223 protein-coding genes, 3 tRNA genes and 1 pseudogene (2 of these 227 only partly in view) are annotated in these 224,860 nt (G+C 56.8%); 143 read left to right on the top strand and 84 right to left on the bottom strand.

Translation table 11 applies throughout. From position 1 onward, the window contains the following. The 4 genes in view from ACR0AY_RS05375 to ACR0AY_RS05360 are tightly spaced (at most 31 nt apart) and all read left to right on the top strand, a layout consistent with a single transcriptional unit that may run on beyond the window. On the top strand, nt 1-896 hold the 3' end of the coding sequence (locus tag ACR0AY_RS05375) for an IlvD/Edd family dehydratase (protein WP_480453800.1). 901 nt of this gene lie to the left of the window's left edge; only the last 896 of its 1,797 coding nucleotides appear in the window; its start codon lies off the left edge, out of view; the stop codon is at nt 894-896. 11 nt (nt 897-907) lie between these two features. Further along, nucleotides 908-1,756: a fumarylacetoacetate hydrolase family protein gene (locus ACR0AY_RS05370; RefSeq protein ID WP_170512742.1), complete on the top strand. Its 849-nt coding sequence runs from the start codon at nt 908-910 to the stop codon at nt 1,754-1,756. Nucleotides 1,757-1,787: 31 nt separating this feature from the next. Further along, nucleotides 1,788-2,672 (top strand): 2-hydroxyacid dehydrogenase, encoded by an 885-nt coding sequence (locus ACR0AY_RS05365; protein ID WP_480453798.1) that lies wholly within the window; start codon nt 1,788-1,790, stop codon nt 2,670-2,672. Nucleotides 2,673-2,688: 16 nt separating this feature from the next. Next, complete coding sequence (locus ACR0AY_RS05360; protein WP_170466286.1) at nt 2,689-3,279, top strand: LysE family transporter; 591 nt, start codon at nt 2,689-2,691, stop codon at nt 3,277-3,279. Nucleotides 3,280-3,326: 47 nt separating this feature from the next. On the opposite strand, the gene ACR0AY_RS05355 is transcribed toward ACR0AY_RS05360, so the two are convergent. Further along, nucleotides 3,327-4,094 carry an SDR family oxidoreductase gene (locus ACR0AY_RS05355; RefSeq protein WP_170512746.1) on the bottom strand — a complete coding sequence of 256 codons (768 nt, stop codon included), beginning with the start codon at nt 4,092-4,094 and terminating at the stop codon, nt 3,327-3,329. Between the two features lie 69 nt (nt 4,095-4,163). Between ACR0AY_RS05355 and ACR0AY_RS05350 the strand changes: the two genes are divergently transcribed. The 3 genes from ACR0AY_RS05350 (at nt 4,164) to ACR0AY_RS05340 (ending at nt 6,880) form a co-directional block, all read left to right on the top strand. Further along, nucleotides 4,164-5,222, top strand: a complete 1,059-nt coding sequence (locus tag ACR0AY_RS05350; protein ID WP_170512748.1) for an L-idonate 5-dehydrogenase — start codon at nt 4,164-4,166, stop codon at nt 5,220-5,222. Beyond that, nucleotides 5,215-6,036 (top strand): phytanoyl-CoA dioxygenase family protein, encoded by an 822-nt coding sequence (locus ACR0AY_RS05345; RefSeq protein WP_480453795.1) that lies wholly within the window; start codon nt 5,215-5,217, stop codon nt 6,034-6,036. The genes ACR0AY_RS05350 and ACR0AY_RS05345 overlap by 8 nt, the downstream gene beginning before the upstream one ends. A gap of 136 nt (nt 6,037-6,172) precedes the next feature. Then, nucleotides 6,173-6,880: an IS6 family transposase gene (locus ACR0AY_RS05340; RefSeq protein WP_170512752.1), complete on the top strand. Its 708-nt coding sequence runs from the start codon at nt 6,173-6,175 to the stop codon at nt 6,878-6,880. Between the two features lie 104 nt (nt 6,881-6,984). Here the strand turns inward: ACR0AY_RS05340 and ACR0AY_RS05335 are convergent, their stop codons facing one another. Beyond that, the gene (locus ACR0AY_RS05335; protein ID WP_170512754.1) at nt 6,985-7,764 is read right to left on the bottom strand and encodes an MOSC domain-containing protein; all 780 of its coding nucleotides are present in this window, start codon (nt 7,762-7,764) and stop codon (nt 6,985-6,987) included. A 402-nt stretch (nt 7,765-8,166) separates the two neighbouring features. Between ACR0AY_RS05335 and ACR0AY_RS05330 the strand changes: the two genes are divergently transcribed. The 13 genes from ACR0AY_RS05330 (at nt 8,167) to ACR0AY_RS05270 (ending at nt 22,434) form a co-directional block, all read left to right on the top strand. Continuing rightward, nucleotides 8,167-9,486, top strand: coding sequence for an extracellular solute-binding protein (locus ACR0AY_RS05330; RefSeq protein ID WP_170424759.1), 1,320 nt, complete (start codon nt 8,167-8,169; stop codon nt 9,484-9,486). A gap of 79 nt (nt 9,487-9,565) precedes the next feature. Next, nucleotides 9,566-10,513, top strand: coding sequence for a carbohydrate ABC transporter permease (locus ACR0AY_RS05325; protein WP_170567725.1), 948 nt, complete (start codon nt 9,566-9,568; stop codon nt 10,511-10,513). After that, entirely contained in the window at nt 10,510-11,448 is a 939-nt protein-coding gene (locus tag ACR0AY_RS05320; RefSeq protein WP_010442361.1) for a carbohydrate ABC transporter permease, read from the top strand. Before ACR0AY_RS05325 ends, ACR0AY_RS05320 begins: the two co-directional genes overlap by 4 nt. Next, nucleotides 11,445-11,633, top strand: a complete 189-nt coding sequence (locus ACR0AY_RS05315; protein WP_170399676.1) for a hypothetical protein — start codon at nt 11,445-11,447, stop codon at nt 11,631-11,633. The genes ACR0AY_RS05320 and ACR0AY_RS05315 overlap by 4 nt, the downstream gene beginning before the upstream one ends. Before the next feature lie 2 nt (nt 11,634-11,635). Then, nucleotides 11,636-12,733, top strand: a complete 1,098-nt coding sequence (locus tag ACR0AY_RS05310; RefSeq protein ID WP_170511808.1) for an ABC transporter ATP-binding protein — start codon at nt 11,636-11,638, stop codon at nt 12,731-12,733. Continuing rightward, on the top strand, nt 12,726-13,718 hold the full coding sequence (locus tag ACR0AY_RS05305; protein WP_170511811.1) for an ABC transporter ATP-binding protein: 993 nt from the start codon (nt 12,726-12,728) through the stop codon (nt 13,716-13,718). The genes ACR0AY_RS05310 and ACR0AY_RS05305 overlap by 8 nt, the downstream gene beginning before the upstream one ends. A gap of 11 nt (nt 13,719-13,729) precedes the next feature. After that, nucleotides 13,730-15,352 (top strand): dihydroxyacetone kinase subunit DhaK, encoded by a 1,623-nt coding sequence (locus tag ACR0AY_RS05300; RefSeq protein ID WP_170511813.1) that lies wholly within the window; start codon nt 13,730-13,732, stop codon nt 15,350-15,352. Between the two features lie 37 nt (nt 15,353-15,389). After that, nucleotides 15,390-16,418 (top strand): LacI family DNA-binding transcriptional regulator, encoded by a 1,029-nt coding sequence (locus tag ACR0AY_RS05295; protein ID WP_170511815.1) that lies wholly within the window; start codon nt 15,390-15,392, stop codon nt 16,416-16,418. 28 nt (nt 16,419-16,446) lie between these two features. After that, entirely contained in the window at nt 16,447-17,502 is a 1,056-nt protein-coding gene (locus tag ACR0AY_RS05290) for a sugar phosphate isomerase/epimerase family protein (protein WP_170512759.1), read from the top strand. Beyond that, a complete protein-coding gene (locus ACR0AY_RS05285; RefSeq protein WP_170403456.1) occupies nt 17,502-18,656 on the top strand; it encodes a Gfo/Idh/MocA family protein in 1,155 nt (384 codons plus the stop codon). The genes ACR0AY_RS05290 and ACR0AY_RS05285 overlap by 1 nt, the downstream gene beginning before the upstream one ends. Before the next feature lie 76 nt (nt 18,657-18,732). Then, complete coding sequence (gene xylB, locus ACR0AY_RS05280; RefSeq protein ID WP_170512761.1) at nt 18,733-20,190, top strand: xylulokinase; 1,458 nt, start codon at nt 18,733-18,735, stop codon at nt 20,188-20,190. Between the two features lie 8 nt (nt 20,191-20,198). Further along, a complete protein-coding gene (locus ACR0AY_RS05275) occupies nt 20,199-21,146 on the top strand; it encodes an aldose epimerase family protein (protein ID WP_170512763.1) in 948 nt (315 codons plus the stop codon). After that, nucleotides 21,136-22,434 carry a cytochrome c peroxidase gene (locus tag ACR0AY_RS05270; RefSeq protein WP_170512765.1) on the top strand — a complete coding sequence of 433 codons (1,299 nt, stop codon included), beginning with the start codon at nt 21,136-21,138 and terminating at the stop codon, nt 22,432-22,434. Before ACR0AY_RS05275 ends, ACR0AY_RS05270 begins: the two co-directional genes overlap by 11 nt. On the opposite strand, the gene ACR0AY_RS05265 is transcribed toward ACR0AY_RS05270, so the two are convergent. Beyond that, nucleotides 22,435-23,943: a CRTAC1 family protein gene (locus tag ACR0AY_RS05265; protein WP_170512767.1), complete on the bottom strand. Its 1,509-nt coding sequence runs from the start codon at nt 23,941-23,943 to the stop codon at nt 22,435-22,437. Further along, nucleotides 23,933-25,150: an ROK family transcriptional regulator gene (locus ACR0AY_RS05260; protein ID WP_170511829.1), complete on the bottom strand. Its 1,218-nt coding sequence runs from the start codon at nt 25,148-25,150 to the stop codon at nt 23,933-23,935. Before ACR0AY_RS05260 ends, ACR0AY_RS05265 begins: the two co-directional genes overlap by 11 nt. Before the next feature lie 151 nt (nt 25,151-25,301). Here ACR0AY_RS05260 and xylF point away from each other — a divergent pair, with 151 nt between their 5' ends. The 5 genes and pseudogenes from xylF to ACR0AY_RS05235 form a co-directional block, all read left to right on the top strand. Continuing rightward, nucleotides 25,302-26,321: a D-xylose ABC transporter substrate-binding protein gene (xylF, locus tag ACR0AY_RS05255; RefSeq protein ID WP_170512769.1), complete on the top strand. Its 1,020-nt coding sequence runs from the start codon at nt 25,302-25,304 to the stop codon at nt 26,319-26,321. A 60-nt stretch (nt 26,322-26,381) separates the two neighbouring features. Continuing rightward, nucleotides 26,382-27,680, top strand: coding sequence for a sugar ABC transporter permease (locus tag ACR0AY_RS05250; protein WP_170512771.1), 1,299 nt, complete (start codon nt 26,382-26,384; stop codon nt 27,678-27,680). After that, the gene (locus ACR0AY_RS05245; RefSeq protein ID WP_170403439.1) at nt 27,680-28,483 is read left to right on the top strand and encodes an ATP-binding cassette domain-containing protein; all 804 of its coding nucleotides are present in this window, start codon (nt 27,680-27,682) and stop codon (nt 28,481-28,483) included. The genes ACR0AY_RS05250 and ACR0AY_RS05245 overlap by 1 nt, the downstream gene beginning before the upstream one ends. Nucleotides 28,484-28,492: 9 nt before the next feature. Then, nucleotides 28,493-29,800, top strand: a complete 1,308-nt coding sequence (gene xylA, locus ACR0AY_RS05240) for a xylose isomerase (RefSeq protein ID WP_170512772.1) — start codon at nt 28,493-28,495, stop codon at nt 29,798-29,800. Between the two features lie 91 nt (nt 29,801-29,891). Then, nucleotides 29,892-30,242: pseudogene (locus ACR0AY_RS05235) on the top strand (DDE-type integrase/transposase/recombinase); the annotation flags it as partial. Between the two features lie 123 nt (nt 30,243-30,365). Here ACR0AY_RS05235 and ACR0AY_RS05230 read toward each other — a convergent pair. The 4 genes from ACR0AY_RS05230 to ACR0AY_RS05215 form a co-directional block, all read right to left on the bottom strand. Then, entirely contained in the window at nt 30,366-31,388 is a 1,023-nt protein-coding gene (locus tag ACR0AY_RS05230; RefSeq protein WP_170396212.1) for an adenylate/guanylate cyclase domain-containing protein, read from the bottom strand. A 3-nt stretch (nt 31,389-31,391) separates the two neighbouring features. After that, nucleotides 31,392-31,751 (bottom strand): group I truncated hemoglobin, encoded by a 360-nt coding sequence (locus ACR0AY_RS05225; protein ID WP_170403431.1) that lies wholly within the window; start codon nt 31,749-31,751, stop codon nt 31,392-31,394. 117 nt (nt 31,752-31,868) lie between these two features. After that, nucleotides 31,869-32,699, bottom strand: a complete 831-nt coding sequence (locus ACR0AY_RS05220) for a class I SAM-dependent methyltransferase (protein ID WP_170512774.1) — start codon at nt 32,697-32,699, stop codon at nt 31,869-31,871. Between the two features lie 64 nt (nt 32,700-32,763). Beyond that, a complete protein-coding gene (locus ACR0AY_RS05215) occupies nt 32,764-33,576 on the bottom strand; it encodes an alpha/beta fold hydrolase (RefSeq protein WP_480438708.1) in 813 nt (270 codons plus the stop codon). A 287-nt stretch (nt 33,577-33,863) separates the two neighbouring features. On the opposite strand from ACR0AY_RS05215, the gene ACR0AY_RS05210 reads away from it, so the two are divergent. The 5 genes from ACR0AY_RS05210 to ACR0AY_RS05190 all read left to right on the top strand — a co-directional run bounded on the left by ACR0AY_RS05210 (nt 33,864) and on the right by ACR0AY_RS05190 (nt 42,742). After that, the gene (locus ACR0AY_RS05210; RefSeq protein WP_480453792.1) at nt 33,864-36,095 is read left to right on the top strand and encodes an ATP-binding protein; all 2,232 of its coding nucleotides are present in this window, start codon (nt 33,864-33,866) and stop codon (nt 36,093-36,095) included. Continuing rightward, nucleotides 36,088-36,801: a response regulator gene (locus ACR0AY_RS05205; RefSeq protein WP_170511845.1), complete on the top strand. Its 714-nt coding sequence runs from the start codon at nt 36,088-36,090 to the stop codon at nt 36,799-36,801. The genes ACR0AY_RS05210 and ACR0AY_RS05205 overlap by 8 nt, the downstream gene beginning before the upstream one ends. Before the next feature lie 38 nt (nt 36,802-36,839). Next, nucleotides 36,840-37,730, top strand: a complete 891-nt coding sequence (locus ACR0AY_RS05200) for an adenylate/guanylate cyclase domain-containing protein (RefSeq protein WP_170512779.1) — start codon at nt 36,840-36,842, stop codon at nt 37,728-37,730. A gap of 113 nt (nt 37,731-37,843) precedes the next feature. Beyond that, nucleotides 37,844-38,308, top strand: a complete 465-nt coding sequence (locus tag ACR0AY_RS05195; protein ID WP_170396227.1) for a hypothetical protein — start codon at nt 37,844-37,846, stop codon at nt 38,306-38,308. Between the two features lie 15 nt (nt 38,309-38,323). Further along, nucleotides 38,324-42,742: an nSTAND1 domain-containing NTPase gene (locus tag ACR0AY_RS05190; protein WP_170512781.1), complete on the top strand. Its 4,419-nt coding sequence runs from the start codon at nt 38,324-38,326 to the stop codon at nt 42,740-42,742. 71 nt (nt 42,743-42,813) lie between these two features. On the opposite strand, the gene ACR0AY_RS05185 is transcribed toward ACR0AY_RS05190, so the two are convergent. The 6 genes from ACR0AY_RS05185 to ACR0AY_RS05160 are packed head-to-tail and all read right to left on the bottom strand — an operon-like array spanning nt 42,814 to nt 48,038. Continuing rightward, nucleotides 42,814-43,752 (bottom strand): HAD family hydrolase, encoded by a 939-nt coding sequence (locus ACR0AY_RS05185; protein WP_170512783.1) that lies wholly within the window; start codon nt 43,750-43,752, stop codon nt 42,814-42,816. Then, on the bottom strand, nt 43,716-44,531 hold the full coding sequence (phnE, locus tag ACR0AY_RS05180) for a phosphonate ABC transporter, permease protein PhnE (RefSeq protein WP_170396234.1): 816 nt from the start codon (nt 44,529-44,531) through the stop codon (nt 43,716-43,718). The genes ACR0AY_RS05185 and phnE (ACR0AY_RS05180) overlap by 37 nt, the downstream gene beginning before the upstream one ends. Then, the gene (phnE, locus tag ACR0AY_RS05175) at nt 44,531-45,346 is read right to left on the bottom strand and encodes a phosphonate ABC transporter, permease protein PhnE (RefSeq protein ID WP_170403405.1); all 816 of its coding nucleotides are present in this window, start codon (nt 45,344-45,346) and stop codon (nt 44,531-44,533) included. Before phnE (ACR0AY_RS05175) ends, phnE (ACR0AY_RS05180) begins: the two co-directional genes overlap by 1 nt. Beyond that, nucleotides 45,343-46,137, bottom strand: coding sequence for a phosphonate ABC transporter ATP-binding protein (gene phnC, locus ACR0AY_RS05170; RefSeq protein ID WP_170512785.1), 795 nt, complete (start codon nt 46,135-46,137; stop codon nt 45,343-45,345). Before phnC ends, phnE (ACR0AY_RS05175) begins: the two co-directional genes overlap by 4 nt. A gap of 58 nt (nt 46,138-46,195) precedes the next feature. Continuing rightward, nucleotides 46,196-47,170, bottom strand: coding sequence for a phosphate/phosphite/phosphonate ABC transporter substrate-binding protein (phnD, locus tag ACR0AY_RS05165; RefSeq protein ID WP_170396240.1), 975 nt, complete (start codon nt 47,168-47,170; stop codon nt 46,196-46,198). Nucleotides 47,171-47,183: 13 nt separating this feature from the next. Then, entirely contained in the window at nt 47,184-48,038 is an 855-nt protein-coding gene (locus ACR0AY_RS05160) for a DeoR/GlpR family DNA-binding transcription regulator (protein ID WP_170403399.1), read from the bottom strand. A gap of 224 nt (nt 48,039-48,262) precedes the next feature. On the opposite strand from ACR0AY_RS05160, the gene ACR0AY_RS05155 reads away from it, so the two are divergent. From ACR0AY_RS05155 to ACR0AY_RS05135, 5 genes are read left to right on the top strand one after another with little or no spacing between them, the layout of a single operon-like run. After that, on the top strand, nt 48,263-48,727 hold the full coding sequence (locus ACR0AY_RS05155; RefSeq protein ID WP_170422363.1) for an NUDIX hydrolase: 465 nt from the start codon (nt 48,263-48,265) through the stop codon (nt 48,725-48,727). Between the two features lie 59 nt (nt 48,728-48,786). After that, nucleotides 48,787-49,812 carry an ABC transporter substrate-binding protein gene (locus ACR0AY_RS05150; RefSeq protein WP_170422361.1) on the top strand — a complete coding sequence of 342 codons (1,026 nt, stop codon included), beginning with the start codon at nt 48,787-48,789 and terminating at the stop codon, nt 49,810-49,812. Beyond that, a complete protein-coding gene (locus tag ACR0AY_RS05145; RefSeq protein WP_170512788.1) occupies nt 49,813-52,026 on the top strand; it encodes an ABC transporter permease in 2,214 nt (737 codons plus the stop codon). Between the two features lie 11 nt (nt 52,027-52,037). Further along, nucleotides 52,038-53,099 (top strand): ABC transporter ATP-binding protein, encoded by a 1,062-nt coding sequence (locus tag ACR0AY_RS05140; RefSeq protein WP_170511858.1) that lies wholly within the window; start codon nt 52,038-52,040, stop codon nt 53,097-53,099. Beyond that, nucleotides 53,100-53,666 (top strand): histidine phosphatase family protein, encoded by a 567-nt coding sequence (locus ACR0AY_RS05135; protein ID WP_170512790.1) that lies wholly within the window; start codon nt 53,100-53,102, stop codon nt 53,664-53,666. It begins immediately after the preceding gene. 4 nt (nt 53,667-53,670) lie between these two features. On the opposite strand, the gene ACR0AY_RS05130 is transcribed toward ACR0AY_RS05135, so the two are convergent. From ACR0AY_RS05130 to ACR0AY_RS05100, 7 genes are all read right to left on the bottom strand, one after another. Then, a complete protein-coding gene (locus tag ACR0AY_RS05130; protein ID WP_170512791.1) occupies nt 53,671-54,462 on the bottom strand; it encodes an inositol monophosphatase family protein in 792 nt (263 codons plus the stop codon). Between the two features lie 214 nt (nt 54,463-54,676). Then, nucleotides 54,677-54,751: transfer RNA gene (locus ACR0AY_RS05125), tRNA-Glu, on the bottom strand. A gap of 22 nt (nt 54,752-54,773) precedes the next feature. Next, nucleotides 54,774-54,848 (bottom strand) — tRNA-Glu (locus ACR0AY_RS05120). Nucleotides 54,849-54,957: 109 nt separating this feature from the next. Beyond that, nucleotides 54,958-56,700: a single-stranded-DNA-specific exonuclease RecJ gene (recJ, locus tag ACR0AY_RS05115; RefSeq protein WP_170512793.1), complete on the bottom strand. Its 1,743-nt coding sequence runs from the start codon at nt 56,698-56,700 to the stop codon at nt 54,958-54,960. Between the two features lie 90 nt (nt 56,701-56,790). Then, a complete protein-coding gene (glpX, locus tag ACR0AY_RS05110; protein ID WP_170512795.1) occupies nt 56,791-57,774 on the bottom strand; it encodes a class II fructose-bisphosphatase in 984 nt (327 codons plus the stop codon). 71 nt (nt 57,775-57,845) lie between these two features. Continuing rightward, nucleotides 57,846-59,132 carry a homoserine dehydrogenase gene (locus ACR0AY_RS05105; RefSeq protein WP_170734741.1) on the bottom strand — a complete coding sequence of 429 codons (1,287 nt, stop codon included), beginning with the start codon at nt 59,130-59,132 and terminating at the stop codon, nt 57,846-57,848. 128 nt (nt 59,133-59,260) lie between these two features. Further along, a complete protein-coding gene (locus tag ACR0AY_RS05100) occupies nt 59,261-59,509 on the bottom strand; it encodes a hypothetical protein (protein ID WP_170396262.1) in 249 nt (82 codons plus the stop codon). Nucleotides 59,510-59,609: 100 nt separating this feature from the next. Here ACR0AY_RS05100 and ACR0AY_RS05095 point away from each other — a divergent pair, with 100 nt between their 5' ends. Beyond that, the gene (locus tag ACR0AY_RS05095; RefSeq protein ID WP_170512799.1) at nt 59,610-60,197 is read left to right on the top strand and encodes a TetR/AcrR family transcriptional regulator; all 588 of its coding nucleotides are present in this window, start codon (nt 59,610-59,612) and stop codon (nt 60,195-60,197) included. A 7-nt stretch (nt 60,198-60,204) separates the two neighbouring features. Here the strand turns inward: ACR0AY_RS05095 and ACR0AY_RS05090 are convergent, their stop codons facing one another. Then, nucleotides 60,205-61,116, bottom strand: coding sequence for a pirin family protein (locus tag ACR0AY_RS05090; RefSeq protein ID WP_170512801.1), 912 nt, complete (start codon nt 61,114-61,116; stop codon nt 60,205-60,207). Nucleotides 61,117-61,275: 159 nt separating this feature from the next. Between ACR0AY_RS05090 and ACR0AY_RS05085 the strand changes: the two genes are divergently transcribed. After that, entirely contained in the window at nt 61,276-61,746 is a 471-nt protein-coding gene (locus ACR0AY_RS05085; RefSeq protein ID WP_170422341.1) for a hypothetical protein, read from the top strand. Here ACR0AY_RS05085 and ACR0AY_RS05080 read toward each other — a convergent pair. Genes ACR0AY_RS05080 through ACR0AY_RS05070 form a run of 3 tightly spaced genes read right to left on the bottom strand, consistent with a single transcriptional unit; the run spans nt 61,743 to nt 64,667 of the window. Continuing rightward, the gene (locus ACR0AY_RS05080; RefSeq protein ID WP_170396270.1) at nt 61,743-62,339 is read right to left on the bottom strand and encodes a hypothetical protein; all 597 of its coding nucleotides are present in this window, start codon (nt 62,337-62,339) and stop codon (nt 61,743-61,745) included. The two genes, ACR0AY_RS05085 and ACR0AY_RS05080, sit on opposite strands and share 4 nt — an antisense overlap. Continuing rightward, entirely contained in the window at nt 62,326-62,943 is a 618-nt protein-coding gene (locus ACR0AY_RS05075) for a hypothetical protein (protein WP_170512803.1), read from the bottom strand. Before ACR0AY_RS05075 ends, ACR0AY_RS05080 begins: the two co-directional genes overlap by 14 nt. Further along, nucleotides 62,940-64,667 (bottom strand): Tad domain-containing protein, encoded by a 1,728-nt coding sequence (locus ACR0AY_RS05070; RefSeq protein ID WP_480438700.1) that lies wholly within the window; start codon nt 64,665-64,667, stop codon nt 62,940-62,942. Before ACR0AY_RS05070 ends, ACR0AY_RS05075 begins: the two co-directional genes overlap by 4 nt. 129 nt (nt 64,668-64,796) lie before the next feature. Between ACR0AY_RS05070 and ACR0AY_RS05065 the strand changes: the two genes are divergently transcribed. The 9 genes from ACR0AY_RS05065 to rpoD all read left to right on the top strand — a co-directional run bounded on the left by ACR0AY_RS05065 (nt 64,797) and on the right by rpoD (nt 76,224). After that, nucleotides 64,797-65,105 carry a hypothetical protein gene (locus tag ACR0AY_RS05065; RefSeq protein ID WP_170512807.1) on the top strand — a complete coding sequence of 103 codons (309 nt, stop codon included), beginning with the start codon at nt 64,797-64,799 and terminating at the stop codon, nt 65,103-65,105. Continuing rightward, the gene (locus tag ACR0AY_RS05060) at nt 65,092-66,522 is read left to right on the top strand and encodes a Glu/Leu/Phe/Val family dehydrogenase (RefSeq protein ID WP_170396277.1); all 1,431 of its coding nucleotides are present in this window, start codon (nt 65,092-65,094) and stop codon (nt 66,520-66,522) included. Before ACR0AY_RS05065 ends, ACR0AY_RS05060 begins: the two co-directional genes overlap by 14 nt. A gap of 196 nt (nt 66,523-66,718) precedes the next feature. Beyond that, nucleotides 66,719-67,972, top strand: a complete 1,254-nt coding sequence (locus ACR0AY_RS05055) for a sarcosine oxidase subunit beta family protein (protein ID WP_170512810.1) — start codon at nt 66,719-66,721, stop codon at nt 67,970-67,972. Between the two features lie 55 nt (nt 67,973-68,027). Beyond that, on the top strand, nt 68,028-68,291 hold the full coding sequence (locus ACR0AY_RS05050; protein ID WP_170396281.1) for a sarcosine oxidase subunit delta: 264 nt from the start codon (nt 68,028-68,030) through the stop codon (nt 68,289-68,291). After that, nucleotides 68,288-71,221, top strand: a complete 2,934-nt coding sequence (locus tag ACR0AY_RS05045) for a sarcosine oxidase subunit alpha family protein (protein WP_170512812.1) — start codon at nt 68,288-68,290, stop codon at nt 71,219-71,221. The genes ACR0AY_RS05050 and ACR0AY_RS05045 overlap by 4 nt, the downstream gene beginning before the upstream one ends. Further along, complete coding sequence (locus tag ACR0AY_RS05040; RefSeq protein WP_170512814.1) at nt 71,214-71,759, top strand: sarcosine oxidase subunit gamma family protein; 546 nt, start codon at nt 71,214-71,216, stop codon at nt 71,757-71,759. The genes ACR0AY_RS05045 and ACR0AY_RS05040 overlap by 8 nt, the downstream gene beginning before the upstream one ends. A gap of 35 nt (nt 71,760-71,794) precedes the next feature. Then, entirely contained in the window at nt 71,795-72,091 is a 297-nt protein-coding gene (locus ACR0AY_RS05035; RefSeq protein ID WP_170396287.1) for a hypothetical protein, read from the top strand. Between the two features lie 80 nt (nt 72,092-72,171). Then, nucleotides 72,172-74,121: a DNA primase gene (gene dnaG / locus ACR0AY_RS05030; protein ID WP_170512816.1), complete on the top strand. Its 1,950-nt coding sequence runs from the start codon at nt 72,172-72,174 to the stop codon at nt 74,119-74,121. A 114-nt stretch (nt 74,122-74,235) separates the two neighbouring features. Continuing rightward, on the top strand, nt 74,236-76,224 hold the full coding sequence (gene rpoD / locus ACR0AY_RS05025) for an RNA polymerase sigma factor RpoD (protein WP_170396291.1): 1,989 nt from the start codon (nt 74,236-74,238) through the stop codon (nt 76,222-76,224). A 183-nt stretch (nt 76,225-76,407) separates the two neighbouring features. Here rpoD and ACR0AY_RS05020 read toward each other — a convergent pair whose 3' ends face one another. Both ACR0AY_RS05020 and ACR0AY_RS05015 read right to left on the bottom strand, forming a co-directional pair. Then, nucleotides 76,408-77,421: an AraC family transcriptional regulator gene (locus tag ACR0AY_RS05020; protein ID WP_170512818.1), complete on the bottom strand. Its 1,014-nt coding sequence runs from the start codon at nt 77,419-77,421 to the stop codon at nt 76,408-76,410. A 148-nt stretch (nt 77,422-77,569) separates the two neighbouring features. Then, the gene (locus ACR0AY_RS05015) at nt 77,570-77,692 is read right to left on the bottom strand and encodes a hypothetical protein (RefSeq protein ID WP_255612047.1); all 123 of its coding nucleotides are present in this window, start codon (nt 77,690-77,692) and stop codon (nt 77,570-77,572) included. 68 nt (nt 77,693-77,760) lie between these two features. Here ACR0AY_RS05015 and ACR0AY_RS05010 point away from each other — a divergent pair, with 68 nt between their 5' ends. The 6 genes from ACR0AY_RS05010 (at nt 77,761) to ribD (ending at nt 81,313) form a co-directional block, all read left to right on the top strand. Then, complete coding sequence (locus ACR0AY_RS05010; RefSeq protein WP_170396296.1) at nt 77,761-78,186, top strand: DCC1-like thiol-disulfide oxidoreductase family protein; 426 nt, start codon at nt 77,761-77,763, stop codon at nt 78,184-78,186. After that, nucleotides 78,176-78,730: a DUF4166 domain-containing protein gene (locus tag ACR0AY_RS05005; protein WP_170512820.1), complete on the top strand. Its 555-nt coding sequence runs from the start codon at nt 78,176-78,178 to the stop codon at nt 78,728-78,730. Before ACR0AY_RS05010 ends, ACR0AY_RS05005 begins: the two co-directional genes overlap by 11 nt. 116 nt (nt 78,731-78,846) lie before the next feature. Then, nucleotides 78,847-79,209 carry a hypothetical protein gene (locus ACR0AY_RS05000; protein WP_480453785.1) on the top strand — a complete coding sequence of 121 codons (363 nt, stop codon included), beginning with the start codon at nt 78,847-78,849 and terminating at the stop codon, nt 79,207-79,209. Nucleotides 79,210-79,215: 6 nt separating this feature from the next. Beyond that, on the top strand, nt 79,216-79,626 hold the full coding sequence (locus ACR0AY_RS04995) for a secondary thiamine-phosphate synthase enzyme YjbQ (protein ID WP_170512822.1): 411 nt from the start codon (nt 79,216-79,218) through the stop codon (nt 79,624-79,626). A 119-nt stretch (nt 79,627-79,745) separates the two neighbouring features. Further along, entirely contained in the window at nt 79,746-80,216 is a 471-nt protein-coding gene (gene nrdR, locus ACR0AY_RS04990) for a transcriptional regulator NrdR (RefSeq protein ID WP_039534475.1), read from the top strand. Then, nucleotides 80,213-81,313 (top strand): bifunctional diaminohydroxyphosphoribosylaminopyrimidine deaminase/5-amino-6-(5-phosphoribosylamino)uracil reductase RibD, encoded by a 1,101-nt coding sequence (gene ribD, locus ACR0AY_RS04985; RefSeq protein ID WP_480453783.1) that lies wholly within the window; start codon nt 80,213-80,215, stop codon nt 81,311-81,313. The genes nrdR and ribD overlap by 4 nt, the downstream gene beginning before the upstream one ends. Nucleotides 81,314-81,316: 3 nt before the next feature. Here ribD and ACR0AY_RS04980 read toward each other — a convergent pair whose 3' ends face one another. The 3 genes from ACR0AY_RS04980 to ACR0AY_RS04970 form a co-directional block, all read right to left on the bottom strand. Then, a complete protein-coding gene (locus ACR0AY_RS04980; RefSeq protein ID WP_170512824.1) occupies nt 81,317-83,314 on the bottom strand; it encodes a capsular polysaccharide biosynthesis protein in 1,998 nt (665 codons plus the stop codon). 3 nt (nt 83,315-83,317) lie between these two features. Continuing rightward, nucleotides 83,318-84,451, bottom strand: coding sequence for a polysaccharide biosynthesis/export family protein (locus ACR0AY_RS04975; protein ID WP_170396306.1), 1,134 nt, complete (start codon nt 84,449-84,451; stop codon nt 83,318-83,320). Between the two features lie 80 nt (nt 84,452-84,531). Continuing rightward, a complete protein-coding gene (locus tag ACR0AY_RS04970; RefSeq protein ID WP_170512826.1) occupies nt 84,532-85,830 on the bottom strand; it encodes a capsular biosynthesis protein in 1,299 nt (432 codons plus the stop codon). Nucleotides 85,831-85,970: 140 nt separating this feature from the next. Here ACR0AY_RS04970 and ACR0AY_RS04965 point away from each other — a divergent pair, with 140 nt between their 5' ends. Then, nucleotides 85,971-86,558 carry a riboflavin synthase gene (locus ACR0AY_RS04965; RefSeq protein WP_170512828.1) on the top strand — a complete coding sequence of 196 codons (588 nt, stop codon included), beginning with the start codon at nt 85,971-85,973 and terminating at the stop codon, nt 86,556-86,558. Between the two features lie 3 nt (nt 86,559-86,561). Here the strand turns inward: ACR0AY_RS04965 and ACR0AY_RS04960 are convergent, their stop codons facing one another. Then, nucleotides 86,562-87,326 carry a phosphatase PAP2 family protein gene (locus tag ACR0AY_RS04960; protein ID WP_480453781.1) on the bottom strand — a complete coding sequence of 255 codons (765 nt, stop codon included), beginning with the start codon at nt 87,324-87,326 and terminating at the stop codon, nt 86,562-86,564. 610 nt (nt 87,327-87,936) lie between these two features. Here ACR0AY_RS04960 and ribB point away from each other — a divergent pair. The 4 genes from ribB to ACR0AY_RS04940 are packed head-to-tail and all read left to right on the top strand — an operon-like array spanning nt 87,937 to nt 90,456. Then, on the top strand, nt 87,937-89,058 hold the full coding sequence (ribB, locus tag ACR0AY_RS04955; RefSeq protein ID WP_170422318.1) for a 3,4-dihydroxy-2-butanone-4-phosphate synthase: 1,122 nt from the start codon (nt 87,937-87,939) through the stop codon (nt 89,056-89,058). Nucleotides 89,059-89,060: 2 nt separating this feature from the next. Next, on the top strand, nt 89,061-89,612 hold the full coding sequence (locus ACR0AY_RS04950) for a 6,7-dimethyl-8-ribityllumazine synthase (RefSeq protein WP_170396313.1): 552 nt from the start codon (nt 89,061-89,063) through the stop codon (nt 89,610-89,612). Continuing rightward, nucleotides 89,609-90,091, top strand: coding sequence for a transcription antitermination factor NusB (nusB, locus tag ACR0AY_RS04945; protein ID WP_170396315.1), 483 nt, complete (start codon nt 89,609-89,611; stop codon nt 90,089-90,091). Before ACR0AY_RS04950 ends, nusB begins: the two co-directional genes overlap by 4 nt. 59 nt (nt 90,092-90,150) lie before the next feature. After that, entirely contained in the window at nt 90,151-90,456 is a 306-nt protein-coding gene (locus ACR0AY_RS04940; RefSeq protein WP_170512831.1) for a hypothetical protein, read from the top strand. Nucleotides 90,457-90,671: 215 nt separating this feature from the next. Here the strand turns inward: ACR0AY_RS04940 and ACR0AY_RS04935 are convergent, their stop codons facing one another. Together ACR0AY_RS04935 and ACR0AY_RS04930 are read right to left on the bottom strand one after the other, a co-directional pair. After that, nucleotides 90,672-91,097, bottom strand: a complete 426-nt coding sequence (locus ACR0AY_RS04935) for an SRPBCC family protein (RefSeq protein ID WP_170512833.1) — start codon at nt 91,095-91,097, stop codon at nt 90,672-90,674. After that, entirely contained in the window at nt 91,094-91,414 is a 321-nt protein-coding gene (locus ACR0AY_RS04930; RefSeq protein WP_170422312.1) for a metalloregulator ArsR/SmtB family transcription factor, read from the bottom strand. The genes ACR0AY_RS04935 and ACR0AY_RS04930 overlap by 4 nt, the downstream gene beginning before the upstream one ends. Before the next feature lie 105 nt (nt 91,415-91,519). On the opposite strand from ACR0AY_RS04930, the gene ACR0AY_RS04925 reads away from it, so the two are divergent. Continuing rightward, entirely contained in the window at nt 91,520-91,951 is a 432-nt protein-coding gene (locus ACR0AY_RS04925) for an MmcB family DNA repair protein (protein WP_170396323.1), read from the top strand. On the opposite strand, the gene ACR0AY_RS04920 is transcribed toward ACR0AY_RS04925, so the two are convergent. Then, the gene (locus ACR0AY_RS04920) at nt 91,948-92,136 is read right to left on the bottom strand and encodes a DUF6324 family protein (RefSeq protein ID WP_170396325.1); all 189 of its coding nucleotides are present in this window, start codon (nt 92,134-92,136) and stop codon (nt 91,948-91,950) included. The genes ACR0AY_RS04925 and ACR0AY_RS04920 overlap by 4 nt on opposite strands. 78 nt (nt 92,137-92,214) lie before the next feature. Here ACR0AY_RS04920 and ACR0AY_RS04915 point away from each other — a divergent pair, with 78 nt between their 5' ends. The 3 genes from ACR0AY_RS04915 (at nt 92,215) to ACR0AY_RS04905 (ending at nt 95,155) form a co-directional block, all read left to right on the top strand. Continuing rightward, a complete protein-coding gene (locus ACR0AY_RS04915) occupies nt 92,215-92,697 on the top strand; it encodes a GNAT family N-acetyltransferase (protein ID WP_170512835.1) in 483 nt (160 codons plus the stop codon). A gap of 47 nt (nt 92,698-92,744) precedes the next feature. Then, nucleotides 92,745-92,821: transfer RNA gene (locus tag ACR0AY_RS04910), tRNA-His, on the top strand. Nucleotides 92,822-93,256: 435 nt separating this feature from the next. After that, nucleotides 93,257-95,155: an ATP-dependent nuclease gene (locus ACR0AY_RS04905; protein ID WP_480453778.1), complete on the top strand. Its 1,899-nt coding sequence runs from the start codon at nt 93,257-93,259 to the stop codon at nt 95,153-95,155. Between the two features lie 74 nt (nt 95,156-95,229). On the opposite strand, the gene ACR0AY_RS04900 is transcribed toward ACR0AY_RS04905, so the two are convergent. Then, nucleotides 95,230-95,493 (bottom strand): pyocin activator PrtN family protein, encoded by a 264-nt coding sequence (locus tag ACR0AY_RS04900; protein ID WP_170512839.1) that lies wholly within the window; start codon nt 95,491-95,493, stop codon nt 95,230-95,232. Between the two features lie 108 nt (nt 95,494-95,601). Between ACR0AY_RS04900 and dusA the strand changes: the two genes are divergently transcribed. The 5 genes from dusA (at nt 95,602) to ACR0AY_RS04875 (ending at nt 99,496) form a co-directional block, all read left to right on the top strand. After that, a complete protein-coding gene (gene dusA, locus ACR0AY_RS04895) occupies nt 95,602-96,618 on the top strand; it encodes a tRNA dihydrouridine(20/20a) synthase DusA (RefSeq protein ID WP_170512840.1) in 1,017 nt (338 codons plus the stop codon). Between the two features lie 28 nt (nt 96,619-96,646). After that, the gene (locus ACR0AY_RS04890) at nt 96,647-97,471 is read left to right on the top strand and encodes a sulfite exporter TauE/SafE family protein (RefSeq protein WP_170396331.1); all 825 of its coding nucleotides are present in this window, start codon (nt 96,647-96,649) and stop codon (nt 97,469-97,471) included. Beyond that, entirely contained in the window at nt 97,465-98,250 is a 786-nt protein-coding gene (locus ACR0AY_RS04885) for a hypothetical protein (RefSeq protein ID WP_170512842.1), read from the top strand. The genes ACR0AY_RS04890 and ACR0AY_RS04885 overlap by 7 nt, the downstream gene beginning before the upstream one ends. 36 nt (nt 98,251-98,286) lie before the next feature. Then, nucleotides 98,287-99,015 (top strand): SpoIIAA family protein, encoded by a 729-nt coding sequence (locus ACR0AY_RS04880; RefSeq protein ID WP_170422303.1) that lies wholly within the window; start codon nt 98,287-98,289, stop codon nt 99,013-99,015. 280 nt (nt 99,016-99,295) lie between these two features. Continuing rightward, entirely contained in the window at nt 99,296-99,496 is a 201-nt protein-coding gene (locus tag ACR0AY_RS04875; protein WP_170512844.1) for a hypothetical protein, read from the top strand. A 9-nt stretch (nt 99,497-99,505) separates the two neighbouring features. Here the strand turns inward: ACR0AY_RS04875 and ACR0AY_RS04870 are convergent, their stop codons facing one another. From ACR0AY_RS04870 to ccmI, 3 genes are read right to left on the bottom strand one after another with little or no spacing between them, the layout of a single operon-like run. Beyond that, nucleotides 99,506-99,739, bottom strand: coding sequence for a DUF1289 domain-containing protein (locus ACR0AY_RS04870; RefSeq protein ID WP_170512846.1), 234 nt, complete (start codon nt 99,737-99,739; stop codon nt 99,506-99,508). Between the two features lie 17 nt (nt 99,740-99,756). Beyond that, nucleotides 99,757-100,221, bottom strand: coding sequence for a Holliday junction resolvase RuvX (gene ruvX, locus ACR0AY_RS04865; protein ID WP_170403288.1), 465 nt, complete (start codon nt 100,219-100,221; stop codon nt 99,757-99,759). Next, a complete protein-coding gene (gene ccmI / locus ACR0AY_RS04860) occupies nt 100,218-101,438 on the bottom strand; it encodes a c-type cytochrome biogenesis protein CcmI (RefSeq protein ID WP_480453774.1) in 1,221 nt (406 codons plus the stop codon). The genes ruvX and ccmI overlap by 4 nt, the downstream gene beginning before the upstream one ends. A 178-nt stretch (nt 101,439-101,616) precedes the next feature. Here ccmI and ACR0AY_RS04855 point away from each other — a divergent pair, with 178 nt between their 5' ends. The 4 genes from ACR0AY_RS04855 (at nt 101,617) to ACR0AY_RS04840 (ending at nt 106,896) form a co-directional block, all read left to right on the top strand. After that, nucleotides 101,617-102,861: a sarcosine oxidase subunit beta family protein gene (locus ACR0AY_RS04855; protein ID WP_480453772.1), complete on the top strand. Its 1,245-nt coding sequence runs from the start codon at nt 101,617-101,619 to the stop codon at nt 102,859-102,861. Nucleotides 102,862-102,949: 88 nt separating this feature from the next. Beyond that, the gene (locus ACR0AY_RS04850; protein ID WP_170396347.1) at nt 102,950-103,279 is read left to right on the top strand and encodes a sarcosine oxidase subunit delta; all 330 of its coding nucleotides are present in this window, start codon (nt 102,950-102,952) and stop codon (nt 103,277-103,279) included. A gap of 43 nt (nt 103,280-103,322) precedes the next feature. After that, the gene (locus ACR0AY_RS04845) at nt 103,323-106,337 is read left to right on the top strand and encodes a sarcosine oxidase subunit alpha family protein (RefSeq protein WP_170512853.1); all 3,015 of its coding nucleotides are present in this window, start codon (nt 103,323-103,325) and stop codon (nt 106,335-106,337) included. Continuing rightward, nucleotides 106,330-106,896 (top strand): sarcosine oxidase subunit gamma family protein, encoded by a 567-nt coding sequence (locus ACR0AY_RS04840; RefSeq protein WP_170512855.1) that lies wholly within the window; start codon nt 106,330-106,332, stop codon nt 106,894-106,896. Before ACR0AY_RS04845 ends, ACR0AY_RS04840 begins: the two co-directional genes overlap by 8 nt. Before the next feature lie 109 nt (nt 106,897-107,005). Here the strand turns inward: ACR0AY_RS04840 and ACR0AY_RS04835 are convergent, their stop codons facing one another. Then, the gene (locus ACR0AY_RS04835) at nt 107,006-107,773 is read right to left on the bottom strand and encodes an FkbM family methyltransferase (protein WP_170512858.1); all 768 of its coding nucleotides are present in this window, start codon (nt 107,771-107,773) and stop codon (nt 107,006-107,008) included. 101 nt (nt 107,774-107,874) lie between these two features. Between ACR0AY_RS04835 and ACR0AY_RS04830 the strand changes: the two genes are divergently transcribed. Both ACR0AY_RS04830 and ACR0AY_RS04825 read left to right on the top strand, forming a co-directional pair. Beyond that, a complete protein-coding gene (locus ACR0AY_RS04830; protein ID WP_113789565.1) occupies nt 107,875-108,474 on the top strand; it encodes a superoxide dismutase in 600 nt (199 codons plus the stop codon). Nucleotides 108,475-108,758: 284 nt separating this feature from the next. Further along, nucleotides 108,759-109,211 (top strand): baeRF12 domain-containing protein, encoded by a 453-nt coding sequence (locus ACR0AY_RS04825; protein WP_170396355.1) that lies wholly within the window; start codon nt 108,759-108,761, stop codon nt 109,209-109,211. Between the two features lie 47 nt (nt 109,212-109,258). Here the strand turns inward: ACR0AY_RS04825 and ACR0AY_RS04820 are convergent, their stop codons facing one another. Continuing rightward, a complete protein-coding gene (locus ACR0AY_RS04820) occupies nt 109,259-109,810 on the bottom strand; it encodes a TIGR00730 family Rossman fold protein (protein ID WP_170396357.1) in 552 nt (183 codons plus the stop codon). A 126-nt stretch (nt 109,811-109,936) separates the two neighbouring features. On the opposite strand from ACR0AY_RS04820, the gene ACR0AY_RS04815 reads away from it, so the two are divergent. The 3 genes from ACR0AY_RS04815 to ACR0AY_RS04805 all read left to right on the top strand — a co-directional run bounded on the left by ACR0AY_RS04815 (nt 109,937) and on the right by ACR0AY_RS04805 (nt 113,606). Next, the gene (locus ACR0AY_RS04815; RefSeq protein WP_170512860.1) at nt 109,937-111,277 is read left to right on the top strand and encodes a LysM peptidoglycan-binding domain-containing protein; all 1,341 of its coding nucleotides are present in this window, start codon (nt 109,937-109,939) and stop codon (nt 111,275-111,277) included. Nucleotides 111,278-111,335: 58 nt separating this feature from the next. Then, nucleotides 111,336-113,147, top strand: coding sequence for an ABCB family ABC transporter ATP-binding protein/permease (locus ACR0AY_RS04810; RefSeq protein WP_170512862.1), 1,812 nt, complete (start codon nt 111,336-111,338; stop codon nt 113,145-113,147). Nucleotides 113,148-113,282: 135 nt separating this feature from the next. Next, on the top strand, nt 113,283-113,606 hold the full coding sequence (locus ACR0AY_RS04805; protein ID WP_170512864.1) for a hypothetical protein: 324 nt from the start codon (nt 113,283-113,285) through the stop codon (nt 113,604-113,606). A 46-nt stretch (nt 113,607-113,652) separates the two neighbouring features. Here ACR0AY_RS04805 and ACR0AY_RS04800 read toward each other — a convergent pair whose 3' ends face one another. Further along, nucleotides 113,653-117,468 carry an efflux RND transporter permease subunit gene (locus ACR0AY_RS04800; RefSeq protein ID WP_170512866.1) on the bottom strand — a complete coding sequence of 1,272 codons (3,816 nt, stop codon included), beginning with the start codon at nt 117,466-117,468 and terminating at the stop codon, nt 113,653-113,655. After that, entirely contained in the window at nt 117,465-118,688 is a 1,224-nt protein-coding gene (locus tag ACR0AY_RS04795) for an efflux RND transporter periplasmic adaptor subunit (RefSeq protein WP_170512868.1), read from the bottom strand. The genes ACR0AY_RS04800 and ACR0AY_RS04795 overlap by 4 nt, the downstream gene beginning before the upstream one ends. A 226-nt stretch (nt 118,689-118,914) precedes the next feature. On the opposite strand from ACR0AY_RS04795, the gene ACR0AY_RS04790 reads away from it, so the two are divergent. The 5 genes from ACR0AY_RS04790 (at nt 118,915) to ACR0AY_RS04770 (ending at nt 124,292) form a co-directional block, all read left to right on the top strand. Continuing rightward, the gene (locus ACR0AY_RS04790) at nt 118,915-119,586 is read left to right on the top strand and encodes a hypothetical protein (RefSeq protein ID WP_170512870.1); all 672 of its coding nucleotides are present in this window, start codon (nt 118,915-118,917) and stop codon (nt 119,584-119,586) included. Nucleotides 119,587-119,626: 40 nt separating this feature from the next. After that, the gene (locus tag ACR0AY_RS04785; RefSeq protein ID WP_170396372.1) at nt 119,627-120,949 is read left to right on the top strand and encodes an outer membrane protein assembly factor BamB family protein; all 1,323 of its coding nucleotides are present in this window, start codon (nt 119,627-119,629) and stop codon (nt 120,947-120,949) included. Nucleotides 120,950-120,998: 49 nt separating this feature from the next. Continuing rightward, nucleotides 120,999-122,462, top strand: a complete 1,464-nt coding sequence (gene der, locus ACR0AY_RS04780) for a ribosome biogenesis GTPase Der (protein WP_170597963.1) — start codon at nt 120,999-121,001, stop codon at nt 122,460-122,462. A gap of 164 nt (nt 122,463-122,626) precedes the next feature. Next, a complete protein-coding gene (locus tag ACR0AY_RS04775) occupies nt 122,627-123,613 on the top strand; it encodes a fatty acid desaturase (RefSeq protein ID WP_170396376.1) in 987 nt (328 codons plus the stop codon). 88 nt (nt 123,614-123,701) lie between these two features. Then, on the top strand, nt 123,702-124,292 hold the full coding sequence (locus tag ACR0AY_RS04770) for a helix-hairpin-helix domain-containing protein (RefSeq protein WP_170512874.1): 591 nt from the start codon (nt 123,702-123,704) through the stop codon (nt 124,290-124,292). 52 nt (nt 124,293-124,344) lie between these two features. Here the strand turns inward: ACR0AY_RS04770 and serS are convergent, their stop codons facing one another. Both serS and ACR0AY_RS04760 read right to left on the bottom strand, forming a co-directional pair. Continuing rightward, on the bottom strand, nt 124,345-125,637 hold the full coding sequence (gene serS / locus ACR0AY_RS04765) for a serine--tRNA ligase (protein ID WP_480453769.1): 1,293 nt from the start codon (nt 125,635-125,637) through the stop codon (nt 124,345-124,347). Nucleotides 125,638-125,709: 72 nt separating this feature from the next. Continuing rightward, the gene (locus tag ACR0AY_RS04760; protein WP_170512878.1) at nt 125,710-127,374 is read right to left on the bottom strand and encodes a mechanosensitive ion channel domain-containing protein; all 1,665 of its coding nucleotides are present in this window, start codon (nt 127,372-127,374) and stop codon (nt 125,710-125,712) included. Between the two features lie 192 nt (nt 127,375-127,566). Here ACR0AY_RS04760 and yajC point away from each other — a divergent pair, with 192 nt between their 5' ends. The 10 genes from yajC (at nt 127,567) to ACR0AY_RS04710 (ending at nt 134,545) form a co-directional block, all read left to right on the top strand. After that, nucleotides 127,567-127,854 carry a preprotein translocase subunit YajC gene (gene yajC / locus ACR0AY_RS04755; RefSeq protein WP_155151194.1) on the top strand — a complete coding sequence of 96 codons (288 nt, stop codon included), beginning with the start codon at nt 127,567-127,569 and terminating at the stop codon, nt 127,852-127,854. Between the two features lie 33 nt (nt 127,855-127,887). After that, nucleotides 127,888-129,549 (top strand): protein translocase subunit SecD, encoded by a 1,662-nt coding sequence (gene secD, locus ACR0AY_RS04750; RefSeq protein ID WP_170512880.1) that lies wholly within the window; start codon nt 127,888-127,890, stop codon nt 129,547-129,549. 1 nt (nt 129,550) lies between these two features. Beyond that, the gene (gene secF, locus ACR0AY_RS04745; protein ID WP_170396385.1) at nt 129,551-130,519 is read left to right on the top strand and encodes a protein translocase subunit SecF; all 969 of its coding nucleotides are present in this window, start codon (nt 129,551-129,553) and stop codon (nt 130,517-130,519) included. Then, entirely contained in the window at nt 130,512-131,258 is a 747-nt protein-coding gene (locus tag ACR0AY_RS04740; protein ID WP_170513042.1) for a TSUP family transporter, read from the top strand. Before secF ends, ACR0AY_RS04740 begins: the two co-directional genes overlap by 8 nt. Nucleotides 131,259-131,268: 10 nt before the next feature. After that, nucleotides 131,269-131,622 carry an Mth938-like domain-containing protein gene (locus ACR0AY_RS04735; RefSeq protein ID WP_170403221.1) on the top strand — a complete coding sequence of 118 codons (354 nt, stop codon included), beginning with the start codon at nt 131,269-131,271 and terminating at the stop codon, nt 131,620-131,622. A 130-nt stretch (nt 131,623-131,752) separates the two neighbouring features. Beyond that, nucleotides 131,753-132,367, top strand: a complete 615-nt coding sequence (gene ccmA, locus ACR0AY_RS04730; protein WP_170396391.1) for a heme ABC exporter ATP-binding protein CcmA — start codon at nt 131,753-131,755, stop codon at nt 132,365-132,367. Next, complete coding sequence (gene ccmB / locus ACR0AY_RS04725; protein WP_170396393.1) at nt 132,364-133,020, top strand: heme exporter protein CcmB; 657 nt, start codon at nt 132,364-132,366, stop codon at nt 133,018-133,020. The genes ccmA and ccmB overlap by 4 nt, the downstream gene beginning before the upstream one ends. 61 nt (nt 133,021-133,081) lie before the next feature. Continuing rightward, nucleotides 133,082-133,855: a heme ABC transporter permease gene (locus ACR0AY_RS04720; protein WP_170396395.1), complete on the top strand. Its 774-nt coding sequence runs from the start codon at nt 133,082-133,084 to the stop codon at nt 133,853-133,855. After that, the gene (ccmD, locus tag ACR0AY_RS04715) at nt 133,852-134,010 is read left to right on the top strand and encodes a heme exporter protein CcmD (protein WP_010442050.1); all 159 of its coding nucleotides are present in this window, start codon (nt 133,852-133,854) and stop codon (nt 134,008-134,010) included. The genes ACR0AY_RS04720 and ccmD overlap by 4 nt, the downstream gene beginning before the upstream one ends. Then, nucleotides 134,003-134,545, top strand: a complete 543-nt coding sequence (locus ACR0AY_RS04710) for a DsbE family thiol:disulfide interchange protein (protein WP_170512883.1) — start codon at nt 134,003-134,005, stop codon at nt 134,543-134,545. The genes ccmD and ACR0AY_RS04710 overlap by 8 nt, the downstream gene beginning before the upstream one ends. Here ACR0AY_RS04710 and ACR0AY_RS04705 read toward each other — a convergent pair. The 3 genes from ACR0AY_RS04705 to acnA form a co-directional block, all read right to left on the bottom strand. Further along, nucleotides 134,540-135,241 carry an SDR family NAD(P)-dependent oxidoreductase gene (locus tag ACR0AY_RS04705; protein ID WP_480453765.1) on the bottom strand — a complete coding sequence of 234 codons (702 nt, stop codon included), beginning with the start codon at nt 135,239-135,241 and terminating at the stop codon, nt 134,540-134,542. The two genes, ACR0AY_RS04710 and ACR0AY_RS04705, sit on opposite strands and share 6 nt — an antisense overlap. A 115-nt stretch (nt 135,242-135,356) precedes the next feature. After that, nucleotides 135,357-136,859, bottom strand: a complete 1,503-nt coding sequence (locus ACR0AY_RS04700; RefSeq protein WP_170512887.1) for a BCCT family transporter — start codon at nt 136,857-136,859, stop codon at nt 135,357-135,359. A gap of 117 nt (nt 136,860-136,976) precedes the next feature. Beyond that, a complete protein-coding gene (acnA, locus tag ACR0AY_RS04695) occupies nt 136,977-139,667 on the bottom strand; it encodes an aconitate hydratase AcnA (RefSeq protein ID WP_170512889.1) in 2,691 nt (896 codons plus the stop codon). Nucleotides 139,668-139,893: 226 nt separating this feature from the next. On the opposite strand from acnA, the gene ACR0AY_RS04690 reads away from it, so the two are divergent. After that, nucleotides 139,894-140,595 (top strand): DUF1223 domain-containing protein, encoded by a 702-nt coding sequence (locus ACR0AY_RS04690; RefSeq protein WP_170512892.1) that lies wholly within the window; start codon nt 139,894-139,896, stop codon nt 140,593-140,595. Here ACR0AY_RS04690 and ACR0AY_RS04685 read toward each other — a convergent pair whose 3' ends face one another. From ACR0AY_RS04685 to purB, 4 genes are all read right to left on the bottom strand, one after another. After that, on the bottom strand, nt 140,596-141,519 hold the full coding sequence (locus ACR0AY_RS04685; RefSeq protein ID WP_170396406.1) for a lysophospholipid acyltransferase family protein: 924 nt from the start codon (nt 141,517-141,519) through the stop codon (nt 140,596-140,598). An 85-nt stretch (nt 141,520-141,604) separates the two neighbouring features. After that, nucleotides 141,605-142,699, bottom strand: coding sequence for a flagellar motor switch protein FliG (locus ACR0AY_RS04680; protein ID WP_480453764.1), 1,095 nt, complete (start codon nt 142,697-142,699; stop codon nt 141,605-141,607). A gap of 66 nt (nt 142,700-142,765) precedes the next feature. Beyond that, a complete protein-coding gene (locus tag ACR0AY_RS04675) occupies nt 142,766-143,308 on the bottom strand; it encodes a tetratricopeptide repeat protein (protein WP_170512894.1) in 543 nt (180 codons plus the stop codon). A 380-nt stretch (nt 143,309-143,688) separates the two neighbouring features. Then, nucleotides 143,689-144,993, bottom strand: coding sequence for an adenylosuccinate lyase (purB, locus tag ACR0AY_RS04670; protein WP_170396410.1), 1,305 nt, complete (start codon nt 144,991-144,993; stop codon nt 143,689-143,691). An 88-nt stretch (nt 144,994-145,081) separates the two neighbouring features. Here purB and ACR0AY_RS04665 point away from each other — a divergent pair, with 88 nt between their 5' ends. From ACR0AY_RS04665 to ACR0AY_RS04645, 5 genes are all read left to right on the top strand, one after another. Further along, entirely contained in the window at nt 145,082-145,414 is a 333-nt protein-coding gene (locus ACR0AY_RS04665) for a hypothetical protein (RefSeq protein ID WP_170396412.1), read from the top strand. Continuing rightward, nucleotides 145,411-145,833 (top strand): DUF6314 family protein, encoded by a 423-nt coding sequence (locus tag ACR0AY_RS04660; RefSeq protein ID WP_170422260.1) that lies wholly within the window; start codon nt 145,411-145,413, stop codon nt 145,831-145,833. Before ACR0AY_RS04665 ends, ACR0AY_RS04660 begins: the two co-directional genes overlap by 4 nt. Before the next feature lie 75 nt (nt 145,834-145,908). Continuing rightward, complete coding sequence (locus tag ACR0AY_RS04655; RefSeq protein WP_010442062.1) at nt 145,909-146,496, top strand: biotin transporter BioY; 588 nt, start codon at nt 145,909-145,911, stop codon at nt 146,494-146,496. Nucleotides 146,497-146,635: 139 nt separating this feature from the next. Beyond that, nucleotides 146,636-147,193: a hypothetical protein gene (locus ACR0AY_RS04650; protein WP_170512898.1), complete on the top strand. Its 558-nt coding sequence runs from the start codon at nt 146,636-146,638 to the stop codon at nt 147,191-147,193. A 10-nt stretch (nt 147,194-147,203) separates the two neighbouring features. Continuing rightward, nucleotides 147,204-147,554: a hypothetical protein gene (locus tag ACR0AY_RS04645; protein ID WP_170403183.1), complete on the top strand. Its 351-nt coding sequence runs from the start codon at nt 147,204-147,206 to the stop codon at nt 147,552-147,554. A gap of 55 nt (nt 147,555-147,609) precedes the next feature. Here the strand turns inward: ACR0AY_RS04645 and ACR0AY_RS04640 are convergent, their stop codons facing one another. Together ACR0AY_RS04640 and dddP are read right to left on the bottom strand one after the other, a co-directional pair. After that, nucleotides 147,610-148,824: a bifunctional alpha/beta hydrolase/OsmC family protein gene (locus tag ACR0AY_RS04640; RefSeq protein WP_170403180.1), complete on the bottom strand. Its 1,215-nt coding sequence runs from the start codon at nt 148,822-148,824 to the stop codon at nt 147,610-147,612. Nucleotides 148,825-149,284: 460 nt separating this feature from the next. Beyond that, nucleotides 149,285-150,628, bottom strand: a complete 1,344-nt coding sequence (dddP, locus tag ACR0AY_RS04635; RefSeq protein ID WP_170512900.1) for a dimethylsulfonioproprionate lyase DddP — start codon at nt 150,626-150,628, stop codon at nt 149,285-149,287. A 124-nt stretch (nt 150,629-150,752) separates the two neighbouring features. Here dddP and ACR0AY_RS04630 point away from each other — a divergent pair, with 124 nt between their 5' ends. Beyond that, nucleotides 150,753-151,496 carry a heme-dependent oxidative N-demethylase family protein gene (locus ACR0AY_RS04630; RefSeq protein WP_170512902.1) on the top strand — a complete coding sequence of 248 codons (744 nt, stop codon included), beginning with the start codon at nt 150,753-150,755 and terminating at the stop codon, nt 151,494-151,496. A 36-nt stretch (nt 151,497-151,532) separates the two neighbouring features. Here ACR0AY_RS04630 and ACR0AY_RS04625 read toward each other — a convergent pair whose 3' ends face one another. The 5 genes from ACR0AY_RS04625 to ACR0AY_RS04605 form a co-directional block, all read right to left on the bottom strand. Beyond that, entirely contained in the window at nt 151,533-152,462 is a 930-nt protein-coding gene (locus ACR0AY_RS04625; protein ID WP_480444140.1) for a hypothetical protein, read from the bottom strand. Nucleotides 152,463-152,638: 176 nt separating this feature from the next. Beyond that, nucleotides 152,639-153,433 (bottom strand): lytic murein transglycosylase, encoded by a 795-nt coding sequence (locus ACR0AY_RS04620; protein WP_170512906.1) that lies wholly within the window; start codon nt 153,431-153,433, stop codon nt 152,639-152,641. 67 nt (nt 153,434-153,500) lie between these two features. Continuing rightward, nucleotides 153,501-154,148 (bottom strand): MSMEG_1061 family FMN-dependent PPOX-type flavoprotein, encoded by a 648-nt coding sequence (locus tag ACR0AY_RS04615; protein WP_170512908.1) that lies wholly within the window; start codon nt 154,146-154,148, stop codon nt 153,501-153,503. A gap of 128 nt (nt 154,149-154,276) precedes the next feature. Beyond that, a complete protein-coding gene (glnA, locus tag ACR0AY_RS04610; protein WP_170396436.1) occupies nt 154,277-155,683 on the bottom strand; it encodes a type I glutamate--ammonia ligase in 1,407 nt (468 codons plus the stop codon). 33 nt (nt 155,684-155,716) lie between these two features. After that, entirely contained in the window at nt 155,717-156,055 is a 339-nt protein-coding gene (locus ACR0AY_RS04605) for a P-II family nitrogen regulator (RefSeq protein WP_170396438.1), read from the bottom strand. Nucleotides 156,056-156,224: 169 nt separating this feature from the next. On the opposite strand from ACR0AY_RS04605, the gene ACR0AY_RS04600 reads away from it, so the two are divergent. From ACR0AY_RS04600 to tig, 3 genes are all read left to right on the top strand, one after another. Beyond that, entirely contained in the window at nt 156,225-157,808 is a 1,584-nt protein-coding gene (locus ACR0AY_RS04600) for an NAD(P)H-hydrate dehydratase (RefSeq protein WP_170512911.1), read from the top strand. A gap of 300 nt (nt 157,809-158,108) precedes the next feature. Then, nucleotides 158,109-159,233 (top strand): porin, encoded by a 1,125-nt coding sequence (locus tag ACR0AY_RS04595; RefSeq protein ID WP_170512913.1) that lies wholly within the window; start codon nt 158,109-158,111, stop codon nt 159,231-159,233. 183 nt (nt 159,234-159,416) lie between these two features. Further along, entirely contained in the window at nt 159,417-160,748 is a 1,332-nt protein-coding gene (tig, locus tag ACR0AY_RS04590) for a trigger factor (protein WP_170396960.1), read from the top strand. A 95-nt stretch (nt 160,749-160,843) separates the two neighbouring features. On the opposite strand, the gene ACR0AY_RS04585 is transcribed toward tig, so the two are convergent. The 6 genes from ACR0AY_RS04585 to rpsF form a co-directional block, all read right to left on the bottom strand. After that, a complete protein-coding gene (locus tag ACR0AY_RS04585) occupies nt 160,844-161,698 on the bottom strand; it encodes an acyl-homoserine-lactone synthase (RefSeq protein WP_170396444.1) in 855 nt (284 codons plus the stop codon). Between the two features lie 119 nt (nt 161,699-161,817). After that, nucleotides 161,818-162,519, bottom strand: a complete 702-nt coding sequence (locus ACR0AY_RS04580) for an autoinducer binding domain-containing protein (RefSeq protein ID WP_170396446.1) — start codon at nt 162,517-162,519, stop codon at nt 161,818-161,820. Between the two features lie 278 nt (nt 162,520-162,797). After that, complete coding sequence (locus ACR0AY_RS04575) at nt 162,798-163,283, bottom strand: lytic transglycosylase domain-containing protein (RefSeq protein WP_170511990.1); 486 nt, start codon at nt 163,281-163,283, stop codon at nt 162,798-162,800. A 153-nt stretch (nt 163,284-163,436) separates the two neighbouring features. Further along, nucleotides 163,437-164,057, bottom strand: a complete 621-nt coding sequence (gene rplI / locus ACR0AY_RS04570) for a 50S ribosomal protein L9 (protein WP_170396450.1) — start codon at nt 164,055-164,057, stop codon at nt 163,437-163,439. Between the two features lie 12 nt (nt 164,058-164,069). Then, nucleotides 164,070-164,297, bottom strand: coding sequence for a 30S ribosomal protein S18 (gene rpsR, locus ACR0AY_RS04565; protein ID WP_005608650.1), 228 nt, complete (start codon nt 164,295-164,297; stop codon nt 164,070-164,072). Between the two features lie 27 nt (nt 164,298-164,324). Beyond that, nucleotides 164,325-164,678 (bottom strand): 30S ribosomal protein S6, encoded by a 354-nt coding sequence (rpsF, locus tag ACR0AY_RS04560; RefSeq protein WP_068332653.1) that lies wholly within the window; start codon nt 164,676-164,678, stop codon nt 164,325-164,327. 278 nt (nt 164,679-164,956) lie between these two features. Between rpsF and ACR0AY_RS04555 the strand changes: the two genes are divergently transcribed. Beyond that, nucleotides 164,957-165,466, top strand: coding sequence for a hypothetical protein (locus ACR0AY_RS04555; RefSeq protein WP_480453760.1), 510 nt, complete (start codon nt 164,957-164,959; stop codon nt 165,464-165,466). A gap of 126 nt (nt 165,467-165,592) precedes the next feature. Then, entirely contained in the window at nt 165,593-166,165 is a 573-nt protein-coding gene (locus ACR0AY_RS04550; RefSeq protein ID WP_170422240.1) for a YceI family protein, read from the top strand. Between the two features lie 53 nt (nt 166,166-166,218). On the opposite strand, the gene ACR0AY_RS04545 is transcribed toward ACR0AY_RS04550, so the two are convergent. Continuing rightward, nucleotides 166,219-167,448, bottom strand: a complete 1,230-nt coding sequence (locus ACR0AY_RS04545; protein WP_170396455.1) for a cytochrome b/b6 domain-containing protein — start codon at nt 167,446-167,448, stop codon at nt 166,219-166,221. A 172-nt stretch (nt 167,449-167,620) separates the two neighbouring features. On the opposite strand from ACR0AY_RS04545, the gene fabD reads away from it, so the two are divergent. The 7 genes from fabD to mltG all read left to right on the top strand — a co-directional run bounded on the left by fabD (nt 167,621) and on the right by mltG (nt 173,960). Continuing rightward, entirely contained in the window at nt 167,621-168,559 is a 939-nt protein-coding gene (fabD, locus tag ACR0AY_RS04540; protein WP_170512916.1) for an ACP S-malonyltransferase, read from the top strand. A gap of 44 nt (nt 168,560-168,603) precedes the next feature. Continuing rightward, on the top strand, nt 168,604-169,341 hold the full coding sequence (gene fabG / locus ACR0AY_RS04535; RefSeq protein WP_170396459.1) for a 3-oxoacyl-[acyl-carrier-protein] reductase: 738 nt from the start codon (nt 168,604-168,606) through the stop codon (nt 169,339-169,341). Nucleotides 169,342-169,551: 210 nt separating this feature from the next. Continuing rightward, complete coding sequence (locus tag ACR0AY_RS04530) at nt 169,552-169,785, top strand: acyl carrier protein (protein WP_008756330.1); 234 nt, start codon at nt 169,552-169,554, stop codon at nt 169,783-169,785. A gap of 141 nt (nt 169,786-169,926) precedes the next feature. Beyond that, complete coding sequence (locus ACR0AY_RS04525) at nt 169,927-170,466, top strand: GNAT family N-acetyltransferase (protein WP_170512917.1); 540 nt, start codon at nt 169,927-169,929, stop codon at nt 170,464-170,466. Nucleotides 170,467-170,589: 123 nt separating this feature from the next. Further along, complete coding sequence (locus ACR0AY_RS04520; RefSeq protein WP_170396463.1) at nt 170,590-171,333, top strand: 1-(5-phosphoribosyl)-5-[(5-phosphoribosylamino)methylideneamino]imidazole-4-carboxamide isomerase; 744 nt, start codon at nt 170,590-170,592, stop codon at nt 171,331-171,333. 203 nt (nt 171,334-171,536) lie between these two features. Continuing rightward, on the top strand, nt 171,537-172,802 hold the full coding sequence (gene fabF, locus ACR0AY_RS04515; protein ID WP_170396465.1) for a beta-ketoacyl-ACP synthase II: 1,266 nt from the start codon (nt 171,537-171,539) through the stop codon (nt 172,800-172,802). Continuing rightward, the gene (gene mltG / locus ACR0AY_RS04510; RefSeq protein ID WP_170512919.1) at nt 172,803-173,960 is read left to right on the top strand and encodes an endolytic transglycosylase MltG; all 1,158 of its coding nucleotides are present in this window, start codon (nt 172,803-172,805) and stop codon (nt 173,958-173,960) included. It abuts the gene before it with no gap. A gap of 113 nt (nt 173,961-174,073) precedes the next feature. Here mltG and ACR0AY_RS04505 read toward each other — a convergent pair whose 3' ends face one another. Further along, entirely contained in the window at nt 174,074-175,333 is a 1,260-nt protein-coding gene (locus ACR0AY_RS04505; protein ID WP_170512921.1) for a DEAD/DEAH box helicase, read from the bottom strand. Nucleotides 175,334-175,658: 325 nt separating this feature from the next. Here ACR0AY_RS04505 and ACR0AY_RS04500 point away from each other — a divergent pair, with 325 nt between their 5' ends. The 3 genes from ACR0AY_RS04500 (at nt 175,659) to ACR0AY_RS04490 (ending at nt 178,350) form a co-directional block, all read left to right on the top strand. Further along, nucleotides 175,659-176,546 carry a DMT family transporter gene (locus ACR0AY_RS04500; RefSeq protein ID WP_480453758.1) on the top strand — a complete coding sequence of 296 codons (888 nt, stop codon included), beginning with the start codon at nt 175,659-175,661 and terminating at the stop codon, nt 176,544-176,546. A gap of 180 nt (nt 176,547-176,726) precedes the next feature. Beyond that, nucleotides 176,727-177,071 carry a hypothetical protein gene (locus ACR0AY_RS04495; protein ID WP_039536221.1) on the top strand — a complete coding sequence of 115 codons (345 nt, stop codon included), beginning with the start codon at nt 176,727-176,729 and terminating at the stop codon, nt 177,069-177,071. Next, entirely contained in the window at nt 176,980-178,350 is a 1,371-nt protein-coding gene (locus ACR0AY_RS04490; protein ID WP_480453757.1) for a DNA-packaging protein, read from the top strand. The genes ACR0AY_RS04495 and ACR0AY_RS04490 overlap by 92 nt, the downstream gene beginning before the upstream one ends. 73 nt (nt 178,351-178,423) lie before the next feature. Here ACR0AY_RS04490 and ACR0AY_RS04485 read toward each other — a convergent pair whose 3' ends face one another. Further along, on the bottom strand, nt 178,424-178,678 hold the full coding sequence (locus tag ACR0AY_RS04485) for a hypothetical protein (protein ID WP_170396475.1): 255 nt from the start codon (nt 178,676-178,678) through the stop codon (nt 178,424-178,426). A 457-nt stretch (nt 178,679-179,135) separates the two neighbouring features. On the opposite strand from ACR0AY_RS04485, the gene ACR0AY_RS04480 reads away from it, so the two are divergent. The 17 genes from ACR0AY_RS04480 (at nt 179,136) to ACR0AY_RS04400 (ending at nt 192,384) form a co-directional block, all read left to right on the top strand. Next, on the top strand, nt 179,136-179,549 hold the full coding sequence (locus tag ACR0AY_RS04480) for a hypothetical protein (protein ID WP_170512925.1): 414 nt from the start codon (nt 179,136-179,138) through the stop codon (nt 179,547-179,549). A gap of 320 nt (nt 179,550-179,869) precedes the next feature. Next, entirely contained in the window at nt 179,870-181,030 is a 1,161-nt protein-coding gene (locus ACR0AY_RS04475; protein ID WP_170512927.1) for a phage portal protein, read from the top strand. After that, the gene (locus ACR0AY_RS04470; protein WP_010442100.1) at nt 181,023-181,241 is read left to right on the top strand and encodes a GTA head formation protein, RCAP_rcc01685 family; all 219 of its coding nucleotides are present in this window, start codon (nt 181,023-181,025) and stop codon (nt 181,239-181,241) included. Before ACR0AY_RS04475 ends, ACR0AY_RS04470 begins: the two co-directional genes overlap by 8 nt. A gap of 14 nt (nt 181,242-181,255) precedes the next feature. Further along, on the top strand, nt 181,256-181,813 hold the full coding sequence (locus tag ACR0AY_RS04465; protein ID WP_480453846.1) for an HK97 family phage prohead protease: 558 nt from the start codon (nt 181,256-181,258) through the stop codon (nt 181,811-181,813). A 30-nt stretch (nt 181,814-181,843) separates the two neighbouring features. Next, on the top strand, nt 181,844-183,022 hold the full coding sequence (locus ACR0AY_RS04460; protein WP_170512931.1) for a phage major capsid protein: 1,179 nt from the start codon (nt 181,844-181,846) through the stop codon (nt 183,020-183,022). A gap of 172 nt (nt 183,023-183,194) precedes the next feature. After that, entirely contained in the window at nt 183,195-183,794 is a 600-nt protein-coding gene (locus tag ACR0AY_RS04455; protein ID WP_480453755.1) for a head-tail connector protein, read from the top strand. Beyond that, entirely contained in the window at nt 183,791-184,129 is a 339-nt protein-coding gene (locus ACR0AY_RS04450) for a phage head closure protein (RefSeq protein ID WP_170403111.1), read from the top strand. The genes ACR0AY_RS04455 and ACR0AY_RS04450 overlap by 4 nt, the downstream gene beginning before the upstream one ends. Further along, entirely contained in the window at nt 184,126-184,539 is a 414-nt protein-coding gene (locus tag ACR0AY_RS04445) for a DUF3168 domain-containing protein (protein WP_170403108.1), read from the top strand. Before ACR0AY_RS04450 ends, ACR0AY_RS04445 begins: the two co-directional genes overlap by 4 nt. Before the next feature lie 20 nt (nt 184,540-184,559). Continuing rightward, nucleotides 184,560-184,973 (top strand): phage major tail protein, TP901-1 family, encoded by a 414-nt coding sequence (locus ACR0AY_RS04440; RefSeq protein WP_170374021.1) that lies wholly within the window; start codon nt 184,560-184,562, stop codon nt 184,971-184,973. Further along, nucleotides 184,973-185,287 carry a gene transfer agent family protein gene (locus ACR0AY_RS04435; protein ID WP_170512020.1) on the top strand — a complete coding sequence of 105 codons (315 nt, stop codon included), beginning with the start codon at nt 184,973-184,975 and terminating at the stop codon, nt 185,285-185,287. Before ACR0AY_RS04440 ends, ACR0AY_RS04435 begins: the two co-directional genes overlap by 1 nt. Next, nucleotides 185,284-185,493 (top strand): rcc01693 family protein, encoded by a 210-nt coding sequence (locus ACR0AY_RS04430; protein WP_170403104.1) that lies wholly within the window; start codon nt 185,284-185,286, stop codon nt 185,491-185,493. Before ACR0AY_RS04435 ends, ACR0AY_RS04430 begins: the two co-directional genes overlap by 4 nt. Next, the gene (locus ACR0AY_RS04425; RefSeq protein ID WP_170403101.1) at nt 185,480-186,142 is read left to right on the top strand and encodes a phage tail tape measure protein; all 663 of its coding nucleotides are present in this window, start codon (nt 185,480-185,482) and stop codon (nt 186,140-186,142) included. Before ACR0AY_RS04430 ends, ACR0AY_RS04425 begins: the two co-directional genes overlap by 14 nt. A gap of 12 nt (nt 186,143-186,154) precedes the next feature. Continuing rightward, the gene (locus ACR0AY_RS04420) at nt 186,155-186,787 is read left to right on the top strand and encodes a DUF2460 domain-containing protein (protein ID WP_170512935.1); all 633 of its coding nucleotides are present in this window, start codon (nt 186,155-186,157) and stop codon (nt 186,785-186,787) included. After that, nucleotides 186,787-187,671 carry a baseplate hub domain-containing protein gene (locus ACR0AY_RS04415; RefSeq protein ID WP_170512937.1) on the top strand — a complete coding sequence of 295 codons (885 nt, stop codon included), beginning with the start codon at nt 186,787-186,789 and terminating at the stop codon, nt 187,669-187,671. Before ACR0AY_RS04420 ends, ACR0AY_RS04415 begins: the two co-directional genes overlap by 1 nt. Beyond that, nucleotides 187,671-188,111 (top strand): NlpC/P60 family protein, encoded by a 441-nt coding sequence (locus ACR0AY_RS04410; RefSeq protein WP_170513050.1) that lies wholly within the window; start codon nt 187,671-187,673, stop codon nt 188,109-188,111. Before ACR0AY_RS04415 ends, ACR0AY_RS04410 begins: the two co-directional genes overlap by 1 nt. After that, nucleotides 188,111-192,085, top strand: coding sequence for a baseplate multidomain protein megatron (locus ACR0AY_RS04405; protein WP_170512939.1), 3,975 nt, complete (start codon nt 188,111-188,113; stop codon nt 192,083-192,085). The genes ACR0AY_RS04410 and ACR0AY_RS04405 overlap by 1 nt, the downstream gene beginning before the upstream one ends. A 2-nt stretch (nt 192,086-192,087) precedes the next feature. After that, on the top strand, nt 192,088-192,384 hold the full coding sequence (locus ACR0AY_RS04400; protein ID WP_170403088.1) for a DUF7742 family protein: 297 nt from the start codon (nt 192,088-192,090) through the stop codon (nt 192,382-192,384). On the opposite strand, the gene ACR0AY_RS04395 is transcribed toward ACR0AY_RS04400, so the two are convergent. Beyond that, on the bottom strand, nt 192,365-192,703 hold the full coding sequence (locus ACR0AY_RS04395; RefSeq protein WP_170396506.1) for a TraR/DksA C4-type zinc finger protein: 339 nt from the start codon (nt 192,701-192,703) through the stop codon (nt 192,365-192,367). The genes ACR0AY_RS04400 and ACR0AY_RS04395 overlap by 20 nt on opposite strands. An 86-nt stretch (nt 192,704-192,789) precedes the next feature. On the opposite strand from ACR0AY_RS04395, the gene cysE reads away from it, so the two are divergent. Then, nucleotides 192,790-193,599 carry a serine O-acetyltransferase gene (gene cysE, locus ACR0AY_RS04390; protein WP_170396508.1) on the top strand — a complete coding sequence of 270 codons (810 nt, stop codon included), beginning with the start codon at nt 192,790-192,792 and terminating at the stop codon, nt 193,597-193,599. Nucleotides 193,600-193,670: 71 nt separating this feature from the next. Here cysE and ACR0AY_RS04385 read toward each other — a convergent pair whose 3' ends face one another. From ACR0AY_RS04385 to ACR0AY_RS04360, 6 genes are all read right to left on the bottom strand, one after another. Then, the gene (locus ACR0AY_RS04385; protein ID WP_170396510.1) at nt 193,671-194,972 is read right to left on the bottom strand and encodes a pyruvate dehydrogenase complex dihydrolipoamide acetyltransferase; all 1,302 of its coding nucleotides are present in this window, start codon (nt 194,970-194,972) and stop codon (nt 193,671-193,673) included. Between the two features lies 1 nt (nt 194,973). Then, nucleotides 194,974-195,234, bottom strand: a complete 261-nt coding sequence (locus tag ACR0AY_RS04380; protein ID WP_170403080.1) for a hypothetical protein — start codon at nt 195,232-195,234, stop codon at nt 194,974-194,976. Next, complete coding sequence (locus ACR0AY_RS04375; RefSeq protein ID WP_170512941.1) at nt 195,234-196,607, bottom strand: pyruvate dehydrogenase complex E1 component subunit beta; 1,374 nt, start codon at nt 196,605-196,607, stop codon at nt 195,234-195,236. Before ACR0AY_RS04375 ends, ACR0AY_RS04380 begins: the two co-directional genes overlap by 1 nt. Nucleotides 196,608-196,622: 15 nt before the next feature. Continuing rightward, nucleotides 196,623-197,612: a pyruvate dehydrogenase (acetyl-transferring) E1 component subunit alpha gene (gene pdhA, locus ACR0AY_RS04370; RefSeq protein WP_170396516.1), complete on the bottom strand. Its 990-nt coding sequence runs from the start codon at nt 197,610-197,612 to the stop codon at nt 196,623-196,625. A gap of 172 nt (nt 197,613-197,784) precedes the next feature. Next, a complete protein-coding gene (locus ACR0AY_RS04365; RefSeq protein WP_170396518.1) occupies nt 197,785-198,084 on the bottom strand; it encodes a septum formation initiator family protein in 300 nt (99 codons plus the stop codon). Nucleotides 198,085-198,214: 130 nt separating this feature from the next. Further along, complete coding sequence (locus ACR0AY_RS04360) at nt 198,215-199,405, bottom strand: phosphoglycerate kinase (protein ID WP_170512945.1); 1,191 nt, start codon at nt 199,403-199,405, stop codon at nt 198,215-198,217. A gap of 135 nt (nt 199,406-199,540) precedes the next feature. Between ACR0AY_RS04360 and ACR0AY_RS04355 the strand changes: the two genes are divergently transcribed. Next, nucleotides 199,541-200,047, top strand: a complete 507-nt coding sequence (locus ACR0AY_RS04355) for a peptidylprolyl isomerase (RefSeq protein ID WP_170472209.1) — start codon at nt 199,541-199,543, stop codon at nt 200,045-200,047. Beyond that, nucleotides 200,040-200,588: a peptidylprolyl isomerase gene (locus ACR0AY_RS04350; protein WP_170512948.1), complete on the top strand. Its 549-nt coding sequence runs from the start codon at nt 200,040-200,042 to the stop codon at nt 200,586-200,588. The genes ACR0AY_RS04355 and ACR0AY_RS04350 overlap by 8 nt, the downstream gene beginning before the upstream one ends. 50 nt (nt 200,589-200,638) lie before the next feature. Here ACR0AY_RS04350 and aqpZ read toward each other — a convergent pair whose 3' ends face one another. Next, nucleotides 200,639-201,328: an aquaporin Z gene (gene aqpZ / locus ACR0AY_RS04345; protein ID WP_170396526.1), complete on the bottom strand. Its 690-nt coding sequence runs from the start codon at nt 201,326-201,328 to the stop codon at nt 200,639-200,641. A 235-nt stretch (nt 201,329-201,563) separates the two neighbouring features. Here aqpZ and ACR0AY_RS04340 point away from each other — a divergent pair, with 235 nt between their 5' ends. Next, complete coding sequence (locus tag ACR0AY_RS04340; RefSeq protein ID WP_170512949.1) at nt 201,564-202,163, top strand: hypothetical protein; 600 nt, start codon at nt 201,564-201,566, stop codon at nt 202,161-202,163. Between the two features lie 116 nt (nt 202,164-202,279). Here the strand turns inward: ACR0AY_RS04340 and ACR0AY_RS04335 are convergent, their stop codons facing one another. From ACR0AY_RS04335 to ACR0AY_RS04320, 4 genes are all read right to left on the bottom strand, one after another. Continuing rightward, complete coding sequence (locus tag ACR0AY_RS04335) at nt 202,280-202,780, bottom strand: bactofilin family protein (protein WP_170396528.1); 501 nt, start codon at nt 202,778-202,780, stop codon at nt 202,280-202,282. Beyond that, entirely contained in the window at nt 202,770-204,095 is a 1,326-nt protein-coding gene (locus tag ACR0AY_RS04330; protein WP_170512951.1) for a DUF5930 domain-containing protein, read from the bottom strand. Before ACR0AY_RS04330 ends, ACR0AY_RS04335 begins: the two co-directional genes overlap by 11 nt. Before the next feature lie 178 nt (nt 204,096-204,273). Continuing rightward, nucleotides 204,274-205,092: a ferritin-like domain-containing protein gene (locus ACR0AY_RS04325; protein ID WP_480453845.1), complete on the bottom strand. Its 819-nt coding sequence runs from the start codon at nt 205,090-205,092 to the stop codon at nt 204,274-204,276. An 85-nt stretch (nt 205,093-205,177) separates the two neighbouring features. Next, a complete protein-coding gene (locus ACR0AY_RS04320) occupies nt 205,178-205,639 on the bottom strand; it encodes a peroxiredoxin (RefSeq protein ID WP_170512955.1) in 462 nt (153 codons plus the stop codon). A gap of 68 nt (nt 205,640-205,707) precedes the next feature. On the opposite strand from ACR0AY_RS04320, the gene ACR0AY_RS04315 reads away from it, so the two are divergent. The 4 genes from ACR0AY_RS04315 (at nt 205,708) to ACR0AY_RS04300 (ending at nt 212,246) form a co-directional block, all read left to right on the top strand. Continuing rightward, nucleotides 205,708-209,091 carry a YhdP family protein gene (locus ACR0AY_RS04315; protein WP_480453752.1) on the top strand — a complete coding sequence of 1,128 codons (3,384 nt, stop codon included), beginning with the start codon at nt 205,708-205,710 and terminating at the stop codon, nt 209,089-209,091. 44 nt (nt 209,092-209,135) lie between these two features. Further along, nucleotides 209,136-210,182, top strand: coding sequence for a tRNA preQ1(34) S-adenosylmethionine ribosyltransferase-isomerase QueA (queA, locus tag ACR0AY_RS04310; RefSeq protein WP_170513053.1), 1,047 nt, complete (start codon nt 209,136-209,138; stop codon nt 210,180-210,182). Nucleotides 210,183-210,288: 106 nt separating this feature from the next. Further along, nucleotides 210,289-211,560, top strand: coding sequence for an MFS transporter (locus tag ACR0AY_RS04305; RefSeq protein ID WP_170512959.1), 1,272 nt, complete (start codon nt 210,289-210,291; stop codon nt 211,558-211,560). A gap of 107 nt (nt 211,561-211,667) precedes the next feature. Then, nucleotides 211,668-212,246 (top strand): DUF924 family protein, encoded by a 579-nt coding sequence (locus ACR0AY_RS04300; RefSeq protein ID WP_170396541.1) that lies wholly within the window; start codon nt 211,668-211,670, stop codon nt 212,244-212,246. Here ACR0AY_RS04300 and ACR0AY_RS04295 read toward each other — a convergent pair. After that, entirely contained in the window at nt 212,243-212,677 is a 435-nt protein-coding gene (locus tag ACR0AY_RS04295) for a hypothetical protein (protein ID WP_170512961.1), read from the bottom strand. The two genes, ACR0AY_RS04300 and ACR0AY_RS04295, sit on opposite strands and share 4 nt — an antisense overlap. 213 nt (nt 212,678-212,890) lie before the next feature. Here ACR0AY_RS04295 and lpdA point away from each other — a divergent pair, with 213 nt between their 5' ends. Continuing rightward, nucleotides 212,891-214,285, top strand: coding sequence for a dihydrolipoyl dehydrogenase (lpdA, locus tag ACR0AY_RS04290; protein WP_170512962.1), 1,395 nt, complete (start codon nt 212,891-212,893; stop codon nt 214,283-214,285). 134 nt (nt 214,286-214,419) lie between these two features. Here the strand turns inward: lpdA and ACR0AY_RS04285 are convergent, their stop codons facing one another. Beyond that, a complete protein-coding gene (locus ACR0AY_RS04285; RefSeq protein ID WP_170512964.1) occupies nt 214,420-215,805 on the bottom strand; it encodes a dipeptidase in 1,386 nt (461 codons plus the stop codon). Between the two features lie 302 nt (nt 215,806-216,107). On the opposite strand from ACR0AY_RS04285, the gene hemA reads away from it, so the two are divergent. The 3 genes from hemA to ispG all read left to right on the top strand — a co-directional run bounded on the left by hemA (nt 216,108) and on the right by ispG (nt 219,868). Continuing rightward, entirely contained in the window at nt 216,108-217,331 is a 1,224-nt protein-coding gene (hemA, locus tag ACR0AY_RS04280) for a 5-aminolevulinate synthase (protein WP_170403046.1), read from the top strand. A 130-nt stretch (nt 217,332-217,461) separates the two neighbouring features. Continuing rightward, on the top strand, nt 217,462-218,676 hold the full coding sequence (locus ACR0AY_RS04275; protein ID WP_170403043.1) for a helix-turn-helix domain-containing protein: 1,215 nt from the start codon (nt 217,462-217,464) through the stop codon (nt 218,674-218,676). A gap of 70 nt (nt 218,677-218,746) precedes the next feature. After that, complete coding sequence (ispG, locus tag ACR0AY_RS04270; protein ID WP_170396552.1) at nt 218,747-219,868, top strand: flavodoxin-dependent (E)-4-hydroxy-3-methylbut-2-enyl-diphosphate synthase; 1,122 nt, start codon at nt 218,747-218,749, stop codon at nt 219,866-219,868. Nucleotides 219,869-219,874: 6 nt separating this feature from the next. Here ispG and ACR0AY_RS04265 read toward each other — a convergent pair whose 3' ends face one another. Genes ACR0AY_RS04265 through ACR0AY_RS04255 form a run of 3 tightly spaced genes read right to left on the bottom strand, consistent with a single transcriptional unit; the run spans nt 219,875 to nt 223,108 of the window. Beyond that, entirely contained in the window at nt 219,875-220,945 is a 1,071-nt protein-coding gene (locus ACR0AY_RS04265; protein ID WP_170512966.1) for an agmatine deiminase family protein, read from the bottom strand. 22 nt (nt 220,946-220,967) lie between these two features. Further along, nucleotides 220,968-221,726: a DsbA family protein gene (locus ACR0AY_RS04260; RefSeq protein ID WP_170396556.1), complete on the bottom strand. Its 759-nt coding sequence runs from the start codon at nt 221,724-221,726 to the stop codon at nt 220,968-220,970. Continuing rightward, a complete protein-coding gene (locus ACR0AY_RS04255; protein WP_170512968.1) occupies nt 221,723-223,108 on the bottom strand; it encodes a M48 family metalloprotease in 1,386 nt (461 codons plus the stop codon). Before ACR0AY_RS04255 ends, ACR0AY_RS04260 begins: the two co-directional genes overlap by 4 nt. Between ACR0AY_RS04255 and ACR0AY_RS04250 the strand changes: the two genes are divergently transcribed. Then, nucleotides 223,107-224,270, top strand: coding sequence for an aminotransferase class I/II-fold pyridoxal phosphate-dependent enzyme (locus ACR0AY_RS04250; RefSeq protein WP_170512970.1), 1,164 nt, complete (start codon nt 223,107-223,109; stop codon nt 224,268-224,270). The genes ACR0AY_RS04255 and ACR0AY_RS04250 overlap by 2 nt on opposite strands. 66 nt (nt 224,271-224,336) lie before the next feature. Then, nucleotides 224,337-224,860: the 5' end (the start) of an N-acetylmuramoyl-L-alanine amidase gene (locus ACR0AY_RS04245; protein WP_170512067.1), read on the top strand. The gene runs 697 nt beyond the window's last position; 524 of the gene's 1,221 nt are visible here — the first part of the coding sequence; its start codon is at nt 224,337-224,339; its stop codon lies beyond the right edge, outside the window.

Genomic DNA, 224,860 nt, shown 5'->3' with positions numbered 1-224,860 from the left:
AGAAACTTGGCCACGACGTTCCACTGTTGGTTAACATGCAGCCAGCGGGTAAGTATCTGGGCGAAGACTACCAACAGGCCGGAGGTGTACCCGCCGTTATCGGAGAGCTTCTTGATGCTGGATTGCTGCCGCATCCCGATGCGATAACGGTGAACGGCAAGACAATGGGCGAGAATTGCTCGGCACGCCGGTCTCAGAATAGCGACGTAATCAAGCCCGTCAGTAACCCGGTTAAGCAACAGGCGGGGTTCATCAATCTCTCGGGCAACCTGTTCGAGAGTGCGATTATGAAGACGTCTGTGATCTCACAGGCATTTCGAGAGACCTACCTGTCGAACCCGGATGATCCGGATGCATTTGAGGGCAGGGCGGTTGTGTTTGATGGGCCTGAGGACTTTCACCATCGGATTGATGATCCTGCAGAAAACATCGACGCAAACTGTATTCTGATTATGCGCGGAGCGGGACCAAAAGGATACCCTGGTGCTGCAGAGGTCGTGAACATGCGGCCGCCCTCATATTTGTTGAAACAGGGCATCGAAGCTCTTCCTTGCATCGGTGATGGACGGCAATCCGGTACATCAGGAAGTCCGTCTATCCTGAATGCCTCACCCGAAGCTGCAGAGGGTGGTGGATTGGCTTTGGTGCGAAATGGTGACCGACTGCGCATCGATCTTGGCAAAGGCACAGCAGATATGCTGGTTTCGCTCGAAGAACTGCATCAACGCGCCCGCGATCTGGAGGCAAAGGGTGGTTATTCAACCCCGCCCAACCAATCCCCGTGGCAGGAATTATTCCGCGAAAAAGTAGATCGGTTGGATCGCGGTATGACGCTCAAGGGTGCAGAAAACTACCGCGATATCGCGCGAGGCTTCATGCCACGCGATAACCACTAAAAGGAACAGAAATGAAACTTGTTCGTTACGGAGCCAAGGGCTCGGAAAAGCCAGCCTTGGTCGACTCTGAGGGTCAATTGCGGGATCTGTCCGCTCATATCAATGATATCACGGGGGATATGTTGGATGACGGAACGCTTGATAACCTGCGGTCATTGGATCCAAACAACCTGCCAATTGTAGAGGGTGACCCTCGTATCGCGCCGTGTGTCGGTGACATCGGCAAATTTCTTTGCATCGGTTTGAACTACTCGGACCATGCTGCAGAAACCGGCGCAGATATTCCCGAGCATCCGATACTTTTTTTCAAGGCGAACTCGGCTGTCATTGGTGCTTATGACGATGTTGTTATGCCGCGGGGGTCTACACATACCGACTGGGAATGCGAACTGGGGGTCGTCATTGGTAAGACAGCCAAATATGTTTCCAAGGCCGACGCACTCGAATATGTTGCGGGCTATTGCATTGTAAACGACGTGTCGGAAAGGCATTTTCAAACGCAACTGACAGGTCAATGGACCAAAGGAAAATCCTGCGACACTTTTGGCCCTACCGGCCCGTGGCTAGTGACCCGGGATGAGGTGCCGGATCCTCAGAGTCTTGGTATGTCTCTGGATGTAAACGGTCAGCGCATGCAAACCGGGAATACCGCCACGATGATCTTTTCCGTTGCCGAGATCATTGAGCATCTAAGCCAACTTTTTACACTGCACCCCGGTGACGTCATTTCAACCGGAACACCGCCCGGTGTTGGAATGGGGATCAAACCGGAACCAGTTTATCTGAAAAAGGGCGACGTCATGGAGCTTCGTATCGATGGGCTTGGTGTTCAGCGGCAAAAGGTCGGCCAAGATGACTGAATTGTTGCAAATCGGAGGGATCACTGAACGGATGCGAGAACGCCTGTCCTCAGTGTTCAATATTCAACAATTGGACGATTTCAACGCGGAAAGTATTACGCATATCGTAACGAACGGGCATGATGGCGTTCCGCATGACCTAATGATTTCACTCAGTAATTTGAAGGTAATCAGCGTCTATGGAGTCGGCTACGACGCCGTCGACGCAAGTGCTGCGGCTGAGCGAGGAATTGTTGTGACTCACACGCCCAATGTGTTGAACAAAGAAGTCGCAACCACCGCCGTTCTGCTGTTGCTGTCTTGTTATCGAGAGCTCACACGTGACGATAATTACGTTCGGTCCGGACGGTGGGAAGTTGAAGGTAATGCCCCTTTGACGCGATCAGCGGACAATCAAAAAATAGGCATTCTTGGTCTTGGTCGCATTGGTCAGGCGATTGTTGATAAGTTGGAGCCGTGGGCACCCGAAATCTCATATCACACCCGCAAACAAAAGGATGTCCCGTACCGATATTTCGACAATTTGGTTGAAATGGCAGAGCATGTGGACGTCCTCATATGCATCACGCCCGGCGGCCCGTCGACCAATAGGCTGGTCAACGCTGAGGTGTTGCGCGCGTTGGGGGCAGGCGGCACTCTGATAAACGTTAGTCGAGGTTCAGTTGTCGACGAAACTGCCTTAATTAGTGCATTGCAAAACGGTGAGCTCGGGTGGGCAGGGCTTGATGTCTTCGAGGACGAACCGCGCGTTCCAAAAGCATTGCGCGAGTTGTCCAATGTCGTTCTGCTCCCTCACGCTGGTAGCGCGACTTTTGAGACGCGTGCAGCAATGGGTGACCTGACTGTCGACAATCTGCTGCAACACCATAAGGACGGATCGGTGATCACAGCTGTGCCGGAATGCAGAGATCTGTAATAGGCCAATCTGAAAAGTGTTTGAGTTTGCTGTCGCGGTTTTCTTTCTACTGATTACGCCGGGCCCGGGTGTTCTAACAACCGCGGGTATTGGATCAGCTTTTGGTTTTCGAGCTGGACTCGCCTTTGTGGCTGGTCTGATGCTGGGCGGGTTCATCAACATGATGTTAGTTGTCTCTGGAGTCGCTGCGGTTGCTTTGGCTGTACCGGTGCTTAGAACTTTGTTGCTATTCGCCTCTGTCGGGTATTTGGTATTTCTCGCCTGGCGTATTGCCAGCGCCGGCTCAAAGGTCGGATTTTCTCCTGCGGTTTCGCCGCTTGGTTTTGCGAACGGTCTGACACTTCAGTTCATCAATCCCAAGGCTTACGTGGTCGGCACAGCATTGTTTTCAGGGTTTGCCTTTTTGCCCGATGCGCCCGTTTGGGAGGTCGTCATAAAAATCGTAGTATTCAATATGATTTGGGTGCCAGTGCACATAATCTGGCTGGGTGCTGGCGCAAAGCTGGGTAGCCTTGATTTAAGCGAGAGATCGCATCAAAGGATCAATATTGCGATGGCCGCTTCATTAATGGTGGTTGTGGTGATTGCCTTGGGGTCGGCGCTATGAACGATATCTAAGTCGGTCTTACTTAGCAGGCGATTGGAAGCTGCAGATCAAAGTGACGCCGTTATTCCACCATCGACATAGAGAGTATGACCATTGACGAAACTGGATGCAGGGGAAGCAAGGAAAATGGCGGCGCCTACAAGTTCTTCTACATTGCCCCAGCGGCCGGCCGGGGTACGTTTCTCAAGCCATGAGCTAAACTCTGGGTCGGCAACCAAGGCGGCGTTCAAAGGCGTATCGAAATATCCAGGCGCAATGGCATTGCAGTTTAGACCATACTTAGCCCAATCAGTTGCCATTCCTTTTGTAAGATTGGTCACGGCACCTTTTGTCGCCGTGTAAGGCGCAATACCCGGTCTTGCTAATGCGGATTGAACCGACGCAATGTTAATGATCTTACCAGACTTTCTTTCAATCATGTGCCGTGCCACAGCCTGACCGACGTGAAAGACGGACGCTACATTTGTCTGTAGCAGGCGCTCGAAGGCATCAGCGGGGAAATCCTGTAACTCCGTCCTGTGTTGCATTCCGGCGTTGTTTATCAGGATGTCTATCGGGCCGACCTTTGCTTCAAAGTCGTCGACGGCAGATCGGACACCTTCATGATCGGTTGCATCGAACGAAAGTTCGCGTACCGAGGCACCTGTTTCGCTCAGCTCGGATGCTGCTGACGCTAGTTTAGTGGCATCGCGCCCGTTCAAAACGACCTGCGCACCGGCGGCAGCCAAACCACAAGCCAACGCAAATCCGATGCCTTGGCTAGAGCCTGTTACGAGCGCGCGTGTTCCCTCTAGGCTAAACATTTCAAGCGTCATGCAAAAATCCCTTGGTTGTCAGCACCGACTATCCGTATCTTTTGGCAATCTGTATAGGGAGTCCGTGCAATGTCTTCGGCCAGTGTTGCTGTTGTTATCCATGCCGCAAAAGATCTGAGGTTGGAAAACCGGGATGTGCACGACGTGGGGCCAGACGAAGTCTTGATTGCCATGCGCGCGGGAGGGATTTGCGGCTCTGACCTGCATTATTATAACCACGGTGGTTTCGGCGCGATCAAGTTGCGTCAACCGATGGTGCTTGGACACGAAATCGCCGGGGAAATAGTGAGAGTTGGGTCAAGTGTGCAGGGGTTGCATTTAGGTCAACTGGTTGCAGTTTCTCCATCCCGACCTTGCCAATCCTGCCTTTATTGTCTGAACGGGCAGCAAAACCACTGTCTTGATATGAAGTTCTATGGCAGTGCGATGCCGTTCCCGCATATCCAAGGCGCTTTTCAAAGCAAACTCGTAGCGAAAGCCAGTCAATGCGTTCCTGCAGATGGGTTAAGTCCTGCGCAGGCCGCTATGGCCGAACCTTTGGCGGTCTGTTTGCACGCGATTAAACAAGTCGGGAGCCTCTCAGGTAAAACGGTACTTATCACGGGATGCGGTCCAATCGGCTGCCTCACGATCTTGGCGGCGCGTCGTTCTGGGGCGGCCAGAATAGTGGCGACGGATATCTCGGACCAGACCCTCGCTCTGGCGCGTGAATGCGGGGCAGACGATGTCATCAACACCTACACCGATCCGCAAAAACTGGAGCAGTTTGAAAACGAAAAGGGCCAGGTTGATGTACAACTGGAGTGTTCTGGGGCTCAATCGGCTCTGGCTTCTGGCGTCGCATGCTTGCGCCCGGGTGGAACATTGGTTCAGCTTGGTCTGGGCGGAGATATGACAGTGCCGATGCAGGCGTTGACTGCAAAAGAGATTGTACTTCGCGGGTCTTTCCGTTTCCATTCCGAGTTCTCAGTCGCGGTCGAGATGATGCGAAGCGGGCTAATAAATGTAGACCAGTTGGTGACGCATTCCTTCGAGGTTAGCGAGGCCGTCACTGCTTTCGAGGTTGCGTCCGATCGAAGCCGATCAATGAAGGTGCAGTTAACTTTTCCGGATAATGACAATGGATAAACGAACGCGTGATATTGCAAAGACTTATGAAAGAGATGGTTTCGTAGCTCCGCTGGATATCCTGACAGTTTCTGAGGTCCAAGCGCTGCGCAATGATTTTGAGGAAGCAGAGCGCATTCTCAGAGACGACCCAGATAAACTTAAGCTTCTATATTCTTATCCGGACAGGCTGATACCATCATTCGATGCACTACTTCGCCATCCGAAGCTGATTGAGGCTGCTTCAACGGTGTTAGGGCCGGACCTCATGGTTTGGAGCGGTGCACTTTTCGTAAAAGAAGCGCGATCATCGAAGATAGTCTCGTGGCACCAAGACTTGACCTATTGGGGATTGGATGATGCTGAAGAGGTTACCTGTTGGGTTGCGATTTCAGAAGCGTCTGAGCAAAGCGGGTGTATGAAGTTTGTTCCTGGCAGCCACAAAAGCCGTATCGTGCCTCACGTGGACACTTTCAGCGAAAACAATCTGTTATCACGTGGGCAGGAAATCGCAGTCGATGTGAACGAAAAAGATGCAGTTGCTGCCGAATTGCGTGCGGGGCAGGCATCCATGCATCACGGGCATCTCTTTCACGCATCCGGGCCCAATAACACAGACGATAGACGCATTGGTGCGGCGTTGCGTTTCATAAAGCCTTCAATGAAACAGCAGAATGGCGTGAAAACTTTGGTTGCGCTAGTCGCAGGGCGAGATGATTTTGGGCATTTCTTACTTGCGTCCTCCCCTCAGGGCTTTTTGCATGAGAACGATTTCGTTTTGTGTCAAAGGGATGCAGACCGCAAGAAACAAATACTCTTCGCCGGAGTGAAGTGACGCCCTTGGCATGCCAAGAACCATTGCTACATCGACCCGGAAGCAGACCTGAATCGCGAAAACCAATGAACATTCAAAAGGGTCTTGTCATAAGAACTTGGGGTGAGCGGGCAGGGGTGTTGCGTAGCTTGTGCCCATGACTAATCCTGCCTCTTACAAGTATTTCAAAACCAGCCCCGAGATCATCCGCCTTGCGGTGATGTTATACATCCGCTTCTCGCCTTCACTTCGGAATGTCGAAGTTCTGCTGCACGAGCGAGGCATCGACGTGAGCCACGAAACTGTCCGATATGGGTGGAACAGGTTCGGTCCGATGATTGCCTCTGAGATCCGAAGTAAGCGGGTGCAACAACTGCGCGCATTCTCGAAATGGAAGTGGCATGTGGATGAGGTTTTTGTGAAGGTCAATGGCAAGAAACATTACCTCTGGCGGGCCGTAGATCATGAGGGCGAAGTGCTGGAAGCAGTTGTCACCAAACGTCGAAACAAAGCTGTACCATTGAAATTCCTCAAGAAATTAATGAAGCGATGCGGTAAAGCGGAAACCGTCGTCACGGCTCGCTTCGCCGGACACAGAGTCGCGGTCAGAGAGCTGGGCACGCTCGAAAAACAACCGACGGGCAGGTGGCTCAACAACCGCATCGAGAACTCGCACCTGCCGTATCAACAACGCGAGCGCGCGATGCAGGGTTTAAGGCGCATTCGAAGTTTACAGAATTTCGCTTCCGACCATTCCTACGTATACAACCACTTTAACCAGGAAATATCCCTCACCAGCCGAGACTCCTTCAAGCTGACGCGAACCGCCGCTCTTGACGAGTGGCGTCAACTTTGTTCCGGATAGGTTCACGATTTTGAGTCAAATTGAGACTGGTTAAAATTCGTCTGACAGCACCTGCATCCAAATCAATGGGTCCAGAGCCTAGCTGAGATTGGTTCATACTTGTTCTACTGCGTTATCTTTCCATGTTGGCCTACGTTTAGGGTTCCCTTCTCCTGAACCTCTGCGTACACGCCCATATCCATGTGGCCCAAGTGTTTTCGAATAAGGAACGGGATTTTCAAGTCTCGTTCGGCTGTTTGAGGGTTAACTTCGGTAGCGGCACATCTTTTTGTTCGCGAAATTATAATTAGCTTCACATCGCCAAAGGCCAAGGTTGAGCCGACAGAGTCTAACTCGGAAAATGGAGGTGGTCCGTCCAATTCAATATTCGCACGAAACCTTGCCGGGTGTATTTCCACATTGAGCTCTCTACTAAGTGCATCAACAGACGCTAGGTTGAGAACGGAAATTGCGTTCATCATTTTTGGCGACACGACCGAAACGTCTGTGAATCGATGCGGATGGGAAGAGACAAACACTGGCGGTTCGGGGTCTCTTAAGTCGAGTGTGTTATTGAGGAAACTCGCCGCGTCCAATTGCCCGTTTGGCTCACTCATATCGAAGTGGAGAGTTTTCCTTCCGTGCTTAATTTCCAGCAATTGAGTTTGAGCGTCGAATTTGGTTTGCAGTCCAGCCAGTCTTGCTTCGTTCAAAAGCACAACAAAGCGGTCTTTTCTCAATGGTTTTGGATCTCGAGGGTCGAAACCGGAGTTGTAGCGGGCAAAGCCGAATAGGCGGTCACCAGGAATGCCGTCACCCGCTCGCAGGTTTATGGTGCTTAGTGGTTCCGGGCTCAAACCTTTGATTGGGTAGCGGTTCATCCGGACAATGGTGAGTTTACTCATAATTGGGGTCCTGGCTTGTCGAGATATCCGTGTGGTGAGGCTGGCTAGCGCCCTCCTAGCGATCCTACATTGGAATCTTGGTTGAACGGCAAGAATTGGGCTTCGGCATAATCATGGATAAGCTCGGGTTGGAAATGCAATACCGTCGGTGCCTTGATTTGAAGAATCAGCGCGTTTGATTTCGAATTCCTTCTTCCTTTGCGCTTGATGAACCTGAGTGATCGAGAAGAAGAAATATTTAGTAAAAGCATATTATTACTGGGAGATATCGATGTGTCGGCGGTGATTTTGAGGTACGAACCTCAAAATTTTCTGGACTTGAGGTGCGTACCTCAAATAGCCTTATAGACATGCCGCGATTCGCACATCCTCGAATGACGGCGCAAAAAAAGGGAGGAATGGATGACTTACTCAAAACTGGCCTCGGCCAGCGCAATAGTCCTTGCCGCTACTACTCTTTCTACAAGGGCATATGCCGAAGACCTGACACTGTGTTGGGCAGCATGGGACCCGGCCAACGCTCTAGTTGAGCTTTCAAAAGAATTCGAAGCTGAGTCCGGCCATACTATGAACTTCGAGTTTGTGCCGTGGCCAAATTTTGCGGACCGGATGCTGAATGAGCTGAACTCTGGGGGTAAGCTCTGTGACCTGTTGATCGGAGATAGTCAGTGGATCGGCGGGGGCGCTGAAAATGGTCATTATGTAAAACTGAATGATTTCTTCGATGCCGAGAGCATCAGCATGGACGATTTCGCGCCGGCAACGGTTTACGCCTATTCGACATGGCCTAAAGGTACTCCGAACTACTACGCATTGCCCGCAATGGGGGATGCAAACGGCTGGTTCTATCGCAAGGACTGGTTCGAGAATCCGGACATCCAAGCTGCGTACAAGGAAGCAACAGGGCAAGATTTGCGTGAACCTCAGTCTCAGAAAGAATTGCTGCAAATCGCGCAGTTTTTCCAGGGTCGTGAGATCGATGGAAAGACGGTCTACGGTGCGGCGATCTTTACAGAGCGTGGGTCCGAAGGGATCACCATGGGTGTGACCGGAGCGCTCTATCCGTGGGGCTTCAAATATGAAAACACACCAGGATCCTACGATATGGAGGGTGCCGTAAACTCGCCCGAAGCAGTCGAAGCGCTAGAGTTTTACAAAGAATTCTACAAAACAGCGACACCCCCAGGATACACAAACTCCTACATGGGAGAGAGCTTGGACGCCTTTAAGTCCGGTCAGGTCGCCATGGCTATGAACTGGTTCGCGTTCTTCCCGGGTCTCTATGCCGATCCCAATACCGGTGGTGACAAGATCGACTTCTTCGTGAACCCACCACAAAATCAGGCAGGCTCGACACTGGGCGGACAAGGTATCTCTGTTGTCAGCTACTCTGACAAACAGGACGCCGCGCTTGAGTACATTAAGTGGTTCGCGCAGCCAGAAGTTCAGGCCAAATGGTGGGAACTAGGCGGCTACTCAGCACATAATTCGGTGCTGGAAGATCCTGGTTTCGTAGACAGCCAACCGTTCGCCGGTGACTTCCTCGAAGCAATGGCCGGGGTGCAGGATTTCTGGCAAGAGCCTGCCTACGCGGAACTGCTGCTGGCAATGCAGAAGCGCATCCACGACTACGTGGTTGCCGACCAAGGCACAGCTCAAGAAGCGCTTGATCTTCTGATCGAAGATTGGACGGAAGTCTTCGAAGACGAAGGCAAGCTTTAGTCCGGACACAGGCAGGAGCGGGTGCAAACCCGCTCTACCTTCACCCGTGAGTCCTAAACCAACAAGAACTGGCAAAGAGATGTCTGACAGGACCGTAGATCGCGTTGCGCAGGCAACGCCCGAGCGAGTTGCGCGAAAAATTCGGGGGTTATCCGACCGCGCGATCGCCTGGGTATTCATCTCCCCAACGATATTTCTACTGCTGGCGATCAATATCTTCCCTTTGATCTGGACCATCCAACTGAGCTTTACCAACTACAAGGCCAACCGGATCGGCCGTGAAGTCAAAGATGTCGGGCTCAGGAATTACGAGCGTATCCTGACGGACTCGGACACCTGGCTGAACATGCAGGCGACGGCGCATTTCCTGTTCTGGACGATTTTTTTTCAAGTCCTGATCGGATTTACTCTGGCGTGGTTGATCAACAAGAAATTCAAGGGCAATGATCTTTGGACCACGATCATCGTGCTGCCGATGATGTTGTCGCCTGCCGTCGTCGGGAACTTCTGGAAGTTTCTCTATCAGCCCCAGATCGGTCTGTTTAACTACATCGTATCGTGGTTTACCGGCAAAGACCCGTCGAGCTTTGAGATGCTCGGGTCCGTAACGCTGGCGCCCTGGTCCATCGTGATTGTCGACACCTGGATGTGGACCCCCTTCGTGATGCTCATCTGTCTGGCCGGGCTGCGCAGTATTCCCGATTACATCTACGAGGCAGCTGAGATCGACAGGGCCAGCAAGCTGCGCCAGTTCTTTACGATTACCATCCCGATGGTCCTGCCATTCCTCATGTTGGCGGTGCTGTTTAGAGGGATCGAGAACTTCAAGATGTTCGATCTGGTGGTGCAACTGACGGGCGGCGGGCCAGGGTCTGTTACGGAGCTGACCTCCATCAATTTGAAGCGCGAAGCCTTTGAGAAATGGCGCACGGGTTATGCCTCGGCCTATGCGATCATCCTTTTCGTCACCGTGTTCGGCCTTGCGTCGATCTACGTCAAAGCCCTGAACAAGGTGAAACAGAGATGAGCAGTTTTTCCGTCACCGAACCTTCGAACCGTTCAAAGTGGATCGCCGGGTTTCTGGTTATCACCTATGCGCTGATCACGATGATCCCGCTGGTTTGGATTTTGCTAACTGGCTTCAAGTCTCCAGCCGACGCGATCAGCTATCCGCCCAAGGTTGTCTTTGACCCAACGCTTGAAGGCTATGTCAATCTCTTCACCACTCGCACACGGCAGACGCAGGAGTTCCTGGAAGCAAACCCGCCACAGAACTGGGCCGATGAGATCGTCCGGCAATATGACATGGTTATTGTCGGGCCATCCAAGTTTGGCGAGCGTTTTATGAATTCGGTGATCATCGGGTTTGGATCGACGTTCCTAAGCATCTTCCTTGGCACCTTGGCTGCTTATGCATTCAGCCGTTTCAAGGTGCCGCTCAAGGATGACCTTCTATTCTTCATCCTCAGTACGAGAATGATGCCCCCGGTCGCCGTTGCGATCCCAATCTTCCTGATGTTCAGAAACCTCGGTCTAAGCGACACGCATTTGGGGATGATCCTTCTCTATACGGGTGTGAACATCTCGTTGGCTGTTTGGCTGCTGAAAGGGTTCATCGACGAAATCCCGCGAGAGTACGAGGAAGCGGCACTAATAGACGGCTACACGCGGTTTCAGGCGTTTTACAAAGTTGTACTGCCGCAGGCTGCGACGGGTATCGCTTCGACAGCGATCTTCTGCCTTATCTTTGCATGGAACGAGTATGCGTTTGCCGTGTTGCTGACATCCGCGAATGCGCAGACCGCGCCGCCCTTTATTCCCACCATCATCGGGATCGGTGGGCTGGATTGGCCTGCAGTTGCGGCTGGTGCCACGATCTTCCTGATTCCGGTCATGATTTTCACCATCCTGATGCGCAAACACCTGCTGCGCGGGATCACATTCGGAGCGGTGCGCAAATGAGCGAGTTTCTATCAGGATTAATGCGTTTTCGCCGAGGCCCATGGGAGATGGTCGCGACCATCCTCATCGCGGTCGGCGTATTTATGCTGATGCAACCGTTCGTCCTTTGGGCGTTCACTTATTCCTTCATCGTTACGCTGATCGGAACTGTCATGTTCATCATCGTCAGCCATTTTCCGGAGTAGAAATGGCCCAGATCGTTGTCAAAAACGTAAAGAAGATGTTCGGCGATTTCACCGCTGTGCGGGAAAGCTCGTTCACGATTGAAGATGGTGAATTCTTCATGCTGCTTGGTCCATCGGGCTGCGGCAAAACAACGACGCTGAGGATGATCGCAGGCTTGGAGCTTCCAACATCGGGTGAGATCTATCTCGACGGCGAAGAAATCAGCCAGCGACCCCCATCAGAGCGAGACATTGCATTCGTGTTCCAGATGTTTGCGCTGTATCCACATATGAACGTGCGTAAGAATATCAGCTATCCGTTGATATCGCAGGGGATGCCGCGCTCAGCTGTTAAAGCCAAAGTGGAAGAAGTTTCCGAAATTCTGGGGATAACAGACATTCTGGACAACCCTGTTGGCGGGCTTTCTGGTGGGGACAGACAGCGCGTCGCGCTTGGACGCGCGATTGTGCGTGAACCCAAAGCATTCATGATGGACGAGCCTCTAGGCGCATTGGATGCTGAGTTTCGCGAGCATATGGCTGAGGAACTGCGTGCACTTCATGATCGCATGGGTGCGACCACGGTGTATGTCACGCACGATCAGCTGGAAGCCATGCAGATGGGCGACAAGATCGTCGTGATGAACAACGCCGAAATAGAGCAGTTTGGCACGCCTCAGGAAATTTACGACAAGCCCTCGACAATGTTCGTCGCAGACTTCATTGGGTCTCCGTCAATGAATTTTTTGCCGTTTCGGGGCAAGGTCGCACCCGGCTCTGAGTTGGTCCGGTTGAACGGACACGATGAGGCTGTTCCCAAACTGATGGAAGGGGCCGAGGGAGATCTGGTGTTTGGTGTTCGTCCCGAGCACGTGTTTCTGTCCGACACAAGCGACTATAGGGCCAAAGTTCTGGCGGCAGAATACCTTGGGACAACTCAAATCGTAACGCTACAGAGTCCGAATGGAGAGCTGAAAGCCCGTATTGATGCGCGCGAGACGGTAAATCCCGGCGAAACTGTGGGTCTGGAGTTTAGGTCTCCGACCATCACGCTGTTCAAAGAGTCCACGGGCAAAGCTCTCAGGTCGGTTCTGAACGATGAGGTATTGGGTCATGGCTGAAGTCGTTCTGGAAAGCATCTCAAAGTCCTTCGGCAGCCTGAAGGCAGTCGATGATATCTCGGTTACGATCCCCGACGGCGCTTTTGTCGTGCTGCTGGGCCCGACTGGCGCCGGAAAGACGACTACACTAAGGTTGATTTCCGGGCTTGAAAAACTCGATTCCGGCTCAATTCACATAGCTGGTCGGGATGTGGGGTTTGAAACACCCGCTCAACGTGATGTTGCGATGGTTTTCCAGCAGTACTCACTTTACCCGCATATGACGGTGCGCGAAAACCTGTCTTTTCCGCTACGATCTCCGATCCTAAAGACACCAGAAGACGAAATCACAAAGAAAGTGAATGAAGTCGCAGAGATACTGCAAATCCCGCATAAGCTGGACAACAAAGCTACCGAACTGTCCGGCGGCGAAATGCAACGGGTGTCGATTGGGCGAGCGCTGGTGCGCGATCCACAGATTTTTTTGATGGACGAGCCGCTTAGTTCGTTAGATGCAAAGCTGCGTGCGGACTTGCGAGTTGAGTTGAAGAGAATTCAGGCGGATTTGGGGTCCACGCTTCTGTACGTGACCCACGACCAGGTTGAAGCGATGACCATGGCAACGCATATCGGCGTGCTGGAAGAGGGCAGGTTGGTTCAGTACGGCACGCCTCGGGACATCTATGAAAACCCGCGCAGCGTCTATGTCGCCAGCCGTTTGGGATTGCCGCGGATCAATATTCTGCCATCTCACTTGTTTGGCGGGAACCATAAAGGCCCTCAGATTGGCTTACGTCCCGAGCATATCGTGGAAGGCGAGGGCAGTGATGCTCGTGTCATCCGGGCCGAACATCTGGGTGACCAAACGCGATTGCATCTAGATTTGAACGGCCACTCGGTCGTGACCTTGATCGATGTTCATCAGGATTACCCCGCTGGGCAAACGATCAAAATAAGCCCGCACAACCCATTGTATTTTGACGCCTCTGGCGCACGCGTGACTTAAGGAGCAAAAGCATGGCCCAGTTCCTCAACACCAAAGAAACCCTTGTAACAGAGGCGATTGACGGTCTTTTGGCCGCTTCTGGCGGCGCATTGACCCGATTGGACGGCTACCCGCATATCAAGGTGGTTTACCGCTCGGATTGGGACAAATCCAAGGTGGCATTGGTGTCTGGTGGCGGGTCTGGTCACGAACCTGCTCATGCTGGGTTTGTCGGGGCTGGCATGCTGACTGCGGCTGTGTGTGGAGAGGTGTTTGCATCGCCTTCAGTTGAGGCGGTTCTTGCGGGCATTCTGGCCGTGACCGGTGAGGCGGGGTGTTTGCTAATTGTGAAAAATTACACTGGTGATCGGTTGAACTTTGGGCTTGCGGCGGAACGCGCCCGCGCCTTGGGGCGCAAGGTTGAGATGGTGGTCGTCGATGATGACATCGCCTTGCCGGATCTGCCGCAGCCGCGTGGTGTGGCCGGGACCTTGTTCGTACACAAAATTGCAGGCGCGCTTGCGGAAGATGGCGCTGACCTGGACACAGTGACCAAGGCTGCAAAAAGCGTCATCGGTAAAGTGGTCAGTATCGGGATGAGCCTCGATACCTGCACCGTTCCGGGATCTCCGAAAGAGGACAGGATTGCACCGGGCAAAGCCGAGTTGGGCTTGGGAATCCATGGCGAACCGGGTGTTGAGCAGGTGGATTTTGCCAATGCGGTCACGGCTATGTCCACCGTCGTAGGAAAGTTAAAACAACGGATTAGCTCGGGGGAATGTGTTGCGTTGGTTAACAACCTCGGGTCTACAACCCCGCTGGAAATGTCCGTGTTGACGCACGCGTTATCCGAAACAGGGATGGCGCGTCACATTATCGGTCCTTCGCCAATGATGACATCTCTGGACATGCACGGATTCTCTGTTTCTGTCTTGCCCGTGAGCGAAGGCGAACTGTCGGCGCTTGAAGCTCCGGTCGCTCTCGTGGCATGGCCAGGCGTCAATTCTATTGATCCAATTCAAGTCGCGCCTTTGCCTGATGGCTTGACACCGATTGATCCTATTCCATCCAACAATCCCGCGACGAAGGAAACGATCACGCGATTGTCCGAATTGATGATAAATGCTGAGAAGGACCTGAATGAGTTAGATGCCAAGTCCGGCGATGGAGATACCGGCAGCACATTGGCAACTGCGGCCAGGGCTCTGCAGGGTAGTCTGGACCGAATGCCACTTGCGGATCTGACGCAACTTTTTCCGGCTTTGGGCAACGAACTCAGCCAAACAATGGGTGGTTCTTCAGGGGTCATTCTTGCCATCTTTTTCAATGCAGCAGGAGACGCCTGCGCCAGTGGCGCATCGATCCCGAAGTCTTTGGCGGAAGGTTTGAACCGCGTCAGCCAGGTTGGGGGCGCGAAGGTCGGCGACAGGACAATGATCGACGCGTTGGCACCCGCTTTGGACGCTCTGCCTTTGGGATTGGTCCAAGCTGCACATGCAGCGCGCGAAGGCGCGGACAGCACTGCAAATATTCACCGTGCCAAGGCCGGTCGGGCCGCTTATGTTCCCGAGGAAAACCTGATGGGAAACAACGACCCTGGCGCTGAAGCCGTCGCCTTGCTGTTCGAGGGGTTGGCGCAGGAGATTAAAGGCTGAACGACACGTGAAAGAGCAAAAACACAAACTAGAATTGGTGAACAAACCAACTGTGAATGACATTGCGCGTGTTGCGGGTGTCAGTCTGGCAACCGTTGATCGTGTCCTGAACAGACGGCCGGGCGTTCGTGCAGTGACTGTACAAAAGGTTCAACAGGCAATTAATGAGCTTGGCTATGTCCGCGACACCGCTGCAGCCAACCTTGCGAGAAAGCGTGTCTATAACTTCTTGTTTGTGCTGCCCGATAGCGACAACGAGTTTGTCGAAGCGCTTAGCAAGCAAATCGTAGAACAGTCGCGCGATCAGTTCATCGAGCGGACTCGTATGAAAATCCAACGTGTCGCTCCATTTGATCCCCAGGAAATTGTCGAAATCCTAGACGCCTTGGACATTCGGGAAGTCGATGGCGTCGCCGTCTTCGGTCCGGAAACACCGTCGGTACGTGATGCGGTGAAACGGGCCCGGGACAAAGGCGTTCCAGTCGTCGCGTTGGTGTCTGACCTGCCCAGCTCGGAGCGCGACCACTTCGTCGGAGTTGACAACGTGTCGGCTGGTCGGACTGCGGCACAGTTGATGGGGCGCTTTGTGCATCGCAAGGGAAAGTTGTTGGTCTTGACAGGCTCGCGCTTGGCACGGGATCATTTGGAACGACGGCAGGGTTTCGATCTGGTGATTGCCGAAGATTTTCCGCATCTCGAAGTTGTGGCGTCGGTCGAAGGTCGCGATGACCCTGAGCTGATTTACAAGATGATGCCCGAGATTTTTGAAACCTATCCAGATCTTGTCGGTATCTATTCTTCCGCTGCTGGCAACGCCGGTTTGATCCAGTTTCTGTCCGACAGCAAAATCAGCAAAGATCTGGTGATCATAGCCCATGAACTCACGCCGCTCAGCCGTGACGCACTAAGCCGTGGAACATTTGATGCGTTAATCTCGCAGGATTCAGGTCACTTGGTCCGATCCGCGGTCCGTCTGTTGCGCGCAACATCAGACAAGGTTCCGTTCAACAAGGCACAAGAACGTATTCGCATCGATATCTATCTGAAGGAAAATTTACCGCCATAGAGGCATCGGTTTTTGGGGAGGAGACATTATGGAAACGATCAAAGGCCCGGCGTTGTTTCTGGCACAGTTCGCCGGAGATGAAGCGCCTTTCAACTCGTGGGACACCATTACCAAATGGGCGGCGGATTGTGGGTACAGAGGCGTTCAGGTGCCCAGTTGGGACGGCCGGTTGTTTGATCTTGAAACCGCTGCCTCAAGCACGGATTACTGCGATGAATTCAAGGGCAAGGCCAAAGAGAACGGCGTGGAAGTGACGGAGTTGTCCACGCATCTTCAGGGCCAACTTGTTGCCGTGCATCCCGCATACGACGCAGCATTCGACGGCTTCGCCGCCGAAAGCGTCAGGGGAAACCCAAAAGCCCGGCAGGAGTGGGCCGTTGATCAGGTTAAGAAGGCGCTGTCAGCTTCCAAAAATTTAGGGATATCAGCGCACGCGACATTCTCTGGCGCGCTCGCATGGCCTTATGTTTACCCTTGGCCGCAACGTCCTGCTGGCCTTATCGAAACAGCATTTGATGAGCTTGCCAGCCGTTGGGTCCCGATCCTGGATCACGCAGAAGATTGTGGAGTCGATGTTTGTTATGAAATCCATCCAGGCGAGGATCTGCATGATGGCGTGACCTATGAGATGTTCCTCGAACGGGCGGGCAATCATGCTCGGGCTTGTATGCTGTACGACCCGTCGCATTACGTTCTGCAGTGTCTCGACTACCTGGATAATATCGACATCTACAAAGACCGAATCCGGATGTTCCATGTCAAAGACGCCGAGTTCAACCCGACCGGTCGGCAGGGCGTCTATTCTGGTTATCAAAGCTGGGTTAACCGGGCAGGGCGTTTCCGCTCGCTTGGTGATGGTCAGGTCGACTTTGGAGCCGTTTTTTCGAAAATGGCTGCAAACGATTTTGACGGCTGGGCCGTGGTCGAGTGGGAGTGCTGCTTGAAACACCCAGAAGACGGAGCGCGCGAAGGCGCGCAATTCGTTTCTGACCACATTATCCGTGTCACAGAGAAAGCATTCGACGACTTTGCGGATGGCGGCACCGATATGGCGGCCAATCGAAAAATGCTGGGGATAGACTAATGGTAACTGGACGCAGTGAAGTGAAATCAGGCCGCATTCGCCTTGGCATGGTTGGCGGCGGCACTGATGCTTTCATAGGCGGTGTGCATCGAATTGCGGCGCGCTTGGATGACAAGTTCGAGTTGGTCGCGGGTGCCTTGTCTTCAACGCCAGAAAAATCTCGAGAAAGCGGAGAAGCGTTGGGGCTCGAACGGGTCTATGACGACTTTAAGCAGATGGCGATCAGAGAAGCGCGTTTGAAATCGGGGATCGAAGCAGTCTCGATCGTTACGCCTAATCACGTTCATTACGCCGCAGCGCGAGAGTTCTTGAAGCGCGGTATTCACGTGATTTGCGACAAGCCCCTCACTTCGACCCTTGCGGATGCCAAGAAGCTCGTGAAGGCGGCGGAGAGTTCAGGCGCGCTGTTCATTCTAACCCATAACTACACCGGTTATCCAATGGTCAGGCAGGCGCGTGAGATGGTCGCCAACGGAGAGATTGGCAATATCCGCGTGGTTCAGGTTGAATATCCGCAGGACTGGTTGACCGAGCAGCAAGACTTTAAGCAAGCCGAATGGCGAACCGATCCTGAGCGCTCCGGAGCAGGGGGATCGACGGGTGACATCGGAACCCACGCCTACAATATCGCCTGCTTTGTGACAGGCTTGAAGGCGGAAAGCCTTGCGGCTGACTTGCAGGCCTTTGTGCCGGGGCGCAGGGTCGACGATAACGCACATGTCCTGCTGCGGTTCGACGGTGGCGCGCGCGGGATGCTGTGGTCGTCCCAAGTTGCCCCCGGCAACGAAAACGCACTGCGATTGCGTGTCTATGGTGAAAAAGGTGGGATCGAGTGGGCGCAGGAAGATCCAAACTATCTTTGGTTTACGCCCTATGGTGAGCCGAAACGACTGATCACCCGCAATGGGGCTGGAGCCGGGGACGCCGCCAACCGTCTGAGCAGGGTGCCTCCGGGCCATCCGGAAGGGTATCTGGAAGGTTTTGCAAATGTCTATAGTGAAGCTGCGGACGCCATAACAGCGTTTCGAAGTGGCAATTCAGCTGATCCATCGGTGATCTATCCCACTGTTCAGGATGGATTGAATGGTGTCAGGTTCGTTGCAGCTTGCGTGCAAAGTTCTGCAAGAAATGCGGCTTGGGTAAAGTTGGAGTAGCGCGACAGTCGCCTTGACACTGCGTCTTCCATGATTAATTTTATCAACTAAAATAAAACTCAAAGGATGGCGCCGAATGTATCTTGGATTGGATTTGGGAACGTCGGGACTCAGAGGCATTCTGATCGATGAATCCGGTCTCGTCGTCAGCGACGCAGAAGCTGGCATTTCTACATCGACGCCAAAACCCGGCTGGTCCGAGCAGAATCCGTCAGATTGGATTAGCGCTTGCTTAGAAGTTGTCGCGAATCTCCGTGCGGACAACGAACCGGCATTCGCAAAACTTCGCGGCATTGGTCTGAGCGGACACATGCATGGTGCCACTTTATTGGATACCAGTGGAAGGGTTCTTAGGCCCTGCATTCTATGGAATGATACACGCTCGGCGGACGAGGCAAGTACACTCGACCAGATTCCACAGATGCGCACCATATCAGGAAACATCGTTTTTCCTGGCTTCACGGCCCCGAAACTGGAATGGGTGCGATCGCACGAGCCCGAGGTGTTCTCAAAAACAGCCAAGGTTCTATTGCCTAAAGACTATCTGCGGTTTTGGCTGACGGGTGAGTACATATCGGACATGTCAGACAGTGCCGGCACATCATGGTTGGACGTAGACAATCGTCAGTGGTCGGAAACGGCTTTGGGTTTGGGTCACATGCATGCCTCGCAGATGCCGCGTCTTGTCGAAGGGAACGAACCGGCTGGTGAGTTGAAAACTGAGCTGCGGCGGGCGTGGGGGCTTTCCAATCCTGTCGTTGTGGCAGGTGGCGCAGGTGACAATGCGGCCGCCGCGTGTGGCATCGGGAGCATTCGGGACGGCGCGGGTTTTGTATCTTTGGGAACGTCCGGAGTTCTTCTTGTTGCTCGGGATGCATATGCTCCGGCACCTGAAACTGCAGTACATTGCTTTTGCCACGCTGTTCCCGAAATGTGGATACAAATGGGGGTCATACTCTCGGCAACAAACAGTATGAATTGGTTGTCTCGCAATATAAGTCAATCTGTGGAAAAACTGGCGTCGATGGTACCCGACAGTATAACCGGACCCTCCTCGATCGCGTTCCTACCGTACCTTTCAGGCGAGCGAACGCCGCATAACAACAGCCGGATCCGAGCAGCTTTCTTAGGAATAGATGTCGCGTCGGGCCCCGCTGAACTGACACAATCTGTGATGGAAGGCGTCGCCTTTGCGATGCGGGACTGTCTTGAAGCCTTAAAAAGCACCGGAACCGTACCGACCAACTTGATGGCTGTTGGAGGAGGTGCACGATCCAGGTTCTGGTTGGAAACAATGGCGACCGTATTGCAAGTGCCGTTGGGCTTGCCAAAAGGCAGTGATTTCGGAGCGGCGATGGGCGCAGCGCGCCTCGCTATCTGCGCGGCCAACAACGCAAACCTTGGGGACATCATGACACCGCCCAAAATTCAGGAAGTTATCGATCCACGTAACGATCTGGCCGAACACTATGAAAGGGAATATGGGCGATATCGACAGTATTACATGGCACTGGCGCCCTTGGCGGCAGGATGACGCCTGCAATGGAATATTCTTCTCGGGTCGAGACGGTTATGCTGACCGATGGCGATATGCGGGCATCGGTACTGAACTACGGGGCAATCACTCAAAGTTGGTGGTTCAAGGATATACCGCTAATTTTGGGGTTTGATGATCCAATCAAGTACTTACTCGATACAAGTTATGTGGGCGCAGTTGTAGGTCGTGTTGCGAACCGGATCGGCGGCGCGCGGTTCGAGTTGGCAGGCACACGTTTTGGGCTTAGCGCCAATGAGGGTAAGAATACTCTGCATGGCGGGGTTGAGGGGCTTTCCAAACAATTCTGGAACCTTAGACAGACCGCACCGAACGAAGTGGTATTGCACTACCTTTCACACGACGGGGAAAGCGGTTTTCCTGCGAATGTCCGGTTCGAGGTCAGCGTCACGCTGCGGTACCCACGGTTGACCTATATATTAAAAGGTTATCCTGACCGTCCTACGCCGATCAGCCTAACGCAGCATAACTATTATTCGTTGGGCAGCTCAAAAGGTGTCGACGCACACAAGCTGGAACTGGCCTCTGTCCGCTACTTGGAACTAGACGAACAAGGAGTTCCGTCCGGTGCGATGTGTTCGACCAAGAACGGCGAACTTGATTTCTCTGCGCCCAGATCGATCGGGCATGTTCCAAAGGCCATCGACCACTATTTCTGCTTTGACCTGAATCGCGATCCAACTGGTCCGGTCGCGAAGTTCACCGCACCGTCTGGTCTTTCTCTGACTGCTTATTCTGACCAACCCGGAGTACAGGTCTATTCGGGTGCCCAATTGGCGAAGCCGCTAAGCGGTTCGGCTGGTTTGTGCATCGAACCCTCCGGATATCCGAATGCGCCCAACATACCCTCGTTTCCTTCGATCATATGCACCTACGAGAAACCTTACAGGCAGGTGCTCACGCTCGAGATTTCGGAAGATGGCAATGAGAGCTAGGTTAGTCATTTCCACCATTGGCTTTTTGATTGCCGGCAATGGCGCCAATGCTCAGGAGCTTGGGCCACCTCCAACTTTCCCAGAACCTGATTTCGACCGCGTTGAACTAGGACAGTTGCTATTCTACGACCCGATTTTGTCCGGCAACAAGAACATCAGTTGCGCGACCTGCCATCACCCGAGGTTTGGCACTTCGGACGGCCTTTCGTTAGGAATCGGGGAAGGCGGGATTGGCCTGGCTGCTGAACGCAGGCTGGATCCCCAGAATACGCCGGAGCGACGCATCCCCCGTAATTCACCGGCGCTTTGGAATCTTGGTGCGACAGAGTTTACGACGTTTTTTCATGATGGGCGCCTTGAGGCCGATCCATCACAACCCAACGGGATTAGAACACCTTTGGGGACACATATGCGGTCCGGTTTCCAATCGGCATTAGCGGCGCAGGCGATGTTCCCGGTTCTTTCACCAGACGAAATGGCTGGTCATTACTCGGAAAATGACGTCAGCAAGGCAGTTCGACTCGGGCTTTTGACACAGCAAGGCGGCGCGTGGGATCTGATTGCAGCACGTGTTGCCGCTATCCCAGAATACAAGCAGCGGTTTGAAGCCATTACGCCGGGTGGTGAGATATCTTTCACGGCCATAGCAAATGTGATCGCAGATTTCATCGCGTTCGAATGGCGCGCAGATAACAGTCCTTTTGATCGCGCGATGCGAGGCGAGGGCACACTATCCGAAGACGCCGAACTTGGCATGAACCTGTTTTATGGAGAGGCGGGGTGTAGCGCATGCCACGTGGGATGGTTCCAAACAGATCACAAGTTTCATTCGATCGCCCTTCCGCAAATCGGGCCCGGAAAGGCCGCTCGATTTGAGAACCATGTCAGAGATGATGGTCGTCTTCGCGTCACGGGTAACTCCGAGGACGCGTTTGCCTTTCGTACGCCATCGCTCCGCAATGTGACGCTAACCGCTCCTTACGGGCACAATGGAGCATTTGCACGGCTGGAGGATATCGTACGCCACCATCTGGACTCGGTTTCTTCTTTGCGAAGCTACACTACTGAAATGGCTTATTTGCCAGATTTTCCGGGTTCTGAAGACGAAACTCCGCTGCTGGATCAGCAACATCTAGATGCCATAGCCAAAAGCAATAGTTTACCGAAGGTTGTTCTAACAGATAATGAGATCGACGCGTTATTGAGCTTTCTGGCAAGCCTTGAAGACCCTGCGCAGAGGTTGGGCGTTCCTGCCTATGTTCCAAGCGGTCTGCCGGTAGATCAATAGTCACCTATGCATTTCAACGATCTGGTTCGGCACGACCTCCTGCCACGCACCGACTTCTCCGTCCGGCCATATTACCCGTAACTGTACTTGAGTTTCAGCCCCCAAGCCGAAATGGTGATAGCCAGCCGTGCCTCCTAAATGTCCGCCGCCAATGGTTATTTCGCGGGTCTGTAAGCCCTGCCTGGTTCGAACCTCGACAAATCCGCCTACCGCTGCCCAATTGAATTTGTCCTGAGTAACTTCTACCAACAGCCAATTGCCACCTGCTGATATATTCTGGTTGACCTCAAGTTTTGATCCACGGTTTACGACCACCAGATCGAGCCGCCCATCGTTGTTCAGATCCGCAAGCGCTGCGCCGCGAGACTTCGCTATCGACGCAACACCAGCCTCTGCCGAAGCTTCGATAAACTGACCTTCCGAATCCTGAACCAAAAGGTTGTTCGGGTCGTTCAGTGCTGCATCGGGCATTTGCTCGACATTGCCTTTGGCGACGAAGATGTCGTCTCTGCCGTCATTGTTGACGTCTCCAAACTGCGCGTGCCAACCGGTCGACGGCCTTCCGTCGTTGCCGACATGCGGCCTGTGGGCAGTCGTGCCTTTTTCATAAGTTGCATCGCGCCACGTCGGGCCGCCGGTATCGGGGTCAAAAATTTGGAGTTTTTGGTCACCCATCGAAGTCAAGTAAACCTCAGGAAAGCCGTCTCCGGTCAGATCGCGAGAGGCAATTCCCATGCCCCAGATCGAATAGGGCAGCCATCCGTCTTCGGGCGAATACAATCGGGGCTCTGGCTCCATGGCCCATAGTTGCTCTTGCCCACCACGAACATAATAATGGCGGTCGTTGCTGATACGGAGGTCAGCACGTCCGGTTCGCGCCCAGTCTGAAAACAAAATGGAAAGCGAGCAATATCCCGGTTTCAGATGCTGGGGTTGGCCATAACTGTTCCCGTTCGGGCGATAGAGCAGGGTTGGCCCGCAGGATTCAAACGGACCTTCTGGATCGAAGCGATCCACGTAAGTTCCAAACGCCAGAGTCGGCATAGCCTGGCCTTCTTCCCAAGTGGCTGAAAACCCTGTGGTCCAGTGATCTTCGGATTGGAACTCGATGTTATCGAAGGGACGGAACTGACAATCCGACTGCCCTTGAAGCAGCACATCTTCGCCAACGCGCAAAATGGCCAGGTCAGTCATGCCATCGCCGTTAATGTCTAATGGGTAAGCACCGGTTACTCCCGTCAAGAACAGTGGATCCGGCGTTTCAATCCGAAAAGAAATCTCGCCCTGAGAGGTGTTTTTGAACAGCTGAGATCGATTGGATCCGCCCGCGACGAACAATTCGGGAAACGTGTCGCCGTCACAGTCGAAAACTGCTACGCCACCACCCACAAAATGCTCCCAACCGCCGTCGTAGATATGTGCAGGTACATCTATTACTTTGAATTGCGGCTGAGTGCCCGCTTCGGCAGCCGTGGCAAGAAAGAGTAATGCCGCAAGTTCAGGACGCATTCGCCGCAAGCTCCTTCACCTTCAGGATCGAGACTTGTTCGATCCCATAGGCGGCCGCACCTTTGGCCCACATCAGATCACCCCAGTGATGCACTTTGATTTCAGGCAAGGGTGCGTCGACATTCACAACACCATTTCGAATGCGCGTCATAACATCGGCTGAGCAAAGGTGTTCAAAACTCATTTGCGCGCCCGATACAATAATGCACTGGGGATCGAACAGATTAATCAGATTGGATACTCCAAGCCCGAACATCTGTCCTGCACGCGCTAGAACCGAGGCGGCTCTATCATCACCGGAATTGGCGCGAGCGTGGATATCCGAGACCGTTTGCATATTATCGGCGTGACCTGTGACAGTCATTTCCCGGATCAGGGCGTAGTCCCCCACATAGGCTTCCAGACACCCCCGTTGTCCACATTGGCATAATGCGCCATCGAGTTGCACCTTGGTATGCCCAAATTCGGCCCCGCACCCTCTTTCCCCGCGATAAAGTCGGCCGTCCAGAACGATGCCAAGCCCAACACCATGTTCAATCGTGACGACAAGGAAATTCTTCAACCCGTTGCCTAGCCCAGAAAGCTGTTCAGCCTTTGCGACAAGGTTCGCGTCGTTTTCCACGAATGCAGGGCAGGGTAGTTCTTTCGCAAGTAAAGGGCTGAAGTCAATGTTTCTTTCAGTTACCGAGGATGACCAGTGGACAAAATTCTTTGCCGCATCAATCTGCCCGGCCAATCCGATTGAAACGCCAGCCAAGTGTCCGATTGAAAGACCGACCCGTTGGCACGTATCTTCAAGGGCTTCGCGAATAGTCGATATAAGGTTCGTCGGCGACATTCGGGCGTCTTCAAGCGGGACGTTGTGCGACGTCACCTCGTTGCCTTCAAAATCCACCAAAATGACCGAGATCACCTGACGAGCAATCTTCAGGCCCGCAACAAGGATGGATTGGCCATCCAATTGCAGCAAAACTCTGGGCCGCCCTCTTTTTCCAGACTTTGACTGAGCTTCGCCTTCGGTTTCCTTGATCAGCCCTGCCGAGATCAAATCAGCCGTCGCTGAAGTGATCGTGGCAGGACTGGTCTCCAAGGCGGATGCGATATCAATCCGCGATACGGATCCATTGCTTCTGATCTGTTCCAACACCCGCAGGCGGGTCGCGTTTCGTTGGTCCAAAGAAACTACAGACGCTTTGCTTTTCAGCATCTTGCCCTCGCGAATCTTACCTTTGGTTCAATCTATTTGAATTTTGGTGTGTCTTATAGACTAAATATTTTACCGACTGAAATAAATGTGTTATTTAAAACTGTAAGAGCCGCGAATCGAGTTGAGATGGCTCTGCTTATGGGAGGAAATCATGAAAAAAATTCTCAGCTTTTCAGCTGTAGCCACGCTGCTGGCCTCGACTGCGTTCGCAGAGCCGGTAGTCGGCGTAAGCTGGTCCAACTTTCAGGAAGAGCGCTGGAAGACAGACGAAGCCGCGATCAAATCGGCGCTAGAAGCGGGCGGTGCCGAGTATATCTCGGCCGATGCGCAATCGTCTTCGGCCAAACAGCTTTCGGATATCGAAAGCCTGATTGCGCAAGGCGTGGATGCACTCATTATTCTCGCGCAGGACGCGCAGGCGATTGGACCGGCGGTTCAGGCTGCCGCTGACGAAGGCATCCCGGTCATTGCCTATGACCGTCTGATCGAGGACGACCGAGCATTTTATCTGACCTTCGACAACGTGGAAGTCGGCAGAATGCAGGCTCGGGCTGTCTTTGAGGCCATGCCAAAAGGCAACTACGTGATGATCAAAGGCTCTCCTACTGATCCGAACGCAGATTTCCTGCGCGGGGGTCAGCAAGAGATCATCGGAGCAGCCGTCGACAGCGGTGACATTGTAATTGTTGGTGAAGCCTACACAGATGGTTGGTTGCCCGCGAACGCGCAGCGGAACATGGAACAAATCCTGACCGCGAACGAGAACAACGTGGATGCAGTCGTTGCGTCGAATGACGGTACTGCAGGCGGTGTTGTTGCGGCCCTAACAGCACAGGGTATGGAAGGCATTCCGGTGTCAGGTCAGGATGGCGACCACGCAGCGTTGAACCGCGTTGCGCTGGGCACTCAAACCGTTTCGGTATGGAAGGACGCTCGTGAACTCGGAAAGGCCGCTGGCGAAATCGCAGTCGCACTGAGCGGAGGGACAAGCCCTGCTGATGTCGAAGGTGCAGTTAGTTGGACATCACCGGGTGGCACCGAGATGAACTCGGTCTTCCTCGCACCCGTTCCGATCACCAAGGACAACCTATCCGTTGTTGTGGACGCTGGATGGATCCCATTGGAAGATCTGTGTCAGGGCGTTGAAAACGGACCTGCTCCCTGCAACTAAACTTCAAAGTCCCTGGCCCCGTCTGGGCCGGGGACTATTGCTGAATATGAAAGATCGGAAATGACCGAAACTTCGTCTCAGCCGGTACCTGAAAAAGCGAAACCCAGCCTGTTCCAGCAACTGGAACTGGATATGCGGCTTTTGGGAATGATCGGCGCGTTTGTCATCCTGTGCATCGGATTCAACATCTTCACAGATGGAAGGTTCCTGACGCCGCGCAATCTATTCAACCTGTCCATCCAGACAGTTTCGGTCGCCATTATGGCATGTGGGATGGTGTTCATTATCGTCACGCGACACATCGACTTGTCGGTAGGAGCGCTGCTGGCAACTACCTCGGCTGTGATGGCAATGACGCAAACTGAGCTTTTGCCGCAAGTACTTGGTATGGGTTTGAACAATCCAGCAACCTGGGCGATCACCATTGTCGTCGGGCTGTTTGTCGGCACGCTGATTGGTGCGTTTCATGGCTGGATGGTCGGATACCTGACGATACCAGCCTTCATCGTCACGCTTGGTGGATTTCTGGTTTGGAGAAACGTGGCGTGGTATTTGACCAGCGGTCAGACGATTGGTCCTCTGGATAGTACATTCCTGATGTTTGGCGGGACCAACGGGACATTGGGAACGACGACAAGCTGGCTGTTCGGCTTGTTTGCTACCGCAATCGCGATCTGGGCTTTGTGGAGCAGTCGTTGCGCAAAGGCGGCACATGGATTCCCCGTCAAACCTGTCTGGGCCGAAGCCACTTTGGCCGGGATAATCGCAATCGCCATCCTTGGGTACGTTTACATCGTAAACAGCTACGCCATACCGACGCGCCGACTGCAACGTATGTTCGAAGCACGCGGAGAGACAATGCCAGAGGGGCTAGTTGTAGGATACGGCATACCGATTTCTGTACTCATCCTAATCATCGTGGCTGTCACGCTGACAATTGTGGCGCGAAAAACCCGGTTTGGTCGGTACATCTTTGCCACTGGCGGCAACCCGGATGCGGCAGAGCTTTCGGGTATCAACACTCGGCTGCTGACCGTGAAAATCTTTGCTTTGATAGGTTTCTTGTGCGCGGTGTCCGCGGTGGTCGCCTCGGCTCGCTTGGCGAACCATTCGAACGACATTGGTACGCTCGACGAACTTCGGGTCATAGCAGCTGCAGTGATCGGAGGAACCGCATTGTCGGGCGGCATCGGCACCATCTATGGCGCGATCCTGGGTGCATTGATCATGCAGGCGCTGCAATCGGGCATGGCAATGGTTGGCGTTGACGCGCCGTTTCAGAACATCGTCGTCGGCAGCGTCCTCGTGTTGGCCGTCTATATCGACATCGTTTACCGCAAGCGACTGGGGGCAAAGTGATGCAAGCTCAGGATACGCAGAAAAAACCTTCTGGCACTGGGCGCGGTTCAGGCGCGCCGCCATTGGTCGAGATGCGCGACATCTCGATTTCCTTCGGTGGGATCAAGGCCGTCGACCATGTGTCGGTCGATCTCTATCCGGGTGAAGTCGTTGGCCTGCTTGGCCACAACGGGGCCGGAAAGTCCACGTTGATCAAGGTATTGTCCGGCGCCTATCAGATGGACCACGGCGAGATTCTGATCGATGGCAAGCCGGTCGAGATTGGCAATCCCCGTGACGCCCGGGCGAACAATATCGAAACGATATATCAGACGCTCGCCTTGGCCGACAATCTGGACGCGACCTCGAACCTTTTTCTTGGGCGCGAGATGACGACGCCGTTTGGGTTGGTCAACGACGCAGCCATGGAGGCCGAGTGCCGAAAGATCATGGCGCAGCTCAACCCAAACTTTCAGAAGTTCAATGACCCGGTCTCCGCCTTATCGGGTGGGCAAAGACAGTCAGTGGCGATCGCGCGCGCGGTCTATTTCAACGCCCGTATCCTGATCATGGATGAACCCACAGCAGCGCTTGGGCCGCATGAAACTCAGATGGTGGCGGATCTGATCCACCAGCTAAAGGCGCAAGGCATCGGGATATTTCTGATCGATCACGACGTGCATGCCGTCATGGAACTGTGCGACCGCGCATCGGTCATGAAGAACGGAAAACTGGTTGGGACGGTCGATATCTCAGACGTGACTGACGACGATCTTTTGTCGATGATCATTCTCGGCAAGCAGCCAGCACAAAAAGCAGAGTAGGGGGCAGAAATGCCAAGTGGATTTTTTGAAGGGATCGAGAAGGTCCAGTTTGAAGGCGTGGACAGCAAGAACCCGTTGGCCTTTCGTCACTACGACCCGGATGAAATCATTATGGGCAAGCGTATGGAGGACCATCTGCGGTTTGCTGTGGCCTGGTGGCATTCATTCGCGTGGGAGGGCGGAGACCCCTTTGGTGGACCTACGTTCGAACGCCCATGGTATCCTCAGGACGATATGGACCGGGCCCGTCAGAAGGCAGATATTGCGTTCGAATTGTTTGAGCTTTTGGGGCAGCCATTCTTTTGCTGGCACGACGCTGACATCCGGCCCGAACAGGGAAATTTTGCCGATAACCTGCGCACATTGGAAGATATCACCGATTATATCGGTGAAAAGATGCAGGTGTCTGGCACCAAGCTGCTTTGGGGCACGGCCAATATGTTCAGCCATCGTCGCTGGATGTCTGGTGCCAGTACCAATCCTGATCCCGACGTTTTTGCGTTTGCAGCTGCGACAGTGAAATCCTGCATGGATGCGACCCATAAGCTCGGCGGAGAAAACTACGTTCTATGGGGTGGCCGAGAAGGCTATGAAACCCTATTGAACACGGATTTGAAATCCGAATTGGACCACATGGGCCGTTTTTTGAACATGGTCGTTGAATACAAACACAAGATTGGGTTCAAAGGAACTATTCTCGTGGAGCCCAAGCCTCAGGAGCCGTCCAAACACCAATACGACTACGACGCCGCGACTTGTATTGGATTTCTCAGGAAGTACGGGTTGGAGGACGAGGTCAAGTTGAACCTGGAGCAGGGGCATGCGATCCTGGCCGGACACAGTTTCGAGCATGAAATTGCGGTTGCCGCTGCCGAAGGGATGCTTGGCTCGATCGACATGAACCGAAACGATTACCAATCCGGGTGGGATACGGACCAGTTCCCGAATAACACGCCAGAGGTTGCTTTGGCATATTACTACATCCTGAAAGCTGGTGGCTTTACAACTGGGGGCACAAATTTTGACGCCAAAATTCGTCGGCAATCGCTTGATGCAAAAGATCTTGTTGCAGCCCATGTCGGCGGAATGGACATTTGTGCACGAGGCTTGAAAGCTGCGGCTGCTATGATTGAAGACGGTGGCTTGGAGGACGCGCTGACGGAACGGTATTCCGGTTGGAACACGCCGAAAGCAGTTTCTATGTTGGGTAGCAGTCTGGAAGAGATTTCTGCCCGGGTTCTGCAGGAAAATACCAACCCGAAACCACAATCTGGGCGTCAGGAGATTCTGGAGAATTATGTGAACAGGTTTGTGTGACCAAGGAAAACTGCAATTGGGGAACTGTCAAAAGAATCTTGTCAGAAGAGCTTTGCTTGGGCGGGGTAGGGGTGTTGCGTAGCTTTTGCCCATGACCAGACCTGCATCTTTCAAATACTATAACAACCGGTTCTGAGATCATCCGCTTGACCGTGATGCTGTACATCCGATTCCCGCTCTCGCTTCGGAATGCCGTAGATCTGTTGCACGAGCGAGGCATCGACCTGAGTCAAGAAACCGACTGCTACTGTTGGGACAGGTTCGGTCCGATGTTTGCCTCTGAGATCCGAAGAATGCGGATGCAACAACTGCGCGCACTCTCGATATGGAAGTGGCACGCCGACGAGATTTTGTGGAGGTGAATGGCAAGAGACATTGCCTCTGGCGGGTTGTTGATCACGAAGGCGAGGTGCTGGAAACCGTTGTCACCAAACGCCCAAACGAGTAGCCGCTTATTTCGGGATCAAGATCAGTGGTTTTGGGACTGGGTAAACAGCCTACTGTATTCACTGCAGTGATCAGTCACCATTTAGTGCGAACAAAGGATTACAGCGGGCATTGACGCTTAGCTATCGTCGGACAAGCGCCAGATGTCTTGCTCTCCAAACCCACGGATTGTTCGCGCGCCGACATTCTCAAGGTCAAACTGATCTTTGAGGACCTGAGCGACTTCGTCCTGGACTGAAATCTGCATCGGGTCAGAGAATTCCTGAAGTCTGGAGGCCAGATTCACAGCCGGACCAAAGATATCGTACACATACTTCTGGATGCCAACGACCGACCCGACTACCGATCCCGTGGCCAGTCCAATTCTGCACCGCCACTGATGCGGATGGCTCAGGTTTCGGCGGGTCAAATAGCGTACGAAACGAATGGCTGTGTTTGCGATTGCCTTGGCGTGATCCGGAGTCGGATCGGGCAGACCAGCGACGGTGATATATGCGTCTCCGATTGTCTTGATCCGTTCGCAACCGAATTGCTCACCTATGCGATCAAACGCGCTGTAAATATCGTTCAGCTCAGTGACGGTGACGCTTGGGTCCTGCGAGGCGACCATATCCGTGAACCCCACGAAATCGAGCATCAGGACGGAGACGGGGTCATAGAGTTGTGGCGTGACCACGCCGAAAGTCTTGTACTCTTCGTAGACCGACCGGGGCATCAGATTTAGCAGCAGTTTTTCAACCTGCTCCTTTTCCCGCTTCAACTCGCGGGTGTTCCGTTCGACCATCATCGAATAGGAGTCGATCATGGACTCCAGCTCTTTGATACGGGTGATGTTCTGACATACCAGAACCAGCACATCGTCGTGCGCGACCGTGAAATCGAGTGCGATCACCAGTGTGCGGCGTTTCTTTTTGAACGTGATTTCTGATGTATGCCGCCCGGTGCCGGACAGGCTTGTTTGCACTGTGTCGATATCCAGATCAGGAAAGAGCTGCTGCAATTGGTCTGAAGGGCCATCGGCACTGAACCACTCGTCAAACGTATCATTGCGGAACCCAAACTTCAGCGATTGACGGTCCAGTAGGGCAACGCCCACACCAATCGCGCGAAGGAGCTGTTCATTGATGGCTTCGATGGTCATGATTTATCCAACAATCAAGGGGCGACGTTTACTGAATTCCGCGACAACGATATCGATATCCTCGGCATCCACGCCGTGTCTTTGCAAAGCATCACGGAGCACGACCTCCAACTCGTCGAAATGGTCATCCGTAATTGCGAGATGAGAGTGTAACTGGCGCAGTTGATTGTCGGTGTAGGAGGCCGGACCACCAAGGAGCGACGCTATGAACTTGGTCTGATGGTCGACCATGCGGCTCATATCCACGTTGTCGAAGAAGGGTCCAACCTCGTCATTGTCCAGCAGGATGTCATAGAACGAGAACACGATCTTGCTGATCTGTGAAAACCCACCGTATTTTTCATAAAGTGTGCGCTCGGCCATAACAAAATCCCCCTTAAACAAACTAATACCAAGAAAATGGTGGATCGACTACACCGGGTAATCTTCATCGTTCTTTGACGGTTGGGTCAAAGAACGATGAGCCAGTGATTCATGATCTCAGCCGCGCTGCATGACAATTTCAGCGTACTCGGATGAGATGCAAAGTGTGTCATTGCCTGAGATATCGAACTTCTCGATCAGGGCCATGATATCGCGCTGCAGCGCCTCTTGTCCCGGTGCGTCCAGTGCATCGAAGGCCTTTTGCATCGGACCATAGAAAGTCCGAAAATACTCTAGGAAGTGTTCGGCTGAACGGTAGCGGAACATGAAGTTCTTGCGTCGGAACGAAACGATGGTGCTGTGCGATCCGAAGGCTTCTTCAATCCAGTCCCGGCTGCCCCACAAAGCCGGAGAGCTTACGCCAGCAGGTGGAGGCACATGTTTACCGATCGTTTTGAACAGAAGGCCGATGAAGCTGTCAGGCGTCCAGTTGGCCAGACCGATCTTGCCGCCGCGTTTGACGACCCGTTGCAGCTCTGCTGCTGATTGTTGTTGGTTCGGTGTGAACATCACGCCGAACGTCGAAACCACCGCGTCGCAGGATTGATCATCGAAAGGCAGGTTTTCGGCGTCGGCAACCTTGTAGGTCACGAACAGACCTTCCGCTTTGGCGCGCTGGCTGCTGGCGTCCAGCAGGGCTTCTACATAGTCGGTTGATGTAACATCACAAAAGCGCCGGGCGAAGGCCAGGGTGGCGTTGCCATTCCCGGCGGCGACATCCAGCACCTTGGAACCAGGCATCATATCCATGGTTTCAGCCAGTTCTTCACCCGTAATTTGAAGGGTGACACCCACTTTACTGTAGTCGCCGGAGCCCCAGGCGACGATTTGCTTTGCTTTGATTGCCGCAAAGTCTGTGGTGGCGTTGATCGATGTTTGAATACCCATGATATTGCTCCTTTTTGATGTGGTAGTGGTTTGATGAAGGCCGCATTGCTAAATGCGGCCCCGGTCAGGCAGCTTGACGTTCTGGCCAGCTGACAGTTTCAAGGGGCCGCTCCACATTGGCCACGTGTTCGAAAATCCTTGAGTTGATCCATTCGGGCTGGAAGACCGGCGCCATATGGCCCAGCTCGGGCAGCAACGCGATCCGCGCATTGGGCAAAGCCTTCGCGATCTCAACCGAGACGTGCTGCGCAATCTCAGGTGACTCCAAACCAGTCATTACCAACGTCGGTATATCAAGCTTGGACAGGTCCTTCAGTTGCCAGGTTTCAGCAAAACCTTTTGCAAAATCAGACATGACTGATGGGATCATCCCAATGAACCGGTCTCGGGCCTGCGCGGGCAGCGAGTTCCAAAACCCCTTCTCGTTCCAGAAATCCAAAAAGTGATGCATACCAGCAGCGGCATCGCCATCCGCTGCTGCGGCGCTCACCACACCCGCGAGAAGCTGGATTTGCCCGAACAGTTTCTTGCTGACATCATTGCCAGCCTGCAGAAAATGAAAGACTGCAGGCTCATATACCGTCAGGCTTTTGACAAGATCAGGACGCATCAACGCGACCTTGATGGCGACGCCTCCGCCGTTGGAATGCCCAACCAGATGCACGGGGCGTCCCAGCGCTTCGATTTCGCGGATTACCGGTATGGCAGAAAACGCCGCACCGTTTTGAGAGTTATCTCCAGTCAACGGGCTACGACCGTACCCGGGAAGATCAACAGCGTGAACACTAAAGCGACCTTCCAGATCCGCCGCCAGTTGGTTCCATTGCCCACTATTGGACGCCGAAGAATGCAACGCAAAAATAGGTGCGTTAATCATTTCAGTAGTTCTAAAAGAAATAGTCATCGTTCTTACCCAATCGCACTTAAGATGGGCAATAACTGACCTTTCTATGTTTCATTGTGATGTCTGGAAGCGGTGCCAAGTGTTTCAGTTGTTGCTCTGTGAAGCAGGTCACACAACTTGCTATCCGGCTCAAAAACAAACAGGTTTATCGGCCGGTACTTGGCTGAGTTGGCACCTATTGAAACAATTGAAACACACGATGCTAATTTTGAAATGGCATTGAAACAATGGTATCCTAAAAATTCAGGATGACGATGGGCATGGCGAACGAATTTGAAGAAATCGAGAAGGCGAGGGACCTTCTTCGTGATGCGATCGAATCTCTCAAAGAAGGGTTCGCCCTCTATGATGATGATCGCCGCCTTGTCCTGTTCAATCAACGATATGCCGAGATGAACAAGGGGGTTGCCGACCTGCTGCAACCCGGACTGGACTGGGAAATCCTGATGCGTGAGACGGCGCGCCGGGGAATTTACGCCGAGGCCATCGGCAATGAACAGCAGTGGGTTTCGGACCGGTTGGCTAATGGGGTCGAGTTCATCCAAGACTTTGAGCTGATGGAAACGGATGGGCGTACCTATCTGGTTTCTGTTCATCCCACCAAGTTCGGCGGATTTGTCGTCACGCGTGAGGATATCACCGAACGCAAACAAGCCGAGGTCGAAGAGCGCGACGGCGATCTATTGATCCGAAAGGTGTTGGATGCCAGTTCGGCAATCGTAACTATGGCGCGGATTGGTGATGGACAGATCTTGTATCGCACGCCTGCTGCGCTGCAGATGTTCGGACCTTCCAAATCTGCAAAACAGCATTATCAAAAGCCGGAAGAGCGCGCGGATTTTGTAACCCAGCTTTTGGCCGATGGTCGTGTCGATGACTACAAGCTCGACTTGATTAATGCGGCTGGCAAAACCTTCCCTGCGTCGATTTCGTCTCAATTGATCGATTACAAAGGCGAAGAAGTCATCGTGACCAGCGTGATCGATCTAACCGTCCAGAAAGAGGCTGATGCCCTGATCCGTCAGGTCATGGAGGCTTATCCAGCAGCCATCAACATGACGCATGCCGACACCGGAGAGGTGCTGTTTGCTACGCCCGAGATAAAGGCGCTGTTTGGTGAAGCAGAAAGTTCGAAATCCTACTATGCGGACCCGAATGAGCGCCAACGGTACCTGAAAGACCTCCGGCAAGCGGGGGCGCTTAAGGATCGGCGTATGGAGTTCGTCGATGCAAGCGGGCGAAAGTTCTGGGGGGCGGATTCTTCACGGCTGATCGAGTTCAACGGTGAAGAAGTAATCGTTTCCAATACCCGCGATCTGACCGATGAATTGGCCATTGAGGCTGAGCTTGAAAAGCAACGAGAGCTGCTGTTCCAGAACGAAAAGATGTCTGCGCTAGGCGAACTACTCGCCGGTGTCGCGCATGAGCTTAACAATCCATTGTCGGTTGTTGTGGGTCATTCGTTGATGTTGAAGGAAGAAATTTCTGACCCCGATCTCGGTGTCAGGATTGAAAAAATCGGCAATGCCGCAGAACGCTGCGCGAAGATTGTTAAGACCTTTCTGGCGATGGCGCGTCAGCAGCCCAGCAAGATCGAGCAGGTTGATGTTCCCAGCATGATCGAAACAGCTGCGGATGTCGCCGGGTACGGTAGCTCATCAGGCGAAATTCGCATTGAGCAAAGTGTGCCAGAAGACCTGCCCGCAGTTGCCGGGGATGCGGACCAGCTTACGCAAGTCGTCTTGAATCTTATCATCAATGCCGAGCAGGCCATGACCGCATCCGGCATCGGCGACCAGATCATGCTGTCTGCCGAGGTCAAGCCTGACACCGGAATGGTTGAGATCACGGTTCAGGACAATGGCCCCGGTATCCCTAAAGCCATACGCGCACGTATCTTCGAGCCGTTCTTCACCACAAAGGAGGTGGGTGACGGCACCGGGATTGGGCTTGCTTTCTGTCACCGGATCATTCTGTCCCATGGCGGTCAGATCAGGCTTGATCAGGCCGCAGTGTCCGGCACCTGCTTCCGGATAACTCTGCCCGTCGCAAAGATGCAAAATGATGTGGCTGAAGAAAAACCCGAACCCGCCGCGAATTTTGCCAAGCGCCGTGCATTGGTCGTGGATGATGAGGTCGAAGTGGGTGAGATCAATGCCGAGATACTGCGGAAGGATGGCTTTCACGTAGATTTCGTTACCTCAGGGAAAGAGGCGCTCAGGCAACTGCAGTCCACCAGCTACGATGTATTCCTAAGTGATATGAACATGCCCGGTGTTGACGGACGCAAGATTTATGAGGCGCTGGTGGCGCGTTTTCCGAAAATGCTGACCCGGACAGCATACATCACCGGGGACACCATGGGTGAAAGCTCATTGGGACTGCTGAAGGAATCCGGTCTGCCCTATCTGGAAAAACCCGTCTCACCTTCGGAACTGAGAATACTTGTCGGAAAGCTGCTCGCCGATCAGAAGGATCAAACGGATGAATGACCAGAAAACCCATATCCTGGTTTGCGATGACGAGATCGACGTGCGCGAGATGCTTCAGGAATATCTGAGCAAACGCGGGTACGAGGTTTCTGCAGCCGCTGGCGGAGAAGAGCTCCGGTCTGTCATCTCCTCTCGTGCTGTTGATGTCATGATCATGGATATCAATATGCCAAAGGAAGACGGTCTTTCGATCCTCAGATCGCTTCGTCCTGAAAACACGACGCCCGTGATCATGTTGACTGCAGCAGGCGATGTAGTGGACCGGATCATCGGGCTTGAGATGGGGGCAGATGACTATCTTGGAAAGCCGGTTGATCTTCGGGAACTGGAAGCGCGGATCAAGGCCCTATTGCGCCGAGGGGCCATCAACGAAAGTCTGCCTGCAGATGCCCCCGAAGGCAATTTGGCCCTTTTTGGCGACTACACGCTGGATAAAGAGGCAGCCAAACTTCTTGCGCCGGATGGATCCGAAGTCCCGCTAACGGCGATGGAGTATAGTCTGCTCAAGGTGTTTGCTGAAAACAAAGGGCGTGTTTTGAACCGTGATCAGTTGCTAGAACAAGCGCATGACCGGTCCTGGGATCCGTTCGATCGCAGCATTGATATCAGAATATCCAGACTGCGCCGGAAGCTTGAAACCAACCCGGAAAAGCCGGAAATCATCAGAACCGTGCGGGGTATAGGTTATGTTTATGATCCCAAATAGGGTTTGCCGTTCCGGACAAGCAAATTGCGAGTAGCACCGTGGAAACCAAGCTCGTCACGACCATAATTGCTGACATTTCTGACAGCACTCCGTTCTACGAAGAAATGGGGGACGATCAGGCGCAGCAGTTGATTCAGTTTGAAATCGATCGATTGCGTGAGGTTCTACTTGGGTTTGGCGGAGTTCCTGTGGGGCAAAAAGGCGATGATGTCTTGTCCTATTTCAAGGAACCCGAGGCCGCCGTAAACGCGGTTGTAGAGATGATTCAGAAACCGCCCGGAACATTACTGTCGGTCCACGCGGGTGTTCATCAAGGTCCCGTTGTTATTGGCGACAATGGGATATTTGGCGAAACAGTAAATCTGACCGCACGTTTGGCGGCCGCGGCCAATCCGTGTGAAGCTTGTGTCAGCGAAAGCGTCGCCAAGGATCTAAGCCCCGAAAGTCTCCAGATGCTCACCCCAATCGGATCGCTTCGCCTGAAAGGTGTGAGTGACCCGGTCAAAGCCTATTCAATCGTGGCCTCAACGGACGGGTTAAGCACCGTGATGCATCTGCCGACGCAGACGGCCAGCGGATCTGAGGGCATGCAGCAGAATGAAAGCTTTGCGCTCATTCTTTATCACGACGATCATACCTGGCGGTGTCGGGAAGGCGGGGAGCTAACGATCGGCAGATCCAGTCAATGCGATGTCATCCTGCCTGAGCCGTGGGTTTCGCGACTGCATGCGGTACTCAGCATGAAAGGCGGGAAGCTGATGCTGGCGGATCGCAGTTCGTCGGGAACTTACGTACAATTCGAGAATGCGCGTGAAATCCAGCTTAAGCGCGAGAACATAATGCTGGCCGATAGCGGGCTGATATCGCCTGCACTATCAATTTTGCACTCTGATGCGCGCCCATTAGAGTTTGAGGTCGTCCGCCGATAAACGACGTGGCACGCCTGAATTCTGGCTTCTGTGGTGAAAGTCTCAGAAAGAAACTCGCGATTGTGCTAGAATCGGCACCAATTGCGTATTTCAACCAAGATTGGGAGGGAATGATGTCATTGAATACTTCAGGAAACCAGCTTCGTCAGGGCGCTCTGATCCTGGGTGCAGCTACACTCTTGTTTGGTGCTGATGCAACTGCCCAGTCAGCGATGCCCAATGCCTGCCCTGTGGATGGGTGTGAGGTGCAGATTGTATCGGTCGCCAAAGAGGGTGACGAACTGCTTGTAAACTACGATGCGAATTTCACTCCGGACGTATCGAAGAACCATTTCCATACATGGTGGGGCGAAAGCTATTCCGTTGAGCAAGTCGGCAGAAATGCCCAAAGCGAATTCAATGCCGTTCAAGGCAGGTGGCATCGGCACGATGATTACCCAAGCTATGTGACGAAGGAGGCGGCCTCGACATCGGCGCGAGAGGGAGGGACGACACTGTGCGTCACTGCTGCCGATAGGGACCACAACATATTGGATGCGACCAAGTATCATTGCGTGGATGTGCAAGAGCACCTCTGAAGCGCCAAGAATATCATGACTTTTCCCGCGTTCATCGGCCGTTACGCTGTTGACCGTGAAATCGCGAGCGGTGGGTTCGCGGCGGTTGTCCTTGCGCGGGATGACGAGTTGGAGGTTCCGGTAACCCTCAAGATTCTGCACGCCAACCTTGCGACCAATGACAAAGTCATCACCCATTTTCTCGAAGAAGCCCGTCTGTTGCGGCGCATTCGATCTCCGCGCGTTGTCTCCGTGCATGACGTGGGGCGTTTGGAGGACGGGCGGCCCTATTTTGTCATGGACTACGCGGATCGCGGCACATTGGCCGACCGACTAAAGCGTCTAAGCCCCGCTGCTTTGGCCAAACGCGAAGGTGTGGAAATACTGATTGATGCAATGACAGATGGCTTGTCTGCGGTTCACGACGCGAATGTCGTGCATCGGGACGTCAAACCCGCAAATGTCCTTCTGCAACGAGTGAAGCGGTCCAAAGACGATAACAGCACGACGGTTTCTGATGCTTTGGTCGGCCTAGACGAGAGGGTTTTTCTGGCGGATCTCGGTATTGCAAAGGATTTAGCGATCGGTGTGACCGGCGCGACCATGATGGCTGGGACACCGCTCTACCAAGCGCCAGAACAAGCTGAGCACGGGCAACCCGTGACGCCGATGACCGACATCTATTCGGCCAGCGCGCTGATGTGGCATGTCCTGACGGGAAAGGCGCCGCCGCCATTCCATCGCGTTACCGAGTATCTTTCCAGCCTGCCGGAAATGTGGCGCGATTGCATTGAGCACGGGATGGCAATGGACCCGCAGGCGCGTTTTTTGGATATGGTGTCCTGGCGCAGTGCAATGAATGATGCGTTGGATCGTGACCGGCGAGAGGCCGCATCCGAAGCGGTGACGCAGATATCGGAAAGTAGGGTGGAATGCCCCTACAAAGGGCTCGCCGCGTTCCAGCCAGAGGATTCCGACTATTTCTTCGGTCGCGAGGATCTTGTTGAGGAACTTGTGACCCGGCTTCAACAGAGCCGGATATTGGTTCTGGGTGGCTCATCCGGCAGTGGTAAATCATCCGTTCTGCGAGCAGGGCTGCTGCCAGCGATCGCTGCCAACGCGATATCCGGTAGCGAAAACTGGCGCGTTTGTGTTTTTACCCCCGGGCGCGATCCAATGACCGATTTGTACTTTCAACTCATCGGCGACAATTCTCACCTTACGGCTCAGGTCTCGCTCAACGACTTCATCGCCTATCCGAGTGCGGCGCGCCGTTTGGCCACCGCGAATGAAGGAGAGTTGTTGATCTGCATTGATCAGTTCGAAGAATTGTTCACGCTGGTCAAACAGGAACGCAGAAGCAAGTTCATCGAAGCTTTGTCAGCTATGACAGACCCCGCAGATAGCCGTGTTCGTATCGTGCTGACAATCCGTGCGGACTTTTATGCATCCTGTGCAGAGATACCGTGGCTTGCGGATCGAATCTCGGAAAACCAGTTTTTGGTCGGGCCGATGACACGGCCCGAGCTGCGCCGCGCAATCAGCGAACCGGCACATGCAGCTGGTTTGCACATGGACAGGTCCCTTATTGATGCGATCGTTGATGAGGCCGGGCGCGAAGCGGGTTCGCTCCCGCTGGTGGCGCATTCTCTGTATGAAACATGGAGCCGACGTAAAGGTGCGGTCATGTCTCTGGACGGCTACCGTCAGTCCGGTGGTGTCACAGGGGCAATCAGCCAGACAGCAGAGACACTTTTTACAGACGTTTTTGACAAAGTTCAGCAAGAGGCAACCCGGCGGCTATTCTTGCGTCTGGTTACGCCCGGCGAGGGGACTCCGGACACACGGCGGTTGTTGCCGATCGATGAGATCGAGCGCGACTCGGACCCGGACACAACGCGGCGGGTCGTTGAAGCTTTGACAGATGCGCGGTTGCTGACGCTGGATGACAAAAATGTTCAGATTGCGCATGAGGCGCTGCTGCGTACATGGCCGCGACTTAATTCATGGATCGAAGAAAGCCGCGATGATCTGCGCATGCGTCAGCGTATTCAGCATGACGCTGCAGAGTGGGATGTTGAAAATCGCGAGCCCGATTTACTTTATCGCGGCACAAGGTTGTTGTCGGCTGAAGAATGGTCGGTGAAGAACCAGAATATCCTCGGTGCGTTAGAGCGGGAATTTCTGGGCGCTGCACGAGACGCGCGTGACCAAGCGCAGGCTGCATCCAAGATGCGCCGGCGTCGGCGTCGACGTATCAATCAAGTTGCCGTTGCTGCCCTTGCCTTGCTGGCCATTGGCGCAACGGTTTCGTCTTTCTTGGCTATCCGCGCGTCCAACCTTGCCGAAAGCAACAGACAGATGGCCGTTGCCGCAACAGCTGAAGCCAATGAAAGGTTCGCAAGGGCGCTAGGCGCTGCGGCGAACGGGTTATCGGATACAGATCCCTTGCTTGCCTTGTCACTCAGCGCCGAAGCGATTGTCCGAGCCGAAACTGCTGGTTCGACATCAGAAGCGAGGGCGGCGATGCTGATGGCTCGGCAAAATCTGGGTGAGGGTGGGCTTGTCCCACTGGGCAGCCCGTTTACGGTTGGTGACGCGCAGACGATGGCTATTGATGCATCCGGTACGCGTGTTGCGGTTGGATTGCGTGATGGGCGCATCGTGGTTCATAGGGCTGAATCCGGCGGAGCGGTTATTGCTGAACTGGTGGGGCATTCCGGCGGGATAAGGGATGTTGCATTCTCTCCCGATGGAGAGTTGTTGGTTTCAGCGGCAACGGATGGGGATGTCCGCCTTTGGAATGTTGGTTCGGCCAGATACGGCCCGATCACGACACTGTTCTCTGGCAATGACGTCGCATTTGGCGTGGCCTTTGATTCCACCGGCAAGCGTATCGCGTCGGCGACCGGTGACGGGACCGTTCGCCTCTGGAACGTTTCCAATGGAATGCAAATTGGAGAGCCATTAGCGAAAATGCCGCTGGGCTTCAAAAAGGTCGCGTTTTCGCCCGTTTCAGAAGGACTTGTTGCCGGAAATGTCGATGGTGGCATATTCGGCTGGGTCGACGCAAAGGCTACGCCTGCATTTCCGCCGATACCGGGCGGTCCGCTGGGGCCTGACCCCGATCACCTGTCCTTCAGCCGCGACGGGAGAACATTCGCGGTATCCCATACGAACGGGAAGGTCACGACGATTGGTTTTCCGGATGGTTTTCCGATTGTTGATCGTTTTTCAGATAGTACCGACATCGTAGCAGCAGCATTTACCGCGCCGGACAATCTGCTGGTAGGGGCAGGGGCAGACGGAACGCTGCGATTGGAAAATTCAAACATGGAACGTGTTGGCGACGTGGTGCAAGCGCACAGTCAGAGGGTTGTGGACCTTGAAGTCGCCCAAAACGCCCCGTTGCTGGCGACTTTGGGCCGGGATCAGCAGGTACGTCTCTGGCGGATTGGGATCGACCCCGGCGGCAAAGACACGCTTGTTTTGCAGAACGGGGCAAAGGCGCTGGGCATCGCTTATACGCCGGATGCAAAGTCTATAGCCATCGGTGACAGTGAGGGGAACATCTGGGTCTGGAAGATGGGGGCTTCCATGAAACCCATGCAGCTGAAGGGGCATGAAAGCCAGGTGTGGGCGATCTCTTACTCGCTGGATGGCAAAACCATGGTGACTGGTGATCGCGAAGGCGGCTTGAAAATCTGGGACATGGCTGCCATGCGGCTGAAAAATCAACTCGATCTGGGGCAGGCTCCCGTCTGGTCGATCATGCCGGGGTCAGGTCTAGAGGTATTTGTGGCGACAGGAGATGGAGTGCTGCAAATCGATATCTCAGACGCTGATTTGGTCAAGAGCTTTGCGCCAGCTGACATTCAGGCAAATCGTGTCGCCGTCTCTGAAGATGGCAACATGCTGGCAGCGGCCTCGGTGGACGGTAAGGTCTATATTTGGTCGATTGGCGACGGTCAGTTGATCAGAGTGATTGAAGCTGATGACAACACGCTTTGGAGTGTTGCTTTCAGTCGTGATGGCACACAGGCTGCAACTGCTTCCAGCGATGAGGTAGTCAAGGTGTGGGATGTTGAAACCGGCAAAGAGCTTGCCGCTTATGGTGGCCATAAGGGTGGGGCGACAGATGTTGCCTTTTTGGCGGATGAGGCAACCTTGGTGGCAATCGACCGATCTGGGGAACTGCATTGGTGGGATACCGCGACGCACCGTCGGCTCATGCCTGTCGAAAAGATCCATGCAGGCCCGACCTGGCGTATCGCGCTGGCACCAGACGGAAATTCTTTTGCGACAACCAGCGAAGCCGGCGATGTTCGGGTTTGGGACAGGTTGAGCTTAGAGATCGCATGTGCGTTGGGCAGTCCAACCTTCGATGAAGGGCGCAGGGTTCAGTATTTGGGAAGCGATGAGCCAACAACGACCTGTGATGCCTTCGCGAATTGATCACATGGCGAGTATTGAAAAGCACTTGTGTGCGCTTGGATTTGAAGCGGAACTAAGCATGCGTGATCAGATTATGGTCGGTTCACAACGAAATCCGGCATGATCTGCGCCTGCGTGATTGCGTCATCGACGTCATGCCCTGCGAAAAAACCGTACCCCGAAATCAGGGCCGAAGCGATTCCGGCAGCATGGGCCCCAAGTATGTCGGTATGCAAGCTGTCACCAACCATAAGCACGCGAGTTTTATCGACCCGGCCAAGTCGCTTAAAAGCCAAGTCAAAAATATTCTCAAATGGTTTGCCGAAGAATTCGGGTACAACGCCGGTTCGATCGGCAAGACGGTGCGCGAACAGACCGGGTTCGTTTGAAAATCCGTGCTCGCGTGGTGCGACTATGTCTGGATTTCCAACCAATACCGGACGCGGGCGTTTTAGCAGAGCTGCCTCCAAATGGGCCTGACGTGCCTCGGTCCAGACGGCTGAGCCGATCATCAGAAACCCCTCAACCGAGTCATAGGGCTCGGGATCGTCATCGAGATAAGTCAGGTTCAAATCTTCCAGATCGCGAAGGCCGGTGCTGGGTGTTGCCATCAAACCCCAGTGCAGCGCGCGTTGACCGCCCAGCTCTGCCAGCAGTGTTGCGCGGCTTGTGATGATATCCTCTGACGCAAAATCATATCCCAGCCGGGCGTATTTCTCGACGAGCGCCGCATGAGGGTGACCAGCTGCATTCGAGACGACCAGAACACGTTTACCCATGGCTTTGAGCTGATCAATCCGCACGGCTGTACCGGGAATCGCAGTCTCGCCGATATTGAGGACACCGAACGCATCCAGAAGGAATACATCGAAGCCTTCAGCAATATCCATCAAAGTGTTCGCATGCTGATAGGATTGAACAGCCGGTTCAGCAGCCGGAAGTCGATGCCGAACGGCCTCGTAGGCTTCGAAAGCCTCTTGGGTCGTGAAGCGGCTCAAATAATTGCCCCTCGTACTTTGGCAGACACCCATTCGCTGATCATGACGGCAATCAGAATGACGATCAGGATAAGGCTGACCTGCGGCCATGCCAGAACGTTCAGAGACGCCGACAATTGCAGCCCGATGCCGCCTGCGCCTACGAGGCCAAGAACCGTGGACTCGCGAATATTGATGTCCCAGCGGAATACGGCGATCCCGGCAAAGGCGGGCAATATTTGCGGGACGATTCCATATGCCATGACCTGCCAGCGGGATGCGCCGGTGGCGGTGATGGCTTCGACTTGGGTGTGATCAATTTCCTCGATGGCTTCATAGAGAAGCTTGGCGCAGAAGCCGATCGAACGAATGGCTATGGCGATAACACCTGCGAATACTCCGGGTCCAATGATTGCGATTAACAAAAGCGCCCAGATCAACGAGTTGATCGAGCGGGTTGAGACGATGATCAGTAACGCGATGGGGCGGATGAACACGGCCGACGGCGTGGTGTTGCGGGCGGCCAGAAAGGCGACCGGTACGGCAAGGAACAGCGCAATGATCGTACCAAGAGTGGCGATGTTCAGCGTGTCCCAGATCGGGCGGCCTAACTGCGTGATGTAGTCCCACTTTGGTGGTGTCGCGCGGGTCCAGATATCGTTCGCGATCCGGGGTGCGTCCCACACAAAGAACCATGTCGTCGAGGCCGAGATGATCTGCCAGCAGTAGACAAAGACCGCCACACCCAACAGCCAGCAAAACCAACGCACAAGGCTTTGACCGGTCGTGCGTCTGCGCCAGATTTGCGTACCTTCATGTTCAAGCACTGGCATTACTGGACCCTCGCGCGGATGATACCCGAGAGGTATTCGAGCGCCATGACGATCCCGATGATCAGGATCAGAATGGCTGCCGCAGTGTCATACTCATAACGGTCAAACGCCGTATTCAGCGTTGCCCCAATGCCGCCGGCCCCCACAAGCCCAAGAATTGCACTTTCGCGAAAGTTGATATCGATCCTGTACATCGACAGCCCGACCAGTCGCGGCATGACCTGTGGCTGCACGCCGTAGTTGATCCATTGCATCCATCGCGCGCCCGAGGCTTTGATCGCCTCGGCCTGCACTTTGTCCATGGCCTCGATGTCTTCAGCCAAGAGCTTGGACAGGAAACCGATAGTGGCGAAGGACAGTGTCAGGAAGCCGGCCAAAGGTCCGAACCCAAAGATGGCAACCAGAAGAATGGCGACGATGATCTCTTGCAGGGCGCGGCTGATCGCAACAATGCCTCGGCAGATCACATAGACCGGGAGAGGCGCAATATTGCGTGCAGCGCCCAGTCCGATCGGGATCGATATCAGGATGCCCACCACCGACGCTGCAACCGTCATCACGATGCTCTCGAGAAGACCGCTCCAGATATCGCTCCAGCGCGATATGAAATCCGGGCTTGTGAAAGCAAGGACAAAAGCCCAACCGCGATCCAAGCCTTCATAAACCCGGCCCCAATCCACCTCGATGGTCATAAATGCCGCAATCAGATAGGCGACGAATCCAACGATCAAGGTCCAGCGCAGTAAGGCGTTTTTGACGAAGGCCGGTTTCCGCCAGCCTTTGCCCAGCAGGTCATCAAGTTCGGGATGGCTCATTCCGCGGCCTCGATCTCTTCGTCGTCTTCAACTTTCTCTATGGTCGCTTCCCAGTCTTCTTCGCCATAGATTTCGGTCAACTTGTCAGGCGTAAGCCCAGAGGGGAGGCCGTCAAATACGATTTCACCAAAGCGTAGGCCAACGACGCGCGGTACGAACATTTGCGCAAGGGCCACGTCATGAATGTTGATTATCGCGGCTAATCCGCGTTCCTGACACAGCTCGGTAATCAAGCGCATGATCTGACGGCTGGTTTTTGGGTCCAGTGAGGCGGTCGGTTCATCGACCAGCAGAAGCTTGGGATTTTGGATTAGCGCCCGGCATATTCCAACCCGCTGACGCTGACCACCTGACAGTTCGTCCGCGCGTTTGTCGGCCATATGCAACAGACCCACGCGATCCAGCAGGCGGAATGCTTCATCCACGTCAGACTGGGGGTAACGTCGCAGGAAGCTCCGCCAAAACCCAACATATCCCAGCCGTCCCGACAGTACATTTTCCATGACGGTCAGGCGTTCGACCAGCGCATATTCCTGAAAGATCATCCCCATCTCACGGCGTGCTTTGCGCAGCGCACTCGAGCCGAGTTTTACCAGATCAACATCATCCAACAGAACCTCGCCACTTGTGGGTTCAACCAAACGATTTATGCAGCGGATCATGGTGGATTTGCCAGCACCAGAAGGCCCGATCAGCGCCAGAACCTGGCCCTTTGGCACATCTAGATCGATCGCCTTCAGGGCCTGATCGCCGGTTTTATAAGTTTTTGTAAGCTTTTGAAGCCGCAGCATTTATGCCCCCGGTTCGGGTGGTAACGGGCCCCGCAGGGCCCGTTGGACGTAGTATCGATTACTGGCAGGCGTAGGAAACGCCGTTAGCCGCGTCGATCTTGCGGATGACGTCCCAGAACTCCTGATAGGTCATCTCAAGGAACTGACCTTCATTCGATTTCGAGAACTCAGCCTCAAGCGTCGTTCCCTCCCAGTCGAAGCTGAAGAAGGCATTGCGGATTTTCTCCTGTAGCTCCGGCGTCAGGTTGTACACGGTTCCAAAGCCTGTCGTCGGGAAGGTCTGCGACTTGTAGATCGTGATGACGTCGTCTTCGTTGATCACATCGCGCGAGATCATCCGCGATTTGACCGAATTAGCGATCGAGGCAGCCAAATAGTCCTTGTTTGCGACACCCAGGATCGAGTTGTCGTGTTTGCCCGAATAAACCGGCTCAAAATCGCGTTCGGGAAGCAGATCAAAATCGCTTTTCAGGATCGCCGAGGGCGCTTTGAAGCCCGAGTTCGAAGTAGGAGAAGTAAAGGCCAATTGCTTGCCCTTGATATCCTCAACCTTTTCGATGCCTGAACCGGGATAGGTGATGATCTCCATCTCGTATCCGAAGTTTCCGTCTTTCGACGCCATGATCGTGAAGGGCCTGAATCCGGCGCAGTTCACGGCCAACGGGTTTGAACCGGTATTGAAGCCCGCAATATGCAGACGCCCCGAACGCATGGCCTCAATCTGGGCCGCGTTGTTCTGAACTGGAAAGAAAACAACGTCTTTGCCAGTTTCCGCTTTCAGATGATCAAGAAAGTCCGACCAAGCAGTTTTGTATACGGCAGGGTCTTCAACCGGGGTGTAGGCAAAGATCAGAGTATCAGGATCAATCTGATCGGCAGGATCAGCGGGGATATCCGCGATCAGATCGCCATCGGCATCGCAGAACCGCGCATCCAGATCACCGCGCGGGCAGTCTTGCGCCGAAGCCGTGCCCGACAGTGACAAGAGCGCGATTGCCGAAGCTCCGATTAGTAGTTTGATATCAAATTTCATTTCTTCCTCCCAGTCATGCGTGGCTTTTCTGTCCACGGTTTGTCGTTCTTTGTAAGGACTGCTCAGCGACAAGAATCTTCACCCCGGCGTCGTTGATCGCGCCAAGCAAATCCCCTGTTGGTTTGGTATCAGTTACGATTGAATTCAGCCCGTCAAGGTCGCCCACACGGGTCAAACCTTTGCGGTCGAATTTCTCAGACCCGATCAGAAGATGTCGCGTCGCGGCGCGTGCCAGCATCATCCGTTTGACGGTTGCGAAACCGCGCACGGTCTCTGACGGCCCTTCTTCTGACAGGCCGGACGCGCCAATCATGCAGCGATCGACGTTGAAACGAGACAGGAAATCCAGTGTATCTGTCCCGATCGTGGCGGACTCGGCGGTCAGATATTCGCCTGGGCATAGAATGACTTCAACGGGTGCGTGACCAAGGGTCATGGCCACCGGTATCGAATTCGTAATTGCCGTGCAGTGAATGCCCCGATACGCCAACATACGGGCCATCTCGATCGTGGTTGAGCCGGAATCGATCATCACCGTCTCGCCTTCCTGAATCAGGTCGGCTGCGCATTTGCCGATCTTTTCACGCTCATCAAGGCGGGCGTGGGTGCGCTCATCCAGACTTGGATAACGTCCTTGTATCGGGGCAGAGGCACCGCCATGCGCCCGCGAGATCAGCCCATCATCAGCTAGGGCATCAAAATCCCTGCGCACCGTTTCCGCCGAAACATTGAAACGCTGCGCCAATTCGCTGATCCGGACGTGCGGGCGAAGCTTCAACTCCAACAATATCTCTCGGCGGCGGTCGGATTTCTTGAACCGACTCTGGCCCTTGTTGGTTTTCTTATCGCGCGTTTCCGCTTTGGGCATCTGGCAATCCGACTCGGTTTCAATCTCACTTTTGTGGCGTTTCAGTCGTTTTGCAACAATTTCTGTTGCAAAGCCCACGATTCATTGTGAGACTTCAAAGAACTGTTTCTATTTCGAGGCGTAGCAATCGAAGTGCACCGGCGTTCTGGATGTGGCCACCTTGTTCAACAGCACGTATGTGTTGCGATTGCCCTTTGCGTAGTGCCAGAGCTAAGGGCGCGCGCATGAGCAAGACCGAATTCACAGATCAGATCGGTGCGCTTCCTGTGCGATGGGACAAGTCCGACAAGCTGCGGGTTCTCATGGTCACTTCGCGTGACCGGGGGCGGTGGGTCATCCCCAAAGGTTGGATGATGGATGGTAAGAAGCCTTGGCATGCCGCTGAAATCGAAGCTTTGGAAGAGGCCGGAGCTGTTGGCTTTATCTCCAAGAAATCGATCGGGTGCTTTCACTATGACAAGCGATACGAGGGTAAAAGCAGCGTGCCTTGCCGCGTAACGCTTTATCCGTTGATTGTGGAACGGCTCAAACGCCGTTGGAAGGAACGGGACGAACGCAAGCGCCACTGGTTCTCACCTGCCAAGGCCGCAAAGCTTGTCGAAGAGAAAGAACTGGCGCGTTTTTTAAAGAGCCTGTCAGATAATCAAGAGACGTTGGCTGTTATCGAGAAATTGCGAAAGGCCGCATGAGGAAGGGCATATAAGAGCCGGGAAATCCGGACGCAGTGAACTTAAAGGGAGAGAAATCAATGAAGAAATTTACATCCACAACGTTGGGATCGCTTATTGCCCTTGCCGCATCGATGTCAGCGGCACAGGCTGACAAGTTGACACTTTATTGTTCTGCGCAAGAGGATTGGTGCCAGCTTATGGCGCGCAGTTTCGAAGATGCGACTGGCATTGACGTCAATATGACCCGTAAATCCTCGGGTGAGACATTTGCTCAGATCCGTGCAGAAAGCTCCAACCCCAAGGGTGATGTCTGGTGGGGCGGTACCGGTGATCCACATCTACAGGCCGCAGAAGAGGGCCTGACGATGGAATACATGTCGCCGATGCGTGACCAGCTTCATGATTGGGCGATTTCTCAGGCGGAAAGCGCGGGTAACAAGACCATCGGCATCTATTCAGGTGCGCTTGGTTACGGCTACAATGCCGATCTTGTCGCCGCGAACAACCTTCCCGAACCTGCTTGCTGGAAGGACCTTCTGAAGCCCGAGTACAAGGGGCACGTTCAGATGGCGAACCCGAACTCATCAGGTACGGCCTACACGACCCTGGCCTCGATGGTGCAAATCTTCGGCGAGGACGAAGGGTTTGAGTTCATGAAGGGGCTGCATTCGAACATCAACCAATACACCAAGTCGGGCTCGGCACCGATCAAGGCTGCTGGTCGAGGCGAGAATACAATTGGTATCGTTTTCATGCATGACGCAGTAAAGCAGGCGGTATCGGGTTTCCCGATCAAAGTCGTCGCGCCATGTGAAGGTACTGGTTACGAGATCGGTTCGATGTCGATCATCGAAGGCGCGCGCAACGAAGATGAGGCCAAAAAGTTCTATGACTGGGCATTGTCGCCCGAGGCGCAGAACCTCGCCCTTCAGGTAAATGCCTTCCAAGTGCCGTCAAACAAAGGTGCTGAAACTTCGGAAAGCGCGCCTGACATGAGCCAGATCAAGCTGATCGACTATGACTTCAAGAAATACGGCTCGTCGGATGAGCGCAAGCGCTTGCTGCAGAAATGGGACGAAGAGGTTTCGGTACTGCCGCAGTAAATGACTGACGACACGACAAAAACGACCCATCCGGTTCTGATCTTCTGGGTCATCGCCGGGTGGGTCGGATTCTGCCTGCTGCCGTGGTACATGGTTGACGGTGGCCTGTGGTCGTTCGAGTGGCTGCTGGACGGCTACCCTTTCGACGAAGATTATGCGCCTGCTGCCTTTCTAATCGGGCAGGGTGAAAAGCTGTGGCTTGCTCCGCTTCTTATTGCACTCCTGCTGCCACTTCTGGTGTTAAGACGCGCCAAATCAGATCCGCTTTATGCCCGAATTTTGATCCTGTCAGGGGCGCTGGGCTTCGGCTGGCTGATCGCACAAGGGTTCAGCATCGGAATCCGAGGCTACAACTTCGACTGGCTCGAAACCCTGTTTGGCGAGCTCGGTGATCGGCAGTTCGGCATGGGCTATGGCGCGATGATCTGCGCGTCGAGTTTTCTGTTCCTTCTGACCCAGGGTGTCGCCGCACGTGGGGCGATTAACGGAGACGTCTTCGTGGTCAGCGCCATCGGTGGTGTGATCACCATCGTCACCGCGTTTGTATTCTTTCCTATCGCCAAGATGCTGTTCGCTGCCTTTGTGACGGAAGAGGGCGCGTACTCCATCGCAGTGTTCTTCTCGAAATTCTTTGACGAACGGCTTTGGGGGCTGGGATGTTTCTGGGGCGCACGATGCGGGGCGGCATGGAACTCACTGTTTCTGGCCATCCTCGTCGGCTTCATCACCACTGCGCTCGGCTTGTGCTTTGCGCTTGTCGTGACCCGCTCGGGCTTTCGGTACAAGCGCGCGTTGCGCGCACTGACGGTTCTGCCGATTATCACGCCACCGTTCGTGATCGGCCTAGCGCTGATCCTGCTGTTTGGATTGTCGGGTTCAGTAACGCAGTTCTTTGCCGAATTGTTCGGCACCCAACCCACTCGCTGGCTGTATGGCATGCCGGGTGTTCTGATTGCGCAGACGTTGGCATTTACACCCATCGCCTTCCTTGTGCTGATTGGCGTCGTTGAAGGGGTGTCTCCCTCGATGGAAGAAGCAGCCCAGACATTGCGCGCGAATAGATGGCAGACGTTCAAAACCGTGTCCCTACCGTTAATGCGCCCTGGCCTTGCTAATGCTTTCCTTCTGGGCTTCATCGAAAGCATGGCCGATTTCGGCAACCCACTTGTGCTAGGTGGCAATTTCGATGTGCTGTCGACCGAGATTTTCTTTGCAATTGTTGGTGCGCAATATGATCAAGGCCGCGCTGCGGTTCTGGCCATGGTGCTTCTGTTCTTCACGCTTTCAGCCTTCTACGCGCAGCGAGCCTGGCTGGGTAAGAAAAGCTACACCACAGTCACGGGCAAAGGTGACGCTGGCGTACATCCATTGATGCCAACCGGCCTTTCCATCCCGGTGCTAACCGTCGCCCTTGGCTGGGCGGTGTTTACCATCGTCGTCTACGCCATGATCGTCTACGGCAGCGTGGTTGAACTGTGGGGAGTCAATAATTCCCTGACGTTCAAGCACTACGTCACTGCCTTCTCGGTTCGGTTCGAGTCGGAAGGAATTCGCTGGACAGGGGCCGCATGGGACAGTTTCTGGACCACCATAACAATCGCCGCAATCGCCGCGCCGCTAACGGCTGCAGTTGGGCTCGTGACGGCCTATCTACTAACCCGGCAGAGTTTCGCAGGCAAAGACGCTTTTGAGTTCGGCACCATGCTGTCCTTTGCCATCCCCGGTACCGTGATCGGTGTCAGCTACATTCTCGCCTTCAACGTGCCACCGATCGAGATCACGGGCACGGGTGTCATCCTTGTTGTCAGTTTCATCTTCCGCAATATGCCGGTCGGTGTCCGAGCCGGCATCGCCAGCATGTCGCAACTGGATCGCAGCCTTGACGAGTCCTCGCTGACACTTGGTGCAAATTCGTGGCAGACTTTCCGGCGGATCATCCTGCCACTACTGCGCCCGGCAATTCTTGCGGCGCTTGTGTACAGCTTCGTGCGGGCCATGACGGCGATTTCGGCAGTGATCTTTCTGGTCAGCGCGGAATATGACATGGCGACCAGCTATATCATCGGGCGGGTCGAGAATAACGACTATGGTCTCGCCATCGCCTATTCCACCACTCTGATCTTTGTGATGCTGTCAGTGGTTGCCCTTATGCAGTTGATCGTGGGCCGGACCAAGATCGGGCGACGAATGACGCAGTCGCGGACAAATGTTTAGGAGAGTTTGACATGAGCCTGCAGTCCAAAGCCGCGCCGGTTCGGTTCGAGTCCGTGACAAAGATGTTTGGCAAGGATGTCGTTGCCGTTGACAACATTAACCTGCATGTCGAAGCCGGAAAGCTGGTCACGCTGTTGGGCCCGTCGGGCTGCGGCAAGACGACGACGTTGAGGATGATCGCGGGGCTCGAAATGGCCACCTCGGGAAAGATTACCATCGGGGATCGCGATGTGACCAAACTGCCCGCGACGGACCGCGACGTATCCATGGTGTTCCAGTCCTACGCGCTGTTTCCTCATATGAGCGTGCTTGAGAACGTGATGTATGGCCTCACGTTCTCGGGCTTTGCTAAAGACGAGGCCCGCCGCCGCGCGTTGGACGGTTTAGAGCTGGTTGGCCTGAAAGGTTTTGACGGCCGTCTCCCGTCAGAATTGTCTGGTGGCCAACAGCAGCGCGTCGCTGTAGCGCGGGCTTTGGTGTTGGAACCACAGGTGCTGTTGTTTGATGAACCGCTCTCGAACCTCGACGCGAAACTACGCCGCCAAGTGCGCGAGGACATCCGGGCCATTCAGCAAGACCTTGGCCTGACCGTCGTCTACGTGACACACGATCAGGAAGAGGCTCTGGCGGTGTCCGACGAAATCGTCGTGATGCGGAATGCCGCGATTGCCCAGATTGGCACGCCTCGCCAGCTTTATGACGCCCCAAATGATCGCTTCGTTGCGGATTTTATTGGTGAGGCCAATCTGCTTGCCTGCCAGATCATCTCAGTCGACGGCGACATGGCCACCATCGAGATCGAAGGCTACCGCCATACCTTGGCATCCCGTGGCTTGACCGAAGGGCCTGCGACCGTCGCCATCCGGCCTTCTCGACTTGTGATCGGAGCCGCGCAAGGGGTTGCAGCGACCGTCTCCAAAGCCACCTATGTGGGTGTCCGAATGGAGTACACTCTGACCGGTGCGTTCGGCCAGGTCTTTGCAGTCCATGACGATGTCGATGCGCCGCTAGAGCCGGGTACAGAAGTACAGATGGCCTTCGCCGAGAAAGGTCCGGTGCTTTTGCCCGAATAGATGCCCTGTCTTCTAATCATCACGCACCCCGAGGTCATCATTGACCCGAACACCCCCATTCAGGACTGGGGGCTTAGCGCGGTAGGTCGCCGCCGCGCTGCGGCCTTCGCAACCAGTGGAATTTTTGCAGAGGTTACCCACCTATGGGCCAGCACCGAGCAAAAGGCCCGCGAGACGGCCGACATCCTGGCTGCGCCCCGAAGCCTGCGGATAAAACAAGATGCCGCACTTGGCGAGAATGATCGAAGCGCCACCGGTTTTCTGCCGCGTGACCGGTTCGAAGCTGCCGCTGACGCATTCTTTGCCCACCCCAACACCAGTTTTCGCGGCTGGGAAACTGCCGTTGCCGCCAAGCGGCGCATACACAAGGCAGTGACTTCGATTATCGAAACGCATGATGGCATTGACCTCGCCATCGTTACCCATGGGGCCGTCGGGACCCTCCTGTGGTGCTCCTTGTCGGGCCGTCCTATCGATCGGGGGTATGACCAGCGCGGGCAAGGCCATTATTGGCAAGCCGATCTAACGGACCTTAAACCGCTGAGTGGATGGCGCTCAATCGACTAGATTGTCAGGCCTGCCATGCGTTCTCAGAGATTTCACGCAAAGTATTAAACACATCCGGAGTACCAGCGATCACCCGACCGCCGTTGCGGATCATTACACCTGCGTCCTGATCTTCAACCACGCCGCCTGCTTCCGCGATCATCAATTGACCAGCCAGACAATCCCAGGCGTTCATATGTTCTTCGACATAGCCAAGCAGCCGGCCCGCTGCGACATAGGCCAGTGACAGCGCGCCACTGGCGTTTCTGTGAAACATGGCCCCACGCTCGATCAGGTTCGCGACGATTGGAACAATGTTACGGTTATCCACCCGGTTCGAATAACCCACTGCCACCGTTCCTTGATGCAGCGCAACACCCGAAGCGACCCTCATTGGCGCATCATTCAGTGTTGCCCCGCCTCCGCGCGTGGCTACGAAGGTTTCATTGATATTTGGGTCATGGATTACACCGATCTCGGTATTTTCCTCAGCGACGCCCGCCAGAACGATGGTCCAGGCCGGAATGCCATTGACGAAATTCGTGGTGCCATCGATTGGATCGATCACCCAGTCAAATCCGCTTGAACCTTGTGTTTCACCATGCTCTTCGCCAAATATGCCATCGTTGGGCCAAGCCTCGGCGATCCTCTGGCGGATGAAGGTTTCGACATTCCGGTCTGCCTCGCTGACCCAATCCTGTGCGCCTTTTTGATCGACGATCAAACCGCCTCGGTCGGAGAAATATCTGGAGGCGATTGTGCCAGCTTCCTTGCAGATCGCGATCGCGAAGTCTTTGCGTTCTTTGAGGTAATCCATTGGGAATCCAAATCATATCTGTTGTTGGCCAAAACTGTGCAGGCTTGGTGATGGAATGGCAAATACCAAATGCTGGTGAACTCGGTCCGGGGCAGCCATTGACAGGCGTACCTTCAACCGCATTTCACGTCTTCAAAACGGGGCGCGCAGGTTTCGTGCTAAACACGATGCTGTAAGAATACGTCGCCGGGAACGATTTTAGCATTGAAAAAAATGGTAGCCCGTAGGGGAATCGAACCCCTCTTTCCAGGTTGAAAACCTGGCGTCCTAACCGATAGACGAACGGGCCATTTAGACCAGACAAGCACAAGTGGTAGCCCGTAGGGGAATCGAACCCCTCTTTCCAGGTTGAAAACCTGGCGTCCTAACCGATAGACGAACGGGCCACGCTGGCTTGTGGAGGGCCTTTTACGGTTTACCTTCCCCCCCCGCAAGACGAAAAACGCAAGGCTGTGAAACTTTTTTGGCCGTTCCTGAGCGGCGTTGAAACGGTTGTCAGACAGCTTCTGCCGCGTCTTCCAGCCGCAGCTGCACGCTCTGTCGTCCGCCCCAGGTATTCACCTCAAGCCGACCCGCGAAATGGAACCGCGCACCGCCGTGATTAGACAGGCGATCCCCCAACGGGCCGTCGAACGCGCCAAAGGCGATGGCATCCAGTCCGCCAGACATTCCATCCGAAAGTGACAGCTTCAAATGTGTTTCGCCCACGCGTTTAGCAAAGCGCACTTGCAGATCAGGCAGCGCATAGCGCGGGGCAGGGGCACCGGCCCCGAAAGGACCCGCTTTCTCTACCTGTTCGATCAGATCGACTGTCGCGGCCCCGGGCATCAGCGCCCCGTCCAGTTTCAAGTCGGCGGGACCGCCTTGGCCTGCACCCTGTTTGGCCAGAAGCTCGGACAGGCGCGACATTGCAGGCTCCAACTGATCACGCATCACCGTCAGACCGGCCGCCATCTTGTGGCCACCACCCTTGACCAGCAGCCCTTCGGCAGCCAGCCGCTGGATCGACGCGCCCAGATCAACGCCCGAGATCGACCTGCCTGAACCTTTGCCCTCATCCCCGTCGAACCCGATCACGATAGCGGGCCGGTTTGCCGACTCTTTCAGCCGCGAAGCAACGATACCTACCACGCCGGGATGCCAACCGTCGCCTGCGGCCCAGACCAGCGGCGCATCCAGCCCACGGTCCTCGGCTTGCGCCAAGGCCGCCGCGCGGACCGCGTTTTCGATCTCGCGCCGTTCCGAATTCAGGGCATCCAGCCGCTCGGATAAGGCTTCGGCCTCAGTGATCGAGTCCGTGCTCAGCAGCCGCGCGCCAAGATCAGCCTGACCAATGCGACCGCCTGCATTGACGCGCGGCCCCAGAAGAAACCCCAGATGATAGCTATTGGGCGCGGTATCCATGCGCGCCACGTCTGACAACGCGACCAAACCAGGCCTTTGCCTTTGGGTCATCACTTTCAGGCCCTGTCGAACCAGCGCCCGGTTGGCGTCGATCAACGGCGCAACGTCCGCCACCGTGGCCAGCGCCACCAGATCGAGCATTGCCATCAGATCCGGCCCCTTGGCCCCGGCCTCACGCAACTGACGACCCGCCTCGACCAGCATCAGGAACACCACCGCAGCAGCGCAGAGATAGCCCAGATCGCCGCTTTCGTCCTGTCGGTTCGGGTTCACCACGGCGACGCAATCCGGCAGGGTTTCTGCACCCAAATGGTGATCCAAAACGATCACATCCGCACCCTTCGCCGCCGCGATAGGTTCGTGGCTCAGCGTTCCGCAATCCACGCAGATGATCAGGTCATGGCTAGCCGCAAGTTCCTGCATTGCAGGCACATTTGGCCCATAGCCTTCATCAATCCGGTCGGGCACATAAAGCGTCGCGGTAAGCCCCATCTGGCGCAGCCACACCAACAACAACGCAGCCGAACTGCCCCCGTCCACATCATAGTCAGCAAAAACTGCGATCTTTTGGCGCTTGCGCACAGATTGTAGAAACCGGGCCGCAGCGACTTCCATATCTTTCATCGATCGCGGGTCGGGCAGCAGTTCCTTCAACTTAGGTTCCAGGAAACCGGCGGCCTCCATCACCGGAACACCACGCCGTGCCAAAACCTGACAGACGGCGCGAGGCAGATCTGTCTGCTGCGCCATCATTTCTGCTGACCGCTCGACCTCAATCCCCGGTCCGATCCAGCGTCGCCCCGTCAGAGATTGCTCTACGCCCAGAAATGCCACATCTCACCTCATGCACTAAGGCCGGACCCCTGCGGATCCGGCCTCTTGGTCTTTTATGAATACTCTTGCTGAAGGCGCTGGCGCAAGCCGCTATGCTTCGTTGTGTGGCCACATCGGCGTGCGGTAGGACATCCGCCGCACCGAGCCCGTTTTTGATCGCATGAGCAGCGTCGTTGTTTCAACCCAACCCGGTTCCCGCTTGATGCGCGGCAGCAGTGAACCTCCGGTGACCCCAGTAGCAGCAAAGATTACATCCGCCGTTACCATCTCGTCGCGCGCATAAACACGGTCCAGATCGGTGATGCCCGCCTTGGCCGCCCGGCCACGTTCGTCGTCACTACGGAACAACAGGCGGCCATAGATTTGTCCACCCATGCATTTCAGCGCGGCTGCGGCAAGCACACCCTCGGGCGCACCACCTTGACCCATATACATGTCGATGCCGGTCACTTCGCTTTCAGCGCAGTGCATGACACCCGCGACATCGCCATCGGTGATCAGGCGGATCGAGGCGCCGGTATCGCGCACCTCTGCGATCATCGCTTCGTGGCGAGGACGCTCCAATATGCATACGGTAATATCCGCGGGCTCACAGCCTTTGGCCTTGGCCAGCGCTTCAACTCGCTCGCGCGGGCTCATGTCCAAGCTTACGACACCTTCGGGAAAGCCCGGACCAATGGCCAGTTTGTCCATGTATACGTCCGGAGCGTGTAGCATTGAGCCGCGCGGGCCCATGGCAATGACGGTCAGCGCATTGGGCATGTCCTTGGCGGTCAGGGTTGTGCCTTCAAGCGGGTCCAGCGCAATGTCTACGCCCGGGCCGTTACCAGTGCCAACCTCTTCGCCGATATAGAGCATTGGCGCTTCATCACGCTCGCCCTCACCAATGACAACGACACCCTCAATGTCCAGAAGGTTCAGTTGTTCACGCATAGCGTTGACGGCAGCCTGATCGGCAGCTTTCTCATCACCCCGGCCAACCAGAGAGGCGGACGCCAGCGCGGCCTGTTCTGCCACCCGTGCAAGGCCCAGAGACAGCAGGCGGTCGTTGAAATCGATCTTGGCAGCGTTCATCTTCGCATATCCTTTGGTCAGCTAAGGCGTTTTATCCGGCATAGCCTGCGCGCAGCATAGGCCGCAAGGGGTCAGACTTGTTCGATACGCAGGGCGACGGGTTCTCCGGCCACCACATCGGTGGCGCGCAGGCCATCCAGTGCATGGTCCAGCGTCGCCCGCGTGGTTTTGTGGGTCACGATCAGCACAGGCGCTGTGCTTTCTGTGTGCCCATACTGCCGCATCCGGTCGATCGAGACGCCAGCATCGCCCAGAATCGCCGCGACCTTTGCCAGAGCGCCGGGCTTGTCCAGAAGACCGAGCCGCAGATAGTAGGGTGCAGGTAAGCCAGTAACGGCGGAGGCTGCGTCTTGTAGGGTCGTCGCAGGGCGGCCAAATGTCGGTATATGCAAGCCTCGCGCCAGATCGCAAACGTCGCCCATCACCGCGCTGGCAGTGGGACCTTCACCGGCACCGGGGCCGCGCAGAACGATTTGTTCAACTGCGTCCCCATCCAGCACAACCATGTTTGTTCCGCCTTCCAACTGACCTAGCGGAGAATTGCTCGGCACTAGACAGGGTTGCATCCGCTGTTCCAGTCCGCGCGCCGTTCGCTGTGCTACACCCAGCAGCTTGATGCGATACCCCATGTCGTGGGCCTGATGGATGTCATCGAGGCTAATATGCTGAATGCCCTCGATCTCGATCCCATCGAAATTCGGCTTGGTGCCAAAGGCAATCGAAGACAGCAGCGCGAGTTTGTGCGCCGCGTCGATGCCGCCAACATCCAGATTCGGATCGGCTTCGAGATAGCCAAGCTGCGCGCATTCCTCGAACAGGGCGTTATAGCCCAACTCCTGCGATTGCATCCGGGTCAGAATATAGTTGCAGGTACCGTTCATGACGCCCATGACACGCGTGATCTCGTTACCCGCCAGTCCTTCGGTCAGAGATTTGATTACCGGAATACCACCCGCGACAGCCGCTTCGAAGCGAATGACACGCCCTGCGGCTTCGGCCAATTCCGCCAGTTCCTGCCCATGAATCGCCAGCAGCGCCTTGTTTGCGGTGACGACATCCTTGCCACTGGTCAGCGCCGCCTCGACCGAAGCTTTCGCGGGGCCGTTCTCGCCGCCCATCAGTTCGACAAAAACATCGATGTCTTCGCGTTTGGCCAATGCAACGGGATCGGTTTCCCATGCATAATCCGACAGGTTTACGCCACGGTCCTTGCTGGCATCACGGGCCGAAACTGCGGTGATCTCGATGCGACGCCCGGTGCGGGCGTGCAACAAATCGGCATGACGACGCACAATTTTGACCACACCCACGCCAACGGTTCCCAATCCGGCAATTCCAAGCCTCAGCGCCTGTGTCATTCCCTTGGGTCCTTTCTGCTCGCAATACCGCCCGCGATGGCGAAGTGTCCTTTGCGGGCTGCCTTAGCGGGTTCGAGGCAGGGGTGCAATCCGTCTAATCTTTTGGAGCTAGTGGCGTGGCCGAAATCCTAGTTAATCTCGGCATTCTGCAGCGCTTCGGCCTTTTCCGCCAACGCTTCGCTGCGTGCTGTCAGGTCTTCTTCTACCTCTTCCGCTTCGCTGATTGGATCGGTCGGAGGGCCGAGGGCGGGATCTAAAGCAATAAGCTTGGGGTAGGGTGCCTTGCGCAATGCGGCGGTTTCGCTGCCTTCCAACTCAGGGATATTTGCGCAGCCGGCGGTGGCCAGCACAAAGAGAATGGGCAGCAAAAGCTTCATCGCAGTCCTTCGGGTCGCAGTGTGTATCCCGTGATGCACGTTTTGTCAGAATGGTTCAAGCGGGGTTCTATCTGAACGTCTGTTCAGATACGATCGAAGCATGGCGCGTACACAAGGTTCTCATTCCGATATAACCGGCCCCCGCATTCGAGAGGCCGCACTGGGGCTGTTTGCCCGTCATGGCTATGCCGCGGTTTCAATGCGGCAGATCGCAGGCGAGGTGGGGGTGCAGGCTGGGGCACTCTATAATTACACGCCCGACAAGCAGAGCCTGCTGTTTCGGCTGATGCGCGATCACATGCAGGATCTGATGGCCGCCTATGACGATCTCGACCGGTTTGATAATCCACAAGATGCGTTGCGTCAGTTTGTCGGGTTCCACATCCGTTTTCACCTGCAGCGTCCCGACGAGGTATTCATCGCTTATATGGAGCTGCGCAATCTGAACCCCGAAAATTTTGCCGAAATCGAGGCCCTGCGCCGCCGTTACGAGGACTCGTTAGAGCATATTCTGCGTAACGGGCAGCAATCGGGTCAATTTTCGGTCTCCGATACCAAGATCGCCACATTAGCGGTGATTGCCATGCTGAATGGTGTGATCACTTGGTATCGCAGCGGTGGCCGCCTGTCGCTGGATGAGGTCGAGCAGGTGTACTGGGACATGGTCCGCAAAGCGGTTACCGCCTGACCAGCCCTTAGTGGGCCGGGCGGATGAACGTTCCGTTCCGCAACTCCCGAAACGCTTGCTGTAATTCTGCCTGCGTATTCATCACGATCGGGCCATGCCACGCCACGGGTTCATCGATCGGAGCGCCCGAAATCAAAAGAAACCGTACACCCTCGGGCCCGGCCTGAACCGTGATTTCGTCTCCGGTCCCGAACCGAACCAACGTCCTGTCTCCTGACATGTCGCGGATGTTGACCTCTTGCCCGGCAACTTCTTTTTCCAAAAGAACACCGGTTGGCCGAGACGCATCCGCAAAGGCAGCGCTGCCTTCAAAGATATAGGCGAAGGCCCGGCAGTATGTGTCGATCGGAATGGTTTTTTTCACCCCTGCCGGTATGCTGATATCCAGGTATTGCGGATCGGCAGCGATACCGTCCACTGGGCCCGTACGTCCCCAAAATGTACCGACAATCACACGGACCTTTGTCCCATCATCATCGATGATTTCTGGAATATCAGTGCTTTGAACGTCCTGATAGCGCGGGGTGGCCATTTTCTGATCTGATGGCAGATTGCCCCACAGCTGGAACCCATGCATCTGACCGCTGGCCGACCCCTTGGGCATTTCCTGATGCAGGATACCTGACCCGGCGGTCATCCACTGGACATCTCCGGCACCCAGCGTGCCGCTATTGCCCAGCGAGTCGCTGTGTTCGACTGTACCGGACAGGACATAAGTGATCGTTTCGATGCCCCGATGCGGATGCCACGGAAAACCGGCCATATAGTCCAAAGGGTTGTCATTCCGGAAATCATCAAACAGCAGGAACGGGTCCAGTTCCGACGGGTCCTGAAACCCAAACGCCCGGTGCAATTTGACGCCCGCGCCTTCCATTGTCGGGACCGCCTTGCGGAATTCCAAAGTTGGTCTGAGTGACATAAAAGCCTCCTGATCCTTTGACCGGAACTTATGCGTCGGCCTGAGGCAGTCAATTTGCGCAGGAACACTGAAGCTGTGCGAAGATGCTCAGACAGGTGACGCGGTGCTGTCCTTTGCTTATCAAAGCGGTTAAAGCGGGCGGACAATCAGGAGAACAATATGCAAGAAGAAGTGCTGGCTACGGTCGCGGCCTCGGCACCGCGGCGCTGGACTGGGGTAGGGATGCTGGTCACGGTCGGGGCGTTGGTCATTTACGTCGCGTTGGCATCGCCGCCTGAGTTTGGCTGGCAGGTCTTCTTACTGGTTTCCGGGGCAGCCGCGTTCTGGTTGGCCCGTCGCATGTGGTACGCGACCGAAGACAGGATCGAGCTGACCCAATCCCAATTGCGCACAGGCTCGGGGCAGGTGATCTGCAATATCGAGGATGTCGAAGGCGTAGACCGGGGCGTGTTCGCATTTAAGCCATCAAATGGCTTCTTGGTAATCACTCATGCACGAAGCTCAAACCAGTGGGCGCCCGGTCTTTGGTGGCGTGTCGGACGAAGGATTGGCATAGGCGGCATGACAGCCGCCGCCGAGACCAAATACATGTCGGAAATGCTGTCGGCGATGCTTGCTGAAAAGAGTTAGACACCCAAGCAAGCAGGGTCGGTATTGACGATCTGGTCGAAAACACGCGGGTGTGTGAAGACCAGATTATCCATTTCAAAGTCAGCAAATTTGAATGCCATCTGGAATGGCGCTTTATATGTATTGTTGGTTTCGACCAGGATCATTGAGCCGTTATCAGGCATTACCGGAAGCCGTTGTTTGATTTTCACGATCTCTGCGTCGGTCCATTTCTGATATCCAGTGCCCCGCACGCAGGACCATAGAACATCGTGGAGATCGTTATCACCATCATAGGTCAGATAGGTCACACGCATCGAGACCGGTGCTCTGGTATCAACCATGTTTTCCAGAAGGTCGTACATAGTGTTGATATACGCGGCGTTAACATCTTCAGCTTCGCGTGAGAGTACATCCGCAACTGCGTAGGCTCCTTTGATGTTGATCGCGCTTTGGCGATAGCTGTCATAATAGGTGTATGACGCAAACATTGACCAGAACAGCAGCGGCAATATCAGCATTGCCTCGACCGATAAGGCGCCGTCTTCTCGTTTGAGAAAGCGGTTCAGCAGTGCCTTGGGAAGGTTGCGATTCTCTTTGTTAATTCGAGGCATCGGCCACGTCCACTGTTGTGTCAGATGAATCGTCAGGATCAGCTGATGAACCACCAAATGGTTCATGAACAAATACGGTCGTCGCCTGCAGTTCCCATTGGCCGTCGTTGTCCTGCTTCGCAATGCCGCTCAGCATCGAAAGCCCAAAAACAGGTGAAACCTCAAGACAGGCGCGGATAATCATAAGCTCATTTGAAGTCCCTTGTTCAAAAACAACTTCGTCCGGCTTACGAATTGTCTCCGGAGTGTCGACGCAATAGGGGGTTGGATCCAACTGATTGCCGACACGCGGATCAATGGACTTCATCTCGAGCGCAAGGTTTTCCGAGCAATTGGTTATCAGCGCTTCGTCACAGATCATTTTCTTCAGCAGCGCGTGATCCCATTCATCTTCCCCGTCAGGAAGGCGATTAAGCCGAACCTCCCGAATTGTCATATCCAGAGATCGTTCAAGATCGGCATGGTGGAAGGACTGCAATCCCAGATCCATGCCTGAATAAGCGACATACAGGAAGAATGGAAACCAGAAGATAAACTCGATAGACGAGTTTCCATCCTCATTCTTTCGAAATCTCCGAAGCCGATTCCGCAGTGTCTTTGTCATTGGGTCAGCCTCAGGTTTTGAATGGAGGTGCTGATTGAATCGAAGACGCGTTCAATCTGATTGCCGGTCGCTTCATAGTAACGGGCAGGTTTGATCGCGCAGTCTTTCAGCATCTGCTTAACACCGTAGGGTGCCTCAAAAGCGATCGAGAAGATGATGACATTATCTTCTTCAGCTTCTTCGCAGAGATCTACAACATTTGGATTTTTGGTCGAAGGACCAATTTCGGTCGTGGAGTCAGCTGCAAATTCTTCGCCGCGATCCCAGCCATAAGCGTGACGCAACATATTCCGAATTGCGTATTTTTCAGTATGCGCCCAGACATCGGGCCATTCCAGTTCTACCGGATCGGAATCTGTTGAAAGCCCTTCGGAGTCCTCGCGTGTTTGCGATCGATCCATCGAATAGCAGGTGCCGTTGTAGTAATCCGTACAGCGGTAGCGCATATAAGTCCCATTGCCATGGGCATGATCTTGGTATTTGTCGCGGGTCCAGCGCCTGTACGAACTGTCCCGCACAGTTGTGGCGACATTAGGCCAAGCCCAGCGGTTATACTCTTCATCGTAGATAGAATACGTTTCGGCATCTTCATTCCAATAGATGTCCGAGGGGCCGTCATTATAAGGCGGATTCACTTTGTGCTGATAAGTGTTTTCGCCATCCGTCATCAGCACTAGAACCTTGAGGGTGTCCGTGGTTTTGTTAGGGGCTGGTCGAATTGCGAACGAGTCCGGAATTTCTGAACTGTCTGCAATCTGAGCGATCAGCGGTTGGATACTATCGTCAAGCAAAGTCAGACCCCACTTGAGGCCTACATCGATCGAAGTCCAGCCGCTTGCCACAAGATTCTGGATCTGACCTTTCAGAATGTCAGGATCATTCTGGATTACCGTCATCTCTCGCCGATCTGTGGTGGTTTCAAGACGGCACGTATTGCTGGTTACCAACGTGTCGTTGAACCTTTTGTCGCTGGAGCCATTATCCTTGAAATGAAGAGTTTGCGGGACATAATCCCCTTTTGTGATGATGTTTCCTTCGTCGTCCACGATGTCGTAATAGTTGAAATCGGTCGTTGTGTAGTCCGAAGCCTGGAAATCGATGCAATTGGCCCTTTCGTTAGCCCCGATCGTGTTCAAAGCATTCATAAGATAGTCAGGCACCGACACCTGTTCCGAGTAGGGCACGATTGAGATCGACAATCTACCATCCTCAGATTTCAGGATCATCTCATCGATAAAGTCCTCAGCGGCACTTTTGAGGTTGGTCAGCTTTGTCCCGCGCATCGAACCCGAGACGTCCAGAACCAATGAAATTTCGACGTTACCAATCGATTCTTCGGCGATGCTGGTGGCGGTTGTATCAATGTAATCGACGCCACTCCATTTCATGAAGTGTGTCTCAATGCTCATGTCGGCGCTGGCTTCGACTTTCCGTTTTCCTTCAAGTTCTGCAACCTGAGTCACGGTTCCGTCGTCGTTTGTCGTGCATGTCTCGGGCTCGACCTCGATATTTTTGATGATATTCGTATCGAAACCTTCTTTGCGAATGTAATCATTCACCACGACCCGTGGGCAAAGCTCTTGGTCCAGGTCAGCTGCGGCAAGGACCGCGCGGTCCAGTGCGTATTGTAGCCTTACCCTTTCGCGATCATAACGCATGACGTCGACCGCGAACCCGGCCACGGTGAAGACTATCACGATCAGGAAAAGGGCAAGGATCGTCATCGTGCCTTCTGTCGAAGAAACAAAGTGCCGCAAGTGCCGCGAACAACTGTTTTCGCGGCAGAGACGGTTGAATTGGGCCTTCAAATCAAACTTGCGCATAATTGGTTCCTCGGTCGATCAGACACACTGATGCCAGCACTTCGCAACTTTAATAATTTACTCACGGATCGTGGCGAGATTTGGGCGCAGTGGACACTATGCTGCTCGTTTTTAACGAGATTCAGCTTTATTCCCGGTGTTATTGGTGGTTTTGTTTCGCGCCTTTGGACAATCGCGCGGCTTTCGTTAACGCCCGACTCACCAATGGAGCTGAAAAGTAAAGTTCACAAACTGATGAAAATACGTGCAGTTACTGATTGCGGTATTTGGCAAGCAGTGCGACAAAAAGTCATGACGTATCTCGTCTACCGGCACGGAGGATTTTATGACCGGCATTAAAGAACCCAGCTTTCGTGAGAGTGTTGATTTGATGTTCAACAGAGCGGCGTCTCTGATGGATTTGCCGCCCGGGCTAGAAGAGAAGATACGGGTTTGTAATGCCACCTACACCGTTCGGTTCGGGGTTCGTCTGCGGGGGCAGATCCACACCTTTACCGGATATCGTTCGGTTCATTCGGAACATATGGAGCCGGTAAAGGGTGGCATTCGCTATGCCTTGGCGGTGAACCAGGATGAGGTCGAAGCGCTCGCTGCGCTCATGACTTACAAGTGTGCACTGGTCGAAGCGCCCTTTGGTGGCTCGAAAGGGGGCCTTTGCATTGATCCTCGCCAGTATGAAGAACATGAGATGGAACAGATCACGCGTCGTTTTGCCTATGAGCTGGCAAAGCGCGATCTGATCAACCCATCTCAGAACGTCCCTGCGCCCGATATGGGAACCGGCGAGCGCGAAATGGCGTGGATGGCTGACCAATATGCGCGGATGAATACGACCGATATCAACGCGCGAGCCTGTGTGACAGGTAAACCGCTGAACGCGGGGGGCATCGCGGGCAGGGTCGAAGCAACCGGGCGCGGCATCCAATACGCGCTGCGCGAATTCTTCCGAAACCCGGAAGACGTCAAGAAGGCGAACTTGTCAGGCACGCTGGACGGAAAGCGCGTCGTCGTGCAGGGATTGGGTAACGTGGGCTATCACGCAGCCAAGTTCCTCAGCGAGGAAGACGGGTCGCGTGTGGTCGGCATCATCGAATGGGATGGCGCACTGTACAATCCCGATGGCATCGACGTAGAAGCCGTGCGGCAGTGGATCGTCAAGCATGGCGGCGTGAAGGACTATCCCGACGCCACACATTCCGCCGAGGGCGGCGCGGTACTTGAAGCCGAGTGTGACATCCTGATTCCGGCGGCGCTGGAGGGGGTAATAAACCTATCCAACGCCGAACGTATTAAGGCACCACTGATCATCGAGGCCGCCAACGGGCCTGTCACGGCGGGTGCGGATGAGATCATGCGCAAGAAAGGCACGGTGATCATTCCTGACATGTATGCAAACGCCGGTGGTGTGACCGTGTCCTATTTTGAATGGGTCAAAAACCTCAGCCACATCCGTTTTGGCCGGATGCAGCGGCGTCAGGAAGAAGCTCGGCATGAGTTGATCGTCAGCGAACTGGAACGGTTGGATCGGTATCTGGGTGATGCCTGGTCGATGTCACCGGATTTCAAGGCGAAGTACCTCAAGGGTGCGGGCGAGTTGGAGCTGGTGCGTTCTGGTCTCGATGACACGATGCGCATTGCCTATCAGTCGATGAGCGAAGTCTGGCATGATCGCGCTGATGTCGACGATCTGCGCACGGCGGCCTATATCGTTGCGATCGACCGCGTCTCAAAAAGCTATCGCGCCAAGGGCCTCTGAGCGCACAGACAACAGAAGATTCTTGAGTGGCCAACCATCGGGTTGGCCATTTTTCATTTAGGTCGAAGTCGTCAGAGTGTGTGGATTGGTCGCCCAGCGACAAGTTTTCGTCGAAAACAGGAGTGGAACCGGATTCCGGCGTTGTTACTGCTGGGTGAAGTTGGTTTGATGCCGACACACCTGTAGGGAGTTCTGAATGCGTTTCTCCGGCTTACGTGTCCTGAAAGAGGGCCTGACCGGCAACAAAGGCTGGACGCCGCACTGGCGCGAGCCTGAACCGAAATCCGAATATGACATCGTCATTATCGGCGGCGGAGGTCATGGGTTGAGCACGGCCTATTATCTGGCCAAGGAACATGGTCTGACCAATATCGCTGTTCTGGAAAAGGGCTATATCGGTGGGGGCAATGTCGGGCGCAACACCACCATTGTGCGCGCGAACTATTTTTTGCAGGGCAATTCCGAGTTCTACTCGCACTCATTGAAGCTGTGGGAAGGTCTTGAGCAAGATCTAAACTACAATGTCATGCATTCGCAACGCGGGATCATCAACCTGTTCCATTCGGACGGGCAGCGTGATGCCGCTGCGCGCCGGGGCAACATGATGATCAGTCAGGGTGACGATGCTATCCTGCTCAATCGCGATGAATTGAGGCGGATGGTGCCCTATCTGAATTTCGATGACCTTAGGTTCCCTCTGTATGGCGGTCTCTACCACCCGCGCGGAGGTACAGCGCGACACGATGCAGTGGCCTGGGGCTATGCGCGCGGAGCGGACCAGCGCGGCGTGGATCTGATCCAGAACTGCGAAGTGACTGGTATTGATATCGAGAATGGCGTGGTGCGCGGTGTTCAGACCTCGCGTGGGCCGATCCGGGCCAAGAAGGTGGCGATGGTTGCTGCCGGGCGTTCAGGTCAGGTGGCGGCGATGGCTGGAATGAGGCTGCCGATTGAAAGCCATGTCTTGCAGGCCTTCGTGACCGAAGGTCTGAAGCCCTGCATCGATCATGTGGTGACGTTTGGCATGGGGCATTTCTATATCAGCCAGTCAGATAAGGGCGGTCTGGTCTTTGGCGGTGATCTGGATTTTTACGCCTCCTATGCGGCGCGAGGTAACTTGCCCACCGTCGAAAGCGTGATGGAGGCCGGGATGGCGCTGATGCCGATGATCGGCAAGGCGCGGGTGCTGCGATCCTGGGGCGGGATCATGGATATGTCGCCCGATGGCTCTCCGATCATAGACCGGACGGATATCGATGGGCTCTATCTGAATGCCGGCTGGAACTATGGCGGGTTCAAGGCGGTTCCGGGTTCGGGGAATGTGTTTGCGCATCTGATTGCGACGGATCGGTATCACGAGAATGCCACCGGCTTCCGACTGGATCGTTTCCGCACCGGGCGCGGGATTATCGATGAAGAGGGCAAGGGCTCTCAGCACAATCTGCATTGAGGGGCGCGATGTTGGATTTGGGTATTATTGAAAAGATCAAGAAGGGCGCGCGGCTATGAGGATCACCTGTCCATATTGCGGCGAGCGGGATCGGCGCGAATTCTACTATCGCGGGGCGGCAGTGGATCTGGACCGACCGGCCCCGGATGCCGGTGAGGCGGCTTGGGATGATTTTGTCTACCAACGGGAAAACCCGGCAGGGCCGACACGAGAGCTTTGGTATCACGAAGGCGGGTGCGGTGCATGGATCGTGGTCACACGAAACACGGTCACGCATGAGATGATCGACGCGCAGCCGGCATCGGAGGAGCGGGCATGAGAATCGATGGAAAGGGTCTTATCGATCGTACGCAGTCGATTCCGTTTGTTTTCGATGGTGCCAGCTATAGCGGCTATGCGGGCGACACCCTGACCTCAGCGCTTTTGGCGAATGGCGTACGACTGATGGGGCGTTCGTTCAAGTACCACCGGCCTAGGGGTGTGCTGAGCGCAGGCAGCGAAGAGCCGAATGCGCTGATGACCGTGGGGGCAGGCGCAGGACAAGAACCAAATATTCGCGCCACGATGCAAGAGATCTATCCGGGACTTGAAGCGCGCAGCCAGAATCGCTGGCCCAGCCTGAGTGTCGATTTGATGGGGATCAACGATCTGGCTTCCCCGTTTTTGGGCGCGGGTTTTTACTACAAAACCTTCATGTGGCCGAAAAGCTTCTGGGAAAAGCTATACGAGCCGATCATTCGACGTGCCGCCGGATTGGGAGCACTGTCGGGCGAAGACAATGCCGACAAGTACGAAAGCGCTTATGCCTTTTGCGATCTGCTGATTATCGGGGCAGGGCCTGCGGGGCTGATGGCCGCACTCGTCGCTGGTCGTGCCGGCGCGGACGTCATTCTGGCCGACGAAAACAGTCGCGTGGGTGGGCGTCTGCTGGCCGAGACCTATGAGGTCGACGGAAAACCGGGGCCCGATTGGGTTGACGAAGTGCTGGCCGAGTTGGCCGCGATGGACAATGTCCGCATCATGACCCGGACCACTATCGCAGGTGCCTATGACCAAGGTACCTTTGCGGCGTTGGAACGCGTTTTTCACCATACGGATCACCGCCCCAACGGGGCGCCGTTGGAAACCTATTGGCGGATCGTGGCCAAGCGGTCAGTTCTGGCGGCAGGCGCGCTGGAGCGCCCGGTCGCATTCCGCAACAATGATCGCCCGGGGATCATGACTGCTGGCGCGGTGCGGGCGTATCTAAACCGATGGGGTGTCAGCCCGGGCCGCAATGTGACGATCTTCGGAAATACTGACGATATCCATCGCACTGCTCGTGATTTGTTGGATGCTGGTGTCCATGTGGCGGCTGTGATCGATAGCCGCCATGACGCGCCCTTGTCTGACGACTACGAGGTTCTACGCGGGGCGCAAGTTTGTAACAGTTCGGGCCGTAAAGGGCTGGAGGCGATTACAGTGCGCCGTGCCAGTGGAGAAGAACGGATACACACGGATTGCCTTGCCATGACAGGGGGCTGGAATCCTTCGGTTCATCTAACGTGTCACATGAATAGCCGCCCGATCTGGAAGCGTGAGATCGAAGCCTTTGTGCCAACGCCAGGGGCCGTGCCGGGCATGGTGACAGCGGGTGCGTGCAACGGATCTTTCTCAACTACAGCCTGCCTTCGTGAAGGGATTGAGGCAGCCAAAGGCGTACTTGGCGATCTTGGCTACAAGGCCACGAAGACTGTGCCACCGCAGGCCGAGGATACGCCATACGAGATCACGCAGCTTTGGGCCGTTCCCGGCAAAGGGCGCGCGTGGCTGGATTTCCAGAACGATGTTACAGTGAAAGACGTCAAACAGGCCGCGACTGAGAACTTCCGGTCAGTCGAGCACATGAAGCGCTATACGACGCAAGGTATGGCGACGGATCAGGGCAAGAATTCGAACGTGGCGGCGTTGGCCATTCTAGCGGACGTCACCGGGCGCGCGATACCCGAAACCGGAACCACGACGTTCCGCCCTCCGTATTCTCCTATCGCCATTGCCGCGCTGGGTGCTGGGGCTGAAGGCAAGGGTTTCAAGCCGCAACGCTTTATCACTTCGCACAAAGCGACCGTAGCGCGGAAAGCTCCGTTGGTTGAGGCCGGGTTGTGGTATCGCCCCAGCTATTTCCCAAAGGGTGGAGAAACCACGTGGCGGCAATCCTGTGACCGTGAGGTCAACATGGTGCGTCAGGCCGTCGGGGTGTGCGATGTCTCGACGCTTGGCAAGATTGACATACAGGGGCCGGATGCGGGGGCGTTTCTGGACTTCGTTTATACGAACATGTTCTCGACCCTCAAAGTTGGCCGAACGCGATATGGCCTGATGTTGCGTGAGGATGGATTCGTCATGGATGATGGCACCACCGCGCGGCTGGGAGAGACGCATTACCTGATGACCACCACCACGGCAGGTGCTGGCGATGTAATGAAGCATCTGGAATTCGTTCATCAGGGTCTGCGCCCTTATCTGGATGTCTCGTGCATCTCGGTCACTGAACAGTGGGCACAGTTTGCCGTGGCCGGACCAAAATCGCGTGAATTGTTGAACGATCTGCTGGACACACCTCTTGATGAAGAAAGCTGGCCCTTCATGGCTTGCGGATCGATCTCGGTGCTGGGTGTGCAGGGGCGTTTGTTCCGGATCTCGTTCTCGGGCGAGCATGCATATGAAATCGCCGTGCCTGCGCGCTATGGCGCGACCCTGTTCGATATTTTGACCGAGCGGGCTGAAGCGCTGGGCGGTGGTCTTTATGGGATGGAGGCACTGAACGTTCTTCGGATCGAAAAGGGCTTTATTACGCATTCCGAGATCCACGGACGGACAACTGCCTATGATATCGGCATGGGTCGGATGGTGTCGCAGAAGAAGGATTGCATCGGCAAAACGATGTCGCAACGTCCGGGCCTTGAAGAGCCGGGGCGCGAGCGGTTGGTCGGGCTCAAACCCATTGGCGAAAGCAAGGAATTGCTGGCGGGTGCGCATCTTTACCGGGAAGAGGCCGAGCCGGTGCGCATCAATGATCAGGGCTATCTGACCTCCGTGTGTTATTCCCCGACGCTGGAAACGATGTTGGGCTTGGGCTTCTTGGCGGACGGGCCTGAGAGGTATGGAGAAATCGTGAAAATGGTCGATCATCTGCGCGGCGTGACAACCCTGTGTGAAGTGGTGAACCCGGTTTTCTTTGACCCCGAAGGAGGGCGCGTCCGTGGATAATCTGACCGCCAAAACACCCTGCGACGGGTTGCTGCCTTTGACCTTCGGCTCTGTAACGCTCAGCGAAGAGGATGCGGGCGCGATCCATTCGATCTCACCTTTCAAGGGTAAGCAAAAGGCGCTATCCGAAGCTTTGAAAGCAGCGCACGGGATGGCCTATCCATCGGCCAACCGCGCAACGGGTAAGGCTGGCGCGCGGGCGATCTGGTTCGGCCCGGCGCATGCGATGCTGATCGGACCGTCTCCTGATGCGACCCTGACCGAGAATGCTGCCATTGTGGACCAATCAGATGCCTGGGCTGTGGTCCGGTTAGAGGGTGCTGATGTCGAAGACGTACTGGCGCGCGTAGTGCCGGTTGATCTGCGCAAGGTGCATTTCAAGCGCGGCCATACCGCCCGCACCCTGCTCTTCCACATGACTGCTTCGATCACGCGCGTTGGAGAGAACGCGTTTCAGATCATGGTCTTCCGTTCAATGGCTGAGACATTGGTTCACGATTTGAAAAGGGCGATGGAAGGCACCGCCGCGCGCGGGTAAGCTGCGCTGAAAGAAACGAATCCCGGGAGATCCCCATGTTGCGTATCGCTATCGTTGCGGCCGTGCTGGCCACGCCAGTGGTTGCACAGGAAACCAAGGAACAGAGCTGCAAGTATCAGGCCGACGTTGTTGCAGCGATACAGAAAGCACGACTTGACCGGGTCAAGGAACGCGATGTGGCGCAGGCGGTGGCCGACAGTGGTCCTACCTGGCCCGAGAACTACAATGCCGCTGTTCCGCTGATCACGCCTTGGGTATATGAGCAGAAGATGCGCGACGTGCGTAAGAAGGATCTCGGAGCTGCGTGGCTGGAGTTGTGTTTACAACAATAATCCACAGTCAGATCATTTCTCTGTGGACAACCGCGCGCCATCCCCTTGGCGCGCGTTTTCATTTCTGGCAGGTTTGACCCATGTCTTTGCCCCCCGGATTTCTGGATGAACTGCGCACGCGCCTCAGCCTGTCTCAGGTTGTTGGGCGTAAGGTCATGTGGGACCAGCGCAAATCCAATCAGGGCAAGGGGGATATGTGGGCGCCTTGCCCCTTTCATCACGAAAAGACCGCCTCGTTCCACGTCGATGACCAAAAGGGATTCTATTATTGCTTTGGCTGCCACGCCAAAGGGGACGCGATCAGTTTTGTGAAAGAGACCGAGAATGTCTCTTTCATAGAAGCCGTGGAAATTCTGGCGCGCGAGGCCGGGATGCCGATGCCCGCGCGTGATCCCAAGGCGCAGGAAAAGCAGGACCGCCGTTCACAGCTGGCCGAGGTGATGGAACAGGCTGTGCAGTTCTTTCGTTTGCAACTCAAGACTGGGGCAGGGGCGGCGGCACGTGATTATTTGACACGTCGCGGTCTTGACGCGAAGGCGCTGGACCGTTGGGAAATCGGTTTCGCACCCGAGCGCTGGCAGGCTCTGTGGGATCATCTAACCGGTAAGAGTGTCTCCGAGGACCTGATCCTTGGGGCCGGGCTGGCCAAGCCGTCGAACAAAGGTAAGAAACCCTATGATACGTTCCGCAACCGCATCATGTACCCGATCCGCGACCCGCGCGGGCGGTGCATTGCGTTTGGTGGCCGGGCGATGGATCCCAATGACAACGCCAAATACCTGAACTCGCCCGAGACCGATCTGTTCGACAAAGGCCGCAGCCTCTACAACCATGGCCCCGCACGACAGGCGGCAGGCAAGGGGCAGCCTTTGGTTGTGGCCGAGGGCTATATGGACGTGATCGCTTTGGCTGAGGCCGGGTTTGGCGCGTCGGTTGCGCCATTGGGGACTGCGATTACCGAGCATCAGTTGCAACTACTTTGGCGCATCTCTGACGAGCCGATCATCGCTTTGGATGGCGATACGGCAGGGCTGCGTGCGGCGATGCGAGCGGTCGATTTGGCACTGCCGTTGCTGGAAGCGGGCAAATCCTTGCGTTTTGCCTTGATGCCCGAAGGCAAGGATCCCGACGATTTGCTGCGCGCCGAAGGTTCGGGGGCGGTGCAGGGTGTGCTGGATGCTGCAATCCCGATGGTCAAACTGCTCTGGCAACGCGAGACGGAAGGCAAGGTCTTTGACAGCCCCGAACGCAAAGCGGCGCTGGATAAATCCCTGCGAGAGAAGATCAAGCTGATCCGCGACCCCTCGATCCGATCGCACTACGGGCAGGAAATTAAGGACCTGCGCTGGCAATTGTTTCGCCCACAGCGACAATCGCAAAATCGCCCGTGGCAACCGCGCGGAAAATGGCAGCCGCAGGCACAGCCTGCCACGCCAGGCGCACGGGCGTCATTTCTGGCCTCGGCTGAGAATGCGGATATTCAACTGCGCGAAGCGGCAATTCTCGCGATTGCCATCCTGAATCCACAAGTTGTCGTGCAATTCGAAACTCAGCTGGAAGAAATGGATTGCCACGACCCTGATCATGCGGCCTTGCGGGGAGCAATCCTGCGCCATGCCATCGACGATCCGGACAATCTGCAGGATCACATCATGCAAACTTTGGGACCGGAACCCCTTGAAAACCTGCTGGCCCTTCGCCATGTCGCAGTGATCCCCTGTGTGTACAAACCGGGCGACGTTGAAAAGGCCGAGATGACGCTGGCCGAGGAACTCGCAAAGATCAAAGCGCTCCAGGGGTTGGATGCTGAGATTGCCGAAGCGGCAGAGGAATTGTCTGATCTGGCCGATGAGGCGCTGACATATCGGCTGGCGCAAGCCGCCGAAGAGCGCAACCGTACAAGCCGCAGCCAGAACGAAGACAGGGCCGTTTTCGACATCGCCGACAATGGTGCGCGAATCAACCGCGATGAGAAAGACGCGTTTGAGGCCATCACGTCTGGCATCAAATTCGAACGGAAACATCGATGAAGTGGTGTTTTCGTAAGGCACTGGAAAAGAAAAACGGGTAAACGGGTGGCCGAATCACTTCTACGCGCTAATGATTCGGTTCAAACGAATCACCCATCCCTGCAGGAGCATTGAATGGCCGCCAAGGATACGAACGAAGACCGCAAATCCGACGAGCAGGAACAGGAAATCTCGCTGGACATGAGCCAGGCCCAGGTCAAGAAGATGATCGCCGAGGCTCGCGAGAAAGGTTACATCACCTACGACCAGCTCAATCAGGTTCTGCCGCCTGATCAGGTCAGCTCGGAACAGATCGAAGATGTAATGTCGATGCTGTCCGAGATGGGCATCAACATCATCGAAGATGAAGAAGCCGAAGAAGAAGAAAACAAAGGCTCGACCGAACTGGTCACCACCGAAGGTCCGCGCGAGGTTGCGCTGGCTGGTGCTGCAACCGAAAAGCTGGATCGCACCGATGACCCCGTACGCATGTATCTGCGCGAGATGGGTTCAGTCGAACTGCTGAGCCGCGAGGGCGAGATTGCTATCGCCAAGCGGATCGAAGCCGGTCGGAACACCATGATCGCTGGTCTGTGCGAAAGCCCGCTGACCTTCCAAGCGATCACCATCTGGCATGACGAACTTTTGTCCGAAGACATTCTGCTGCGGGACGTCATCGATCTGGAAACCACTTTCGGCAACCAGATGGATGAAGACGGCGAGGTTGAAGAGCCGGTTGTCGATACCTCATCGGTGCAGGCCGCCAAGCCTGCCAAGGATGAGGGGCCGGAGCTTGACGCTGACGGCAACCCGATTGCCAATGATGATGACGATGATGACGACGATCAGGCCAACATGTCCCTGGCCGCGATGGAAGCAGCGCTGAAGGATCAGGTTCTTACCACGCTGGAACGCATCTCGACCGACTTCGCTATGCTGTCCGAAATGCAGGACAGCCGGATTTCTGCGACGCTGAATGAGGATGGCACTTTCAGCGCGAAGGACGAAGAAACCTATCAGAAGCTGCGCGCTGAGATTGTTGAACTGGTGAATGGTCTTCACCTGCACAACAACCGGATCGAAGCTCTGATCGACCAGCTTTATGGCATCAATCGCCGGATTATGTCACTGGACAGCTCGATGGTGAAACTGGCTGACCAGGCTCGCATCAACCGTCGCGAGTTCATTGATGCTTATCGTGGGCGCGAGCTGGATCCGAACTGGTTGGCTGAAATGGCTGAGAAGCCGGGCCGGGGCTGGCAGATGTTCATCGAACGCTCGACCGAAAAGGTTGAGGAACTGCGCAACGACATGGCCCAAGTCGGGCAATATGTCGGTCTCGATATCCCTGAATTCCGCCGCATCGTGCAGCAGGTTCAGAAGGGTGAGAAAGAGGCGCGGCAAGCCAAGAAGGAAATGGTCGAGGCCAACCTGCGTCTGGTGATCTCGATTGCCAAAAAGTACACGAACCGCGGCCTGCAATTCCTTGATCTTATTCAGGAAGGTAACATCGGCCTGATGAAGGCGGTGGACAAGTTCGAATACCGCCGGGGCTATAAGTTCTCGACCTATGCGACCTGGTGGATCCGTCAGGCGATCACGCGTTCGATCGCGGATCAGGCGCGCACGATCCGTATCCCGGTGCATATGATCGAAACGATCAACAAGCTGGTCCGGACAGGTCGTCAGATGCTGCACGAAATCGGCCGCGAGCCAACGCCGGAAGAACTGGCCGAAAAGCTGCAAATGCCGCTTGAGAAGGTGCGCAAGGTGATGAAAATCGCCAAGGAGCCGATCAGCCTTGAGACACCAATCGGTGACGAGGAAGACAGCCAGCTGGGCGATTTCATCGAAGACAAGAATGCCGTGCTGCCACTGGACAGCGCCATTCAGGAAAACCTCAAGGAAACCACCACACGGGTTCTGGCCTCTCTCACCCCGCGTGAAGAGCGGGTTCTGCGGATGCGCTTTGGCATCGGCATGAACACCGACCACACGCTGGAAGAGGTCGGTCAGCAGTTCAGCGTGACGCGCGAACGTATCCGCCAGATCGAGGCGAAGGCGCTGCGTAAGCTGAAACACCCGAGTAGGTCGCGTAAATTGCGGTCCTTCCTGGATCAGTAAATCGAAAGGCGCCTCATCCCGAGGCGCTTTTTTCTTTCGCCCGCTCACAATGACTGAACTTCAAATCAAATTGGCGGGAATTCGCAAGGAGTCCGGCGATGCCATCTTTATATCGCCGCTGTCCACTCATGGACAGGCCGGGGCGAGGTGATTGGGCTGATGACCCCCGGCCACTTTTTAGCTTCATGAAAGCGGATGAGAGACACGTTTGCGAAAAGCAGTCGGGGCCTGACCCGTCCAACGTTTGAAGGCGGTGGAAAACGCAGCCTGATCGGAATAACCGAGCGAATACGAGATTTCGGACAGATGCATACCGTTCTTGATGAAGGTCTGCGCCAGGTCACATCGTAAATCTTCAACAATCTCGCGATATGAAGTGCCTTCGTCAGCCAGGCGGCGAGCCAATGTTCGAGGGCTTAGGCCGAGCTGGGAGGCGGCGTCGTCCACCTGTACGATTCCCCCCGGCATCGCATCTGTGATCAACCCTTCGATCTGTGCTCGGGTTTTCTGTCTTGGCGACTGTCTTTCGGCCAGCAGGCGTTCGCCAAATTCAACCAAATGCGCGCGCAGGCTAGGGTCGTAAGTTGGGATCGGTGTTTCCAGCGAGGGCAGCGACAGGATGATTTCCAAGCGTTCGGCCCCGAAGGTAACTGGGAAACCTCCGATCTTCTGGTAGGTGGCTTGGTGTTGCCCAACTGTGTGCTGAAACCGTATCTCAATCGGATTCAGATTCAACTGAGTCAACGCCCGCATCCGGGCGATCGCGCCAAACAGCAGGAACTCGGTCCGCCGATGATAGCGGGAAAAGCTCGGGTCTTTCCAATCGGCCTCAAGCGAGGCAGCGTTACCTGAAAGGCGCAGATTGAAGGCCAGGGCCGGGTCGATAATGCCATGAAACCGCGCCGTATTTTCGATCACCTGCTTCAGATCACGAGAGTACTTGCTGATATAGGCCGTAATGCTGGAAGAAGAACTGAATTCCAGACCCGCCCGTGCGCCAAAGGTGATATCGCCAAGTGCATCGCAGGCGTGTCGGACAAACAGCGCTTCTTTGTGGGCGCTGTACCTTTTGGCAGGCGGTTCAATATCGCGGCGGGTCAATGCGCAGTCACTCAGGACCTGTTCCACCACGGTCGCGCTTGCGTGATCCTCAAGGGTCCGTGTCAGCAATTGAATGCGTGAAATGTCGACGTCCATCACCCAGCCCAAAAAACGCGTTACTGTAATACCGTTACCCTAGCGGCAAACCGTGGCAATGCGCCAGCCTCGGTGCTGATACCCAGGAATTGACCGCAACTCGCAAAGATATGGCAGAAATGACCATGTCCGTAGCCTTGGCCAATAGCTACATGACCGGTGTTGTCGGGTCAGCGCCTTTTGGGGAAAAGGTCAGAGCCTGAGCGAGCGGTCCACCAAGCCGTTTCAACGGGTTCCCCGGCACGCCCCTCTCATTCTTCTGGTCAGTCATGTCGCATTGCTGCGGCGCATTCGACGTGACAGCATCACGGGGAACCTTTTGTTATTTCTTGATCTCTCGTGGCTGATGATCTTTCCATCGATACAGATTTGATCGTCTTCGACGGTGAATGCGTGCTGTGTTCAGGGTTTTTTCACTTCATGTTGCGCCATGATCGAGATCAGAAATTTCTATTTGCAACTGCGCAGTCACCGCTTGGGCAGCAGCTTTATACTCTCCTGAACCTGCCGACAGACGAATTTGAAACCAATTTGGTGATCGTCAAAGGAAAGGTGCACCAAAATCTCGACGCATTTGCCGCTGCGATGCGTGCATTATATGTTCCGTGGCGGGTATTGTCCTTGTGTCGATACCTGCCGAGGTTTCTGAAGAACCCGCTGTACCGGATGATTGCCCGTAACAGATATGCGCTATTTGGGCGGCGGGATGAGTGCCTAGTTCCTGATCCTTCTCTCAGATCGCGGTTTGCCCAAGATGGATTCTGATCGTGATCCATTCCTGCAGGCGCTGGGTATAGATGAAGCTGTGCCTGGATTGGTCAGGGATTTGCACAGCGGGGAAGGTCGCTACTCTGGTCGATGCAGCATTCAGCGTGGCCGAGGCGTTTTGGTCGCTCTGGCACTTCGCATCGGGCGATTTCCACCTGCGGGCGAAGATTTGCCGATCACCCTTACGATCCGAAAGTCTGGCGCATATTGGCAATGGGAACGGGATTTCGCAGGCCACAAAACGCGTTCACGGATCACTTTTGATCCGCTGTGTGGCATGGTGCGGGAACAGATCGGCGGGCTGACAATATGGTTGCAGCCGGTGAGAACTGATAAGGGGCTGACCATTGAGATCCGCCGCCTCGCTTTGTTTGGCATTCCGTGTCCGGGGTTTCTTTTGCCACGTTCCGGATCGACCGAGGCTGAGGACGTACAATTGAGGTTTCGCTTTGACATTTCGGCGACAGCACCGGGATTGGGACACCTGATCCGCTATCAGGGATGGTTAGAGCCTGTTCACGAACCACGTGGGTCAAGCTGACATGATCGTTAGTTCGCTTTGCTGACGATGGCGACGCACTAGTCTATATTTCACATGGAAACAGGAAGATGGTCACGATGAAACAGACAATACTTTGCGCATTTGCAGCACTGCTTATGACCAGCTCTGCGGGCGTTGTCGATGCAGCGCCGAACGGTTATCGAACAGAACCGATGAGCGGCACAGACTTCGAGGTCATTCCAAGGACACGTCAGGATACTGATGGATATTGGTGCGCCGCTGCTGATTTTGCCCGCCGGAAATTGGGTGCTGGGTGGCAGCAACAAATCTACGTTCTGCGCGGCTATGGCCCCAGCGTGACAACGGGACGCCGGACGGCGGTACAGTTCACACTGAAACAACCCGCCAATGTCCCGCAGAAAGGCAGCTTTTCGGTCACAGCCGGGTTCCAGCCGGGTGACAGCATGTCGGTACAGGGCGCAAATGCACGGTGCGGCGTCCGTCCGTTTATCAATTGACCTGCGATGCAGACAGAATTCTCGATCCAGACACAGGGCGTGGGGCTCTATGAGATTACCGCCCCTGTGCGCAGTTGGCTTAGGCCGGTTTCGGACGGTTTGCTGACGCTCTTTGTGCGCCACACTTCTTGTTCGCTGCTTATTCAGGAAAACGCCGACCCCGAGGTGCAGACTGATCTGCGCGCATTCTTTGATCGGCTGGTGCCGCAATCGGATCATCCGTCGATGGCTTATCTGCGCCACACCTATGAGGGGCCGGACGACATGCCAGCCCATATCAAGGCCGCGATGATGCCTGTTTCGCTGTCGATACCGGTATCAGGTGGGGTGCCTGCGCTGGGCACATGGCAGGGGATATATCTGTTTGAACACCGCAACGCGCCGCATGAAAGAAAGGTCGCTGCGCATTTTGGGTGACGCTTTATATTGGGGTGGAAAATTCCGACTACCCAAACTCTAGAGGCTGTCCTATAGTTGTGGATAAGTAAGCCGCAGCGCTTACAAAAAGTGGCCAGCTAGGGACGAGGAGACGGCGGATGCGCTGCCCGTTTTGCGGAAATATCGATACTCAGGTCAAAGATTCACGCCCGGCAGAGGATCACGTCGCGATCCGTAGACGGCGGTTCTGCCCGGCCTGCGGCGGACGGTTCACCACCTATGAACGCGTGCAACTGCGTGATCTGGTCGTCATCAAAACCAACGGAAAGCGCGAAGACTTCGACCGCGACAAGCTGGAACGCTCGATCCGTATTTCGATGCAGAAGCGGCCCATTGATCCCGATCGGATTGATCAGATGATCTCCGGTATCGTGCGCCGTCTTGAAAGCATGGGGGAAACCGATATCCCTTCGAATAAAATCGGTGAAATTGTAATGGAAGCGCTGGCCCGGATTGATACGGTCGCATATGTTCGCTTTGCGAGTGTGTACAAGAATTTCCAGGCGGCCGATGATTTCGAGGAGTTTGTCCACGAGTTGCGCCCGCCGCAACCTTCGACGGATGAGTGAGCGATACAGATGAGCGATATATGGCGCTGGCCCTATCATTGGGGCGGCGCGGCCAAGGCACCTGCTGGCCGAATCCGTCTGTCGGGTGTGTCGTCGTGCGCGATGGACGCATCGTTGGTCGCGGCTGGACGCAGCCCGGGGGTCGTCCGCATGCAGAACCTCTCGCTCTGACGCAGGCGGGTGAGGCCGCGCGAGGTGCCACCGCTTATGTCTCGCTTGAACCCTGTTCACACTACGGAGAGACGCCGCCCTGTGCCGAGGCATTGATTGAGGCCGGTGTTGCCCGTGTGGTTTCGGCGATCGAAGACAGCGATCCTCGGGTCGCTGGGCAAGGGTTTGCCATGTTGCGCGAGGCCGGGATTGAGGTCACCACCGGCGTTCTGGCGGAACAGGCGGCCCGCGATCACGCAGGGTTTTTCCTGAAAACCGAGCAAGGCCGCCCGTTTGTGACTTTGAAAATGGCCAGCAGCTTTGATGGACGGATTGCCACGGAAACCGGGCACAGTCAGTGGATCACAGGTCCAAATGCTCGCCGCGCGGTGCATGCGATGCGTGCGCGCCACGATGCGGTGATGGTTGGGGCAGGGACAGCGCGCGCCGATGACCCGTCGCTGACAGTTCGTGATCTGGGCGTGCAGCATCAGCCGGTGCGCGTGGTGGTCTCGCGCCATCTGGATCTGCCCTTGATGGGGCAACTTGCGCGAACCGCGTCCGATATCCCTGTCTGGCTCTGTCACGGCCCCCACCCAGACCCCGAGCGTGCGCGTGCGTGGGAGGGGTTGGGTGCCCGTCTGATCCCGTGTGCGCTGGATGGTCATCACGTGGATGCGGCTGATCTGTTGCAACAGCTTGGGCAGGCCGGATTGACGCGTGTCTTTTGCGAAGGCGGATCAGCATTGGCTGCATCTTTGCTAAAGGGCGATCTGGTCGATGAGTTGGTCGGTTTTACAGCGGGGCTGACCATCGGGGCCGAAGGTCTGTCCGCGATCGGGGCACTGAGGCTTGATACTCTGGATACTGCCCCCCGATTTGATCTGATCGAAACACGGGTCGTAGGCGGCGATATCCTACATCGCTGGGCACGCGTGACGCACTAGCCTTCAGCGCCACCAATGCGCATGCGTCGCCAGTGCGCCCTGAAATTTGGACAAAATGCGATTTACGGGTCCGGTAGGGGATGGCGTACCCTGCGCAAGCCGCTCGACCGCGATTTCGACGGGGCAGGTCTGTCCCGTCACCGGATCGAGATAGCGGGGGTAGTCAATCAGCGTTGCGTGCACCAATCCCATCAGCGAAGGCCGCGCGCCACGTCGCGCAGGCACTGCCCCCAGATCCGTTGTCAGCCCCCAACCGGCGTAGAACGGAGCGCCGAGTGTGGTGACCCGGACGCCACGCAGCAAAGCCTCGAACCCCAGCAGAGATGTCATAGTCCAGACCTCATCCACCTGTCCAAGCAGGGTGGCAGGATCGGTGCCTTCTACAATGACATCGGCCAGATCGGTTTCGATCTTGCCATCGCGCAACCCAGCCTCAACATCCGGATGCGGTTTGTAGATCAACACAGAGTCGGGATTGGCCTCGCGCGCTGCGCGCAGCAGATCGAGATTGGTGCGGATGTTGCTCGTTCCCAGCCGGATTGAGGCGTCATCTTCAACCTGACCCGGCACCAAAATCCGGTGGCCAGTCGGCAGGTCCGGGGCAGGGTGGCCGATGTTGTACTTGCTTAGTCCTTCGGCCAGCAATCGGGCTGTCAGCCGTTCGGCGCGGAGCCTCTGATCAGGGCGCAAGGTTTCGCGCGTGGTGATCCATTCTTCCAGGCGGCTGGGATGCGTTGGATCGTAGTAGATGCCGATATCATCGGTCACCAGCGACAGCGGTGGAACCAGCTCCGCGCCCAACCCGCGGGATCGTAAAAAGCCATCCTCAATCCGGGTTGCATTCAGCGTCTCACCGGCTCGGCTGGCCCAGACCATATGGGGTTGTTTGGTGTTCTCTGGCTGCTCGGCCACGAAACGCACCTTATGGTGCTGGCCGAAAATGCGTTGCAGGTGGCGGCGTTTCCATACCCGCATCCCGGAGGCGGTCCAGCCTTTGTGGTCCTGCCGCCAGGCCCGGGTTTGCGCCTCAAGCGTATCGAGCACGCATTCCAATTCGCACAGGCGATCATGGTAGGGATCGTACCAACGCGGATACAAGATCATCGCAGCTGCAAAAAGCTGCGCCCGCGTAAGATTCCGTTGGCGACGGAGCAGGGGTGCATCATCTTGCGTCAGCCCCCACCCAGCGTAGAATGGTTGCCCGAACACGCGAGGTTTGTGCCCGGCCAATATCGCCTCAAATCCCATCTGCGAGGACAGCGTGTAAACCCCGATGGCCCCTTCAAGCAGCGACCATGGACTTATCGGGCTGTCGAGGATCGATATTCTGTCACTCAGATCCTGATCGGAAAAGTATCCCTTGCGGTGGCCTGCCGTGGTTTCGGGGTGGCTTTTGATGAGGATGCGCGCGCCGGGGTTTTCCTCTTGCGCGATGACCAGCATCTCGCGGAACCGTGCATAGTCGCCGTTGCTTGCGGTGACGGCAGCATCTCCCTGCGTCTGGTCGATCACTAGAACGTAGCCAGGATCGGGAGGCGTCAGATCAAGGTCAAAGGCCGAGTATTTGCTCAGATGCAGCTCTCGGATGCGCGCGATTGCGCCTCGCGCGCGATCCAGCAGGGCGGTGTCATCCAGCGGATGCGTGGCTAACAGAGTTTCCAGATCCGAAGGCACACTCGGATCAAAATGCAGACCCGATCGATCCAACAACAGACCCATGGGTGCCTCACCGCTTCGTCCAGGGTGCAGAGACCGCAGGAACGCGTCTTCGACCCTCAGGACGGGCACATCGCGTTTCTGCGCGATACCCATGCCCCGATGGGCTGTCGGGCTGTTGCCCCAGACCCCGACCAGATCGTCTGGCTGTGGCAGTCCAAGCCGGATGTCATACCCGGCCAGAGACAATATACGACGCAGCCGCGACTGTGTCAGGAACCCACCGTTGTAAACAAAAAGCCGGGAGCGTTCGCCCCCGGCCGTGTTCTCCGATTCAGAGAGCATTCATCAGTTACCCGTAAGCGTCGCCACATTCGCAAATGGCGTCAGACCTCCAGCAATCAGCGAGACAGATTTGCTCCACTGTGCATATGGGGCCTCGGTGACGTATATCGTGTCATCGTCTCGGATCACGAAATCGCGGGCGATGAACAGGCCATTGGGCGCGGTCAGGTTCAGCAAATAGATCATGCGCTGATCACCCTGTAGCTCGGGACGTCCCATGACATTGCGCGCCACATCCTGCCGTTCCTCACGCAGAACAAAAATACCTGTCGGGTCTGAGGATAGTGGCTGTAAGCCTCCGACCTGAGCCAGCGCCTCAAGGGCGGATAGGTCCTGACTTTCAAAGGCCACGCGGGATTGTCCTCCGGTCGAGCCCAGCGCGATGTATGAGCGGCTGTCCTGTTCGACCAGAATGCGATCGCCGCCGCGCAGGGCGATATCGGTTTCCGGGTTGCGGAACAGATCGTCGTACCAGATGGTTCCTCTTTGCTTGCCCCTGATCACAGTGACCAATGCGATATCGGATGCAACTGCCACCCCGCCTGCTTGCGCGAGCATGGTCGACAACGAGCCAGTCGGTCGCTCAATCGGATAGATTCCCGGCGCGCCGATAGTTCCGGTCAGAGAAACGGTCGACCCATCGCCCGGGGTACGCGACACTTGGACTTGCGGATCCGGAGTCTGTTCTTCCAGCTTCGAGGAAATCAACGTGCGGAGCTGTTCGGGCGTATTGCCCGCCGCACGCAGCCGCCCGGCATAAGGGACAAATATGTAACCTTCGCTGTCGACCTGCACCTGATCCAGAACGGTGGCGCCACCGGCTGCGGAACTTAGCAACCCATCCTCGACATTTTCCCAGATGCTGAGGCTCAGAATATCGCCGGGGCGTACAGTATCGGATGCGACGCTTTGCGCGCTGCGGAAGGATTTCGAAAACCCGTATTGCGGGATCACCGATGTGGCCCGCGCAACACGGTCGTCGACCTCAACCACAAAGGCGTTACCCCCGTTTTCGACCGACCCGGCTAGAATTTCGTTTTTGTTCGGCCCGGATTTGGGAAGCTGGCATGCTGCCAGCAGGCCAAGGGTCGCCACAAGGGAAACCCCCCGGATCCATCGGGTAGGAAAGCGCTGCACTGCCGATTTACCTCAATCGTCTTTGTTTTGGGAAGGTTACCCGCATCGCTTCGAAACATCCAGCAGCAGGTTGCCCGCGATCATTCAACAACGCGCAACTGTGGCGTTGTGGCCTCTTTATCGGAGAGCAACCCTTGATAGGGGTCCTGAGCCGATAGCATCATATCAGCCGCTCGCCGCAGCAATTGACGACGCCCTCGGCGAGAATAGAACCCCCCGGGGACTTGGCAGGTTTCCAGAAGAAATTGGCGATAAGCCCGATAGGCCTTGCCGCCCGGGGCATCTGGCTGGGCAAAGAATGCCTCAATCGATTGCCGAGATACGAATTCGGGCTTGTCATAAACCGACTGCCCAAAAATCCGCAAAGGAATGCCGCGCCACAGAACCTGCTGGCCTGCCGTGGAATTCACCGTCACGGCGGATTTTGCATCGTCTAGCAACCTGGCCAGCTTACCACCGGGCACATAGTGAATTCGGTTTGTGATGCCGTGCTGTGCTGCAAGCTGGCGCGCCCGCAGCCGCAGCGGTTCACGGTGGTTCTCAAGCGGGTGTTCCTTGATGACAAGGTGGTGATGCGCAGGGGCGCCTTTGGCGAATCCGGCGATCACTTGTTCGAGAAAATCGGACATACCGGAAAAATCCGAGTGATATTGGACCGAGCTGTCATGCCCCAATTGCAACAGCACAAGGTGATAGGGAAAACCGCTCCACCTGACCTGTGCTGTGGCCCAGCCCCGCTGTAGCCTGTGAATGGGCATCAGTGTCAGGCGTTTGAAGTATAGACGAAACTCTTTCGAGACCGGCAGCTCTCGATGGGGTCGGAAATTCCGGTATCTGCGATTCAGAAACAGCACGAACCAGTGATAGAGGGCACCGTAAAAGATGTGCTGGCGCATATCGCCCCAATGGGAAGGCGGTGGGGGGGCGTGCCCTTCGGACTGTTCCAGCGCCGTCTGCATCTGCGCCACAACCAGTTCCATCAGGCGTGAGTTTCCGTTCGACCCGTTTCGTTCATAGGTCACCCACCAAGGGCGCAGGTAGCCTTCTTCGAACACATGAACAGTGGTCCCGCGTGCTTTGGCAATCTCAACTGCGCGTGCATGCACGGGCCGGGTGTCGCCATAGAGCACGATATCGGTCACATCATAGTGGGTGAGCAATTCGCTTAAGGTCTCCGGCCAATCATCTGGCGCGCCGCGATATGGAATGTAACTGGATTTGTCGCCCCAGAAAGCCTGATCGCCCGCGTTGAAGCCGACCCGCCAGACCTGAGCACCCGCAGCCCGCAGCATCCGACCAAGCGCGTTAAAGAACGGACCATGCGGTCCTTGTAGAAACAGGAACACACGCCGGTTAGGGCTGTTGGCCAAAGGGATCATGCGGTCTGCTCGTGTGGTGACTTTTGGTGCGTTTGTATAAAATTATGCCTCTTTGTCGTTTTCACGGCAAGGCAGGGCTTGCCGGTAGAGCTGCGTGCCTTTACCTCGGCTATTGAAGCTAGGTTCAGAGGGTTAATGACATGTTCACAGGGATCGTCACCGATATTGGCACCGTTACCGAACTGGACCAGCAGGGAGACCTGCGGGCACGGATCAAGACAAGCTATGAAACGGCGGGCATTGATATTGGCGCTTCCATCGCAAGCGATGGCGTCTGTCTGACCGTCATTACACTGGGCGATGACTGGTATGATGTCCAGATCAGCGCTGAGACGGTTTCGAAAACCAATCTGGACAGTTGGCAGTTGGGCAAGCGCGTCAATCTGGAACGTGCCTTGAAAGTCGGGGATGAATTGGGAGGGCACATCGTCTCGGGCCACGTGGATGGCGTGGCAGAGGTGGTCTCTGTGATAGACGAGGGTGACAGCACGCGGGTGACATTGCGGGCGCCTGCCAATCTGGCCCGGTTTATCGCTCCGAAAGGGTCCGTTGCACTGAACGGCACATCGCTGACGGTTAATGATGTGGACGGGTGTGACTTTGGTATCAACTTCATCCCTCACACCAAAGAGGTCACCACATGGGGTGACGTCTCGGTCGGTGATCGCGTGAACCTTGAGATCGATACTCTGGCCCGATACGTCGCGCGACTGGCCGAGATGTCCTGACTTTCAGGTGGAAGGTCCAAATTTGGCCGTCAGCCTCTTGGACAGCCACCAGAAGCATGAAGCCAGCAGGATTGAGACATACCCGTCGATGGCGTAGTGCCAGGCGAGGTGAACCGAGCCTAGTAAGATGATGAAGGCAAACACCGACAGCGCCCAGCCGAGCCAACGCGAATAGCTGAAGCCGTAGAACGCCAGCAGCACAGTAGAGGCAACATGCATGCTGGGCATCGCCGAGATTCCGCCTGCTAGCCCATTATTCCGATAACCATCCAACAGCATTTCATGCACATTCAGCGCCCAGACCGGGCTGATTTCGTGTGATTTGCGTAACAGCTCCATCTGCGGAACGAAGTCAGAGCCAAGATTGAAGGGTTCGTAATAAACGGGACCAACCGAGGCAAAGATGGTTGCAATCACATTGCCGCCTACAAACCAGCACAGTGCAAACGCTACCAGAAAAACGGTGCTGCGGTTCGGGTCACTGCGGTCCAGACAGGCGACGCAAACCGCGATGTAAATCATGGGAAACCAGATGTGATAGGCGCCATTCACCGCTGTGGTTACGATCGGGGATCCCAAAATGGGCCATAGCAAGGTCCACGGATCGACGCCGCCGTGCAGAAACCGGTCCCATTGCACAAATTGCTCATCCCAGAGCGTCGGGTTCACAGCATGTATTTCGTTCTTCAGGAAGGTATAGGTCAGGATAAGAGCGACGATGCTGAGAAAGCAGACAACCGCATCGGTCGCTTTTCCAACATCTGCCATCTTGGATCGCAGATCTTGCAACATCCATTGAATTGGCTTTTTGGGTCGCACGACGAACATGGCAACGCCAAGTCGCCAAAGAACGAAATTTGCGAACATGAAACCAAGCAGACGAACTGAGATGACAATCAGGGAAGAGGTCGAAAAATCCCAATATGACCGTCCTACATAGATGCTAACGGCAATGGCATAGACCATCTGCAGTGCAATGAGTGATAGCAGCAGCCTGTTTCGCCGAAGGGCGCTTAAACGCACGAAATTTGCAGCGGGCAGATCAGCGGTCTTAGACACTGGGCTCAAATTCTCGTCTAGCTAGGACATTATACAATGACTGGTGCCCAGGATATCAGGCGATCCAAGGGCCCAATTGGGGCAATTTGTGGACAAAGTTCACGCAACCGGCCTAAAGGTTCAGCTATTGGCGACAATGCGCGGAAAAGGCCTAAGTCAAAACTGGCGCATAGGATTGGTAAACTGAGTTGGCACCAGATTTCATCGCTGGCCCTATAGCGCTGGGCATATCAATCTATCTCGCAGTGCTTACAGGCTGGTCTTTGCGTCCACTCTGGTCTATCCCGCCATTCAAACCCGTTGTGCGAAAGGCTGCCCTATGAGTTTTGAGACCCCCGGACCGGTAGAGGCCCAATTGCGCGAGGCGATCAGTCCGATCGAAGAAATCATCGACGAGGCCCGAAAGGGCCGGATGTACATTCTTGTGGATCATGAGGACCGCGAGAATGAGGGTGATCTGGTGATCGCGGCTGAGTTCGCTGACGCAGAGGCGATCAATTTCATGGCGACCCATGGGCGCGGGTTGATCTGCCTGCCGATGACAGCGGAACGGATCGATAGCCTGGGCCTGCCGATGATGGCGGTGAACAACTCGTCGCGTCATGAGACAGCCTTCACCGTGTCGATAGAAGCGCGCGAGGGAGTTTCGACGGGAATATCGGCCGCTGATCGCGCACTAACGGTGGCGACCGCGATCAACGAGCAAAACACTATGGCTCACATAGCGACCCCAGGCCATGTCTTCCCCTTGCGCGCCAAAAGGGGCGGTGTATTGGTGCGTGCAGGGCATACCGAAGCCGCCGTTGATATCTCGCGTCTGGCCGGGCTGAACCCCTCGGGCGTGATCTGCGAGATCATGAAGCCCGATGGCACAATGGCGCGCCTGCCTGATCTGGTCGCCTTCGCCGAAGAGCATGAAATGAAGATCGGCACGATCAGTGATCTGATCGCCTATCGCTCGCGTAACGACAATCTGGTGGTTGAAACTTCGCGCGAGACAGTGAATTCCGAATACGGTGGCGAATGGGAGATGCGGATTTTCACCGACCAGACCCACGGTATCGAACACGTTGTCATGATCAAGGGCGACATCACTACACCCGAGCCGGTCCTGACGCGGACCCACGCCCTGCATGAAGCGCCCGATATTCTGGGTCTCGGCCCGAAATCGTCACGAGAGCTGCCCCGCGCGATGGAAAAGATCGCCGAAGAGGGGCGCGGCGTCGTTTGCCTTTTCCGTCAGCCGCGAAATTCGCTGTATGCCGCAGACGACGAAGGCCCGCGCACGATCAAGCAAACCGGTCTGGGTGCGCAGATCCTGTCCAAGATGGGTATTCAGGAACTGGTGTTGCTGACAGACTCGCCTGAAACCGTGTATCTGGGGCTCGACGCGTTTGGACTGTCAATCGTCGGCACCCGCTCGATCCTCAAGGAAGACTGATAATGGCTGAAAAAGACAAACATGGCATTCTGCCGACTCCCAGCTTCGACAAGCCGGTGAAACTGCTGCTGGTGGTGGCTCCGTTCTACCGTGCCATAGCCGACAACATGGTCGCTGGTGCCAAGGCCGAGATCGAGGCCGCAGGCGGCACCTGCGACGTGGTCGAAGTGCCCGGTGCGCTGGAAATCCCGACCACAATCGCCATGGCCGACCGTCAGTGCAACTACGACGGCTATGTCGCGTTGGGCTGTGTCATTCGGGGCGAGACGACGCATTATGAAACCGTCTGCAACGACTCTAGCCGTGCAATCCAGTTGATGGGCCTGCAGGGCCTGCTGATCGGCAATGGCATCCTGACTGTCGAAAACGACGAACAGGCCGAGGTACGTGCAAACCCCGAAAAGATGAATAAAGGCGGTGGAGCGGCGGCTGCGGCCTTGCATCTGATCGCGCTCAGCCGTAAGTGGGGCTCTTCCAAAAAGGGCGTGGGCTTCAAGCCACCGTCCGAGTCCATCCTTGTGGCGGGCGACAGCAACGGACCCACGACAGCATGACCCAGACAGACGCGCCGAAACCGGCCAACCAGAAACGCCTTATGAAATCCGCCGCCCGGCTTTATGCCGTGCAGGCGCTGTTCCAGATGGAGCAGTCGGGCCAGACGACTGAACAGGTTGTGAATGAGTTTCTGGATCATCGGTTTGGCGCGGTCTACGAGGGGGATGAGATGCTGGATGGCGATATTAGTGTCTTCCGTAAGTTGGTGGATGACGCCGTGAACTATCAGGCCACCATCGACCAGATGACCGATCGTGCATTGGTCGCCAAATGGCCCATTGCGCGCATCGATCCGACCCTGCGCGCTGTGTTTCGCGCGGCCGGGGCTGAGTTGACCCAGAGCGACACGCCGCCAAAGGTCGTGATCACCGAATTCGTCGATGTCGCACGTGCGTTCTTCCCGGAAGGCAAAGAGCCCAAATTCGTGAACGCTGTGTTGGATCACATGGCGCGCGAAGCCCAGCCCGAGGCGTTCTGACGCCTTTACCGCGACCCTGCATGCGCTAGACTCACCATCACAGCGCAAGGAGGTTCGCCATGCCCAAACTGGTCCGTCTCTACATTACGCAAGTCATCTGGGGCTTTGTGATCTCGGCCGTCTTTGTCGGGGTGCTGCTGGCGCTCAACGTGGCCAATCTACGGCATCTGATCACCAGTTCGGAAATTGGTCTGATCGCGTTGGCCATGATCTGGTTCATGAACGGGATCGTCTTTGCGGGTGTGCAGTTCGCCTATGCGATCATGAGCATGGCTGAGAAGCCGAACAAACCACGTGGTGGAACACCGATTGCTCATGGTTTGAGGCCTGCGCCGATCAAACAGGAAGTGCGCGCAGGGCGCTGATTTATTAGGTAAATATGTGGCGGGACCACCAGTCAACCGTGCGGTTTGATTCCCGAGGACCTGTATGTACAGGTGGGCGCCAGGTAATCAGGCCAGGACCTGAACAGAGCCAGCCCCCTCGGAATTGCTTAAGGCCACCAGAATGCTACCTGTCACAAGAAGGGCAGAACCCGCCACGGGCCTAAGTAGGGCCTGAAGCAGGTTCGCACAAGGGGTTAAGCATCAACAGTTTCGTGCAATGCGGTGCGCATCTTGCCGAAATGTTCATCCCATCCGTCATCCAGCGAAAGGATCAGGCCAAAGGCGTCAGCCCCTTGAGGTAAGCCCTCGTGCAGCAGTCCAAGGCGTGTGCCGCCGGCGACGGGTTCCAGCGTCCACTTGACCACACTTTCGGCGCCGCCCATCGGTTTAATGGTGAATGTATATTCAAGATACTCTGGACGTCTCGCTTCACGCACTTCACCCCAAATCAGAAGGTCGCCGCTGGTCGTCCCGAACATCTCAAGCTTTTGTCCATCAGCAAGGGGACGTTCGGGTTTGTGAAACCACTCGGCCAGCCGGTCGGGATCAGTCAAATAGTCCCAAACGATTTCTGGCGTAGCGCGGAGAAAGATTGTTTTCTGCAAAACTGCGTCTGTCATTTCTTATTCCCTTCGATAGCTTTCTTCAGATTTGCGAGGCGATCATCCCAGAACCGGTCGAAGTAGCTGAGCCAGTCCAGAACCGGAGCCATTCCTTTGGGTTCAAGGCGATTGATGCGTTCGCGTCCACGAGCTTCGACGGTGATCAATCCTCCGTCGGACAAAACGGTCAGATGCTTTTTGACGGCCGCGCGAGTCATGTCGAAACGCTCGGTTAGTTGAGCGATCGTCATATCCTGCGCTGCCAGCATCTGAACGATGTCGCGGCGGGTCGGGTCCGCCAGAGCGCGAAATGCGTTTTGGGTCTGTGTCTTCATCGGGCACCTCTTATTGGATACCATTTGGTTTCATATTATTGCGATACCAAATGGTACCATGTCAAGCTGCTTGATTTTTGTTCATGAATTGTTCACATTCTCGGAATGACACTAATTATGCAGCCCGGACAAAAGCTGGCCCGTGGTGTTTCGCGTCACTTGTTGACCCACGGCTATGTTTCGATTGAAGAATTTGTCCCCACCCGAGGGTTGCGTGTCGATGTGATGGGGCTGGGCCCTAAGGGTGAGATATGGGTGGTCGAGTGTAAATCCAGCCGCGCCGATTATCAGTCGGATTCCAAATGGCAGGGCTATCTTGACTGGTGTGACCGATTCTTTTGGGCGGTTGATACGGATTTCCCGACCGAGCTTCTGCCTGCGGAAACAGGCTTGATCATCGCTGATGCCTATGATGCCGAAATCATCCGTATGGGGCCAGAAAGCAAGCTGGCCCCGGCGCGGCGCAAAAAGATGGTTCAGAAATTCGCGATGGATTCTGCACGTCGGTTGCAGGCCTTGCGTGACCCCAGGGTTTAGCTTTTGATGGCGCGCGCGGCTTGGGCTGCGGCGCGGATTTCCTCGGCGATTTCTTCGGCCTCTTCGGGGTCGAAATCCATTGGAATCTCAATTCCGGCACCTTCAATGAACAGCCGCACCATACCATGATCGGTGGGGCCGATCTGCAGGTTCGCTTCGATATCGCGTTCGGTATTGATGCTCATGTTCGCCTCCGGGAAATGCGCTTTGGTGCTAACGCGCGATGGGTTGAGAATCAAGCCGACTATGGGGTCAGATAGGGCATGGAGACGGCAACGCTCAGACCTTTCCGCGCCGAGGATGCGCCGTGGCTGGTAGAACAGCATGACCTGCTCTATTCCCGCGACGAGGGGTTTGATGACAGTTTCGGCCCGCTGGTTGCCCGCATTCTGACGGAATTCATCGCGGATCATGATCCAACTTGCGAACAAGGCTGGATCGCCGAGTGCGACGGGGATCGTTTGGGTAGTATTTTCTGTGTCAGGCTGGATGATCAAACCGCCAAGCTGCGGTTGTTTCTGCTGCTGCCCGAGGCTCGTGGACAGGGGCTGGGCAAGCGGCTACTGACTGCCTGCATGGGTTTCGCCCGCGACGCAGGATATCGCCAGATGGTGCTGTGGACCCATGAGAGTCACGCCGCCGCTTGCGGGCTGTATCGTGCGTTTGGGTGGGAGCTTGTCGACAGCAAGCCGGTGCATTCCTTCGGTGTCGATCTGGTCGAACAAAGCTGGCGAATTCAGCTTTAATCCCCTTGCAATCCCCGTACGCCTTCGCTAAATCGCCCCTCACAAGTGCCGCCTTAGCTCAGTTGGTTAGAGCGCTGGATTGTGGATCCAGAGGTCCCCTGTTCAAGCCAGGGAGGCGGTACCATCTCCCAAAACCCAAGAACGGTTTGCCGGTTGCAGGTCTTTCTGTATACCCGGTACTTGGCGAAAGCTGCGTTCCGATGACATGAGCAAGATATGCCGGATAAGAAACCTGTAGACATCCGTAGAAGTGCGAGACTGTCCGTTGCACCGATGATGGATTGGACGGATTTTCGAAAAAATTAATTAAAAACAATGACATATAGTGTGTGTGCCGAAGATGATGTACTTTTAGTTGTACCGAACCGGTGAATTCGCTTCTCTTCGCGCCGATCAAATAGACCACTTTTAGAACCAAGACGTACCTAGTTGCCAGAAAGGCCAGCAAGGTCTCTATGTCGCATTGTGAGTAGTTCAAAACTAGCTTCGAACTGCAATTTAATGGCGTGTTGAGCGCTTACGGCAGTCGTTTAGATAGAGTATTTTGGGAGTTTACTCCGTGCGGATTGAAAAACTTACTGTGAAGAATCTCCGTTCGATCAGAGAGCTAAGTGTCGGATTTGATGAGGTTACTGCCTTGCTTGGAGGTAACAACGCAGGCAAGTCCACTGTGCTAAGGGCTTTGGAGTTGTTTTTTGAGGCAGCTCCGCGTTTGAGTTTAGATGACTATCACAACCGTGGCGACGACGACGTGGAAGTCATTGTCGAGTTTGGCAGTTTGGTACCAGCTGAATTGGAAGAATTTGGGACAGCCGTTGATGAAGGTAAGTTGACTGTCAAACGGGTATTCTCAAAGCAAAATGACAATAACCTCCACTATGAGGCACTAGCGAAATCCTACCCGCCGTTTGCAGAAGCACGTGCGCATACCGGCAAGGCGGATCGTATTCGCAGCTACAATAGCCTGGTTGCCGAAACAGAGGGATTGGAGGCAGTTCGGTCAGCAGACGCGGCCGATCAAGCGATGTTGGATTGGGAGGCTAACAACCCAGAAAAACTTAAGTTGGCATTTCGCAGAGGTTTTTTTGGCGCACCCAACGTTGCTAGCGGAAAACTAAAGAAAAAAATGTCTGTCCATCTCGTGCCAGCAGTCGCTGACGCAAATGAGGAAACATCAGACCCCAAGAAGAGCCCAATTATCTCGTTGCTACGGGAGATTTCTCGTCAAATATATGAAAACAAGGCGGAAGTGCGGGAGTTTGTTGAGGCAGCCAAGCGGCAATTTTCTGAACTTGTTGATCCTGCTCGAGTGCCAGAGTTGGGGGGTATCAGCGATCTACTGACGTCCGCTGTACGTCGCTACTATAAGGATTCTAAACTAATAGCAGACTGGCAGCTAACAGATGGTGTCGCCGTTGAATACCCGTCCCCTACAATTCGGGTTGAAGATCAAGGCTTCCTTACAGGCTTAGAGAACGTTGGTCATGGCTTGCAGCGAGCTAGCCTTTTCGCGATCATCCAGTTCTTAGCAGAGAGATCATTTTCAGAAGATCAACCTTTGGAATTTGATGAGCCTCAGAGTGACATATTGTTATTGATCGAAGAGCCTGAAATCTATCAGCATCCCCACAAGCAACTTGTGATTTCCAACGCTTTTCATGCTATTTGCGATAGCTATAGCCGGGCCACAGGAATTAGGTTCCAGATTGTTTTTACAACGCACTCCGAGAAGTTTGTTGGTCTACACAAGTTTCAATCGGCAAGAATACTTCGAAAGAAAGAAGGCTTCGGTTCTCCGTCTCACACAGCCAACGCCGTGTCGCTTGCACAATCTAGCGAGTACTTTGCGAGGCTATTGAACAAGGAACCAATGGAAGAGGGTGCGTTCGAGGCCAAAATGCACGTATTCTCTCGCGAGATCTGTGAAGGTTTCTTTGCTGACAAAGTAATCTTGGTGGAAGGCGTGACGGACAAGGCGGTGCTCGAAGGGGTTTATCGCAGTAAGAACACAGAGGCTGTTGCAGAAGGCATAGCTATCGTTCCGGTCGACGGCAAAACCAAAATGGACAAGCCTCTCTATGTGTTTTCCCAGCTAGGCATCCCGACCTACCCAATATTTGACTCGGACTTCCTAAAATCAGAGAGAAAGAGGAAGCCAGAAACCAATCGGTTGCTTCAGCAAATAGCAGGAGTTGAAGAACCACAAGATTTCCCCGACGGCGTATTCCCCGAATTCAGTGCCTTTCATGGCAATCTAGAGAAGTACATACGTGGCCAGATCGGCGAAGACCAATACGAAAGAAAGTTTGCAGATGTCTGCGATGACCTCGGACTATCAATCGAGGACTTATGCAAAACACCTTTGGCGGTGATGAACCTTGTCGAAGCAGCACGTGCAGAAGGGACTACATTTCCGTACTTCGATCAGATCGTTGAGGCGGTCGACAAACTAGGTTGAATAATACCCCACTGAGCAAGCAATGTGCATTAAGACAATTCTGGATTTGTTCTCACATAGCCGATGACACGTGCCTAAGGTTTGTGAAAATGATTGAATTCCCGTAGCGCCGTTGCGCGCTTGTCATCTAAGAACTCTGCTAAATCTTCCAAATGCACTCCCTTAAAACTCTTTTGACTTTTTTCAGTACGGATTACTGGCAGTGCGATCTGGTAGTCATTGATTTTTCTTTGAAATTTGGAAAACGACAGGTGTTGAAAGAAGTCATCTCTGACTTTTTCCAGAGGTATGATGGGTAGCCCGTTGTAACGCGCGAGTAGTAGAAATCTTGTATCCATAGGGTGTTTTTCCCGCTTATTCTTGCCTTTTCCGGCCTATTGCCGTCGGTCCAATTTTGCACTAACCCGGCAAGTCTGAAGCGGCAGCGGTTTCCAAGGTGTTAAGTCATGGAAAATAAAAGAAAAAAATTATGGAAAAATGCAACCTTAAGTTGTGCACCCATGATGGATTGGACCGACAAGAATTGCCGGTTTCTGCATCGTTTGCTGAGTTCTGAGACCTTGCTTTATACTGAAATGGTCACAGCGCCTGCTTTGGTGCGCGGCGGCGCGCTGCATCTGCTGGACTTTAATCCTCAGGAGCACCCGGTTGCGTTGCAGCTAGGGGGTTCTGACCCGCAGGAATTGGCGCAGGCGGCCAAGCTGGGCGCTGAAGCCGGATATGACGAGATCAACTTGAATTGTGGCTGTCCGTCTGACCGTGTGCAATCAGGGACATTCGGTGCGGTATTGATGCGCGCACCCGAAAAGGTCGCGGAATGCGTTGCGGCGATGCGCGAGGCGGTGAAGGTCGAAGTCACGGTGAAATGCCGTATCGGTGTTGACGAACAGGAACCTTCAGAAGTGCTACCTGCATTCCTCGACCAAATTCGCGAGGCCGGATGCCAACGTGTCACGATCCATGCGCGCAAAGCTTGGTTGCAGGGGTTAAGTCCCAAGGAAAACAGAGATATCCCGCCACTGGATTATGATCTGGTGCATCGGATGAAGGCTGATTTTTCGGACATGCACATCTCGATCAATGGTGGCATTACGTCGCTTGCTCAGGCGCAACAGCATCTGGCGGCTGGGCTTGATGGTATCATGATCGGTCGTGCCGCCTATCACCAACCGACAGATATTCTGGCGGCTGCGGACCCGTTGATCTTTGGAACGGGCAGCGTCGCGGATCCCATTGAAGTGGTGCAAAATATGCTGCCCTATGTCGAGGCGCATCTTGTCGACGGTGGTCGATTGCACCAGATCACGCGGCATATGCTGGGCCTGTTCGCGGGGCGTCCCGGTGCGCGGGGATGGCGGCGGATGCTCTCCGAAGGTGCTGTGCGCGAGAATGCCGGCCCAGAAGTGATCCTGCAGGCTCTGGACTCTGTTGCTGCGCTATCGCAGGTGGAACAGGTAGGCTAAGACGGCTTCGAGCCGCTATGGGGGAATGATGCCCGAGACGATGTTGCTGGCCCAGATGCTGGGCCTTTTGCTTGTGATCGGCGCTTTGGCCGGGGTGTTGGCTGGACTTTTGGGCGTTGGCGGTGGAATCGTTCTGGTGCCCGCGTTTTTCTATGCGTTTCAGACACTTGGATATGGCGGGCCTCAGCTGATGCAGCTATGCCTCGCAACTTCGCTGGCGACGATCATTGTAACATCGATCCGGTCGGTTCTGAGCCATAACAAGAAAGGCGCGGTGGATTGGGGCATCCTGCGCGGCTGGGGGCCAGGCATAGCGGTGGGTGCGGTGATCGGTGTTCTGGTGGCTTCAGCTCTGAGGACAGAGTTTTTGCAGGCGCTGTTCGGCATGCTTGGCATGGTCATCGGCGTCTATCTTGGTTTGGGAAAATCCGAGTGGCGGTTGGGGGATGCAATGCCCAAGGGATTGCGCCGCGCTGTGCTTTCGCCTTCGGTCGGGTTTCTGTCGGTACTGATGGGAATTGGCGGGGGCAGTTTCGGTGTTCCGCTCATGAGCCTTTATAACACTCCGATCCACCGGGCGGTTGCGACCGCAGCGGGCTTTGGCGTGATCATCGCTGTACCGTCGGTGCTGGGTTTTTTGTTTCTCAACATCGCTCCGGAGCATCGCCCGCCGCTGACCATTGGCGCGGTCAATCTGGTGGCTTTCGGTATCGTCGTTGCGATGACTATGATCACCGCCCCATGGGGCGTTAAGCTGGCGCATGCGATGGATCCGAAGCCGCTCAGGCGGGTCTTCGCGGTATTCCTTACCCTGGTTGCTCTGAATATGCTGAGAAAGGCGTTGGGGTGGTAGCGACGTTTTACGAGCTAGGTTGGATAAAGTTTCCTTATGAAGGAGTGTTGGCGGATTGGGTGGCGCACGCTCTTCCCACTGCGCGTGCGTCCGTCAGCGATCCGGCTCATGCAGCTTGGCACGATTGCGATGGCACGTGGTTCATTGGCGTTGATGCACTGGACAATGATGCGCAGGGCAGGGTCGCGGGTTCGCCTGCACTGGCGGGCGCGGCCATCGAACTGGCGCACCAGCAGTTTGGATCGATTGATCTGCACAAAGGTCAGGTGTCGGTAATATATCCGGGCTACCCTCAACCCCGGCGTGGCGAAAGCGAGGCTGCGGCGCAGTATCGTGCGCGGCGAGATGCGGCGCATGTGGACGGGCTGAAGCCAACTGGCCCTGATCGACGACGGCGGGTGGATGAACCTCATGCCTGGATATTGGGTATCCCACTTACCGAGGCCAGTGTGGACGCAGCACCAATGGTGCTGTGGGAGGGAAGCCACAAAATCCTCGGCGATGCTTTTCGGTCCGCGATGAAGAAGGTGCCGCGGCATGAATTGGGCGAGGCCGATATCACAGATGTCTATCAGGCTGCGCGCCGCGAAGTATTCGAGACCTGTCCGCGTCTCGAACTACCAGCACGCCCAGGCGAAGCCTATCTGTTGCACCGCCACTGTCTGCATGGTGTTGCACCATGGGGTCCGAATGCCAGCGCTGGACCGGATGGACGGATGATCGCCTATTTCCGCCCTCAGTTGCCTGGTGGTGTAGCGCAATGGCTCGAATCCCCGTAACCTCCTGCCATTGTTTGGCTTTGGAGAGTTGGTTCGATGATTACGGTTCACACGAATGCAGATGGTGCCCTTATTGAGGTCGAGCTTTCGGGCGAGGTCACTAGCGCAGATTACGCGAGCACGCTTGTTCCCGCTATTGAGGCCGCATTGGAAGAGCACGACGCCATACGACTGCTGGCGATCGTTGGGTCCGAGTTCAAAGGATACGATCTGGGCGCCGCATGGTCTGATACCAAGTTGGGGCTCAGCCATTGGCGCGGATTCGACCGGATTGGCGTTGTGGCGGACCAGGGATGGGTGCAAACAAGCGTCCGCCTGGCTGCCCCGATCCTGCCTTGCCCGGTGCACGTTTTTGGAATGGATGGGGTGGAGGAAGCGCGTCGCTGGATGCGCGAATCTCTCGGGGCGATCCACGTGACGGATCTGGGCGGACCTTGCGTGCAGATCAGCCTGATGGGCAAACTGGATTCGCAGGAATACGGTCAGGCTCAAACCGATCTTGATGCGCTGTTGCGCGAACGTGACGGGTTTCGCCTGTTGATCGATCTGCGCGAGTTCGATGGTTGGCAGGGTCTGACTGCAATGGCAGCCCATTTCAGACTGGCGGCTGGTCATATTGGGATGCTGGATCGTGCAGCGATTGTCGGTGACAAGACATGGCAAAAAATGGCGCAACGCATGGCCAGCCATGTTCTGGGAACGCGGACCCAGTATTTCCCGGCTGAGGAATACGAGAATGCAAAAACCTGGCTTGCGACTGGCTAAATGCTCTAAAAATGGTTCAGAAACAATGCCTTGTAATCATAGGCATTGTTCTTTTTTGCGTTGACGTTACGGAATGCAACTTTAAGTTAGCGCTATTATTGACTGGTTGGTCAAATAACTTAAAAAGTCCTTACCTGTCCCGGATTTAGAGGGAGAGGCAACAAGCTGTTTCGCGTCGCTGTGGGCCACCACTCACTCAAACACAGCTTCCGGACTCTTCCCCCTCGGTGTTCGGAACGGTCCCGCAGTGGCGCGTCGTTTATTACATATTGGAAGAGCAATGATTTTTCGCTCAGTACTAAAGCGCATTCTTTCGAAGGACACTCCCGAACAGGCTGAAAGCCACGAGGTGGAAGCTGAGTTGCGCCCGCGACCTGCAAAGACGACAACCCAGAACGAGCTGGTTGAACTGTTCGGTTCTGAGTTGCGGGATCACGAATCTCTGAGTGATCTTAAGCCTACGCGGACGCCAAAATACTAGGCTTGCGGATCAGGACCCTTGCAGCCGGCCGGCACGGCCACCACGGCGCTTTGCCAGACGGGGTTTGCGTTCCGGCAGATCCTGCATGATTTCGGCCCGTTCGGTGCTGTCCATCTTTGACCAGCGCGTGATCTCGTCAATGGTGCGGTAGCAGCCGGTGCAGATACGTTCGGTCGGGTGAACGACGCAGATTTGGATGCAAGGGCTTTCGACCTCGTCCCGTTTCCAAACCATATTCGTCATGGGCGTTTTCCGATCCGTCAAAGAAAGCGCAGTCTGTCCAGCGCGCCTTGCAGAATATAACCTGCTGCGACGTGATCAATAACCTGTCCGCGACGTTTTCGTGTCGTATCCGCCTCAAGCAGTGCTTTTTCTGCCGCAACGGTGCTTAGTCGTTCGTCCCAGAAACCGATGGGCAGATCGGTCAAACGGGTCATGTTTCGTGCGAAGGCGCGGGTTGACTGGCAGCGCGGCCCTTCGCTGCCATCCATGTTGCGCGGCAGTCCGAGGATAATGCCGCCGATCTCACGTTCGGTCACAATCTCGATCAAACGCGCGGAATCCAGTGTGAATTTCTTGCGTCGCACCGTCTCAAGCGGGGTGGCCACGCCGCGCATCCGGTCCGAGACGGAAACTCCGATGGTCTTTTCTCCCAGATCCAGCCCCATCAGGGCTGACATTGGGGGCAGGGATGCTGCGAAGTCTTCGAACGCGTCGTGGATCATTGAGCGATTCCGGCCTGCAGCGCGGCAGCGTCGATCATCTCCAACGCTTCGGCGTTACCCGCAAATACTTCCTTGGCTTCGTTCCTGATTTTGATGGCGCGTTGGCCTTCGCCCAGCACGCCCAAGGCGGCAATCAGGCGTGCCCACTCCTCGGGTGTCCCGCCCTCGGTCGCAAGGCGGTCCGAAAGGCCATCGACCATACCGCGGATCATTTCTTGTCGTTCTTCTGGCGACATCTCGGCAGCGGCATTTACATCGTCTTGGCTGGGGCCGGATGCAGCAGAAAAGTCGGGTGTGTTGAACACGCCTGCGCGGAATGCCAATTCATCGATCTGTGACCGGATGGCATTCGCCCATGGCGCGCCGGCCGGGGCGTCATTCAGGGTTTCGACCCAAACGCGATAAGCCATATCAGGCCGCCCGGTCTGTGCCAGCATCTGCCCCCAATAATACCGGGCAGGACCCAAGCGCTGATTGCGCTCAAGCGCCTGTCGCAAGGCGGCTTCCGCTTCCGGTGAGACGTAGCCGCCAGCGGCCAAAATCATCATCTCTGCCTGATCCGAATAGGCCTGAGCCGAGGCATTGTCACCCGACAGTTCGATCACACGGGTTTGTGCCTCATACCCTGCTTTGAAGTTCCCCGCGTTGGTTTCATGCTGTGCCAGCAGGGTATGGCCTTGCAGATCATCGGGGCGTTCGGCCACTGTTTCGCGCAGCCGGTTCAGCAAAGATGCATAGCTTTCGTCCAGCGGAGGCGTCTGGACCGGTGTGGCAATGCCCTCGGCCTCAGCCTGGCTGGGTCGATTTTCGCGCAGGTCTTCTGCCATTTCCAGACGAACTGAAAGGGGCATGTCAGGGAAACCGGCAGCACCCAACTGGCGATACATCGCCAACCCGCCACCAACCAGAACGGCGGCCATGGCGAGGAACGCAATTATGGTAACCAAGCGTGATGGCCCGGTGCCTTTGTCTTCATTGCGCATCTGCGCGTCTGCGGCCAGGATACGGCGCGAGATTTCCGTGCGTACACGCTCGGCATCAGCTTTCGCGATCACGCCGCGCGCCAAGTCTTTGTCAACGCCTGCTAGCTGTTCACGATAGACTCGCAGATCATAAGCAGCTGTCGGGCCGGTGCCGCGACGACCGCGAAGCATCGTGTAACCCAGAAAAATCGCGATCAGCAGCGCGATCAAGAAGATGAGAACCCAGAACGGCATGGTCCCTCCAAAATGGTTGCCCTGACTTAGACCTGTCGGCGCATGGAAAAAAGGGACAAATAGCCGCGAAGGGCGCTCATGTCGCAATAGTGCATTATTGCGGCGTTGCGCGGCAGGGTTAAAATGTACGGGCACGGCATACCTGCGCCCAATCATCGAAGACCGGACGGATTCGCACATGAAACACTACTCAGCCTTTGCTGTAGCGCGCGAAGCGCTGCGCAATCACACCGGATGGGAGCGCGCATGGCGTTCGCCGGAGCCTAAGAAGCGCTATGACGTCATTATCGTCGGGGCCGGCGGTCACGGTTTGGCAACAGCCTACTATCTTGGCAAGAACTACGGCATCCAGAACGTTGCCGTAATAGAAAAAGGCTGGTTGGGCGGTGGCAACACCGGTCGGAACACGACCATCATCCGATCGAACTATCTGCAGGATCCGTCAGCGGCGATTTACGAAAAGGCGCGCGGTCTCTACGAAGATCTGAGCCAGGAGCTGAACTATAACATCATGTTCAGCCCGCGTGGCGTAATCATGCTGGCGCAGACCCAGCACGAGATTCGCGGCTATCAGCGTACTGCGCATGCGAATGCGCTGCAGGGTGTTCAGACCGAATGGATTGGGCCCGAGCGTGTGAAAGAACTGGTGCCGATCATTAATCTGGAAGGTCCGCGCTATCCGGTTCTGGGCGGGCTTTGGCAGGAACGTGGTGGGACCGCGCGTCATGATGCGGTGGCATGGGGCTATGCCCGCGCGTGCTCGGCCATGGGTATGGACATCATCCAGAAATGCGAAGTCACCGGCGTCCGGTCCGAAAACGGTCGTGTTGTCGGGGTCGATACCACAAAAGGGGCAATCGATTGTGACAAGCTGGGGATCGTGGTTGCGGGGCATTCCGGCCAGTTGGCTGAGATGTCGGGTTTCCGATTGCCACTGGAAGCCGTCGCGCTGCAGGCGCTGGTATCCGAGCCGATCAAACCCTGCATGGATGTCGTTGTGATGGCGAACACCGTACACGGCTACATGTCTCAGTCCGACAAGGGCGAGATGGTGATTGGTGGTGGCACGGACGGGTTCAACAACTATACCCAGCGCGGCAGCTTCCATCATATCGAGGAAACGGTACGCGCATTGGTCGAAACTTTCCCGATGATCTCGCGCCTGAAAATGCTGCGCCAGTGGGGCGGTATTGTGGATATGACCGGCGACCGTTCACCCATCCTGTCGAAAACACCGCTTAATGGCTGCTTTATCAACGCAGGCTGGGGCACCGGCGGCTTCAAGGCCATTCCGGGATCGGGCTGGGGCATGGCACAGCTGATGGCCACGGGGCATTCACCACTGACCGAAGCCTTCTCGCTGGATCGTTTCAAAGAAGGCCGCTTCATCGACGAAAGCGTCGCGGCCGGGGTGGCGCACTGATGAAGATTTTTCGTCGAAAAATCTCGCACGCCCGTCACGCAGAATTTGCAGGCAGATACGTCTCGCCTGCTGCCAAGAGGATGATCACATGCTGATCTTGAAATGCCCCTATTGCGGCGTCGAAGCCGAAGAAACTGAACTGGCTGCAGGTGGCGAGGCGCATTTGAAGCGTTATGGCCCGGGCTCGTCAGATGATGAGTTCCACGACTACCTGTTCATGCGCGAAAACCCCAAGGGCGTTCATTTTGAACGCTGGCGCCATGCCAATGGGTGCGGCAAGTGGTTCCACGCCGCGCGCTGTACGAACACGCTTGAGGTCTTTGGCACCTATCCGGCGCAGACAACCGAGCCGCCCCAAGAGATCAAGGACGCCATCACCGCCAAGCGTCCCGGCTGGACGTGGAGAGAGTACAAATGATCTGTACAGCCATCCAAAATACCGCCTGCGAAAGGTCCGCATCATGAGCACCCGTCTCGCAAAACATGGCCGTTTGATTGATCGGTCGAAAAAGGTCAACTTCACCTTCAACGGCACCTCGATGCAGGGCTACGAGGGCGATACGCTCGCGTCTGCCTTGCTGGCAAATGATCAGATGATGATGGGCCGGTCGTTCAAGTATCACCGCCCGCGCGGCGTGGTCGCTAGTGGCGCGGAAGAGCCAAACGCTCTGGTCGGTCTGGGTGAGGGCAACCGGTTTGAGCCGAACCAGCGCGCCACCACGACAGAGCTGTTCAATGGTCTGGCATCCGCGTCACAGAACCACTGGCCGAACCTCGAGTTCGACATCGGCGCGATTAATACGCATCTGTCGCGGTTTCTGCCAGCCGGATTCTATTACAAGATGTTCATCCATCCGAAACCGTTCTGGAAACATGTTTACGAGCCGTTTATTCGCCAGTCGGCGGGTTTGGGCAAAGCGCCCGACAAGGACAACCGTGACGCGGACACATACGAGCATTTTTACGCCTTCACCGATGTCTTGGTGATTGGTGGTGGTATCGCGGGTTTGCAGGCCGCCAAGGTGGCAGCCCAAACCGGTGCCAAGGTGATGCTGATCGAGCAGACTGCGCACTGGGGTGGTCGTGCTCCGGTTGATGGCGGAACCATCAATGGTGAGCCTGTGGATAAGTTCGTGGAACAATTGGTTTCCGAAATCGAAACAATGGACAACGTCACCATGCGCAATCGCTGCATGGGTGCGGGGGTCTATGACCACGGTTATGTACTGGCTTATGAGCGTCTGACTGACCACAAGCCGGGTGTTCAGGGGCCGCGTCACCGCCTGTGGCGCATTCGTGCGAAGCAGGTCGTGACCGCGACTGGTGCGATTGAGCGTCCGCTGTCATTCGCAGGCAATGATGTGCCTGGCGTCATGCTGGCCTCTGCCATGCGCGACTATGTGGTCAACTGGGGCGTGACGCCGGGCGAGCGTGTGATTGTCGCCACCAACAATGATGACGCCTACCGGACTGCAATTACCTTGAAGCAGGCCGGTGTCGATGTCCTTCGCGTGGTTGACGCGCGCGACACCGCCGGACCCTTGGCCGAAGAGGCGCGCCAGTTGGGTATCCGCGTCGATCCGGGCAAGGCGATCGCAAAGGTCAAAGGCGGCAAGCGGGTCAAGAAAGTTGCGATCTGCAATCAAGAGGGGATCGGAGGCGCCCGGGAAGAGGTCGAATGCGATGCGATTGCCATGTCAGGTGGTTGGTCTCCGGTCGTGCATATGTGGTCGCATTGCGGCGGCAAGCTGATCTGGGACGAGGCGAACGCGCATTTCCGCCCCGATCCTTCGCGTCCTCCGCTGGGGGCCGACGGTGCAGGTTTTGTTCTGGCGGCAGGGGCTTCGAACGGCCCGCTGGCCCTGGGGGATGTCCTGAAGGATGCAGATACTGCCGGCAAAGCGGCAGCGAAGGCGGCCGGGTTCGCCGCGAAGCGCACCAAAGCGCCAGTTGGTGAGACTACGGCCGAGGCCCCAATGGCCGCTGTCTGGCTGATGCCTTCTAATGCCGAGATTGATCTGCGCATGAAATCGTGGCTGGACTTCCAGAACGACGTGAAAGTCTCGGACGTGCAACTGGCTGCGCGCGAGGGCTATGAAAGTGTCGAGCATACCAAGCGTTACACCACGCTGGGCATGGCAACGGATCAGGGTAAGTTGAGTAATATCAACGGTCTGGCAATCCTTGCTGATGCGCTGGATTCAGAGATCCCGAAGGTCGGTACCACCACCTTCCGCCCGCCATATACTCCAATCTCGATGGCTTCGATTGGTGGTGAAGCGCGTGGTGAGGTGTTCCAGCCGATCCGTCAAACGCCGATGCATAACTGGCACGATAAGAACGGGGCCGATTGGGAGCCGGTCGGCCATTGGCGTCGAACCTATGCCTATGTCCGTCCCGGTGAATCCGTGCATGACGCGGTGAACCGAGAGGTGAAAAACACCCGCGAAAACCTCGGGCTGTTGGACGCTTCGACACTCGGCAAGCTGATCGTCAAAGGCCCCGACGCAGGCAAGTTCCTGGACATGATGTACACCAACATGATGTCCACGCTGAAGGTCGGCAAATGCCGCTATGGCCTGATGTGTTCCGAGAATGGCTTCCTGATCGACGACGGCGTTGTTGCCCGCATCGATGAGGACACGTGGCTGTGCCACACCACCACCGGCGGGGCCGAGCGTATCCATGGCCACATGGAAGAATGGCTGCAGACCGAGTGGTGGGACTGGAAAGTCTACGTCGCGAACGTCACCGAGCAATATGCGCAGGTCGCCGTGGTAGGTCCGAACGCCCGCAAGGTACTTGAGAAGCTGGGCGGCATGGATCTGTCGAAAGAGGCGCTGCCCTTCATGGAATGGCGCGATGGCAAGATCGGCGCGTTCGACGCGCGGGCCTACCGTATCTCGTTCTCGGGTGAGCTGTCCTATGAGATCGCGGTCCCTGCAAGCCAAGGTCAGGCGTTCTGGGACGCTCTGATCGAGGCAGGGCAGGAGTTCGGAGTGATGCCATACGGCACCGAATGTCTGCATATTCTGCGTGCCGAGAAAGGCTTTATCATGATCGGCGATGAGACCGACGGCACCGTGATCCCGCAGGATCTGGGGCTGCACTGGGCGCTGTCCAAAAAGAAAGAGGATTACCTCGGAAAACGCGCCCATTCGCGGACCCATATGGCCGATCCTGAGCGCTGGAAACTGGTTGGTCTTGAGACTGTGGATGGATCGGTTCTGCCGGACGGTGCCTATGCGGTGGGCGAGGGCGTGAATGCGAACGGTCAGCGCAACATGATCGGTCGCGTAACTTCGACCTACTACTCGGCCAATCTGGGCAAAGGCATCGCCATGGGCCTGATCAAACACGGCCCCGACCGGATGGGCGAAGTGGTCGAGTTCCCGGGCACTGACGGCAAAACCTACAAGGCCAAGATCGTGGACCCGATCTTCTATGACAAGGACGGGGAGAAGCAGAATGTCTGAACCCATCAGCGCACTGAACCACGCCTCATATGATGGCATCGCCAAGATCGAGGAATGCGGCCTACAGGGCATGATCACACTGCGCGGTGATCTGTCGGATAAGGTACTGGCTAAGGCTGTCAAAGACGCCACCGGGCAGAAAGTGCCCGGTCAGCGTGAAGCGTTTGTGAATGGCGACACCGGTGTTTGCTGGATGTCCACCGACGAATTGCTGGTGCTTGTGCCTCATGCCGAGGTCGAGGCCAAACTGGCCGCGATGACCAACGCGCTAAGTGGTACGCACGCGCTGGCGGTCAACGTCTCCGACGCGCGGGCCGTATTCCGCGTTTCGGGCGCGAACGCACGCGAGGTATTGGGCAAGCTGGCTCCGGTTGAGCTGTCGGCCGAGGCATTCCAACCCGGCCAGATCCGCCGTTCGCGTTTGGCGCAGGTGGCAGGTGCCTTCTGGATGGACGACGCTGAGACTTTCCGCATCGTCTGCTTCCGCTCTACGGCGGACTATGCGTTCAAATTGCTGAAGGTTGCGGCGCAGCCCGGCAGCGAGGTCGGGGTTTATTAAGCCCTGATCGCTTGATGATATGCGGGTGAGGGGGCTTTGCCCCCTCGGCCTGCGGCCTCACTCCCAGGATATTTCTGTTTAGATGAAGGTCGGATCTCTGGTTCGGGTCTCAGGGGGTCGTGCTGAACAGGAATGTCGGGAACTGAGTGAGTGCACGCTGGCCCGTGAGGGCAGACTCACCGGTTTCGCCTGTGCGTGGGTCGTGGCATTGGCGATAGAAAGCCAGGTCTTCTGATAGTTTTTTCATGGCCGCGCTGCGGTTGTCTGCGCTCAGATAAGGTGCGTGCGTTGAGAGAAACAGCGCAGGGTTATCTTTTTCTAACCAAGGCAGCATAGAAGGGAGGACCGAAAATTCAGCGCCTTCGATATCCATTTTGACCAAAGAGACATCAGTCAGGTCGACGGATTCAGAAAATTGATCCCAACCGATGGTAAGTGCGTCGGTGCCATGGCTTCCTTCGTGGAGCAATGATGACGTTGAATCGCCTGCCTCTCCGTGCGCTGAAGCCATTCGTGTCACTCCAAACCCATCTGACAAGGCGATGCTGAAGGCTGATACGTTTCGGATGTCGTTCAGCTCTAGGTTCCAGACCAAATGGCGGTAAGCCACTGGGTCAGGCTCAAAACACCACACATGGCGAGCGCGGCGCGCGGCATAGAGGACCGTGGGGCCGATCCATGCACCGATATCAAGATAGTCCTTTTCGGGCGACAGATAGTGGTCCAGCACCGAAAATGTCTCGGGTTCCCACTCCCCGGCTGATACCTTGCGCCAGAATTTCGAGTGATAGGGGTCCAGGCGAAAGGGTTCACCGTTCAAGTTGCCCGCATAGTATCCGCGGGTGCGATAGAACATTTTGCGCGCCTGTGTCAGCATCGCGGACCTCCGGGTTTTTGTGTTGCGGCCCTTGACCTGCGGCGGCTGTCAAAGCATTTAACCTTTGGAACCGCAACATTCATTTTCAACAGGGGGCCGAGATGGCTTTTGAACTTCCTGATCTTCCTTATGCACATGACGCGCTGGCAGCCAAGGGTATGTCCGCGGAAACGCTGGAATATCACCATGACCTGCACCACAAGGCCTATGTCGACAACGGCAACAAGCTGATCGCCGGCACCGAGTGGGACGGCAAGTCACTGGAAGAGATCATCGTTGGCACATACGACGCAAATGCCGTCGCGCAGAACGGTATCTTCAACAACATCAGCCAGCTGTGGAACCACAACCAGTTCTGGGAGATGATGGGCCCCGGTGGCAACGCGATGCCCGGTGAGCTGGAGAAGGCTCTGACCGAGAGCTTTGGTTCGGTTGACGAATTCAAGTCGCAGTTCAGCGCTGCCGGTGCCGGTCAGTTTGGTTCCGGCTGGGCGTGGCTGGTCAAGAATGCCGACGGTTCGTTGGCAGTGACGAAAACTGAAAACGGCGTGAACCCGCTGTGCTTCGGTCAAACCGCACTGCTTGGCTGTGATGTGTGGGAGCACTCGTATTACATCGATTTCCGCAACAAGCGTCCGGCCTACCTGTCGAACTTCCTCGACAACCTGGTGAACTGGGAAAACGTAGCCTCGCGGATGTGATTTCCACTTGGTAGAACTTAATGAATGGCCCGCTGGCAGTGATGCTGGCGGGCTTTTTGTTATGAATTGATGGGTGGCCGGTAAAAACCTGCCGGTACGTCAACTTTCATTATCCCACCTATTGTGCACGGCCTTTCAGCACCTACGTAAAGTAGGCGGAGGCAGAGAACCGCCAATCAACCAAAAACCTATCAAAATGCGAGCGAAACACCAACGCCGCATCGTTAAACAGGTGTGTCTAAGGGACAGGCGAAGGCCAACCTAAGCGATACAGGAGATCACGAATGGCTGCACTTGAACAGGGAACATGGGTTATCATCGCCGATGGGGAAAAAGCGCTGGTGATGGAGAATATCACGGACGCACAGGACCCCAACTTGGTCGTCGTGTCGGTCGAAGAACAGGACGCAGCACCGACAAAGCCAAGTGACAGGGCAGGGCGGCGACCCGATACGGGACCGAACCAGAAATCTGCAGTTGAAGAGGAAACATGGAAGTCCCACGCAAAATCTCTGTTCGTTCAGGATGTGGCGAACCTTCTGAATCGCAAGGGGCTGAAAGGGGCCTATAAACGATTGGTATTGGTTGCCAGTCCGCATGTTCTGGGCCTGTTACGCCGTCGGCTGCACAGTGAAGTGCTGGCAAAGGTGGTGGCCGAGGTTGACAAAACACTCACAAACCACCCGTTGCACAAGGTCGAACGGATACTGAAGACCCGATTGGCAAAACCTGCCTAAACGAATGCCGACAATCGGGCGGTTTGCGCCGCCCGATTGCCAGTTTTTTAGTTCAGTAATTTGCGAAGCGCGGACATGGTCGCATCCGGTGTGTCGACCCAGGTGATGAATTCTGCCAGAGAACCATCTGCAAACCCCTGACCGATCAGTTGATTCAGCAGCGTGTGCAGCGTGTCCCAGTACCCGTCAACATTCATCACCAGAATGGGTTTGTCATGAAGCCCCAGTTGCCGCCATGTCAGTGCTTCGAAAAGTTCGTCCAATGATCCGGGGCCGCCGGGCAGGACAACTACGGCATCCGCGTTCATGATCATCACTTTTTTACGCTCGTGCATCGTCTCGGTCACGATGAACCGGGTAAGGTCGGTCTTGCCGACCTCGCGCTGAAGCAAGTGCACCGGGATCACCCCAAATGTATCGCCGCCGGACGATTGCGCTGCACGCGCGACCTCGCCCATAAGACCCACATCTCCGGCCCCGTAGACCAGCCGCCAGCCTTCGTTGGCCAACAAGGTTCCAAAGCTGTGGGCAGCGGCGGAGTAGGCAGGATTCACACCATTGCGTGACCCGCAATACACACAGACGGATTTCTGGGACATAGGTAGGGCTCTCTGCTCTTGTGTTAGGGGTTTTGACCCCTGATAGCGGGATTGATAGGTTGGCTCAACCGCTCCATGAAATGCGCGCCAAACTGGGCATTTCCCGGGCGGAGTGAAAGGAAAAGAATGAACGCCAAATCGGGAAGCGGAGGTTCTGGTACCTTCATATGGGGGCTGGTTGCCGGGATCGTTGTGGTGCTCGTTGCGGGCGGGTTGTACCTGTCCGGTCTGTTCGGCGAGCCGGAACAGCAGGCTGAGCAGGAAGCAACCGAAACATCCGAGCCGATTGCGGAGGTCGCCGAGCCGGAAACCCAGCCAGCGGAGGCGCAGCCCGAAAGCCAGGCGGCGGAAGCCGCCGAATCTGTTGCTGAAGACACACCGCCCGAGATTTCCGATCAAACTCCGGATAGCGAAGAAGCGGATGTTCCGGTTTTGGCCGCGCCGGTTCTGGATCAGATATTCGTTGAGTCCGATGGAAACGCGGTACTGTCCGGCAATGCCGAACCGGGGTCCGAGGTCAGTGTTCTGCTGGACGGTGAGACTGTTCACAGCTTCACCGTCGATGACAGCGGCCAGTTCGCCGAGTTTGTATCGATCCCGTTTGCAGACGACGCTCGCGGGCTTGTTCTTGAGACCCGGAAAGGCGAAGACACCAGCCGTTCAGATGATTATCTGATCGCGGCGTTGCCCGAACCCGCCCCACCGGCCGTGTCGGAGCCCGCTGCCGATGAGCCGGTCGAAGAGGTTGCCGAGGCACAGACGACGGATACGGAAACAACCGATCAGCAAGCAGCCAACCAAGCTGAAACCGAAGAGAATGAACCAGAAGTTGCAGGTGCCGCAACGCCACCTGTGAATGAGACCGCGCCCGCGACTGAAACTCAGCCGGAATCAGGCGACGCGCCTGACCAGCAGGTTGCGATCCTGCGCTCGGGCGAAGAAGGGGTTGAACTTTTGCAAGCACCCACTGTTCAGGATACGCCGCCAGAGCAGATTGCCCTGGACACGATTGGCTATTCGGACGCGGGTGATGTGGAATTGACCGGGCGGGCACAGGATGGATCGGCCGTACGCTTGTATCTGGACAACCAGCTTGTGGCCGACATTGCACCAGCGACTGACGGGCAATGGCGCGGCGAGGTCGAGGGCATTGACCCCGGAGTGTACACTCTGAGGGTGGATGAGGTTGCCCCTGATGGCACTGTGGTCAGCAGGCTTGAGACGCCGTTCAAACGCGAACCCGTCGAGGTCCTGCGCGCGACCGAAACCACCAATCCGGGTGAGGCCTCAACCGACGCTCCGGCGATCCGCTCGGTCACGGTTCAAAAGGGTGATACGCTTTGGGCGATCTCGCGCGACCGGTTTGGTGACGGTGTGCTGTATGTCAAACTTTTCGAGGCTAACAAAGATTCGATCCGTGATCCTGACCTGATCTATCCAGGGCAGATTTTCACCATTCCTGAATAAACATGACCACTGGCCCAACTGGGCCAGGGCAATTCTCTGACCGCAGTTAAGGTACGTGATGAGACAACCATCCGCGATCAAAACCGATACGGACGAGCATCGTTCGGGCTGGCGAACCATCCGCAAGGTTTCGCCCTATCTTTGGCCCGAGGACGAGCCATGGGTGAAACGGCGTGTCATTTTGGCGATGGCGATGCTGGTGCTGGCCAAGCTCATCGCTGTGTATACTCCAATCTTGTACAAAGGTGCCGTGGATGGTTTGGCGGGCGAAGGTGTACCGCCGCTTGCGTTGGGTGCGATCGGATTGACCGTTGCCTATGGTGTGGCCCGCATGATGACTGTTGGCTTCCAGCAATTGCGGGATGCGTTCTTTGCGCCGGTTGGGCAACGCGCGCTGCGAGCGCTGGCGCTTGAGACGTTCCAGCACATTCACCAGCTCTCGATGCGCTATCACGTGACCCGGCGCACGGGTGGTCTCAGCCGGATAATCGAGCGGGGCGTGAAAGGCGTAGAGTTTCTGTTGCGGTTTCTGCTGTTTTCAATCGGGCCGCTGATCCTGGAATTGCTTCTGGTGTCGATCATCCTGCTATGGTTATTCGACGTCTGGTATCTGGTTGTCGTTGCAGTGACGATTGCGCTTTATATATGGTTCACCTTTGCGGTGACCGAGTGGCGCGTGAAGCTGCGGCGCGAGATGAACGATCAGGATACCGAGGCCAACCAGCGCGCCATCGACAGCCTGCTGAACTTCGAAACAGTCAAGTATTTCAATGCCGAAACCCGTGAAGCCGAACGGTATGATGTTTCGATGAAGGGTTACGCGAAGGCCGCGCTGAAGACGGCCTATTCGCTGGCATTCCTGAATTTTGGCCAGTCGTTCCTGATCACATGCGGCCTGATTGGCGTGATGGTTCTGGCTGCAATGGGCGTGCAGAAGGGGGCGCTGACCGTCGGCGATTTCGTTATGGTTAATGCTTACATGATCCAGATAACCGTTCCGCTGAATTTTCTTGGCACGGTGTACCGCGAAATTCGTCAATCTCTGGTGGATATGGGGCAGATGTTTGATCTGTTGGAACAGCCAGCAGAAGTGATGGACAAACCCTGCGCCCCGAACCTGAAGGTAAATGGTGGGGAGGTCACGCTTGAAGATGTCCGCTTTGGATACGAGCCTGATCGCGAAATCCTCAAGGGCGTTTCCTTGACCGTACCAGCCGGTCAGACCGTTGCGATTGTCGGCGCCACCGGGTCTGGGAAATCCACAATCGGACGGCTGCTGTTTCGGTTTTACGATGTCACCGGCGGGTCGCTGAAAATCGACGGGCAGGATGTGCGCGATGTTAGCCAGTCAAGCCTGCATGCCTCGATCGGTGTCGTTCCGCAGGATACGGTCCTGTTCAATGACACGATTCGATACAATATCGCTTATGGACGCGAAGGCGCGACCCAGCAGGATGTAGAGACCGCCGCTAAATCCGCGCAGATTCATGATTTCATCGTCAGCCTTCCAGAAGGATACGATACCAAGGTCGGTGAACGGGGCTTGAAGCTGTCGGGTGGTGAGAAACAACGTGTCGGTATCGCGCGAACCTTGCTGAAGAACCCGCCGATCCTGTTGCTGGACGAGGCGACCTCGGCTTTGGACACGGATACCGAGCAAGACATCAAAGATGCTTTGGCCCGGGCGGGTGAGGGGCGGACGGTGATCACCATTGCACACCGCCTTAGCACCATTGCAGAGGCCGATCGGATCGTCGTTCTGGAACGTGGTGAGATCATCGAGCAGGGCACGCATGATGAGCTGCTCAGCCGCGAAGGGCGATATGCCCAGCTATGGAACCGTCAACAGGCCGACAGCGAAGCGGCCTAGGCCCGACAGCCTTGACTGCCTATGATTGTGCGGATCGGTTCGAAAAGAAAATCGGCTGCTGTGGTACGGTTTCCGTTTGACGCGGAACCGCCACCGCGACACTTTGCAGACCGAAACACAGCAAGGAAAAAATTCATGAAAATGCGAGCAGCAGCAGCGTTGACTGCAACACTGTTGATGGCCACTTCGGCGGCAGCCGAGGATCTGGAATTCTTGATTATCAACGAAACCAGCTATGACCTGGTTGAGTTCAACGTGTCCCCGGCCTCTTCCGGCAGCTGGGAAGGCAACCTGCTTGCGGGAGGTTATTTGGGCGCGGATTACGAAGTGGGCGTCCTCATTGCGGACGGGCTGACCACCTGTGTCTATGACATCCGTGGTGTTTTCAGCGACGGAGAATCGATTGAAGATTATGGTCTGAACCTGTGCGATCTGGGCGAATACGCGTTCGTAGAGTAATAGCTCTGCCAGAAACGAAAAGGCGAGCCCGAGGGCTCGCCTTTTTTTATTCCGCCGCCTTCAACGGTGTTGTCGGGGGATGATCGGGGCGGTCATCTTGGGCGCTTTGATCTGGGGCAGTTCTGTCCCGTTCGTCGGTCCAGATCATTTCGGCTGCCTGCACATCTCGCGCGCTCTGGCCGATTGCCATGTCCTGCGCGATTTGGCTGGATCGACCCGCCGTGGCGCGTGCCAGCGCCTTACCCAGCCATACCGCGTAGGTTGTGACCCACACTCGCAGCGCCAGGAATGAAGGCGTGACGATCAGCGTCAACACCGTGGCGGTACCCAAGCCAAAGACCACCGCCGTGGCCAGCTGTTTCCACCACAGTGCCGTGGGGCTGTCGATCGAATACCCTCCGCCGATGAAATCCAGCGACAGGCCGAACATCATCGGGGTCAGACCCGCCATTGTTGTCAGCGTAGTCAGCAGAACCGGACGGATGCGCGCCTCAGCCGTGCGGACAATTGCATCAATGCGAGACATGTAGCCGCTATATTCCTGATAGGTGTCGATCAGAACAATGTTGTTGTTCACCACGATACCGGCCAACGCCACGATCCCGGTCCCGGTCATGATGATCGAGAACGGTTGTTGCATTACCATCATGCCCAGCAACACGCCGGTCGTAGACAGAACCACGGCCAGCAGCACCAGCACCGAGTTGTAGAACGAGTTGAACTGCGCCAGCAGGATCACGAACATCAGACCCAGTGCTGCCAGGAATGCGCTGGACAGGAACGCCTGGCTTTCAGCCTGATCCTCCTGATCGCCGGTCCATTCCCAAGTGATGGTGCGACCAAAAGGATCGGTTTCCAGCCACTCGGTCAGCACGGCAATCCGTTCGTTCGGATTTATCAGGGCAAACCGAGCGTCACCACTTTCGATGGCGGACCGCACTTCACCCACGTTCTCGGCACCCGTTAGTTGAACGAGTTCGAACTCTGCTCCGTCCGCGCTGGTAATCGTGGTGCCAGTTGGTGTGGCACCTTCGCCAATCGCGCGCACGGTTGCCAAACGCAGCTCTGCACCGTCAGGACCGGTGGTCACGATCTTGCTCAGCCCAGGCTCGACATCCGCTTTAACGTCATAGTAGCGCTGTTGATCCGCGCGATTGATCTCGGCGAGCTTAGCCACGGGTTTGCGGGTGACGAAGTTCGACAGGGGGACCAACCCGTCCGGTGTGCGAACTTTCAGCGTATCCAGCGTTGACAGGACGCGATCCTGATCAGGTAGGCGGACGCGGATTTCTACCTCTTCATCGGTTGAATCCGGCCGCATTTCACCCAGCAAGATGCCACGCGTCACAAGCTGTACCATCGCGCCAACGGTTGCGACGTCCGCGCCGAATCGACCCGCCTTGGCCACGTCCACGTCGATCTGCCAGTCGATGCCGGGCAGGGGCAGGGTGTCCTCGATCTTGATCAAGCCGGGTGTGGTGTCAAAGGCTTCTCGTGCTGTGACGGTCGCGGCCGTCAGATCCTCCCAGCTATCGCCTTTGATGCGCAGATGAACGGGCTTGGCGGAAGCAGGACCTTGTTCCAGCGCCTGAAGATCAACGATAAAACCAGGAAGGGTTGCCAGCTCTGCGGTTAGTTCGTCCAGAACAAAATTGCCGTCATATTCCGCCGCGACTTCTTCCTTTGCAAAGCCAAGTAGACCTGCAATCGGTCCCCAGAACCAACCGGTAATCTGTTCAGAGCTGATTGGGCGATCTTCCCAAGGAATGAGTTCGAACTGGACGCGACCAATTGTGTCGGCGGGGGCTTCTGCACCGCCATTGTTCTGATTGAGCCCGCCTTCGCCCGCAAAGGCAAATACGTTGATCACCGCCGGGTGTTCGCTGATCACGCGCTCGGCCTCAAGAACCATTTCGTCCTTTTCAGCCAGAGACAGGTTGCCGCGCGCCCGGACATAGGCCGTGGCCTGTTCCGGTTCGCTTTCCACGAAGAATTCAACGCCGCGAGAGTTTTGCGGGAATATGATGAATGCGACCCAAAACACCGCCGCAAAGACGACTGCGATGGACACCACCGGCATGACCGGATTGCCGACCAGGAACTTGATCACATAACCGAAGGGCGTGTGCTCTTTAGCGGTATGAACATGTTCATCCGGGGCGCGTTCGATCTTGGCAGCACTCAGCGTGACCGACCCAGCGAAGGCGCCGAACAGAAACAGCAGCACGCCAGCAAGTGAACCGCCGGGCAGCAGATAGTTGGGGTTCAAAACCTGCATCGCGCCGAGGAAGATCATATATAGTGAAGGCGGCACCAGAAGCACTCGCAGCCACCAAGGCGTGCGGGCTCGCAGCCAGTTCGAGCTGCGCTCGAAACTGCGGCTCATACGGCCCGAGACACCGCCCACGACCGGCAGGTAGATCAGTGCCACAATCAGCGAGGCCGACAGAACGAAGATCAGCGTGATGGGCAGCATCTTCATGAACTCGCCGGGAATACCGGGCCAGAACAACATCGGAAGAAATGCACACAGTGTTGTGGCCGTCGACGAAACAATCGGCCAGAACATCCGTTGCGCCGCCTCGACATAGGCGTGCATCGGACCAACGCCTTCTTTAATGCGCTTATCGGCATATTCCACAACAACGATGGCGCCATCGACCAGCATGCCCACGGCAAGGATCAGGCCAAACATCACCATATTCGAGATGGTGACCCCGATCATCGCGAGGAAGGCGAAGCACAACAGAAACGAGGTTGGAATGGCAAAACCCACCAACAACGCGGCGCGTGTTCCCAACGAAGCCAGCACCACGATCATCACGAGCGCGACGGCGGTCAGAACCGATCCTTCAAGCTGGCGCACCATTGAATCGACGATGCGGCTTTGGTCGTTTGAGGTGCCCACATCAACAGCGGCCTGCAGTTCGGCTGGCCACTTGATTTGTTCTTCGGCGACAGTGGCTTTGATCAGCGCAACGGTGTCGATCAGATTGAAGCCCTTGCGCTTGACGACCTGCAACGCGACGGTGGGTTCGCCGTTGAACCGGGCCGTGCCCGCGCGGTCTTCAAACGTATAGTTGATTTCGGCCAGTTCGCCTAAGGTGACCACGCGGTCTCCGTTGACCTTTACGGGCAGGCCATAGACGTCCTGAGCAGTCTTAAATGACGACGGGATCTTGACCGAGAACGTGCCCTGTTCGGTCTCGACCTCACCTGCAGCGATCAGTTGGTTGTTGTTTTGCACAACGTTGATCAGTTCGGCGGCCGTGACGTTGTAGGCTTCGAGCCGCAGCGGATCGATCACGACCTCAAGCATTTCATCGCGGTTTCCGGCAATGCCAGCTTCCAGCACTGCGTCCAACGCCTCAAGTTCGTCCTGCAGATCTTTGGCAACGCGCGCCATTGTACGCTCTGGTACCGGGCCGGTCAGGTTAACAATGACGATGGGAAACTCGGAGAAGTTGACCTCGGTAATCGTGTATTGCTCAGCCCCATCAGGGAAATCAGCTTGCGCGGTGTTCATGGCATCGCGAACATCGGCGATGGTGGCGGATTTGTCCCAACCGAACTCGAACTCCAGCAGAATGCCTGCGTAGCCCTCGGCGGCGGTGGCGGTCATCGTGTCCAACCCGTCGAGATCGGCCATCTCGGTTTCCATCGGCCTGATCAGCAGGCTTTCGCTGTCCTCGGCTGAAATCCCTGGAAACTGCACCGACACAAAGAGCATCGGGATATCGATGTCGGGTTCACCCTCTTTTGGGAGCCCGACATAAGCATACCCGCCGATAACCAGCGAAATCGCGATGAAAGCCAGCACCATTCTGGCACGGCTTGCGGCCCAACTGACAATACCCGTCATTGCGATGCTTCCCTGTATGTCGGCGCGACCGTCACACCACGTGTGACGAATTCCTGCCCGATCACGATGATATCAGCAGTTTCCGGCAGGCCACCAACCCATACACCATCAGCGGTGTCACGCAGAAGGCGGATCGGAACAAAATCAACGACATTGTCGGCTACCACGGTGCGAACACCAAGCTCACCTTCATTGTTCAAGGTCAGTGCGGATTGGGGCAGCAGATGTGCCTTGACCCCTTCGGCCGCGATCTGAATGTTGGCGGTTTGGCCGTCACGGATCAGCAGTTCCGGGTTTGGCACTGTGATCTCGACCTCGAATGTCCGCGTGGTTTCATCGGCCGAACGGCTGAGGAAGGTCACGCGCCCCTCGACCTGCAGACCCGTAACCAACTGCGCAGTTGCCATCGATCCGACAATGATCCGATTCACTTCGGATTCAGGCACAAAACCCACCAGCTTGATCGGATCGAGCTGGATGACGGTTGCGCAGAGCGAGCCGGGCTGCATCAGGCTGCCCAATTCCGCAGTATCACTTTCAAGCAGACCCTTGAACGGTGCGCTGATGGTCAGGCGATCAATCTCGCGCTGGGCTGCTGCTACTGCTGCGGTGGCGGCTTCAATCCCGGCTTGCGTAGCTTCCAGACCGGCCTCGGCGGATTTGATTCCGGCCTCGGCAGTGCTCATTTCGGCTTCGCTTGAGATACGGCGCGTTTCTGATCCAAACCCGGTTTCCGACAGCTTGCGGGCTGCTTTCAGATTGATTTCGGCTTCAGCCAAACGGGCGTGAGCTTCTTCCAGGCGCGCTTCGGCCTCGGGAACGCGGCTTTCGGCCTCAAGCTTGGCTGCCATGGCTTCGGCCAGGCTCGCGGGCCGGGTTCCGGGGTCAAGCTCGCACAGCAGATCTCCTGCTTCGACAAATGCTCCTTTGCGCTTGGGCTCGGACAGGACTGTCGAAATGGTTTCGGCAAGGACCTCGACCTGGCGGTTTGCCTTGGTCTGACCCCGTAATTGAACGGCGCTGCCGATCTCGCGCGCAGTTGAGCGCAGCACAACAACGCCGATCGAGTCCGGTGATTGCACCGATTCCGAGACCTCGGTCGCGGTCTCGGATGGCTCGTCTCCGCGACCTGCAAAAGCAAACAGCGCGTCGCGCTCAAAAACAAGAAAATACAACGCAACAATAACCAAAATGGCGTTAACGAATGAAATCAATCGCATGCGGTAGAATCTCCAGATCTGTTCGCGCGGTCGGCTTTAGCCGCTATCCCTTAAAATGGGGCTGTGGCCATGTCTTTTCCATACTGAACTGAATAGTTCGGTTTAGTTTTTTACGCAAGGGTCACCCACATGGTGGCAAATGTATGAATTCGGGCACTTGGCTTGGCCTGATCGCCGGGGTATGACATGGCGCTAGAAAACCGGACACTTAAGCCTGGGGGCAGGGATGAGCGACGCCGACAGTTTTATTGAAGAGGTCACCGAAGAGGTGCGCCGCGATCGCATGTACCTTCTTTTGCGCCGTTGGGGCTGGGTTGGTGTGCTGGCTGTCGTGGCCATTGTCGGGGGCGCTGCGTTCAACGAATACCGAAAAGCACGTGATACCAACCAGGCCGAGGCTCTGGGTGATGCGATTCTGTCGGCGCTGGCTGAAAACGGATCTGCCGAGCGGGCACAAAGCCTGCAGGCGATCGATGCTGCATCTGTCGGCGGTGACGCGGTTTTGAACATGTTGCTGTCCGCCTCTCAGGCCGAGGCCGGATCGGCGCAAGATGCGGTGAACAGTCTGAACGCGATCACCACGCAGGGGGATTTGCCCGAAATCTATCGCGCGATTGCAAGTTTCAAGGCATTGCTACTGCAAACTGACACGATGCCAGTGGCGGATCGTCGTCAACAGTTCGAAGCGCTGGCCATACCTGGTGCTCCTTTGCGTCTGCTCGCCGAAGAACAATTGGCCCTGATCGATGTGGCCGAGGGCAATACGCAAGCCGCTTTGGACCGTTTGCAGGCGTTGCGCCAGGACGCCGAGGCCAGCGTCGATCTGCAACAGCGCGCGGCTCAACTGATCGTCGCGCTTGGGGGCGAACCCGAGCCCGTGGCGAACCAGCAGGGTTAACCGGCAGCGAAACGGAACATCACAGGCGAGTTTGTAGATTATGCTATCACGTTATTTCTCAGGCTTCGGATTGCCCGTTGCGGCAGCCGCGCTCACCGTTCTCAGCGCCTGTCAGGAACCCGAAGTCATTCTGCCGGGTGAGCGTGAGGATATTCGTGCCTCCATCGACAACGAAACCGTTGAAACCCGTGGCGCCAAACCGATCAGTATTCCGGCTCAAAGCCGCAACGCCAACTGGTCGCAAAGCGCGGGTACACCCGCCTTCCGCACTACCAACGCAGCGCTGAGTGCCACACCGCAACGTATTTGGTCTGCTAACATTGGGTCCGGCGATAGCCGAAAACAGCGGATCACCGCAGACCCTGTTGTTGCTGGTGGCCTGATATATACGCTCGATTCCGGGGCAAATGTCTCGGCTGTTACGCCCCAAGGGCAGGTCGCCTGGAGCACAAACCTTATCCCGCCGAATGAAAAGGACGGGGATGCCACAGGCGGAGGGCTCGCCTATGCCGACGGTGTGCTTTATGTCTCGTCGGGTTTCGGTAGGCTGACCGCGCTCGATGCGAAATCCGGGGCGCAAAGGTGGCAGAAACGTCTGAATGCAACTGGCAGCGGTGCTCCATTGGTTAGCGGCGGCATACTCTATCTGGTGGCCGGGGACGAAACCGGTTGGGCGGTGAATACCAAGGATGGGCGGATCATCTGGCAAATCGAAGGCACGCCGAGCGTCGGCAACGTTCTGGGTGCACCTGCGCCCGTGATTGCCTCGGACTTGTCAGTCTTTGCCTTTGGATCGGGTGATGTCGCGGCAACATTCCGCCGGGGCGGTATTTTACGCTGGAACGCGTCCGTTGCAGGCGGGCGTCGGGGCCGAGCGGCAGCTCAGATCGTGGATGTGACCGCCGGGCCCATGGTGTCGGGTAGTTCGGTCATAATCGGCAACCACTCGGGGCGCACGGTTTCCTTCGACGGGAATTCGGGTGAGCGGAACTGGACTGCACCGGAGGGGGCCGTTGACACAGTCTGGCCGGCGGGGAACAGTGTTTTTCTGATCAGTGATCGCAGTCAATTGGTACGGTTGGATGCAGCCGATGGCTCGACTGTCTGGGCCATCGATCTGCCGGGCTTCGTCAAGAACAAGCCGGGCCGCCGGGGTCCGATCTTTGCCCATTACGGCCCGATCATGGCCGGTGGACGCCTTGTCGTGGCTTCGAACGACGGCTATCTGCGCTTCTTCAATCCCGTCGACGGAGCGCTGGTGCATCAGGTCGAAGTGCCGGGTGGCGCGACCACGGCACCGGTTGTGGCGGGTCAGACGCTGTATGTTGTGTCGACCAAGGGCGAACTGCACGCTTTCCGTTGACGACAAGATGCGTTAAAGGGCGCATCTTGAGTCTTGAAAGTTGAGTATCATGTCGCTGACCCTCGCCATCGTGGGGCGCCCGAATGTGGGCAAATCCACTCTGTTCAATCGCCTTGTGGGCAAACGCCTGGCATTGGTCGACGACCAGCCCGGCGTAACGCGTGACCTGCGCGAAGGTGAAGGGCGGCTGGGCGACTTGCGTTTTACCGTGATCGACACGGCGGGTCTTGAGGACGCAACCGATGACAGCTTGCAAGGTCGGATGCGCCGCCTGACCGAGCGTGCAGTGGACATGGCCGATGTATGCCTGTTCATGATTGACGCGCGGGTGGGCTTGACGCCCACGGACGAAATGTTCGCCGAGATTCTGCGTAAGCGCTCCAAACACGTGATCCTGGCAGCGAACAAGGCCGAAGGGAACGCGGCTGATGCGGGCGTGCTTGAAGCATACAACCTTGGCCTTGGCGAGCCGGTGCGTCTGTCGGGCGAACATGGCGAGGGGATGACGGACCTCTATGCGCAGTTGATGCCACTGGCTGACGCGGCTGAAGAGGCGCGCGTAGAAGAGACACCGCAAACCGATATCGAGCTGGACGAAGACGGGGAAGGCGAAGCCCCGCTGATCACCGCTGACAAACCCCTGCAAGTCGCTGTAGTTGGCCGTCCGAATGCCGGTAAATCCACACTGATCAACAAGATCATCGGCGAGGATCGATTGCTGACTGGCCCCGAGGCCGGGATCACGCGCGACGCGATCAGCTTGCGGATCGACTGGGCCGACCCTGATGGGGACAGCACCCCAATGCGGATATTTGATACCGCCGGTATGCGGAAGAAGGCCAAGGTGCAGGAGAAGCTTGAGAGACTCTCGGTTTCTGACGGGCTGCGCGCAGTCAAGTTTGCCGAGGTCGTCGTCGTGTTGCTGGATGCGGCTATCCCATTCGAGCAACAGGACCTGCGCATTGCCGATCTGGCCGAACGTGAGGGTCGTGCTGTGGTCGTCGCCGTCAACAAATGGGACATCGAAGAAGACAAACAGGAAAAGCTGCGCGACCTAAAAGAATCCTTCGAACGTCTGCTGCCGCAGTTGCGTGGTGCTCCTTTGATCACCGTGTCGGCAAAAACAGGCCGCGGTCTGGAACGTCTGCGCGCCGCGATCCTGCGTGCCCATGATGTTTGGAACCGCCGGGTGCCGACCGCAGCGCTGAACCGTTGGCTGACCGCCATGCTGGAACAGCACCCGCCGCCCGCGCCGCAGGGGCGCCGGATCAAGCTGCGGTATATGACGCAGGCCAAGACCCGCCCGCCCGGGTTTGTGGTCATGTGTTCGCATCCGGACAAGATGCCTGACAGCTATTCGCGTTATCTGGTCAACGGCCTGCGCGAGGATTTTGATATGCCGGGCACCCCTATCCGCCTGACGTTGCGCGGACAGGGGGATAAGAACCCCTACAAAGGGCGGCGCAAGAAAAACGCAGGCGCACTGGCCAAGCATCTCAAGGGACGGGCGTAACTGCGCTAATTTCAAGCATTTTCAGAGAGGGGGCGTGACAGCCCCGTTTCTGCGCGTTAGCATTCAAGCACGTGCATTTGTTTTGCACGTGCTGCTTGTTTGCGGGATCTCCGCACTTAATTTTGAATTTGTGATTGGTCGGACCTCCGTGGGGAGCGGGCGTGATGGATCTGAGAGAATATACAAGACAATACGCGGTGCAGGACAACAAGCTTGCCGCGCTAAGTTATTTCGGAACATTCGCGGTGTATTTCGCATCGCTTACATTGGCGATCACCTATGTCGACCGCTGGTACATCATGATCCCGGCCGGGATCGTTTTTGCCTTCTCTGCCGTGCGTCTCTATGTCCTGCAGCATGATTGCGGGCACCATTCGTTGTTTGAAACTCGCGAGCAGAACGAATGGGCTGGCCATGGGTTATCGCCCTTCACATTTGCCCCGTTCGAGGTGATGAAGCAGAACCACAATCTGCATCACGCCGGAATCGGCAACCTCGAGCATCGCGAGACCGGTGAAATCCACACCATGACGCTGCGCGAATGGAACGAGGCGGATTGGAAAAAGCGTTTGTTTTACCGACTGTATCGGAATCCCTTCATTCTGGTGCCGGTTGGCGCGCTATTCACATACTTCATCCGCTATCGCTGGCCCAAGAACACCGTGCGGTTCGGCGTGATGGGCGTGGTGCTGCACAACCTCTCGATTGTTGTGTTTTTGGGGCTGCTGTATTTGATCGCCGGTGCCACCGGCATTCTGGTCTGGCTGGTGTTTTCGCTGCTGGGCGGGATGCTTGGGGTGTTCCTGGTGTATTTGCAGCACAATTTCGAAGACACCTACTGGGATCGCCGCCCCGAACTGGATCCGAAGCTGGCTGCGTTGGAGGGGTCCTCGGCGCTGGATTTCGGCTGGTGGTTCGATAATGCGGTGGCCTGCATCACATTGCATGACATCCACCATTTCAATGCCCGCATCCCATCTTACCGGCTGCGCGCGTGCCACTATAACCTGCCGCCAGAATACACACCGCGACGGATTAAGTTTCCCGAGGCAGTGGCGGCGCTGAATCTGAAACTATGGGATGAAGACGCCAAAAGACTTGTCCCATTTCCCAGCCGAACTGCAGGCCATCGCCTGGCCGAAAGCGGGTAACCTCCTATCTAATTCTTGAATTGGCGCTCTCGCAGGAACGTATGTGCTGTGCATTTACAATCTGGGGGAGTTAACGAAAGGAAACGAAATGACCGCAGTTACTGAGGTGCGTGGCGTAGGGCCAGCGCTGGCAAAGGCCTTGAATGCAAAGGGCTACAAAACAGCAGAAGCCATTGCCAAGGCCAAACCGGAAGATTTGTCCGGTGTCCCTCGCATTGGTTCCGCCCGCGCTGATACTCTGATTGCGGCAGCGAAGGAAGTGGTCGGTGCCAAGCCCGCGCGTCGCGCTGCTACCCGCAAGCCTGCAGAGCGGAAATCGGCTGTGCAGCGCGCGACAGCCAAAAGCAATGCGGCTGCGAACAAGGCCGAGGCCGAGCGTAAGGCGGCAAAGGAGCGCGCGGCGGCAGAACAGGCCGCTGCCGAGGCCAAAGCAAAGAAAAAGGCGAAAGCCAAGGCCAAGGCTGAAAAGGCGGCCAAGAAGAAGTCTGAAATGGAGGCGGTGTTTTCCAAAGCTAAGGAAAAGGTCAAAGAAAAGTCCAAGAAGGGTAAGAAAAATAAGAAGCCCAAAAAAGACGTTAAGAAAAAGGACGCCAAAAAGAAGGACAATAAGAAGTCTGACAAGAAGAAGTCCGACAAGAAGCCCGGAAAGAAGAAAGATAAGAAAAAGGCGAAGAAGTGATACTTCTCCGCCTTGTCTGATCGGAAACCGGCGCCTAAATGCGCCGGTTTTTTTATGTCAGCGTGCCGTTGGTCTGAAGGGTTAGCTTGCCGCCCAGATAGGGTGCCAGAACCTCGGGCAGGGTGACCGTCCCATCCGCATTCTGACCATTTTCCAATACAGCTATCAGGCAGCGCCCCACGGCCAGGCCCGAACCATTCAAGGTATGGACATATTCTGGCTTTCCCCCGGCCTCGGGCCGGAAGCGCGCATTCATGCGGCGCGCCTGAAAATCCCCGCATGTCGAGACCGAGCTGATCTCGCGATAAGTATTCTGGCCCGGCAGCCACGCCTCGATGTCGTAAGTGCGTCGTGCACCAAAGCCCATGTCGCCGGTGCACAAGATCACGGTGCGATAGGGGATGCCCAGCTTTTCGAGAATGCCTTCGGCGCAGCGCAGCATACGTTTCTGTTCATCATCCGACTTGTCCGGATGGGTGACCGAGACCATCTCGACCTTTTCGAACTGGTGCTGCCGCAGCATCCCGCGTGTGTCCTTGCCCGCCGATCCAGCCTCGGACCGGAAGCACAGGGAATGGGCGGTATAGCGGCGGGGAAGATAGCTTTCCTCGATCATCGTGTCGTTGACGATGTTGGTCAGTGAAACCTCGGAAGTCGGGATCAGCCACCAGCCTTCGCGGGTTTGATAGCTGTCCTCGCCAAACTTCGGCAACTGGCCGGTGCCCTGCATCATTTCCGAGAGAACCAGAACCGGGCCGTTGACCTCGGTCAGCCCGTTCTCATTGATATGCGTGTCCAGCATGAACTGCGCCAAAGCTCGATGGATGCGAGCGACGCCGCCCGACAGCAGCACAAAGCGCGAGCCGGAGAGTTTGGCAGCCGTCTCAAAATCCATGCCATTCTGAACGGCATCGATTTCAAAATGCTCTTTCGGCGCGAAATCCAATTCGCGTGGTTTGCCCCAGCGGTTGATTTCGACATTGTCGTTCTCATCCGCGCCTTCGGGCACATCCTCGGCGGGCAGGTTCGCGATGCGGATCAGCTGGTCGGCCAGCAGAGCGTCCAGATCCTTGGCCTCGGTCTGCATCCGGGCCACTTCGGCCTTTTTCTCGGCGACCAGAGCGCGCAGGCGTTCGAATTCAGCTTCATCCCCGCGCCCTTTGGCAGCGCCAACCTCTTTGGAGGCCTTGTTCTGCTCGGCCTGTGCTGTCTCAGCAGCCAGAATCTTGGCGCGGCGGCTTTCGTCCAGCCTCAGCAGGTCTGACGACACCGGCGCGTCCCCGCGGCGCGCAAGGGCGGCGTCGAAGGCGGCTGGGTTTTCGCGTATGGCGCGGATGTCGTGCATGGTTCAGATCCTTAACTGCGTGAATCACTGAATCCGCTTATGCACCATCTGAATGGCAGGGTGTAGCACCGGTTACGACTTATCCGCGTCCTCATGTGTTTCATGTGCCAGATGGCCATCCCACTCTTCGGCTGGGATCTTCGGCTCGGGCGGGTCGGCCATGTACGAAGGTGTCATGATCTGCACGTTATTCTCATTGAACACGGCCACGATGTTGCGATGTAAGTCCGAGCGGATTTTCGGGATGATACTGCCCCGAGTGGTATAACCATTGATCTGATAGTTGATCGCGTAATCGGCCAATGCGGTCCATAAAACAAAGGGTTCGGGCTTGGCCTTGATTCCCTTGGTGCGATGGGCTGCCTCGATCAGCATCGCTTCGATCTTTTCGGGCGGCTCTTCATAGCCAATCCCGACGGTCGTATGCAGCAGCAACCCGCTACCGTCTGTTCTTTTTGAGAAATTCACCACGTCCGAATTCATCAATTGGGCGTTCGGGATCGAGATCAGTTCATTCTTGATGGACTTCAGATGCGTCTCCATCAACTTGATCTGCACCACATCGCCAATATGGTCCCCGATCTGGATCCGATCCCCAATCGAGGTTGAGCGGCGATAGATCACGAAGAGCCCCGCCAGCATGTTCGACACGACCGAGTTTGCGCCCAGCGACAGCATGGCACCAACCAGAATCGTCAGCCCCTGAAACGCCGCCGAATCTGATCCGGGGATGTAAGGGACAGCAAAGACCAGAGCGATCAGGATAACGACGACGCGGGCGATGTTGAAGGTCGGGTTCACCCAGTGGCTTTCAAAATCGCCCATGTCAAAGGTTCCCGCCTCGACGGCGTCAAAGAACACACGCATGCCCCGGATAATATACAGCGTTATCCATGCGATCAGTATCAACATGATCAGGTTTGGGATGTAGCTGAGGATGCCTTTGAAGATCAGCAGGACCGGCTCGGTCAAGTAGGTCAGCAGGAGTTGCGCGAAATAGCGCGTCTCGGCAAAGGCAAGCAGAACGAAGGAGAGGTAGTAGTAGAAGCCGAGGAAAAAGATCACCAGCAGGACAAAATTCAGAGCATACCGGATCAACGCGGCGATGGCCTCGGCCTGAACACTTTTGGCGGTCGCGGTTTCGACATCCTTGAGGTAACGCTTGACCAGTTTCAGCGTACGGCGGCGAATGCGCCGGTGCAGCCACAGGATAACGACGACAAAAAGCGCGAATCCAGCTGTCCATGCTAAGGCTTCGATGGCACCCGAAACACGCGCCTGTTCGGTGCGGTTTGCGCGATAGCTTTCAATGGATTGTTTAATAGCGTCGCCGTGCAACAAACTGAGAACGTTCAAGTCCATCTGCTCAAGCTCGGAATCGGCATCGGTCACGATCGAAACTTGAACACCATCGGCAAAGATTCGAATGCCGAACTCTGAGTCCTCGAAGGTTATAGAGACCTGCTCGGCGTCTGAGGCCTCGGCGATTTCGATTATCTTGTTCTGTACACCCGCGGCCCGTTCCGGTGCGGGCAGTGCGCTGGAGCCGCGCAGGTGAAACAAGGTGTCGCCGTCAACGATAACCGGAGCCTGAAAAATCTCTGACTCAGTGTCTTCTATAGCAGGCTCTTCGCTAGTGGCGTTCTGTGCCCATACGGGCGACGCCAGAAGACCTAAACAGGCTGTCACGAGCATCAGGCGAACAAACGCGCCAAGGGTCTGGATTGATTGAATCATTAGGCCTCCTGCCACAGGACTATATCTGACTGGAAGGGTCTGCCTAGAACATATCTGCAACGTCCGGCAGCAAACCTTTGAACCCGATGGTCGAAATGGGGCCAGGTTTGCTTGCAAACCCATGTTTCAAAGCATAGGTTCCCGCAAACTTTGCAGAGAGCTCTCTGCATCATCAGAACAAAGGAATATCCCATGGAAGGTGGCGCAATCGCCCAGTTTCTCCCGCTGATCCTGATCTTCGCGATTATGTATTTTCTGCTGATCCGTCCGCAGCAGAAAAAGATGAAGGAACATCAGGCCATGGTCGAAGCCGTGCGCCGGGGCGATCAGGTTGTCACCCAAGGCGGGCTGATCGGCAAGGTGTCGAAGGTCAAGGAAGGCGATAACGAGATCGAAGTCGAGATCGCCGAGGGCGTTAAGGTTCGCGTGGTGAAATCGACCATCGCTCAGGTTCTGAACAAGACCGAACCTGCGAAGTAACTTCGCGCGACAATTCCTTGAAAAGGCAGGGTAATGCTGCAAATTGATTCCTGGAAGCGGGTTCTGATCTGGTCGGTCTGTGTGATCGGTCTGTTCCTTGCCCTGCCGAATGCGTTTTATACGCGCGTAGAACAATCTAACGATGGCAAGGCTGCGATTGAGCTGGGCATTGATACACCTGAAATGCAGGCCGAGGCCGCGCAATGGCCGAACTGGCTGCCGTCGTCTCTGGTCAATCTCGGGCTCGACTTGCGCGGCGGCGCGCATTTGCTTGCCGAGGTCAAGGTTGATGATGTCTACGAATCCCGGATGGAGGCGATGTGGCCCGAAATCCGCGACGCGCTGCGTGATGAACGCGCGACGGTCGGCACGATCCGTCGTCAGGATTCGGCGCCTGACGAGATTCGCGTGCGCATCAGCCAACCCGAGGGCATGTCCCGCGCATTAGAGGTTGTGCGCGGTCTGGCCCGACAGGTGCAGACGCTGACCGGGGCAGGGGCAACAGATATAGAGGCCCGCGCTGAGGGGGACACTATCGTTGTCCAACTGTCCGAGGCCGAAAAGCTTGCTTCGGATGACCGCACCGTGCGCCAGTCCCTTGAGATCATCCGCCGTCGGATCGACGAGGTTGGCACACGCGAACCAACTATCCAGCGCCAGGGCGCTGATCGTATCCTGATTCAGGTGCCAGGCATCGGTAGCGCCGGGGAGCTCAAAGAGATTATCGGCACGACGGCACAGTTGACGTTCAATCCTGTCGTTGGGCGCGGGACTGACCCGGATGCCATTCCGGGCGTTGGTGAGAAGCTTGTGCCATCGATCGATGAAGATGGTGTGTACTACACTCTGGACGCCGCACCCGTCGTGACCGGTGAAGAATTGGTCGACGCGCAGCCATCCTTCGACCAGAACGGCCGCCCTGCGGTCAGCTTCCGGTTCAACACCTCTGGCGCGCGCAAATTCGGCGATTACACGCTAGAAAACATTGGCGCACCCTTTGCTATCGTCCTGGATGACGAGGTGATCTCGGCCCCTGTAATCCAAAGCCATATCCCAGGTGGTTCGGGCATCATCACTGGCAACTTCACAGTTGAAGAAAGCACCAATTTGGCCGTTCTGCTGCGCGCAGGTGCCTTGCCTGCAGGTCTGGACTTCCTCGAAGAGCGCACCATCGGCCCTGAGCTGGGTCAGGACAGTATCGACGCAGGTAAAGTCGCGACAATCGTGGCCTTTGTCGCCGTGTTGGTATTCATGGCTCTAAGCTACGGCCTGTTCGGCATCTTCGCCAATATTGCGCTGATCCTGAACGTGGGGCTTTTGTTTGGCCTGCTCTCACTGATCGGCGCCACGCTGACCTTGCCCGGGATCGCGGGTATCGTGCTGACCGTCGGCATGGCAGTTGACGCCAACGTGCTGATCTTCGAGCGTATCCGCGAAGAGCTGAAATCTGCCAAAGGTCCGGCGCGTGCCATCGAGCTGGGATACGAAAAAGCGCTTTCGGCCATTCTGGACGCAAACGTGACCACATTCATTACCGCAACCATCCTGTTTGCCATGGGCAGTGGTCCCGTGCGCGGCTTCTCCATTACGCTTGGTCTGGGTATTCTGACCTCGGTCTTCACCGCGATCTTTGTGACGCGTCTGATGATCGTGATGTGGTTCGAACGCCGCCGTCCGAAAACGATCGAGGTTTGACATGAGACTGAAACTCGTACCCCAAAACACCTCGTTCGATTTCTTTAGCCGTTGGAAGGTCTGGCTGGGCATCTCGGGTTTGATGATGGTGATCGCATTCACGTCATTCCTGCTGCAAGGGCTGAACTTCGGCATCGACTTTCGCGGCGGCACCACGATTCGGACCCAAAGCGCGCAAGAGATCGACGTCGGCGCCTATCGCGACGCCATCGCGCCGCTAGAGCTTGGCGATGTGACTATCACCGAGATTTTTGATCCCACCTTTGGCGAGGATGAAAACGTCGCGATGATCCGCATTCAGGCACAGGACGGGGCCGAAGCTGTGGCGGCCGCAACCGTCACAGCCGTCGAAGAAGCGCTGACCGTTGCCGCGCCGGATATCCAGTTCGTCTCGGTAGAATCGGTTGGCCCCAAGGTTTCGGGTGAGTTGATCCAGACCGCGGTCATTGCGGTCGCCTTGGCGATTGGCGCAGTGCTTGTCTATATCTGGCTCAGGTTCGAATGGCAGTTCGCACTCGGGGCGGTCGCCGCGTTGGTGCATGACGTGATCCTGACAATCGGCATCTTCTCGGAACTACAAATCCGTTTTGACCTGGCGATCATCGCCGCTCTACTGACTATCGTCGGCTATTCGCTGAACGACACCGTGGTCGTCTTCGACCGGGTTCGCGAAAACCTGCGGAAGTACAAGAAGAAAGACCTCAAAGAGGTGCTGAACATCTCGATCAACGAAACGCTCAGCCGGACGGTGATGACCTCTGTGACCACGCTGCTGGCGCTGATCTCGCTCTATGTACTGGGCGGAGACGTGATCCGAGGCTTTGTCTTCGCGATGATCTGGGGCGTGATCGTCGGGACCTATTCGTCGGTCTTCGTGGCCTCGACCATCCTGCTGTGGCTGGGGGTCAAGCGCGACTGGTCGAAGCCGTCGAATACGGCGGGCAACCAGTTTGCCAACATTGATGCCTGAGTATTTCGGCCAGACCCCAACCGGTCTGGCCTTTATTATTTTCGCCGCCTTTGTTGGGGGCATCGTGCGCGGGTTCTCCGGCTTTGGGACGGCCCTGATCTTCCTGCCCATCTCCAGCCCGTATCTTGGCCCCTTCGGTGCCATCATCGCGCTGACGGTCATGGACATATTTGGCCCGATCCCGAACCTGCGCCGCGCAGGGACGGTTGTTGACAAGGCAGATCTGATGCGCCTTTTGGTCGGGTGCGCGCTACTTCTACCGGTTGGCTTATGGCTGCTAACCCGGACCGATCCCGAAGTGTTTCGCTATATCGTCAGCCTGATTTCATTGTCGATGCTGGCCGTTCTGGTTTTTGGTCTGCGCTACCGGGGAGCGGTATCGCGTGGCATGGTTGCTGCGATCGGCGGGGCTGCAGGGCTACTGGGCGGGGTAGCCGGGATACCGGGGCCTGCTGTCATCCTGTTTTATATGTCACGGCCCTTACCGGTTGAGATCATCCGCGCGACGATCCTACTGTTCCTGTTTGCTTTCGATTTGCTGATCCTTGGATATCTCGGTGGGATGGGGCGTCTTTCGATCGCGAGCATCGGATTGGGCCTTGCTTTGGCAGTTCCCAACCTTGCGGGCAACTGGCTGGGAGGCTGGATGTTCCGACCCGAGTACGAGAACCTCTACCGCGCCGCAGCCTATCTGGTGATTGCAACAGCGGCCTTGTCCGGCCTGCCGCTTTGGGGCTAGAACCCTGCACATGCGCCTGAACGAGATCACATATACAAACGCTCAGCCGGTTGATGGCTATGGCCCCGGGTTCTTTCGGATAGGCGGGGAAGTTCATGATGGGGCAGTCCTGACCGGCCCCACCGGTACATCGGCTTGGGCGGGTTACTCCGACGCCCAGACCCTGCTGGCCTTGTCCGAACATGTCGATGTTCTGTTCATCGGTACGGGCAAAGAACTGACCCACATCCCAGCCGACTTGCGCACCACATTGGAAGAGGCAGGTCTGGGTGTCGAAATCATGAACTCTCCGGCGGCCTGCCGCACCTACAACGTGCTGCTTTCCGAAGGCCGCCGCGTTGCGCTTGCGCTGATCCCGGTCTGAGGATCTGTTCTTCGTCTAGCTAAAAATATCTCGGTGAGTGTGAGGGGCTGGCCCCTCACTGCGATCCAACCAGCCGCTCTGCGGCAATTCCGACCTTTTGCCCACACGCACAATCCGCTAAGCGGGCTTCATGACTTTAAAGGTAACCGATCTGGCCATCGCACGCGGCGGAGTTCCCGTGCTCGAAGGGCTGAGCTTCTCGCTTGAGGCAGGAAGGGCGCTGATACTGCGGGGACCGAATGGGATCGGAAAGACAACATTACTGCGTACGCTTGCGGGCCTGCAACCGCCGCTGGCAGGGCAAATCGACGGGGCAGAAGACCAGATCGCATACGCGTCCCATTCCGACGGGTTAAAACCGACCCTGACCGTTGTCGAAAACCTCAACTTCTGGGCGTCGGTCTTTGGCACCCGTGATATCCAGCATGCCCTTGATGCGTTTGAGCTGAACGAGTTGGCTGACCGCCATGCGGGCAACCTTTCGGCGGGGCAGAAACGGCGTCTGGGATTGGCGCGTATGTTGGTTACTGGCCGACCGATCTGGATGCTGGACGAGCCGACGGTCTCTCTGGATCGTCACGCCGTGCAGATGTTTGCGGATGCGGTGCGCGCGCATCTGGGGCAGGGTGGTTCGGCCCTGATCGCGACCCATATTGATCTTGGCTTGGACGGAGAGGTTCTGGACGTTGGCCCCAACAAGGCCAAGCCCAAGCCCATCGACGATTTCGACGGAGGTTTCTTGTGATCGCCTTATTGCTGCGTGATCTGAAATTGGCCTTCCGTGCGGGGGGTGGCTTTGGTCTCGGTCTTGCTTTCTTCCTGATCGTCACCGTTCTGGTGCCATTCTCGGTTGGCCCGCAATCTTCGCTGCTTTCGACCATCGCACCGGGCGTTCTTTGGCTGGGCGCGCTTTTGGCGTGTCTACTGTCACTTGATCGCCTTCTGGCGCTGGATTGGGAAGACGGCTCGCTTGATCTGCTCGCGACCGCGCCGCTTCCGTTGGAATCAGTTGTTACCGTCAAAGCGCTAGCCCATTGGCTAACCACCGGATTGCCGCTGGTTCTGGCCGCGCCGTTCCTAGGCGTGTTGCTAAACCTGCCTGTACCCGGGTTTTCGTGGCTAGTGATCTCACTGCTCCTCGGTACTCCGGCGATGAGCGTTATCGGCACTTTTGGCGCGGCCCTTACTGTTGGTCTAAAACGGGGCGGTCTGCTACTGTCGCTTCTGGTTTTGCCGCTCTACGTGCCGACTTTGATCTTCGGAGCCGAGGTCGCCCGACGCGGTGCGACAGGCATGGAGACGCAAACGCCCCTGCTAATGCTGGCAGGGATTACCGCCGCAACGGTCGCACTTTTACCCTTTGCCAGCGCAGCGGTACTGCGCATCAATCTTAGGTGATGGCCACAAAGCTTGACTGAGGTCAATTGAGAACCACGCCGACTCGGACTAGATAGAGCCCATGACAATCGCAGCCAAAGCCAATGCCCTTTGGGAATACGCCAACCCGCGTAAGTTCCTCGCGACCAGCGAACGGGTCCTTCCGTTCTTCTGGATCAGCTCAGGTCTTTGTCTGGTCGTCGGATTGATCTGGGGCTTTTTCTTCACCCCGGATGACTACAAGCAAGGCTCGACCGTAAAGATCATCTACCTGCATGTACCTGCCGCGTTGATGGCGATCAATTGCTGGCTGATGATGCTGGCAACTTCGCTGGTCTGGTTGGTGCGTCGCCACCATGTCAGTGCGCTGGCTGCTCGCGCCGCTGCGCCCATTGGCATCGTGATGACGCTGATCGCATTGGCCACCGGAGCGATCTGGGGGCAGCCTATGTGGGGGACATGGTGGGCCTGGGACCCGCGCCTGACATCGTTCCTGATCCTGTTCCTGTTCTATCTAGGTTATGTCGCGCTTTGGGAAGCGATCGAAGATCCGGATACAGCGGCGGACCTGACCTCGGTCCTTTGCCTCGTGGGCTCGGTCTTTGCGTTCCTCAGCCGGTATGCCGTGAATTTCTGGAACCAGGGGCTGCATCAGGGGGCTTCGGTGATGCGCGCCGGGGCGATCACAGGCACGGATACTGAGGAGAAGGTAAGCAATATCTACTTCTATCCACTGCTGCTTTGCATCATCGGCTTTGTACTGCTGTTCATTGCGCTGGTCTTCTATCGTACGGGCACAGAAATTCGCGCCCGCCGGACCAAGGCGCTTATGGCGCGTGAAAGGGTGAGCGGATGATCCCTGATCTTGGAAAATATGCCGATACCGTCTTGTGGTCCTACGTCGTATCAATCGGACTTCTGATCGCATTGGTGGGTTTCAGCGTGATCCGGGGCCGTAAGGTACGGGCCGAGATGGAGAAGGTTGAACAAAGGATGTCACGCAATGGCTAAGATTTCGCCCCTGATGATCGCGCCTCCGCTGATTTTCGGCGCCTTCGCTGTGCTCGCGGGCATCGGCATGTTCCGTGACGATCCCAACGCCTTGCCCTCGGCGCGCGAGGGTCAGCCAGCACCGCCGGTTGTACTGACCGAGTTCACGGGCAAACCGGGCTTCGATGATGCCACACTGCGTGATGGCGAGGTCAAGCTGGTCAACTACTGGGCCAGTTGGTGTGCACCATGCCGCGTCGAACACCCCAATCTGCAGGCTCTGTCTGACGAGGGTATCCCGGTCTATGGTATCAACTACAAAGATCAACTGGACAACGCCGAAGGATTTCTTGCCGAACTGGGCGATCCCTATGCCGGTATCGGTCGGGATGAACAGGGCCGCATGGGGCTGGACTGGGGCGTCTACGGTGTGCCCGAAACCTATGTGATCGACGGTGAGGGCACGATCATCCTGCGCTGGGCTGGTCCGGTCACTCAGCGGGTGATCGAAAGCACGATCCGCCCAGCGCTTGAGAAAGCCGCAGGTGGCTCATAAGCGATAGCCACCGGTGACGCCCAGAACCTCACCAGTGATGAAGGATGCGGCATCGGACGCCAGAAACCTGACGGCTTTGGCGATATCCTCGGGCTTTCCCGCGCGATCTAAAGCGGTTTCTTTGACAAACAGCGCGGTCAACTCCTCTGACCGAGGCGCTTCGGGGATGTTGATCGCACCCGGCGCGACTGCATTAACGCGTATCCCCTTTGGCCCAAGCTCCTTTGCCATGGCGTGGGTCCATAGATTCAGGGCGGCCTTGCTGGCCCCATAGGTCACCGCATCCCGAGGCGGCAAGACCGCGTTCATGGATGAGATACTGACGATCGAGGCGTCGCGTTTCAGATGTGGTAGCGCAGCAGCCAACAATGCGGCGGGGGCCAGCAGGTTCAAATCCAGAATGGCGCGGTGGTCCTCGGCCCGAAATTCCTCTTTGGGGGTAGATTTCACAAGGCCGGCATTGTTGACGATCACATCCAGCCTTCCAAACCTCTCGATCACCTGCGAAATCACGATAGCCGGCTGGTCGGGCGCAGATAGATCAGAGCGTATGGCCAGAACATCCGCACCCAGTAGCTCGGGCATGGGTTTACTCGACAACCAAGTAAACGCGACGCGGTGATCACGGCTGAGGTCTTCGACGATTGCACGCCCAATTCCGCGTGCGCCGCCGGTTATCAATGCGACTTTGTCCATAATCGTAGGAAATCGGTAAAATGGTCGGGATTCAAGCCGTTACTTACGGACCAAAATCCAGATCATCGCGCCGATGAATGCAAAGGTGGTTAGATTCATAAGCGTATCCGTCAGATCACCGATCAGCATGGCTCAGCCCCTCTTCTCGTAGCCCTCGGAACAGGCAGACCATCAGCAGAACCGAGATGAACACAAAGGGCAGCGCTCCGAGTGAGATCAGGACTTTGACCGATTCCACCGAGCCCGACAGGATCATCGCGACACTCAACAAGCCCAGCAATGCACCCCAGATCAGCCGCACGCGCGGGGGCGGGTTTTCGTCCCCCTGGGACGAGAATGTACCCAGCACAAAGGCCGCGCTTACAACGCTGGTTACGATGAACAGAAACGCCGCTGCTACGGTTACAAGTATTGTGATCTGCGATAAGGGCAAACGGTCGAGCAGGGCGAAGGTCACACGCTCGATGTTTGTTTGCGTATAGGCCAGCAGTTCTCCGGCACCGTTGAGCGCCTCGAACAGACCGATGCCGCCGAAGGCACCGAACCAAAGGATCGAGAACAGCGTGGGCGCAAAGAGTACTCCGATCACGAATTCCCGGATCGTGCGACCGCGAGAGATACGCGCGACGAACACACCAACAAAAGGTCCCCAGGCGATCCACCAGACCATATAGGTGAGGGTCCAGTCGCTGAACCATTTGGTGACGTCATCGCCGAAGAAGGTGAAGGTCTGAAAGCCCCGAGGGATGACATTGGTGACGTAATCGCCGAACCCTTGAACCACAGTGTTCAACAGATACTCTGTAGGCCCGAGGACCACTGTGTAGGCCACAAGGCAGATCGCGATCAGCATTGCCGCATTCGACAAGCGCGCCATGCCTTGACCAAGGTCGATTAACAGAGCAGGGATGTAGGCTGCGACCATCGCCAGGAAAACAACGCCGATCAGAAGGGCACCAACCGTTTCCCGGCCACCCAGAACCGCAATCCCGTCCGCAACCTGGAACACGCCCATGGCCATTGAACCGCCAACACCGATAGAGATTGCAACAATGGCCATGAAATCCGACAGCCACCCGACCCGCTCGGCCCAGCGTTCTCCTGGGAACAGGCTTTTGATCGGTGCACTGACCATCATGCCTGTCCCGCGCCGAAAGCTGAAATAAGCAATGGTCAGCGCGGTCGAACCGTAAATCGCCCATGCGTGCAGGCCCCAATGGAAGTTTGTTGCCAGCATGGCCTGCTGCGCGGCGACATAGTCGGGTGCCATGCCCGAGATGAAGTTGAAATGGGTAAGGGGCTCGGCGACCGCCCAGAACAGCAGTCCAACGCCCATTCCTGCGGAGAACAGCATTGAGATCCAGGTGGCGGTCGAGAACTCGGGCTCTTCATCATCCCGGCCCAGACGGATTTTGCCATAGGGCGAAAAGGCCAGAACCAAACACCCGATCAACATGCCTGAGGCCGCGAGCATCACGAACCAACCGCGACTGTGGAAGGTTTGTTGCACGATGCTATTGGCCCAAGTCACCAAGCTTTCGATATCGACGACGCCCCAGATCCCGATCACGGCGATGACGCTAAGCGAGCAAACCAATAGGGCGTTGGGCTTTTTCATGGTGATGAAATTCCGAAGACTGTCTTGCCCAACAGTTTCAGATTTTTGAATAAATGGCCAGAAAACAAAACCCCCGGCGCAGGGCCGGGGGCTGAGGTTGGATATCAACCTGCTGATTTATGACGCTTTTGCGAGATTGCGCAGCACGTATTGCAGCACACCGCCGTTTTCGATGTATTCGATCTCGGGCGCGGTATCGATGCGGCACTTCAGGGTGATCGTCTTTTCGGTACCATCTCCGTAAATGATGGTGCAGGGCACTTCCTGCAGGGGCTCAACTGAATCCAACCCGTGGATCGATACGGTCTCATCACCCTTCAGACCCAGTGTCTTGCGGGTATCACCATCGGTGAATTCGAACGGTATGACGCCCATGCCTACCAGGTTTGAACGGTGGATGCGCTCAAAACTCTCGGCGATCACTGCCTTGACGCCAAGCAGAGCTGTGCCCTTGGCCGCCCAGTCGCGTGACGAACCTGCACCGTACTGTTCGCCGCCAAAGACGACCAGCGGGGTGCCTTGCTCCTGATAGGCCATCGATGCTTCGTAGACCGAGGTTTGTTCACCATCCGGGCCTTTTGTATAACCGCCTTCGACGCCATCCAGCATCTCGTTCTTGACGCGGATATTGGCGAAGGTGCCGCGCATCATGATCTCGTGGTTGCCACGGCGTGAGCCATACGAGTTGAATTCGCGCGGCTGAACCTGACGATCGGTCAGATACTTCCCTGCAGGTGTCGTTGTCGCAAACGAACCGGCGGGCGAGATATGGTCGGTGGTGATCATGTCGCCCAGGATCAGCAGAACTTTTGCACCATCGATATTCGAGATCGTGCCCGGCTCAGGCCCCATGCCTTGGAAATAGGGAGGGTTTTGAATGTACGTTGACGTCGGTGGCCAATCATAGGTTTCCTGTTGCGGAACCTCGACCTCCTGCCATTTCTCGTCGCCCTTGAAGACATCGGCATATTTCGACTGGAACGCCTCGCGGGTCACGGTTGCCTCAACCAATTCGGCGATTTCGCTTTGGGTCGGCCAGATGTCTTTCATGTAGACATCGTTGCCGGCCTGATCCTGTCCAATCGGTTCCGAGGTCAGGTCGATGTCCAACGTACCAGCCAAAGCATAAACCACCACCAGCGGCGGTGAAGCCAGATAGTTGGCGCGCACGTCGGGCGAGATGCGGCCTTCAAAGTTGCGGTTGCCTGAAAGAACCGAAGTGGCAACAAGATCGCCTTCGGCAATCGCTTCGCTGATTTCCCTTTGGATCGGACCTGAGTTGCCAATACAGGTGGTGCAGCCATAGCCAACAAGGTTGAAGCCGATCTTGTCCAGATCTTCCTGCAGACCCGCAGCTTCCAAGTAGGCGGACACAACCTGCGAGCCGGGCGCCAATGAGGTCTTTACCCACGGTTTGCGATCCAATCCCAGCGCGGCGGCTTTACGTGCAACGAGGCCCGCGCCGATCATTACATACGGGTTCGACGTGTTGGTGCAGGAGGTGATCGAGGCGATCACGACTTTGCCCGATTCCATGCCGTAGTTTTCGCCTTTGACCTCTATTTGTTTGCCCATCGGGCGTTTGAAGGTCTCGGCCATTTCCTTGGTGAATGCGGCCTTGGCGTCGGTTAGTGCGACATAATCCTGCGGCCGTTTCGGGCCCGAGATCGCAGGAACAATTGTGCCCATATCCAGCGACAGAGTGTCGGTGTAGATCGGCGCGTAATCGGCATCGCGCCAGAAGCCGTTTTCCTTGGCGTAGGCCTCGACCAATGCGATGCGGTCTTCGTCGCGTCCAGTATTGCGCATATAGCGCAAGGTCTCGCCGTCAATCGGGAAGAAACCACAGGTCGCGCCGTATTCGGGGGCCATGTTGGCGATGGTTGCGCGATCGGCCAAGGGCAAGCGGTCCAGACCTTCGCCGTAGAATTCAACGAATTTACCAACCACGCCTTTCTCGCGCAGCATCTCGACGACTTTCAGGACAAGGTCAGTTCCCGTTGTGCCTTCGACCATCGAACCGGTCAGTTCAAAGCCCACAACCTCGGGGATCAGCATCGAGATCGGTTGACCCAGCATCGCTGCCTCGGCCTCGATCCCGCCAACGCCCCAGCCCAGAACGGCCATGCCGTTGACCATGGTGGTGTGGCTGTCAGTACCAACAAGTGTATCGGGATAAGCGACTTCTTCGCCGCTTTGGTCCGTGTCCGTCCAGACGGTCTGCGCCAGATATTCCAGGTTTACTTGGTGGCAGATACCGGTGCCGGGAGGCACGACGCGGAAATTGTTGAACGCGTTCTGACCCCATTTCAGGAACTGATAGCGTTCCATGTTGCGCTCATATTCGCGGTCCACGTTCATCTGAAACGCGCGTGGGTTGCCGAACTCATCAATCATGACCGAGTGGTCGATGACCAGATCGACCGGGTTCAGCGGGTTGATCTTTTGCGCGTCCCCACCAAGGCCCTTGATGCCGTCGCGCATCGCTGCCAGATCCACCACGGCCGGAACTCCGGTAAAGTCTTGCATCAGAACCCGGGCAGGGCGATAGGCAATCTCACGTGGGTTCTTGCCACCGTTGGCACCCCATTCGGCAAAGGCTTTGATGTCATCGACGGAAACCGAGAACCCGTCATCTTCGAACCGCAGCATGTTTTCCAGAACCACTTTCAACGCGGCAGGCAGATTCGAAAAATCGCCTAAGCCTGCTTCTTGCGCGGCTGGAATCGAATAATAGGAAATGGATTTGCCATTCACGTTCAGGCTGCGGCGTGTCTTGGCGGTGTCCTGTCCGACCTTGATGGGCATCTGTGGCCTCCCTCTCAAATGACTTGGAATACGGGCTTCGCTAAGGGTTATCTGCATTACCACACCAGTTGTTTCAAGGTGAAACGGGCAGTTTGGGTGGATTTTTGTATACCATTGCACACATTTTGTCGAAAGCTTGTGTCTGAGGTCTCAAGAAACCTTGATTGGCAGTTTATTCGGTTCCGACTTAAACCTTTCAGGCAATCATCCTCTATCGAGAGAAAACATGCTCAGATCAGTCGCTGCGACCGCGTTTGTTTCACTCTTTCTTGCTGCCCCGGCTCAGGCGCAGGATGATCCGGTGGTGGTCGAACTGTTCACCTCGCAGGGGTGCTCGTCCTGCCCGCCAGCGGACCGGATCATGCATGAATTGGCCAAGCGGGATGATGTAATCGGTCTGGCGTTGCATGTGGATTACTGGGACTACATTGGCTGGAAAGATGAATACGCCAATCCCGACCATACCGATCGACAGCGCGCCTATGCACGTGAAGGCGGGCGGACGATGATCTATACGCCGCAGATGGTTGTGAATGGGCAGCAGGATGTGGTTGGGGCCAAGTCAATTGAACTGAACCGGCTAATCGATGCACACCTGACTGCGCCGCCGGAGGCCGAGGTCAGTGCCACGCGTATCGCGAACGAAGTATCCATGAATGTCGTTCCGATCGAGTTACCAGACGACGAAACCTATGATGTTCGGATTGTGCAGTATTCGCCGATGCGTCGCACCTCGATCCGGCGTGGCGAATTGGCCGGACATGATCTGGATTATGCAAACGTGGTCGAGAATTGGCAGATTGCCGGTCGCTGGGATGGCCAAACACCGCAGAGTTTCACCGCAACATTGTCATCGGAATTGCCTGCCGTTGTACTGATCCAGCGCAGTGGCCATGGTCCGATCGTGGCCGCAGCGCGGGTTAAGTGATCAGGGCATATCCTTTGGCTGGACCCCCAGTCCCCTCCAGGACTTCCAGCGCCGATGAATCCAGAACCATTGTCCCATGTGCTGACGCACCATCGCTTCCAGGTCGTCATTGGTGAACTGGGTCATGGTTTTGGCATCAGTATGCGGGACCGGGTCGTGCAGGACGATCTCAAAATCGATCCCGTTGGGTTGGCGCACTGCATAGCAGGGGATCAGCACAGCCTTGTATTTGATCGCAAGTTCCGCGTTCAGCACCGAGGTGACGGCGGGTTTGCCGAAAAAGGTCAGCTCCTCACCACCATGCGCATGCAGGTCGGATACAATGGCAATGATGCCTCCGCTTTTCAGTGAACGGACCATTTCGACCATACCTCGGCGGCCCTGTTCGAACATGGGCGACCCGGTCTGATAGAATGCCTCGACATACATGTCGTTGAAATATGGATTTGCCATGCGGCGATAGAGGCTGCCGATGGGTTTACCGCTACGCGCCTGCAGCGCGACCCGCGCGGCCAGATAGTGCCCGAAATGCGCAGTGATCATCATCACTGGACGCCCTTCCGCCACGGCGGCATCAAATGCTTCGACACCCGAGCCCGATACTTTGGCCTTGCTTTGTCGCTCGATGAAACCGTCGGCTGAAAAATGCTCCATGATCGCGCGCCCGGCATTGTCAGGCACGGCGCGGCAGATGCGTTTGACCTCGGCCTCGGGCAGGTCTGGGCAGGTGAGTTTCAGGTTGCGGCGCACGCGGGTTCGAAAGCCGACAATGGGGGCAAGCCAGCGCACAATCGCGCCCATCGCTCCGATGCGGCGCTCATATGGCAGCAGGCGCATGCCGCGGATTACGCCGGTCAGAAACAGGTTGGCGACGTAGTATTTTCCAAGCTCAAATCGGCTTAGTTCCGACTTTTCGACGGGCATGGGGAGAGACACCTGAGCGTTGTGAACTGCGCGACGAGACATACAGGCCCCATCGTGCGATCACAAGTGGTCGCGCCTTGCCGGACTATTCTGCATTCTCCTCCGCCTCGACCAGTGCGATCGCGCCCTCGTCCAAAAGCGCGCGGATGGCTGCAACGATCTGCGACATCGCTTCTTCACTGTCGGATTGTTTGACCTTGCCACGCTCGGCCATTTCTTCCCGTAAGTTGTCCGCCATGCGAGAGGACATGTTGGCTAGGAAGAACTCGACCGTGGCAAGGTCTTCGTCGCTATTGGCTCCGGCCAACGCCGTGATGAGAACGGGTTGATCCACACCGCGCAGAATCGCTGGAACATCGCGGGGTTCGATGCGCGAGGGCACATGCGAAAAGATGAAGATCGATTGCCGGACGGTATCGGCAAAATCGGAGTCTTCTTCGTCCAGCGCGGTCAGCAAACCATCACGCGTCGCCGCGGCCGACTGGTTGAGGATCGCGCCCACACGCTCACCCGGCCCATCCCGAAAGGCGGGCTCGGGGCGTTGATCCAGCTGAGCGGCCAAGGACCATCCGATCCGCTCTACCGCCTCGGGCGTCACGTTGGCCGTTTTCGATACAGCATAGGTTATCCGTCGCGCTGTGGGGCCGGGCAGGTGGCCCAACAACTGGGCAGCCTTGGCGGTTTCGAGTTTCGACAGCATAACGGCGGCGACTTCGGTGCTTTCAGCTTTGGCCATCTCGGCCAGATCTTCTGAGGGTACTTCGCGCAAACGCTGCCATGGGTCACCGATCTGCCTCACGCCAGCTACCTTGCGCAGCCGGGCGGCGGTGGCTGGGGCGATCTTGCCGTTCACCGCGTCCAGAGCACCGGCTAGCCCATGGGGAAATGCAAGCCCTACGCCATCCAGCGCATCGGCAAATTCCTGCGCGACGGCGGCCAGCGTTACCCGGTCAACCAACCCCATCTGTCCAAGTTGGTGGGTAAGTTGTTCCTGCAGTGAATCAGGAAGCTCTTCCAGCGGGATATCCGCCCCCTCGTTCAGCAGCAGCCGAACCACAACTGCGGCTTTCTCTCGGTTGCTGAGGGCGCGCGGCACAACACGTGGCGCATCATCGTCCTGTTCAACGACCGGGGGTTGCGCGCCCGGCGTCATCTGCACCATTAGTTTCGTGTCCTGCATCTGCCTGCAATGCCTCATTCGCGTTGCAGGCAGAATATAGAGAGTCGGGTAAAGAAACCCTGAAACTCAGTAGCTATATGTCAGCCCTGTTCTGATCGCTTCGCGCAGCGATGTCTCAGCCCATGTGCCTTCGCCACCACGCGCCTTGATCTCGCGCCATTTTGCGATGGCCAACTCGGTCTTGCCCTCTGTAACAAATCCCTGACCCATGTAGCTGCGGGCGAGGATGTTGTCGGGATTGGATTCAATTGCTTTCTGGTAAAATGCGTCAGCCAGTTTCAGCTCACCCATCTTGCGATAGGTGAACCCCCAATAGGTCTGCACCCGATCATCATCTTGATCCATGATACGCAGAATGCCCTGAGCATTTTCGTACTGCCCGTCGTAAGCCAACTCGCGCACGGCATCATACAGTTGGTCTTCGGTGAAATTCGTCTTGTTGGGTTTGACGCAGCGCCCGGCTGCCTCGTCATAGACGCGGCCAAACAGGCATTTCTTGGTGGTGTTGGTGGGCTTGGGCGGGCTGCTGTCCCCACCACCCGCAGCAATGGCCATGGGCGCGAAGGTAAAGGCCTGAAGAGCGATGGCCGAGGCTAGTACAAGACGCATTTTCCTACTCCGTTGTCAAAGAGACTTGTTACAATCATAGCTTGATCTTCAAAAAAGCTAACGATTGACTGATCGCTTTTATTCACAAGCAGGAAATAAAAATGTCAGCTATTGACGATTTTCATGCAGCTTTGGCTTTCGCTGTCCCAAATTGTGCCTTCAGCACAGGACTGGGTTTGCTTGGTGTTACCGTTACAGGCAAATCCGGCGGTGCCCGCACAGATAAGAGCAATTGCGCATAGAGCAGTTCGTAGCATCGAGTTTTCCTTTCGCGGAAACTGTGCCAACAGATTAACCGATTTTTGCCAATCTGGCAAAGACACAAGGCCCGGCTGCATTGAGCAAGCCGGGCCAAGTTTTTAGCACTGTTTGAGTTTGAATTATTCGCCGAATACGCGGGCGAAAATCGTATCTACATGTTTGGTATGGTAGCCGAGATCGAATTTCTCTTCGATTTCTTTCGGGCTCAGCGCGGCGGTGACATCGGCGTCGGCCAAGAGTTCCTCTTTGAAGTCGGTGCGATGCTCCCAGACTTTCAGCGCGTTGCGCTGAACCATGGCATAGGCATCCTCGCGGCTTACACCGGCTTGGGTCAACGCCAACAGCACTCGTTGGCTCATGACAAGACCAGGGAACTTGTTCATGTTCTCGATCATGTTCTCGGGGAAGATCAGCATCTTGTCGATTACACCGGTCAATCGCGCGAGTGCAAAGTCCAGCGTGATAGTGGCATCCGGCCCGATCATGCGTTCGACCGAGGAATGCGAGATATCGCGCTCGTGCCACAGCGCCACGTTCTCCATCGCCGGGATCACGGCAGCACGCACCATGCGCGCAAGACCGGTCAGGTTCTCGGTCAGCACCGGGTTCTTCTTGTGCGGCATCGCGGATGAGCCTTTCTGCCCCATCGAGAAGAACTCGGCCCCCTCCAGCACTTCGGTACGCTGCATGTGGCGGATTTCGATAGCGATGTTTTCGATGCTGCTGGCGATAACACCCAGTGTGGCGAAGAATGCTGCGTGACGGTCGCGGGGAATGACCTGTGTGCTGATCGGTTCAGGCACCAGACCCAGCTTGTCGCAGACATGCTCTTCAACCTGCGGGTCGATATTCGCAAACGTCCCGACCGCGCCGCTGATCGCTCCGGTGGCGATTTCCGCGCGGGCATCGCGCATCCGGGACAAGTTGCGGTCCATCTCGGCATAGAAGCGGGCAAAGGTCAGGCCCATCGTGGTGGGTTCGGCATGGATACCGTGGCTGCGACCGATGCGAACGGTGTCTTTGTGCTCGATCGCGCGGCGTTTCAGGGCAGCCAACAGACCTTCGAGGTCTGCAATCAGCAGGTCGGCGGCGCGGGTCAGTTGCACATTGAAGCAAGTGTCCAGCACGTCCGAGGAGGTCATGCCCTGATGCACGAAGCGGGCTTCCTCGCTACCCACATGTTCGGCCAGATGGGTCAGGAAGGCGATGACGTCGTGTTTGGTGACGGCTTCGATCTCGTCGATACGGGCGACATCAAACTCCACATCCTTGGCTTTCCACACGGCCTCGGCGTTTTCACGCGGGATCACGCCTAGATCGGCCATGGCGTCGCAGGCGTGCGCCTCGATCTCGTACCAAATGCGGAACTTGCTCTCGGGTGACCAGATGGCGACCATGTCGGGGCGTGAATAGCGGGGAATCATTGGCGGCAGCACCTTTTTATGATTGGGATGAGGCGTTGGCGCGGGGTTTAGCCGCGCATAGACCAAGGAACAAGGCGCGAGTGCTGGGATGAGACGGTTTGCCCTGATTTTATTGCTTTGGCCCGGATTTGTGGCCGCCGACGAGTTTCAGCAACTGACGGGTGATGAGATTCTGATGGCGCTTGCTGGCAAGAAGCTCGACTATGGCGAGGGGATCACCCAGACCTTCGATAGCAATATGCAAACGCAGTACTTTTCAGGCCGCCCAAGTTCGGGACGATGGGCCGTTCGTGATGATCGCTATTGCTCGGTCTGGCCGCCTTCGGATTTCTGGGCTTGTTATGATGTTGAGCAAAGCGGTGAAACCATCCGGTTTGTGGATGATTCAGGTAATACAACTGACGGAATCTATTTGAAGTGAGCCTGCCCAGAAATATTTATGATTTCCAGGGGGTTTGGGACCTGAGCCGCCTCATCCGGGACGAGCGTGCAGGCCAGATCATTCAGGCCGAGGGTAAGGCAGAGCTACGGCAAGATACCCAAGGGTTGGTCTATGATGAGACGGTCACGCTGCGTGTTCCGGGGCAGCCTGCAATGACGGGAACGCGTCGATACCTTTGGCGCGACGCCGGTGATCGGATCGCCATTCACTTTGATGATGATCGGTTTTTTCACGCACTTAAACTTGGCCAAACCCGCGTCAAGGATCATCACGATTGCCCGCCGGACAGCTATGATGCAGACTATGATTTCTCGGGATGGCCGCGCTGGACAGTCCGCTGGACTGTATCAGGACCGCGAAAATCCTATGAAATGGAGACCAAATACGCGCTGCGATAGCGTAATCATCTTGCAGCAACGGCCCGGAACGGGCATTGCTGCATGTGCAAATAAGTCCGAATGTGGAGAAATGAGATGAACGCAAACGTACTGGCCAATGCTTTTGGCCCGCGTGAGGGGACGGCGCTGCGCGTCAAGCAGGTGGCTCTGGTTGCCCTGGGTATCGTTGCTCTGGCTGTTGCAGCCAAAATCAAAGTGCCGATGTGGCCGGTTCCGATCACCATGGGCACATTCGCCGTTCTGACCATCGGCACCGCCTATGGCGCGCGCCTTGGCCTGATCACGATGCTGGGTTACCTGCTGGTTGGTGCTCTGGGCTTTGACGTGTTTGCGGGTTCCTCGGCCGAAAAATTCGGCCTGACCTACATGATGGGTGGCACCGGTGGCTATCTGGTCGGTTACCTGATGGCGACCATTCTGCTGGGCGCACTGGCCGCGCGCGGCTGGGATCGTTCGGTCGGCAAGCTGGCGCTGGCGCTGGTGCTGGCCAATGTCCTGATCTATGTGCCGGGCCTGCTGTGGCTGGGTCAGCTGTATGGCTGGGACAAGCCGATCCTGGAATGGGGTCTGACACCGTTCCTGCTGGGTGACGCAATCAAGCTGGCGCTGGCCGCTCTGCTGATCCCTGGCCTGTGGAAGCTGCTGGGCGACGCACGCACCTGATAGCGCGCTCTTGCGCAAGACACACCCGCGTTCGGAGCTTTCCGGACGCGGGTTTTTTATTGTCTGCAGAACAGGATACTGGACAAAGTCAAACTGCATGGGCAACCTGACATCAGAAAACTGATCAGGTAATTGAGATATGCGTATTTTGTTAAGCTTGGCGCTTGCTGCAAGTGCCGTGACTTGGTTGGCTGTAACGCCTGTGCAAGCTGACACACCGGTGACCTACACCGATGAAGGGCGCGCCCTGTTCCGCTTTGAGGTTCCCGACTTTTGGGCATTGCGTACCGGTGGCCCGCGTGAAATCGAGGATACCAATCTGGGCGATGCCCGTGCGGTTTCGCGCGTCATGGGGATCAGACCGGTGACCGACGATAATGTCTGGATGGGCTTCGTCTCACCATCACGGGTTTCCAGCATTCAGGGCGGGCTGAGCTATCTTGAGGATATCGACAAATTCCTCGTCAAAGACCCGACCGTGACCAGCACCAGCAATACAAGGATTGGTGGGCGGCCAGCCCACGTTATTCGAGGCACCGGCAATCGGGATGGGCGAGGCGTAAACTTTACCGCCACCGTGATTGACCTGCCGCGTGACCGTGTTGCGATAGGGGTTGCGATCCTGCGTGACGGGGCCGACCCGTCTTATGTTGATGCCTTGAACGCCGTTTTCGCGTCGTTCCGGTCTTTGCAGTAAGGAGGCTCGGATGACTCGCAAACTGTTAAAACGGTCTGTTCTGGCGCTGGGGTTGGGTACTGCAACGTTTACACTGTCCGCCTGCGATGGCGTGTCCGTCGGGGTAGGGTATGGCGTTGGGTATGACCCGTTCTACGACTCGATGCTGTGGAATGATTACTACCACGACCGTAACGTGAATGTAGATGTTGACATAAACCGCCCAGACCGGCCCGACCGCCCCGATCGACCGGTTCGTCCGAACCCTCCACCGCGGCCAAAGCCACCGATCGCCAAACCGCCGTCGCGCCCGCATCCCCCGGTGGCGCGTCCTCCGACGGCACGGCCACCAATTCACCGACCCTCACCGAGGCGCCGTTAGAAAAAGGGGGCAAAAGCCCCCTTCAATCATTATCATAAGCTGACAAAGGTGGTTTTCAGTCCAGCAGCTCAGTCGTGATATGGGCCGAGCCTTCAAGGGTTCGGTGCACGGGACATTTATCTGCGATCTCCAATAGCTTAGCACGTTGCGCGGCATCCAGCGGCCCTTGAAGCCGTATCTTGCGACGGAACTGATCGACCTTACCATCGCTGGCCAGTCCAGCGTCCTGGGCGTGTACCTTGTCGTGGCAGACATCGACGGTGATACCTGTCAGCGGCCATTTCTTGCGCCGCGCATACATGCGAATGGTCATCGAGGTACAGGCGCCCAATCCCGAGGACACAAATCCATAAGGGGACATGCCTCGGTCCGTTCCTCCGTACGAGGCGGGCTCGTCAGCGACCGCATGGTGGCGCGGGCCGGACTGGATGTCTTGCAGGAACCCTGCCGGGTCTGCCTCGGTTACGCGAACAACACCTTCCGGGGCGCCGGGTGGTGGGGCGGGCGGGCACAGTTTGACGTATCGCGACACCCAAGCCGCAATGACATCCGCCGCGTAATCCGCATCAGCGGCGCGTGTGATCAGATGGTCGGCATCGTCCAGCGTGACAAAACTTTTTGGATGCTTCGCAGCCAGAAAGATGGTGCTGGCGTTGTCAATGCTGACCGTGTCATCGCGCGGTGCGTGCAGGATCAGAAGCGCTGCTTTCAAATCTGAAACGGCAGGGCTAAGCGCGGCCTCTGAAATGTCATCGACAAAAGCTTTGCCAATGCGGAACGGGCGACCGCCAAGCGAAACCTCTGCGCTGCCTTGCGCCTGAATCTCGGGCAGGGCGGCCTCGAAATGGTGTGATACGTGGCCCGGGTCAGCAGGCGCACCCAATGTGACGACCGCCTTGATCGACGGTATGCCAGCGCGTGCGCGCAGTACCGCAGCGCCGCCAAGTGAATGGCCAATAAGCAGGGCGGGGGCCATGTTGCGGCCGGACAGGTAGTGCGCTGCAGCGATCAGATCTTCGACATTTGAGGTGAATGTCGTATTCGCAAACTCTCCATCCGAGTGGCCAAGGCCTGTAAAATCAAACCTGAGCACGGCGATGCCCATCGCCGCCAAACGCGCCGAAATGCGCCGTGCGGCAGGTATGTCCTTAGAGCAGGTAAAGCAATGCGCAAACAAAGCCGTTGCCAGTACCGGCCCGTCCGGCAGATCAAGGCGCGCGGCCAATTGGCTGCCGTCGTGACCGGCGAAAGTAATGCGTTCGGTGGGCATGATGAATCCTTGGTGGTCCAGGTTTCGACAATACTGTGTGCTGTGTGCGGTTCTCTCAACCCCTGTGTCAGTGGCGTAACAGGAAGGTGAGGGGGTGGGACCACGTAGCCCTTGGCGCGTCGCATCAATGCATTGTTGGGGTTGGTATTTGAACAATCAAAAAATGTGATGATAATTCGGATAAACATTCATTTTACTTATTTATACTTGGACCCCAACTTGCAATCATCCTTCTTATCCAAAGCAGAGGTCAAAATGGCACATACAACATCTGCACCGCTAAGCCCGACACTCCACGCCGGAGTTCTGTTGGCAATTCTCGTGACTGGCGCAATTGGTTTTGCACTGGGACAAAGCTGGCCGCTAACGAATACGTCTGAGGACACGCCAACTCTCACAGCGCCTGAGGATTGGCACGGTAATGTCAGACGGTCCCACTGGTCAAACTAGGCGATAGCGCTTAGCCAGACCCCATCAACTGTGCGTCGAACGGATACTTCGTGAGGTTTTCATAGCCGTCTTCGGTGATCAGCACCTGATCTTCCAGCTTGATCGAGAAATCGCCGCCAACCTCGCCAACTGCCGCTTCGACGCACAACACCATTCCGGGTTCAAGTGGATAATCATAGGATCCCTCGACCGCCTTGTCGGGATAGGCTACCAAGGGCCATTCATCGCACAATCCAACTCCATGCATCAGGCAGCCGTATTTCTGTGCCTGAAACTTGTCATCCAGCCGATGGGCATTCGCAGTTAGTTCCGGGATCATGACGCCGGGCTTCAGCATTTCCATATTGGTCATGATATGCTCATGCGCGTGCTGCATGGCATAGATCATGTCGGGGCGCGGTTTTTGATCGCCGATCCACCAGGTTCGTGAGATGTCGACGCAAATGCCGTAAGACCCGATCAGGTCGGTATCGAACGCGATGATTTCATTTTGCCGCGTGATGCGCGGGCCGCATTCCTGAAACCAGGGATTGGTGCGCTGGCCCGAGGCAAGCAAGCGGGTCTCGATCCATTCACCACCGCGCCGGATGTTTTCAGCATGTAGCACTGCCCAAATGTCATCCTCGGATGTCTTCCCGTCTCCGACATTGACACGTGCGAAGCGCTCCATTTCGGCCACTGCGGTCTCGCAGGCGTGGCTGGCGCAGCGCATGGCGAGGATTTCGTCTGGGCCTTTGATGGCACGGGTTTTCTCGGTAAGCTCTTCGCCCTCCATCACCTCGATCCCCTGAGCCTCAAGCGCGCGCAGGCCGTGCAGCATGATCTTGTCGACACCCAGCCGCATGTTGCCGCCGCCGTGTTCTTCGATCAGGGCGCGCACCTCGTTTGAGAACACATCTGCGGCAACGTCAATCTTGTCGCCCCGGTCGAAATAGAACAGATCGGCGCCCGAGCGCTGCTCGCGCACCAGCGGGTTGAATTTCGACAAGAACGGAGAGTTCTTGTAGTCCCAGATCACCATATACCCGTCAGCGCAAACCAAAACGGCCCGGAACGGGTTATGGGTATTCCAGAGCTGCATGTTGGTGCTGTCAGTCGCGTAGCGGATATTCAGGGGGTCAAACAGCAGGATCCCGCCCCAATCGCGTTGCACGATGGCCTGAGTGAGGCGTTTCCAGCGATATTTACGCATCTGTTCTAGATTGGGCAGGCTAAGCCCGGCAGCGGCCCATTCTTCGAAGGCAAGCTGTGTCGGTCCGATCTCGATCCTGTCATTGTCGTTCGGTGTCCCGTCCCCGAGGGTGGCGCCCCGGGTCGGGTCAATCTTACGGGTGTCACGATATGGTGTGTTCACGGTTGGACCTTTCTGCTTGCCTGCCCAACCTGCAAATCCAGATGCGCTGCGTCTTCTAGGTTTGCGACCGTCTTCTGGTCGCTTTTTGACCGACAGCGCCAGAGCAGGGTGCTATGCCTCGACTATGACCGTGATATTACAGCAAGCCATTCCCTATGATCCACTCGCCCTAAACCCGCTGCCTGGCATTAAGCCCGCGGACCCCAGGGCTTGGTTGCATCGCGACGATGCATTTTCTGCCCAGATGCAACGACGCGCGGCGCTGTTGGCGCAGCAAAAACAGGATGTCTTGGCGCAAAGCCCCGAGGCGTTGGCACCCGCGCAGGAGTTGCTGGAACTGGTCATTCAGCAAGTTTATCCGAATGTCTCCGATCACGTTGTGCGGCCCGACGGTGTACGGGTTGAGGTTGACCGGGAACGCCCGTTGGAAACGCTATGCCATTTGGTGCAAGAGGATTTCTGCATTCTGCAGAAACACGATGACGAGCATGTTTTGACTGGCGCGATCCTGTGCTTTCCCGCAAGCTGGATGCTGTCAGAAAAGTTCATGCGCCCGTTGATCGGGATCCATGAACCGGTTGACGCCTACGACGCCAATATTGCCCGCAGAGTTCAACGTTTGTTTGACGGCATTCAGCCCGACCGGCCACTCTGGCGGTTCAATGCGCTTTGGTACAATGATGCCGAATTGTTCCAACCGCGCAGTCTCATGCAGCGACGCACACCGCGGGACGAAAATTCGGCCCGATATCTGCGTAGTGAACGTCAGACTCTCTTGCGTTTACCTGAGACAAACGCAGTGGTGTTCGCGATCCACACTTATGTAATGGCCGCTGATCAGGTCCTTAAAATGGAAAACCCCGCCTGACGGCGGGGCCTCCAAGGAGGGTCTTGGGTAATTTGATTACATGCCAATCGCGCTGGCGACCTCGGCAAAAGCATTCGTAGCGTTCAGGCCAAAAATCGCTGTGGTAAAAGCCAGAACTTGAGTGTTGAGGCGAAAATCCTCACCCCGGATCAGATTGACTGCTGCCAGGGATATGGCAATCGGTGTCGATATGCTTGCCACAGCACCAGTCATGCCCCAGCTGGTCAGTCGCAGAATATCGCTTGGGCGTTCCGTTTCGTCCTCGGACTGGTGAATGTTGCCGGCGGGCAGGGGAGCATCAGCCTCGGTCCGGAAGGCGATACTGAGCAGTTGGTCGTCACTTAGCTTGATCGGACGCGGCTTGGCGTGTTTGGTCTGTGTATTTTCCGCATCAGGATCGGGCAGATCGAGCCCCGCAAATGGGCCGCTGACTGCTTCGAAAATCTGCTTTCGGTTCCGGGCGTTGCGCGGCGCAATTGAATCAAAGGCACTCATGAATTGTTCGATGGTCAGAACCGTTTTGGGCGACAACCATTCGACACGACGGGTCGTGCAGATGTCGACCATTCGGTACAGGATCACCACAAGCATCAACTCGGATATTTCACTGTCATCGAGCAGTTTTGACACCGGACAAATCGAGATCGTCAGCCGGTTTCCCGGCAGGGTTACCGCAGCACGCGGCATAGTTTTGAGACCAGCGGTTCGATCCATCCGCTCATGGTGATTGTGATCTACTTGGGTTGGTTCCGAGTCCAATGTCAGACGCACGAGATATTGGCTGCTGACGATACTGGCCTCTGATGCGCTAAGAAGCGTCTTGCGCTCGACCAGATGGCCATAGTCACCCAGCGTCGTCGAGACGACCTCGCACAGACGCTCAAGCGCGCCATCTGCCGACCCGTCAAACTGGAGGCCACCGTGGTAACTATGCTTTGCAGTCACAGCATGTTCCTTTGCTGTCATAATCTTCACAACAAATTAACAGGCGAAATGGCGCAAATTTTGACCAAAATGGAAAAAAGTCGAAATATTCCAAGATTGATTACGCTTTGGAAACCAAGAAAATCGGGGTTTCCTTAAATCTATGTGGCAACAATGTGGCCGAATTCAGGTGCTCTGACGTCAAGCCTATGACTGCCCTAGTTGTCGATTCGCGCCGCCATGATTGCAATGGATTGCTGGTAGACCGAGGCCGCATTCCATTGCTGTATGACCGCAAAATTCGGCTCTCCGGGTTGATAGCCGCGACCGGGCTTCCACCCTTTCTTACGTAGAAAATTCGCGGTCGAGGCGAGCGCGTCGGTCATGTTATAAAAATCGACCCGACCATCGCCCGTGGCGTCCACACCATAGGTCAGGGCATTGCCGGGCAGAAACTGCGTATGCCCCAGCTCGCCATGTTTTGCCCCTTTTGTCGCCATCGTAAGGGTACCTTGGTCAACCAGTTTTAAGGCGCCGATAGCGTGCGGGATGAAGAATTCGGACCGGCGACAATCATAGGCTAATGTCGTGATTGCGGAAACAACCTGACTATCGCCCATGAAACCTCCAAAGCCGGTTTCCATGCCGTGAATGGCAATTAGCACACCCGCCGGTACGCCATATTGACGCTCGAGCGCGGCGTAAAACTGCGGATTGCGAGCTTTGCGCTTGCGCCCTTGCGCAACGATGGTGTTTGCCCCGCGCACCTGCATGAATTTGTCTAATGAGTATTTAAAGCTCTTCTGATTGCGATCCGCGGCAATCGTACGTGTTGCATATTGCGTTTGTGCGAGCGCTTGCAGACCCTTCTTTTTCACACCCGCTCGTTTGGCGGTTTTGGCAAAGTCGGCTTTCCAGGTCTCAAACCCGCTGCTGGTATTCCCACAAGGGGCGGACAGTGCCACCGAGGGCAGAAGGAACGCGAGTGCAGCGTAAAGGCGAAGACGAGGCATAGAGGAAATCCGAGTGCTGAAAAAACTACGCTCAGCCTAAGCCGAGTTCGACCTACCGCAAAGTGCTTTAATAGAGATCAAGCTCGTCTGTGCCTTTCAGGGATTCGAACCATTCATCCGGGGTTTTGTCGATCTTGGCATGTTTGACCATCATCGCGTTCATATTTGGCAGACTGGATGAGTCCGGCCATTCATCGGGTTGCCACAGGTTTGATCGAATGATGCATTTGGGACAGTGCGCAAAGACGGTTTCGACATGGATCAACAGGGCCAGCTTGGGCACGCGTCCACCAACGGCCATGTTTGAAAGAAGTTCGGGATCTGCGCTAATTCTCGCGGATCCCCGCAGGCGCAGAGTTTCCAATTTTCCGGGGACAAAGAATATCACGCTGACGCGCTGATCTTTCAGCACATTATGAAACGTATCCACGCGCTTGTTCCCAGGCCGGTCCGGGATCGCAATCATCGAGTTCGAGAGCACCTGCACAAACCCCGCAGGATCGCCACGAGGCGAAATATCGAGATGCCCATCGGGATTGGCCGAAGCGATCAGGCAGAACGAGGACATGCCGATGAAGTCTCGACACATCTCATCAAGTGCAGGCAATTCCTTTGCAATGATCTGCGGCAAGGGTTGCCCGCAAATGCGTTCCAGATCTTTTTTCGAGGTTACAAGTCCTGAATACTCAGAAAAGGGTTTGTCGCTTGCGGGCATGTGCTCTCTCCGCCTGATGTTGAGCTCAAATTTTGAAAGATCATCATCGATCCGTCAAATCTCGCGGAGATACAGAAAAAGGGGCGCCCGATGGGCGCCCCCTGAGAATTTTCGTCGAAAATTCTTAATCAGCAGCTGTAGTACATGCCGTACTCAACCGGGTGAGGCGTGTGCTCGTAAGTTTCTACCTCTTCCATCTTCAGCGCGATGTAGCCGTCGATCTGGTCTTTGGTGAACACGTCGCCTTGCAGCAGGAAGTCGTGATCAGATGCCAGCGCTTCCAGAGCTTCGCGCAGCGAGCCGCAGACGGTCGGGATGTCGGCCAGTTCTTCGGCAGGAAGATCGTACAGGTTCTTGTCCATGGCTTCGCCCGGATCGATCTTGTTCTTGATGCCGTCCAGACCGGCCATCAGTAGCGCGGCGAACGCCAGATAGGGGTTTGCGGCCGGATCGGGGAAGCGGGCCTCGACGCGCTTGGCTTTCGGGCTTTCGGTCCACGGAATACGCACGCAGCCTGAACGGTTGCGGGCCGAATAGGCGCGCAAGACGGGAGCTTCGAACCCTGGGATCAGACGCTTGTAGCTGTTGGTTGCCGGGTTGGTGAAGGCGTTCAGCGTTTTGGCGTGTTTCAGGATGCCGCCGATAAAGTACAGCGCCTCATCAGACAGGTCGGCGTATTTGTCGCCCGCGAACAGCGGCTTGCCGTCTTTCCAGATCGACATGTTCACGTGCATGCCGGTGCCGTTGTCACCTGCGATTGGCTTCGGCATGAAAGTCGCCGATTTGCCATAGGCATGTGCAACGTTGTGGATCACGTACTTGTATTTCTGCAGCTCATCGGCCTGCTTGGTCAGGCTGTCGAAGATCAGGCCCAGTTCGTGCTGACACGATGCAACCTCATGGTGGTGCTTGTCGACCTTCATGCCCAGACGCTTCATGGTCGACAGCATTTCCGAGCGCAGGTCCTGCGCTTCGTCAACGGGGTTTACGGGGAAGTAACCACCTTTGACGCCCGGACGATGGCCCATGTTGCCCATCTCGTATTCGGTGTCGGTGTTCCACGATGCATCAGTCGCATCAACTTCGTAGGATACCTTGTTGATACTGTTCGAGAAACGAACATCATCAAAGAGGAAAAATTCGGCCTCAGGACCCATATAGGCCACATCACCAATACCGGAAGCCTTCAGGTACGCTTCGGCTTTCTGAGCGGTGCCTCGCGGGTCACGTTCATAAGCTTCACCAGTGTCAGGCTCCACAACCGAGCAGTGCAGGCAGATGGTCTTTTCCGCATAGAAAGGATCGACATAGGCGCTGTCGGTGTCGGGCATCAGTTTCATGTCGGAAGCTTCAATCGACTTCCAGCCCGCGATGGACGAACCGTCGAACATAAAGCCCTCTTCCAGGAAGTCCTCATCAACCTGATCGGACATGATGGTGACGTGCTGAAGTTTGCCACGCGGGTCGGTAAAGCGGATGTCGACGTATTCGGCGTCTTCATCACGGATCAGCTGAAGAACTGCGTCCTTGCTCATACTATTTGTTCCTCTGATTTGAAGATTGCTGTGTTACAGGGCTTCCGAACCGGTTTCGCCGGTGCGGATACGAATGGCTTGTTCGATAGGTGAGACAAAGATTTTTCCGTCCCCGATCTTGTCGGTCTTTGCGGCGCTAACGATGGCTTCGATCGCTGCGTCAACCTGATCATCATCCAGCACGACCTCGACCTTTACCTTGGGTAGAAAATCGACAACATATTCTGCGCCGCGATAAAGTTCGGTGTGACCTTTCTGGCGACCAAAGCCTTTCACCTCGACCACGCTGAGGCCCTGGACTCCCACGTCCTGCAGCGCCTCTTTCACTTCGTCCAGTTTGAACGGCTTGATGATCGCTTCGATCTTTTTCATTCCGGCTCACCTTGTATGGTTGTCTCGAAGGCAATGATCACGTCTAAGGTCAGGCGGCAATGGAACTGCGAATATGGTCGCCTTGTGGTGCTGCGAAATCGTGCAACGGGTTAAATTTTGATCGATGCGCACAAAATGTAATCAGAATTGAATCGCGTGAGGGCGCAATATGGCAGAGTTGCTGACAGCGGCACAGATGCGGACGATCGAAAAGTCCGCGATTGAGTCCGGTGACGTGAGCGGACTGGAGCTGATGGAGCGGGCGGGGCGCGGTGTTCTTCAAGCCGTATTTGAAGAATGGCCAGAGCTGCAGCGGGGGCCAGCCCCCGCACCCCCGAGGTATTTGGGGCCAGATGAAGAGGATCCGCTGCGTGCGGTAATTCTTTGCGGGCCAGGAAATAACGGGGGGGATGGATTTGTTGTTGCACGCTTGCTGCGGGAGCGCGGCTGGGAGGTGGCGGCATTTCTTCTTGGTGATCCGGCGAAGCTGCCACCAGATGCGCGTGTGAATCATGACAGGTGGGGCGAATTGGGGGAGGTTCACCCATTTTCCGAAGTGTTTGCCGCGCATCAAGGGGCTGACCTTTATGTCGATGCGTTATTCGGGACGGGCTTACAGCGACCGCTTGAGGGTGATGTTCTAAAATGGGCAGAAATGACTGCCTTGGATCCAGCCATCGCCGAAAAGACAGTATCCGTTGATATGCCGTCTGGCCTGTGTTCCGATAGTGGGCGTGAGCTGGCCCCGGGGACCGCGACGGTTCAGGCCAGGCTCACGGTATCGTTTCATACTGCAAAGCTGGGGCATTATCTGGGGCTGGGGCCGGTCAGAAGTGGCCGATTGGTCGTCAAGGACATTGGTTTGGAGGAGGGACTTCAGGGTGCGGTCAAACTGGTGACCGCCCCGGATGCTGATTTTTCGAAGGCAACTGCCTTACACAAATATGCGCATGGGCATGCCTTGATTATTAGCGGAGGTGCGGGGGCAACCGGCGCAGCAAGGCTGGCGGCACGTGGTGCATTACGCATCGGGGCCGGATTGGTGACGCTGGGTGTTCCACCCTCGGCTCAGATGGAGGTTGCCAGTCACATCACTGCGCTGATGCTGCAGCGGGTCCAGAGCGGCGATGATCTGTTGGAAGTCCTGATGGATACGCGGTTGAATGCACTATGCCTCGGTCCTGGTTTGGGGCTGGCACGTGCGCAGGAGCTGGTTCCTGCGGCGCTGGCCTCGGGGCGTCCCGCAGTACTCGACGCGGATTCTTTGACGGCTTTTGCTGATGCGCCAGAGGTGCTGTTGGACATGCTCCATGACAGATGTGTTCTGACACCGCACGGGGGCGAGTTTGCGCGATTGTTCCCGGAGATCACCGAAAAGCTCTCGGTCAAGCCGGGCAGAGGGCCGGCTTATTCCAAAGTGGATGCCGTGCGTGAGGCGGCCAAGCAGGCTGGCTGTGTGGTACTATACAAGGGCCCTGACACGGTGATTGCTGCACCGGATGGGCAATGTGCGATCAATGCGGCGCTGTTTGACCGGGCGGCACCCTGGCTGGCGACAGCAGGGTCAGGCGATGTGCTTGCCGGGTTCATAACGGGGCTATTGGCGCGGAGCTTCAACCCGATGGCTGCAGCCAAGGCCGCAGCTTGGTTACATGTGGAATGCGCCAGGCAATTTGGGCCGGGGTTGATTGCTGAAGATCTGCCGGAACAAGTGCCAGCGGTATTCGCACGGCTTGAAATCAATGGGTCATAGGCAAATATTGGCCGATCGCGGGTCAAAGCGGCAATGTTTCGCCTTATGATTTACCTGTGCGCATATCGGGTGTTTGCAAGCTGCAACACGCAGCGCAAGAATTGTCTTGCAGGTTAGCTGGGTGCTGCTTTCGAACTAGGTCAAAATATTGATTATAAAACGCTTTCCCTGAAGGTCCCCGCCTCCGCCTGTGGCAGAAATGCAATGCCGGGCTAATAAGCTTTAGCAATCATTGGAACCGTTAATCCAGGTGCGCATATCGGCAATATCAAAAAAACTGACCCATCTATGGTGAATGACATGACAGTGAATTTTAAGCTGACTTCGATAGCAGCGGCGCTTGTCGCAACAACGGCAATCCCCGCCGCCGCCGAACTGAAATACGAAAACAACACGGGCGGTTATGTCCTGCTTTATGGTCAGTTGCACCCGGCCTTAATCTCGGTTGACGACGGTGAAGAGACCGAAACGCGCGTTCTGGACAATGACCTGTCAAACAGCCGCGTCGGTTTGGAACTGTTGCAGCCCTTCGGCAACAACGATTTCACCTTCCGTTTTGAAACCGGGCTTGGTCTGCCGAGCTCGAGCGAGTGGAACCAGCTGGGCACAGATTTCAGCGGCTGGACGCGTGAAGATATCCGTCACGCGGATTTCGCACTTGCCGGTGTCTGGGGTAAATTCTCGGCCGGTCAGGGCAGCATGGTGGCCGATGGCGCTGCCGAAGTGGATCTGTCTTACGTCGGAACCGCGCTGTATTCCTTTACCAACGATGAAAATGGCGGGTTCTTCTATCGCGGTACTGACGGTTTTCTGAGCGACATCACCGTTGGCGATTCCAGCAGCAACTTTGACGGTGCGCGCCGTGGCCGCGTTCGGTATGACACGCCGGAGTTCAGCGGTTTTAAGGCCGGCATCGCCTATGGTCAGAACATTCTGTCCAGCAGCGATGACGATGACTATTACGATATCGGCCTTCGCTATAACAACACCTTCGGCGGCGGGGTTGAATTTGCAGCGGCGGTTGCATACTCGGTGCGTTCGGCTGACGATGGATCGGGGGACCGCAAGGATACGATCGGGTCGGCCTCGGTTATGCTGCAAAACGGCCTGAGCTTCACCGCAGCCGCCGGTACGCGGGACAATGACGCGGATGGTGCGTCTGACCCGAACTACTTCTACGGCAAGATTGCCTATGAGGATCAGTGGGTATCCTGGGGTAAAACCGGTATCGGGATCGACTATTACTCGGGCTCGGACTTCGTAAATGACGGTTCCAGCACCGATGCTTGGGGCATCGCTGTTGTTCAGCGTATCGACAGCATCAATACAGATGCATATCTGAAATACCGCAATCACGATTTCGAAGATGGCGCTTCGTTCGACAACAACGAGGCGTGGGTGCTGGGGGCCCGCTGGAGGTTCTGATTTCTCAGCTTTCGATGATCGAACGCTCCGGCCGTGCCGGGGCGTTTTTTCGTCTGTAATAGGGGTAAAACCAGCCTGAAAGGGCCTTTGCCTCTTGCACGCAGGCGGCTGTGCAAATAGAAGGCGTCAAATTTGCCCGGCGCGCCCGTTTTGCGCGCCCCGAATCCTATGGGGACTACCAAAATGCAGGTTACCGAGACGCTGAACGAAGGTCTGAAGCGCGGCTACAACATCGTTGTGACCGCAGCCGAGCTGGACGACAAGGTCAACGAGAAACTGACCGAAGCGCAGCCCGAGGTTGAAATGAAGGGTTTCCGCAAAGGCAAGGTGCCGATGGCTCTGCTGAAAAAGCAGTTCGGCCAGCGCCTGCTTGGCGAAGCGATGCAAGAAACCATCGACGGTGCGATGAACAAGCACTTTGAGGACAGCGGCGAACGTCCTGCATTGCAGCCCGAGGTCAAGATGACCAACGAGGACTGGAAAGAAGGCGACGACGTAGAAGTTGCGATGTCCTACGAAGCGCTGCCCGAGATTCCGGAAGTTGACCTGAAATCGGTCGAACTGGAAAAGCTGGTTGTCAAAGCGGACGACGCAGCCGTGGAAGAAGCGCTGAACAACCTGGCTGAGACCGCGCAGAACTTCAAAGCGCGTCGCAAAGGTTCGAAAGCCAAAGACGGTGACCAGATCGTGTTCGACTTTGTTGGTAAGGTTGACGGCGAAGAGTTCGAAGGCGGTTCGGCTGAAGATTACCCGCTGGTTCTGGGCTCGAACAGCTTCATCCCCGGCTTTGAAGAGCAGTTGGTTGGTGTGAAGGCCGAGGAAGAAAAAGACGTCAACGTCACCTTCCCCGAAGAATACGGTGCTGAGCATCTGGCCGGCAAAGACGCCGTTTTCACCTGCACCATCAAAGAGGTGAAAGAGCCGGTCGCGGCTGAGGTCGACGACGAGTTGGCCAAGAAATTTGGTGCCGAAGATCTGGCTGGGTTGAAGGCACAGATCGCCGAGCGTCTGGAAGCCGAATATGCTGGTGCGTCCCGTGCAGTTATGAAGCGCGCTTTGTTGGACGTGCTGGACGAGAAAGTCTCGTTCGACCTGCCGCCGTCACTGGTAGAAGCCGAAGCCAAGCAGATCGCACACCAGCTGTGGCACGAGGAAAACCCTGACGTTGAAGGTCACGATCACGATCCGATCGAACCAACCGACGAGCATAACAAGCTTGCCGAACGCCGCGTGCGTCTGGGCCTGCTGCTTGCCGAACTGGGCCAGAAGGCCGAGGTTGAAGTGACCGACTCGGAAATGACACAAGCGATCATGAACCAGGCGCGTCAGTACCCGGGCCAGGAGCGCCAGTTCTTTGAATTTGTGCAGCAGAACGCCCAAATGCAGCAGCAGCTGCGTGCGCCTATCTTTGAAGACAAGGTTGTCGACTACGTCTTCGAACTGGCTCAGGTTGCGGACAAAGAAGTCAGCAAGGACGATCTGCAAAAAGCCGTTGAGGCACTGGAAGAGGAATAATCCTCTTCCTTCCCCCATTAGGGGTCAAAAAAAAGCGGAGCCGTCTCGAATTAGACGGCTCCGCATGGGTGGCTTTGTACTATGAGGTGAGGGGGTCAGGCCTCATGAGCAAAAGCACGGGGGGTCTGTAACAGAGCGGTCTTCTGCTCTGGGGTGAATGTGTCGGACAGCGCTTCGATCAGTTTCAGCACTGCCTGCCTTTCTTCTTCCGTCTTGGCCGCACTCATCTGTTCGACAAAGTACTTCTCAAGATCGGTGAGCGGCTTGTGGTCACGATTTGCCGGGCTGAGTTTGGCGGCCTTTTTGGCCTCGAAGAACTCCAACGCCTTTTCTTCTTCGATAAAGACATCGTGGTGAATGTCTGCGAATTCGCGAAGACCCGAAATCCTTTCTTCTGTGCAATCCAGCAACGCCGCCATGGCCGGTACCTTGCCCATCGGAACGGTTTCGCCCACATAGTCGTAAGGCGCACAGTTCGAGCGTTTGAGAACGCGGTTCATAACCGGGTCAATCACGGTGATGATGTCCTGGATACCCGCACTACGGCAGTATTCCAGAGATCCGATCATCAGCTCACAGGTCGCGTAAGAAACCGAGTTCTTCTCTTTTCCTCGGGTCAGTCGCTGCGTGTCGACGCAGAAGCGGGTGGATTCCCACATGGTCGCGCTGCGCATCGGCGCTTCGCCGCATAAGATATCCGAGAACACATCTGAAAGCATGTGCGGGCCGGTGGTCTGGAGTGCACGTACTGCGGCTACGACGTTCCCCTCATCGTCGAGACCAATTACGTATGCAGGATCCAGGTGATCGAACTGATCGATTTCCTTGCCGTCTTCGATGTGGACGTCCCATCCAAGTCGTCCACCAAAAACCCGAGCGCGCAGTTCGAACATATCGTCAAGAACTTCGGTGAACAGATGTCTGTTCAGCCCATCAACTACCAAAATCATGTTAACCCCCTTCGAGTGATCTGTCTGTGGATAAGACGTTACCCGGTTTCCACAGCGAATCTATTGGGGGTTTCCCGTAATATTGGCTTTTTTTAGCCCAATTTCGGCAAAATTTGGCTTTATCCTGGGTAGATTAAGCCGATTCCGATGGCCCGACCGACAGCCTGCGGAGTCGTCAGTGCATTAAGCTTTTCGCGAGAAGAGCGCAAGTGCACCTCAACCGTGCGGTGCGAAATCGACAGGATATCGCCGATATCTTGTTGCGATTTACCCGCTGCGGCCCATTGCAAAATCTCCAATTCTCGGCTGGAGAGGGTCGGGTGGTACAGCATCCGGCTGATCGTATCCGATGTCATGACATTGTCATGGATGTGTACGGCCAATGATTGCAGGTCACTTATCACGTTGGGCACCAGTTTCTTCCACTCATCCCGGCTGCACTCGCGCACTGCGCTAAGCAAGCCGATATCTCCGTACGGCCCGCGAACCGGAATCGTAATGCCTTGATCTGGAATGCCAAAATCATGTGCATCGCGAAAAACGCGCTGGAAATCTTTACCGCGTTCCAGACGGCTCCAGTCGACCGGAGCGATACTGCGCTGGCTCATGTGCAGCGTCGGATCGATCAGGTGCAGGCCTTGCTCTTGATAGTGGGTTTTCCAGTCGTCCCCATAAGTCACATGGCCGTGAATCGTACCTGCAGCAGGATTCATACCCGCATAGGCTGCGTGGTCCATTTCATATTTGTCACAGACCTGACGCAGGAACTCGTCATACCGAGTATCCTGTTCGGGAAGAGTGCTGAGATCAACAATATCCATACGGTAACGACCAGTTAGACCCGAGTGAGCGGGCGGATCCCCTTGGCCAGGAAAATGATACTGTCTTCCCTGACGTCAAGCAGGACACCACATTTCGCTTGTCAAGACAAGAAGATGTGGGAAATGTCTGCCTTTTATAGGTAAATGTGCCTTTCGGGCACACAATTACGCACCTTTAAAAGATTTAACGTCAGAGTTGTGCAGTAGGTCATGGGATTCGCCGTGGCATTTCGAAGGTTATGTATGTGCATTACAGTCGAAATGCGAATTAAACATGCCTATTCTGTGGCAGAAACCAGACCCGTCTCGACGAGCATGCCCCTGGCCTTTGCTTCGGGCCAATATCCTTTGGCATAAAGAAAGATGGCACGTTGTTGATCTCCATCAGACAAAAGCCAGGCGCCTCGCAGGTATTTTCCGGCAAACTCCAGATTGGTATCGGCGTCCAGCAGGCCTTCGGCGTTTCCAGTGTAACCCATTGATCGCGCAGTGGCCGGGAGGATTTGCAGAAGCCCATAATAGGGCCGGTTCACCGCCCACGGTCGATGTGTGCTTTCACGGATGGCCAGCTTGTGCACCAACTCCCGCGGGAGCTCGTAGTGGTCAGCCCATTTATTGATCGAGGCGCGAAGCTCGGGTGTTTCATTGGGGTAGAGGGGGGGATCGAACGTATCGCCGGAACCCGAGCTGCCAGGACTGCCACAAGCTGCAAGCGGTGCCATAAGTAACAAGGTTAAGACGCGGCGACGAAGGAGGGGGGTCATCAAAATACTCCTGATTGCGAATGGCGATGATATGAAACCCTCGCCGGTCTGCAAGGCCAGGCGAACAATCGGGCCGAATTTTGCTTGCGAAGTAACAAAAAGAAAAAGGGCCGCGTAAAAGCGCGGCCCTTTGATATTGGATATGCAGCCAGATCAGGCTTTTGCTTCGTCTTCTTCGACCGGAGCTTCTTCGGCAACCAGATCTTCGTCTTCCGAAGCGGCAGAGCCTATATCGTCGAAAAGTTCGGCGATTTCGAATTCGGCAGCGGCTTCTTCTTCAGCAGCCAGTTCCTGGATCGATTTGCCCGATGCCTGCAGTTCGGCTTCTTCTTCCGAACGTGCGACGTTCATCTTGATCTCGACTTCTACCTCGGGGTGCAGGTTGACTGCGACCGAGTGCAGACCCAGTTCCTTAATCGGAGCGATCAGGGCAATCTGTTTCTTGTCGACGGTGAAGCCAGCTTCGGTTGCGGCGTCTGCGGCATCACGCGGGGTGACCGAACCGTACAGTGCGCCGGCATCCGATGCCGAACGAATCACGATGAACTGCTGACCGTCCAGCTTTTCAGCCAGCGCTTCAGCTTCTTTCTTGGTTTCCAGGTTGCGTGCCTCAAGCTGGGCTTTCTGGGCTTCGAACGACGCGATGTTGGCGTTCGATGCGCTCAGCGCTTTGCCTTGGGGCAGCAGGAAGTTGCGGGCGTAGCCGGGCTTGACGTCAACGACGTCGCCCATCTGACCCAGTTTCGCAACGCGTTCCAGAAGGATAACTTGCATGTCAGTCTCTCCTTACTTCACGGCGTAGGGCAGCAGGGCGAGGAAGCGGGCGCGCTTAATAGCACGGGCCAGTTCACGCTGCTTTTTCGCCGAAACGGCGGTGATGCGCGAAGGTACGATCTTGCCACGCTCAGAGATGTAGCGCTGCAGCAGACGTGTGTCTTTGTAGTCGATTTTCGGCGCGTTCTCACCCGAGAACGGGCAGACCTTGCGGCGGCGGAAAAATGGTTTTGCGGCCATGGTTTATGTCCTTTCGTCAGGCGTTGATCAGCGGCGCTCGCGGCGGCCTTCGCGCTCATCGCGCTTCTGCATCTGGACCGAGGGGCCCTCGGCATGCTCGTCGACCTTGATGGTCAGAACGCGCATAACGTCGTCATGCAGGCGCATCAGGCGTTCCATTTCCTGAACCGCGCCCGAAGGGGCATCGGTTTTCAGAAAGGCATAGTGGCCTTTGCGGTTCTTGTTGATCTTGTAAGCCATCGTCTTGACGCCCCAGTACTCGCTTTCGACGACGTTGCCGCCGTTGTCAGCCAGAACGGTGCCGAAATGTTCGACAAGGCTTTCTGCCTGCGCGTTGGACAGATCCTGACGCGCGATCATTACATGCTCATACAGTGGCATGTGCACTCCTGTTTATATCAAGGCGCATTTCAAAGGCGGGGCCAGATGATCCTTCGCGACCCTGCCACGAGAGGCTGCGCGATTCATAACTCATGCGAAGGATGGCCCCGTATACACGTTTGAGCGGGCGGGGCAAGTCCTGCCACATATGCCTTTGTGAAGTCGCCCAATTTCCACTGCCGCGCCCAATTCCTGACGCTTTTCGCCTCGAGGTTGTTCATGAAGCCGGAAGAACCCGGCATATTGGAAAATACAGACAGGGCAAGACAATGGCCGTCATGAACACAAACACTTTTGAACAATCGGCGCCTCGTGCGGTATTTGAAAAATCCGTACCCGTTCTGATTACCTTTGCGCCGAATTGGCGCGCCCGGATGTTCCTGCTGCGTGCTGTGGGTGTCTTTCTGATCGTATCGGCCTTTTCGATGTGGTTGATGCCGGGTTCGGTTATGGGTGCCGAAGTTTGGCCCATCAAATTGGTCGCCTCGCTGATGTTCCTGATTGTTGGTGTCAGCCTGCTGACCATCGAGGTGATGGATGCGCGCCCTGACGCCTATTTCGACCCGATCCGCCGCGAGGTCCGCATTCTGCAGAAAAACGAAAACGGTCGGCCGCAAACGGTTCTGCGCCGCAGCTACGACTCGCTGGGTGGTGCGCGTTTCGCTGACGATCAGGTCGAGCTGTACGATGTCGACGGAAGCCTGCTGATGAAGCTGCCGCTGGAATCGGCGGATGTCGGCTCAGCGCTCAAAGGCCAACTCAGCCAAAACGTAACAATTTTCGCCTGATTTTTATTCTGTTCAAAAAGGAACAGAAGTTGTGAATCAAAAAAACTTGTGTGCCGCCCTTGGGCGGCACATTTTCGTAGGTGAGCAACCCACCCGGTTTGCAACAACACCATTGCGGAGATTGTTATGAAATCCACCCTTATTGCTGCTGCTTTGGCCGTATCGGCGACCACAGCATTCGCCAGTGCTGAAAAATACGTTTTAGACTCCAGCCATAGCCAGGTCATCTTCAGTTGGAACCACCTTGGCTTTTCGACCACCACGGGCATGTTTTCGGGCTTTGAGGGCGAAATCATGTTTGATCAGGAAGACCCGGCAGCATCAAGCGTGACTGTTTCGATGCCGGTCGTTGAGATGATCACCGGTTGGAAGCCGCGCGAAGATCACTTCATGACCGAAGATTTCTTTGGCGCAGCCGAAGGTGATCTGGTGACCTTCACTTCAACTGGTATCGAGGTCACTGGCGAGAACACGGCCAATATCACCGGTGATCTGACCATGAATGGTGTCACCAAATCCGTGGTTCTGGATGCCAAGCTGAACCAAGTGGGTGAACACCCGATGGCGGGCAAGCCATGGGCCGGATTTGACGCCACCACGACGCTGGTGCGCAGCGATTTTGATTTGGGCCAATTCGCTCCATTCGTGGGTGACGAGGTCGAGGTCAAGATTTCGATCGAGGCACAGAAGGCCGACTAATCCCTTCATGATCCCAAAAAGAAACCGTCGGGGTTATGCGCCCCGGCGGTTTTTTATTTGTTGTCGCGTTCTGCCGTCAATTCGACTGCCACGATAACCGTGAACCCCAACGAATCTTCGGTGGGTTGCGATGTTCCAACGTCGAAATCCATTCGGTTGAGTTCCAGATTCCCCGACATCGTCGCTGCATCGTCGGCCAGTTCCAGCGTAAATGGCAGGACAACATCGATAGATTTGTCCCGGATTGTCAGAGGTCCTCGCGCCTCATAACCCGCATCCGTTTTGAACAGGTCGGCCTTAAATTGGGCCGTAGGAAACTGCGCACTGTCAAAGAAATCCGCACCCATCGCTTGGTCGGTGACCGTGCCGAGGCTGAGTGAACCAATGGCAATCGTTACATCGACGGAACCGGCCAATCCCGGCTCGGCGGGATCCTCAAACGCTATCGCTGCAGTCCAATCTGCAAACTCGCCGCTTACGGGACTGCCCAATTGCGAGATAGTAATCGACAGGGATCCGTCTTCGACCTCCCATTCCGATTGAACTTGCGCAAGTTCGGCCGTGTCTTCGGTTGCTTTGGACTGGTCGTCAAAGACACCGGTGGACCAACCTCCGACCAGCACCGCGCCCCAGATTGCCAAGGCGGCGAAGGCGGGAACAATGGAATGGTGCTGTGCCGGGGGTTCCGGCGCGTCCGATTGGCCGGGCAGCATACGGCGCAGGGTACTGTCTTTGTCCACGACATGGTGTTTCAGCGCGCCCGCTATGTGCAGCACGAGCGCCACACCCAGGGCCCAGACGAAAAGCCAATGCAGGCTGGCGCTGATGTCTGCAAGGAAAGCTGACTTCGGAATAAGCGGCAGGTTCTGACCAAGGGGCCATAGGATCGGCGCGAAGCCGTCGGTGGCGGCGTGGTGGATCCAGCCGCTGAGCGGAGCCAGAACAAGCGAGCCGTACAGCAGCCAGTGCACAGTTTCGGCGGCGAAGGCCTCGGGTTTGTTTTCAGCGTTCAGCAAGCCCGGCTTCGTCTGGGTAACAGCCCAAAGGATTCGGGCCAGTGCGACGAAGAACACGGTAACACCAATGGTTTTGTGCAGTGAAAACAGCTGGGCGGCGCGGGCGATGTCATCCTCGGTCGTGGGAATGCTCGGATCGTAAATCGCATGGGCCAATTGGTTCGCGAACCAGCCCAGTGGCAGAGCCGTCAGGATCAGTAGCGCGGTCAGCCAGTGAAATGCTTTGGTTACACCACCATAGCTGGACCGGGTGTTGGTAAGGGGCATCGATTGGCTCTCCGAGTTTCTGAATTGAGGGTAAGTTAAATGGATGCCGTGTGGACACAAGACAGAGAAATGCACAGTAAAGGTGTCCTGATGCAGAACGCAGGCAATGCTTGTGCCGCGCCGATTGTCAGTTTAAACCCCGCCGAAATCTGACGTCACGCAAGAGGCACCAATGACACGCGCGTTTGTTTTCCCCGGGCAGGGCGCCCAGACCATCGGAATGGGCAAGGCCTTGGCTGAGGCATATCCAGCCGCCCGCGCCGTTTTCGATGAGGTCGATGAGGCCTTGGGCGAAAAACTGAGCGATCTGATCTGGGACGGCGATATCGCAGAGCTGACCCTGACTCAGAATGCACAGCCCGCGCTGATGGCAACCTCGATGGCCGCAATGCGCGCACTTGAGGCCGAAGGCGTTTCGATTTCAATGGCATCTTATGTGGCGGGTCACTCGCTGGGTGAATACTCGGCGCTGGCTGCGGCCGGAGCCTTGACGGTTGCCGATACTGCCCGCCTGCTGCGGACGCGCGGGCAGGCGATGCAAAGTGCAGTGCCGGTGGGCGAGGGCGCAATGGCCGCCATTCTGGGGCTCGATCTTGAAGCGGTGCGCGCCGTTGCGGAAGAGGCCGCGCAAGATGAAGTCTGTCAGGCTGCCAATGACAATGACCCAACCCAGGTAGTCGTTTCTGGTTCAAAAGCCGCTGTTGAGCGCGCAGCCGAGATCGCCAAGGAAAAAGGTGCCAAGCGTGCAATTATGTTGCCGGTAAGTGCTCCATTTCACTGTGCGCTGATGCAGCCTGCGGCAGATGTAATGGCAGAGGCTTTGGCCTCGGTTGAAATCAAAGCGCCTGCCGTGCCTTTGGTTGCGAATGTTCGCGCCGAAGCTGTGGCTGATCCAGATATGATCCGTCAGTTGCTGGTGGAACAGGTCACCGGCTCGGTTCGGTGGCGAGAGAGCGTACAGTACATGGTCGCGCAGGGTGTGACCGAAGCATGGGAGATCGGCGCGGGCAAAGCTTTGTCGGGCATGATCCGCAAGATCGACCGTGCTCTGGTCTGCACAGCGGTCGGGACGCCTGAAGATGTACAAAAAGCCGTTAACCCCGGCGCATGAATAAGGGACAGCCGCCGGATTCGGCGGCCAGAGAGGAAACATAGATGTTTGATTTGACAGGTAAGAATGCGCTAATCACCGGTGCTTCGGGTGGTATTGGCGGCGATATCGCCCGCGCGCTTTACGACGCTGGTGCAACTGTTGGCCTTTCCGGAACGCGCGTGGAGCCTCTGCAAGCTCTGGCCGACAGCCTTGGCGATCGTGCGCATGTCTTGCCGTGTAACCTGAGCGATCCCGAAGCCGTCGAGGCCCTGCCGAAACAAGCGGCTGAGGCGATGGGCTCGGTTGATATTCTGGTGAACAACGCAGGCATCACACGCGACAACCTGTTCATGCGCATGTCGGATGAAGAATGGCAGAGCGTGATCGACGTGAACATGACCGCAACGATGAAGCTGTGCAAAGGCGTGATCAGGGGCATGATGAAGGCGCGCTGGGGTCGGATCGTCAATGTCTCGTCCGTTGTGGCTGCGATCGGAAACCCAGGGCAGGCGAACTATGCTGCCTCCAAGGCCGGCATGATCGGCTTTTCCAAGGCGCTGGCGCATGAGGTTGCGACCCGTGGCATTACCGTTAATGCGGTTGCGCCGGGCTTTATCACCACCGCGATGACCGAGAAGCTGACGGATGAGCAAAAGAAGGGTCTGCTGCTCAAGGTTCCGGCCGGTCGTATGGGTGATCCGCAGGAAATCGCAGCCGCTGTGCTGTATCTGGCAAGCCCTGAAGCAGGTTATGTTACCGGAAGCACCTTGCATGTGAATGGCGGTATGGCCATGTTGTAATCGCAATTCAGGGTGGGCGCGAAAGCGTTTGCCTTGTGCGTTGTCTGTGCTATAGGCGGCGCATATGCGCAGGAACCGGTCCAAGGGCCGGTTCTCTGATTTCCCGGGGACCCGGGACCCAAACCGCCCGGAAAGGGCAAAACAAGTCCACCCCGAACGGGCAAGGGCAGAACCGGGCGGACAGCCCTGAAATTGAAATGAGGAATAGACATGAGCGACGTCGCAGATCGCGTAAAGAAGATCGTTGTTGAGCACCTGGGTGTTGAAGAGGACAAGGTTGCCGAAAACGCCTCGTTCATCGACGATCTGGGCGCAGACAGCCTGGACACCGTTGAGCTGGTAATGGCGTTCGAAGAAGAGTTCGGCATCGAGATTCCGGACGACGCAGCCGAGACCATCCAGACCTTTGGCGACGCGGTCAAATTCATCAGCGAAGCTTCCTAAGCTGACCTGACTGAGACAAAAACGGCGCTTCCGGGCAACGGAAGCGCCGTTTTTTTATGCTCTGCCACATTTCGCGCTTGCTTTGAGGCGTTGAGGCTCCGCACTCTGACACCTGAGGCAAGTTTCTGAGCGGGCAAGGGCATGATAAGATCCACCCCGATGATCAATACGGCGCGTCTGACCTTGTGTGCAATGCGCCCCGAGGATTTCAACCGGTTCGCCGAAATCTGGCGCGACCCCGAAGTTGTACGCCATATCGGAGGCACCCCGAAAACGCGCGGCGAGGCGTGGGATTCTTTCCTGCGCAACGCTGGACATTGGCAGATGACCGGGTTCGGTCAATGGGGTGTGATGCTGCAGTCGAATCGTACTCTGATCGGGCAAGCCGGGTTCTTCTATGGCAACCGGTCTCTGGGCGATGATTTTGATGGTTTTCCCGAAGCCGGCTGGGTTCTGGCCCCGGACATGCAGGGGCAAGGATACGGGTGTGAGGCCGCGCAGGCGGCGCACGACTGGTTCGACCGGATCATACCGGGCCCGTTGGTTGCGCTGATCGACGCGGACCATGCAGCCTCACAGCGATTGGCTGAAAAGCTGGGCTACAAGCTGTTGCGCGAAGCTGAATACCGCGACACGCCCGTTCATCTGTTTCGCCGTGACGGACCTCCTACACAGGTGTGAAACGCATTGGGCAGTGCGATGCCGCAAAATGGACGAGCTTTGCCGATCTTGTGAAACAAAGCGGCAAATTGAGACTCTATGCTATCGTGGAATTACGGAATGATTCAGCGGAGGATATGAATCATGATGATTTACCCCACGATGGAGTTGCAGAACGGTCGGTGCGTTACGCTGGACAAGGGGCGTCTGGATGAAGCGATGATCTGGCATGTAGATCCGGTCGAGACCGCGCGCGGCTGGTCTGCGGCTGGAGCGGAATGGATGCAGCTTACGGATTTTGACGCGATCGAAGGCCGGGATACCAATTCAGAACTGATCGAAGAAATCATTCGCTCCTCTGAAATGTCAGTGCAGTTGGCAGGGGGGATGCGGACCCGCGAGCATGTTGAACATTGGATCAACAAAGGGGCTGGTCGAATCGTGATTGGCACACTTGCGGCCTGGGACCCGCAGTTAGTTAAGGAACTGGCCAAGCTTTATCCCGACCAGATCGTGTTGGCGGTTGATGTTTGGCAAGGGCAAGTGATGACCGAAGGTTGGCGCAGCCAAAGTGCGTTTACCCCGGAAGCCTTCATCGAAGCTTTCGCGGATACGCCTCTTGCAGCAATTTTGGTGACCGATATCGATAGCGATATGGAAGACGTCGAGGCGCAGCTGGGTCTGATTTCAGGACTGGCCGAAAAATCGCGTACACCGATCATAGCCAGCGGTGTCGTGCGTACCAGCGACGATATCTCTCGTCTCGCCTATATCTCGAATATTTCGGGTGCGATCGTTGGCCGGGCACTGTTCCGCAAGTCCGTCGATCTGTCCGAAGCATTGGAGGTCGCCCAATCGGCACACGAGCCAGTCGCCGAGTTCCAGTAAACTTCAGTACCAGACGACCCGCCTTTCCCGTTGAAGGAAGGGCGGGTTTTTGCCTTTCAGGCATCGTTCAACTCAATTGACAGAGGATTTGAACAGGTTACGGCACAAGGATGCCGGTTCAGAATATGCCGTTGCTCTTGCCCCCGCACCCCGGGCCGGGGTATGAGCGGTTCTCATAACAGGAAGCAGGCAAGAGGCACTTCATGCGCAGAGTCGTTGTAACCGGTCTTGGATTGGTCACTCCTTTGGCCAGTGGGGTCGAGGAAACATGGTCACGGCTGCTGGATGGAGAATCCGGCGCAGGACCAATCACGCAGTTTGATGCCGAGGCAAGCGGGGTCACCACGACCTATGCCTGCGAAGTGCCGCGCGGAGATGGCACCAACGGGACGTTTAATCCTGACGATTGGATGCCGCCGAAAGAACAGCGCAAGATTGAAGATTTCATCCTATATTCCATCGCTGCAGCCGAGATGGCTTGCAAGGATGCCAATTGGCTGCCCGAAGACGAAGAAGACCGCCTGCGCACGGGCGTTCTGATTGGGTCCGGTATCGGTGGGCTGGGATCAATTGCCAACACGGCCAACCTGATCCGCGACAAAGGTCCGCGCAGGGTTTCTCCGTTCTTTATCCCGGGCGCGCTGATCAATCTGGCCTCGGGGCAGGTTTCGATCCGTCATGGGTTCAAGGGGCCGAACCACTCGGTCGTGACGGCTTGCTCGACCGGTGCTCATGCGATCGGTGATGCCAGCCGCATCATCCGCGCCGGGGATGCAGACGTGATGATCGCAGGTGGAGGCGAGGGCTGTATTTGCGAAATCGGTATCGCCGGCTTCAACGCCTGCAAGGCGCTGTCGACCAAATACGCCGATGATCCAAAGAAAGCGAGCCGCCCCTATGACATCGACCGCGACGGTTTCGTCATGGGCGAAGGTGCAGGCATTGTAGTTCTTGAGGATTACGAACACGCCAAAGCGCGCGGTGCCAAGATTTATGCCGAGGTTCTGGGCTATGGGATGTCGGGTGACGCTTATCACATAACCGCGCCGTCCGAGGATGGCGACGGGGCCGAACGCTCGATGAAAGCAGCGCTGCGTAGTGCGGGGCTTGAGCCGAAGGATCTGGATTATATTAACGCGCATGGGACCTCGACCATGGCGGATACGATTGAGCTGGGCGCGGTAGAACGCCTGCTGGGGGATCACGCCAGCAACGCGACGATGACTTCGACCAAATCAGCCACTGGTCACCTGCTGGGCGCCGCTGGCGCGATTGAGGCGATCTTTTCGATCCTTGCGATCCGCGATCAGGTTGCACCGCCGACCATCAACCTGGACAACCCTGCGGTGGAGACTCCGATCGACTTGGCACCGAATGCAAAACGAGAGCGTGAGATCAACGTGGCTTTGTCGAACTCGTTCGGGTTTGGCGGCACCAATGCAAGTGTGATCTTCGGAAAGGTCAGCTAAATGTGGCGAGCGCTCGCTTCGAATGCGTTGACAATACTGATCGTTGGGCTGTTCCTGATGGGCGGTGTCGTCCTGTGGGGGCAGTCGCAATACAAGTCCGAAGGACCGCTGGAAACCGCGATCTGCCTGCAGGTAAAGCCAGGCTCCAACATGACACGGGTCAGCCGTGACCTCGAGGATCAAGGTGCGATCAGCAGCGGGTTGATTTTCCGCTTAGCTGCTGATTACACAGACAAATCTCAGCAGCTGAAAGCGGGTAGCTTTCTGGTTCGCGAAGGCGCGTCGATGGAGCAAATCGTCGACGACATAACTCATAGCGGTGCCAGCACTTGCGGGACCGAGATCGAATACCGCATTGGCGTGACCCGTATGCAGACCCGCGTGCGGGAACTGAACCCGGCGACTCTGGATTTTGATGAGGTGGCTTCCTTTGTGATCGGCGAAGAGGACGCCCCGGAAGTTTATGCAGAAAAACGCGGTGAGGCGGATACGCGTTATCGCATCTCGTTAGCTGAAGGCGTCACCAGTTGGCAGATTGTCGAGTCGCTAAAGGCGATGGATTTGCTAACCGGCGAAGTAGCAGAATTGCCCGCTGAAGGGATGTTGGCCCCTGACAGTTATGAGGTCAGACCCGGTGAAGATCGGAATGCAATTCTTGCTGAAATGCAGGAAAAACAACAGCTTAGAATCAACGCAGCGTGGGAGGGGCGTCAGGATGGTTTACCTCTGAACAGCCCCGAAGAGATGCTGATTTTGGCTTCGATCATCGAAAAAGAAACAGGTCAGCCGGAAGAGCGTGGCCAGGTAGCCAGCGTTTTCGTTAACCGTCTGAACCAAGGTATGAGGCTGCAGACAGACCCGACGGTGATCTATGGTGTAACCAAAGGGCAGGGTACTTTGGGTCGCGGTTTGCGGCAAAGCGAACTGCGCCGTGCGACGCCTTGGAACACCTATGTCATCGAAGGGCTGCCACCCACCCCGATTGCCAATCCGGGTCTTGCGAGCCTTGAGGCTGCGGTGGCACCTGACAACACGGATTTCATCTTCTTTGTTGCGGACGGAACCGGTGGTCATGCCTTTGCCGAGACCCTGCAAGAGCACAATCGCAACGTCGCAAAGTGGCGTGAGATCGAGGCTGAGCGGAATTCCGGGAACTGATTCAATCGTCCGTGTTGTACAGGTTTGAAACGGCACTTTGTCCGACTTGTACAACACGAATCTCTGACCCCGATAAAGCAACGGCCCGGTCAATCGACCGGGCCGTTTCTTATTCAGGCCGCTTTCGCGCGACGCGGTCGGCGGCGTTTCTGACCGCCCGGTTTGGGCGCACCAGAGTGCTGAGGTTTCGGGCCGCGACGGCGGTTGCTTGGGCGGCGCGGGGTTTTCTTTGGTGAGATTGCTTCAGGCATCTCACCGCTGGCGACCGGGATTTCGATCTTCATCAGCTTCTGAATCTGACGCAGCAGGTCGACCTCTTCCGCCGAGCAGAAGGCAATGGCCTCGCCCTCGCGGCCTGCACGAGCGGTGCGGCCGATGCGGTGGACATAGTTGTCCGGTACCTCGGGCAGGTCGTAGTTGATCACATAGGCCACGCCCGGAATATCGATGCCGCGCGCGGCGACGTCGGTAGCGACCAGAACATTGACCTCACCGGCGCGGAACGCCTTGATGGCGCGGTCGCGTTGGCCCTGACTTTTGTTGCCGTGGATCGAGGCTGCATTGTAGCCATCGGCGACAAGCCCCTTCATCAGCTTTTCGGCCCCATGTTTTGTGCGGGAGAAGACCAACGTCAGCGCGTCCATGTCAGCCGAGAGGATCTCGCGCAGTTTGGCGGGTTTTGCAGGCTTTTCAACAAAGTGGATCGACTGCGTGATCTTGTCGGCTGCTTTGCCGGGGGGCGAGACCTGCACCCGTTGCGGGTTGGTCAAATAGGCACGGCTGAGCTCTTCCATTTGCTTCGGCATGGTGGCTGAGAACAGCATGGTTTGGCGCGGCGTGCCCAGTTCCGGCGCGATCCGACGCAGGGCATGGATGAAGCCCATATCGAGCATCTGGTCAGCCTCGTCCAGCACAAGGTGCTTGACTGAACCCAGATTAACCGCACCGCGATCCATCAGGTCGATCAGGCGACCGGGGGTGGCGACAAGAATGTCGGTGCCGCGCGCCAGAAACATGATCTGCTTGTTGATCGACTGACCGCCAACCACGGTCGCGACGCGGATCTTGGTTTTCTTGGTCAAGTTGCGAAGGCTGTCGGCGATCTGGTTGACCAACTCGCGGGTGGGCGCAAGGATCAGCGCCTTGGCGGTTTTGGGATCGGGCTTGCCGGGCTGGGCCAGCAGATGGTCGATCAGCGGCAGGCCAAAGGCCAATGTCTTACCTGTACCGGTCTGGGCGAGGCCAAGGATATCGTGACCATTCAGGGCCAGCGGGATCGCCTGGTTCTGGATCGGGGTCGGTTGAGTGAAGTTGGCGCGTTTGAGCGCATCATTTAGAGCGGGCGCAAGGCCCAGCATATCGAAGTCGAACAAATATCTATCCTTTACAGCCCGAGGCAATGGCCCACGGGCAAGTCGTGATGGGCCGCATCCGCGACCGGCAGGGGTTGTGCGAAACCTCAGGACGTGCAGGCGTTCCCTGCAGCATCTGGTTGTCGCGTCAAGAACCCTGCGTGATGGGGAACTATGGGTGAATCGGGCGCTGTTGGGGGCGGTGTCGCCCACGTGCTCACGCGGTAGCGCTGTTTGAGGGGCACATGCGCCTTGCGGTCGCGATTGTCAAGCGCCGTGTCGGCGATAAGCTTGCGCGGGTTGCGCGTTTGCCAGATACGGTTCGGAAGGTTTTATGAGTCGGGTCATGACATTCAGAGCTTTACACGGAGCGGATTTGAGGACCGCCAGCGTCGCCCTTGTCATCGGCGGGATGATGTGGGGGCTGTACTGGATTCCGGTTCGCTACTTTGTCGACCAAGGACTGGATGGCCCATGGCCCGGTATTGTGATGTACACCTCGGCGTTGATCGTACTGACGCCTTTCCTGATGCGCGAACGGCAAGCGCTTTTGAAAGACTGGCGCGGGCTGATCTTGAGCGGGATGTTCACCGGTGCTGCGTTCAGCTTGTTTACCATCAGTCTGGTTTACACAGATGTCGTCCGGTCAATCCTGCTGTTCTATCTGACACCGGTCTGGGGAACGATCCTTGGAATGGTGTTTCTGGGTGAACGTCTTGGCCCGGCGCGCGTGCTGGGCTTACTCTGCGGTCTGGGTGGCATGTTCATCGTGCTTGGCGGAGAACAGGGGTTTCCTTGGCCGCGCAATACTGGAGACTGGCTGGCCCTGATCTCGGGGATCACTTGGGCGATGGGATCGCTGGGGCTTTATCGGACGTCCGGTATCTCTGTTCCGGGGCAGGTTTTTGCCTTTGTTTCAGGCGCTTTGGTGTTGTCTCTGCTGAGCGTTCCATTCAGCGGCGGTTTTGCGTCATCAGAGGCAGTCGGCGAGATGTTTATACGTATCGGCCCGGTCGCGTTGCTGTCGGTCCTGTACACCTTGCCGATGTTTTTTCTGACGATTTGGCCCGCAACCAAGCTGACCCCGGCACGCGTTGGTCTACTGCTGATGAGCGAAGTTGTGGTGGGCCTGATCTCGGCGGCGGTCTTCTCGGGCGAGCCGTTTGGGATGAGAGAAGCATTGGGTGCGGCGTTGATCGTAAGCGCTGCGTTTCTTGAGGTCATGCGGGGCTGATCGTTAACAGATCGGACGCCGGGTGTTGCATCTGCGTTGTGTAACGCATTGACTTTGAGCGCTTTTCTTGGTACGAATTATGTCATGCTAGAAGAGGTGGGCAACGGCCCCGGGGCGACCCGGCGGTCGTTTTTCGTTTCTCTCGTGCGGAAAAACTCACGCATGAGGTCACAGGCAAACATGACTTTGATTACCCCGGAAGAGCGGATTTCTCAGACGGCTGATTTATTGCAGTCGCTTGAGCGATCCATTCGCGATCTGCGCCAAGCGGCGGAAGAACTGCGAAAACAGATCGGTGCCGGGGAGGATGCAGACCTTGCCGGAACAGGCAAGCAACTGGGTCAGCTAGAGGGGCTGATCCGCAGTTGCCAGAAAGTGGAGACAAGCTTTGTCGAACAACATCACAGACAAGCCGGAATTGCCCAAGGGGGCTATGCGCTCGACCTTGATCGGGCACGATCTGAGATCGGGTGCAGGCTGGCTCGCCTCCGCGCCTGCTGCGGTGCAGGACAGATTTCTGAGTGAGATCGGGGAGGGGGGGCTGTGTGCCCTCCCTTTCCTGTTCGAGTTCTGGGCGCTGCCGCATCAGTTGCCGCCCGAGGGCGACTGGCGGTCCTGGGTGATCATGGGTGGGCGCGGGGCCGGTAAGACGCGGGCGGGGGCCGAGTGGGTTCGGTCGGTGGTCGAGGGGTCTTTGCCGCTGGATCGGGGGCAGGCGTGTCGCGTGGCTCTGGTCGGTGAGACATTCGATCAGGTGCGAGATGTGATGATCTTTGGGGATAGCGGGATATTGCAGTGTTCACCGCCGGATCGGCGGCCTGTTTGGAAGGCGTCCGAACGCAAGCTGGTTTGGCCTAACGGGGCCGAGGCGCAGGCGTTTTCGGCGCATGATCCCGAGGGGCTGCGGGGGCCGCAATTCGATGCGGCCTGGGTGGATGAGCTGGCCAAGTGGAAGAAGGCGGGCGAGACCTGGGATATGTTGCAATTTGCGCTGCGGCTGGGGGAACGGCCGCGGGTCTGTGTGACCACGACGCCGCGCAATGTGAAGGTTTTGAAGGAGTTGCTGGCGTCTCCGTCCACGGTGCAGACCCACGCGCCGACCGAGGCGAACCGGGCCAATCTGGCGGGTTCCTATTTGGAAGAGGTACGCGCGCGCTATGCCGGCACGCGGCTGGGGCGGCAGGAATTAGACGGGGTGTTGCTGTCGGATGCTGAGGGCGCGTTGTGGACGGGTTCGATGCTGGAGGCGGCGCGCTGTGCGCAGGTGCCCGCATTGGACCGGGTTGTCGTGGCGCTGGACCCGGCGGTGACGGCGGGGTCGGATGCGGATGCCTGCGGGATCGTGGTCGTTGGTGCTCAGCTACAGGGGCCACCCGAGGACTGGCGGGCCTATGTACTGGCTGACCGGACGGTGCAGGGCGTTGGCCCGGCTGGCTGGGCGCAGGCGGCGATTGACGCGATGGATGAGTTCGGGGCCGAACGGCTGGTGGCCGAGGTCAATCAGGGCGGGCAACTGGTGGAAGAGGTCGTGCGGCAGGTGGACCCTCTGGTGCCTTATCGCGCGGTGCGGGCGTCACGCGGCAAGGTCGCGCGGGCCGAGCCTGTAGCGGCGCTATACGATCAGGGGCGTGTGGCCCATTTGGCCGGGTTGGACTCGCTGGAGGAGCAGATGCGCCAGATGACCGCGCGCGGGTTCGAAGGGCAGGGCTCACCCGACCGGGTCGACGCGCTGGTCTGGGCGCTGCATGAGTTAGTTGTGGGGCCTGCGGGGGCGTTTAGAAGGCCGAGGGTGCGGAGTTTGTGAGCACTCTGAGGGGTGCTCTACAAACAATCATATTTCTCCTAAAGGGCTGATCTTTCGCTGGGCGCATTCAGGTTCAGGGCGTTGGGTATTCTTGATTCCAACTGTCCTCGTATTCGCCGAGCAACCGGGACAACGTCAGCAGCGAAGAAAATAGCCTTGCGTGGACATCCGGCGACATCATGGTTTTGTAGTCATCAAGTAGCTGCACAAGAACGACTACGTTGGAGGCAAACACCTCGTAGACGTGTTTGTCGGCAGCAGTAGGTTCCTTGGTCCAGTTATTGTTCGTATCGGAGTGTCCGGACGGTGCAGGTTCGTTTTCAGTCATCGGGTGGCCTCTTCAATTTGAAGCACACGTGGGGGCATGTGAAACGCAGACAATTGCCGTGGCATGAAATCACAAGAACTTGGCGGCGATTGCAAAGGAATTTGGTCGGACGTTGAGCGCGCCGCGGCTATTGTAATAGTCCAAGCTGGAGTCAGGGCCAGGGCTCGCCCGACAGAATAGATGCGTTGGTATGGGCGCCGCATGAATTGATTGTGGTGCCTGCGGGAGCGTATGGTCGGCGTCGGGTGCGAAGTTTGTGATTAAAACGCGTATTTCGAAGCTAGTGGCTCTACGACAATGCTTAGCCTTTAGCAGGCCTGTTTCCAGACCAACGGAAAAGAACAATAGGTCAAACCGGCGTGCTAACCGCAGACCAACGATCAAATTGCGACACTGGTTTGAAGTTTCAATTCATGCCAATACCAGCCCATACTACTTGAGAGTATGGAGAAGGCATTTGAGCAAATACCCCAAATTAAACATAGCTCTCGAGTACTTAGAAGCAGCTATTGAAGAAAGAGAGTTGCGTCAAAGATATTTCGCCGCAATGAATTTGGCCGGAGTGGCAGAGGAGCTTCTTGGCAAGCTTATTCGTGCAAATGGCGATGTGGACCAAATGACTGAAGCAGTTAATCGTTTGAACGTCATCCAAAAAGTGGGCGTGGAGCAACTCGGCTGGAAGAAGTTGAGTGAAAAAGAGCTCAGAAAATTACTTGTGCGCCCCAAAAACAGCATCAAGCATATGGATAGTGTTGCATCTGAGAATAGTGCTGAGTTGTTCTTTGAGGTGGAGGATGAGTCAAAGTGGCTCATTCAATCAGCTATCCGCAATTTGGACATTCTCAATATTGATTACTCAAACGTCGTATAAGAGTTTGTAAATAAGCACGCAGCAGACGTATGAAAGCTGCAACAATTGCTCTTTGGGATCGATACCCACCCTAGTGATTTAGCCAAAATGTCGTGGACATCACATGTCGGTCATGTTTGTTTTCGAGGCGTGGGCAGTGCAGATCGTAAACTTCGAAAGTCCGGAGCTGCCGATTAATTGTCTTGTTGCCTGATGGCAGTCGGAGAATGGTCGCTGACCCGTTGCCCACCCCCCGAACGCCCCATTCCCAAGGCTTAAACTTCTTTCCCTCATAACTCCTTTCAACAAGCCGGGCAGAGCGGCGGCAGAAAGGAGCACAGATGGTATTCGATTTCTTGCGTCGTGGATCGGCTGAGGCAACGCCCGAGGCGAAGGCGAGCACGGCGGGGCCTGTGGTGGCGTGGCAGACGGGCGGGCGCGTGGCGTGGAGCCCTCGGGATGCGGTGTCGCTGACGCGGACGGGGTTTTCGGGGAACCCGGTGGGGTTTCGCTCGGTCAAACTGATTGCTGAGGCGGCGGCGGCGTTGCCTTTGGTGTTGCAGGATCAGGCGCAGCGGTTTGATATGCATCCGATCCTGTCCCTGATGCGCCGTCCGAATGCGGCGCAGGGGCGGGCGGAATTGATGGAAGCCTTGTTTGGGCAGTTACTGCTGTCGGGCAATGCCTATGTCGAAGCGGTGCAGGCCGAGGAAGGGCTGCCGGTTGAGCTGCATGTCTTGCGCTCGGACCGGATGAGCGTGGTGCCGGGGGCCGATGGCTGGCCCAAGGCCTATGACTATGCGGTGGGCGGCAAGAAGCACCGGTTTGAGGCGGAAAATATCTGCCATATCAAGTCGTTCCATCCGCAGGATGACCATTACGGGTTCTCGCCCATGCAGGCGGCGGCGATGGCGATTGATGTGCATAACAGTGCGTCGCGGTGGTCTAAATCGTTGTTGGACAATGCAGCGCGGCCTTCGGGGGCGCTGGTGTGGAAGGGTGACGGCCATGGGGTGATGGCCGAGGATCAGTTCCGGCGTTTGTCGGATGAGATCGAGCAGAACTATCGCGGGGCACGCAATGCCGGGCGTCCGATGGTTCTGGAAGGGGGCTTGGATTGGAAGCCGATGGGGTTCTCTCCGTCCGATATGGAGTTTCAAAAGACCAAGGAAGCCGCCGCCCGCGAGATCGCGCTGGCCTTTGGGGTCCCGCCGATGCTGCTGGGGATCCAGGGCGATGCGACCTATTCGAACTATCAGGAGGCCAACCGGGCGTTTTATCGCCTGACCGTGCTGCCCCTGGTGACGCGGGTGGCGGCGGCGGTGTCAGAATGGCTGGCGGGCTTTATCGGTGAGGATCTGATGCTGAAGCCTGATCTGGATCAGGTGCCGGCGCTGTCGGCGGAACGGGATGCGCAATGGGCGCGGGTCAACGGGGCGGATTTCCTGACGGATGCGGAAAAGCGCGCGTTGCTGGGGCTGCCGGAGCGTGGCGATGGGTGACGGTTATCCTCCGTTCGACTGCGCGCCGGGCTTGCGTCTGGCCGCACATGAGCGAGTGGCCGAGATCCAGCACGCCCACCTGTGTCGGCGGTTGGATCAGATCGAAGAGATGATGGAGCGGCTGGAGAAGCGGTTGTGGCTGACGGTTTACGGCGTGGCGGCGGTGATTTTGGCGCAGGCGTTTCAGTCATTCCTTGTGGTAACGCCATAATGTCAGTGGGTTACATGGAGAAGTTCATGGATTTTGAACATAAATTCGCGCGGTTTGGCGACGGGTTGTCGGTGTCCGAGGATGCGGTGATCGAGGGCTATGCCAGCCTGTTTGGGCAGGTCGATCAGGGCAGCGATGTGGTGCAGCGCGGGGCGTATCGCGGCTCGCTGGACGGGCTGTCCAAGGCGGGTCAGCGGGTCAAAATGCTGTGGCAGCACGATCCGGCGCAGCCAATCGGCGTCTGGGATGAGGTGCGCGAAGACGACAAGGGCCTGTGGGTCAAAGGCCGTCTGCTGGAGGCCACGCAAAAGGGCCGTGAGGCTGCCGAGTTGATCCGGGCGGGCGCTATGGATGGCCTGTCGATTGGCTATCGCACCAAACGGGCCGTGAAGAATGACAAGGGCCAGCGGGTCCTGACTGAACTGGAGCTATGGGAGGTGTCGCTGGTGACTTTCCCGATGCTGCCCAGTGCGCGGGTGGCGGCGAAAGGCGTGGAGCCTGACGTTGAAAACACCTGGCGCAGTATTGCTGAGGTGTTCAACGACGCCCGGCAGGAGCTGGCGCGGATCTAGCGCCTCTAACCCCCCAATAAGGAAGTGCTGATGAGCAAGACCGAGACCCCGGCCTTGACCGGAGACGGTGCGTCCCTGGTTCAGGAGGTGAAGCAGGCGATGGCTGGCTTCGTGAATGAATTCAAGGGCCTCAAGGCCGAAGTTAAAACGCAACTGCAACAGACAGAAGAGCGACTGACCATGCTGGATCGTAAATCAACCATCGCGGCGCGTCCGCACCTTGCGGCATCGATCGAAGAAGGCGCCCCGCATCAGAAGGCTTTTGACGCCTATGTGCGTTCGGGCGAGGATGACGGGCTGCGCGGGCTGGAGATTGAGGCCAAGTCGCTTTCGACGGCGGTGAACAGCGACGGTGGCTATCTGGTCGATCCGCAGACGGCTGAGATGATCAAGTCGGTGTTGAATTCGACCGCTTCGATCCGTTCGATTGCGTCAGTTGTGAATGTCGAGGCGAACTCGTTCGACGTGCTGATCGACCACACCGATGTGGGCGCGGGTTGGGCGGATGAAAACTCGGCCACGGCTGAGACCTCGACCCCATCGATTGATCGGATTTCGATCCCGCTGCACGAGCTGAGCGCGCTGCCCAAGGCGTCGCAGCGTCTGTTGGATGACAGTGCGTTTGATGTCGAAGGTTGGCTGGCCGGTCGTATCGCCGACAAGTTTGCCCGGGCCGAGGCAGCGGCGTTTATCAATGGCGACGGTGTGGACAAGCCCAAGGGTATCCTGACCCACCGCACGATGGAAAACGGCAGCTGGGGCTGGGATAGCCTGGGTTATGTCGCGTCGGGCATTGATGGTGGCGTCGATGCGGATGCGATTGTGGACGTGGTCTATGCGCTGGGCGCGCAGTACCGGGTGAACGGCACTTTCGTGATGAACTCGAAAACCGCGGGTCTGATCCGCAAGCTGAAGGACAGCGATGGCCGCTTCCTTTGGTCGGATGGCCTAGCCGCTGGTGAGCCTGCGCGTCTGATGGGCTATCCGGTGCTGATTGCCGAGGACATGCCGGATGCGGCAACCGACAGCTATTCGATTGCCTTCGGTGACTTCCAGTCGGGCTACACCATAGCCGAACGTCCCGATCTGCGGGTGCTGCGCGATCCGTTCAGCGCCAAGCCGCATGTCCTGTTCTACGCGACCAAGCGCGTGGGCGGTGATGTGAGCGATTTTGCTGCAATCAAACTGCTGAAATTCGGCATCGCCTAAGCGGTGGCGGATCCGGGGGGCTGCAAGGCCCCTCGGGCGGCGGGCGCGGGCCGGGGTGAGATCCCCCGCGTTGTCTAGCTGCTCCCCTCCGTCCGAGCAACGTGGGGCGGCGCGTGCCCGTCATTTTCCAAGGATACGGCCCCGGAGGGGTCCGAGATTGCGGAGTGAATGGATGATGTTGATCGAAGAAACCGCCATCGCGGATGCGGCGCTGCCGGTGGATCAGTTCAAGGCGCATCTGCGGTTGGGCACGGGGTTTGCCGAGGGCAATGTGCAGGACGAGGTGTTGAATGGCTTTCTGCGTGCGGCCATTGCGGCGATTGAGGCGCGCACCGGTAAGGTGCTGATCGAACGGGATTTCTCGTGGAGCCTGAACGGTTGGCGCGATCCAGCAGGTGAAGTGCTGCCGGTGGCCCCGGTGGTCTCGGTTGCTGCGATCACGCTGACGGATGCGGCGGGGACCGACACGGTTGTGGATGCCGAAGCTTACCGTTTGGAGCGCGACATGCAGCGCCCTCGGTTGCGTCCGGTTGGCGCTTGTTTGCCAAGGGTGCAGACCGGCGGCTCGGTGAAGATTGCCTTCACTGTCGGGATGGCCACGGATTGGGGCGAGCTGCCCGCTGATCTGGGGCAGGCGGTGCTGCTGCTGGCGGCGCATTACTACGAATATCGCGATGAGACGGCGCTGGGCGCAGGGTGCATGCCGTTTGGCGTGACCAGCCTGATCCAGCGCTATCGCACGGTGCGTTTCGGCGCAGGGGTGACGCAATGAGCGCGCCGCGACTGAACCGCAAGCTGGTGCTGGAGGCTCCGGTGCGCAGCGCCGATGGTGCGGGGGGATATACCGAGACCTGGGCCGCGCTGGGTGCGCTTTGGGCCGAGGTGACGGCGCGCAGCGGGGCGGAACGCGCGATCGGTGGCGCGTCGGTGTCGCGGGTCGGGTATCGGATCGTGGTCCGAGGCGCGCCCGAGGGATCATCAATGCGGCCCGCGCCAGATCAGCGCTTTCGCGAAGGCGCGCGCCGGTTCGTCATCCGCGCCGTGGCCGAGCGTGACCCGCGCGGCCAGTACCTGACCTGTTTCGCAGATGAAGAGGTGGCGGCATGAGCTATGGCGTTGCAGCCGCTTTGCAGGCGGCGGTGTTTCAACAGCTTTCGGGCGACGCGCAGGTCAGCACGCTGTCGGGCGGTGCGATCTATGACGCCGTGCCTTCGGGGGTGTTGCCGCAGACCTATGTGACCTTGGGGCCGGAGGAGGTGCGCGAGGCGTCGGACCGATCCGGTTCGGGTGCGGTGCATCGGTTCATGGTCTCGGTGGTGTCCGAAGCGGCGGGCTTTGGCGCGGCCAAGACGCTGGCAGGCGCGGTGTGTGACGTGCTGGAAGGCGCGGCGCTGTCTTTGGACCGGGGCCATCTGGTGGGGCTGTGGTTCGAACGCGCCAGTGCCCGGCGTACGGGAACCGGCGGCGCGATCCGCCAGATCGACCTGAGATTCCGCGCCCGCGTGGAAGACGACTAAGCAAATAACGGAGAGAGCATATGGCTGCCCAGAACGGAAAAGACCTGTTGGTCAAAGTGGATATGAACGGCACCGGCCTGTTTGAAACCATCGCGGGCCTGCGCGCCACGCGGATCAGTTTCAATGCGGAAAGCGTGGATGTCACCAGCCTGGAAAGCCAGGGCGGGTGGCGCGAGTTGCTGTCGGGGGCGGGGGTCAAATCGGCCTCGATCTCGGGCTCGGGCGTGTTCAAGGATGAAGGTACTGATGAGCGGGCGCGTCAGCTGTTCTTTGATGGCGAGACGCCTGGGTTTCAGGTGATCATCCCTGATTTTGGCATAGTCGAAGGCCCGTTTCAGGTCAGCAGCATCGAATATGCGGGCTCGCATAACGGTGAGGCGACCTATGAGATGAGCATGGCAAGCGCCGGTGCGCTGAGCTTTACGGCGCTCTGATGGCCAATCCGTGGACGGGCGAGGTGGCGCTGACAATCGATGGGGAGCAGCGGGTGCTCAAGCTGACATTGGGTGCTTTGGCGGAATTGGAACAAGAGCTGCAGGCCGGGTCTCTGGTCGAGCTGGTGCAGCGGTTCGAGGGTGGCGCGTATTCCAGCGGCGATGTGCTGGCGTTGCTTGTTGCCGGGCTGCGCGGCGGCGGGTCTCAGGTGACCCGCGATGATCTGCTGCATGCCGAGATTGCGGGCGGGCCGATGGCGGGGGCCAAGGCGGCAGCCGAGTTGCTGGCGCGGGCCTTCATGGTGCCCGAGTGAGCGGGTTCGACTGGGCCGTACTGATGCGGGCCGGGTTCCTCGGCCTTCGCCTGACGCCGGATCAGTTCTGGCGTCTGACCCCGGCTGAGCTGCGGCTGATGCTGGGGCAGGGCGCCGGGATGCCCGCGATGAACCGGGCAGGGCTGGATGCGCTGCTGGCGGCCTATCCGGACAAGACACAAGGAGAGCGTAATGACGGATCGTGATGGTTTTGACGACCTGCAGGAGCGGGGAGAGGCGCTGGGTGATGCGCTGGGCGATGCGGCGACCATGGCCTCGGCATTTGATGGCCAGATGCGGCGGATCAAGGCCGCGTTTGAAGAGACCGGCAAGGATGTGGCCACGCTCGAGCGTGGCATGTCCGGCGGGTTGCGCAAGGCGTTTGATGGCGTGGTGCTGGACGGAATGAACCTTTCAGGCGCGCTGGATGTGCTGAAGAACTCGATGATCCGCACGGCGTATTCGGCGGCGATCAAACCGGTAACGGATCATTTTGGCGGGATGCTGGCCAACGGGGTTGGTGGGTTGGTTCAGGGGATTCTGCCCTTCGCGGACGGAGGCAGTTTTTCTCAGGGCCGTGTGATGCCGTTTGCCAATGGTGGGGTCGTTAGCAGTCCAACCATGTTCCCGATGCGAGGCGGCACCGGGTTGATGGGTGAGGCGGGTCCCGAGGCGATCATGCCACTGGCGCGCGGGGCCGATGGCAAGCTGGGTGTGCGGTCACAGGGCGGCGCGCGAGCGGTCAACGTGGTGATGAATATCTCAACACCGGATGTGCAGGGGTTCCGCCGCTCTCAAGGCCAGATCGCGGCGCAGATGAGCCGCGCATTGGGCCGCGGCAATCGCAACAGATAAGGGGAGCAGGCGATGAATTTCCACGAGGTGAGATTTCCCGCCAGCCTGAGCTTTGGCTCGGTCGGTGGGCCGGAACGGCGCACGGATATCGTGACGCTGGCCAACGGGTTCGAAGAACGCAACACGCCCTGGGCGCATTCGCGCAGGCGCTATGATGCGGGTCTGGGGATGCGGTCGCTGGACGATGTCGAGACGCTGATCTCGTTTTTTGAGGCGCGGCTGGGCCAGATGTTCGGGTTCCGCTGGAAAGACTGGTCGGATTTCAAGTCGGGCGCAGCAACGGCTGAGGTCGACAAGGGCGATCAGGTGATTGCGCGCGGAGATGGCGAGACGACCGATTTTCAGCTGATCAAGACCTACAGCTCGGGCGGGTTCAGCTATGTGCGGCCAATCCTGAAGCCGGTACTGGGCACTGTGACACTGGGGCTGGATCAGGACGCGCTGCGCGAAGGCGTGGACTTTGAGGTCGATCTGGCGACCGGACGCGTGATGTTCTCGGCCCCGCCGCCTGAGCAGGTCGAGATTACAGCCGGGTTTGAGTTCGACGTTCCGGTACGGTTCGACACCGACAAGATCCAGACCAGCGTGGCCAGCTTTCAGGCCGGTGACGTCCCGAATGTACCGGTGGTCGAGGTGCGGGTCTGATGAGCGGGGACAAACAGGCGCTGCAGGCGCATTTGCAAAGCGGGCTGACCACCACCTGTCGTTGCTGGGCGATCACGCGCAGCGACGCACAGGTCTATGGTTTCACGGATCACGATATGGAGTTGCGCTTTGACGGGCTGGTGTTCAAAGCCAGTACCGGTCTGACCGCTGCGGCGATCGAGCAGGCAACCGGCCTGTCGATCGATAATACCGAGGCGATGGGCGCGCTGTCTGATGCCTCGGTCCGGGAAGAGGATATCGAGGCGGGGCGCTTTGATGGGGCCGAGGTGCGGGCCTGGCTGGTCAATTGGGCCGATCCTGAGCAGCGGATGCTGCAGTTTCGTGGTTCGATCGGTGAGTTGCGTCGTGCTGGCGGGGCGTTTCATGCGGAATTGCGCGGGTTGACCGATCTGCTGAACCGGCCTTTAGGGCGGATTTATCAGAAGCCCTGTACGGCAGTGTTGGGGGATAAGGCGTGCCGCTTTGCCCTGGAGACGCCGGGTTATCGCGCTGAGGCTGAAATTGTCGCGCTGGACGGCGCGGCTTTGCGTTTGCAGGGCGCGGAGAGTTCTGATGCGGGTTGGTTTGAACGCGGCAGGCTGGATGTGCTGGACGGGGCTGCGCAGGGCCTGTGGGCCTCGATCAAGCTGGATGAACAGGTCAGAGATGGCCGCGATGTCACGCTGTGGTCGGCGATTGGCGGCGGACTGGCGGTTGGGGACCGGGTCCTGCTGATCGCCGGGTGTGACAAGCGCACGACCACTTGCCGACTGAAGTTCAACAACATGCTGAATTTTCAGGGCTTCCCTGACCTGCCGCACGAGGATTGGGTCATGGCCGTACCCAAGCGCAGTAGTCAACACAAAGGGGGAAGCAGGCGATGATGCGGACAAAACAAGATATCGTGGACGAAGCGCGCGGCTGGCTGGGCACACCTTATGTTCATCAGGCCTCTGTTCGGGGTGCAGGCGCCGATTGTCTGGGCTTACTGCGGGGCGTTTGGCGGGCGGTGATGGGGCATGAGCCTGAGGCGGTGCCGGTCTACAGCATGGATTGGTCCGAGCCACAGGGTGAGGAGCGCATGTGGGCCGCAGCCCGTCGCCATCTAGTCGAGAAATCGGCCGATGATTTGGCCCCCGGGGATGTATTGCTGTTTCGGATGCGGGATGCGGCAGTGGCAAAGCATCTGGGCATCGTCAGCGCCCAAGACCCGATGCGATTCATCCACGCCTATACCGGGCATGGGGTTGTTGAAAACACGCTGAGCGAGCCTTGGCGTCGCCGCGTGGTCGCTTGTTTCGAGTTCCCGCTGGAGGATTTCTGATGGCCACAATAGTTCTGTCTGCTGCAGGTGCGGCAATAGGTGGTTCGATCGGGGGCTCGGTTGCGGGTCTGTCCACGGCGGTGATTGGCCGCGCGGTCGGAGCGACGCTGGGGCGGGTGATCGACAACCGGTTGATGGCCAGCCAATCCGTAATGGGCGGCGGCAGCGAGGTGGTCGAGACCGGGCGTCTGGATCGTTTCCGTCTCACCGAAACCGGTGAGGGTGCGACCGTCGCGACGGTCTACGGCCGGATGCGAGTTGGAGGACAGGTCATCTGGGCCTCGGACTTTCTGGAAACCCGATCGACCTCGACGACGACGCAAACATCAGGCGGTGGAGGCAAGGGGAAACCCAAGCCCGTTGAAGTGACGACAACGACAACCACGCATAGCTACAGCTATTCGGTGTCTCTGGCGATTGCGGTGGGCGCGGGACAGGTTGCGGATATCACGCGTGTCTGGGCCGATGGTGAAGAGGTCGAGCGCCGAACGCTGAACATGCGGATATATCGCGGCGATCACGAGCAATTGCCCGACCCGCTGATTGAAGCGGTCGAAGGGGCAGGCACGGTGCCCGCCTATCGCGGCACGGCTTATGTGGTGATCGAAGATCTGGCGCTGGGCCCCTTTGGCAACCGCGTGCCGCAATTCTCGTTCGAGGTGGTGCGGCAGGAACAAGACGAGATGCCGGATGCCGAGGACGCGCTGTCTCGGATCATCAAGGGGGTGGCCTTGATGCCGGGTACGGGTGAATACGCGCTGGCTTCATCTCAGGTTAATTACACCAAGGGCCGGGGGCGCAGTTGGGCGGCGAATGTCAATTCACCATCGGGCAAGTCCGATCTGGTGACCTCGACGCGGGCGCTCGGCCAGGAATTGCCGGGCTGCGAGGCGGCTTCGTTGATCGTGTCGTGGTTCGGCGATGATTTGCGCTGCGGAGAATGCCAGATCCGCCCCAAGGTTGAACGCAAGAATATCGAGGGCGCAAACATGCCCTGGAGTGTTTCAGGTCTGTCCCGAACTGCGGCGGGGCAGGTGAAATGGCAGGATGGGCGTCCGGTTTATGGCGGCACACCGGCTGATGCGGCCGTAGTGCAGGCGATCCGGCACCTGAAGAACTCGGGCAAACGGGTTATGTTTTATCCGTTTATTTTGATGGAGCAATCAGAGGGCAACGGCCTGCCTGATCCGTGGTCCGATGCGCCGGATCAGCCACATTTGCCTTGGCGTGGGCGGATCACTTTGGATGTTGCTCCGGGGCGGCCAGGCTCGCCGGATCAAACTGCCTATGCGGATGCGCAGGTGGCGGCGTTCTTTGGTACGGCGCGCGCGTCACATTTCTCGACCAGCGGCAGCAAAGTGACCTATCGCGGCCCTAGCGAATGGGGATTACGGCGGTTCATTCTGCACTATGCGGCCCTTTGCAAGGCGGCGGGCGGCGTGGAGTCCTTCTGCATCGGGTCCGAGATGCGCGGGCTAACGCAAATCCGCGGCGCGTCTGGCTTCGCTGCAGTTGCGGGGCTGCGGTCTCTGGCCGCGGAAGTGCGCGCGATATTGGGGCCGGAAACTAAGATCGGCTATGCCGCAGACTGGACCGAGTATTTCGGGTATCAGCCGCAAGACGGCACCGGAGACCGGTATTTCCACCTCGACCCGCTTTGGGCCGATGAGAACATAGATTTTGTCGGCATCGACAACTATATGCCGCTGTCCGACTGGCGGGACAGGGCCTCGCATCTGGACGCTGAGGTGTCGAATGGGTCGATCTACGATCTGGACTATCTGCGCGGCAATATCGAAGGTGGCGAGGGGTATGATTGGTACTATGCCTCACCGGAGGAAGCTGAAGCGCAGATCCGAAGCCCGATCACTGATGACGATCATGGCGAGCCGTGGGTCTGGCGGTACAAGGACCTGCGCAACTGGTGGGCGAACCGACATCATGAGCGGATCGGGGGCGTGCGGCAGCAAACACCCACGGGTTGGGTTCCGGGGTCCAAGCCAATCTGGTTCACCGAACTGGGCTGCGCGGCCATCGACAAGGGCACGAACCAGCCGAACAAATTCTTGGACCCAAAGTCGTCTGAATCGAATTTGCCGCGCTATTCCAACGGAGTACGGGATGATTTTATCATGGTTCAGTACCTTCGGGCCGTCCTTGGCTATTGGGATGATGCTGAGATCAACCCGGTTTCAGATATCTATGACGGCCCGATGGTGGACCTGTCGAACGCCTTTGTCTGGGCTTGGGATGCGCGTCCGTTCCCGACTTTCCCGAACCTGCGGTCGCAGTGGTCGGACGGCGATAACTATGCACGTGGGCATTGGCTGAACGGGCGATCCGGGTCGCGGACTCTGGCCTCGGTCGTGACAGAAATCTGCCATGAGGCAGGGGTGACGGCGATTGATGTGTCCGAGCTCTACGGCGTGGTACGCGGTTACGCGGTTGAGGACGTAATGAATGCTCGGCAGGCCTTGCAGCCGCTGATGCTGCGCTATGGGTTCGACGCGATCGAGCGGGACGGGGTGCTGAAGTTCAGAACCCGCGACGGGCGTCGGGCCGTTGACATTGACCCCGAGCAGATCGCCATCAGCGCGGATATCGACGGGCCAGTGGAACAACGCCGCGAGGCTGAGGCCGAGATGACTGGGCGTGTGCGTCTGCGGTTCGTCCAATCGGATGCGGACCATGATGTTGTCGCGGAAGAGGCCGTCTTGCCTGATGACAGAACCCATTCGGTCGCCGTCAACGAAATGCCATTGTCGATGACTCGCGCCGAAGGGCGTCAGACGGTCGAGCGCTGGCTAAGCGAGTCCCGCATCTCGCGCGAGACTGTGCGATTTGCTCTGCCGCCCTCGCTGCTGCATGTCGGAGCCGGCGATCTGGTGCGTTTGCCGGATGGCGGGGACGGAACGCTATATCGGATCGACCGGCTGGAACAGGCCGAGATGCAATTGGCAGATGCGGTGCGGATTGAACCCGGAGTTTATACCCCGTCCGATGTTTTGGATGATGTAGCGACAGCCAAGCCATTCATTGCTCCGGTGCCAGTTCTGCCGGTGTTCATGGATCTGCCGCTGATCACTGGATCCGAAGCGCCCCATGCGCCGTATCTGGCGATATCGGCCGAGCCCTGGCCCGGTAACGTGGCGGTCTATTCGGCTGCACAGGATGAGGACTATACCTTGCATCAAGTGATCGCGGGGCAGGCGGTGATTGGCTTCACCGAAACACCCCTGCGACGCGCAGGCGCTGGGATCTGGGACGAAGGGGCCGCGTTGCGTGTCAACTTGATCGATGGCGTGTTGGAGTCTCGTCCCCGCTCGGCGTTGCTGAGTGGTGCCAATCTGGCTGCCATCGGTGACGGAACACCGGGCAATTGGGAAGTGTTTCAGTTCTCGGATGCGGTCTTGCAGGAGACTGGCGTTTACAATTTGTCAGGCCGCTTGCGTGGTCAGCTGGGTACGGATGCCCTGATGCCGGATGTATGGCCTGAAGCGTCTACCTTTGTCCTACTGGATGAACGTGTTTATCAGACCGGATTGCTGCGCACCGAACGCCGCGTGGCCAAGCATTACCGTATCGGCCCTGCAACGCGCGGCTACGAGGACCCGGCATATGTGCATCTGGTTGAAGCGTTCGATGGCAATGGGCTGAGGCCTTATGCGCCAGTGCATTTGCAGGCTTCTGCGTCGGCTACCGGGGACAAGATCTCGTGGGTGCGCCGCACCCGGATTGACGGCGATGACTGGAGCGCATTGGATGTGCCTCTGGGCGAAGAAAGCGAATCCTATCTGATCCGCGTCTTCACTGAGGGTGCTTTGTTGCGCGAAACTGTCACCAGTGATCCGGTTTGGCAGTATTCTGCCGCGATGAAAGCCGATGACGGGCTGGCCGGACCCTACGATATCGCAGTCGCGCAGGTTTCGGCTACCTACGGACCCGGGGCGTTTGCGCGCCTTTCGGTCTGCTAGCCGTGCGGCCAGTCCTGCACGGAGATCTCAGCGCGGCGGCGCGGGCTTTGCTGGCCGCGCCGCGAACCGACCGCGATAGGATAAGCACCCTCCTGATTGCTGAGGCCGAACTGGCGGATCGACATGTCGCCAGAACAGGGCGGTTGCATCCTGTTTATGGAAATGGCTCGTTGATGGCAGCCGCGCGCTGCCGGCCCTTGGCAGACGAGCCAAATTTCGACGATCTGCAATATTGCCAATGTTTCGAGATGGTTCTGCGCAAACTGATCCGGTTCCAAATCAGCCAGATGCGCAGCTGACACATTTTGAGGCGGCAAGGTCCAGCTCTAGCCTTCCGTGCGCTATTTCCTCGCCGCAATCTTCGCAATAGCCGAATTCGTCTTCGTCCATCCGGTTCAGCGCGGCCCGAAGCCGATGCGTTTCGGTGTCGCGCCGGGCCTGTTGCGCCTTGGCCATTGCTTGATTTTGCAACGCATCCATCCGGCTGAGCCGACCCACTGCCTGTTGATCCAGCTCCACAACTGATTGCGCATCCTGACCGGCGGCGGATTGCGCGGCCAGATCGCGAAGGCGCTGGTGAATAAGCTTCCGAAAATGGTCCAGATCGGCTGAGTTCATTTTTTGTTGTAGTGCATATCAAGGGTTTGCGTTTGGTAATTTTACGACTAGATGGCTATTCTAAGCGCAGCAAAGGATGAAAAGCCATGTTCGAAACGCGCAGCCAAGTGACACCTGTGGACCCGGTTTGGGACCGCATCACCTCGGAAGCCCATGCAGCCGTCGAGAAAGAGCCGCTGATGGGTGGGTTGGTGCACGCCTGTATCTTGCATCACCGCAGTCTTGAGAGGGCATTGTCCTATCGCATCTCGGCCAAGCTATGCTCGAATGAGATGTCGATGATGGTACTGCGTGAGATCGTGGATGAGGCCTATGCTGACGACAAAGCGTTGATTGAAGCCGCGCGCGCGGACCTGATGGCTGTTTATGAACGCGATCCGGCCTGCCACCGCCTGCTGCAACCGATCCTTTATTTCAAAGGGTATCAGGCGATGCAGGCTTATCGCGTGGCCCACTGGCTTTGGAACAAGGGGCGCCATGATCTGGCGTATTTCTTCCAGATGCGATCTTCCGAGATATTCGGCATTGATATCCATCCAGCTGCCCGCATCGGTAAAGGCATCATGATCGACCATGCCCATTCTATCGTGATCGGTGAAACCGCTGTGGTTGGGGACAATGTTTCGATGCTGCATTCGGTGACGCTGGGCGGAACCGGTAAGGAAGAAGAACAGCGCCATCCAACCATTGGTGACGGCGTTCTGATCGGCGCGGGTGCTAAGGTTCTGGGCAATATCGAGGTTGGCCATTGCAGCCGTATCGCCGCTGGATCAGTGGTGCTGCAGGAAGTGCCACCGTGCACGACGGTCGCTGGCATTCCCGCCAAGATCGTGGGCGAGGCCGGGTGCGATCAGCCGTCAATCTCGATGGATCATATGCTGGGGAAAGACCAGTAATTCGGAGTGAATAGACGAAAAAGGCCGCCTCGGGGTTCGAGGCGGCCTTTTTTGTGCATGATCTTCTGGGCTTAGGCCAACATGACCATCGGATTTTCCAGGTTGTCGACGATGGCTTGCAGCAGCTGAGCGCCAAGCGCGCCGTCGATGACCCGGTGATCGACCGACATGGTGACGGACATGACGGTTGCGACCGTCAGTTCTCCGTCATCGCCCACGATGGGTTTCTTGAGGCCGGTACCAACTGCGAGGATACCTGCATGCGGCGGGTTCACGATGGCATCGAAATTGTCGATGCCGAACATGCCGAGGTTCGAGACTGCGAAAGTACCGCCTTGGTACTCGTGCGGGGCCAGCTTGCGCTCGCGGGCGCGTCCGGCGAGGTCTTTCATCTCGGTCGACAGCGCCGACAGCGATTTGGTGTCGGCATCTTGCAGGACCGGAGTGAACAGACCGCCCTCGATGGCGACGGCAACAGCTACATCCGAAGGTTTCAGTTGCAGAACCCGGTCACCCGCCCAGACGGCATTGCACTCGGGCACCTGTTGCAGCGCGTTGGCGACGGCCTTGATGATGAAGTCGTTGACGCTGAGCTTCACACCCCGGCCTTCGAGCTGCTTGTTCAACTGGCTGCGGAACTTGAGTAGCGCATCCAGCTTAATGTCGCGACGCAGGTAGAAATGCGGGATGGTCTGTTTGGCCTCAGACAGACGCGCGGCGATGGTCTTGCGCATGCCATCGAGTTTGATCTCTTCGTATTCGCGGCCTTCGTACATCTTGGCCACGGCGTCCGCCGATGGACCTGCGGGAGCGGCGGCGGTTGGGGCGGCTGCAGCAGCAGGCGCAGGTGCCGCTGCAGGTGCGGCTGTGGCGCTTTCCACATCGGCTTTGACGATACGGCCATGAGGGCCAGAACCTGAGATTTGAGCCAGATCTAGACCCTTTTGCGCGGCAATCCGACGAGCAAGGGGGGAGGCAAAAATACGACCGCCATCCGCTTTGGCCGGTGCCGCTGGGGCAGGGGCGGGCGCCTCGGGTGCCGCCGGTGCGGCAGCCTCGTTGCCCGCTGCGGCAGCTGGCGCAGCCGCGGGAGCAGCGGTTGGCGTTGCACCGATATCATCAGCGCTTTCCCCATCTTCCAGCAGGACTGCGATGGCGGTGTTGACTTTAACGCCTTCGGTTCCCTCAGGAATAAGGATCTTGCCGACGGTGCCTTCGTCAACGGCCTCGAACTCCATTGTTGCCTTGTCGGTTTCAATTTCGGCCAGCAGATCGCCCGAGGAGACGGTGTCGCCTTCCTTGACGAGCCATTTTGCAAGTGTGCCTTCCTCCATCGTCGGGGACAGGGCAGGCATCAGGATTTCGGTGGGCATTTCAGCGCTCCTCAATCAGAGTAATTTGGTCAAAGGGCGCCTTGGGGCGCCCGGTGCCGCGTGCGAGTGTCGCAATCGCAGCCTCGATTTTGTCTTTGTTCTCCGCCATCCAGACATAGGCGGTCTGGTGTGAGGGGCGCGCGCCGATCAACCGCATATCCGCCGCCAGTCGCTCGGGTACAAGCGCCCGCACGATGCGGTTGTCGATGTCAATCTCGACACGGTAGCATTCGGTTGCTGGATCGCGGCCCCTGATCTCCATTACCGGTAGGTCACCTGTTTCACCGCAGCGATCACCTCATCGGTGGTGATCAGCGCCAGCTTTTCGAGGTTCGCCGCATATGGCATCGGAACATCTTTGCCGGTGAGGGTGATGACCGGGGCGTCGAGATAATCGAACGCTTCCTGCATGACCACCGAGCTGATGTAGCTACCAACGGAACCTTGCGGCCAGCCTTCTTCGACGGTCACAAGACGGTTGGTTTTCATCACCGAGTTGATGATCGCGCCGGTGTCCATCGGGCGGATAGTGCGCAGGTCGATCACCTCGGCGCTGATGCCGTCTTCGGCCAGCTTGTCGGCGGCTTCCAGCGCATATTGCATGCCGATGCCGAAGCTGACGATGGTCACATCCGAGCCTTCGCGCCAGATGCGGGCCTTGCCCAGCGGGATGGTCAGGTCATCCACTTGCGGCACGTCGAAGGACCGGCCGTAGAGGATTTCGTTTTCCAGGAAGACCACGGGGTTCGGGTCGCGGATGGCCGATTTCAGCAAACCTTTGGCATCGGCTGCGGAATAGGGCATCACCACTTTGAGACCTGGCACCTGCATGTACCATGCGGCGTAGTCCTGCGAGTGTTGCGCGGCCACGCGGGCAGCGGCACCGTTAGGGCCACGGAATACAATCGGACAGCCCATCTGACCGCCAGACATATAAAGCGTTTTGGCGGCAGAGTTGATGATCTGATCAATCGCCTGCATGGCGAAGTTGAAGGTCATGAACTCGACAATCGGTTTCAGCCCGCCAAAGGCCGAGCCGACGGCGATGCCGGTGAAGCCGTGTTCAGTGATCGGGGTGTCGATGACACGTTTGGCACCGAATTCATCGAGCAGGCCTTGAGAGATTTTATAGGCGCCCTGATATTCAGCGACTTCTTCGCCCATCAGATAGACATCTTCGTCGCCGCGCATTTCTTCGGCCATCGCGTCGCGCAAGGCTTCGCGGACGGTTTGCTGTGCCATCTCGGCGTCGGCAGGCCAATCGGGCGACAGGTCCACAACCGGAGCAGCGGGGGCTGCTGCGGCAGGAGCGGAGGCCTCAACCGCCGCAGGGGCGGCTTCGGCCTCCGCTGCGGCTGCGGGCGCAGCCACGGGCAGGGCGGAGGCGTCTTCACCATCTTCGACCAGGATCGCGATAGGGGTGTTTACTTTGACCCCTTCGGTGCCCTCGCTGATCAGAATCTTACCGACGATGCCTTCATCGACGGCTTCGAACTCCATCGTAGCCTTGTCGGTTTCGATCTCGGCCATGATGTCGCCCGAGGATACGGTGTCGCCTTCCTTGACCAGCCACTTGGCCAATGTGCCCTCTTCCATCGTGGGCGAAAGGGCGGGCATGAGAATTTCGGTTGCCATGTCTTATTCGTCCTCTCAGGCGTAGATATCAGTCCAGAGCTCGTCCAGCGACGGCTCGGGGCTTTCTTTCGAGAATTCGGCGGCCTGATTGACGACCTCTTTGATCTCTTTGTCGATCGCCTTCAGGTCATCCTCGGTCGCGTGTTTGCCGGTTAGCAGCAGCTCGCGTACATGTTCGATCGGATCGCTTTGTTCGCGGACCTTCTGAACCTCTTCGCGTGTACGGTACTTGGCCGGGTCAGACATCGAGTGGCCGCGATAGCGGTAGGTTTTCACCTCGAGGATGTAGGGACCTTTGCCCGCACGGCAGTGGGCGACCGCTTTTTCACCTGCGGCTTTGACGGCCAGCACATCCATGCCGTTCACCATTTCACCCGGTATTCCGAAGGCTTGACCGCGGTGGTAGATGTCGGCCGAAGAGGTCGAGCGTGCTTGCGCGGTGCCCATGGCATACTGGTTGTTCTCGATCACGAATACCACCGGCAGTTCCCAAAGAGCAGCCATATTGAAGGTCTCGTAGACCTGACCCTGGTTGGCCGCGCCGTCACCGAAATAGGTGAAGGTGACGCCGCCGTTCTCTTTGTACTTGTCAGCAAAGGCCAAACCCGCACCCAGCGGAACCTGTGCGCCGACAATGCCGTGGCCGCCATAGAAATTCTTCTCTTTCGAGAACATGTGCATCGAGCCGCCTTTGCCTTTGGACAACCCGCCTTCGCGACCGGTCAATTCGGCCATTACGCCGCCCGGGTCCATTCCACAGGCCAGCATGTGGCCGTGATCGCGATAGGACGTGATGCGCTTGTCGCCTTCCTTGGCCGCGGCCTCAAGGCCGACAACAACCGCTTCCTGACCGATGTAGAGGTGGCAGAAACCCCCGATCAGACCCATGCCGTAGAGTTGACCTGCCTTTTCCTCGAATCGGCGGATCAGCAGCATCTCGCGGTAATATGTGGTCAGTTCTTCCGCAGAAACATTTGGTTTCTTTGTGGTTTTTCGCGCAGCCATAGTGGCGATCTCCCCCTTTCGGCAAGATAGTTTAGCGTTAAACTATCTCATAGAGCATTTCACACGTTCTGGCGAGTACTAATGTTACGCGAGGGCAAGATACGCGAGTTGCGGCCTGCCACAGCTTATCTTCCGGGCGTTAAGGTACAGAGATCCTTAGTCAAAAATTTCGTCAGCGGATAACGATCTCATCCGCGCGGATCATGCCGAGCACTGAGCGGGCCTGTTGATCCAGCAGATCGAGATCCAGATAGGTGTCTGACAGTCGGCGGGTCAGGTTTTCCATTTGTTCGATTTCGGCGTTCAGCTGCGCCAGATCGCGAGACAAAACATCGCGCTCGGCGGCAATCTCGACCCGGCGAAACAGACCGTAATCCCCTTGAACGGCGGCAAAGGTGAAATACACCCCCAGCATGAAGGCGATTGAGAAGAAAATGAAAGCCCCTAAACCGGGCCGATTGGAACGGGACACTGTGTTAACCGCCGTGTGAAATACTGCCTCAGAAACGCACCCTTTTTGGATGTCTCGACGCACTATGTCACAGGTGATTCGGGTTGTGAATCCCCTGAGTAGAAAAAGCTGAGACCTGAGGTTTGAGCGCTTATAGTTCCAGCGCAGCCACACCCGGCAAGGTCTTGCCTTCCATCCATTCAAGGAAGGCACCACCAGCAGTAGAGATATATGAGAAATCCGTTGCCGCGCCCGAGGCGTTCAGCGCGGCGACCGTGTCACCCCCGCCCGCGACCGAGGTCAGCTTGCCATCGCGGGTTAGTGCAGCCGCCTTCAGCGCCGCCGCATTGGTTGCGGCATCGAACGGGGTCAGCTCAAACGCCCCCAGTGGGCCGTTCCAAATCAGGGTCTGGCTTTTTTCCAGCACTTCGGACACGGCTGCGACGCTTTCGGGACCGGCGTCCAGGATCATCGCGTCCGAAGGGCACTGATCAGCGGGCAGAACCTGATGCGGCGCGTTGGCCTCGAACACTTCGGCCACGACGATGTCGCGCGGCAAGACAATCGTGCAGCCAGCGGCTTCGGCCTTGCCGAGGATTTCGGCGGCGGTATCGGTCATGGCGTGCTCGGCCAGTGATTTGCCGACATCGATCCCCTGGGCCAGTAGGAATGTATTCGCCATGCCGCCACCGATGACCAGATAGTCAACCTTCTCGATCAGGTTGCCCAGCAGGTCCAGCTTGGTCGACACTTTGGCGCCCCCGACAACCGCTGTGACAGGCCGCTTGGGCGCGCCCAGGGCGGCCTCAAGTGCGCTCAGTTCCTGCTGCATCAGGCGTCCGGCACAGGCGGGCAGCAGACGGGCCAGCGCCTCGGTCGAGCTGTGGGCGCGGTGCGCGGCCGAGAAGGCATCGTTGCAATAGATGTCGCCCAGCTTTGCCATGCCTTGGGCAAGTGGGACGCTGTTCTTGGTCTCCTCGGCATGGAAGCGGGTGTTTTCCAGCAGCAGAACCTCACCTTCCGTCAGGGCGGAGGCGGCGGTTTCAGCCTCATAGCCCACGCAATCATCGGCAAAGCGCACGGGAGCCCCAAAAGCGGATTCAAGTGCTGGCACAAGCTGCTTCAATGACAGCTCGGGTACATGCTGACCACCGGGGCGTCCGAAATGGGCCAGCAGGATGGGTTTACCGCCTGCGGCGAGGATATCGCGCACGGTTGGCACGATCCGTTGAATGCGGGTGTCGTCGGTCACCACGCCATCCGCGACCGGTACGTTGATATCCACGCGCACCAGAACCCGCTTACCGCCAAGATCCATATCGTCCAGAGATTTCCAGCCCATCGCGCTCATCCTTGCCCATTGCATCCAGTTTCAGCGGTTCTTTTCCTGCATTTTGCGTTCAGGTCAATGCGTCACTTGGCATTCGCGCGCCCGCGTCATAGGTATTTGCGCAAGTTTCAAAGACAGGAGGGCCAGATGGCCGAGATCAAAGACCCCGAAAACACGATCATCATTGAGCTGAAAGACGGCAATGTCGTCATCGAATTGCTGCCTGATGTGGCCCCTCAGCACTCGGCCCGCATGAAAGAGCTGGCGCGTGGTGGTGAATATGACAACGTCGCCTTCCACCGTGTGATCGACGGGTTCATGGCGCAAACCGGCGATGTGCAGCATGGCGACATGGAAGACGGGTTCAACATTCGTATGGCGGGCACCGGTGGATCGTCGCTGCCGAACGTTCCGGCAGAGTTTTCGAAACTGCCCCATGATCGCGGAACTTTGGGTGCGGCACGCTCGGCCAACCCGGATTCGGCCAACTCGCAGTTCTTCATCAACTTTAAGGACAACCATTTCCTGAACGGTCAGTACACGGTGTATGGCCGTGTGATCGAAGGGATGGAGCATGTGGATGCGATCGTTCGTGGTGAGCCGCCCGCGAGCCCCGACCGGATGATCAGCGTCAAGGTGGCTGCCGATGCATAAGCTGGCCGCTGCATTTGCCCTGTTGGCCAGCCCCGCGCTGGCAACAGGTCTTGAGATTGAGATCGAGGGTGAGGGGGCGAATGGCACCGTCACCGTCGACCTGTTCGAAGACCTTGCACCCAAGCATGTTGAGCAAATCACGGCGCTGGCCGCTGCAGGCCAGTATGATGGGGTGGTGTTTCACCGTGTGATCGACGGCTTCATGGCGCAGACCGGCGATGTTGAGTTTGGCCGTGTCGGTGGCGACATGCGTCGTGCGGGTACGGGTGGATCGGATCGCCCTGATCTGCCTGCTGAATTCTCGGATTTCAATTATGACCGGGGCGTCGTGGGTATGGCGCGGGCGCAGGACCCAGACAGCGCGAACTCGCAATTCTTCATTATGTTCGAGCCCGGCCCGTTCCTGAATGGTCAGTACACGGTTGTCGGTCAGGTGACAGAAGGGATGGACGTGGTCGATGCGATCAAGCGGGGCGATGGCCCTAATGGCGCAGTGATCGGACAACCGGATGCGATGAAAAAGGTCACTGTGACCGAATAAAAGAAAACCCCGGCGCGCTTCTGCGGGCCGGGGGTCTTGGTGCGACCGGGTCAATCGTCGTCCGACATCGCCCGCCAGATCAGTGCGCCAATCGCACCGCCGATCAAAGGTGCCACCCAGAACAGCCACAGCTGCGCCAGTGCCGGACCATCGGCAAACAACGCCACGCCGGTTGACCGGGCAGGGTTCACCGAGGTGTTGGTCACCGGAATCGAGATCAGGTGGATCAGCGTCAGCCCCAATCCAATCGCGATCGGGGCGAACCCGGCAGGCGCGCCGCTGGAGGTCGCACCGAGAATGATCACGATGAAGAACGCCGTCATGACGATTTCGATCACCAAGGCCGACATCATCGAATAGCCTTCGGGTGATGCCTCGCCATACCCGTTCGAAGCAAATCCTCCGACACCTTCGAATCCGGGCGCGCCACTGACGATCAGGTACAGCACGGCTGCTGCGGCGATCGCTCCGATCACCTGCGCGATCCAGTAGGGGATCAGATCCTTGGCATCGAACCGCCCGCCGATCATAAGCCCAAGGCTAACCGCCGGGTTGAAATGCCCGCCTGAGATATGACCGACCGCGTAGGCCATGGTCAGCACCGTCAGGCCGAAAGCGAACGAAACGCCCAGCCAGCCGATACCCACATCGGCCACACCTGCAGCCAGCACCGCGCTGCCGCAGCCACCCAGTACCAGCCAGAATGTACCGAAGAATTCGGCCATGAGTTTTGATGACATGAAAAGCCCTCCAGAAATCAATGACTTTAAGGTTAATTCAAAAAACGCTTTTTGTGAAACTGTGGATTGAGGGGAATTTTTGGCCAACGCGCGTCTGAATGAAGTTGTCGCTTTGGAGTAGGCTTAGTCTCGTGTCCCGATGATTGAGAACGTCTGGTCCGAGCCCAAACCGACCTTTAAGTGGCGGGTCATATCGAGTAGGTCAGGTGTTGGTTAGAACCTAGGAGCATGTTTAATGCTATCTCGCACCGCAGCGTTTAGCTTGTTTACCGCTCTGATAGCTTTTTCAGGCACAGCGGTAATTGGCGAAAACAAATGGGAACACGACCCCTTTTCCGACGAGTTCCTTCCTACTTGCGGATCATTAGCCTTGTCGGGTGCAAGTCCTTACTTTGGGAAATCCATCTCCGGCGGTGCGAATGCTTCCCGCTCTAAAGTCGAGATGAAAGAAAGAGGTGAATTTACTTTTTGCAGCCTTTTTGAGATGTATCGTAGCGACATCTCAGACTTTGAAGGGGTTAACCTATCGAAGTATCAGCCGAAGTGGTTAGAAGACCCATATTCAGTTGGCGCTGCATTTAACCTATGGATTGAAGAAAACCGTAGTAGTATTCAGTTGTCCCCGAGCCCAAGTTGCGTCGGCGTTCTAAAAGCTGACGACTCAGCAACCGAAGTGCTGTTCTCTCGGGCAATAACAATTGATGATACAGCTCGAGTCATTGCTGTTGAAATAACTCAATCCCCTATGAGTTATGTTGATCCTGACCAAGGCTACACGATTACTTTGTTTGCGTGGGCATCAAACGCGCCCGCGGAATGCGTTGAACGGGAGTAGGTTAAGGTCTGCTTTGTCCGCATTGGAGGCACTACCAGACTTATATGTACAACCTCAAAACAGAAAACGCCGCAGGTGATCCTGCGGCGCTGTCAATTTGTCTTCTCGACAGAGGCCTACTGCTTAACTTCCGCCGCCGGGTTGGCGCCGGATTTGCCGCTGCGGCCCGGGTTCAGCGGGTCGTCCTGACGCTGGACAGACCCTTCGAAATGCGCACCGCTTTCGATGGCGATGGTCTTGTGGATGATGTCGCCTTCGACCCGCGCGGTCGAGGTCAGACGTACCTTCAGCCCACGCACGCGGCCCACGATACGGCCGTTGACAACAACGTCATCTGCGGTGACTTCGCCCTTAATGGTGGCCGTCTCGCCAATGGTCAGCAGGTGGGCACGGATGTCGCCTTCGACAGTGCCCTCAACCTGGATATCGCCCGAGGTCTTGATGTTACCGGTGATGTGCAGATCCGAGGACAGCACCGATGCCGGTGGCTTGGGCTTGGGAGGGGTGCTGGCCTTTGTTTCAGCCGGTGCAGGTGTTGCCGGAGTGGCCGGAGCGGCCGGTTTTGCTGCCTCAGTCTCTTTCGACCCGGGTTCGTTGATTTTGCTCTTAGAAAACATTTCTCGCAGCCTTGATGTAAGTCATTGGGTTCATGGGTTTTCCGTTCACGCGCACCTCATAGTGCAGATGCGTGCCGGTCGATCGTCCGGTGGTACCCATATCAGCAATATGGTCCCCGCGCGAGACCCTTTGGCCAACCTTAACGCGAAGATTGCTGTTATGAGCGTAAAGTGTCTCAATCCCGAAGGCGTGTTTGATTTTCACCAGCTTTCCGAAACCGGATTGCCAGCCCGCATGGGTGACAACGCCATCGGCGGTCGCAAAGATATCGGTCCCGCGAGGACCGGCGAAATCCGACCCGTTATGCATGCGCCGGCCGCCGGTTTTGGGGTCGCGGCGGGTTCCGTAGCCACTGGTATAACGGACAGCGGCGCGCACCGGGCTGGCGAAGGGGGCCTTTTCTGCAGCGATGCGATAGAGGTTCAGCTGGTCCATCTGTTCCAGCAGGATATTGGCGCGGATCTGGTCGGGGCTCAGTTCCTCACCGCGGGTGCTGAAGGATAAAGGGGTCAGCGGACCGCCCATACCGCTATATCCGCGCCGAACTTCGTCGAGGATACGATCTGTTGGCATGCCCGCGCTGCGGAACATCTTGTCGAGAGGTTCGACCGAGATCAGCATCGCCTCTTCCAACTGGCGGAAAATCTCGTCGCTGCGCTCCTGCATCAGGCGGATTTCAAGCTCGAGCTCGTCACGCTGGTCCAACGCGCCTTGCGCATCGGCAGCGATCTGGTCGCGCTGCGCCGCGGTCCGGGCCAGGGCATCGGTCATGAACGCCATCTGTTCCGGGTTTGCCGATGCCATCGCATAAGCCGCGTCCGCATCAGTGCTGGGTTGCAGTTCGGCCAGTTTGGTCCGCGCGTCTTCGCGTTGCTTCATAGTGGCACGCAGCGTGGTTTGGATCACCTCGATGCCGGTTTCCAGCTCGCGCCGGCGGTTCTCGGATTCCAGCAATTCGGACTGCATGACCGAAATCTGTTCCAACGCCGCGTTGAACCTGTCATGTGCAGCCAGAGCTTCCGCCGCACGCGCATCGCGCTCTTCCGACAGGATGTTCAGACGTTCTTGATACGTAGCCTGATCGCGCTTGGCCTGTTCCCGGAAATTGCCCGATCCGATGCTGTCCATCAACAGAACTGACGTGGCAATCGCGGTCCAGGCGACCATCACCGACACACCGGCGACTGCAGCGATCTGAGTTTCAGAACTCAGTCGGATGAACCGCGTGTCGTTGTCAGATTTCAGAAAAACACGGCGCTCTGGAAAGTGCCGCTCGAGCAGTGAGTGTAGTTTAATTGCCAGACGTGTCCGCACGCGTCCTACCTCAATTGTCCCCATATCTCGGAGCCGGTCGTGAGTGAGTAGCCGCTCCTTGACGCGATTGCATAAAGCGGTCGAGGCATTCGGGCAAGTTTGTTAACCAATCAAGAGCTATGAACGGAGAATTACCGCACGTGATCGGCGAGAACTTGCCGATAGCGAGCATTTGCTGTCAGTTCGACACAACTCCGGGTGGTGGCAGGTCTTCGGTCAGGGGCCAATAGAAATCTGGCGGCAGTCCGGCCTCGGCCCGTTTCTCTTCGTTAAATGGTGGTTTCAGCGCGCCGTGGAAGTAGCGGCGGACGAGGGCGTGGAATACATCCTTGGGGTCGGCATTCTCGCGCCCGCACAAGAAGTGGAACCATTTCGAGCCATAGGCGACGTGACCAACTTCCTCGGCATAAATCACTTCCAGTGCAGCGACTGCGTCGTCAGCCTTGGCCTTGCGGAAAATGTCGATCATTCCGGGGGTCACGTCCAGCCCACGTGCCTCAAGCACCATTGGGACGACGGCAAGACGACCCATAAGATCCTCGGCAGTGTCCTTGGCGGCGCGCCACATGCCTGCATGGGCGGGCAGGGCACCATAATGGCTGCCTATCTGTTCGAGGCAGTCGCAGACCATCTCAAAATGGCGTGATTCTTCTTCGGCGCATTTCACCCAATCATCGTAGAACCCGATGGGCATGGGCACATCCCCGAACCGGGCGATGATGTCCCAGTGCAGGTCCACCGCGTTCAATTCGATATGGGCAACGGCGTGCAACAGCGCGATACGACCTGCTTCTGACCCCGGCCTGCGGCGGGGTACATCGCGGGGCGATAACAGCTCGGGTTTATCGGGACGCGCAGGGTAAAGCGGAGGCTCGGCAGTGCCCACTGCGATCTCGGGTGCTTCGCCTTTTCGGGCGGCAAACCATTCGGCGGCATAGCGTTTGGACAGAGCAGTCTTCTCGCGCCCGACCGATGTGGTCAGAATCTCGGTCGCCATTTCGGTCAGTGTTTTTGACACGCTTGCCCCCTTACGCTGCACTCCGCGCGGGTCATACCCTTGATGCCCGCGCGGGTCGAGAGGGCTAGAGCGCGCGTGCGGCCTCCAACACTTCGTCCACATGACCCGGCACTTTCACCTTGCGCCAGACGCGGGCGATTTTTCCATCCGCATCAATCAGAAAGGTCGAGCGTTCGATCCCCATGGATTTGCGTCCGTACATGTTCTTTTCGATCCAGACGCCATAATCTTCGCACACGCTCTGACCCTCATCGGACAAAAGCGGCGTCGTAAGGCCGTGCTTGGCGACAAATTTGTCATGCTTTGCCACGGTATCGCGCGAGATGCCGAAAACGTTAGCACCCGCATCCGCAAAGGCTTGTAGTTGTTCCGAGAAACCGATGGATTCCTTGGTGCAGCCCGGCGTATCATCGCGGGGATAGAAAAACAGAACGACCGCGCGGCCACGCTGTTCCGACAGGGTCACCTCGCCGCCGCCGTCGCGAGGCAGTGTAAAGTCGGGTGCGATGTCTGAGACTTCGGGCATATTCAAACTCCGGCTGAGAAATTAACGGTTGCCGCATATCATAGGGCTCCGTTGACAGGTTGAAAGGCGTGAGACGCAAATTGGTCCAGCAAGAACAGCAGGATGACACGAAGGCGGATAAGAAACCCCGCCGTCGGTCGCGGCGTCGGACCGCAGGGCTGTGGACATTGCGCGGTGTCTTCATCCTTGGATTTCTGGCACTGGTCACCGGCTTTATGGTTGTCGGCCAGCGCATGCACGCGCCGGATTGGTTGCGCGACCGGGTCGAGGCGCGCCTTGATCAGACATTGGGTGGCGTCAAAGTTCGGTTCGGCGATGTCAGTTTCATCATTCATGAAGGCTGGCGTCCGCGATTGCGACTGACCGATGTTCGTATCAGCGATGCGGACGGACGGCAGATTGCCGAAGTGTCCGACCTGCGGGCCAGCCTGTCGATGCGCCCGCTGTTGCGCGGGCATGTGCGCCCGAAGCGGATCATATTGCAAGGCGCGCAGATTGCACTGACACGGGGTGTCGATGGAGCGCTGTCGCTGACCGTCGGTGCCGGAAGTGCGCCGGTCGGTCAGGCCCGGAACCTGGCGCAGCTGATTGAATCATCGGACGAGGTGTTCCAGGCGCCTATTTTGTCAGCCCTGACCTCGGTCGAACTGGATGCAATTACGCTGGACTATCAGGACCTGCGGTTGGGCCGGTCCTGGGTGCTGGACGGCGGGCGTATTCAGGCCAACCGCAGCGCGGGTGAGGTTCGTCTGGCCACCAATTTCTCGGTGCTGGCCGGTCGCGATTATGTCAGCACGATCGAGGCCAACTATACCAGTTTGCTGGGCAGTCCGGCTGCGCAGTTCGGCATCTCGATCACCGATCTTCCCGCCGAGGATATCGCAGGCCACAGCCCGGCGCTGGCATGGATGCAGGTACTTCGCACACCGATCTCAGGTGCTTTGAGGGGTGGCATTGATACTGAGGGCGCGCTGGGGCCGGTCTTTGCCACGTTGAATCTGGGTGCAGGCGCCGTGCAGCCCACGCCTGAAACAACACCGATCAAATTCGACGCGGCGCGGACGTATTTTACCTACGACCCGAAACAACAGGCGCTGGATTTCAACGAAGTCTCGATCCAGTCTGCCTGGGGTACGGTGCAGGCAGATGGCAAGGCCTTTCTACATGGGGTCAAAGCTGGCGGGTTGGACAGTATGTCGGGGCAGTTCCGCCTCAGCGGGATTGAGATCAACCCGGCCAATCTGTTCCCCGAAGCACTGAATCTGACGCGGGCCGATGTTGATTTCCAGATGAAACTTGCGCCGTTCCGTATACAGCTGGGGCAGATGACGGTTGAAGACGGTGCACATCGCGCACGGCTCAGCGGGTCTCTGGCTGGTTTGACCGACGGCTGGGTCGCAGCCATTGATGCACAGATTGATCGGATGAGCTCTGATCAGCTGTTGAACTACTGGCCCGAACGACTTGCCCCGAAACCGCGCCTTTGGGTCACCGACAACCTCTATCACGGAGAAATGTCCGATCTGGATCTCGCCCTGCGTCTACGGCCCGGCGAAAAGCCGGACATCTATGCGGATTTCGAATTCGACGAGACCGAGATTCGGTTCGCCAAGACGTTGCCAACTATCCAAGACGCGCAGGGGCAGGCCAGCCTGCTCAACCGGCGCTTTACCGTCTCGGCGCAAAAGGGGATTGTGATCGCGGATGAAGGAGGTACCGTTGATGCCTCGGGCACCTCGTTCATCATCCCCGATACCGGCATCAAAAAAACCACCCCGGCCATTGCGCGGATTAAGGCCAGCGGCAGTGTAACCGCAGCCATGTCATTGCTGGACCGGCCGCCGCTGCAACTGCTGACCAAGGCCAATCTGCCGGTGGATCTGGCCGACGGTCAGGTCAGTCTGAGTGGAACGCTTTCCTTGCCGCTGATCAAGGGCCTGAAGCTGGAAGATACCAGGTTCCATTTCATTGGCGAGTTGTCGAATTTGGACAGCAGCAAGCTGGTACCCGGATTTGAAGTCAGCGCAGACCGATTGGACCTGAACGGGGATCAGACGCAGGTGGCCATCCAGGGCGAGGGGCTGTTTGGCGTCGTACCGGTTGAAGCGCTTTGGCGGCAGCCGATCGGAGGCGAAACCCCGCAGCAAAGCGAACTGACAGGTCAAATCGAACTCTCCCCGCGTTTGATGGAACAAATCAATGCCGGACTGCCGCGCGGCATGTTGACCGGAGAGGGGATCGCCGATTTCAGCCTGAGTATTGGTGCGGGTGAGCCCCCGCGCTTGTCGGCACAGTCCGATTTGGTTGGCGTCGCGTTGGCAATCCCTGAGCTTGGATGGCGCAAATCAGCCAGCACTGGCGGCTCTCTGACTGCCGAGGCCACGCTGGGCGCTCAGCTAAGTGTCGATTCCCTTCGGATCAACGCTGCTGGTTTGCGGACAACTGCAGCGATCTCGTTCCGGGATGGCGGGTTCGAAAGGGTCCGGTTCAGCACGTTCGAACTGGGCGACTGGCTTGCAGTTCCGGCGGAATTGATTGGGCGTGGTGCCGCGCTGCCAGATATCCGTGTGTTGGGCGGCGTGCTTGATCTGGGAAAATCCACCATCGGTGAGGGAGGTAGCAGCGGTGGTGCTGCTGGGCCCGGGCCAAAGCTGGATGTGAAGCTGGACCGACTACAAGTCACTGAATCCGTTGCGTTGACCGGGTTGACTGGCTCGTTTCAAACCACTGGCGGATTGACCGGCAGCTTTGCGTCGCAAGTCAATGGCGGTGCAGCGATCCGCGGTCAGGTCACCCCGCGCGCGTCCCGATCTGCGGTTGGTCTAACCTCGGACGATGCAGGGGCGGTTCTGAGATCAGCGGGGGTTCTGACGCAGGCACGCGGTGGAACAATGCAATTGCAACTGGATCCGATCGCAGAGCCTGGAAATTATGACGTCGACCTGAAAATCAAAAATACGCGGATCACGGACGCCCCGGCCATGGCAGCGATATTGAACGCGATCAGTCTGGTGGGGTTGCTGGATGAAATGGCGGGGCAAGGTATTTTCTTCGCAGCCATCGACAGCAAAATGCGTATCACTCCGACCGAGGTGAAGGTGCTGAGCGGTAGTGCCGTGGGGCCATCAATGGGGCTGTCCTTTGATGGTACGGTCGACACTGTAGCCGGGATGCTGAACCTGCGCGGCGCGATTTCACCGATCTATCTGGTCAATGCTATTGGCAGCGTTCTGACCAAAAAGGGGGAAGGTATCTTTGCCTTCAACTACACTCTGTCCGGACCGCTGTCCGACCCGCAAGTTTCGGTCAATCCTCTGTCTGGTCTCGCACCTCTGTTTCTGCGCAACCTGTTGCGCGAGCCTGCGCCAACGGTCTCGGATGGCCCGAATGCCACACCGGACCGATCCGGCCAACCCAATCCCGCCTTTCAGACACGGGGTGAGGATCGCTGATCGGAGCTGTGGCCGAATCTGTCGGGCCGATGTATGGCGCGGCCATGAAACTCAGCGACTTTGACTTCCACCTGCCCGAACACCTGATTGCCACGCGTCCCGCCAGCCCGCGCTCGTCCGCGCGACTGCTGCTTGCGCAGGGTGATGCTGTTCAGGACCGGCACGTGTTCGATCTGCCGGACATATTGCAGCCCGGGGACCGTCTGGTGCTGAACGACACCCGCGTCATTCCCGCTCGCCTCAGCGGTCGCCGCCACCGTGACAGCGCGCAAGGGCCGGTATCTGCCGCGATTGAGGCGACATTGCTGGACCCGCAATCTGATGGTTGTTGGGCCGCGCTGATCAAGCCGCTTAAGAAGATCAAACCGGGCGAAGAGATCGTATTCTCAGACGATCTGAGCGCAACCCTGGACCGAGTTGCCGATGGCCAAGCCTATCTGCGCTTCAACCTGACCGGAGAGGATTTCGATCAAGCGTTGGAGCAGGCCGGCGCGATGCCGTTGCCTCCCTACATCGCAGCGAAACGTGCAGCAGATGAACAGGACAAGACCGACTACCAAACTGTGTGGGCGCGAAACTCCGGAGCCGTAGCGGCCCCAACCGCGTCCTTGCATTTTGATGATGCGCTTTTGCAGGCGCTATCGGAGCGCGGTGTCGAGTTCACGCATGTCACGCTGCATGTGGGGGCAGGCACATTTCTGCCGGTCAAAGTGGAAGACGTGACCACCCACAAGATGCACGCCGAATGGGGACGGGTCAGCGCGCAGGCCGCTGCCGAGATTGCGGCAACCAAAGAAGCGGGCGGGCGCGTTATCCCGGTGGGCACAACCGCCCTTCGACTGATCGAAAGCGCGGCACGCAGCGGGCGGATCGCGCCGTGGGAAGGCGAGACCGATATCTTCATATACCCAGGTTTTGAATTTCACGTCACTGATGCGCTGATGACCAATTTCCACCTGCCGAAATCCACATTGCTGATGCTTGTTTCGGCGTTGATTGGGCAGGATCGGGTCAAGTCGGTCTATGACCACGCTATCGCAGAAGAGTATCGCTTTTTCTCATACGGCGACGCGTCTCTGCTGATACCATAGTCGTATCTTGGCCATCTGCGCCCTTACAATGTCGTAGACAAGCGCGACGTGCTTCGTCATTGACGGCAAAGCGGACAAAACACACCGGCAATTTTGGATAGGCAGAATGCTTCAGGTTCTTTCCAGCGCTTGGGCGCTTCTTCTGGGAATGGGGTTGCTGATGGTCGGCAATGGCCTGCAGGGCACGTTGCTGGGGGTGCGTGGAGAAATCGAGGGATTCTCGACCTTAGAGATGTCCTTTGTGATGTCGGCCTATTTCCTTGGGTTCCTTGGCGGCTCGCGTCTGGCACCTGAAATGATCCGCCGCGTCGGGCACGTGCGCGTGTTTGCGGCGCTGGCCTCGTTCATCTCGGCTGTCATGATCATGTATCCGATGCTGACCGATCCAATTGCATGGTCGATTGGCCGCGTGATTATCGGGTTCTGTTTTTCGGGCGTGTATGTGACCGCGGAAAGCTGGCTGAACAATGCCGCAAACAACGAGAACCGAGGGCAGGCGCTGTCGCTTTATATGATGGTGCAGATGACAGGTGTGGTGAGCGCCCAGGCCTTATTGCTGGTCGGCGACCCGGCAGGATATGAGACCTTTGTCATCGCTTCTATACTGGTTTCGATCTCATTTGCGCCTATTCTGCTGTCCATTTCTCCAACCCCGGCGTTCGATACCACCAAACCGATGACATTGCGCCAGCTGATGGAAACATCGCCGCTGGGCTGCGTCGGCATGTTCCTGCTTGGCGGGATATTTTCAGCGCAATTCGGGATGAGCGCTGTTTATGGCGCTCAGGTTGGATTGAGTCTGGTCGAGATTTCGACCTTCGTAGCGGTGTTTTATATCGGCGCCGTAGTCCTGCAATATCCGTTGGGCTGGATGTCCGACAGAATGGACCGCCGTCTGCTGATTATGCTGGTGGCTGCTGTTGGTGGGATAGGTGCCGTGATAGGCATGATACTGGGCGTCACTTTCACCATGCTTCTCGTAGCTGCCTTTATCATCGGCGGCATGACAAGCCCGCTCTATTCATTGTTGATCGCGTATACAAATGACTACCTGGAGTATGACGATATGTCGGCAGCTTCGGGCGGGCTGGTCTTTATTAATGGCTTGGGCGCAATCGCAGGTCCAATTATCACCGGTTGGCTAATGGGGGCTGGCGTGATTGGACCACAAGGTTTTTTCCTGTTTATAGCAACACTGATGTTCATCATGGCCGCATATGCTGCCTACCGGATGACCCAGCGCGTCTACAAACCTGTGGATGAGACCGGGACAATTGCGGCGATCTATCCGACATCGTCGCCCGTTGCGTTGGAGGTTGCGCAAGAGGTCGCCATTGAGGCAGCCCAGGACGAGCAGGATACGCAAGAACCCGCCTGAGAGTCGGAAATGTGACTTTTGTGTTGCAATATGTTACTGTCACAAATCTGTAAAAGTGATTTTAATGACGTTACGTCCTGGGGAGGGCAATTACGGAGTCTAGGGCAATGGTAGGTCCTGAAGAAGTATTGAGTTTTTGGTTAGATGAGGTTGGCCCCGAGGGGTGGTACCTGCAGGATGAAGCGCTGGATGCGCGGATCCGGGATAAATTTCTTTCAACATGGGAAGCCGCGTGTGAGGGTAAATTCTCGCTTTGGCTGACCTATCCCAGCGGTTCGCTGGCCTATATTATTCTTATGGATCAGTTGCCTCGCAACATGTTCCGGGGAAGCAAACAGGCCTTTGCATCGGATCGGGCGGCACTGGCTGCAGCGAAATGCGCGGTCGACAAAGGCTGGGATCTTAAGATCGACGAACCGGCGCGGCAGTTCTTTTATTTGCCGATGATGCATTCGGAAAATCTGTGCGATCAGGAGCGCTGTGTGCGCCTTATGATCGAACGGATGCCGGAAGGCGGCGAGAGCAATCTGCTTCATGCGCGCGCTCATCGTGAGGTGATCCGCAAGTTCGGTCGTTTCCCGTATCGAAACGATGCGCTGGAACGCGCGACTACTGAACACGAAGCCGCATATGTCAGTAATGGCGGATATGGTTCGACTGTGCGCGAGTTGCAGGCCGCGACCTAGGTCGCGGGCTCACAGCCTTTTAGGATCAGAAGGCGGTCGGTAACAGTGTCGGCGGATGTCGTAATGGCATAGTCGATCAAGTCTTCTGGTTTTTCGACCAGGCCCGCCAATCGGGTCTGAGTGTCTTCCAGCTTCCCCTCCAGATCACCTAAACGTCGCAATGCCGCATTCAGCTGTTGGCGCGTGACCGCATCGAGTTGCGTGCCCCGACTGCTAAGGGTTGCAAGATCGCTGCGCAACGCGGCCAGTTCCCCACGAATTCCCTGCGCCTGATCTCGTAGCGGCGCCACGACCTGCAGGTTCTCAGCAAACCCGACCCGGATCTGATCGACAGACTGCGCAAGTTTCCACCCCAAAAACAGGCATAAAGCCAACAATATCAATGTCGCGTTCAAAAGAGCGAGCAGTAAATCTTTGAGCGTTTTAGCCATGATACGCCTTTCGAAAATCGGGAAGGTCAAAAACTGGTAGTGCATATTCGTCAGTTCTAGCCTTTGCGGTAACGTGGGTATAGGCTGAATTCAGCTCCAAATACCTGATTTGACCCCGCGTCACATATGTCGCGGGCTCTGATGTTGATGCGTTGTAAAAAATAGTTTAACGGTAAACTAGTTTTTTGAACTGACCTGTGCCGAGAGGGAAACATGGCTGCACAATCTTATGATCTGATCGTAATCGGGGCTGGCCCCGGTGGCTATGTAGCCGCTATTCGCGCGGCGCAACTGGGCCTGAAGACAGCTGTTGTCGAGCGCGAGCATCTGGGTGGTATCTGCCTGAACTGGGGCTGTATCCCGACAAAAGCACTACTGCGATCATCGGAAGTGTTTCACCTGATGGAGCGTGCCAAGGATTTTGGCTTGAAAGCAGACAAGGTCGGCTACGATCTGGATGCGGTTGTGAAGCGCTCGCGCGGTGTTGCCGCGCAGTTGTCCGGCGGCATAGGTCATCTGCTGAAAAAGAACAAAGTCGCTGTTGTCATGGGTGAGGCATCGATCCCCGCCAAGGGCAAGGTCAGCGTCAAAACAGACAAAGGCACGGAAGACCTAACCGCGAAGAATATCGTTCTGGCCACCGGTGCCCGGGCGCGCGAACTGCCGGGCCTTGAAGCGGATGGCGATCTGGTCTGGACGTATAAACACGCGCTGCAACCGCCGCGGATGCCCAAGAAACTGCTGGTCATCGGCTCGGGTGCGATCGGGATCGAATTCGCCAGCTTCTATAACACTTTGGGCGCGGACACGACCGTGGTCGAGGTGATGGATCGAGTGCTGCCTGTAGAAGATGCCGAGATCAGTGCATTTGCCAAGAAAGCTTTCACCAAGCAGGGCATGACCATCATGGAAAAGGCGATGGTTAAACAATTGGACCGCACCAAGGGCAAGGTGACTGCGCATATCGAGGTGAAAGGCAAGGTTGAGAAACACGATTTTGACACGGTGATCTCGGCCGTGGGCATCGTCGGCAATGTGGAAAGCCTCGGGCTTGAAGCCTTGGGTGTGAAGATCGACCGCACGCACGTGGTCACCGATGAATACTGCCGCACTGGGGTAGACGGGCTTTACGCAATAGGTGATATCGCCGGGGCGCCCTGGCTGGCCCACAAAGCCAGCCACGAAGGCGTGATGGTCGCGGAACTGATCGCGGGCAAACACGCACATCCGGTCAAGCCTGAAAGTATCGCGGGTTGTACATACTGTCAGCCTCAGGTCGCTTCGGTTGGGTATAGCGAAGCCAAGGCCAAAGAGCTGGGCTATGAGATCAAGGTCGGACGCTTCCCGTTCATCGGCAACGGCAAGGCCATCGCGCTTGGTGAGCCCGAGGGACTGATCAAGACCGTCTTCGATGCCAAGACTGGGGAACTGCTAGGTGCACACATGATCGGTGCCGAAGTCACAGAGCTTATTCAGGGCTATGTGGTCGGTCGCCAGTTGGAAACCACTGAAGAAGACCTGATGAACACCGTCTTCCCGCATCCGACGCTGTCTGAAATGATGCATGAAAGCGTGCTGGATGCCTATGGACGCGTGATACACATGTAAGGACAGGGGGCTCTGCCCCCGCCGCGGCAAGCCGCGACGCCCCCGAGATATTTATAGCCAGATGAAGCAGGGGATCCGTACTTCATCTGGCCGAAAATACCTCGGAGCGCGAGGCAGAGCCTCGCAAAGGATCCTCATTTATTTATTGCTTCCAATATTCGGGCCCACGAGCGGATGCCTTTGTGGAAGCTTTTGACGTCGTATTTCTCGTTCGGCGAGTGGATGGCATCATCGTCGTTGGCATACCCAACCAGCATCGAATCCAGCCCCAACACTGTATTGAAATATCCAACCACCGGGATTGATCCGCCCATCCCGGTGAAAACGGCCTCGCGATTCCACTCGTCCGAAAGTGCTCCGCGGGCCGCTTCGAATTCTGGGCGGCTAAGGTTCATCACCGAAGCAGGCGAGCCTTCGAGATCACTGTCCCAGACCACTTTAGCATCCGTAGACAGGCGCTCTTCGACATGTTTGCGGATCCTTTTGCGGAGCGCGTCCGGGTCCATGTCGCCGACCAGGCGGCAGGTGATCTTGCAATGTGCCTCGGACGGGATAACGGTTTTGGAGCCCGCGCCGTTGTAACCTCCCCAAAGGCCATTCACTTCAAGCGTGGGTCGCGCCCATTGTTGTTCCAGCGTGGAATAGCCTGTTTCACCGTGCGGCTCGGTATAGCCAACCGAATTCAGGTATTCCGCTTCATCGAACCCGCAATTCTCCCATTGGCGCAACTGCTCGGCCGGGACTTCGTGTACGCCTTCGTAAAAACCTTCGACCGCGACGCGGCCGGTTTCTTCATCATAGAAGGATGCGACGATGCGCGACAGTTCCCGCAGCGGGTTCAGACCCGGCCCGCCATAGTGGCCCGAATGCAGGTCGATGCGGGGACCGATGATTGTGAATTCATCCTTGAGCATGCCGCGCAATTGCGACGCTATCGAAGGCACCCCCCGCGACACCATCGAAGTATCACAGACCAGCGCGAGATCGGCCTGAAGCTCGGATTTGTTTGCTTTGAGAAATGGCACGAGCGAGGGCGACCCGGATTCTTCCTCACCTTCGAAGAAAAACGTGATGCGGCAGGGCAGGGTGCCATGCACTGCTTTCCAGGCGCGGCAGGCCTCGACGAAGGTCATCAGTTGGCCTTTGTCGTCAGAGGCGCCGCGCCCGCGTATCACCTGTCCGTGTGGAGTGTCTTCCAAAGCCGGATCGAAAGGATCGCGTGTCCAAAGCTCCAGCGGATCGACAGGTTGCACATCATAGTGCCCATAGAACAGAACATGCGGCCCACCGCTGTCCTCACCGACATGGCCAACGACCATGGGATGTCCCGGAGTTTCGCGCTTTTCGGCTGCAATACCGATACTTTTCAGATCCGCCACCAGCCAATCGGCAGCCTGGTCGACTTGGTCCTTGAAGGCCGGGTCAGTCGAGATGGAGGGAATGCGCAGGAACTCCATCAGGCGGTCGATGGAGGTGATCAGATCGGCGTCGATCCGGCTCAGTACAGCGTCAAGCGACATAGGGGTCTCCTGGGAAGGTCTTGAAATTGGACAGAGCCTATCAGCATGGGCGGTACCGTCCAGCAGGTTTCTGTGCTGGATCTGGAGGAAAGGCCTGCGGCGTTTCCTCGCGTCTTGTGGTCGTAACTTTGCTTGTCGGTTTAGGCGTTTGGCGTTATTTGATGCAAATCAAAGTTGGGTTCAGCTATTCGGCTGTAGGCCAGTTGGACAGATGAACGCGACGCCATACTTCCAGCCCGGCTTGTGAAGTGGCGAAAAAAGTCGCCCGGGGCTATAATAACCGGGCATCCAAGGAGGGTCCGTTGGACTATACTGCTCAGCTCGATACAGCGATTGCCAGGCTGCATGACGAAGGACGTTATCGGACCTTTATCGATATTGAACGTCGGAACGGTCATTTTCCGCATGCGGTACGGACTTGTCCCGATGGTTCGCAGCAGAACATCACCGTGTGGTGTGGCAATGATTATTTGGGCATGGGTCAGAATCCTGTTGTTTTGGAGGCCATGCACGAGGCGGTGGAGGCCGCAGGCGCAGGCTCGGGCGGGACGCGCAACATTTCAGGCACGACAGTCTATCACAAACGGCTGGAAGCTGAATTGGCGGACTTGCACGGCAAAGAAGCCGCACTGCTATTCACCAGTGCCTATATCGCCAATGACGCGACACTCAGCACTCTGCCAAAACTGTTCCCCGGCCTGATTATATATTCCGATGCACTGAACCATGCGTCGATGATCGAAGGCGTGCGCCGCAACGGGGGTGCCAAACGCATCTTCCGCCACAATGACGTGGCACATCTGCGTGAGTTGCTGGAGGCTGATGACCCTGCAGCCCCCAAGCTGATCGCGTTTGAGTCGGTCTATTCGATGGATGGCGATTTCGGACCCATTGAAGAGATTTGCGATCTGGCCGATGAATTCGGTGCTTTGACCTATATTGATGAGGTTCACGCAGTTGGCATGTACGGCCCCCGCGGCGGGGGTGTAACCGAGCGTGATCGGTTGGCGCATCGCATTGACATCATCAACGGAACGCTTGCCAAAGCCTACGGTGTCATGGGCGGCTACATCGCGGCGAGTGCCAAGATGTGTGACGCCATCCGGTCCTATGCGCCGGGCTTTATCTTTACTACCTCGCTGCCACCTGCGGTTGCGGCAGGGGCGGCAGCCTCGGTGGCCTATCTCAAGCGCGCGCCTGAACTGCGCGAGCAGCACCAGACCCAGGCCAGCATTCTTAAGCTGAGGCTGAAAGGACTTGGCATGCCTCTGATTGATCACGGCAGCCACATTGTGCCGGTGATCGTTGGCAACCCCGTCCACACCAAGAAGTTGAGCGATATGCTGCTGGATGACTATGGTATCTATGTGCAGCCAATCAATTTCCCGACCGTTCCGCGCGGCACCGAACGTCTGCGGTTTACGCCATCTCCGGTGCATGGACCCGACGAAATGAACCGTCTGGTGCAGGCGATGGACGAACTTTGGTCACATTGTGCGCTAAATCGCGCCGAACTTGCTGGATAACCTCACGCTAAAGTGTGCAACGAGTTTGCTGCGTGTTAAGCTTACGCTAACAAAAGAAGCGGACGAATCGTTATAGGGGCGATTCGACGTTTGCGCGTAACACGCGACAGGCAAAGATGGGGCAGCAGGAATGATTGGGCGCAGATCACAGCGCGATTCCGAAGAAGACATGGACGTCAGACCCAAGGGTTTTGATGACTATGAGGTACGGCTTGGCGATGTCATGCGCGGCGAACGTGCAACGATGGGCAAGTCGCTTCTGGATGTGCAGCGTGAACTGCGAATCAAAGCCAACTACATCGCCGCCATCGAAAATGCAGATCCCGATGCCTTTGACACACCCGGCTTCATCGCCGGGTATGTGCGTTCATATGCCCGCTATCTGGGCATGAACCCCGATGAGACTTTTGCGACCTTCTGTCAGGAAAGCGGTTTCGAGGTTGCGCATGGCATGTCGGCCGAGGCGTCGGTGGTCAAAAAGGCACAAGGTGGTTTGCCCTCACGCGGGCCGATGGGACGTGATCCGTTTGTCTCGCCCAATACGCCTTATATTCCGGGCCGCGAATCCGTAGTCAGCCAGATTGAACCGCGTGCTATTGGATCGACGCTGGTGCTGTTGGCCGTCATTGGCGGCATCGGTTATGGGGGCTGGTCGGTTCTGAACCGCATTCAGCAGGTGCAGGTCAGCCCGGTTGAGCAGGCCCCCGTCGTGCTTACAGACCTTGACCCGCTGGATGCCGCGCAGGCCCGGCCCGAGGCAACGGAACTGGCCAGCGCCGAGGTGCCAAGCTCTGAAGCGCTGGATCGTCTGTATCGTCCGCAGGCACTTGATGTGCCGGTGCTGGTGGCGCGCGATGCGCCGATTTCCACCCTTGATCCGCGCAATGTCGGAACGTTCCGCGCGCCTGAACCTCCGCAAATCAAAGTGACCGAAGTTCATACGGTTGAACGCCCGGCCTTGCCTCAAGTGGTTGAAAAGCTGGATACGACGCTGAAGATCGTGGCCGTGAACCCTGCTTGGATGCGTGTCACTGCAGCCGATGGCAGCGTGATTTTCGAAGGAACTCTGGGCACCGTTGAGCAGGGCAGCACGTTTGAAGTGCCGCTCACCGAGGAACCCCCGCAACTGCGAGCAGGAGCCGCGGGGTCGGTCTATTTCTCGATGAATGGCGAACACTTTGGTCCTGTGGGCGCGCCGGGTACGGTGGCCAAAGGTGTTGTTCTGTCAAAGGATGCCGTTGCAGAAACCTTCGCAGTTGCCGATCTTGAGGCCGATCAGAACAGCGCACTCAAGCAACTGGTGGCCGAGTTGCAGACCGAGGCGGCAGAAGCGCCCGCCGAGTGATCTTGGCATTGCTCCCCAAGGGATGGCGAACTATCTAAGGGTCAATTCAGGCTGATCCGGATCGATCCTCATGTCGCTCAATCACGTGCGCCCTTGGCGCAATATCTATCGCCGTAAATCCCGCCAGATCATGGTTGGCAATGTGCCCGTCGGAGGTGACGCACCGATTGCCGTGCAGACCATGACCAACACGCTGACCACCGATGTGGCTGCGACCGTGGCACAGGTGCAGGCGGCGGCCGAGGCGGGGGCGGATATCGTGCGGGTCTCGGTCCCGGATGAGGCCTCGTCAAAAGCGCTGAAAGAGATCGTGCGCGAAAGCCCTGTTCCTATCGTGGCTGATATTCATTTCCACTACCGTCGCGGAATCGAATCCGCCGAGGCTGGTGCGGCCTGTCTGCGGATCAATCCGGGCAATATCGGCGATGAAAAACGGGTGAAAGAGGTCATCAAAGCCGCGCGAGACCACAATTGCTCGATCCGGATCGGGGTGAACGCAGGGAGCCTGGAAAAGCACCTGCTTGAGAAATACGGCGAGCCGTGCCCCGAAGCGATGGTCGAGAGCGGGTTGGAGCATATCCGTATTCTCGAAGACAACGACTTTCACAATTTCAAGATCAGCGTGAAGGCCAGCGACGTATTCCTGTCAGCCGCGGCTTATCAGGGCATTGCCGAGGCGACGGATGCGCCCATCCATCTGGGCATCACCGAGGCCGGAGGGCTGGTCAGCGGCACCATCAAATCGGCCATCGGTCTGGGCAATCTGCTGTGGATGGGCATTGGCGACACGATCCGCGTCAGCCTGTCTGCTGATCCGGTGGAAGAGGTCAAGGTCGGCTATGAGATCCTGAAATCTCTGGGCCTGCGCCATCGCGGCGTGAACATCATCTCATGCCCCTCCTGCGCGCGACAGGGTTTTGACGTAATCAAAACAGTTGAGGCGTTGGAGCATCGCTTGGAACACATCAAGACACCCATGAGCCTGTCGATCATCGGCTGTGTCGTGAACGGTCCGGGTGAGGCGCTGATGACCGATGTCGGTTTCACCGGTGGCGGGGCAGGCTCGGGCATGGTCTATCTGGCAGGCAAAGCCAGCCACAAGATGTCAAACGACCAGATGATTGATCACATCGTTGAAGAGGTCGAAAAGAAGGCAGCAGAGCTGGATGCGGCAGCTGAAGCTGCTGAGTAACAAGGCCTAAGCAACAGGCATTTGCTGTGTTGCGCAGTGAATGCCGCCGCCCAGCTCGCCCAATACGTCGACATTTAATGCAATGATCTCGCGCCCGGGGTAGTGACGAGCTAGGGCCATCTGTGCAATCTCATCGGTTTCGCGGTCTCCGAACTGGGCCATCACGATGCCGCCATTACAAACATAGTAATTCGCATAAGACGCCACGAATTCGGGATCGTTAACTCGGCGCCTATTGGGTTCAGGGATCACCTCAACCTGCAATCCTTCGGCGATGAGACGGTCATGAGTATCAAGGGCCGCGACATGAAATGGATCATCCATATCCGGCTCGTCTGGCAGGTTGATCAAAACGCGCCCAGGGCCGGTGAAGCGCGCCAGACTGTCGATGTGGTAATCGGTGATATCCTCGCCCCAGACCCCATCAGACCAGACCATGCGGTCAGCCCCATAGGCTGCCAGTAATCGGGATTCAATTTCGTTGCGTGACAGGTCTGGATTGCGGTTCTCATTCACCCACGAGCTTTCATGGGCCATGATCAACCCATGACCGTCTTGTTCTACACCGCCGGCCTCGCCTTTCAAGCCGGTTGGAAGCAGGGGCAGACCGAGATGGTCGGCAACCTTGGCAGCGATCCGCGCATCGTGTTTGTGCACCTGTTTCCGACCCCAGCCGTTGAACTGGATACGAGTGACCGCAATCCCGCCTCGATTGCCGATCACGAAGATTGGACCTGCGTCGCGGCACCACAAATCTTCGGTTGGAACATCCCAGAGCTCGACTGATGAGGAAAGTTTTTGACGTGCATCCGCATGGTGCTTTCCCGCCGCAAGCATCGTCACGGGTTCAAAGGCGGAAATGGCGTTCGCGATTTCCGCGATGGTTTGTTGCACCATATCCAGAAAGATCTGGTCACGGTAAACTTTGCGGCTGACCGGCCATTGCATAAATGTGCGTTCGTGGGGCGCTTCTTCCGCCGGTACAAAGAAGTTTGAGGTGCGCTGAGCGAGGGCTTGCTTAGACAGGCCCATAAAACTCAGCGCACCTCCAGTGAGTAAGAGGTTCCGTCGATCCATGCTGGAAACCCACAGTGATGACTTAACCCTGTTCTGCCCGAACACCATTTGCGATCTGGAGCATTTGGTCTGCGGGCAGGTACCCGCGCATCATTTCGGTGCCCAGAACAAAGGACGGTGTGCCTGAAATCCGCAGCTTTTGCGCCAGATCGCGGGTTTTTGCGATTTCTTCGGTGACCTCATCGCTGTTCATTGCCGCGATGATCGCGTCGCTGTCCAGACCCAGCCCATCTGAAATCCGGCGCAGGGTCACCTCGGAGGGCTCGCCGCTGAATTCCAGCAGAGCGTCATGGACCTGCTTATAGGCATCGTCTCCGGCCACCTGTTTTGTTGCGATGGCAAAGCGGGATGACGCTACAGAGGCATCGCCCAGGATCGGCAATTCCTTAATCACAAGACGGATATTGCCGTCCTCGGCCAGCAGGGTGGCCACTTCGGGCACGGCGCGCCGGCAGTAACCGCAACGGTAGTCCATGAACTCGACCAGAGTAATATCGCCGTCCGGATTGCCACCGACCCAGCTGTAACCGTCATTAAAAAGCTCGTCAGCGTTGGCCGCGACGAGCTCCTTGTCAGCCTGAGCCTCGGCAACGGCATTTCGTTCCTCAAGGATATTGATCGCCTCGAGGATCACTTCGGGGTTTTCCAGAAGGTATTCGCGCACTTGTGCGCCAAACTCGGCCTTCTCGGCGTCGCTCATCGCGTTCAATTCCAGCGCCTGCGCAGGACCAGTGATCAGGGAAAGACCCAATAGGGCCGGTGCAGCATGTCTCAGGATCATTTCCGTTTCCTCTTTTTCTTCTTCTTTGCGCGCTCCGAGGCAATCAACACATCCTGTGCCCTTTGCCAACCCGGAGAGCCTTCGGGGAGCTGTGCAACAGCCCGTTTAGCATGTATGCCCGCATCATCAAGTCGGCCCTGCAGCGCATAGCGTTCTGCAGTCACCGCAGACGCCATTCCGTTGTTGCCCACCTGCGAATAGGCAGAACCCAGATCCTGCATCAGCCGGGCATTGCGATAGTCGCGTGCGCGCGCCTTTTCAAGCACTTGCAGGGCTTTCTTCGTCTTGCCATCCGCCAGCAAAGCACGTCCGTAACCGGCGAGGATCAGGGCATTGTTGGGCGCCATATCAACGGCTGCACCGTAGGCATCCACAGCTTCGCGCACGCGCCGGTTCTCCAATAGAATCTGGCCCTTCAATTCATAAAAAAACGGATCGTCAGGGCGAATCTCCAGCGCACCATCGATTGCGGCGCGGGCACGGGCGAGATCGCGATTTTGATGATGGGCCGATGCCTCGCGCATCAGGCGTATGTCACGATCTTTTTCTTCGCCCGCGCGACGCATGGTCCAGGTCGGGGATCGAAGAAAGGCTGACAACTTACCTTTGATCCGCGCGAACCTGTAATCGGCATTTGCGTTTTGCTCTGCCTTGTCGCCGAATTCGTTCAAAAAAGCTTCGGCCGCGCGCAAACGTTCGCGGCTGGTAGGATGTGAGCGCATGTAAGGGTCTTGATTGACGGGGTTCAACAGCTCTTGCCCCGCGAACTTACGGTGCAGGTTGACCATCCCGCGCGGAGATACTCCCGCCCAACGCAAATAGCTGGCAGCACTTCGATCCGCCGAGGCTTCTTCGGCCCGCGTATGGCCCAGAAAGCTGCGCAGCGCCGAGGCTTGTGTGCCCGCTGCAATTCCTGCTGCAGCTTCTCCGCCACCTGCGGCCGCGGCTGCAAGCGCTAAAAGCGTCCCAAGCTGCGCATTACGTTGCGCCGCGCGCAGGTTCTCTGAGCGTCTGGCCAGGTGGCCGTTGGCGATGTGCGCGGCCTCGTGTGCGATCACCGCTTGCAGCATCTCGGGCGTATCGACGCTTAGGATCAAGCCATAGTTGATATAGATCGTGTTGTAATCGATCACGAAGGCATTGAACGTACCATCATTGACGATCAGTACGCGCACCCGATTGGTGTTCAGGCCAGCGGCCCGCAGGATCGGAAAGGCGAGCTCTTGCAGCCCGTGTTCAATGTCGGGATCGCGGATAAGGCTTTGCGCGCTGGCCTGCATGGCGCTGATCGACCATGTCACTGCCAGCAGCAACACGGCCGGGATTGACGCCAGCCGGGATAAGCGTTCAAAAGCCATGGCTGCAACATGGGAGATGGCCATGAGAAACTCAACCCGTTCCGGGGTCGATCCCTTCATCGTGATGGACGTGATGGAGGCCGCGCGCAAGGCGGAAGAAGCCGGGCGGCATGTCGTTCACATGGAAGTAGGTCAACCGGGGACCGGCGCACCCAAAGGGGCAACCGAAGCATTGGCGAAGGCCATGGAACAAGGGCCGCTTGGGTATACGGTGGCTTTGGGTTTGCCCGCTCTTCGTCAGCGGATCGCGCAGATGTATGGTGAATGGTATGGCGTTGATCTCAATCCAGAACGGGTGGTCATCACACCGGGATCATCGGGCGGGTTTTTGCTCGCCTTTACCGCTCTGTTCGACAGCGGTGATCGGGTGGGGATTGGTGCCCCGGGATATCCCTCATATAGGCAAATCCTGAAAGCATTGGGTTTGGTGCCGGTAGACTTGCCGACAGCACCGGAAAACCGGCTGCAGCCGGTGCCCGCCGATTTCACGGGGCTTGATTTGCAGGGATTGATGGTTGCATCGCCTGCCAACCCGACTGGGACAATGCTGGATCATGCGGCGATGCAGGCGCTGATCGAAGGCGCACAGGGGCAGGGCGCATCTTTCATCAGTGATGAGATTTATCACGGGTTGGAATACGAAGCCAAAGCCGTCACTGCGCTGGAGCTGACGGATGAGTGCTATGTGATCAACTCATTCTCCAAATATTTCTCGATGACCGGTTGGCGCGTTGGCTGGATGGTTGTGCCCGAAGATCAGGTACGGGTGGTTGAGCGGATTGCCCAGAACATGTTCATCTGCGCGCCTCACGCCAGTCAGGTGGCCGCATTGGCAGCTATGGATTGTAACGACGAATTGCAGGCAAATCTGGATGTATACCGCCGCAATCGTCTGTTGATGCTGGACGGGTTGCCCAAGGCCGGTTTTACCAATATCGCACCGCCGGATGGGGCGTTTTATGTTTACGCGGATGTCTCAGACTTGACCGATGACAGCCGGGCATTTGCAGCCGAGATTCTCGACAAAGCCGGGGTTGCCGTGACGCCGGGGCTGGATTTCGACCCGGTGCGCGGGCACACGACGCTGCGATTTTCCTATGCGCGATCGAGCGACGACATTCAGGAGGGGTTGGACCGGCTGCAACGTTTTATGGCCGAGCGAGGCGCTATCCCGCGAACGGCCTAAAGCGTTCACAAAGGCAGGGTTATGCGATAGTCTCTGCCTCAAACGATCTCGGGATAACTTGAGGCCATGAGCAGGATTTTCTACGCAATCGCCCTGATATGGGCGCTGACTGGTGCTGCTGTCGCGCAGGACTTTAGCGCGCTTGCACGCGTCCTTCCGGACCAGAGCGGAATCGTCGATGATGGCAATACCGGCGTAAGGGTCGAACTTGGGCTGACTCAAGGCGTGCCATACCGCGTGTTCACACTGCGCGATCCATACCGCGTGGTGCTGGATTTCCAAGAGGTCGACTGGTCTGGCCTGAACCGCGAGACCTTTCTGCAAACCAGCCGGATCAGCGGTGTTCAATTCGGCGCATACGTGCCCGGTTGGTCGCGTCTGGTGTTGGAGCTGGGCGCTCCGCTGGCGGTGGAAACAGCTGATCTGCGGGTTGATCAGGCGACGGGCACTGCTCAACTATCGCTGCACCTGAAAGGCACTGATTTTGACAGTTTTGCAGCCAGCGCAGGTGCCCCCCGTCAGCCCGGCTGGGATTTGCCGGAACCCGCAGTGACACCGGCACTGCCGCGGCGCGACGGCGTGCGGGCGGT

The organism is Ruegeria sp. A5 (assembly GCF_056543005.1).
This window is presented reverse-complemented; position numbering and strand designations above follow the sequence as displayed.

Bases quoted from the DNA above. Each gene is read 5' to 3' on its own strand.
- ACR0AY_RS05145 (WP_170512788.1), top strand. From the start codon at position 49,813: ATGACTGACGACACGACAAAAACGACCCATCCGGTTCTGATCTTCTGG.
- phnD (WP_170396240.1), bottom strand. From the start codon at position 47,170: ATGAAATTTGATATCAAACTACTAATCGGAGCTTCGGCAATCGCGCTC.
- ACR0AY_RS04995 (WP_170512822.1), top strand. From the start codon at position 79,216: ATGCAGACAGAATTCTCGATCCAGACACAGGGCGTGGGGCTCTATGAG.
- ACR0AY_RS04770 (WP_170512874.1), top strand. From the start codon at position 123,702: ATGACCGCAGTTACTGAGGTGCGTGGCGTAGGGCCAGCGCTGGCAAAG.
- rplI (WP_170396450.1), bottom strand. From the start codon at position 164,057: ATGCAAGTTATCCTTCTGGAACGCGTTGCGAAACTGGGTCAGATGGGC.
- ACR0AY_RS05335 (WP_170512754.1), bottom strand. From the start codon at position 7,764: ATGAGTAAACTCACCATTGTCCGGATGAACCGCTACCCAATCAAAGGT.
- acnA (WP_170512889.1), bottom strand. From the start codon at position 139,667: ATGCCCATCAAGGTCGGACAGGACACCGCCAAGACACGCCGCAGCCTG.
- ccmD (WP_010442050.1), top strand. From the start codon at position 133,852: ATGATCCCTGATCTTGGAAAATATGCCGATACCGTCTTGTGGTCCTAC.
- ACR0AY_RS04445 (WP_170403108.1), top strand. From the start codon at position 184,126: ATGAGCTATGGCGTTGCAGCCGCTTTGCAGGCGGCGGTGTTTCAACAG.
- ACR0AY_RS05320 (WP_010442361.1), top strand. From the start codon at position 10,510: ATGAGCAGTTTTTCCGTCACCGAACCTTCGAACCGTTCAAAGTGGATC.
- ACR0AY_RS05105 (WP_170734741.1), bottom strand. From the start codon at position 59,132: ATGACACAGGCGCTGAGGCTTGGAATTGCCGGATTGGGAACCGTTGGC.
- ACR0AY_RS04915 (WP_170512835.1), top strand. From the start codon at position 92,215: ATGGAGACGGCAACGCTCAGACCTTTCCGCGCCGAGGATGCGCCGTGG.
- ACR0AY_RS04795 (WP_170512868.1), bottom strand. From the start codon at position 118,688: ATGCGATTGATTTCATTCGTTAACGCCATTTTGGTTATTGTTGCGTTG.
- ACR0AY_RS04530 (WP_008756330.1), top strand. From the start codon at position 169,552: ATGAGCGACGTCGCAGATCGCGTAAAGAAGATCGTTGTTGAGCACCTG.
- pdhA (WP_170396516.1), bottom strand. From the start codon at position 197,612: ATGGCTGCGCGAAAAACCACAAAGAAACCAAATGTTTCTGCGGAAGAA.
- ACR0AY_RS05185 (WP_170512783.1), bottom strand. From the start codon at position 43,752: ATGGGTGTCTGCCAAAGTACGAGGGGCAATTATTTGAGCCGCTTCACG.
- ACR0AY_RS04595 (WP_170512913.1), top strand. From the start codon at position 158,109: ATGACAGTGAATTTTAAGCTGACTTCGATAGCAGCGGCGCTTGTCGCA.
- ACR0AY_RS04880 (WP_170422303.1), top strand. From the start codon at position 98,287: ATGATTACGGTTCACACGAATGCAGATGGTGCCCTTATTGAGGTCGAG.
- phnC (WP_170512785.1), bottom strand. From the start codon at position 46,137: ATGCTGCGGCTTCAAAAGCTTACAAAAACTTATAAAACCGGCGATCAG.
- ACR0AY_RS04790 (WP_170512870.1), top strand. From the start codon at position 118,915: ATGAGCGACGCCGACAGTTTTATTGAAGAGGTCACCGAAGAGGTGCGC.
- ACR0AY_RS04675 (WP_170512894.1), bottom strand. From the start codon at position 143,308: ATGCGTCTTGTACTAGCCTCGGCCATCGCTCTTCAGGCCTTTACCTTC.
- ACR0AY_RS04920 (WP_170396325.1), bottom strand. From the start codon at position 92,136: ATGAGCATCAATACCGAACGCGATATCGAAGCGAACCTGCAGATCGGC.
- ACR0AY_RS05045 (WP_170512812.1), top strand. From the start codon at position 68,288: ATGAGAATCGATGGAAAGGGTCTTATCGATCGTACGCAGTCGATTCCG.
- ACR0AY_RS04545 (WP_170396455.1), bottom strand. From the start codon at position 167,448: ATGCCCCTTACCAACACCCGGTCCAGCTATGGTGGTGTAACCAAAGCA.
- ACR0AY_RS05260 (WP_170511829.1), bottom strand. From the start codon at position 25,150: ATGCTGAAAAGCAAAGCGTCTGTAGTTTCTTTGGACCAACGAAACGCG.
- ACR0AY_RS04825 (WP_170396355.1), top strand. From the start codon at position 108,759: ATGGCTGCACTTGAACAGGGAACATGGGTTATCATCGCCGATGGGGAA.
- ACR0AY_RS04585 (WP_170396444.1), bottom strand. From the start codon at position 161,698: ATGATTTTGGTAGTTGATGGGCTGAACAGACATCTGTTCACCGAAGTT.
- cysE (WP_170396508.1), top strand. From the start codon at position 192,790: ATGTTCGAAACGCGCAGCCAAGTGACACCTGTGGACCCGGTTTGGGAC.
- ACR0AY_RS04395 (WP_170396506.1), bottom strand. From the start codon at position 192,703: ATGAACTCAGCCGATCTGGACCATTTTCGGAAGCTTATTCACCAGCGC.
- ACR0AY_RS04425 (WP_170403101.1), top strand. From the start codon at position 185,480: ATGACGGATCGTGATGGTTTTGACGACCTGCAGGAGCGGGGAGAGGCG.
- ACR0AY_RS04520 (WP_170396463.1), top strand. From the start codon at position 170,590: ATGATGATTTACCCCACGATGGAGTTGCAGAACGGTCGGTGCGTTACG.
- ACR0AY_RS04295 (WP_170512961.1), bottom strand. From the start codon at position 212,677: ATGGCTAAAACGCTCAAAGATTTACTGCTCGCTCTTTTGAACGCGACA.
- ACR0AY_RS04685 (WP_170396406.1), bottom strand. From the start codon at position 141,519: ATGCCCGTCGAAAAGTCGGAACTAAGCCGATTTGAGCTTGGAAAATAC.
- mltG (WP_170512919.1), top strand. From the start codon at position 172,803: ATGTGGCGAGCGCTCGCTTCGAATGCGTTGACAATACTGATCGTTGGG.
- ACR0AY_RS05350 (WP_170512748.1), top strand. From the start codon at position 4,164: ATGTCTTCGGCCAGTGTTGCTGTTGTTATCCATGCCGCAAAAGATCTG.
- ACR0AY_RS05195 (WP_170396227.1), top strand. From the start codon at position 37,844: ATGTCATTGAATACTTCAGGAAACCAGCTTCGTCAGGGCGCTCTGATC.
- ACR0AY_RS04665 (WP_170396412.1), top strand. From the start codon at position 145,082: ATGAGACGGTTTGCCCTGATTTTATTGCTTTGGCCCGGATTTGTGGCC.
- ACR0AY_RS05265 (WP_170512767.1), bottom strand. From the start codon at position 23,943: ATGCGTCCTGAACTTGCGGCATTACTCTTTCTTGCCACGGCTGCCGAA.
- rpsR (WP_005608650.1), bottom strand. From the start codon at position 164,297: ATGGCCGCAAAACCATTTTTCCGCCGCCGCAAGGTCTGCCCGTTCTCG.
- ACR0AY_RS05300 (WP_170511813.1), top strand. From the start codon at position 13,730: ATGGCCCAGTTCCTCAACACCAAAGAAACCCTTGTAACAGAGGCGATT.
- ACR0AY_RS04960 (WP_480453781.1), bottom strand. From the start codon at position 87,326: ATGGCAGATGTTGGAAAAGCGACCGATGCGGTTGTCTGCTTTCTCAGC.
- ACR0AY_RS05070 (WP_480438700.1), bottom strand. From the start codon at position 64,667: ATGACGATCCTTGCCCTTTTCCTGATCGTGATAGTCTTCACCGTGGCC.
- fabF (WP_170396465.1), top strand. From the start codon at position 171,537: ATGCGCAGAGTCGTTGTAACCGGTCTTGGATTGGTCACTCCTTTGGCC.
- ACR0AY_RS04375 (WP_170512941.1), bottom strand. From the start codon at position 196,607: ATGGCAACCGAAATTCTCATGCCCGCCCTTTCGCCCACGATGGAAGAG.
- ACR0AY_RS04465 (WP_480453846.1), top strand. From the start codon at position 181,256: ATGGAGAAGTTCATGGATTTTGAACATAAATTCGCGCGGTTTGGCGAC.
- ACR0AY_RS04360 (WP_170512945.1), bottom strand. From the start codon at position 199,405: ATGGGCTGGAAATCTCTGGACGATATGGATCTTGGCGGTAAGCGGGTT.
- xylF (WP_170512769.1), top strand. From the start codon at position 25,302: ATGAAAAAAATTCTCAGCTTTTCAGCTGTAGCCACGCTGCTGGCCTCG.
- ACR0AY_RS04605 (WP_170396438.1), bottom strand. From the start codon at position 156,055: ATGAAAAAGATCGAAGCGATCATCAAGCCGTTCAAACTGGACGAAGTG.
- ACR0AY_RS05190 (WP_170512781.1), top strand. From the start codon at position 38,324: ATGACTTTTCCCGCGTTCATCGGCCGTTACGCTGTTGACCGTGAAATC.
- xylB (WP_170512761.1), top strand. From the start codon at position 18,733: ATGTATCTTGGATTGGATTTGGGAACGTCGGGACTCAGAGGCATTCTG.
- ACR0AY_RS05370 (WP_170512742.1), top strand. From the start codon at position 908: ATGAAACTTGTTCGTTACGGAGCCAAGGGCTCGGAAAAGCCAGCCTTG.
- ACR0AY_RS05000 (WP_480453785.1), top strand. From the start codon at position 78,847: ATGACCAGCTCTGCGGGCGTTGTCGATGCAGCGCCGAACGGTTATCGA.
- ACR0AY_RS04415 (WP_170512937.1), top strand. From the start codon at position 186,787: ATGAGCGGGGACAAACAGGCGCTGCAGGCGCATTTGCAAAGCGGGCTG.
- ACR0AY_RS04335 (WP_170396528.1), bottom strand. From the start codon at position 202,780: ATGTTTTCTAAGAGCAAAATCAACGAACCCGGGTCGAAAGAGACTGAG.
- ACR0AY_RS05140 (WP_170511858.1), top strand. From the start codon at position 52,038: ATGAGCCTGCAGTCCAAAGCCGCGCCGGTTCGGTTCGAGTCCGTGACA.
- ACR0AY_RS05250 (WP_170512771.1), top strand. From the start codon at position 26,382: ATGACCGAAACTTCGTCTCAGCCGGTACCTGAAAAAGCGAAACCCAGC.
- ACR0AY_RS05050 (WP_170396281.1), top strand. From the start codon at position 68,028: ATGAGGATCACCTGTCCATATTGCGGCGAGCGGGATCGGCGCGAATTC.
- ACR0AY_RS04735 (WP_170403221.1), top strand. From the start codon at position 131,269: ATGCGCCTGAACGAGATCACATATACAAACGCTCAGCCGGTTGATGGC.
- ACR0AY_RS05065 (WP_170512807.1), top strand. From the start codon at position 64,797: ATGCCAGCACTTCGCAACTTTAATAATTTACTCACGGATCGTGGCGAG.
- ACR0AY_RS04405 (WP_170512939.1), top strand. From the start codon at position 188,111: ATGGCCACAATAGTTCTGTCTGCTGCAGGTGCGGCAATAGGTGGTTCG.
- ACR0AY_RS04300 (WP_170396541.1), top strand. From the start codon at position 211,668: ATGGTAGGTCCTGAAGAAGTATTGAGTTTTTGGTTAGATGAGGTTGGC.
- ACR0AY_RS05305 (WP_170511811.1), top strand. From the start codon at position 12,726: ATGGCTGAAGTCGTTCTGGAAAGCATCTCAAAGTCCTTCGGCAGCCTG.
- glnA (WP_170396436.1), bottom strand. From the start codon at position 155,683: ATGAGCAAGGACGCAGTTCTTCAGCTGATCCGTGATGAAGACGCCGAA.
- ACR0AY_RS04835 (WP_170512858.1), bottom strand. From the start codon at position 107,773: ATGCTGACACAGGCGCGCAAAATGTTCTATCGCACCCGCGGATACTAT.
- rpsF (WP_068332653.1), bottom strand. From the start codon at position 164,678: ATGCCACTGTATGAGCATGTAATGATCGCGCGTCAGGATCTGTCCAAC.
- ACR0AY_RS04475 (WP_170512927.1), top strand. From the start codon at position 179,870: ATGGTATTCGATTTCTTGCGTCGTGGATCGGCTGAGGCAACGCCCGAG.
- ACR0AY_RS04625 (WP_480444140.1), bottom strand. From the start codon at position 152,462: ATGACAGCAAAGGAACATGCTGTGACTGCAAAGCATAGTTACCACGGT.
- ACR0AY_RS04380 (WP_170403080.1), bottom strand. From the start codon at position 195,234: ATGGAGATCAGGGGCCGCGATCCAGCAACCGAATGCTACCGTGTCGAG.
- ACR0AY_RS04700 (WP_170512887.1), bottom strand. From the start codon at position 136,859: ATGAAAAAGCCCAACGCCCTATTGGTTTGCTCGCTTAGCGTCATCGCC.
- ACR0AY_RS04350 (WP_170512948.1), top strand. From the start codon at position 200,040: ATGCATAAGCTGGCCGCTGCATTTGCCCTGTTGGCCAGCCCCGCGCTG.
- ACR0AY_RS04485 (WP_170396475.1), bottom strand. From the start codon at position 178,678: ATGACTGAAAACGAACCTGCACCGTCCGGACACTCCGATACGAACAAT.
- ACR0AY_RS04620 (WP_170512906.1), bottom strand. From the start codon at position 153,433: ATGCCTCGTCTTCGCCTTTACGCTGCACTCGCGTTCCTTCTGCCCTCG.
- ccmA (WP_170396391.1), top strand. From the start codon at position 131,753: ATGACTTTAAAGGTAACCGATCTGGCCATCGCACGCGGCGGAGTTCCC.
- ACR0AY_RS05135 (WP_170512790.1), top strand. From the start codon at position 53,100: ATGCCCTGTCTTCTAATCATCACGCACCCCGAGGTCATCATTGACCCG.
- ACR0AY_RS04250 (WP_170512970.1), top strand. From the start codon at position 223,107: ATGAGAAACTCAACCCGTTCCGGGGTCGATCCCTTCATCGTGATGGAC.
- ACR0AY_RS04930 (WP_170422312.1), bottom strand. From the start codon at position 91,414: ATGAAGACACAGACCCAAAACGCATTTCGCGCTCTGGCGGACCCGACC.
- ACR0AY_RS05100 (WP_170396262.1), bottom strand. From the start codon at position 59,509: ATGAAGCTTTTGCTGCCCATTCTCTTTGTGCTGGCCACCGCCGGCTGC.
- ACR0AY_RS04440 (WP_170374021.1), top strand. From the start codon at position 184,560: ATGGCTGCCCAGAACGGAAAAGACCTGTTGGTCAAAGTGGATATGAAC.
- ACR0AY_RS04255 (WP_170512968.1), bottom strand. From the start codon at position 223,108: ATGGCCATCTCCCATGTTGCAGCCATGGCTTTTGAACGCTTATCCCGG.
- ACR0AY_RS04500 (WP_480453758.1), top strand. From the start codon at position 175,659: ATGACATTCAGAGCTTTACACGGAGCGGATTTGAGGACCGCCAGCGTC.
- dusA (WP_170512840.1), top strand. From the start codon at position 95,602: ATGGAAAATAAAAGAAAAAAATTATGGAAAAATGCAACCTTAAGTTGT.
- ACR0AY_RS04980 (WP_170512824.1), bottom strand. From the start codon at position 83,314: ATGCTCTCTGAATCGGAGAACACGGCCGGGGGCGAACGCTCCCGGCTT.
- ACR0AY_RS05285 (WP_170403456.1), top strand. From the start codon at position 17,502: ATGGTAACTGGACGCAGTGAAGTGAAATCAGGCCGCATTCGCCTTGGC.
- secD (WP_170512880.1), top strand. From the start codon at position 127,888: ATGCTGCAAATTGATTCCTGGAAGCGGGTTCTGATCTGGTCGGTCTGT.
- ACR0AY_RS04630 (WP_170512902.1), top strand. From the start codon at position 150,753: ATGACCGTGATATTACAGCAAGCCATTCCCTATGATCCACTCGCCCTA.
- ACR0AY_RS04650 (WP_170512898.1), top strand. From the start codon at position 146,636: ATGCGTATTTTGTTAAGCTTGGCGCTTGCTGCAAGTGCCGTGACTTGG.
- ACR0AY_RS04950 (WP_170396313.1), top strand. From the start codon at position 89,061: ATGGCTGAAAAAGACAAACATGGCATTCTGCCGACTCCCAGCTTCGAC.
- ACR0AY_RS05310 (WP_170511808.1), top strand. From the start codon at position 11,636: ATGGCCCAGATCGTTGTCAAAAACGTAAAGAAGATGTTCGGCGATTTC.
- ACR0AY_RS04455 (WP_480453755.1), top strand. From the start codon at position 183,195: ATGATGTTGATCGAAGAAACCGCCATCGCGGATGCGGCGCTGCCGGTG.
- ACR0AY_RS04320 (WP_170512955.1), bottom strand. From the start codon at position 205,639: ATGCCCGAAGTCTCAGACATCGCACCCGACTTTACACTGCCTCGCGAC.
- aqpZ (WP_170396526.1), bottom strand. From the start codon at position 201,328: ATGTCATCAAAACTCATGGCCGAATTCTTCGGTACATTCTGGCTGGTA.
- ACR0AY_RS04690 (WP_170512892.1), top strand. From the start codon at position 139,894: ATGCTCAGATCAGTCGCTGCGACCGCGTTTGTTTCACTCTTTCTTGCT.
- ruvX (WP_170403288.1), bottom strand. From the start codon at position 100,221: ATGATCCACGACGCGTTCGAAGACTTCGCAGCATCCCTGCCCCCAATG.
- ACR0AY_RS05015 (WP_255612047.1), bottom strand. From the start codon at position 77,692: ATGACTGACCAGAAGAATGAGAGGGGCGTGCCGGGGAACCCGTTGAAA.
- ACR0AY_RS05245 (WP_170403439.1), top strand. From the start codon at position 27,680: ATGCAAGCTCAGGATACGCAGAAAAAACCTTCTGGCACTGGGCGCGGT.
- ACR0AY_RS05095 (WP_170512799.1), top strand. From the start codon at position 59,610: ATGGCGCGTACACAAGGTTCTCATTCCGATATAACCGGCCCCCGCATT.
- ACR0AY_RS04810 (WP_170512862.1), top strand. From the start codon at position 111,336: ATGAGACAACCATCCGCGATCAAAACCGATACGGACGAGCATCGTTCG.
- glpX (WP_170512795.1), bottom strand. From the start codon at position 57,774: ATGAACGCTGCCAAGATCGATTTCAACGACCGCCTGCTGTCTCTGGGC.
- ACR0AY_RS04965 (WP_170512828.1), top strand. From the start codon at position 85,971: ATGTTCACAGGGATCGTCACCGATATTGGCACCGTTACCGAACTGGAC.
- ACR0AY_RS04285 (WP_170512964.1), bottom strand. From the start codon at position 215,805: ATGTCGCTTGACGCTGTACTGAGCCGGATCGACGCCGATCTGATCACC.
- ACR0AY_RS04970 (WP_170512826.1), bottom strand. From the start codon at position 85,830: ATGATCCCTTTGGCCAACAGCCCTAACCGGCGTGTGTTCCTGTTTCTA.
- rpoD (WP_170396291.1), top strand. From the start codon at position 74,236: ATGGCCGCCAAGGATACGAACGAAGACCGCAAATCCGACGAGCAGGAA.
- ACR0AY_RS04845 (WP_170512853.1), top strand. From the start codon at position 103,323: ATGAGCACCCGTCTCGCAAAACATGGCCGTTTGATTGATCGGTCGAAA.
- ACR0AY_RS04490 (WP_480453757.1), top strand. From the start codon at position 176,980: ATGCGCTCGACCTTGATCGGGCACGATCTGAGATCGGGTGCAGGCTGG.
- ACR0AY_RS04525 (WP_170512917.1), top strand. From the start codon at position 169,927: ATGATAAGATCCACCCCGATGATCAATACGGCGCGTCTGACCTTGTGT.
- ACR0AY_RS04435 (WP_170512020.1), top strand. From the start codon at position 184,973: ATGGCCAATCCGTGGACGGGCGAGGTGGCGCTGACAATCGATGGGGAG.
- ACR0AY_RS05275 (WP_170512763.1), top strand. From the start codon at position 20,199: ATGGAATATTCTTCTCGGGTCGAGACGGTTATGCTGACCGATGGCGAT.
- ACR0AY_RS04850 (WP_170396347.1), top strand. From the start codon at position 102,950: ATGCTGATCTTGAAATGCCCCTATTGCGGCGTCGAAGCCGAAGAAACT.
- ACR0AY_RS05325 (WP_170567725.1), top strand. From the start codon at position 9,566: ATGTCTGACAGGACCGTAGATCGCGTTGCGCAGGCAACGCCCGAGCGA.
- ACR0AY_RS04575 (WP_170511990.1), bottom strand. From the start codon at position 163,283: ATGACCCCCCTCCTTCGTCGCCGCGTCTTAACCTTGTTACTTATGGCA.
- ACR0AY_RS05210 (WP_480453792.1), top strand. From the start codon at position 33,864: ATGGCGAACGAATTTGAAGAAATCGAGAAGGCGAGGGACCTTCTTCGT.
- ACR0AY_RS05055 (WP_170512810.1), top strand. From the start codon at position 66,719: ATGCGTTTCTCCGGCTTACGTGTCCTGAAAGAGGGCCTGACCGGCAAC.
- ACR0AY_RS05220 (WP_170512774.1), bottom strand. From the start codon at position 32,699: ATGGGTATTCAAACATCGATCAACGCCACCACAGACTTTGCGGCAATC.
- ACR0AY_RS05290 (WP_170512759.1), top strand. From the start codon at position 16,447: ATGGAAACGATCAAAGGCCCGGCGTTGTTTCTGGCACAGTTCGCCGGA.
- ACR0AY_RS04645 (WP_170403183.1), top strand. From the start codon at position 147,204: ATGACTCGCAAACTGTTAAAACGGTCTGTTCTGGCGCTGGGGTTGGGT.
- nusB (WP_170396315.1), top strand. From the start codon at position 89,609: ATGACCCAGACAGACGCGCCGAAACCGGCCAACCAGAAACGCCTTATG.
- ACR0AY_RS04855 (WP_480453772.1), top strand. From the start codon at position 101,617: ATGAAACACTACTCAGCCTTTGCTGTAGCGCGCGAAGCGCTGCGCAAT.
- ACR0AY_RS05035 (WP_170396287.1), top strand. From the start codon at position 71,795: ATGTTGCGTATCGCTATCGTTGCGGCCGTGCTGGCCACGCCAGTGGTT.
- fabG (WP_170396459.1), top strand. From the start codon at position 168,604: ATGTTTGATTTGACAGGTAAGAATGCGCTAATCACCGGTGCTTCGGGT.
- ribB (WP_170422318.1), top strand. From the start codon at position 87,937: ATGAGTTTTGAGACCCCCGGACCGGTAGAGGCCCAATTGCGCGAGGCG.
- ACR0AY_RS05005 (WP_170512820.1), top strand. From the start codon at position 78,176: ATGGATTCTGATCGTGATCCATTCCTGCAGGCGCTGGGTATAGATGAA.
- ACR0AY_RS04720 (WP_170396395.1), top strand. From the start codon at position 133,082: ATGACAATCGCAGCCAAAGCCAATGCCCTTTGGGAATACGCCAACCCG.
- ACR0AY_RS05080 (WP_170396270.1), bottom strand. From the start codon at position 62,339: ATGCCTCGAATTAACAAAGAGAATCGCAACCTTCCCAAGGCACTGCTG.
- ACR0AY_RS05155 (WP_170422363.1), top strand. From the start codon at position 48,263: ATGAGCAAGACCGAATTCACAGATCAGATCGGTGCGCTTCCTGTGCGA.
- ACR0AY_RS04305 (WP_170512959.1), top strand. From the start codon at position 210,289: ATGCTTCAGGTTCTTTCCAGCGCTTGGGCGCTTCTTCTGGGAATGGGG.
- ACR0AY_RS05150 (WP_170422361.1), top strand. From the start codon at position 48,787: ATGAAGAAATTTACATCCACAACGTTGGGATCGCTTATTGCCCTTGCC.
- ACR0AY_RS05060 (WP_170396277.1), top strand. From the start codon at position 65,092: ATGACCGGCATTAAAGAACCCAGCTTTCGTGAGAGTGTTGATTTGATG.
- ACR0AY_RS04555 (WP_480453760.1), top strand. From the start codon at position 164,957: ATGAACACAAACACTTTTGAACAATCGGCGCCTCGTGCGGTATTTGAA.
- purB (WP_170396410.1), bottom strand. From the start codon at position 144,993: ATGATTCCCCGCTATTCACGCCCCGACATGGTCGCCATCTGGTCACCC.
- ACR0AY_RS04890 (WP_170396331.1), top strand. From the start codon at position 96,647: ATGCCCGAGACGATGTTGCTGGCCCAGATGCTGGGCCTTTTGCTTGTG.
- ACR0AY_RS05365 (WP_480453798.1), top strand. From the start codon at position 1,788: ATGCGAGAACGCCTGTCCTCAGTGTTCAATATTCAACAATTGGACGAT.
- serS (WP_480453769.1), bottom strand. From the start codon at position 125,637: ATGCACGACATCCGCGCCATACGCGAAAACCCAGCCGCCTTCGACGCC.
- ACR0AY_RS04775 (WP_170396376.1), top strand. From the start codon at position 122,627: ATGGATCTGAGAGAATATACAAGACAATACGCGGTGCAGGACAACAAG.
- ACR0AY_RS04655 (WP_010442062.1), top strand. From the start codon at position 145,909: ATGAACGCAAACGTACTGGCCAATGCTTTTGGCCCGCGTGAGGGGACG.
- ACR0AY_RS04705 (WP_480453765.1), bottom strand. From the start codon at position 135,241: ATGGACAAAGTCGCATTGATAACCGGCGGCGCACGCGGAATTGGGCGT.
- xylA (WP_170512772.1), top strand. From the start codon at position 28,493: ATGCCAAGTGGATTTTTTGAAGGGATCGAGAAGGTCCAGTTTGAAGGC.
- ACR0AY_RS05355 (WP_170512746.1), bottom strand. From the start codon at position 4,094: ATGACGCTTGAAATGTTTAGCCTAGAGGGAACACGCGCGCTCGTAACA.
- ACR0AY_RS05215 (WP_480438708.1), bottom strand. From the start codon at position 33,576: ATGATTAACGCACCTATTTTTGCGTTGCATTCTTCGGCGTCCAATAGT.
- ACR0AY_RS04260 (WP_170396556.1), bottom strand. From the start codon at position 221,726: ATGATCCTGAGACATGCTGCACCGGCCCTATTGGGTCTTTCCCTGATC.
- ACR0AY_RS04340 (WP_170512949.1), top strand. From the start codon at position 201,564: ATGCTATCTCGCACCGCAGCGTTTAGCTTGTTTACCGCTCTGATAGCT.
- dnaG (WP_170512816.1), top strand. From the start codon at position 72,172: ATGTCTTTGCCCCCCGGATTTCTGGATGAACTGCGCACGCGCCTCAGC.
- ACR0AY_RS05230 (WP_170396212.1), bottom strand. From the start codon at position 31,388: ATGACCATCGAAGCCATCAATGAACAGCTCCTTCGCGCGATTGGTGTG.
- lpdA (WP_170512962.1), top strand. From the start codon at position 212,891: ATGGCTGCACAATCTTATGATCTGATCGTAATCGGGGCTGGCCCCGGT.
- ACR0AY_RS04805 (WP_170512864.1), top strand. From the start codon at position 113,283: ATGAAAATGCGAGCAGCAGCAGCGTTGACTGCAACACTGTTGATGGCC.
- ACR0AY_RS04870 (WP_170512846.1), bottom strand. From the start codon at position 99,739: ATGACGAATATGGTTTGGAAACGGGACGAGGTCGAAAGCCCTTGCATC.
- der (WP_170597963.1), top strand. From the start codon at position 120,999: ATGTCGCTGACCCTCGCCATCGTGGGGCGCCCGAATGTGGGCAAATCC.
- ACR0AY_RS04830 (WP_113789565.1), top strand. From the start codon at position 107,875: ATGGCTTTTGAACTTCCTGATCTTCCTTATGCACATGACGCGCTGGCA.
- ACR0AY_RS04925 (WP_170396323.1), top strand. From the start codon at position 91,520: ATGACACTAATTATGCAGCCCGGACAAAAGCTGGCCCGTGGTGTTTCG.
- ACR0AY_RS04325 (WP_480453845.1), bottom strand. From the start codon at position 205,092: ATGGCGACCGAGATTCTGACCACATCGGTCGGGCGCGAGAAGACTGCT.
- ACR0AY_RS05130 (WP_170512791.1), bottom strand. From the start codon at position 54,462: ATGGATTACCTCAAAGAACGCAAAGACTTCGCGATCGCGATCTGCAAG.
- queA (WP_170513053.1), top strand. From the start codon at position 209,136: ATGAAACTCAGCGACTTTGACTTCCACCTGCCCGAACACCTGATTGCC.
- ACR0AY_RS04940 (WP_170512831.1), top strand. From the start codon at position 90,151: ATGCCCAAACTGGTCCGTCTCTACATTACGCAAGTCATCTGGGGCTTT.
- ACR0AY_RS05160 (WP_170403399.1), bottom strand. From the start codon at position 48,038: ATGCCCAAAGCGGAAACGCGCGATAAGAAAACCAACAAGGGCCAGAGT.
- secF (WP_170396385.1), top strand. From the start codon at position 129,551: ATGAGACTGAAACTCGTACCCCAAAACACCTCGTTCGATTTCTTTAGC.
- ACR0AY_RS04550 (WP_170422240.1), top strand. From the start codon at position 165,593: ATGAAATCCACCCTTATTGCTGCTGCTTTGGCCGTATCGGCGACCACA.
- ACR0AY_RS05205 (WP_170511845.1), top strand. From the start codon at position 36,088: ATGAATGACCAGAAAACCCATATCCTGGTTTGCGATGACGAGATCGAC.
- ACR0AY_RS05340 (WP_170512752.1), top strand. From the start codon at position 6,173: ATGACTAATCCTGCCTCTTACAAGTATTTCAAAACCAGCCCCGAGATC.
- ACR0AY_RS04450 (WP_170403111.1), top strand. From the start codon at position 183,791: ATGAGCGCGCCGCGACTGAACCGCAAGCTGGTGCTGGAGGCTCCGGTG.
- ACR0AY_RS04875 (WP_170512844.1), top strand. From the start codon at position 99,296: ATGATTTTTCGCTCAGTACTAAAGCGCATTCTTTCGAAGGACACTCCC.
- phnE (WP_170403405.1), bottom strand. From the start codon at position 45,346: ATGAGCCATCCCGAACTTGATGACCTGCTGGGCAAAGGCTGGCGGAAA.
- ACR0AY_RS04760 (WP_170512878.1), bottom strand. From the start codon at position 127,374: ATGATTCAATCAATCCAGACCCTTGGCGCGTTTGTTCGCCTGATGCTC.
- ispG (WP_170396552.1), top strand. From the start codon at position 218,747: ATGTCGCTCAATCACGTGCGCCCTTGGCGCAATATCTATCGCCGTAAA.
- ACR0AY_RS04580 (WP_170396446.1), bottom strand. From the start codon at position 162,519: ATGGATATTGTTGATCTCAGCACTCTTCCCGAACAGGATACTCGGTAT.
- ACR0AY_RS04495 (WP_039536221.1), top strand. From the start codon at position 176,727: ATGACTTTGATTACCCCGGAAGAGCGGATTTCTCAGACGGCTGATTTA.
- ACR0AY_RS05345 (WP_480453795.1), top strand. From the start codon at position 5,215: ATGGATAAACGAACGCGTGATATTGCAAAGACTTATGAAAGAGATGGT.
- ACR0AY_RS05315 (WP_170399676.1), top strand. From the start codon at position 11,445: ATGAGCGAGTTTCTATCAGGATTAATGCGTTTTCGCCGAGGCCCATGG.
- ACR0AY_RS05225 (WP_170403431.1), bottom strand. From the start codon at position 31,751: ATGGCCGAGCGCACACTTTATGAAAAATACGGTGGGTTTTCACAGATC.
- yajC (WP_155151194.1), top strand. From the start codon at position 127,567: ATGGAAGGTGGCGCAATCGCCCAGTTTCTCCCGCTGATCCTGATCTTC.
- ACR0AY_RS05020 (WP_170512818.1), bottom strand. From the start codon at position 77,421: ATGGACGTCGACATTTCACGCATTCAATTGCTGACACGGACCCTTGAG.
- ACR0AY_RS04265 (WP_170512966.1), bottom strand. From the start codon at position 220,945: ATGGATCGACGGAACCTCTTACTCACTGGAGGTGCGCTGAGTTTTATG.
- ACR0AY_RS05075 (WP_170512803.1), bottom strand. From the start codon at position 62,943: ATGACAAAGACACTGCGGAATCGGCTTCGGAGATTTCGAAAGAATGAG.
- fabD (WP_170512916.1), top strand. From the start codon at position 167,621: ATGACACGCGCGTTTGTTTTCCCCGGGCAGGGCGCCCAGACCATCGGA.
- ACR0AY_RS05085 (WP_170422341.1), top strand. From the start codon at position 61,276: ATGCAAGAAGAAGTGCTGGCTACGGTCGCGGCCTCGGCACCGCGGCGC.
- ACR0AY_RS05330 (WP_170424759.1), top strand. From the start codon at position 8,167: ATGACTTACTCAAAACTGGCCTCGGCCAGCGCAATAGTCCTTGCCGCT.
- ACR0AY_RS04710 (WP_170512883.1), top strand. From the start codon at position 134,003: ATGGCTAAGATTTCGCCCCTGATGATCGCGCCTCCGCTGATTTTCGGC.
- ACR0AY_RS04275 (WP_170403043.1), top strand. From the start codon at position 217,462: ATGATTGGGCGCAGATCACAGCGCGATTCCGAAGAAGACATGGACGTC.
- ACR0AY_RS04815 (WP_170512860.1), top strand. From the start codon at position 109,937: ATGAACGCCAAATCGGGAAGCGGAGGTTCTGGTACCTTCATATGGGGG.
- nrdR (WP_039534475.1), top strand. From the start codon at position 79,746: ATGCGCTGCCCGTTTTGCGGAAATATCGATACTCAGGTCAAAGATTCA.
- ACR0AY_RS04470 (WP_010442100.1), top strand. From the start codon at position 181,023: ATGGGTGACGGTTATCCTCCGTTCGACTGCGCGCCGGGCTTGCGTCTG.
- tig (WP_170396960.1), top strand. From the start codon at position 159,417: ATGCAGGTTACCGAGACGCTGAACGAAGGTCTGAAGCGCGGCTACAAC.
- ACR0AY_RS04900 (WP_170512839.1), bottom strand. From the start codon at position 95,493: ATGGATACAAGATTTCTACTACTCGCGCGTTACAACGGGCTACCCATC.
- ACR0AY_RS04420 (WP_170512935.1), top strand. From the start codon at position 186,155: ATGAATTTCCACGAGGTGAGATTTCCCGCCAGCCTGAGCTTTGGCTCG.
- ACR0AY_RS04740 (WP_170513042.1), top strand. From the start codon at position 130,512: ATGCCTGAGTATTTCGGCCAGACCCCAACCGGTCTGGCCTTTATTATT.
- ACR0AY_RS04800 (WP_170512866.1), bottom strand. From the start codon at position 117,468: ATGACGGGTATTGTCAGTTGGGCCGCAAGCCGTGCCAGAATGGTGCTG.
- ACR0AY_RS04385 (WP_170396510.1), bottom strand. From the start codon at position 194,972: ATGCCCACCGAAATCCTGATGCCTGCCCTGTCCCCGACGATGGAGGAA.
- ACR0AY_RS04785 (WP_170396372.1), top strand. From the start codon at position 119,627: ATGCTATCACGTTATTTCTCAGGCTTCGGATTGCCCGTTGCGGCAGCC.
- ACR0AY_RS04640 (WP_170403180.1), bottom strand. From the start codon at position 148,824: ATGCCCACCGAACGCATTACTTTCGCCGGTCACGACGGCAGCCAATTG.
- ACR0AY_RS05090 (WP_170512801.1), bottom strand. From the start codon at position 61,116: ATGTCACTCAGACCAACTTTGGAATTCCGCAAGGCGGTCCCGACAATG.
- ACR0AY_RS04935 (WP_170512833.1), bottom strand. From the start codon at position 91,097: ATGACAGACGCAGTTTTGCAGAAAACAATCTTTCTCCGCGCTACGCCA.
- ACR0AY_RS04615 (WP_170512908.1), bottom strand. From the start codon at position 154,148: ATGCCCGCAAGCGACAAACCCTTTTCTGAGTATTCAGGACTTGTAACC.
- ACR0AY_RS04600 (WP_170512911.1), top strand. From the start codon at position 156,225: ATGGCAGAGTTGCTGACAGCGGCACAGATGCGGACGATCGAAAAGTCC.
- ccmI (WP_480453774.1), bottom strand. From the start codon at position 101,438: ATGCCGTTCTGGGTTCTCATCTTCTTGATCGCGCTGCTGATCGCGATT.
- ACR0AY_RS04840 (WP_170512855.1), top strand. From the start codon at position 106,330: ATGTCTGAACCCATCAGCGCACTGAACCACGCCTCATATGATGGCATC.
- ACR0AY_RS05270 (WP_170512765.1), top strand. From the start codon at position 21,136: ATGAGAGCTAGGTTAGTCATTTCCACCATTGGCTTTTTGATTGCCGGC.
- phnE (WP_170396234.1), bottom strand. From the start codon at position 44,531: ATGCCAGTGCTTGAACATGAAGGTACGCAAATCTGGCGCAGACGCACG.
- ACR0AY_RS04680 (WP_480453764.1), bottom strand. From the start codon at position 142,699: ATGCAGGACACGAAACTAATGGTGCAGATGACGCCGGGCGCGCAACCC.
- ACR0AY_RS04820 (WP_170396357.1), bottom strand. From the start codon at position 109,810: ATGTCCCAGAAATCCGTCTGTGTGTATTGCGGGTCACGCAATGGTGTG.
- ACR0AY_RS04410 (WP_170513050.1), top strand. From the start codon at position 187,671: ATGCGGACAAAACAAGATATCGTGGACGAAGCGCGCGGCTGGCTGGGC.
- ACR0AY_RS04355 (WP_170472209.1), top strand. From the start codon at position 199,541: ATGGCCGAGATCAAAGACCCCGAAAACACGATCATCATTGAGCTGAAA.
- ACR0AY_RS04460 (WP_170512931.1), top strand. From the start codon at position 181,844: ATGAGCAAGACCGAGACCCCGGCCTTGACCGGAGACGGTGCGTCCCTG.